Source organism: Streptomyces sp. NPDC090021, assembly GCF_044748225.1.
Classification (GTDB): Bacteria; Actinomycetota; Actinomycetes; order Streptomycetales; family Streptomycetaceae; genus Streptomyces.
The window spans coordinates 39,285-264,881 of record NZ_JBIVFO010000002.1; the positions used below are offsets into that span (position 1 = coordinate 39,285).

Sequence of the window (225,597 nt, forward strand, 5' to 3'; positions counted from 1 at the left end):
CGATCGTTGCGATCCCGCAGATGGGAGAGCAACGGGCGAACGCCGACCGGGTCGTCGAACTCGGCCTCGGCACCCTCCTCCACCGCCACCGCCTCACCCCCGACCAGCTGCGCAGCACCGTCGATGCCACCATGCACGACCCCGGAATCCGCGCCCGTCTCGCCGTCATGCGCGAGCGCATCACTGCCACCGGCGGCGCCACCGCCGCGGCCGACGTCATCGAGCACCACCTCACCCACCAGGACCCCCGATGAACCACGTCGAACCGGTGGACACACCGGAGTTCCTGGCCGACCCGCACCGCGCCTACGCCCGGATGCGATCGGCGTCGCCTGTCCAACCGGTCTGCAATCCCAGCGGATTGACGTACTGGATGATCACCGGCCACCAGGCGGCGCGGTCCGCGCTGGTGGACCCCCGACTGTCCAAGGAACCCCGGCGCGTCGCCGACGTCCTCCAGGCCGCCGGGTACGCTACCGAGGGCGCCGGGAGCTACTTCCTCCCCATGGTCAACAGTGACCCGCCCGAGCACACCAGGCTGCGCAGGCTCGTCTCGCACGCCTTCACCGCACGCCGGATCGAGTCCCTGCGCCCGCGCGTCCAGCAGCTCACCGACGAGCTCCTCGACCGGCTCGCCGAGGGGAGCACCCCCGGCCGGCCCGTCGACCTGATCCGGGGCTTCGCGTTCCCGCTGCCGGTCCTGGTCATCGCCGAACTCCTCGGACTGCCGCCCGCGAACTCCGGCCGGCTGCTCGCCTGGGCCGAGAAGATGTTGCGCCCGACCGACGGCCCCCGCACCCCGGCCGTCCGCTCGCGTCGGCTGCGCGCGTGGTTCGCCGCCCTGATCGAGGCCAAACGGCGCGGGGTGTCGTCCGAGGTGCCGGTTGACGAGCAGCCGGACCTGCTCAGCGCGCTCATCACGGCGCAGGACCGGGGCGCCGTCCTCACCGAGCAGGAGCTGGTCGACCTGGCGGTGCTACTGCTCGTCGCCGGGCACGAGACGACCACCGGTCTGCTCGGCAACGGCGTGCACACCCTGCTGCGCCACCCGGACCAGCTGGCCCTGCTTCGGCGGCGCCCCGAGCTGATGGCCACCGCCGTGGAGGAATTGCTGCGCTACGAGGGACCGTTGGCGCGGGCGACCCTGCGCGTCGCGGCTGCGGACCTGACCATCGGCGAGGTGTGGATCCCGGCCGGCAGCGTGGTCAACGTGTCCTTGGCGGCGGCCGGCCGCGACCCCGAGGTCTTCCCCGAGCCGGACCGGTTCGACCTCACCCGCCCGCCCGGCCCCCACCTGGCCTTCGGGCACGGGATCCACTACTGCCTGGGCGCTCCGCTGGCGCGGCTCCAGGCGGGCGTCGCCCTCGCCTCGCTTCTCGGACGCTTCCCCGACCTCGCCCTGGCCGAGCCGGACGGGGACCTGCCCTGGCTGCCCATCAGCGACATGCGGGCCCTGCTGAGCCTGCCCGTCCTGCTGCGGAACCGGCCCGAGCACCGGCCCGAGTAGCGGCCCCGGGCGCCGGGCCGAGGACCCGCGCGAGCGCCGGCCCGGGCACCGGCCTGAGTCCGCCGTTCAAACTGCGGGCTGAGCCGGGCCGGGATCCGTCACCCGGGGTGGAGGGTGGAAAGCAGTCCACCGTCGGACGACGTACCGCCGGGCCGCTGACAGCATGGGGAAACGCCAGGCCAGAGGGCAGGCCGCTGGTCCGCCACGGTAGCCGCCGGCCCGAGTCCGACCCCACCAAGGCGGGAGCCACTTTCCATGCAGAGCACCCTTGCGGCCGTACGTCCCCGGCTGCGGTCGGGCGTCTTCTTCGCGCCCGCGCCCGACGGCACCGGCGTCGTACTCACCGACGGCACCGAGCTGGTGACCTTTCACGGCGCTTCCACCTACGCGTGGTTGGAGCGGATAGCTCCGCACCTCAACGGGAAGCACACCGTGGCGGAGCTGACCGGCCGGCTGACCGCCGAGAAGCGGGCGATGGTGGAACGGCTGGTCGGCGCGCTGGCCGAGGCGTCCCTGCTGCGCGACGTGGCGCTGGACCGGCCACACACCCTCTCGCCGGCGGAGGTCGACGCCCACCGGGCGGAGATCGCCTTCATCGATTCCTTCCGGGACTCCCCGGAGCTGCGGTTCGAGTGGTTCCGGCGGTCCCGGACGCTCGTGGTCGGCGCGGGCCGGACCGCCGTGGCGCTGGCCGAGGCCGCCGTCGGGGCCGGCGTGGCCGACCTCACGGTCGCGGTCACCGGCCAGTGCCCGACCCGCGAGGAGCAGCTCGACGAGCACCGGACCGCGACCTCCGCGCAGGACCCGGGGGCGCGGATCTCCGTCCACCGGCTCGACGCCGCGGGAGAGCCGGAACTGCGCCCGCTGGTCGAGGCCGCCGAGCTCGTCTTCTACGCGGCCGACCTGCTGGTGCCGGAGCAACTGGATGTCCTGGAACGGCTCTGCGCGGAACTGGGCCGACGCCTGGTGCCGGCTGCCGTTGTCGCGGACGAGGCCTGGATCGGCCCGGTCGGTGGCCGGCAGGGGCCGACGGTCGGCTGGGCGGGCCTGTGGCGGCGGGTACGCCCGGCCGGCGGGGTGCTCGCCGTGAGCGAGCTGCTCACCGGGCCGGTACCGGGGATCATCGCGAACCACGCCGTCTTCAGGGCCTTCGAGCACGTGACGGGCGTGGCCGAGCCGGACCCGGACAGGGCCCCGGACGCGGATACCACGGTCGTCCGGCTGGACCTGGAGGACCTCCGGACCGAGGTCCACCATCTGCCGGCCCGGCCCGTCGCCGCGGTCACCCGGGCGGAGACCGCCGAGGCGTGCGCGGCACGCGTGGCCGACCTGGAAGCCGGTCCCGAGTTCGGGCCGGAGGCGCTCGCCGAGCGGACGGCCCCGCTGCTGGACGACCGGCTGGGGGTGTTCGGCCGGGTCGAGGAACACCACTATGAGCAATTCCCCTTCCGGGTGGTCCGGTTGGATGTGCTCGACACCGGCGAGCGGATCTGGGGTGCGGGCCCCGACTTCGCGCAGGCCCGGGACGAGGCGCTGCGCGCCGGGCTGGCCCGGGTGGCCGCCCAGGCCGCCGCAGCCGCCAACTCCGAGGAGACGTACGGGACATCGCTGATCGACGGGGCGGTCCGCGTCGTCCCCGCCGCGCGGGCCTGCTCCGAGGGGAACGATCTGCTGGGCATCGCCGCCGGTTACACCTGGGCCGCTGCCGTCGAGCGCGCGCTGCTGGACCACTGCGCCCACGAGGCCGCCGCCCGGTCCGGGCCGACGGGCCGCCTCGACCTCGCCGACGCGCCGCTCACCGAGGCCGCCCGGCACTGCGCCGACCTCCTGCGCATCGCCGGCCGCCGAGTGGAGGTGACGACCCTGCCGCCGCTCGGAGCGGTCCCGGTGCTCTCCTTCCGCCTCGACGGCGACCTCATCGCTCACCGGGCCGGCGTGACCACCGCTCGGGCGCTGGAGGACGGCCTGCGCCAGGTCCTGCTCGCACACCAGTCCCGCGCGACCGGCCAACCGGAGTACGCGCCCCGCTCGCCGCAGCCGCCCGAAGCCGAGACAGAACTGCCCCTTGAGGAGGCCGAGACAGAACTGCCCCTTGAGGAAACGGACTGGGACGAACCTGCGGCCGACGGGCACGGCCGGATCCTCCTCGACGCCCTGCGCTCCATCGGCCGTGAACCGGTGGTCGTTCCGCTCGACCACGACGCCGCGCTGCACACCGCGCTGCCGTATCTGACCCGGGTGGTGCTGCTCGATGTCTGATCCGCTGAAGACGTCCGGGCCGATCAAGCCCGCGCTCACCCTCCTCGGCGACGACGGGATCATCCACACGACCGTCCGTGCCGTCCTGGCAGGCCACTTCAACGTGCGCACCGCGGAGGCCGCCGCCGGTAGCGTCGCCCTGGTCCTGGCCCGCGACGACGCCCGGCCGGACGGCCTCGCCGAGGCACGGAAGACGGCCGAGGCCGCCGGCCTGCCCTGGCTGCCCGTCACCACCGAGTCCAGCGCCGTCCACCTCGGCCCGCTGACCGCTCCGACTGCTCCGACCGCTCCCACCGCCTGTCCGAGCTGCGCCGTCGGCCGTCGCCGGCTCGCCCGGACCAAGGCCCGCGCCCACCAGGCGATCCGGGACCTGCACGGCCCCGCCATCGACGCCCACCGCTCCACCCTCCTGACCCGCCCGGCCGCCGCAATCGCCGCCCGACTCGCGCTCGGCGAACTGTCGTTGCTGCCCGGGACCGCCCCGGAGCCAGCGAGCTTCCTGCGGGTCGACCTGACCACCCTGGCCATGAGCCGCCACCGCCTCCTGCCCCACCCCGGTTGCCCCGACTGCGGCGGGCTCCCGGACGACACCGCGGAGGCCGCCCGGATCACCCTGCGGTCCCGGCCCAAGCCCGCCCCCGACGTGTTCCGCGAGCAGGACGTCACCCAGCGCGCGACGGAGCTGATCGAGCGCTACGTCGATTTCGCGGCCGGGATCATCCCGTCCGTCCGCACCGAGCGCAACGGCCAACTGCCCCGGGCGGTCGCCCTGCTGAGCTCGCTGCGCGGCAACGAGTCGCAGAACGGCTGGGGCCGCACCCTCGACTTCCGCAGTGCCCGGCTGATCGCCGTTCTGGAGACGCTCGAACGCTTCGGCGGCGAGAAGCCGCGCGGCCACCGCACGACCGTCCGCGCGAGCCGCCGCGAACTCGGCGACCGGGCCGTCGACCCGCGCACCTTCGGCCTCTACCCCGACGACCGCCACACCATCCCGGGCTTCCCGTACCTCCGCTACCACGAGGACCTGGTGGTCCCCTGGGTCTGGGGGTACTCCTTCGCCCGCAACGAACCCGTCCTCGTCCCCGAGCGGTACGCGTACTACGCGGCACACAGCGACGACGACCCGCGCTTCGTCTACGAGATCTCCAACGGTTGCGCCATGGGCGGCTCTCTGGAAGAGGCGATCCTCTACGGACTGCTCGAAGTGGCCGAGCGCGACGCCTTCCTGATGACCTGGTACGGGCGCCTCCCGGTGCCCCGCATTGACCCGTCCACCGCCCGGGACCGCTCGATCCCGATGCTGGTCGAGCACCTGAGGTTCCGCACGGATTACGAGATCCGGCTCTACAACACGACGGTCGAGCAGCGGATCCCGACCTTCTGGGCCATGGCCCTCGACACCACCGGCGACACCGCGCGCCCGAAGGCGCTGTGCGTGGGGGCGTCGGCCCTCCAGCCCGAGAAGGGAGTCGCCAACGTCCTGCACGAGATGGCCCACCTGCTGGAGCACACCCGGATCTACGACGCCGCCGAGCGCGAGCGGGCCGCCCGGATGGTCGAGGACCCGTCCCTGGTGAAGATCATGGGCGACCACTCGCTGCTCTACAGCCACGAGGCGGCCTTCGACCGGTTCGAATTCCTCCTCGCCGACGACCGGGAACCCCGTAGCTTCGACGACTTCGCCGACCAGTGGGCCTGGCCCCGGCACACCGACCTACGCGGCGACCTCACCGAACTCCTCGGCCGCTACCTGGACGAGGGCCTGGACGTCCTGGTGGTCGACCAGACCACCCCCGAGCACCGCGCCGGCGGGTTCGCCTGCGTCAAGGTGATGGTGCCCGGGACGCTCCCGATGACCTTCGGCCACAACAACCGGAGGGTGGACGGCCTGCCGCGACTGCTCACCGTCCCGCACCGGCTCGGGTACCGGGACGCGCCGCTCGCGCCGGCCGACATCAACCCCCACCCGCACCCGTTCCCCTGAGGCCCCATGAACCCGATGTCCCCGGGCGAGCGCTACTGGCAGCGGTCGCTGCACGACTTCGCCGCTATGACCGCCCCCGGCACACCGGTCCGGGAGGGCGGCGCCACGGATCCGCCGCGGTTCGCCGCCCGCCGGGGCCGCGCGGTGCGGCCGCTCGCGCCGGTCCCGCGCGAGCTGGGCGACCTGCGCTCGGCCTTCCACCACTTCCGCGCGGCGGCGCCGGAACGCTGCCCGGCACCGGCCGAGCACGGCCTGGACCCGGCCCGGCTCTCCGCGCTCCTGCACTACACCTGCGGGCTGGTCCGGACCGAGTTCGGCCCCGCCGCCCGTTGGCCGTACCACCGCACCGCGCCGTCGGCCCGCTGCTTCGCACCCACCGAGCTGTCGTGCTGGCTGCCGGGGTCCGCGGAGCGGCCCGCCGGGCTGTACGGTTACGACCCCGCGCACCACCGCCTGTACCTGACCCGGCCCGGCGACCACGCGACCCTGCTCGGCCGGGCCCTCGGCGCCGACCCGGAGGGCGCGCTCGGCGTCCTGCTGTTCTCCTCGGTGTTCCGGCGGACGGCCTTCAAGTACGGGAGCTACGCGTACCGGCTGTGCGCCCAGGAATCCGGCCTGGCCGCCGGGAACGCCCTGCTCGTGGCGGGGGTCCTCGGCGTCCAGGGGCAGGTGCACCACCAGTTCCTGGACGGGCCGCTCGCGGAGCTGATGGACCTTGACCCGTCGGCCGAGAGCGTCATGGCGGCCGTCGTGCTCCGGCCGTGGCGCGGCGCCCGCCGGGCGCCGGTGCGGGCCGGCCGCGAGGCCACGGTGGTGATCGAGCAGGCCGTCGATCAGCCCGTCGATCAGCCCGTCGATCAGCCCGTCGATCAGCCCGTCGAACCGGCCGACCTCACCGAGCTGCTGGCCGTCGACGCGGCCGGCCGGCTCGACCGCACGAGCGCCTTCACCCGACTCCCCGCCGTGCCGTCGCCGCCGCCGACGCCCCCACCTCCCGGCGCCGATCCCCCCTCGGAGCTGGCCGCGCTCTTGCGCCGCCGCAGCTCGGGACCGCCGACGTTCACCCCGCTCCGCCGGACGATTCCGGCGCGGACCCCGCTGCGCATCGCCCGGCACGTCCTCGACCCGCACGCCTCGGACGTGGTCGACGACGGGAGCGGCCCCCCGGTGCTGTGCCACTTCTGGTCGGTCGACGTCGACGGACTCGACGCCGGCGCCCACCGGCTGGAGGACGGACGGTTGCGTTTCCTCGGCCCCGTGGACGCGGACTCCCTCGCCCGGCAGGCCGCCAACGTCTCCTTCCGTACGGCGAACGGCGTCTTCTTCCTCTCCGCACCGAAGGACGACGCCCAGCGTCTCTTCGGCGACCGCTCCTTCCGGATCCTCCACCAGGAGGCGGGGATCGTCGCGCAGCGGATCTGTGTCCTGAGCGCTGCCGAGGGGCTGGCCGCCCGCATCCACAACGGCTACGACGCCCGCCTGGTGGCCCGAGAGCTGCGGCTGCCACCCGGCCACGAGCCGCTGTTCCAGATCGTGCTCGGCACCCCCGGCCCCGACCCCCGCTACCTGATGCCCATCGCCCTGCCCGCCGGCCCGGCAGGGACCGGAACCACTCTTGAGAACAGGACGGACACCCGATGACCGCACCGGCCGCCCCCGTTGCCCACGGGCCCGCGATCGGCAACGCCCGGGGCGCGGCCGCGCGGCGCTTCCTCGCCGACGGCCACCTGCCGCCCGAATACCTGGCCGCCGCCAACCCGCGGGCGCTGCCCCCGGTCCACAAGCGCTACCCCCGCGCCGGGCGCACACCGCTGCCGGCCGTGGACCACGGTCTCGGCGAGCTGCTGCGTCGGCTCAACGGGCTCACCCGGATGCGGTGGATGAGCGGCCGGGTGCCACTCGGGCTGAGCCCCGTCGGCCGCACCCGCCCGGGCACGCTCGTCGCCCCGGCCCGGCCCGTCGCCTCCTCCGGAGCCCGCTACCCGGTCGAGGTGTACCTCGCCGCGTCCCCGGCCGCCGGTCTCCCGGCAGGCCTCTACCACTACGACCCCGCGCACCACGCGGTGGACCGGCTGCGCGAGGGCGACGGGCGCGGTCGGCTGACGTCCTGTCTGGCCGAGCCGCCGGACGCTCCGCCCGCGGCGGTGCTGCTGTTCAGCAGCGTCTTCTGGCGCAACTGCGCCAAGTACGGGCCCTTCGGGTACCGCCTCCAGTGCCTGGACACCGGGGTCATGGTCGCCCAGGCCGTTGCCGCCGCCTGGGCGCTGGGCTACGTCCCCCGCGTGCACCTGCGCTTCGACGACGAGCGGCTCGACGGCCTGCTCGGCCTGGACTCCGAGGCCGAGAGCGTCCTCGCGGTCGTGACCATGGAACGACCGGAAGCCACCCTGCCCGCGCCACCCGACGAGGTGCCCGACTGGACGGCCCCCGCGCCGGCCGGGCTCTCGCCCCGGCAGGCCCTGTCGGAACTCCCCGCGCTCGCGGACGTCGTGGCCCTGCACCGGGCCTGCCGCTCGCCGCTCGCCACCGGCCCCCGGCCGCACAGCGAGCCCTGGACCCGCACTGCCCTGCCCACCGGTCTCTCCCGGCAGCGCCCCGGGCGGACCGGCGTCGATCTCGCCGCCGGCCTCGACGGCCGTCGCACGGCCTTCGGCTACCTGCGCCGGCCACTGCCGCAGGAGCCCCTGGGCGCCCTCCTGCACGAGGTGACCCGCCCGATCCGGACCGATACGGCACCCGCCCCCGGCCAGGGCTACGGGACTTCGCTCGCGTGCGTCGTCCAGCAGGTCACCGGCGTCCCGCAGGGGTCCTACTGGTACGACCCCGACGACTCGGCGCTGCTGCCCACCCGAGGCGACGGCGCGCGGGCTCTCGTGCTGGCGGCCAAGAGCCCGATGCTCGCCGACGAGTGCCGCAACTCCCCGGTGACGCTGCTCCCGGTGGGCGCACCGGAGTCCGGCCTGGCCGCGTTCGGCGACCGCTGGTACCGGATCCAGCAGATCGAGGCCGGCCTGCTCGCCCAGCGCACCGCCCTCGCCGCCGCCGCACTGGGCCTGGGCAGCCACGTGCACTGCGACTTCGACGTGGCCGGGGCGACCGCCGCCCTCGGGCTCGACGACGGTCCGCTGAGCGCGCTCGTCCTGGTCACCGTGGGGGCCGTCGGGCCCGGCCACGTCGAGCCGCAGCAGTCGCTGGGGCGGTGGTGACGTCGGTGATCGCCCCCGAGATGTACGACGTGGTGGTCGTGGGCGCCCGGTGCGCCGGCGCCCCGACGGCGATGGGCTTCGCCCGGGCCGGGTACCGGGTGCTGCTCCTCGACCGGATGCGCTTCCCGAGCGACGTGGTGTCCACCCAGCACATCCACCGGCCGGGCCTGGCCCTGCTCGACCGCTGGGGCCTGTTCGACCGGATGCGAGCGACCGGCTGCCCGCCGATGACGCGGATGTCGTACTCGGTCGGCGAGGTGACGATCAGCGGGGTGATCCCAGCCTCCGACGGCATCGATGCCGCCTACGCCCCGCGCCGGTTCGCGCTGGACGACCTGCTGGCCCGGGCCGCCGTCGAGGCCGGGGCCGAACTGCACGAGAACTGCACCGTCCGCGAGGTGCTGTGCGAGGACGGCCGGGCGACGGGCGTGCGCTACCAGGACGGCTCCGGGCGCCTGGTGGAGGTCCGCGCGCACCTGGTGGTCGGCGCGGACGGCATGCGTTCGACGGTCGCCCGGTTGGTCGGCGCCCGCACCGAGCACACGGACCCGACCCTCACCTGCGCCTACTACGCCTACTGGGAGGGGCTTCCGACGGACTTCGAGATCTACGAGCGCACGGGTGCGCTGATCGCTGCCCTGGCGACCAACGACGACCGCACGCTGGTCGTCTCGTACCTGCCGCAGGAACGATTCGCCGCCGCTCGGCGGGATCCCGAGGCCGCCTACCTCGACGCCATCCGGTCGACCGCGCCCGCGCTCGCCGGGCTGCTGCCGGCCGCCCGGCGAGTGGGACGCCTCCGGGGCACCGGCAGTCAGCTGAACTTCTTCCGGCAGGCGTCCGGCCCCGGCTGGGCGCTGGTGGGCGATGCCGGCTGCCACAAGGACTCGGTGACCGGCACCGGCATCACCGACGCTTTCGAACAGGCCGAGTTGCTGGTCGCGCAGGTGGGCCCGGACCTGGCCGACCGACGGGCCGTCGACGGCGCCCTGGCCCGGTTCGCCGCCGGCCGCGGGGATCGGCTCACCCCGCGCTACCGGGTGGCGTTGGACGCGGCGCGGCTCGAAGTCCCGGACGATCGTGTCGAGTTGATGCGCTGGATCAGCAACGACCAGCCGTCCTGCGACACCTACCTCGCCATCGCGGTGGGCCTGGTCCAGCCCGCGGACTACCCGGCACCGGCCGGGGCCCCGGAAGGCCGGGAAACCCCGGAAGGAGAGCACACGTGGAAGTGATCGGCCACGGCTTCATCGCCCGGCACCTGGCCGCCCTGGCCGCTCCGGGTACCGAGGCCGCCCCGGACGACCGGCATCCGGACGTCACGGTGATCGCGGCAGGGGTGTCCAGCACCCGGGTCTGCGCGGAGCCGGAGTTCCGGCGCGAGGCCGACCTGGTCGCCGCGGTCGCCGAGCGCTGCCGCGCCGAGGGCCGGACCGTCGTGTTCCTCTCGACGGCCTCCGCTGCCCTCTACGGCGGTGGCGACGGTACTGGCCAAGAGGAGAGCCCGCCCGCCCCCGTCTCGGCGTACGGCCGGCACAAGGCGGCCGTCGAGGGGCTGGTCGCGAACTCCGGCGCGCGCTGGGTGGTGCTCCGGCTGAGCCACCTGATCGGCCACGGGCAGCATGCGGAGCAGCTCCTGCCCGCCCTGACCCGGCAGATCGAGTCCGGCTCCGTCACCGTCTACCGCGGCGCCTACCGGGACGTCCTGGACGTCGAGCACTTCGTCGCCCTGACGGACCGGATCCTCGCCGCCGGGGTGCGCGACGAGATCGTCAACGTGGCCTCCGGGGTCTCCGAACCGGTCGAGCTGATCGTCGACGGGATCGAGCGGCGGCTCGGCGTCACGGCTCGGCGGACGTTCGTGGACGCGCCGGCGAACAGCGCGCCGGTGTCCGTCGCCAAGCTGCGCGGGATCGTGCCCGGGCTGGACGGCTTCGGGTTCGGCCCGGCCTACCTGCCCCGGCTGCTGGACCGCTACGTGCGGCCGACCTCCGCCGCCCCGGTGCCCAGACAGGCCAGGAGCGTCCGGGCCTGGACGTTGACGTAGAGGCCGTGCCGGGCGAGGGAGGTGAGCTGGGCCGGGGTGAGCCAGCAGTAGCCCTCGGGCAGGGGCGCCGGCAGGTCGTCCTCGGCGGTCTCGACGACGAGGTAGCGGCTCTCGGCGTCGAGGAAGCGCCCGCCCTCCTCGGAGTGCACGGCGTCGTAGCGGATCCGGGCCGGGTCGGCGGACAGCACCAGGTCGAGGAAGGGCGGGTGCCGGTCCGCCGGCAGGTGCGCGTAGCTGGCGGGCGTGCACTGGACGGTGGGGCCCAGCTCCACGGTGTGACGGAAGCCGGCCTCCACCCGGGCGTGCGCCAGCAGGTGGAGCACCCCGCTGATCCGCCGGGCGAGGAAGGCCGTCACCCCGGTGCCCACCGGCTCGATCAGCGGCTGCGTCCAGCGTGCGATCTCCCGGCTGCCGGCCTGCACCGAGACGGCCACGACGCGGAAGTACCGCCCGTCGACGTGGTCGATGGACCGCGCCCCGCGCTCCCAGCCCGGCAGAGCGGCCAGCGGCACGCGCTCGGCGCGGACTTCCCGCCGGGCGCGTTCGGCCGTGAACCAGGAGAGCAGTTCGGTGTCCGAGTGGAGCGCCTCGAAACCCTCGTCCCCCAACTGGAGGCAGGCGAGGACCGAGCGGGAGTCCATGTTGATCAGGTTCGGACGGCGCAGCAGCGCACCGATCTGGCCGAGCGTCAGCCACACGAAGTCGTCATGCAGAGGGACGTCGTCGAACACCTCGACGACGATGTTGCGGTTGTTCTTCCGGTAGAACCAGGAGCCGTGCTCGGACTGGAGGACGTCGACGAGGACCCGGCCGCGCCCCGGGTGGACGAAGTACTCCAGGTACCGCACGCCGAACCCCCGGTGCACCCGGGAGTAGTTGCTCCGGGTCGCCTGGACGGTGGGCGAGAGCTGGAAGAGCCCGGGGTTGCCCGGTTCGGGCTTGGCCTGCATCAGGAAATGCAGGACGCCGTCGAACTCCTTCGCCAGGATGCCCAGAATTCCGACCTCGGGCTGGTGGATTATCGGCTGGTGCCAGCTCCGGTCGGCGGCGCCGTCCGGTTCGACGTGCAGTCCCTCGACCGAGAAGAACCGGCCGGTGCGGTGCCCCAGGTTTCCGGTGACCGGGTCGAACGACCAGTCCGTCAATTCATCGAAAGTGATCCGGTCGACCCGGAACGGGCTAGCCCGGGCCCGTTCCCGGAACCAGGCGGAGAATTCCGCGAGGTCGGGGCGGGTGCCGTGGTCCCGGACCGATCGCCGCAGCCGCCCGGACAGATCGCTGTCGTCCCGCCGGCGGAGCGCGAGCTGCTCGCGGGGTGGCGGGGCGGTGTTCACACCTATCATCCGGGTCGGTCTCCAGATCTCTTCCGGTTTTTTTCCGGGAGGTTCCATGATGACCGCCCGTCACCGGTTGCTCTTCCGTCGCCGGACTGAGTTCCGGAATAAGCCACCCGTCTCAGGTCCGCGTTCCGGGTCATTCCTGGGAACCGGTCGAGAATCACCCCTCGGCGTGTGTCCGGCCCTCTGTTAGGATGCGGGCAAAAAATCGCCAGGGGGAAATCCAGTGGCACATATCGGATTCTTCAATATTCCCGGATTCGGTCACGTCAATACGACGACTGGCCTGGTCGCGGAACTCGTGGCCCGCGGGCACCGGGTGAGCTACGCCGTGCCGGAGTCCCATGGCGCCGAGGTCCGGCGGGCCGGGGCGGAGCTGATCCCGTACGAGACCGGGATGACGGACCCGGGCTCGACGATGACAGCGACGGCCGACCCGGACCGGTTCACCACCGTCGACTTCGTGCACAACCTCCGGGGTGTCCTGCGGGAGACCCGGTCGGTGGTGCCCGTCGTCGAGGCCGCGTTCACCCGGGACACGCCCGACCTGGTGCTCTACGACGGCGTGCTGGGCTGGTCCGGGCGGATCGCCGCGGACCGGCTGGGCATTCCGGCCGTCCGCTGCCTCCCGACGATGGCGGCGAACGAACACTGGTCGCTGGCGGCCGGCGGCTACGCCGTCTTCGACGTCGACGACCCCGAACTGACCGCCGTCTTCCGGGACATCGGGGAGCTGTTCACCGCGCTGGGCGTCGAGCACCTCGGGGAGGAGTTCTTCGGCAACGCCGGGCCCGGGGCGGCCACGCTGGTCTTCGTGCCGCGGGCATTCCAGCCCGCCGCGGGCACCTTCGCCGACACCGTCCACTTCGTCGGCCCTTGCGCGGCCGAGCGCGCCTTCGACGGCAGGTGGACGCCCCCGGCCGACGGCCGCCTGCTCGTCCTGGTCTCGCTGGGAACGCTGCAGAACGACCAGCCCGGGTTCTTCCGCGACTGCGTCGACGCGTTCCGCGACGCCCCGTGGAACGTCGTGCTGGCCGTGGGCCACCGGATCGACCGCGCGGCGCTCGGGCCGGTCCCGCCGCACGTCGAGGTCGTTCCCCACGTGCCGCTCCAGCAGGTGCTCCGGCACGCCGACGCCTTCGTCACCCACGCGGGCATGGGCAGCCTGATGGAGGCGCTTACCGCCGGCGTCCCGGTCGTTGCGGTGCCGCAGATGGGCGAGCAACGGGCCAACGCGGACCGCCTGCTGGAGCTCGGACTGGGATCGCTGCTGCGCCGGCCCGAGGTCACGGCCGCGACCCTGCGCACCGCCGTGGCGGACCTGCTGGCCGACCCGGCGGTGCGCGAGCGGGCGCGGGCCATGCGCCGGGGGATCCAGGAGGCGGACGGCCCGCGCACGGCGGCGGACCTCGTCGAGGCGCAGCTCCGGCCCGAGCAACCGGCGGTGCGATGACGGGGCGCGGAACCGGCGGCGCGATGAGGGCCCGCGGAACCGGCGGCGCGACGAGGGGGAGCCCGCTCCGGATCGGCGTTCTGGGGTGCGCCGACATCGCGTGGCGCCGCATGCTGCCCGCGATCGCCGGCTGCCCGGACACCCGGCTGGTGGCGATCGCCTCCCGGGACGCGGCGAAGGCCGCGCGCTTCACCGGACGGTTCGGCGGCGAACCGGTCGTCGGGTACGACCGGCTGCTGGAGCGCCCGGACGTCGACGCGGTCTACGTCCCCCTCCCGGTGGCCCTGCACGCGCCGTGGGTCGAACGCGCCCTGCGGGCCGGCAAGCACGTGCTCTGCGAGAAGCCGCTGACCGGGACGCCGCAGGGCACCGCGCGGCTCGTCGCCCTGGCCGCGGAGAGCGGCCTGGCGCTGCTGGAGAACTACATGTTCCTGAGCCACCGCCGGCACGCGCTGGTCCGCACCTTGGTGGCGGACGGGGCGATCGGCGAACTGCGGCACCTGTCTGCCGAGTTCGCCGTCCCGCCCCGGGACCCGGCGGACATCCGATACCGGCCGGAGCTGGGTGGCGGTGCCCTGCTGGACATCGCCGGTTACCCGGTCCGGACCGCGCAGTGGTACCTGGGCGACGAACTCACCGTCGTTGGAGCGTGGTTGAACGAGGCGGCGGGCGGGGTCGACGTCTCCGGTGCCGCGCTGCTGGCCGGCCCGGAGGGTGTGACGGCCCAGCTCACCTTCGGGATGGACCACGTCTACGGCGCGCGCTACGTGCTCTGGGGGAGCACCGGCCGGGTCACCGTCCCGCTCGCCTACACGCCGCCGGCCGCCGCGGGCACCAGCGTGGTGCTGGAAGGCCGGGACGGGGGGAGGGAGTTGGTCGTGCCGCCGGACGATCAGTTTACCCGCACCCTGCTGGCCTTCGTTGCCAGGGTGCGGGAGGGCGTTCCGTCGGACCTGGAGGGCGCGCCCCTGGTCCGGCAGGCCGAGCTGGTCGACCGGATCCGGCGGGCGGCGGCCTCCGCCGCCGTCAGCGCATCAGGCCGACCAGCCAGGGCGTGACGTTCGGACTGAGCAGCGGTTCCCGGTAGCTCGGTTCGCCGGGAAGGGTGACGATCAGGGTGCCCGACGGCGGGAACACCCTGGTCTTCACGTGGACGAGACCGGACCAGACAGCGTGCGGAAAGGCCGGCACCGAGTCCCGGGGGACGTCGAACTCCACGCCGTCCAGGCCGACCCTGGCCTCGTCGTGGTCGTACAGGCACACCTCGATGGCAGGCCGGCCGCCGATCCGGATGAACGCCTCGTGGGAGAAGAAGTTGTCGGCGTCGTCGCGCCGGTCCACCGAGAGGCCGGCCGAGGAGTCGTCGTTCCCGATCTCCTCCTCCACCGCGATCGCGTGGCCGAACTCCGCGGCGGTCTCCCGGATCGCGACGATGGCGCTCTGGGTGGTGGGCGGTGGCGCTTGCGCACGTGCGTCCTTTCGCACCTGTTCGTTGCAGTTCATCACTTTTCGTAGCTGTTCGTCAGTGCGCGGCCGGTACTGCCTCGATGATGCGGTACCCGGTGAAGCCGATCGGGTCACCGATACCCGCCGGTTCGAACCCGCCGGCCGTCAGGATCCGTCGGAACTCCTCGGCGGTGCGCTCCCGGCCGGACGTGGTGGCCAGCAGGTTGATGTCACTGATCACGGAGAAGTGGTCGGTCTGGGCCGTCATCCGCTCCGGCATCACGACCTCGACGACCAGCAGCCGGCCGTCGGCCGGGACGGCGCCCCGGCAGTTCCGCAGGATCCGGATGCACTGCTCGTCGTCCCAATCGTGCAGCACGCTCTTCAGCAGGTAGACGTCCGCGCCGTCCGGTACCGACGCGAAGAAGTCGCCGACGGCGATCTCGCACCGGTCGGCCACGCCGTGCGCGGCAAGGACCGACGGCGCTTCCGCCAGGCCGGTCGGGGTGTCGAACAGCGTGCCGCGCAGCTGCGGGTGGGCGGCCAGCAGGTTGGCCATGAGCGTCCCGTTGCCGCCGCCGAGGTCGACGGCCGTCCGGTAGCGCGCGAAGTCGTGGGCAAGCGCCACCGCGGGCGCCTCCAGACGTGCGCTGAGCGCCATGGCCTCGTTGAACTCCGACGACACCGCGGGCTGTTGGGCCAGGTAGTCGAAGAGCGAGACCCCGCGCACCTGTTCCAGCGCGGGGCCGCCCGTGCGCACGGTCGCCGACAGGGCGCCCCAGGCGCCCCAGATCCCCTCGTCGAAGTAAGGCATGAGCATGGGCCGGACCGAGTTCGGCACGTCCGAGCGCAGCAGTCGGCCGGAGAGGGTCAGTTCGAAGGTGCCCGCCTCCGGCTCCGCCAGCACGTCGAAGGCGACGAGGCCGCGCAGGACCCGGTGCAGCGCCCTGGCGTCGCTGCCGGTCAGCTTCGCGAGCTCCGTGGCCGTCCGAGGCCCCTCGGCCAGCAGGTCGGGGATGCGCAGACGGGCGGCGACGTGGATCATCTGGGCCGGCATGAACCCGAAGGCGAGCCGGTACAGGGCCGCGGCGGCCAGGTGCTCCTCCAGGCCGGGCGGCGGGCCGTCGGGGGCGGGGTGGGTGGTGTCCATGGTCACGTCTTCCTGGTCCTGACGGGGCCCGCTCAAGCAGCGGTCGGGGCCGGGGTCGGGGTGAAACTGACGGGCAGTCCGACCAGCCCGAACGTGATGCTGATCTGACGCCACCGCACCTCGTCGGCCGGTTCCCCGACCACCAGGTCCGGGAACCGGCGCAGCAGGGCGCCGAGGGCGACGGCGGCGAGCATCCGCGCGAGCGGGGCTCCGAGGCAGTAGTGGATCCCGTGCCCGAACGCCAGGTGCTGGTTCGGGCTGCGGGTGATGTCGAGGCGGTCCGGGTCCGGGAAGACCTCTGGGTCTCGGTTGGCGATCGCCAGGGCGATGTTGACGACCTCGCCCGCGCAAATCTCCGTCCCGGCGATGACGAGGTCCTCGGAGGCGACCCGGATCGCCGCCTGTCCTGCCGAACCCTCGAAACGCAGGAGTTCCTGCACGGCCGAGGGCGCCAGCTCCGGTTGCGCGCGCAGCAGGGCCAGCTGGTCCGGCCGGCGGCTCAGGCAGAGCAGCCCGTTGCCGATGAGGTTGGTGGTGGTCTCGTGCCCGGCCACCAGGAACAGCACGAGCAGGCCGATGAGCTCGTCGTCCGTCAGGACGTCCGTACGGTCGTCCGGGCCGTGCTGGGCCGCGATCAGGGCGCTCAGCAGGTCGGGCTGTTCGGCGGGCGGAACCGCGCGGTCGACGGTCGCCCGCCGGCGGTCCGCCAGCCGGACGAAGTAGGCGCGCAGCCGCCGGGACCGTTCGCGCTTGGTCGCCGGCCCGTGTTCGGACAGCATCGTGTCCGCCCAGCGCCGGAAGGCGGTCCGGTCCTCGGTCGGAATGCCGATCAGCTCGGCGATGACCAGCAGCGGCAGCGGTAAGGCGAGCGCAGGGATGAGGTTCGCCCGCCCCAACGGGGCCATGGCGTCGAGCAATTCATCGGTGATCCGCCGGGCGGCCGGGGCCAGGGCCGCGATTCGGCCGCGGGTGAACACCCCGGAGACCAGCGCGCGCAGGCGGTCGTGGTCGGGCGGGTCGCTGTTGGCCAGCGGCGACAGGTCGTTCTGCTCGTCGAAGGGGAAACCGGTCCGGCGGGGGTCGTTGGACAGCCGGCCGTCCAGCAGGGCCTGCCGGGCCTCCCGGTACCGCGTGATCAGCCAGTACTCGAACCCGCTCGCCTCGCGGACCCGCCGGACCGCCGGACCCACGCGCAGCTCGTCGCGCAGCGCCTGCGGGTCGGTGAACAGCCGACGCGGATCGAAGTCGAGCAAGGGCTCAACAGAGGGCTGCATGTTCTCTCCAGGAAGTTTCCGACCGGAGGACCTTCGCACGGTGCGGGCGGGCCCGTCTTCCCACTCGGGACTGAACTTCCGAGTCCGCCCTCCGCCTCCGGTCCGTGCCCGGGCGACCACCCGCCGGGCGGTTACGCAGCCGCGCGCGGTCGGACCAGGCCGGTCTCGTAGGCCAGGATCGCCGCCTGGGTCCGGTCCCGGAGATTCAGCTTCTGGCAGAGATGGTAGAGATGGGACTTCACCGTCGCTTCACTGAGCGAGAGTTCCTTGGCAATTCGCTGGTTGGAATGCCCGCTGGCAATCAGCGCGAGCACGTCAAGTTCGCGTGGGGTCAACACATCCAGCTGCGCCGGCCGGGCCGCGGCCAGGGCGTGGCTGCGCTGAATGAGGTGTTCCAGGAGCTGTACCGCGGGATCCATTCGGATGACCATCCCGCCGGCCGCGACATCACGGATGGCAGAGACCAGCGATTCGGCGAGACATCGGTTCGGAAGCAATCCCCGGATGCCCGACTTGAATGCCCGGAGGACGTCCCCGTGGGTCAGTTCGGAGGAGAGCATCAGGATGTCCGGGCGCTGATCGCGGAGCGAGATCCCGCATTTCGCAGCCAGTTCGAAGCCGTCCAGCGCGGTCGCATCGTGATTCACGAGAATCACGTCGGGGGAGAATTCCCGGGCCACCGCGATTGCCGTGCTGACGTCTTCCGCCTCGCCCGTTACGGTCATGTCCGAGGCCCGGCCGAGAATGGAGAAAAGACCCTCTCTGGTCAATGGTTGAGCGTCACAGACCAGGACTTTGATCGACGCGGAATTGCTCATAGTCCTACATCCCCCCATAGCAATGGTCATGCAGCCTAAGCATTTCGTGCACAGCCGAATGGAACGCTTCCCCGCGCGTCATTCGGTCATGCGTCAGGACTCTATCAAAGGCTCCAGGTGGTCTACACCTGTCAATGTGTGGGATTTGTGGCCCGCGTGTGCAGCGTGGCTAGCCGGGCGGGCCGCAGGCCGCCGCTAGGGCGCGCATTCGGTCGTGATCAATCGGTTCGAGTGAGGTCCTCGATCCAGATCATTGCGCCGCGGAGGTGGAGGCCGGCGAGGTAGCTTTCCGGGGTCTTGTCATACCGGGCGGCGATGCCTCGCCAGGCCTTCAGCTTGTTGACCAGGTGCTCGACGGTGTTGCGCTCCCTGTAGAGCTCGGCGTCGTGGCTGACGGGCCGGCAGCCTGCGCTGCCGTTCTTCTTCCGGTAGCTGCTCTGGTCCTCGTCCAGGGTCTGTTGCGAAAGTGGATCAAGGTCGTCTGCGTGGCTCACAACCCGCGGATGGCTTCAGCAAGTTTGGGGCCGTAGGACGCCCAGCAGATGAGTGAGCCGTCGGCAGCGAGCTGTCCCATGAACCACTCGTCGTCAGCTCGGGCGAGGCACAGGTCATGGAAGGACAGGATGATGTCAGGCTGGAGGGCGTCGTAGCCCGCGGAGCCGGACTGTTCGACTACGACGAGTCGTTCAAGCGAGAGCAGATCCGCTTCGGCGTCGCCGGAGACGGAACGGACCCGCTCGATCGTCCATTGCCGCATGGTCGCACCCATGGCGCCTTACAACCATTCGTTTATGGCGGCGACCAGCACCGTCGCGTGATAGCGGACGGCGAGCTCGTCGTACCTCCTGGCGACTGCGCGGTTGCGCTTGAGCCGGTTGATCCCGCACTCGACCGCGTGCCGCTGCTTGTGGTCGTCCGTGTCGAACCGGGGGCGGGCGGCCGCCTCGGGAGCCGAGCTTTCGACGGTTGCGGATCTGGTCCACCTTCTCCGGGAGTGTGTACTTCACGCCGTGTTGGCGCAGGTAGGAGTGGTTCGCGCGGGAGCCGTACGCCCTGTCCGCGCGGGACCCTGTCCGGCTTCGTGCGGGGGCGGCCCGGACCGATACTGGGCACTCGGATGGCGTTCAAGACCGGCTGGAACTGGGGACTGTCGTGCCGCTGGCCGGTGGTGACGAGCAGGGACAGCGGCTTCTGTCCCTGCTCGACCGCCAGGTGCGGCTTGGTGGTCAGCCCACCGCGCGAGCGCCCGAGTCCGTGGTCGTCGGGCTCAGTGTCGACGCCGCCGGGAGGCTCCTTCTGGAGATACCCCCTTTTACGCGTTCCAGCGGCATGCTGGTGGGCGCGCGCGATAGCCGAGTCCACGCTCACGTCCTACGTGATCAGGCCTTTTGTGTCGGCCTCGGCCTGCAACTGTTCGAAGATGCGCTTCCAGGTGCCGTCACGTTGCCACCGCCGGAACAGGTCGTAAGCCCGGTCCCACCGCCCGTACCGTTCAGGCAGGGATGGCGTTCCTTGTCGTGAAACGGTGTTGTACGACAAGGGACACGACCGCAGGCAGGTCACGCCAGGGCGCCCCGGTTCGAGTCCGCCACCGTATGCCGTCGATCAACTGCCGACGGGTCCACGTCCGCCGGCGCCCCGGCTTCCTGCCCACCGGCAGCAACGGCTCCAGCCGCTCCCAGAGGCCGGACTGGCCGTCCCGGTGGGGGGTGTTCGACCACCCCACCGCCGCCGCGCTCGCCACAGTGGCCACCGACACCGGCGACGACCCGACCGCCATGCCGCTCACCCCGCTCGCGCGCAGTGCCCTGCCCACCTCGTTCCCGCTGTCGTACGCCCAGGCCCGAGTCTGGCTCGCCGCCGAGATCGACCCCGACGGACCGAGTACAACACCGGCGGCGCGATCCGGTTGCGCGGCGAGCTCGACGTACCCGCACTCGAAGCAGCCCTGACCGCCCTCGTGGCCCGTCACGAGTCGCTGCGCACCACCTTCGACGCCGTCGACGGCCAGGGCATCCAGATCGTCCACCCCACCGCACCTGTCGTCCTCACCGTCGCCGACTGCCCGCCCGCGGAGCTCGACGCCGCCGTCCGCGCCCACCACGACCGGCCCTTCGACCTGCGCACCGGCCCGCTGCTGCGGCCCCTGCTGCTGCGCACCGGCCCCGACGAGCACCTCCTCGTGCTGTCCCTGCACCACATCGTCACCGACGGCTGTTCCATGGGCGTTCTGCTGCGCGAACTCGGCACCCTGTACGCCGGCGGTACGCTGCCCGCCCTCGCCCTCCAGTACGCCGACCACGCCCTGTGGCAGCGCCGCGCACTCACCGCCGAGGCGCTGAGCACCGATCTGTCGTTCTGGCGCCAGCAGCTGGCCGGCACGCCCGTGCTCGACCTGCCGACCGACCGGCCCCGCCCGGCGGTGCGCACCTCCGCCGGCGCCAGTCGGCGCTTCACCCTGCCCGCGCCGGTAGCCGCCGGCTTCGCCCGGGCCTGCGAGGACTCGTGGCGTCGGTCAATGGCTGGCCCGCCTCGTGGAAGTCGCCAGTGTCAATCCCCTCCGCGGCGAGTAGGGCTTGTGTCACCGGGTGGTACGCACACCGGAGTCGCCCACCTGCCCGCTGCTCGTGCCGGTTCGACGGGCACGAGCAGCGGAGGAAACGAGGTCACATCACGCGACGGCGGTGCCCTCGAGCTCGACCATCTGGCCGGGGATCGCCAGACGCGTCACCCCGAGCATGGTGGTGGTCGGTGCGACCCTGGCGGCGCCCAGCCGTCCCGCCAGCACGCCGTAGTGCTGGAAGAGCAGGTCGACGTCGGTCGTGTAGACGTTGAGCCGGACGAGGTTGGCGAGAGACATGCCGGCCTCGGCGAGCACGGCCTCGATGTTGTCGATGCTCAGCGCCAGTTGTGCCGCCATGTCACCGTCGTGCTCGGGCTTGCCTTCGCTGCTCATCGCGGTCTGACCGGAGATGTACAGGGTGCGCGAGTGCCCGGAAACGACCTCACCCTGGTTGAAGCCCATCTCCACCGACCAGGAAACAGGGTTGACCGCATTGCGTTCCATTGCCGCACTGGCTCCATTCGATTCACTGACAGTAAGTACGTCCATCGGCTCGGCAGCTGCCAGGCTTTGACGTTCCCTGAAGGAGCCTTTCAATAAAACATGACATCCTTGGTCATATATTCTTGCTAAATTCTTCACATGCGCGCAGACCGGTTGGTTTCGTTGGTGCTCCTGCTGCGCCGGCGCGGTCGGATGACCGCGGACGCGCTGGCCCGTGAGCTGGAGGTGTCCACCCGCACGGTGCTGCGGGACATCGAGGCGCTGTCCGCGTCCGGTGTGCCGGTCTACGCCGAACGCGGCCGGCATGGCGGTTTCGGATTGTTGCCCGGTTTTCAGACGGCGCTCACCGGACTGAACCATGACGAGGCGCTCGCCCTGCTGGTCGCCGGATCACGGCGCGGCGCACAGCTGTTCGGCCTCGGCTCGGCCCTCGCTTCGGCCATGCTCAAAGTGGTCGACGCATTGCCCGAAGGGCTTCGGGACACCGCGGCCGACGCGGCGCAGCGATTACTCATCGACCCGGAGACCGACTTCCTCTCGCGCCGTGTGGCCGCCGAGGAGGTGTCCGACAGCGTAGTTGCCGAGATCCGGCGCGCAGTGTTCGTCGGGCACAAGCTGCGCATCCGGTACGCGGCTGTGGACCAGACCCCCAAGTGGCGAACGGTGGACCCGATCGGCCTGGTCACCGTACGCGAGCTGGGCTATCTGCTGGCCAGGAGGAGTGGTGCGGACCGCACCTACCGGCTGTCCCGGGTGCTGGCCGCCGAGGCACTCGACGAACCCGCGCAGCGACCGGACACGGTCGACCTGGACCGGGCCTGGCAGGAACGCAACGCGCGGTTTCGGACCGGGGGCGACCAAGTCGCCGTACTGGTACGGGTGGACCCGGCGCATCGGCAGCACCTGGTCGGCACCGTGCTGGCCGTCTGCACCGAAGAAGTCGACGCGGGCGGCCGACTGCGGCTGAACGTGATCTTTCAGGATTCGCGACACGCCGAATGGGCGCTGTGGCAGCACGCCACGCACGCGGAAGTCCTGGACCCCCAGTGGCTGCGCGCGTCCCTGCACGACCGCGCCGCGGCGATTGCCACCCGCTACGGAGCGTCATCCTGAAGGCAGACCTGCGAGTTGACGCCTCCTGTCGACCGCGCACAGGCGCTTCTGAGGGGTCGGAGACGGTCAGCCCCTCCATACGGGTGGGCACGCTCCCGCTCACCATCCCGGGCGGCATGGCCCGGCCGAGCGACCAGCAGGCCGCTGTGGAAGTCACCCGGGCAGGGCAGTTCTCAGGCTTCTGCGGGAGGTGACGCCGAGCTTCCTGAAGACCTTGGCGAGGTGGTATTCGACGGTGCTCGCGCTGAGGAAGAGATGGGTGGCGATCTCCTGGTTGGTGGCCCCGTCGGCGGCCATCCGCGCGATCCGTGTCTCCTGGGGCGTGAGGTCCGCGGGTGCGGGGGTGTTCCGCCGTCGGGGGTGTTCACCCGTGGCCCGCAGCTCCAGCCGGGCCCGTTCCGCGAAGGCGGTCGCCCCCATCCGGGTGAAGGCTTCATGGGCGGCGCGCAGGTGCACTCGCGCGTCGCCGCGGCGTCGGCGCCGTCTGAGCCACTCCCCGTGGAGGAGGTGGGTGTGGGCCTTCTCCGTACCGAGTGGGGTGGGGTCGAGGTGGGCCGCGGCGTCACGGAAGAGGGCGTCGGCTTCGGCGCCGGCGGCCATGACGGCGCGACTGCGGGCGAGCAGCCCGAGAGCCCAGGGCGTCGCGCAGGCCTCGGCGCGCTCCGTGAGCCGGTCCAGGGCTCGTTGGGCGGTGCCGGTGTCGTGGTTGCGGACGGCTGCTTCGACGAGTCCGGGCAGGACCAGGCCGCCGCCGTGCGGGGGCGGGTCGTCGAGGACCGGGGCGGCTGCCGCCTGGGCCTCGGCGTAGAGGCCCTGGCCCAGCCTGAGCACCACGTTGGCGGCTCGCACCAGTTGCGCCGGGACGCCGCCGGGCCGTTCGGGGTACAGCTCCTGCTGGGCTCGTACGGCGGCCAGGGTGGCTGTCTCGTCGCCGCGCCAGCCGTGCAGCATGGCGTCGGTGGGGTGCGAGAGACGGGAGTCCGCGCCGGTCGCGTCCGCGACGTCCTTGAACTCGGCGAAGTGCAGCTGTGCGGTCGCCAGGTCACCGCGGAAGACCTCTGCGGTGGCGTTGGCGTGGGAGGCGATCTGCAGCATCCGCAGTGCGCCGTGTGAGCGGGCGGCGTCGGCGTAGCGCTGTCCGCACTCGGACAGGGCGTTTATGTCCCACGTCTCGATCGCGGCGAGCATGCCGAGCAGGCTCCAGCGGACGGCCCCGCCGTGTTCGGCGCCCGGGGCCCTCATGGCGGTGAGCGCCGCCCTGAGTACGGGTGCGGCCTCGGTGTGGCCGACGGCCGCGAGCCGGGCGTGGCCTTCCAGGAGAAGGTCGGCCGGATCGGCGGAGTGCTGTGGGGGCCCGGTGCGCCGGTCTCGTAGGTCCAGCGCGGTGCGGGCTACGCGGGCCATGCTCGTGCCCGGTCCGATGCGGGGGACGACCATGGCCGCGTCGACGGCCTCAAGCAGGGCGTCGCGACTGCCTTGCGGGTCGCAGGAGGCCAGTGCCAGTGCGGCGTTGTGCAGCAGGCCTACGGCGCCCTCCTTGCCCACCATCAGGTGTACCAGGCCTCGCAGGCGGTCGACGTGCGCGGCGAACGGCTCGGGGGCAGGCGCCATCTGTGTGAGGAGTTCCTCGGCCCGGTGCGGGGCGCCGCCCATGAGAGCCGCGGCGCAGGCCTCCAGCAGGCGGGCGGCGCCCGTGGCCGTGTCCTCGGTCAGCTCCGCCGCGCGGTGCAGGAACGCCGCCCGGGCGAGGTAGCCGCCGTTGTCCTTGGCCCGTTCGGCGCACGCATGCAGTGCGTCGGCCACGCGTACGTCGGGGCCGTCGGCAGCCGAGGCCAGGTGCCAGGCGTGCCTGCCGGGGTCGGCGAGCGGGTCGGTCACGTCGGCCAGGGCGGCGTGGGCGGCACGACGCTCGGCGCGGCCCGCTCCCGTGTACACGGCGGACCGGATCAGGGGGTGCCGGAACAGAAGGTCTGTGACGTCGGGGCCGGGGACGAGTACGTCGGCCCGCTCGGCCTCCTCGAAGGCGGCGTCGATCTCGTCGGGCGTCGAAGGTACCTGACGGTGCAGGGCACGGCGTACGAGGTCGCGGTCGCCGGTGGCGTCCGCGGCGGCGGTCAGCACGGCCCTGCGGGCCAGTGCCGGAAGCTGCCGGACCCGCTCCAGGAACCTGGTCTCCAGGCCGCGGCTGACCGGCAGCGGTCGGCCGGCGGCGCTCGGCCGGAGGGAACCGGCGCCGCGGGCGAGCTCGCGGAGCGCGAGCGGGTTGCCCGCGGCTTCGGCGATGATCCGGTCCCGCAGAAGGAGGTCGGTCGTGGGGTCGGCGTGTTCGGCGAGCAGAGCGCGGGCATCGGTGTCCGCCAGCCCCGGTATCGCCAGCTCCGGCAGACCTGCCAGGCCGGCAGCCGCGTCCGGCTCGTCGCGGAGCGCGAACAGCAGGGCGATGCCGTCGGCGTGCAGGCGGCGCCCGACGAAGGCCAGGACGTCGAGGGATTCGCGGTCCAGCCATTGGGCGTCGTCGCATACCACCAGCAGCGGTTGGCGGCGGGCGGCGCCGGCGAGGAGGGTCAGGACGGCCAGTCCCACGAGGAAGCGGTCGGGGGCGGTTCCGGACTTCATGCCGAAGGCCGTCTCCAGTGCGGCGAGTTGGGGGCCGGGGAGGTCGGCGCGCCGGTCCAGGAACGGCAGGAGCAGTCGGTGCACTGCGGCGAAGCCGAGCTCCTGCTCTGCCTCCACACCGGCCAGGCGGGTCACGCGCAGCGCCGAGGCGGAGCGGACCGCGTGGTCCAACAGCGTGGTCTTCCCTATTCCGGCATTGCCCCGCAGCACGAGGACACCGCTCATGCCGGCCCGGACGCCGTCGAGCAGTCGCTCCAGCTCGGCGCGTTCCGACTGCCGCCCTTTCATGATCACGAGGTCGAAAATACCTCGTCGGTCCTGGGCGGCCGGGGCCCGCCCGGTGCGTCCGTTCCCCGGGGCCGCGGGGAGACGTCGTGCGGAGACTGGGGGGACTGGGGGGTTTCCAGGATTCGAAGACAGCCCGGCACCCTGCACGCTGCGGTCATGTCCTGGACGACGCAAGAACGAGCACAGATACCGATACCCGGCAGGTCCTCCTCCCGAGCGGATCGGGCGGCCCGTCGCGTCGCGGTGCAGGGTGCCCGGGCCGGTACGGCGCTCGGGGCGGTCGGATCCACGGGACTGGACCACGCCGCGCTGTGGGCCGAGGCGTTGTGCCGTGCGGTGGGCCCGGCAACGGTGTCGCCCCGGGACCGCGACTCCTTCTCCGCGCAGTTGGCCGTCACCGAGCAGGGGCAGCTGCGTCTGGTGACGCTCGACGCGGATGCGCACCTCATCCGATGTGCGGCCGCTCCGGCCGGCGTGCGGCGGTACCCCGGCGGTGGGGCCGTGGCCATGGCGATCTGGGCCTCGGGGACCGGCGTGCTGGTCCAGAGCGGGCGTAGAACGCCCCTTGCGGCGGGGGACGTCGCCTTCCTGCTGCCCGACCGCTCCTTCGGCCTGGAGTTCCTGGAGCGGGGGCGGCTTCACCTGTTGCTCGTACCCCGCGGGTTCCTTCCCCTGCCGGACGAGCGCGTCCTGTCCGGAGCGGCCGATGCGGCGGGCCAGGCTGTCGCCCCCCTGCTGACCGGCTTGGCCGAGACGCTACCGAGGCTGCACCCCGGCACCGGCGCCTGGCTCGCGGCATCCCTCGTGGAAGCGCTGGTCGCGCTGGCCGCCCCGGGGGTGTCCGCCGGGGCGTCGACGGCGGGCGAGCTGGTGGACGCCGTGCGTGCCCACATCGATGACCGGCTCGCGGATCCGGATCTCACTCCGGCCTCGATCGCGGCCGCTCATCACATCTCGGTCCGCAATCTGCACCGGATCTTCGCTCAGGAGGGCACGACCGTGGGCACGTGGATCCGGCGCCGCCGCTTGGAGGCGGCCCGCCGCGAACTCATCCGGTCCGGCCCGGCCTCGCCGACGATCGCTGCCGTCGCCTACCGGTGGGGCTTCGTCAGCGCGAGCCACTTCAGCCGGGCGTTCCGCCAGACCTACGGCATGGCGCCGCGTGCATGGCGGACACTGCATGCGTGGCCCGCACGGGACGGTCGGCCTCGGCCTCTGCGGTGAAGGGCGGGCAGGCCCGCCCGACGGGTCCGTCAGACGCCGGGGTCGACGAACCGCCGGACGAAGGCGAGTGCGGTGTCGGCCACCTCACGCCAGCCGTGGTCGATGGTGAGCGAGTGCCCCCGGCCGGCGATCTCGGTGATCTCGGTGACGGCGTGCTCGTTGCGGGCCTGCTTCTTGTACGAGGCGTTGGCGATGGCCCAGGGGATGGTGTGGTCCTTCTCCCCGGAGATGATCAGTAGGGGGCCGCGATCGGCGGCCGTGGTGTCCACCGCGGCTTCGGTCCACGGGTTGATGTTGGCGGCGGCGGCCTGGAACAGGGGCTCGCCCGGCGCGGGGACGGCGAAGGTCTCGTACAGCTCGTGTGCTTCCGCCTCGCTGACGGCGTTGGCGAAGGAGTAGCGGAACTGCTCGTAGGTGAGGGGTACCGCGCGGTGGTGGTTGGCGGGGTTGCCGAGGACCGCGCTCGCAGCCCGCAGCGAGGACAGCGGCAGGGGCAGTACCCCTCGGAAGGGCGCAGGGGCGATGGCGACGGACGCCTGTGCCAGTCCGCGGCCGGCGCTGATCTGGGTGATCAGGCCGCCGAAGGAGTGGCCGATGAGCACGGGCTTGCGGCCCAGCCTGCCGATGAGGTCGCAGAAGTGGTCGGCGACCTGTCCGACCCTCTTGCCCGCGAACACCTCAGGGTGGGCGTTGGCGTCTGCGACCGTGTCCGGGTCGTCGGGCCAGCCGGCCAGGACCGGGGCGAAACCGGCCTCCTCGAAGACGGCGGCCCACCGCTGCCAGCTGCTGGGCAGCAGCCACAGGCCGTGGATGAAGACGGCCGGGATCCGGCCGGTGGCGTTCGCGGCCTCGACCTGCGCGAGGTCGCGGGCGTACGGGGCGCCGGGGGACGGGGTTGCCATGAGACGACTCCTCAGCGGGGCGGGGAAGTGACGGTGCGGGGATCAGATGGTTCGGGGATCAGATGGTTCGGGCGGCGGCCCGGATCAGTGAGACGACGGCGTCGGGTCGGCTGTGCATCGGCAGGTGGGAGGCGGGCACCTCGCTGGTCCGTGCTCCTGCTCGCCGGGCCTGGAAGCGCTGGAGTTCCGGCACGATCCCCCGGTCCCGGCCGGAGACCAGAACCCAGGAGGGCAGGGTCCGCCATGCGGCGGCCGTGCAACGGTCGGCGAAGGCGGTCGCGTTGAGGGGGCGTTGGCCGGCGGTGAGGGTGGCGGTGACGGACCTCGGCACATCCTGCGCGAAGACGTCGTGAAAGCGGTCGGGCCGGATGTACAGGTCGGTGCCGGTGCTGCCGCCGTCGGCGCCCGGTACGGGCACCGGCGTCAGGGCGGGTTCGAGCCGGGAGCCGGGGAAGCGGGCGGCGAGCTCGCCGAGGACTTCCCCGGCGTCGGGCATGAACGCCGCGATGTAGACCAGGGCTTTGACGTTGGGGGCGGTCGCGGCGGCCTGGGTGATGGCCGCCCCGCCGTAGGAGTGGCCGACCAGGACGACAGGGCCGGGTACAACGGCCAGGCGGGCCGCGACCTGGGCGGCGTCGTGGGCCAGGCCGCGCAGCGGGTTGGCGGCGGCGATCACCTGGTGACCGCGACTCTGGAGGCGCTCGGTGACCGGGCTCCAGCTCGTGGCGTCGGCGAACGCACCGTGGACGAGGACGATCGTCGGCCGGGCGTTCTCGGGCCCGGTGCTGTCGGCGCTTGCGGTGGTCGCTGCGTACGCGGTGGCGACGGGCGTGCCGAGGGTCAGGGTGGCGGCGCCCGCGGCAGCTGCGGCCAGGGCGGTGCGCCGGGTGGGGCCGGTGTGGGCGGTCATCGGGGGTGGTCTCCTCGGGAGGGGGCCGCTGGGGCGGGTGAGGCGGGGCGGTGCAGCACGGCCCGCGTTGCCAGTCCGGCGGCCACGCCCGCGGCGACGGCGGCCAGGGCCCATGCGGTCGGCCAGGGCAGCAGGCCCAGGGTGTGGTCGGCGGAGAAGCGGCCGGGCCCGGTGAGGGCCAGGGCGGCGGCGGTGACGACGAGGACGAGCGGGTACTCGTAGCCGTCGTTCTGGACCCAGAGGCCGTTGGGCCGTTTGACGGTGAGGGCGACGGTCATCACTCCGATCGCGCCGGCGGCGGCGAGCGGGGTGAGGGCTCCGGCGGCGAGCAGGAGGCCGGAGCCGATCTGGCCGGCTCCCGCGGCGAGGGCGGTGAGCGCCCCGCCGCGGAAGCCGTCGTGCCGGAACTCCTCGGTCCCGCCCGCGAGCCCGTTCCCGCCGAGGTGGAAGCTGACCTTCTGCACGCCGTGTCCGGCGATCAGCAGGCCCGCCACCAGGCGGAGGATCAGCAGGCCGGTGTCCATGGACGCGGACTCCTGTCGCTCAGCCGGCGGCGCGCGGGTCGATCATGGTGTGGGCGTAGACCACGCCCAGCCCGTAGGCGCCGCCGTGCTCCTTGACCACGTCGGTGGTCGCGACGTAGGTCTCGGTACGGGCCCAGTCGCGCTGGAGCTCCAGCAGGACCTGGAGCCAGGTGACGGGGACGGCTCCGGCGGCCGTCATCCGCTGCAGGGCGTGCTCGTGGGCGGCCGGGGTGACTCCGGCGGAGGCGTCGGCGACGACGTAGACCTCGTAGCCCTGGTTGAGGGCGGAGAGGGCGGGGAGCACGAGGCAGACCTCGGTCCACAGCCCGGACAGGACGATCTTGCTGCGGCCGGTGGCCTTGACGGCTTCGACCAGTGCCGTGTCCTCCCAGGCGTTCATGGAGGTCCGGTCGACTATGTCGTGCTGGGGGAAGACCTCGCGCAGCTGCGGCAGGATCGGTCCGGAGAACGATGCGGCCGCGACGGTGGACAGCACGACGGGGACGTCGAAGGCCTTGGCGGCCTTGGCCAGGCCCACCGTGGCGTTGATGACCGCGACCCGGTCGGCGCTGCCGGCGCCGAAGAACATCTGCGGCTGGTGGTCGACGAACAGCATCATCGCGTTGTCGGGGGTGAGCAGGTCGGGGCTCGGGGCGGCCTGGACGGCGTCGAGGTCGAAGACGAAGTCGGTCATGGGTGGATCCCTTCCAGTGATGATCTGTTGCGTGGCAGGCGGAATGCGGTGGAATGCAGTGGGGTCAGAGCACGAAGCAGGGGTCGAACACCGCGGGCGGCTCCTCGGAGGCGAAGCCCCGGGCGACGCGCCACTGGCGGTGCCGTTCGGATTCGGCGGCGGCCTCGGCCAGCAGGTCGGCCTGGCGGGCCCCCGCGACGGAGGGCGGCACGGTGGCCTGGTAGCCGCCGTAGTGGGCGACCGGGCTCCAGGCCGGGCTGACGGGCGGCAGTGCCTCGTCCAGCCCCTCGTAGGTGTCCGCGGCGTGGACGATGCGTCCGCCGGTCACCGTGAGGACGGACTCGATGTGCGGGATGTCCCCGTCGGGGACGGTGAGGTAGTCGTGGGAGAGGACGGCGAAGTCAGCGAACCGGCCCTCGGCGAGGATGCCCTTGTCCGTCTCCTCCCCGGTGATCCGCGCCCCGCCCAGGGTGTACAGCTCCAGGGCCCGTTCGCGGGAGAGGAGCTGTTCGGCGGGGCGGAGGGCCAGGTCACCGACGGTCCGCCCGGTGACGAGCCAGTGCAGGGCGACCCAGGGGTTGTAGGAGGAGACCCGGGTGGCGTCGGTGCCAGCGGCGACGGGGATTCCGGCGCGCAGCATGTCCGCGACGGGCGGGGCCACGGCGGCGGCCCGGTCGCCGTACCGTTCGGCGAAGGCGCGGCCCTGGAAGGACATCCGGTTCTGGACCGAGACGCCGCCGCCGAGGGCGGCGATCCTCTCCAGGCTGTCCGCGGACACGGTTTCGGCGTGGTCGAACAGCCAGCGCCGGCCGGCCGGGAACAGCCCCTCGGCGGCGAGCTTCTCGAAGACGGCCAGGTCCCGGCGGATGGTCTTGTCGTAGGTGGCGTGGAGCCGGAAGCCCCAGCCGTGCTCGGACAGCAGCCGGACCGCCTGCTCGAAGTCGTCCTCGTAGCCGTCCGCGAGTTCCGGACGCGGCTCGGAGAAGTTCTCGAAGTCGGCGGCCGCCCAGGTCAGGTTCTCCCCGGCGCCGTTGAGGCGCAGCCAGGCGTCGCCGTCGCCGGGGCGTACGGTCTCGGTCCAGCGGCGCAGGTCGGCCAGTTCCTGGCCGGCGGTCTGCGGGAAGAGGTGGTAGCCGATACGGATGCTGAGTTCCCCGGCGCGGGCCAGTTCGGTGACGGTGGCGTAGTTTTCGGGGAAGTTCTGGAATCCGCCCGCGGCGTCCACGGCGGAGGTGAGGCCGAACCGGTTCAGCTCGCGCAGGAAGTGCCGGGTGGAGACCTTCCTGTCGCTCTCGTCGAGGGCCGGCGCCTTGGCCAGCGTGGAGTACAGGACCAGGGCACTGGGTGCGGCGAGCAGCAGACCGTTGGGGTGGCCCGCGCGGTCCCGTACGATCTGCCCGCCCCGGGGGTCCGGTGTCTCCCGGGTGAACCCCGCGGCCCGGACGGCGGCGCGGTTGAGGATCGCGGACTGGTACAGGTGGAGCACGAACACCGGGGTGTCGGGTGCTGCGGCGGTGAGTTCGGCCGGGGTGGGCATCCGGCGTTCGGCGAACTGGTCGGCGGTCCAGCCGCCCACGACCCGGATCCACTGCCCCTTCGGTGTGCGCCCGGCCTGCTCGCGGAGCATGGCCAGCGCGCGGTGCAGGGAGGGCACGCCGTCCCAGCGCAGTTCCAGTACGTAGTTGAGGCCGCCGCGGATGACATGCAGGTGGGAGTCGTTGAGGCCGGGCACCACTCGGCGGCCGAGCGCGTCCACGACGCGGGTGCCCGGGCCGACGGCGGCGGCGACGTCCCTGTCGTCGCCCAGGACGGTGATTCTGCCGCCGCGGACGGCGAGGGCTGTCGCGGCGGGCCGGGCGGGGTCCTGGGTGTGCATCTTCCCGTTGCGCAGGACGAGGTCGGCGAAGCCCCCGTCCGGAGGGCTGTGGGCGGGTGTTGTCCCGCCGACGGGCATGCTGGTCATGGGAATGGCTTTCGTCCGTTCACGACGTCGGTGGTCGGGGTGTGTGAGGTCGGGGTCCGGCCGACCCTGCCCGGTCGTGGATCAGGCGGATCGGGTGGATCGGGCGGATCAGATCGATCGGGCGGATCAGGCGGATCAGAGGGTGCGCCGGACGCCGGCCTGGCGTTCGAGGTCGCGCAGCTGTACGGACAGGGCGCCGTCGAGGGCATGGTGTGCGGGTCCGATCCGGCCGATCGGCAGGACCTGCCGGCCGTGCATGTCCTCCAGCATCAGCGCGAACGCGGTGTAGAGGGCGACCGCCGCGAGCAGCAGGCCGAGGGCCCCGGACAGCGTGGCCGGCCACGGCGCGCCGGTGAGGTTGGCGAGTGCCGCCACGGCGAAGCGCGGGACGGCGGTGCACAGCACCAGCCACAGGGCTCGCTTGCGACCGGCCACCGAGGCCATCAGCAGGGCGAACAGGGCGAACATGGCGTTGAGCACGCCCAGGACCCGTGTCCCGCCCGGCGGGTCCAGCACCAGGTTCAGTCCGGAGGCCAGCCACAGGCCCGAGAAGCAGGCCATCAGCGTGGCGGCCACCACGTCGCGGGCGCCGAGGGCGAACCAGCTCACCATCAGCTGCAACACGAACGCGGGCAGGATCGCCAGGCCCACGGCCCGGTGGGCGTTCTCGTCGAACACGCCGAGCTGGAAGCAGCCCACGATCACGGAGGCGATGGCCACGGCGTAGAAGCCCAGCGGCATCGGTGAGGCGATGGGGCGCAGGTTGATCCGGGTCATCCGGCGCAGGTCGGGCTCGAAGTGCCGGCCGCCGGCGAGCGGGTCCCCGTCGGAGGCTTCCTCCACCGCCGGCTCAGACATCGGCCAGTGCCTGCCGGAGCGTGCTGATGGCCAGGTCGATGGCGGACTGCGCCGCGTGGGTGCCGCGCAGGGCGTTGAGCATCACGAAGTCATGGATGATGCCCTGGTAGCGGACGGCGGTGACGGGTACCCCGGCGGCGCGCAGCTTGTTGGCGTAGGCCTCGCCCTCGTCGCGCAGGACGTCGGCCTCGGCGGTGATGACCAGAGCCGGCGGCAGCCCGGCCAACTGCGCGGTGGTGGCCCGCAGCGGCGAGGCGGTGACCTGTGCCCGCTCGGTGTCGTCGGTCGTGTACTGGTCCCAGAACCACTGCATGCCGTCGCGGCGCAGGAAGTACCCTTCCGCGAACCGATGGTAGGAGCCGGTGTCGAAGGAGGCATCGGTGACGGGGTAGAAGAGCACCTGCCCGCGCAGCGGGAGGCCGCCGCGCTCCTTCGCCATCAGGGTCAGTGCCGCGGTCATGTTGCCGCCGACGGAGTCGCCGGCGACCGCGATCCGGGAGGCGTCCAGGCCGTGGGCGGCGCCGTCGGTGACGATCCAGCGGGCCACCGTCCAGTTCTGCTCGATGGCCACCGGGTAGCGGTGCTCGGGCGACAGGTCGTACTCGGGGAACACCACCGCCGCCCCGGCACCGACAGCGAGTTCACGCACCAGGCGGTCGTGGGTGTGCGCGTTGCCGAACACCCAGCCCGCGCCGTGGAGGTAGACGATGACCGGGAGCGCCCCCTCGGCCCCCGCGGGCCGCACGATCCGGGCCCGGACCTCGCCGGTGGGACCACCGGTGACGGTCACCCGTTCCTTGTCCACGGCGGGCAGATCGACCGGTCCGGACTGCACCTCGTCGACCGCCTTGCGGCCCTCGGCCGGCGGAACCTGGAAGAGGAACGGCGGCTTGGCCGTGGCCCGGGCAAACTCGGCCGCCGCCGGTTCGAGTACCGGGGCGACGGGGGCGTACGGGTTCTGGTCGGTCATGATCCGGCCTCTCGCTCGGGAAGGGCGCGCCGCGGCGGCGCGTACGGCGCCCGGCACGGCGCCCGGCACGGCTCCCGCACCGGAACTGCGGGAGCCGTTCCGAAAGCTAGGCGCCATCGACCGGGTCGGGTCGCCCCTGCGTGCACGGATCTGGCCCCTGCGTGCAGAGCACCCGCACCCCGCGCCGCCGCCACCCGACAATGTCCGTCGATGACACTCAACGAGCCTGATGGAGGCGGGATTTCGTGCTGCTCATGGATCTCAGCACCTTCGCTCCCGAAGACCGGGCGGACGTGTTTCACCACGTGCTCAACGACGCCTCGGTGCCCAACGACGTCGTCCACGAGTCACCGGAAGCCGGGATAAGCGCCCGGTTCGAGACATGGCGGGTGGGCTCCCTGGACCTCTTCGACATCCGCAGCACCGGATTCGAGGTCCGGCGCACCGCACGGCACGTGCGATGGCACCGCGACCGCCCCGTGGTGTCCGTCTCGCTCCAGACCGCAGGCGCTCACCGGGCCGAGAACGGGGGCGAGCGGTACGTTCTCGGCCCCGACGACATCGGCGTGTTCCACGAGCTCGCCCCCCGCCGCTACGGATGGTCCGGCGAGGGGGCCTCATGGGCCGTCACCATCGACATGGAGCAGCTCGGACTGCCCGTGGACACCGTGGTCAAGGCCTCGGTACGGCTGCGGACAAGCCCGCTGCACGACCTGGTCCTGACACACCTGCGCGGCATGCGCCGACACCCCGCGGCGCTCGAAGCCGACCCGGGGGCCGCCGCCCTCGGCAACGCCACCACCGACCTGGTCCGCGCCCTCCTGGCCTCGGCCGCGCACACGGAGGACGACCGTCGGGTCCAGACCGCCATGGACGAATCCCTGGTCCCCCGGATCCTGGCGTACACCCGCCGTCACCTCACCGATCCGGACCTCACCCCGGACCGCATCGCCCGCGCGCACTGCATCTCCAGACGCCGTCTGTACGAGGTCCTCGGCCAGGCCGGGATCAGCCTGGAGCAGTGGGTCATCTCTGAGCGCCTCGAAGCGGCCTGTCTCCTGCTGGCCTCCCCCCGGCACATCGGCCTCCCCGTGTCGGCCGTGGCGGCACGCTGCGGGTTCACCAGCCCCAGCCACTTCACCCGCCGGTTCCGAAGGGCGTACGGCGTCACGCCACGCGAATGGCGCCGCCACCGCGGGCGGATGCCCTCAGCCGACGGACGAAGACAGCCGCGAGCAAGCCCATGAGCAGCAGGATCGGCAATGCCTCCAGGGGCGCCAGCTCGGGACGGGCCACGCCGGCCACGGTGACGAGCACGAAGGCGCCCGCAGCCGCGATCGCCGCGCGCAGCAGCCGGGTGTTCGCCGGCAGCGCCAAGGCGAGGAAGGCGATGCCGGCGGTCGCGGCGGCGGTCTTGAGCTGGGCGATCACGTACAGGGTCATCACCGGTGCCGCCGTGACCGGCTCCCCCGCGGACGCCTGAGCCGCATGGACGGCGAGCACGGCGTTCTCCGTCATGTCCAGCGCTCCGGCCGTGACCATCGCGGCGAGGCTGAGCGTGCCGAGCGGGCGGGAGACGGTCAGGGCCCTGGTCGCCGCGAAGGTCGTCAGGTAGGCGACGACGAAGAGCGTGTCGAAGGCCATCCACAACAACACGGCGTCCGGGCTGTCGTTGAGGGGGCGGAGGAACTCTTCCAGGGTCAGCGGCAGGTCGGTGGGCTGGAGGTGTACACCCGGGTGAAGGGCGGTGAGGAGCGGGAAGACCACCGCGCACGTGAAGGTCACCACAGCCCCCGCCAGGCCGGCGCGGTGGAGAGCGCGGGCAGCGGGTGTCAGGGGTCGGCTCATCGCGTGTGCTCCGTTGCGGAAACCGGACGAGCGGTGCCCGTGGTCACGTGGACCCCGCCCTGGTGGGACTCCATCTGCCCGACGACGTGGAGGAGCCGGTCACGCAGCGCGGTGAGGTCCGTCAGCTGCCGCTCCACGTTCGCGATGCGTCCGCGCAACAGCTCCACGGCGTGGTTCACCGGGCAGTCCGCGACCTGCTCGCAGGCGTCCGCCAGCTCCTTGATCTCCTCCAGGCTCAGACCGAGGCGCTGGCCGACCCGGATGAAGTCGAGCCGGTCGAGCGCCTCGGGCGGGTACCGGCGGTGGTCACCGCTGGTCCTCTCCGCGGGCGGGAGGAGTCCCTCCCGCTCGTAGAAGCGGATGGCGTCCACCGAGACGCCGCCGGCGCGCGCCAGCGCTCCGGTGCTGAGCCGGGACACGCCCGGAAGGGTTGCTGTGGTCATGTCCCTGACGCTAGATCCTGGACATGACTCCAGGTTCAACCTTCCGGCTCGTGACCTCCGTCACAGCGCATGCGGTACGGTTCCGGTCTGCGCCTCGGGCCGGTGCCTCGGGCCGGAGCCGGCGGGTGCGCAGCCGGCCGCCGGTGTACGAGACGCTCGCGCTGCCCGGCGGTGAGGATCGGACCCTGGTCGTCTTCACGGCCCCCGACGCCCGCGCGGACACCGCGCTGCGCCTGCTCGGCAGCTGGGCGGCACCGGCCGCCCCGGCGGGCGGGCCCGCAGTGCCCCACTCGCCGTGAACGCGTTCACCGAAGCCGCACGGAGCTGCCTCGACCGCTTTCGTGGACAACGACGGGCAGCCGCTCCGACGTCGGCCGGGACTGCTGCCGGGACGGCAGCCGGGTAGGCGGGCGGGCTCGTATGTGCGGGTGAGGAGGCGTCAGCTTCCCCGGTCAGCGCCGGGGCCACGCCTGACGCGTACCGAAGGAAGTGCGGGCCGGGCTCGCGGCCGATCCCGGCCCGGCCCGACCGCGGATCACGCTGGAGGAGTTTCCCCGGCGGGATCGGCCGGTTCCGTCGTCCGCGCGGACTTCAGATACGCGACCTCGTCCTTGTGATGGCGCAGGGTCAGGGACAGGGCGCCCGAGGTGTACTGGGAGATCCCGATCGCCGCCAACGGCAGCGAGAGCAACAGGAGGCCGAGCATGTCGGCGGGGTCGCGGGCGATGGCGCACCGGATGCCTTCGGCATCCTCGTACGTCTTCCTGCGTGACTGCCGGCTGTCGTCGTCGCCGTCGTCGTAGAAGACCCGGGACGCGCATTCGATGCTGCCGTTGGCGTCCCGCTTGATGCTGAAGGGGGCGAACAACTGGTAGGCGAGCGCCAGCCAGATGCAGCCGGCCGCCACGAGCAGGAAGATCCCCCGGGTCTGCATGCGGTCCGCTCGCTGGCGGAAGGCTATCTCGTGCGCGTCTGCTGTCATGATCAGAATCTAACCCCGCCCTGAACTCGGCCGGGCACGCGGTCCGGGCGCGCCGCGGCACCCTCGTGACCTGCGTGAACGTCGATTTCGGTTCCATTGGGTAAGAAATGGGCAAAATGCGATAAAGGGTTTACTCGTGCTCCTCTTCCCCCGCAGGAGGCGTCGGCGATGGACGCGTGGCTGATCTGGCTGATCACCGCCGTACTGCTGGGTGCTGCGGAGATCTTCACCCTCACCGCCGCTCTCGGGTTGCTCGGCGGGGCCGCGCTGGTCACCGCCGCGCTCGCGGCGCTGGGCCTCCCTGTGTTCTGGCAGTTCCTGGTGTTCGCGCTCGTCGCGACCGCGGGTGTGGTGTTCGTGCGACCTGTAGCCCTGCGCAGGCTCGCTCCACGACAGAGTGAGCGCTTCGGTGTGGACGCTCTGATCGGCGGCATCGCGTACGTCACCACCGAGGTCACGGGCCGGGACGGCAGGGTCCGTATCGGCGGCGAGGAATGGACGGCCCGCGCCTACGACGAGACCTTGGTGATCCCTCCCGGGGCGACTGTGGACGTCATCGAGATCCAGGGCTCCACCGCGCTCGTCTACCCCCGGGAGTGAACATGGACGTCTCGGCACCCCTCTTGGCCGCTCTGCTGATCGCGGCCTTCGTGGTCTTCACCGTCGTCCGCGCGGTGCGGATCGTTCCGCAGGCCCGCGCCCGCAACGTCGAGCGACTCGGGCGGTACCACCGCACACTCACCCCGGGGCTCAACGTGGTCATCCCCTATATCGACCGGGTCCACCCCATGATCGACCTGCGCGAGCAGGTCGTCTCCTTCAGACCCCAGCCGGTAATCACGGAGGACAACCTCGTAGTCGAAATCGACACGGTCCTGTACTTCCAGGTCACCGACCCCCGGGCGGCCGCGTACGAGATCGCCAACTTCCTCCAGGCGGTCGAACAACTGACCGTGACCACCCTGCGCAACGTCGTCGGCTCCATGGACCTGGAAAAGACACTGACGTCCCGGGACACCATCAACAACCAACTCCGCGGCGTTCTCGACGACGCCACCGGGAAGTGGGGGCTGAGGGTCAACCGGGTGGAGATCAAGGCCATCGACCCGCCTCAGTCCATCAAGGACGCGATGGAGAAGCAGATGCGCGCCGAGCGGGACAAGCGGGCGGCCATCCTCGGAGCCGAGGGGCAGCGCCAGTCCCAGATCCTCACGGCGGAGGGCGAGAAGCAGGCCGCGGTACTTCGCGCGGAGGGCAACCGCACCGCCGACATCCTCAAGGCGGAAGGCCAGGCCCGAGCCGTCGACGAGGTCTTCCAGGCCGTCCATCGCAACGACCCCGACCCCAAACTCCTCGCCTACCAGTACCTCCAGGTGCTGCCCCAGCTGGCCCAGGGGCCGGGCAACACGTTCTGGGTGATCCCCGGCGAACTCACCTCGGCCCTGCAAGACGTCTCCCGTGCATTCACCGAAGCTCTCCCCCAGTCCGCGGCCGTCCGCCGCACATCGTCGGACGAGCTCGCCATCCAGGCCGCGGACGACGCGGCGAGGGCGGCCCAGGCTGCGGCGGAGGCCCTCGCCGACGCCGCGGAGGCGGACGGTGCGGCAGGCGGCACGGTCCCGCCGCGGCCCGCCGCCACGGAGCACCGGGACGGACCGGAGCCGCACTGACCGTTGCGCGCACGGCCGCCCACCGCGCGCATCGACCACCCCGAGGGGATGCCCGGTACGGGTGCCGACGCCGACGCCTGCGCCGACGCCTGCGCCTGCGCACGGTGCGCGGGCCGTCGCGGCGGGATTCCCCGACGACTGCCGGTCGGGCCACTGCATGAGTCCGCCGATCGTGGAAATCCGCCAGAGGGGAGGGTGGAGGTGACTGCCATGAAGCCGACGTTCTCCCTGGGCAGGATCGCCGGGGCACGGGTCGGTGTGCACTGGAGCGCCATCGTCATCATCGTGGTGATCGGGATGTTCCTCGCCGTCCGGCTGCCCGCCGCCCATCCCGGCCGGCCGGATTGGCAGTACGCGATCACCGCACTGGCCGCAGCGGTGCTGTTGCTGCTGTCCCTGCTCGCCCATGAGCTGAGTCACGCCGTCGTGGCCCGGCGCAACGGCGTCCCGGTCGACGACATCACGCTGTGGCTCCTGGGCGGCATGGCCCGGCTGAGAGGCGAGGCGCCCACGCCCGGCGCCGAGGCGCGCATAGCGGGAGTCGGGCTCGTGGTGAGCCTGCTGTCGGGCCTTGTGTTCGCCTTCCTGAGCGGCGTCGTGGCCGCCGGGTTCGGAGCGGGGCTGGTGGCGGAGGGCCTGGCCTGGCTGGCCGGGATCAACATCCTGTTGGCCGTCTTCAACGCGCTGCCCGCGGCACCGCTCGACGGTGGGCGGCTGCTGAGAGCGCTGGTGTGGCGCCGGACCGGTGACCGGCTGCGGGCCACGGCCGTGGCGACGGGCGCCGGCCGGTTGCTTGGCTGGGCCCTGGTCGCCGTCGGCCTGCTGCTGCTCCTCCGAGGGGTTCCCCTGAGCGGGGTGTGGCTCGTCGTCATCGGCTGGTTCCTCGTCGCCGTCGCCAGCGCGGAAGGGGGCCAGGCGAAGCTGGAGGAACTGCTGAGCGGCGTGACCGTCGGAGAGGTGATGGGGCGGGATCCCGTCACCGTCCCCGCCACGGTCACCGTCGGTGACTTCCTGGCCGCGCCGGAGTTCCGCTTCCGCCACTCCGCGTTCCCCGTCGTGGACGGCGATCGCCGCCCGGTGGGCCTGTTGAGCGTGAAGGCCGCCGCGCGCATGCCGGAGGACCGCCACGACACGCCGGTCGCCGCGGCCATGGTGCCGATCGAGGACGTACCCACCCCGCGCCCCGGCGATCCGCTCACGGACGTTCTGCCCGCGCTCCAGAGCAGCCCCGCACACCGCGCGGTGGTCGTGGCCGACGGTGCGGTCGTCGGCGTGGTCACCAGCTCCGACGTCAGCAGGGTGACATCATGGCTCGCCTCTGCCGGATGGCGGAAGCGGGCCCTCTGAGTCCGGCCGCGTGACCGACCCCGTAGCAGCGGGGGGTGCGCGGGACCGCAGGAGAACGCGGCCGGGCTGACCGCTACAGCAGGAGCAGGAGCAGGAGCAGGAGCAGGAGCAGGAGCAGGAGCCGGAGACCGAGGCCGTGGACGGACACTGGTGGGACCTCGCGCTCATCACCGCTCTCATCGTCCTCAACGCACTCTTCGCGGGTACCGAGATCGCTTTGGTGTCCCTGCGCGAGAGCCAGCTGCGCAGGCTGCGCCGGAGAGGAGGGGCCGCGGCGGCCCGCCTCGTCCGGCTGACGGACGATCCCAACCGCTATCTCGCCACAATCCAGATCGGCATCACCCTGGCGGGCTTCCTCGCCTCGGCCACCGCCGCCGTCTCCCTCGCGGAGCCCCTCGTACCGCTCCTGGGCTTCGCGGGGCAGGCCGCCGCGCCGCTCGCCGTGGCCCTGGTGACCGCCCTGCTCGCCTTCGTCACCCTGGTCGTCGGAGAGCTGGCACCCAAACGGCTGGCGATGCAGTTCCCGCAGCGCTGGTCCCTCCTGGCCGCCACGCCCCTGAACATCCTGGCGACGTTGTCTCGTCCCATCGTCTGGGCCCTCAGCCGTGCGACGAACCTCGTGGTCAGAGTGCTGGGAGGCGATCCGAAAGCAGGCAAGGAGCCCCCCACGCCGGAGGAGCTGCGTGACATGGTGGTGAGCCACCGGGGACTCACCCCCGAGCAGCGCACCATCATCTCCAGCGCCCTGGAGATCCACGAACGCACCCTGCGCGGGGCACTGGTGCCCCGCCGGGCGGTCTTCACCCTGTCCGCGGAGGTGCCGGCGGCCAGGGCCCGTACCGAGCTCGCCCGTGCGGGGCACTCCCGGGCGCCCGTCGTCGCGGCAGCCGGCTTCGAGGAGGTGGTCGGCGTGGTCCACATCAAGGACGTGACCATCAGCGATGACGAGACTCCCGTGGGCGAGCTGGCTCGCCCGGCCACGGTATTCACGGAGTTCATGAAGGTCGCCCAGGCACTGCGGCGCTTCCAGCAGGACAGGGAGCAGTTCGCCCTCGTCACCGACGAACACGGCTCCGTCGAGGGCATCGTCACCCTCGAAGACCTGCTGGAAGAGATCGTCGGAGAGATTTACGACGAGACCGATCGCGACGTCCCCGGCGTGGCCCCGCAGCCGGACGGCTCCTGGCTGGTACCGGGCGCGTTCCCGGTCCACGACCTGCCCGACCTCGGGATCGATCCCTCCGACCTGCCGGAATCCTCCCCGTACACCACGGTTGCCGGCTTGATCCTGCACGACCTGGGACGGCTTCCCGACCCGGGTGCGGGCGTCCAGGTCGGCCGTTGGCGCCTCGATGTCACCGCGGTCGAGCGCGGCGCCGTCGAGGAGGTGCGGATCCGGCGGGCCGACGGCCCGCGCACCCGCCGCGCCGAGGGTGCGCCGCAGGACGGCGGGCCGTCGGCACCCCGTGACGCAGACACCTCCGGCGACGCAGGGTAGTCGTGGGCAGCCGGCTCATCCGACACCGCCGCGGCCATCGGCCCTCGACGTGTAAGACGTGTAAGCGGGGCGCGCCCGGGCAGGCGCCGATGCGGGGAGGCGGGCAAGCGCACGGAGCGGAGGGCGGATCGTGGAGTGGTGGCTGTGGCCGATCCTGGCGGTCGTCGTCCACGCGGTGATCTGCATCCCGGCCCCTGTGATGCAGGCATGCCGCCGCGGAGGAAGGGCCGTCGTCGGGGGCCGGCCGGATCCGATCCGGCCGACTGAGACCGGCTGATCGGTGGGCGCGGCGTCCGGGATGTGCGAAGGAGTGGATCACGTGAACTGCTACGAGTGCACGAGCGGATCGGGTACGACCCGCGCGGCCGTCGCGGTCTGCCGAGAGTGCGGCGTGGGGTTGTGCGCCGGCCACCTGCGAGTCGAGAGGCACGAGATGCTCCGACCCGCGGGCCTTGGCAAGACCACGACGGACGTCCCGGCTCGCAGGGTCGTCTGCCCCGTCTGCGCCACGGCGGAGGCCACCGTACCGGGGCCCGTCTGACCCCGTGCCCGCCGATGCCGACGCGCCGGGACCGGGTGCTCGGTCGCGCAACGTCACCGTCCGAGGAATCCGGTTCGCCCGGCGGGAGCGTCCTGGCCGGTCCGGCAGCGCCGGGTGTCCGGCCCCTGGCCCCCGGCCCCCGGCCCCCGGCGCCCGGCGCCCGGCGCCCCCGGGGCCGGGCCGTGGCGGCCGTCCCAGGTCGTCCCGGGTCGTGCCACCCCGGTGGGTGCCGGTCGGGCAGCGTTGTGGCATGGTCATGAACGGTGCGAATCGGTCAAGTGCTTTCGTCCCTGCCGGTCATGGTCGCAGTACGGGGAGAATGGCGGACGATGGACACCACTTCCTCCCGGTCGGGCGGCCCGCCGGACCGCTACGGGCCGTTCGCGCACCTCACCGCCCCGAACGTGCTGCTCTACCGCGCGGTGATGCACACCTTCCTGGTCGCCAAGGAGCGGTTCGCCGTGCACCTGCGCCCCGAGGAGGTGCACACCGGGCTGCCCGGCGGCGTACGGCCCGCCGAGCTGGAGGGGGTCATCGGCGCCCTGGACAAGCTGGTCGAGTGGGGCAACCTGCGGGCCGACCCGGACACCGGCCGGGTCACCGCCGTCGAGGACTTCTACCGCAAACGCTTCATCTACCAGCTGACGAAGGAGGGCGAGTCAGCCGAGCAGGCACTGTCGGCGTACGACGAAGCGCTGGGGCGGCGGGGTGCGCTGCAAGCCGTCGCACTGCACGACATCGTCACGCAACTGCGGGCCCTGCTCGTGCTGGCGGCCGAGGAGGCGCCGGATCCGGCCAAGACGCATCTGGCGCTCGACGCCCTCGCCAGCCGCTTCGCCGCGCTCGCCGACAACGCGCGGGCCTTCATGGGCTCCCTCCAGCGGACCATCGACCTCCACGACGTGGGCGAGGACGTCTTCCTCGCCTACAAGGACCAGCTCATCCAGTACCTGGAACGCTTCATTCAGGACCTGATCACCCTCGGCGGACGCATCGCCCGACTGATCCTGGAGCTGGAGGACGACAGCCGGATCCAGCCCCTGCTCCGGGCCGCCGCCGCCCGCGAGGCGGCCGACGCCACCCCGCAGGAAGCCGCGCACGCCGAGCGGGCCGCGTACGGGCGGTGGTCCGGCCGGTGGGCCGGACTCGGTGCCTGGTTCCTCAGCCGGGACGGCCGGGAGTCGCAGGCACGGCTGCTCCGCGGCAGAGCCCTGGGTGCGATCCCGCAACTCCTGGCCGTCGTACGGTCGCTGAACGAGCGCCGGGCCGGGCGCTCCGACCGGTCCGCCGACTTCCGCACCCTCGCCCAGTGGTTCGCCGAGGCACCCGACGACGACGCCCGACACCGGCTGTGGCGGACCGCCTTCGGGCTGTACCCGGCACGACACCTCTCGGTGGATGCCGAGACGCTGGCAGCCAGGCTCGCGCACCCGGAACCCGCCGCCACCCCGTGGGCGGACGCCGCGCCGCTGCACATCAGCCCTCAGCTGCGCCGTACCGGCAGCTACGAGCGGCGCGGCAAGCCCCGCAAGGTGGAGGACCGGCAGGCGGCGCGCCGGCTGCTCGCCGAGACCGCCGCCAGGCAGGCCGCCGAGATCGAGGCCGCCCGGGCCCGGCTCGCCACCGGCGGCACCACCAGACTGTCCGGGCTCGGCGAACTCGACCCCGTCAGCTTCCGGATGTTCCTCCAGCTCCTCGGCGACGCACTGGCCACCTGGCGGCCCGGTATGACGGAGACCGTGGCCACCAGCAACGACGGATCCATGGAGATCCGGCTCACCGCCGCCGCCGACGGGACCACCGCCGAGGTCCGCACACCCGACGGGGTGTTCCGCGGACCCGACCACACCATCGAGATCGTCGACCTCACCGGAGGCCGCGTGCAGGGGAGCGAAGGACCGTGACCACTCCGCTCGCCGAAGTGCTGGACGGGCAGCACGCCGCCGAACTGCGCAAGGCCGCCCGAGCCCTCCTCAAACACCCCCTGCTGCTCGCGCACGGTGCACAGGCCGACGAGTTCCGTCTCGTCCGACGGCACGCCTCTGAGCTGCGGGAATGGTTCGACCGCAACACCGGCTGGTCCCTCCAGGCCGACGCCGACACGGCCAGGCTCGGCAAGACCCCGGCGCGTCTGGACGACGCCACCCACCCGGCTCGCGACGCCACGCGGAGCGCCGCCCCGTTCACGCGCCGCCGGTACGTCCTCCTGTGTCTCGCCCTCGCCGCCCTCGAACGGGGCGAGGCACAGATCGCGCTGGGCCGGCTCGCCGATCAGGTGGTCCTGGACGCCGCCGACCCCCGGCTCGCCGCCGCGGGGATCCACTTCACCCTGGACCGCCGGGAGGAGCGACTCGACCTGGCGGCCGTCGTACGACTCCTGCTCGGCCTCGGAGTCCTGCGCCGGGTCGCCGGCGACGAGGACGCGTACGTCAGCGGAGCCGGCGACGTCCTGTACGACGTCGAACGGCGCGTGCTCGCCGGACTGCTCGCGACCCGCAGGGGCCCCTCGACGGTCAGGGCCGAGTCGATGGAGGAGCGGTTGGCCGAGCTGACCGCCGAGACGGCCCTCGACAGCGACGAACTGCGCTTCCGCGCGATGCGCCGGGCACTGACCCGCCGGCTTCTCGACGACCCCGTGCTCTACTACGACGAACTCACCGATGCCGAACTGGCCTACCTCACCCGTCAGCGGGGCTTCCTCACCGCCCGGATCACCGAACTGACGGGGCTGGTGGCCGAGGTCCGGGCCGAGGGCATCGCCATGGTCGACCCCGACGACGACCTGACCGACATCCGCATGCCGGAATCGGGGACCCACGGCCACGTCACCCTCCTGCTCGCCGAACACCTGGCGGCGGCCGGGGGCTTCGTCACCACGGCCGCCCTGGAACACCGGGTGGCGGACCTGTCCTCGGAGCACGGCGGCTTCTGGTCCAAGTCCGCGCGGGAGCCGGGCGCCGAGCGGGAACTCGTGGAACAGGCCCTCGCCCGGCTCTCCGCCCTGGACCTGGTCTCCCGTACCCCCGGCGGCGTCCAGCCCCGCCCGGCACTCGCCCGGTACGCCGTCGGGGCGACCAGAGTCATCGAACCCGGCACGGCGGGTTCCGCCGCGGTGCCCGCCCAGCGAAAGGCCAACCGGCGTTGAACTCCCGTACCGGGCTCCCGGCCCCCGCACGCTCCCGCTGGCAGCCCCTGCGGATGGGGCTCGTCGACCTCTTCCACTACGACGTGGAGGAATTCCACTTCCGTGACGGCAGGCTCCTGCTCCGCGGGAACAACGGCACCGGCAAGTCCAAGGTGCTCGCCCTGACCCTGCCCTTCCTCCTCGACGGGGACCTCAGCGCCCGCCGCGTCGAACCGGACGGCGACACGGGCAAGCGGATGGAGTGGAACCTCCTCCTCGGCGGCGAGCACCCCCACCCCGAACGGCTCGGCTACACCTGGGTGGAGTTCGGCCGCCGCGACGAAGCCGACGGGGAGGAACACTTCCGTACGCTCGTCTGCGGGCTCAAGGCCGTCAGCGGACGCGGAATCGCCCGCCACTGGTGGGCGGTGACCGCACAGCGGATCGACCACGCACCGGCCGGGCAGCGGGCACCGGGATCTCTCAGTCTCCTCGACGCCACCGGCACGGTCCTGTCCCGGGACCGGCTCATCGAGGCGGTCGCCGGACAGGGGATGGTCCACGACCAGGCCAAGGCGTACCGCCGCGCCGTGGACGAGGCCCTGTTCGGGCTCGGCGAGCAGCGCTACGGAGCCCTGGTGGACCTCCTCATCCAACTGCGCCAGCCGCAGCTGTCCAAACGTCCGAACGAGGCCGCCCTCTCCCGCGCCCTCACCGAGGCGCTGCCGCCCATGGACCGGGCCGTCATCGCGGACGTCGCGGAAGCCTTCCGGTCACTGGACGAGGAGAAGGAGGAACTGCGCGCCGCCGGGGCGGCCGAGCACGCGGCCTCCGCGTTCCTGGACCACTACCGGCGCTACGCGCGCATCGCCTCAAGGCGTCGGGCACGTCTCCCGAGGACCGAGCACTCCAGGTACGAGCAGCTCCTGCGCGACCTGGCCGTGGCACAGGCGGAGAAGAGCGAGGCCGAAGGCGAGCGCGAGGCGGCCGCCGACCGGATCGGCGAGCTGGCCGGAACACAGGCGAGGCTGGAGGCCACGGACGCCGCCCTGCGTGAGGGCCCGGAGATGCGCAGCGCCCGTGAGCTGGAGCGAGCGGCGCAGACCTCGGAGCGGTCCGCGCAGGCCCACGACCGGGCACGCGAGGACCAGGAGGAGGCCGACGCCCTGCACGCGCGGGCCCTCACCCGCCTCGGGAGCGCCGGGAACCGGCTCCGGGCGGCGGACGAGCGGGCCCTGCAGACGCTGCGCGGCGCACGGGAAGCAGCCGCCGGGGCCCGGCTGGAGGTACCCGGGGACGAGGACCTGACGCCGGCCGAGCTGAGGGCGGCCGTGACGGAGGCGACCGACCGCCGCCGCCGAACCCTCGCGCACATGGAGGACCTGGTGGACCGGGCCGACGCGGCGGAGGCCGAGCGCCGGAGCGCGGTACTGCGGCTCGACGAGGCGGAAGCCGACCTGGCACTGGCCGGCGAGGCCCGGGACGCCGCCGACGAGGCGGTGACGGCCGAGGGGCGCGCCCTGGTCGACGCCGTCCGTGAGCACGCCGGCCGGTGCACGGAACTGGCCTACCCCGACCCGACGGGCCTGCTGGACGAGCTCCAGGAATGGGTCCGGCACCAGGACGGCCCCCACCCCGCCCGGCGGCACGCCTCGTTGGCGCATGGCGTGACGGCGGGCCTGCTCGCCGGGCGGACGGCGCAGCTGGCGCAGCGCCGGGCGGACCTGGCGGCCCGCACCGGTGAGGCCGAGGAGGAGCTCGCAGCCCTGGAGTCCGGCGGCGGACGCGGCCCCGCGGCACCGCCCACCCGGACGCCCGGTCTTCGCGACCGGATCGCCGGTGCCCCCCTGTGGCGGCTGGTCGACTTCCGGGAGCAGGTCGGGGACCGTGACCGAGCCGGGCTGGAAGCGGCCCTGGAGGCGGCCGGACTGCTGGACGCGTGGGTGCGTCCCGGCGGCGAGCTCCTGGCGGCGGACGGCCACGACGTCCTCCTCGAACCGGCGCGCGGTCCCGTCGACGGACCGTCGCTCGCCGATGTCCTGCGCCCGGCGGTGGACCACGGCGACGCCCGGTCCGCCGCCGTGGGCGAAGCGGAGGTCTCCCGCCTGCTCGCGACGATCGGTCTCGGCGCGGTCGGCGGTCTCGGCGGGGTCGGCGCGGACGCGCCTTCGGACGGGGGAGCACCGGATGCCGTGCGAGGCCCGCGGCCGGCGGGGGACACCTGGGCCGCGGCCGACGGAACCTACCGCGTCGGCGCCCTCACCGGCCGCTGGGCGAAGCGGGCCGCCGAGTACATCGGCGAAGGGGCGCGGGAGGCCGCGCGCCGCGTCCGCGTCGACGCGCTGCGTGCCGAGCTGGACCTCCTGCGCAAGGAGTCGGCGTCGGTCGCGAGCGAGGCGCAGGAGCTGACCGACCGCCACCGTACGCTGGATGCCGAACTCGCCTCACTGCCTGACGAGACTGCTCTGACCCGGTCCCACGCCCGTGCCGCGGCCGCCGCCGAGACCGGCCGCCGGGCCGCGGCCCGGCGTGACGACCGGTCCGCCGATGTGCTGGCCGCGGCCGAGCAGGTCGAGCTGGCGAACGCCGGTCTGCACGAGACCGCGGCCGATCTGGGACTGCCCGCGGACCGGTCCGCCCTGGACGGCGTACGGCAGGCCCTCGGCGAGCTCGCCGCCGCGCTGGCCGCCCTCTGGCCGGCGCTGCGCGAGCGGTCGGAGGCCTCCGGGCAGGTGGAGGGGGAACAGCAGGAAGCCGCCCGGGCCGCGGCGCGTTCCACCGCACTCGGCCTGCGCACACAGGACGCCGCACGGGAGGCGGCGGCCGCCGGCGAGCGGCTGGCCACCCTGCGCTCGACCGTGGGAACCGCCGTGGCCGAGCTGGACCGCAGGCTCGCCGAGACCGCACAGGCCCTTCGCGCGTGTGCGGCCGAACAGCGGGTGGCCCAGGACCGCCGCACGCAGGCGGACGGTCGGGCCAACCGGGCCCAGGGCCGGATCGAGCAGCTGGAGAAGGACGTTGCCGGTGCTGCCGCCGCGCGCTCCGAGGCCATTGCCGCGCTTCAGCGTTTCGCGACCACCGGCCTCATCGCGGTCGCACTCCCCGAGCTCGCCGTACCGGCGACGGGAGACGAACCGTGGGCGGCCACCCCGGCCATCGCGCTGTCCCGTGCCCTGGAATCGGAACTGGCGGCCACCGACGACTCGGACGGCGCCTGGGAGCGGGTGCAACGGCGCCTGAGCGAGGAGCTCAAGACACTTCAGGACGCGCTGTCCCGCCACGGTCACACGGCCTCCGCGCGGATGGTCGAGGACGGCATGGTCGTCGACATCGTGTACCAGGGCCGTGAGCGCGCCGTACCCGAGCTCGCCGAGGCGCTGGCCGTGGAGGTCGGCGAACTCACCCGCATCCTGTCCGCGCACGAACGGGAGATCCTGGAGACCCACCTCATCACCGAGGTCGCGGGCACGCTCCAGGAGCTCATCGGGGCCGCGGAGCGCAAGGTGCTGGCCATGAACGCGGAGCTGGAGGAACGGCCCACTTCGACCGGCATGAAGTTGCGCCTGGTGTGGCGGGCCTCCCGCAAGGCTCCGGCGGGCCTCGCCCACGCCCGGGGGCGGCTGCTCCAGACCGCCGACGCCTGGACTCCCCAGGACCGGGCCGCAGTCGGGGAGTTCCTGCAGACGCAGATCGCCCGCCAGCAGACCGAGGACGCGGCGGGTAGCTGGACGGACCACCTCACCACCGCTCTGGACTACCGTGCGTGGCACGAGTTCGCGGTCGAACGCAGGCAGCACGGCCGCTGGGTGCCCGCCACGGGACCGGCCTCCGGTGGCGAGCGCGTGCTCGCCGTGTCCGTACCGCTGTTCGCCGCCGCCTCCTCGCACTACGCGAGCGCGGGCAGCCCCCACGCACCCCGGCTCGTCACCCTCGACGAGGCCTTCGCAGGGGTTGACGACGACTCCCGAGCCAAGTGCCTGGGGCTCCTGCACGCCTTCGACCTGGACGTGGTCATGACCAGCGAGCGGGAATGGGCCTGCTATCCGCAGGTGCCGGGCATCGCCATCGCCCAGCTTTCCCGTGTCGACGAGGTGGCGGCCGTCCTGGTCACCCGATGGGAGTGGGACGGCACGGCCCGCACGCGCCGCGAGGACCCGGTGCGGCCGGTGGATCCGGAGCCCTTGTGGGCGTGAGCGGGCCGCCGGTGGACGAGGAACGCCTGCGCCGCCTCCTGGGCGGCGCGGACCTGGCCTGGCTCGTGGAGCGGGTACGCCGACGGCTGGAGCGCGGGCAGCCCCTCACCGGGGCTGTATCGCTGGCGACCCCGAGCCCGGCCCAGCGGGCGGCGGCCGAGGGCCTGCTGGGCCGGACACCCCGTGCCGGCAGGGCACTGACGGTCCGGCTCGACGCCGTGGACGCCGTGCTGGTCGGATCAGGTGTCAGCCCGGGAGGCCTGCAGGCGGCCGTGACGGCCCTCACCGGTCGGGTCGTTCCGCTCGACGAGGTCCGTCGGAGCGAGGAGCATGCCTGGGAGGAGGCGTACGCCGCTCTGGCCCTGCTGGCCGAGGACCTTCCCCGGTACGCCGCCTGGGCCGCTCGGGTCCGTCACGACGGATTCGTGCGCCGTCTCGCCCGCACCCCCCTCGCAGCCCGTCAGCTGCTGGAGCAGACCAGCCGCGTGCTGCGGGAACTGCCCGTCGCCCCGGCACGGTCGCTGTCGGTGTTCGCCGCGGAGGTTCTGGGCAGTGCCCACGCACTCGACGACGGCACGCCGGTGGCCACCCTCGCCCTTTCCGGCGCCCGCGCCCTGACCGGCCACCCCGAGGGAGCGGGAGCGGCATGGCGGCGGGCCGCGTGGGCTTCCGTCGGCCTGCTCCGGGACGATGTCTCCTCCACGGTGCTCACCCTCAACCTCCGCGGGACTCCGGCCCTGGACTGGATGGCCGACGGGGGCGAGCCCTGTGTCCTCACCCTCCGGCAGCTCGCCCACCGTCCGCCGCCTACGGCACCGCCCGTGGTGCACCTCTGTGAGAATCCCGCGGTTCTGTCGGCCGCGGCGGACGTCCACGGACCGGATGCCCGACCGCTGGTCTGTCTCCAGGGCCAGCCCTCGGCCGCCGCTCTCACCCTGTTGAAGCACCTGCACGCGAAGGGTGCCTCGTACCGCTACCACGGCGACTTCGACTGGGGTGGTCTGCGTATCGCCACGACGCTGATGCAGCACGTGCCGTGGCGCCCCTGGCGCTACACGGCGGACGACTACCGGGAAGGCGTGGCCGCGACCGGGGCCGGCTCCCGGCCGCTCTCCGGCAGTCCGGTCCCGTCGCCGTGGGACCCGGATCTGGCGCGCGCCCTGGCAGAACACGGGACGCGCCTGGAGGAGGAGGCGGTACTCGACGTGCTGCTGGCGGACCTTGAGGGAGGAGCAGCCGCATCCGGCTGCGACGCCCGTTGGACCCCCAGTCCCGGGACCGGCCTGCTGGGAGAGCCGATCGACCGCCTCTGACCAGCGACTCTCGTCTGACCAGGCCTGCGCGACGTGGCGCCGATGACCCGCCATGTCGAGTGCGGCGCGATCCTTGAGCCCGCCGGAGAAGGGTGCCTGACCTCGCGCTTCTTCGTGTGTGCGTGACGGGCGACATCTGACGCACGTCACGCGCGTCCGGCGTGCGAGCGGTGTGGTTACTGATGGCTGTCATGCACGGTCCGTGACCGCCGGGTGCTCGGCCCCAGCCGAGGCGGGGCCGTCTTTGCATGCGCGGGGGTGCGGCTGGTTCTCGGCCAAAAAGAGGCCGAGAACATCCCCTTTTTCGTTCGAGTTGCGCTGGAACCGCTTGTTCGGAGAAGCGATCCGGATGTCGGTCGACGTGCAAACAAGACGCATCCCAAGCAGTGTTGAGAGATCGTCAGATCGCATCCTTCCGTTTCTTGCTGCGGCGCATATCGGAAGAGGAGCGCATCTCGGCTGCTCTCCCGCTTGATAGCGTGATGTCGCCGGCTGACCACCGGCTTGCATTCGGCCATCGACATGGGGGAGGGCGACACTCACAACGGCGGAAAGAGCGCGGCTGTGAAGGTCCAGCTGGGTTCGGAGCTCACGAAAATCACCTCGACCAGGTTGTGGTGGCTGCTGCTCCTGGTCATGTGCGCGCTGACCACGGGGTTCGGTACGTTCCTCGTCTACGCCGCCCTCCATGCCCCGGCCAGTCCGCTGCGCCTCGATTCCCCGGACAAGATCGTTCTTCTGTACAACCTGCCCGTCGGGATCGCCTACGTGTTCCCGTTGGCGCTCGGGGTCATCGTGGTCACCCAGGAGTACAACAGCCGTACGATCGTGCCCGCCCTGCTCGGAGAGCCGAGAAAGCACCTGGTGCTCGGTGCCAAGCTGCTGACCGGCTCGGGCGTGGCGTTCGTCTACGGAGTGGTCTCGGTGGGACTCTCCGCCGCTGTCACGGCCGGGATGCTCTCCGCTCAGGGCATCGCCCCCCATCTGGCGGACTCCCGGGTCGTGGGCGCACTCCTCGGCAGCGTCGCCGTCCTCACGCTGTGGGGGACGATCGGCGTCGCCATCGGCGCACTGGTGCGCAATCAGGTGGTTGCCATCGTCGGGATCCTCCTGGTCACCCGGTTCCTCGAACCGATGGCACGGATGGGGGCAGCGCGCGCCGGCCACCCGCAGCTCGGCTCCTGCCTTCCGGGTGGGGCGGGAGACGCGGCCAGCGGGGGAACCGTCGTCGACGCCGCGGCCGGCGTGGACCCGTCTGCGCCACTGCTGGGCTTCCTGGTGCTGGGCGCCTACACCGTGATCCTCGCCGTGCTCGGACAGATCCATTTCACCCGATACGAAACGTCCTGAACGCTCGGCCAGCTCATTCAACACAAAGGAGAAGACACATGACCAAGAGCCGTATCCAGATGAAGGCCCGCGGTGAGGGACCGATGTGGGCGGCGGCAGCCGTATGTCTGCTCGCTGCCGCTGTCGCACCGCTGTTCGGTGACAGCCTCACCGCCACCATGGTCCCCTGCGGAGGTGCGGTGAGCATCATCGGCGGCATCGCATGGCTCCGCAGCAATCAGGCTTCGTAGTGCCGCCCCACCGCCGACCGCTACGGCGTGCCGCACACCGGGCCCGAAGGCATCCCGGTGCAAGGAATTCAGCAGCACTTCGAGTCGTCGGCGGCCTGGTTGCCGGTGTGCTCGTGGCGGGGTGTGATCGCCTGCACCCTTCTTCCTAGGATGATCTCTCGCATGAGGGTGGGGATTCGGGGAGGAAGCACATGACGTACAGCCGCACGGACGGGCTCTCGGCGGTCGAGTTCCGGCAGGCGCGCAAGGAGTGGCTCGACGGCAGGGTCCAGGACCTCGCCGACGCGCTGGAGACGGCCGCCCCGGATCTGTACGAGCTGCTGCCGACGGATCTGGGAGAGCTCCGCCTGGTGGCGGCGGTCACCGCGGTCAGGGTCGCCGCGGACGAGGCGCGCACCCAGCCCGTGGCGGAGACCGTTCGCTGGCTCGAGCGCCTGATTCCCGGCGGGCACCGCCATGACCTGGCGGGAGCGACCCGAGCCCTGCGTTCGCGGCTCGCGACCGGTGGCGAGCAGGCCCTCTGGTCCTGGAACGCCGCGGCTTGGGAGGAGCTGGCCCTCTGGTGGTGGCGACGGCACCAGACGGCCACCGGTGATCCCGAACAGGACTTCACCGAGTGGCGCTCGCGCTGGTCGGCGGAGGTTCCCCGGAGCGGGGACATCGACGAGCCCGAGCAGGCCCCGCGACGGCATGGCCGTGCGCTCCTCACGCCCGCCGAGTTCTTCGACGCGGAACCCGAGCCGCTGAGGCTCCTGGCTCACGCAGTGCTCAGGTCGCCCCGCATGCTCGCTGCCGTGGAGGATGCCGTCCTGCTGCGCGAGGAACACCTCCAGGGCGCGGGGCACCTGAGGTGGCTGGCCGAACAGCAGGCCTGCGTCGACCGGCTCGAAGCGTGGCGCAGAACGCAGCAGGAGACCGGGTCCGAGGCCACACGGGCCTTCCTGGCGGAACTGTCCGAAGCCGTCAAGCGCTACGCCACGCTGGTGCTGCAGCCCGTCGTACGGGCCCTGTCGGCCGGCGAGCGTGCGCTCCTGGACGGCAGTCGGCCCGGCTCGCACCGCACTGCCGTCGACTACCTGGACGTGTTCCTGGACTGGCAGCTGCAGCCCGACGCCGATGCCTGGCACGACGAGGTACCCGGCGCGGACGTGGCACGGCAGGCCCGTGAGCGCCGCCGGCGGGGCGAAGCGACCTGGCAGGGCATGCGGGGCTCCGTGCCCGTCTGGTACCACATCGTCGCGTCCCCGCAGGAGAAGGCGGCCGCGCTCGCCTACTCGGGCCGGCCGTCGGCCTCCGTCGTCCGCGTCCGGACCGGCGACGACGACATGACGGTTCCCGGCCTCTCCCTGTTCGAGGGACTGTTCGGCGAGGCGGACGAGTCGGCGGACTGGTATCCCGATCCCGGCATTGACGTTCCGTACGGTCCGGACAGCGCCCTCGACCTCTGCGCGCTTCTCGCGCTGACGCAACTCGGCCATGCACGGCTGGAGTTCCTTACCGTGCACCCGGACGGAACAGTGCGCACCCTCCGGGCCGTCCGCGCCTTCGTACGTGAGGACGATGCCCAGGCCTACCGGCGCTGGGCCCTGGCCGCGCTGGCGAAGGTGGCTCCCGACCCGGAGGACCTTGCCGACCTCATGGCACGGGACGAGGAGGAGGAAGAGCAAGAGGAAGCGGGCGAGTCGAGCGAGACCGGCGGTCCGCAGGACGCCGACGCGCAAGCCGTTCCCGACGGGTCTCCTTCCGCCGGGCGCCGCACCACGGGTGGCAGTCTTCCGTCCGAGCTGCTCGGCAAGGTGAAGGCCCTGCTGCGCAAGGCGGAGGACGGGGCCTCCACGGAGGAGGAAGCCCGCGCCTTCCTCGCCAAGGCCACGGAGCTCATGGCGAAGTACGGCATCCAGCAGGCCATGCTCGACGACCTGGAGGCACCCACCGGGCCCTTGGACAAGGTTGTCGAGGTCCACCCGCCCTATGCCATGGAGATGCGGCGGCTGCTCAGCTGGATCGCCGGGGCCATGCGCTGCCGGTCGGTTTACCCCGGGGGCAAGGTGAACCGCCTGCGGGTCCACCTCTTCGGTTTCGAGACCGACGTCCAGGCGAGCGAGGTCCTGTTCGCCAGCCTGCGGCTGCAGATGCTGGTCGGAGCGGACCGCGCCGACCGCCTGTACCGGCCGCCAGGGGAGGACGCGCGGGCCTACAAGCGCTCGTGGATGCTCGGGTTCATCCGTGAGGTGACCGACCGGGTCACGGCCGCACAGGAGACGGCACGGGCGGCCGCGCAGGACGAGCAGGAGGGCGCCGCAAGCGCGGGACGCAGCGTGGCCCTGGTCCTCGCGGACCGGTCGACCGTGGTGGACGCCCGCATGAACGACCGGTACCCCACGCTGGGCAAGAGCCGGCCCACGAAGTTCAAGGGAACGGGGTACCGGCAGGGGCGCGTCGACGGCCGACGCGCCGACATCGGCGGGCAGAGCGTCGTTCCCGACGCCCGTACCGGGGAGCTCGTCGGCTGAGCGTGCGGCGACGGACGGCGAGGTGGCGCCTGCTGGGCGCTCCTCGCCGTCCGTTGCCGGCCTCGGGATGAGGTGTCCCGCCGGGACAGCGGGTCAATGCAGGTCGGGGCCGCCCGCCGCGACGATCTCACCGAGCAGACTGATCTCTTCGTCGGCCTCGTCGGGGACATCGGGTCCGTCGGCGGGAAGCGGCCCGGATGCCTCCTCGTCGGCCAGGTGCGGGTACTTCTCCAGGAGGAAGCGCCGCCGGTACGCCATGTCGGCGGCATCGACGATCCCCTCCAGAGTGGTCCAGTTGAGGGTGCCTCCCACGACGATCCCGACCGCGGGAACGGCCTTGCCCAGTCCCTTCTTGGTGAGGCGGAAGCCGAACGCCTTCGCGAACTCCGTGGAGACCTTGGCCACGACCGCCTCGTTCAGCTCCTTCCACGCCTTGCCGCGGAAGAGCGCCTGGGTGAGCCGCGAGAGGTCGGCCATCGCGGCGTTCTTGGCGGTGGCCGAACTCGCTGTCCCGGCGTTGACGACCGACAGCACGAAGAGCTTCTCGGCGGGTTCTTCGGGGTCGTAGCCGTAGAACAGCGACACCTGGCCGACGGCCCGGGACGCCAGCGCGAGCACGGCCGCGGTGTCGGCGACGAAGGCACCCGCGATCGCCCCTCCCGACGGCGCCGCCGCAGCGCCGGCGGAGGCGGCGATGGCCAACTGCCCTCCGGAGATCACGAGTCCCGCGGTGGCTCCGGACAGCGCAGCGGCAGCCGGGAAGTACCAGCTCGCGCCTCGTCCGCGGACCGCGTCGACCTGTTCGAGGTCGAGGCGGCGCAGGTCCCGCAGCGATGCGACGTCGTGCCCGCGCTTCTTGTGGAGCGCCACCACCCGCTTGGAGGAGAGTCCCGCCCGCGAGACCCGTCCCATCGTCTGCCGTATGGACTGCACGGCGGTGCCGCTCCAGTCCGGGAGGACGTCGGCGGCTCCGCGAGCCCCGGCGCCGACCTTGTGGGCGCCCTTGGCGACGAATTCCTGTCCGCGCGAGACGGCCGATCTGGCCCGGGGGTGGTTCTCCAGCTGCTTCGCGGCGCGCTTGCCGAGCCCCGCGACGCCGTTGGCCACGTGCTCACCGGCGTTTCTCATGGCGCGTGACAGCGGGCGCCCCTTGAACATCTGGACGGCGTGCCAAGCGTCGAGCTCGTAGTCCGAGGGAAGCCGATCGGGCTGCTGCGGGTCCTGCGGGTGGCTCATGGTCCGTGGCGCTCCTGTCTCCGGGATGAACGGTCGGGCGGGCAGATAGGGCCGAAGGCGGGGCGGACATTGCTGCCCGGCCCTGGCCGGAGCCGGGAGCCGGGGCCGTGCGAGGCGGGTCTCGCCATGCACGAGGGCTTCCCGGGGCTCGAAGGTGCCCATCGTGTCAGAACGGAAGGTGAGAGAGCCCTCACTGCGGAAGATCCGGTCGTATTCCCCATGCCTCACCGACGCGGGCATCGACATCCGCGGCGACCGGGCGCTGGGCAGCGTCGCCGGCCCTCCGGCGGTGAGGCCGCGCACCGGTGCGCCCGGTGCGGTGATCTCCGCGTGATCGTTCCGGCCCGGCCGGCGCCGCCGGCGGGCCTGCCGGGACGGTGGCCCCTGCTTCGAACTCCCGCCGCCGGGCGGCCGGATGGTCGGCTGCGGCGTTGTCCCCGGCGCCGTCGTCCCGGCCCCGACCCCGTTCCGGTTTCCGTCCTCGTCCCGCTACGTGTCGCGCCCGCGCGAGTTCGTGGCGTACGCGGCCAGGACGCCGGCCAGGCAGGCCCAGACCAGGCCCTGGCCGCCACCGAGCAGCCAGCCCAGCGAGCCGAGCGCGAGCGTGACGACCGCACCGGTCGTCAGGGCCCGCCGTTCCTTGAGGAACGCCCACCGGGCTCGGCCCCGGCCCGGTTCCCTCAGCTCTTCGACCGCCGCCCGGATCACCAGGGCGGCGAGGACGACGGTGGCGAGGAGCAGTGTCGGTTCCACCCGGTCCTCCTGTCGGTGTCCGGCCGGGCCGCGTCGGCCCGGACAAGCGCTACCAGCAGTACAAGCCGTGGCGGCGGTCTGCGTCAAAGGAGCGTAAAGATTGCCGACGGCAGGCAATGTGCCCCGGCGCGGCCCCGGGCATTCTGTCGGTGTCCGGCGGAAAAGGCGGTCGTACGGGGGAGGTGTCCGATGGGCTGGTTTCTGGGGCTCGGCATCGGGGGGATCGTGGCACTGACCGCCGCGCTGGTGTTCGACGGGGTGCTGGAGGGGGTTTTCCATGGCGCCCTGGGCGGACTGTTCGACGGGTGGCTGTCGCTTCCGGTGGTCGCGGGCTTCGTCTCGATGCTCGGTTTCACGGGGGCGATCGTGCTCGGGTCCACGGGGCTCGGGCCCGGAGCGGCGGCCGCCGCGGGGACCGTGGCCGGAACGGCAGCGGGCTGGGCGACGTACCGCCTGGGCCGCGCCCTGGTCCGCGACGGCAGCGGAGGCGCCCCGCGGCGGGGGGACCTGGTCGGCGTCGCCGGGCGCGTGGTCACCGCCATCCCGCACGGCGGCTACGGGGAGGTGCTGCTGTCGCTGGCGGGGCAGCCGGTCAAGTATGCGGCAACCGCCGATGTCCCGCTGGAGCGCGGGGCCGAGGTCTGGGTGACGGCGACCCCGTCGGACACCTCGGTCGCCGTCCGCGCCATCGACCGCTGACGCACCGCTCCTTCCGCTTCGAGTCCATCACCGATCTGCCCCTTCGGGGAGGCAGGGGGAATCCTCATGAGTCCAGTCGCCGTCGCAGCCATCGGGGTCGTCGTACTCCTGGTCCTGCTGGCCCTCGTCGTCGTCACCCGGTACAAGGTGGCCGGCCCCAGCGAGGCGTTCATCATCACGGGCCGCCGCGGGAAGCAGTCCACCGATCCGGCCACCGGGGAGGTCTTCACCGACAACAGCGGCCAGAAGGTCGTGGTCGGCGGCGGCGTGTTCGTCGTCCCGTTCGTCCAGCAGCGGTACAGCCTGGACCTGTCCAGCCGGCACATTCCCGTCGCGGTGCGGGGCGCGGTCACGCTGCGCGGCATCAAGGCCAACCTCGAAGGGGTGGCCATCGTCAAGGTCGGCGGGACCGAGGACGCCATCAGGGCCGCCGCCCAGCGGTTCCTGCAGCAGCAGGACGGGATCGTCGGCTTCACCCAGGAGGTGCTCTCCGGTGCGCTGAGGGCGATCGTCGGCCGGATGTCGGTGGAGGACGTCATCCGTGACCGGGCCGCCTTCGCCGGGCAGGTCGCGGAGGAGGCGGAGGCAAGCCTCTCCGGGCAGGGCCTGGTCCTGGACGCCTTCCAGATCCAGGACATCACCACAGAGGGCTCCTACCTGGAGGACCTGGGCCGGCCCGAGGCCGCCCGGGCCCGGCAGGAGGCCGACATCGCGGAGGCCAACGCCCGTCGGGCCGCGGAGCAGGCACGGCTGAAGGCGGAGGAGGAGATCGCGCTCGCGCAGCGCACGCTCTACCTGCGCCAGGCCGAGATCAAGGCCGAGACCGACGCGGCGGCCGCCCGGGCGAGCGCCGCCGGGCCGCTGGCCGACGCGGACCGGCAGCAGCAGATCCTCACCGAGCAGGAGAAGGTGGCCGAGCGGCAGGCCGCACTGACCGACCGTCAGCTGGACACGCAGGTGCGCAAGCCCGCCGACGCCAAGCGGTACGAGGCCGAACAGCAGGCGGAGGCCCAGCGCATCGCCCGGGTGAAGCAGGCGGAGGGCGAGCGGCTGGCCGGGATCGCGGCTGCCGAGGCGGAGGCCGAGCGAGCCCGGCTGACCGGTGAGGGCGAGAAGCAGCGCCGCCAGGCCCTGGCGGAGGCGGAAGCCATCGAGGGCGCCAAGCGGGGCGAGGCGGAGCGGGCGCGCCGCGCCGCCATCGCCGAGGCGGTCCGGCTGGAGGGCGACGCCGAGGCCGCCGCCATCGCCGCCAAGGGCGCGGCGGAGGCCGAGGCCATGCAGAAGCGGGCCGACGCCTTCGAGAGGTACGGGGACGCGGCCATGCTGCAGATGATGGTGGAGGCCCTGCCGCAGGTCGTCGCCAAGGCGGCCGAGCCGCTGGGTGCCATCGACCGGATGACCGTCATCTCCACCGACGGCGCGTCCAAGCTCTCGCGCACGGTGACGGACAACGTGGCGCAGGGAGTGGAGCTGCTGGGCTCCGCGACCGGCATCGACCTCGCCGAGATGCTCCGCGGTCTGACCGCGGACCGAGCCGGGAAGCCGGCCGGGACGTCGGCCGGGAAGCCGGGCGACGGGGCGGGCGAAGCGGGTGCGGTCCCGGTCCCGGTGAACGGCGCGATCCCCATCACGGACTGACCGCCGGACGGCGAACGGGGGGCGCGGCAGTGCCCACGGCCCGGTGCGGGAAGGCTCCGCACCGGGCGCGGTGCGGCCGCCGAGCAGGGACAGGGCGCGGGCGCCGGGGCCGCCGGGCACGGCCTGGTGGACGATGAGCCGCTGGCCCGGGGCGGCGGCGGACATCGAAGAACTGGCCGGCCGTGGCCCGGGACGCGGCGGCCCGTTCTGAATTCCCGCCGCCATTCGGCCGCAGCCCCCGGGGGTTACTCGCCGACGGTGCCGTCGATCGCCTCCCGTAGCAGGTCGGCGTGCCCGTTGTGCCGCGCGTACTCCTCGATCATGTGCGTCAGGACGTAGCGCAGTGACAGGGCCTCGCCCCTGAACTCCACCCGGTCATCAAGGGATCCGATGCCTTCGGCGACGGCCCGGGAGCCCTCGCAGGCACTCCGCCACGCCGCGAACGCCTCGTCCGCGTCGGCGTCCTCCACCCGCCACTCCCCGGACCCGCCGTCCGCCCGCGGCCACAGCGCGGACACCGGCTCCCCGCCCAGCACCAGCCGGAACCAGCCGCGTTCGACCTCGGCGGCATGCCGCACCAGCCCCAGCAGCGTCAGGCCCGAGGTCGCGACCGCCCTCCGCTTCAGCTGCTCGTCGCTCAGGCCCTCGCACTTCATCGCCAGGGTGGCGCGCTGGTAGTCGAGGAACGACGTCAGCGACGCCCGGTCACCGGCCACCTTGGACGGGTGTTCACGCAGATCATCACTCATGGGTCGATCATTTCAGCCGACCGTGCCCGCCGGCCGGCCGTGCGGTCAGCGGTCCACCGGCAGGCCGGTCGGCTCCTTGACGCGCTTCATGATGATCTGCGAGTTGACCTCGGTGATGCCGGTGAGGGCGGTCAGCTTCTCGATCCACAGCCGTTCGTACGCGCGCAGGTCCGCGACGGCGATCCGCAGCAGGCAGCCCGGGCTCCCGAAGAGCCGGTACGCCTCGATCACGTCCGGGATGTCCTGGAGGGCGGCCTCGAAGGCCTCGACGGCGTCCCGGTCGCGACGTACCTCGACCGAGACCAGCACCTCGAAGCCGCGCTCGACGGCATCCGGGTCGATCACGGCGCGGTAGCCCTGGATCACTCCGTCCTGCTCCAGCTGGCGCACCCGGCGCATGCAGGGCGACGGCGTCAGCCCCACGCGCTGGGCCAGCTCCTGGTTGCTCAGCCGCCCGTCGGCCTGAAGCTCGCGCAAGATATCGCGGTCAATGGCATCCATGGCGCAATTATCACCCACGGTTTCTCGGCCACCTGGGCGGAAAGCGCAAGCATATTGCGCACTGATCGCTCTATCATTGCTGCTTTGAGTACATATGTACGAGTGAAGGGCGGCCACGCAGCATGGGACGGATCGTCGTCATCAGCACCGGCGGCACGATAGCCAGCCGCTGGCAGGGCTCCGGCTTCGCCGCGGACGCCGACGGGAACGAGGTCATCGCCACGGCGCCGCTGCCGCAGGACATGACCGTCGAGGTCGTCGACCTGTTCAGCGTGAACAGCCCCCGGCTCACCACGGCCCACCAGCTCACCCTCCTGCGCACCGTGCACGAGGTGCTCGCCGACCCCGGCGTCGACGGCATCGTCATCACCCACGGCACCGACACCCTGGAGGAGTCGGCGTTCCTCGTCGACCTCCACCACCACGACCCCCGCCCCGTGGTCTTCACCGGCTCGCAGCGGCCCATGGGCACCGCCGACGGCGACGGGCCGGGCAACCTCTACGACGCGCTGCTTACCGCCGCCACCACGCGCGGGCTCGGCGTCCTGATCGCCTTCGCCGGACGCGTGCACGCCGCCCGCGGCACCGTGAAGACGCAGGCCGTGGACCTGGACGCGTTCGCGGACCCCTCCGGGGAACTGCTCGGCAAGGTCGGCTTCGGCAAGGTCACCCTCCTGCGCACCTCCCGGCGCCCCGCCGCGCTCCCGCTGCCCGCGATGCCCGAAATCCCGCCGCGCGTCGATGTCGTGATGCACCACGCCGACGCCGACCCGGTGCTCCTGAACGCCGCCGTCGAGGCCGGTGCCCGCGGCATCGTCCTCATCGGTACGGGCGCGGGCAACGCCACCCCCGAGATCGTGGAAGCGGTCCGCGCGGCCGTCGCCCGCGGGGTGCTGGTCGCCCTGACCACCCGCGTCATGGCCGGACCGGTCACCGAGATCTACACCCACGGCGGCGCCGTGGACCTCGTCGCGGCCGGGGCCGTCCCCACCGGCACCCTCCGCGCCGGCCAGGCCCGCATCGCGGTCCTCTCCGCCCTCCTCGCCACCGACGACACGGTGGAACGGGCCAGGATCCTCCGCGAGTCCCTGACCCCGGCCGGCCCGGTACTCGTCGAGGCATGAAGCCGTGACGCCATGACGGCATGAAGCCATGAGCGTGCCCCTGGCCCCGGAATCGGATTCCGGACCAGGGGCACCGCCCTTTCGCCCCACGGCCGGCGCGCCCCCGGCCCCCGACGGGCAAGGTCCGGGGCCGGGGGCGCGAAAGCGAGGCGGCGCGGCGCGGGCTGCGGGCTCAGGCGCCGCCGAACGCCGCCAGGATGCGGTCCGCCGCCGACGTCGGGGTGACCGACCCCGCCCGGACCGCCGCCTCCAGCCCGGGCGCGAGCTCCCGTACGGCCGGGTCCGCGCGCAGCCGCTCCAGCAGCTCGTCGCGGACCATCGACCAGGTCCACTCCACCTGCTGCGCCGCCCGTTTCGCCGTCAGCCGGCCGCCCGCCTCCAGCAGGGTCCGGTGCTGTTCCAGGCGGTTCCACACCTCGTCCAGGCCCGTCGACTCCCGGGCACTGCACGTCAGCACCGGCGGGGTCCAGGCCGCGTCCACCGGGTGCATCAGCCGCAGCGCGCCCGACAGTTCCCGGGCGGCGGCCTTCGCGTCGCGCTCGTGCGGGCCGTCCGCCTTGTTCACCGCCAGCACGTCCGCCAGCTCCAGGACACCCTTCTTGATGCCCTGCAACTGGTCTCCCGTACGGGCCAGGGACAGCAGCAGGAAGGAGTCCACCATCCCCGCCACCGTGGTCTCCGACTGGCCCACGCCGACCGTCTCGACGAGGACCACGTCGTAGCCCGCCGCCTCCATCACGATCATCGACTCGCGCGTGGCCTTGGCGACCCCGCCCAGCGTGCCCGCCGACGGCGACGGCCGTACGAACGCCGCAGGGTCCACCGACAGACGCTCCATCCGGGTCTTGTCACCCAGGATGGAGCCGCCCGTACGCGTCGACGACGGGTCCACCGCGAGCACCGCCACCCGGTGGCCGAGCCCCGTCAGCATCGTGCCGAAGGCGTCGATGAAGGTGGACTTCCCCACCCCCGGCACACCGCTGATGCCGATCCGCCGGGCCCGCCCCGCGTGCGGCAGCAGCTCCGTCAACAGGCTCTGCGCGAGCACCCGGTGGGCGGGCAGGGTGGACTCGACGAGGGTGATCGCACGCGCGATGAACGCGCGCTTCCCGTCGAGCACCCCCTTCGCGTACGCCTCGATGTCGATCCTCGGCACCGGCGCCCGCCTACAGCTCGTGGCCCAGGTCCGCGGCCAGCCGCGTCACCAGGTCGTGGGCCGCGTCCGGGATGACCGTCCCGGGCGGGAACACCGCGGTCGCGCCCATCTCCAGCAGCGTCGGGACATCGGCGGGCGGGATCACCCCACCCACGACGATCATGATGTCCTCGCGGCCCTCCTCCGCCAGCTGCTCGCGCAGCGCCGGTACGAGGGTCAGGTGGCCGGCCGCCAGCGACGACACGCCCACCACGTGGACGTCCGCCTCGACGGCCTGGCGGGCCACCTCCGCCGGGGTCTGGAACAGCGGGCCGACGTCCACGTCGAAGCCCAGGTCGGCGAAGGCCGTCGCGATCACCTTCTGGCCGCGGTCGTGCCCGTCCTGGCCCATCTTGGCCACCAGGATGCGCGGACGACGCCCCTCCGCCTCCTCGAACCGGTCCACCAGCGCACGGGTGCGCTCCACGGACGGGGACTCGCCTGCTTCGTTGCGGTACACGCCCGCGATCGTACGGATCTGGCTCGCGTGCCGCCCGTACACCTTCTCCAGTGCGTCCGAGATCTCACCCACGGTCGCCTTGGCCCGCGCCGCGTCCACCGCCAGCGCGAGGAGGTTGCCCTCGCCGCGCTCGGCGGCGTTCGTCAGCGCCCGCAGGGTGTCCTGCGTGACCGCCTCGTCGCGCTCCTCCCGCAGCCGCCGCAGCTTGGCGATCTGCTGGGCGCGCACCGAGGAGTTGTCGACCTTGAGGACCTCGATCGCCTCGTCGTTCTCCACCCGGTACTTGTTGACGCCGATCACCGGCTGCCGGCCCGAGTCGATCCGGGCCTGCGTACGCGCCGCGGCCTCCTCCACGCGCAGCTTCGGGATACCGGCGTCGATGGCCTGCGCCATGCCGCCGGCCGCCTCCACCTCCTCGATGTGCTGCCAGGCCCGCCGCGCCAGGTCGTACGTCAGCTTCTCCACGTACGCGCTGCCGCCCCACGGGTCGATGGACCGGCAGGTCCCCGACTCCTGCTGCAGCAGCAGCTGGGTGTTGCGGGCGATGCGCGCCGAGAAGTCCGTCGGCAGCGCGAGTGCCTCGTCGAGGGCGTTGGTGTGCAGCGACTGGGTGTGGCCCTGGGTCGCCGCCATCGCCTCGATGCACGTGCGCGTCACGTTGTTGAAGACGTCCTGCGCCGTCAGCGACCAGCCCGAGGTCTGCGAATGGGTGCGCAGCGACAGCGACTTGGCGTTCTTCGGGTCGAACTGCTTCACCAGCTTCGCCCACAGCAGGCGGGCGGCGCGCAGCTTCGCGACCTCCATGAAGAAGTTCATGCCGATCGCCCAGAAGAACGACAGGCGCGGCGCGAACGCGTCCACGTCCAGCCCCACCGCCTGCCCCGCCCGCAGGTACTCCACACCGTCCGCGAGGGTGTACGCCAGCTCCAGGTCGGCCGTGGCCCCGGCCTCCTGGATGTGGTAGCCGGAGATGGAGATCGAGTTGTACCGCGGCATCTTCTGCGAGGTGAACGCGAAGATGTCGGAGATGATCCGCATCGAGGGCTTCGGCGGGTAGATGTAGGTGTTGCGGACCATGAACTCCTTGAGGATGTCGTTCTGGATGGTCCCGGCCAGCTTGTCGGGGGAGACGCCCTGCTCCTCCGCCGCGACGATGTACAGCGCGAGGACGGGCAGCACCGCGCCGTTCATCGTCATCGACACCGACATCCTGTCCAACGGGATCCCGTCGAACAGCTGCCGCATGTCGTAGATCGAGTCGATCGCCACGCCCGCCATGCCGACGTCACCGGTCACGCGCGGGTGGTCGCTGTCGTAGCCGCGGTGCGTGGGCAGGTCGAAGGCCACCGACAGGCCCTTCTGCCCGGACGCCAGGTTGCGCCGGTAGAAGGCGTTGGACTCCTCGGCCGTGGAGAATCCGGCGTACTGCCGGATCGTCCAGGGCTGGTTGACGTACATCGTCGGGTACGGGCCGCGCAGGTACGGGGCAACGCCCGGGTACGTCCGCAGGAAGTCCAGGCCCTCGACGTCCCGCCCGGTGTAGAGCGGCTTGACGCCGATACCCTCGGGCGTCTCCCACAGCAGGTCGGCGGCCGCGGTGCCGGTGGACTCCTTCACCGAGGAGCGCCACTGCTCCTCCGAGACCCCGGCGGCGGCGGTGGGACCGAGCGCCAGCTCGGAGAAATCGGGGATGCTCATGCGGGCACTCCCATCCGGTCGAGTACGGAGGACAGCACGGCGACGGCGTCACAGCCGGCGAAGACGTACTCGTCCACGGAAGCCTCTGCGGTGCCCGGCCGCCCGGCGAGGAAGACGGTCGTGGCGCCCGCGGCGCGCAGCGCCCCGGCCACGGCCTCGGCCTGCTCCTCGTACAGCGCGTCGCTGGAGCAGAGCACGGCCATGCCGTCCGCGCCGCTCGCGGCGTAGGCGGCGCCCGCCGTCTGCGCGTCCACCGACACCGGGTCGTGCACGGACTCGACGCCGCCCGCCTGGAACAGGTTCGAGGCGAAGGTGGCACGCGCGGTGTGCGCGGCCGCCGGGCCCAGCGCGGCGAGGAAGATCCTCGGCCGGGCGCCGGTCGCCGCCAGGTGCGCGTCGCTGCGGGCGCGCAGGGCCTCGTACGCCTCGTCGCGCCGTACGCGCGGCAGCCCGCCCGTGGGGGCTGCCGGCGCCGGCTCGCGGACGACCGGCTTCTCCGACAGCAGCGGGAACTCGCTGACCCCGGTGATCGGTTCGCGGCGCCTGGCCAGCTTCTTGGAGCGCTCCGCCCAGGTGGCGGCGAGGCGTTCGGCGACGAGCCCGGAGCGCAGGGCGGCGGCCAGGCCGCCGGCCTTCTCCACCGTCTGGAAGAACTCCCACGCGGCGTGGGCCAGTTCGTCGGTGAGGCGCTCTACGTAGTACGAGCCACCGGCCGGGTCGATCACCCGGGCCAGGTGCGACTCCTCCAGCAGGATCGTGGAGGTGTTGCGGGCGATGCGGCGCGCGAAGGCGTCCGGCAGGCCCAGTTCGTTGTCGAAGGGGAGCACGGTGACCGAGTCGGCTCCGCCCACGCCCGCGGCCATGCAGGCCACGGTGGTGCGCAGCATGTTCACCCACGGGTCCCGACGGGTCATCATCACCGGCGAGGTCACGGCGTGCTGGCACTGGGCACCGGCCTCCGGGACCCCCGAGGCCTCGGCGATCCGGGCCCACAGGCGCCGCGCGGCACGGAACTTGGCGATGGTGAGGAACTGGTCCGCGGTGGCGGCGTAGCGGAAGTCGAGCTGGCCGAGCGCGGCTTCGACGCTCAGCCCACCTGCGGAGAGGGCGCGCAGGTAGGCGACTCCGGTGGCCAGCGAGAGCCCCAGCTCCTCGGCGGCGCTGCCGCCGGCCTCGTGGTACGGCAGGGCGTCCACGGTCAGGGCGCGCACCCCCGGCAGGCCGGCGGCGGCCTCCCGGGCCAGCTCGACGGCGGCGGCCTGGTCCAGCGCCTCGCCGGTCCGGGCCTCGTGGCCCAGCGGGTCGGCGCCCAGGGAGGCCCGCACGGCCTCCGGAGCCACCGAGCGCTCGGCGAACAGGTCCAGCAGTGCGCGGGCGGCCCCCGCGTAGTCGGCTCCGGCGTCCAGGGCGATCGGGGCGAGGTCCAGGTAGACCCCGTCCAGGGCCCGGGCGAGATCGTCGACCGGGATGCCGCCGCGGCCCACGGTGAGCCAGAGGGAGGTGACCCCGTTCTCCAGGTCCGCGAGCGCCGCCTCGTTCAGGCGCTGCGGATCGGTGCCCGCGAGGCGCTGGCGCACGTCCCAGCCGTTCGCGGTGGTGCCTTCCGGCCTTCCTCCGCGGACGAAGGGGGCGAAGCCGGGAAAACCGGTGTCGGGCACCGTCCCGTCGGACGGCGCGGTGTACAGCGGGCGGGTGGTGAGCCCGTCCTCGAGTCGGGTGGACAGCGCATCTTCTGCGGCCTCGCCGGATGCTTCCTTGCCCGACTTGCGCAGTACGCCTTCTACAAGGCGCTGCCACTGCTCATGCGTCGCGTCAGGGAACTCGGCGGCCAGGGAGAGCCCGTCGTCAGGCAGGACCGTCATGGCTCGAATGTAGGGGAGCGCGCTCAGGTGGCACCATACCGGCGGGTGTGATCTCCCCCTCTCGGAGCGTGCCGACCGGGTCCGGGAACACCCGGCTGAGCAGCACGGTTGCGGCGGCCTTCCGGCAGCACGGCCGGACCCGTGTGCGGGACCACGATCCGTTCGGGGCCGTCGCGGATGCGCGAGAGCTCCGGCGCGGCGCCCGGGATCTCCTCCGGGTGTCCCTCGTGCGGGACGTTCACGGGCTCGCTCGCGATCATGACCGCCGGATTGAAGACATCCAACAGAAGGGATGCCGCGCGGCCCGCCGACGGCCCCGGTGTGCAGGTCCAGCGGGATCCGGGGCCACCCCACCCCGCCGCCGGGCCCGGGCAGCTCGCGCAGCAGCCCGGCCCGGAGCAGCCCGGCCCGGAGCGGCCCGGCCCGGAGCGGCCCGGTCGCCCGCCGCCGTACGGTCGCCGGGCCGAGCCCCCGCTGCGCGCGGCGCTGTCGCTGCGCCCGACGGGGCCGTGGTCGAGCACCGTCCGCGGCACGGCGGCGGTATCGGCGGCCGCCCGGCTGTCACCGGCCGGGGGACGATCGCGTCAGACCGTCAGGACGATCTTGCCGCGGGTGCGGCCCGCCGCACTGAGCTCCCAGGCCTTGGCCGCCTCGGCCAGCGGCAGTGCGTGTTCCACGTTCACCGTGAGCTGTCCCGCGTCCGCCAGTTCCGCGAGGAAGGTCAGGTCTGCGGTGTCCGGGCGGACCCACAGCTGGTGGGCGCCCTTCGCCGCCGCCTCCTGGTCGGCGATCGACACCACCCGGTCGCGCCGTCCGACCAGAGACTGGAGCGTCTCGATGACGTCGTCCCCGTAGAAGTCCAGTGCCGCGTCCACGCCCCCGGGCGCGAGCTCGCGGACCCGGTCCGCCAGCCCGGCCCCGTACAGCACGGGCTCCGCGCCGAGCGAGCGCAGGTAGTCGTGGTTGTGCGCACCGGCGGTGCCGATGACCCGCAGGCCGAGGGCGACCGCGATCTGCACGCCGAAGGAGCCCGTGCCACCGGCCGCGGAGTGGATGAGGACGGTCTCGCCGGACCGGACACCGACGCGGGTCAGCGACTGGTACGCGGTGAGGCCGGCCAGCGGGACGCCCGCGGCCTGCTCGAAGGTCAGCCCGCGCGGCTTGCGGGCGAGCGTGCGGACGGGAGCGGCCACCAGCTCGGCGTAGGTGCCGAGCTCCACCCACTCCTTGCGGACGTAGCCGTACACCTCGTCGCCCACGGCGAAGTCGGAGGTGTCCGGGCCGACCGCCTCGACGACACCGGCCACGTCCCAGCCGGGTATGACCGGGTGGCGGACTTCGAGGATCGGGTCGAGATAACCGGCGGCGAGCTTCCAGTCCACCGGATTGACCCCGGCGGCCCTGACGCGGACGAGCACCTCACCCGGCCCCACCTTGGGCTGCGGGGCGTCAACGAGGCTGAGGGAAGCGGGAGTTCCGTACGCGCTGTATGTGATGGCCTTCATGATTGCCCCAACGCGGGCTGCGCTGAGGCTATTCCGGGACCGTCAGGCCGGCAGCGTGTTGCGGTGGGAGCGCCTGCGCGCCGCGCTGAAGAGCGCCTGGATCTGCGCGCCCGACTGCTCGACGTCGTCGAGGGGCGAGGGGAAGGCGAGCCGCACGTCGCGGTGGCCGCGCCGCTCCTCCAGCCGCAGGGTGATCCCGTAGCGGTCCATGGCGAGCGGCAGGGCGCGTACGACCGCGGCCGTGGGCTGCGGCTGGACCAGGCGCAGCAGCAGGGTGACGAGGTCGTGGTGGTCGTCGAGGAGGTGCGTGAGTATGCCCGCCTCGTACGCGGCGAGCGGGTCGGGGCCGGCCTCGTCCAGCTCCTCCAGGCCGACGTACGCGATGCCCTCGGCGGTCTTGAGCTCGGCGCGCTCGAACTCCATGCAGGTGGACTGGGCCCCGGACTCGGCCCCGGGCTCGGCGGACAGTTCGGAGTAGGGGGTGAGCAGCCGGCCCAGCACGGTGACGCGGGCGCGTACCCGGTCCCGTACGGGGGTGGGGGCGACGTCGGTGAACTCCAGTCGGATCGCGGGCCGGTGCTCCGCGTGGCCGCCGGGCTCGGACGGGTGCAGGTGCAGCCGGCCCATGGGGTCGCCGCCGTCGAGGTGGCGGACTTCGGAGCGCAGCCCGTCGGTGGTCACCGTCATGGAGTGGGCGGCGGCCAGGACCGACCGGATCCGCTCGGCGGCGGTGGGCAGGGCGGCCGAGGCCGAGGGGTCACCGAACAGGCGCATGCGGATCTCTCCATCGTCCGTGTGGGTTAGGTATGCCTAACCTAACCCATCCTGGGTTCCGAGAGTACCCGGCACCGCTCGTGTCGTTGTTGGGCTGAACGGGTGAAACACGAGAGGATGGGGGGATGCACATGAAGCGCGCGGCCGAGGCGGCCCGGTGAGCAGGTACGACGTCACCGACGAACAGTGGGAGGGGCTCGCGCAGGTGGTACCCCTGCGCAGTCGCAATGAATGGCCCTCCCGGGTGGACCACCGCACGATTCCCAAGTCGCCCGGGGCGACGGCGGCGGAGCAGCGGCGCTTCGTGGTGATCAGAGTCCAGATCTTCGCGGACGCGCGGGAGGTGGCCGAGTACCTGATCGCGCAGATCCCGGTGCTGCTCGACCTCACCGGCGCGGACAGCGAAGTGGCCAAGCGGATCCTGGACTTCAGCAGCGGGGTGGTGTTCGGGCTGGGCAGCGGAATGCACCGGGTGGACCGGAACGTCTTCCTGCTGGCGCCCGTGGGGACCGAGGTCGAGGGGATCGCGGCGGCGGCCGTCCCCCGATCGTAGGAAGGGTCGTACGAAGGAACGGTTCGCCGGGGTCGTGGGGGGCCCGGTGGCACGTACCGTCCGGCGCATGGACGCCACCGCCGTCGCGTTGGGCGACGACACCCGCACCGGTTCCCCCGACGCCGGACCGTCCGGCGAGCCCTCAGCGGCGCAGCCACCGCCTCCGCCCCGGCACGTCCCGCCCGCCGCGCCTGTCGCGCCCGCGGCCTGCGCCCGGTCCGTCCCGTCGGCCGGTGCGCGGCCGGATCCCGCCCCGGCGGAGCGGGCCACTCCGGCGGCGCCCGCCGCCCCGGTGGGGCGGGCCACTCCGGCGGGGTGGGCCGGGACGGCCGGCGATCCGGGCCCGTACGCACTCCCCGCACCGGCGGCGCCCGCCGCGGGCGCGGATCCCGTCGTGCCGGCGCAGGCGCCCCGGCGCGGTGCCGGCCGGCCCGCCGGGCCCGGGCAGCGGCAACCGCACCCGCGGCCCGTGATCACCGAGTTACGGCTGTCCGCCTTCGGACGGCACCGGTCCGCGGCCTTCCCGCTGGGGCCCGTCACCCTCTTCGCGGGGCCGAGCGGCAGCGGCAAGTCACAGGTCCTGGCCGCCTACGAGGCCCTGGCCGGGCTGGGCTCGGGCGCCACCGTCGAGACGCTCTTCCCCGACCCCCGCGCCCGCATCCCCGACGGCGCCGCCCCCGACGCCCAGCGGCGGCGCGGCTTCCGGCTCGGCTGCACGGTCGACGGCCCCGCCGGACCCGTCCGGCTCGAACTCGCCGTCCAGGCCGAACCCGCCCTGCGGATCGTCGGCGAACGGCTCTCCCAGGACGGGCGGATCCTGTTCGCCACCGCCCTGCGCGACCCGGGCCGGCGCTCGGTGCAGGCCTCCTGGCTGACCGGCGGCGCCGTCGGCGTCACCCGGGCCCCGCTGCCCGACGACCGGCTCGGCACCGCGCTGCTCCCGCTGCGGGTCGCCGGATCCACGGCCGGCCAGCGGCAGGTGCTGGCCGCCGCCGAGCAGGTGGTCGTGGCCCTGCGCTCGGTGTTCGCCTGCGACCCCCGCCCGGACCGGATGCGCGCGCCCGTCCCGCCGGGCGAGGGCCGGCTGCTGGGCGACTGCGCCAACCTGGCCGACGTCCTGCGCCGGACCCGCCACGAGTGCGGGACGCGCCACGCGCTGCTGGCCGAGGCCGCGCGGACCGGCTGCGCGGGGGCCGTCGCCGGGCTGGACGTACACGCCCCCGCGGGCGGCGCCGTCACCGCGGTCCTGGACCGCGGACCCGGTCGCCCCGCCACGGAACTGGGCCGGCTCGGCTCGGGCGAACTCCGCTTCCTCGCACTGGCGCTGGTGCTGCTCACCGGGCCGGGGGTGCTGGACATGGACCCGGCCGCCGAGCTGCTCTCCGCGCGGCAGGCGCTGACCGTGCTGGCCGACGGCCTCGACCACGGACTGGACGGGCGCCAGGCCGCCGAACTGCTGCGGCTGGCGCTGCTGTCCTGCGGCCGCGGCCACGTCCGGCTGGTGGCGGCCGTGGGGGAGGGGACCGCGGCCGCCGCCCGCCGTCTGGACGGCGTGTCGGTGGTAGACCTGTCGGTATGAACGAGACGCAGGAGCCACGGCCGTCCGATCGGCGGCCCGAGGAACGGCTGGACGTGCTGCAGCGCAGGCTCGCGCAGTTCGCGGCGGCGCGCGGCTGGGAGCCGTACCACACCCCCAAGAACCTGGCGGCGGCGCTGAGCGTGGAGGCGGCCGAACTGGTCGAGATCTTCCAGTGGCTGACGCCGGAACAGTCGGCGAAGGTCATGGAAAAACCGGAGTCCGCCCATCGCGTGGCCGATGAGGTCGCCGACGTGCTCGCGTATCTGCTGCAGTTCTGTGAGGTTCTCGGGGTGGATGTGCTGGATGCGCTCGCCGCGAAGATCGAGCGGAATGAACTGCGCTTCCCCGTGACGGGTGGTCCGATACCGAATCGTCACTCTTCGGAGTGATGGACTCCTCCACAATCACGTTTCTGTCCACATTTTCCGAATACCCCTGGCTTTACTGGCTCATTGCCCTCACTCTGGGTAGTGGTGAGGATGGCGGGATGTCGTGCGGACGGGGGACGGCATATGGATGCGGTACGGCTCATCGCGGCCGGCCGGCACGCGCTGGCACAGAGCGGGGCTGCGTGGGGCATCGTGGGCGAGGCCTGGCAGGCCCAGGCACTCGCGCAGGGGATCGGGAGCTGGCTGGCGGTCACCGGGCCGCCGGAGCTGAGATCGGAGGCACGGGGACTGGGGGAAGCGGGAGGCAGAGGATGCGGGGTACTGGACCGGGCGGCCCTGCGCGGCGAGGGCAGCGCGCCCGAGTACCCGCCGCGAGCCGCACAGCTGAGCGGGGTGGCGGATCTCCGGCAGGCGCTGCTCGGACTCCAGGCACTCCTGGGCGACGTGGGGATAGCCCTGGTCGGGGTGGCCTGCGGCACGGACGACGAGACCCTGTACTGGCAGTGCATAGAGTCGATCGACGCGGCTGACGAGTCGAGCGACCGGGTACGGGCGCTCCTGCGCCGCATGACGGTGCGTGAGCGGGGGTCCGCCTCGGGCGTGGCCTGAGCCCCGGGCACGGCCCGGTACGGGCGGCGCGGGGAGCGGCACGGGCCGGGTCCCGCCGTGCGCGACGGGACCCGCGCGGTCAGGCGGACCGGTGGGCCGGGAGCTCGCTCCCGGCGGTGCGGTCCGCGGAGGACTGGAGATCGGCGTCGAGCTGCGAGAGGTCGGCGTTCAGCGCCGCCATCAGCTCCTCCATCTGCTGCAGCAGACCCTTCGGTGCCCCGCCTCCCGGGGCGGGCACCGCACGGTCCTGCTGCGCCCCCGGCGCTGCCTGTCCGGTCCGGTCGGTCTGTCGGGGGGTCTCCGGCACGGCCTCGTGGGACATGGCGGCCTCCTCGGCCCTGGCCCGTTCCCGCGGGGGAAGGGGGCGGTGGACGCACCGGCGCGAAGCCGCCGGCGCGCGGGCCGGGCGGTCCGGCTCCGCCCGCCCCAACGATCCCCGACCGGACCGGTCACTGGCGGCCCCGGACCCCGACACGTCCGGTTGACCAGGATTCACCCTGGCGGGGCGGGCGGGGCGGGCGGGGCAGGATGGAGGGCATGGATCTTCGCATTTTCACCGAGCCCCAGCAGGGGGCGAGCTACGACACCCTCCTTGCCGTCGCCAGGGCCACCGAGGACCTCGGCTTCGATGCGTTCTTCCGCTCCGACCACTACTTGAGCATGGGGGCCGCCGACGGTCTTCCCGGCCCCACCGACGCCTGGATCACCCTCGCGGGCCTGGCCCGCGAAACCAGGCGGATCCGCCTGGGCACCCTGATGACGGCCGGCACCTTCCGGCTGCCCGGAGTCCTCGCCATCCAGGTGGCCCAGGTCGACCAGATGTCCGGCGGCCGCATCGAGCTGGGCCTGGGCGCGGGCTGGTTCGAGGACGAGCACAAGGCCTACGGGATCCCCTTCCCCGCGGACCGGATGTCCCGGCTGGAGGAACAACTGGCCATCCTCACCGGCCTGTGGGCCACCGCGCCCGGCGCCACCTTCGACTTCGCGGGCCACCACTACCGCGTGGAGAACTCGCCCGCGCTCCCCAAGCCCGTCCAGACCAGGGTCCCGGTCCTCGTCGGCGGTCACGGGGCCAAGCGGACGCCGCGGCTCGCCGCGCGGTACGCGGACGAGTTCAACATGCCGTTCGCGTCGATCACCGACAGCGAGCGGCAGTTCGGCCGGGTCCGGGAGGCCGCCGAACAGGCCGGCCGACGGCCCGACGACCTCGTCTACTCCAACGCCCTGGTGGTGTGCGTGGGCAAGGACGACGCCGAGGTCGCCCGCCGGGCCGCCGCCATCGGCCGGGACCCCGACGAGCTCAGGGCCAACGGCCTCGCAGGCTCCCCGGCCGAGGTCGTGGAGAAGATCGGCGCCTACGGTGCCGTCGGCTCCTCCCGCATCTACCTCCAACTGCTCGACCTCGACGACCTGGACCACCTGGAGCTGATCTCCGCCCAGGTGCTCTCCCAGCTCCGCTGACGGAGGGAAAAAAGCGATGCCCCGCGCGACCGGCCCGCTCGCCGAAGCCCTGGCCCACCGGACCGTCGTCCTGGACGGCGGACTCAGCAACCAGCTCGCCGCCCAGGGCTGCGACCTGACCGGAGGCCTCTGGACCGGCCGCGTGCTCGACGAGCGGCCGGTCCAGGTCGAGGCCGCCCACACGGCGTACGCGCGGGCCGGCGCCGAGGTGCTGATCACCGCCTCCTACCAGGTCGGCTACGAGGCCTTCGCCGCCCACGGCCGCGACCGCGACGCGACCACCGCCCTGCTGCACCGCAGCGTCGCACTCGCCGCCCGGGCGGCCGACGCCGCCGACCACGAGGTGTGGGTGGCCGCCTCGGTCGGCCCGTACGGGGCGGTGCTGGCGGACGGTTCCGAGTACCGCGGCCGGTACGGCCTGAGCGTGCGCGAGCTCGCCGCGTTCCACCGCCCCCGCATCGAGGCCCTGCTCGCCGCGGGCCCCGACGTACTGGCCGTGGAAACCCTCCCCGATCCGGACGAGGCCGAGGCCGTGCTCACTGTCCTCGCCGAGACGGACGCCCCGGCCTGGCTGAGCTACACCGCGGCCGACGGCCGCACCCGGTCCGGGCACCCGCTGCCCGGGGCCTTCGCGCTCGCCGCGCAGGCCCCCCAGGTCATCGCGGTCGGGGTCAACTGCTGCGACCCCGCGGACGTCCTCCCGGCGCTGGAAGCGGCGGCCTCCGCCACCGCCAAGCCACTGCTGGCCTACCCCAACGACGGCTCCGTCTGGGAGCCGGCCACCGGCACCTGGCGGACACCCGGGTCCATGCCGCCCTGGCCCACGGACGCCTGGCGCCGCACCGGAGCCCGGCTCGTCGGCGGCTGCTGCCGCATCGGCCCCGAACGGATCGCGGAACTGGCCCGGGAGCACGACAGCTCGGGCAGGTGACGGCGCCCCCTCAGCTTTCGCAGCCGACGCCGTCGCCGTCGCGGTCGAGGTGGCGGCCGTAGCCGGGCTCGCCGCGGCGGATGGGAGCCGCGCCCGCCGCCCTGACGGCAGCGCAGTTCTTGTACGAGACGTTCCCGCCGCCGCTGCCGCCCGTCCCGTCGTCGGGTGCCGGAGCGGTCGTCGGGGCGGTCGTCGGGGCGGGCGCCGGGGCGACCGGCTCCGGGCGCAGGTTCGTGCCGGGCGCCGCGGGGCAGTCCGTGCCCGGCGCCACCAGGTGCACGACCGGAGCGGCGCTCTGTGGCACGAGTCCGCTGCCGGCCGCGACGTCCTGGAAGCAGACCAGCCAACTCCCGTGATCGGCGGGGAGGGTGACGTCGGCGTAGGCGCTCATCGCCTTGAGCTCGCTGCCGATCAGATCCTCCACCGCCTGCTCCGCCTGCGCGTAGGGCCATCCGACGGCGGAGGGCATCTGCGGTGCGGCGCTCGGTGTGGGGGCCGGTGCCGGCGTCGGACTGCTGCTCGGGGTGGGGGAGACGGAGACCGCCGCAGCGGCCCGGGGCTTGTCCTCGGTCCCGGCCTTCTCCGGTGGGTCCGACAGCAGCGGTATCAGGAACCAGACACCGGACAGCACGGTGGCGAGTATCTTCTGCGTCCGCTCCCACTGGCTCGTCCAGGCGAGCGCGATCCCCACGGGCGGCAGCAGGACGAGCGCCGTGATGACCAGAGCGGGATGCTGCCACCAGCGCCGCGATGGCCTGGGCAGGGGTGCTGGGGTGTAGGCGTGCGGTGGCGGGTACATGGCGCTCCTGGAGGCTGAACACGGTGCGGAGCGCGGAGCCTACCCAGAAGGTTGAAGATCGTACTTGTCTTCGCTCGAAATCCGTTGGCCCGAGGACGAACCGGCCGTCATGCTGAACCGCATGTTCCTTACGATCACCACCACCGGGACCGCCGAGAATCCGGCGACTGACCTGGGATTTCTCCTGCACAAGCACCCGGACCGGGTGCGCGTGGAGAACCAGTCCCACGGCACCGCCCATGTGTTCTACCCCGAGGCCACGGCCGAGCGGTGCACGGCGGCCCTGCTGCTGGAGGTCGACCCCGTCGCGCTCGTCCGCCGCGGGAAGGGCAAGGGCCGGGGCGGAGCGCCCGACGCCGCCCTCGCCCAGTACGTCAACGACCGTCCCTACGCCGCCTCCTCGCTGCTCGCCGTCGCGCTCAGCGCGGTGTTCCGCACCGCCCTGAGAGGGAGTTGCGTCCTGCGCCCGGAACTCCCGGACCGGCCGCGCCCGCTGCGCGTCGAGATCCCCGTGCTCCCCGCACGCGGCGGCGCCGCGATGGTGCACCGGCTGTTCGACCCGCTCGGCTGGGACCTCGTACGGGCCGAGCCCGTACCGCTCGACGAACAGTTCCCCGAGTGGGGGGACTCCCGGTACGTACGCCTCGTACTGGAGGGCGAGTTGCGCCTCGCCGACGCCCTGCGGCAGCTCTATGTGCTCCTGCCCGTCCTCGACGACGCCAAGCACTACTGGATCGCCCCCGACGAGGTCGACAAGCTGCTGCGAGCCGGGGAGGGCTGGCTCGCCGCGCACCCCGAGAGCGCGCTGATCAGCTCCCGCTACCTGGCCCGTCACAAGCGGCTGACCCAGGACGCCGTCGAGCGGCTGGAACTGGTCCGCCTCGCCGAGTCCGAGGGCAGCGAGGTCGAGGAACTCGACAACGCCGTCGACGAGACGCGCGACACGCAGGAGCGCCCCGTACCGCTCGCCGCGCGACGGCGCGAGGCGATACTCGCCGCCCTGCGCGCCGCCGGCGCCCAGCGCGTGCTGGACCTCGGCTGCGGACAGGGCCAGTTGGTGCAGGCGCTGCTGGGGGACCCCGCGTACACCGAGATCGTCGGCATGGACGTCTCCGTGCGGGCCCTGACCATCGCCGCCCGGCGGCTGCGGCTGGAGCGGATGGGCGAGCGGCAGCGCTCGCGCGTCTCGCTGCTGCAGGGTTCGCTCGCCTACACCGACAAGCGGCTGGCCGGCTACGACGCGGCCGTGCTGAGCGAGGTCATCGAGCACCTGGACCTGGAGCGGCTGCCCGCGCTGGAGTACGCGGTGTTCGGCTCGGCCCGCCCCCGCACGGTCCTCGTCACCACCCCGAACGTCGAGTACAACGTCCGCTGGGAGACCCTGCCGGCCGGACACGTCCGGCACGGCGACCACCGCTTCGAGTGGACCCGCGAGGAGTTCCGAGACTGGGCCGGCCAGGTCGCCGCACGCTTCGGCTACACGGTCGCGTACGTCCCCGTCGGCGACGACGACCCCGAGGTCGGGCCGCCCACCCAGATGGCCGTCTTCACCCAGGACGACGCCCGCCCCGGCACCCCGCCCGGCACCCCGCCGGGCTCCACCGACGCGACCACCGACGCCACCACCGACTCCCCGAAGGAGGGCGAGGCAGCATGACCACCACCGAGAACAAGCGCACACTTCCCGTCACCGACCTGTCCCTCGTCGTCCTGATCGGGGCCACCGGATCGGGCAAGTCCACCTTCGCCCGCAAGCACTTCAAGCCCACCGAGGTCATCTCCTCCGACTACTGCCGGGGTCTGGTCCGCGACGACGAGAACGACCAGAGCGCGAGCCGCGACGCCTTCGACGTCCTGCACTACATCGCCGGCAAGCGCCTCGCTGCCGGCCGCCTGACCGTCGTCGACGCGACCAGCGTCCAGGCCGACGCCCGCCGGCAGCTGGTCGCGCTCGCCCGCGAGCACGACGTCCTGCCCATCGCCATCGTCCTGGACATGCCCGAACAGGTCTGCGTCGAGCGCAACGCGGCCCGCCCCGACCGGGCCGGCCTGCCCCGCGCGGTCATCCAGCGGCACCGCCGCGACCTGCGCCGCTCCCTGCGCGGCCTGGAGCGCGAGGGCTTCCGCAAGGTGCACGTGCTGCGCACCGTAGAGGAGGCCGAAGCCGCCGAGGTCGTCCTGGAGAAGCGCTTCAACGACCTCGCCCACCTCACCGGACCCTTCGACATCGTCGGTGACGTCCACGGCTGTTCCTCCGAGCTGGAGACCCTGCTCGCCAGGCTCGGCTACGAGGACGGCGTCCACCCCGAGGGCCGCACGGCCGTCTTCGTCGGCGACCTCGTCGACCGCGGCCCCGACAGCCCGGGCGTCCTGCGTCGCGTCATGGGCATGGTCACGTCAGGCAACGCCCTGTGTGTGCCCGGGAACCACGAGAACAAGCTCGGCCGCTACCTCAAGGGCTCCAAGGTCCAGCAGACGCACGGCCTCGCCGAGACGATCGAGCAGCTCTCCCACGAGCCGCCGGAGTTCGTCGAGGAGGTACGGGAGTTCATCCGCGGCCTCGTCAGCCACTACGTCCTCGACGGCGGCAAGCTGGTGGTCTGCCACGCCGGGCTGCCGGAGAAGTACCACGGCCGCACCTCCGGCCGGGTCCGCTCGCACGCCCTGTACGGGGAGACCACCGGGGAGACCGACGAGTTCGGCCTGCCCGTGCGCTACCCGTGGGCCGAGGACTACCGCGGCAAGGCCGCCGTCGTCTACGGCCACACCCCGGTCCCGAACACCGCCTGGATCAACAACACCATCTGCCTCGACACCGGCGCCGTCTTCGGCGGCCGGATGACCGCCCTGCGCTGGCCCGAGCGCGAACTGGTCGACGTACCGGCCGAGAAGGTCTGGTACGAGCCGGTCAAGCCGCTCGTCACCGAGGTGCCGGGCGGGCACGACGGACGCCCGCTGGACCTGGCCGACGTCCACGGGCGCCGGGTCGTGGAGACCCGCCACCTGGGCAACGTGGCCGTCCGCGAGGAGAACGCGGCCGCCGCCCTGGAGGTCATGAGCCGCTTCGCCGTGGACCCGCGGCTGGTCCCGTACCTGCCGCCGACCATGGCGCCGACCGCGACCTCCCGCGAGGACGGCTACCTGGAGCACCCGGCCGAGGCCTTCGCCCAGTACCGCCACGACGGCGTCGACCGGGTGGTGTGCGAGGAGAAGCACATGGGCTCCCGCGCCACCGTCCTGCTCTGCAGGGACGCCGACGCCGCCCGCGCGCGGTTCGGCGTGGACGGCCCGACCGGATCGGTGTACACGCGCACCGGACGGCCCTTCTTCCACGACCCCGAGGTCACCGAGGAGGTCCTGGCGCGGCTGCGCGCCGCGGTCACCGGCGCCGGGCTGTGGGAGGAGCTGGGCACGGACTGGCTGCTGCTCGACGGGGAGCTCCTGCCCTGGTCGCTGAAGTCGGGCGGCCTCCTGCGCAGCCAGTACGCCGCGGTGGGCGCCGCCTCGCGGACCGTCTTCCCCGGCGCCGTCGCCGCCCTGGAGGCGGCGGTCGGCCGCGGCGTCGACACCGGTGCCCTGCTGGAACGCCAGCGTGCCCGGGCCGCGGACGCGACGGCCTTCACCGAGGCCTACCGCCGCTACTGCTGGACCACCGACGGACTGGACGGCGTACGGTTCGCGCCGTTCCAGCTGCTGGCCGCGGCCGGACGGTCGCTGGCCGCCGTACCCCACGACGAGCAGCTGGCGTGGCTGGACCGGCTGGTCGAGGCCGACGGTCCGGGCACCCCGGGTGGTACCGGACTGCTGCGCCGCACCGCCCGGATCCTGGTGGACACCGGGGACGAGGAGTCCGTGCGGGCCGCCACCGACTGGTGGCTGGAGCTGACGGCCGCCGGCGGCGAGGGCATGGTCGTCAAGCCGCTCCGGGCCTACGCCCGCGACGGCAAGGGCCGGCTGGTCCAGCCCGGGCTCAAGGTGCGCGGACGGGAGTACCTGCGGATCGTCTACGGCCCGGAGTACACCCGTCCGGACCAGCTGGAGCGGCTGCGCGAGCGGTTCCTCGGGCACAAGCGCTCGCTCGCCCTGCGGGAGTACGCGCTGGGCCTGGAGGCGCTGGACCGGCTGGTGGCCGAGGAGCCGCTGTGGCGGGTCCACGAGCCGGTCTTCGCGGTCCTCGCGCTGGAGTCGGAGCCGGTCGACCCGCGGCTGTGACGGCCGCGGCCGTGGCCCCCACGGCCGTGGCCCCGCCCCGCAGCCGTGACCCCACGGCCACGGCCGCGCCGTAAAGGCGGCGCCCCCGTACGGCCCTGAATTAGGTCGTATGGGGGAACTTTCACGGAGAACGCCGGGGAAACCCCGGGCGGGATCGTTCATCCAGGGCAGCGGAACGACCGTGACCCTGGAAGGACGGAACGTCACCTATGAAGATGACCGCGCGCGGAAGCATTGCGGCGCTCTTGACCTGTATGGCAGCGGCCGGCGTGGCCACCCCGTCGGCCGCGGCCGACGGGGTGCCGGTGGGCGTCCCCCTCGAAGGTGTGGAGACCACGACGGGTCTCGCCGTGCCGCGGATCGCCACCGCGGTGCCGCTGCCGGTCGTCGGAGCGCCCGAGGCCCCCCGGATGCACAAGGGGGACATGCTTCCCACGCCGCTGCTCCCGGCGGTCCCGATCGCCACCGAGCTCGGCGACACCCTGGTCACCTCCCCGCTGCCGAACCTGCTGGGCCGCCCGGAGACGGACGGCGAGGGCTCCCTGGAGTCGCCCGCCACCACCGTCCACACCCGTACCCCGGGCGCGGTCCTCGGTTCCCCGCTCACGATGCCGGACGGGTCCAACTCCGGTCTGCCGAACCTGACCACCCCCAAGCTGGGGCTCCTCGCACCGGAGATCACGGGTGCGCCGGAGGCGCTCCTCGGTGTCGGCCTGCCCCGCTGAGCCGAGGCCACCTCAAAAAGCCGCCCGGTCTGCGAACGTGTACGGCATGGGATTCCACGTCGACTCCGAGACCGGGCGGCTGCGCCGCGTCATCCTCCACCGGCCCGACCTGGAGCTGAAGCGGCTCACACCGAGCAACAAGGACGCACTCCTCTTCGACGACGTGCTGTGGGTGCGCAGGGCGCGTCAGGAACACGACGGCTTCGCGGACGTGCTGCGGGACCGGGGCGTGGAGGTCCATCTCTTCGGGGACCTGCTGTGCGAGGTGCTGGACGTCCCGGAGGCCCGGCGCCTCGTCCTGGACCGGGTCTTCGACGAGAAGGAGTACGGGCCGCTCGCCACCGACCACCTGCGGGCCGTCTTCGACGGGCTGACCCCGGCGGCGCTGGCACAGGCGCTGGTCGGCGGCATGACCAAGCGGGAGTTCCTGGAGCGGCACGCCGAGCCCGTGTCCGTACGCTTCCACGCCCTGGACCTCGACGACTTCCTGCTGGGGCCGCTGCCCAACCACCTCTTCACCCGCGACACGTCCGCATGGATCTACGACGGGGTGTCCATCAACGCGATGCGCTGGCCCGCCCGGCAGCGTGAGACCGTCCACTTCGAGGCGATCTACCGGCACCACCCGCTCTTTACCGCCTCCGGGGCCTTCCACTACTGGTCACAGGGTCAGGCGGACTACCCCTCGACGATCGAGGGCGGTGACGTCCTCGTCATCGGCAACGGCGCCGTGCTGATCGGGATGAGCGAGCGGACCACTCCGCAGGCGGTGGAGATGCTGGCGCGGGGCCTGTTCGCCGCGGGTTCCGCGACCTCCATCGTGGCCCTCGACATGCCGAAGCACCGGGCCTTCATGCACCTGGACACGGTGATGACGATGGTCGACGGAGATACGTTCACTCAGTACGCGGGACTCGGCATGCTCCCCTCCTACACGATCGAGCCGGGGGACGGGGGCAACGAGCTGAAGGTGACCGACCACCCGGCGGAGCACATGCACCGGGCCATCGCGGCGGCGCTCTCCCTCGACTCGATCCGGGTGCTGACCGCGACCCAGGACGTGCACTCGGCGCAGCGCGAGCAGTGGGACGACGGCTGCAACGTGCTCGCCGTCGAGCCGGGCGTGGTCGTCGCCTACGAACGGAACGTGACCACCAACACGCACCTGCGCAAGCAGGGCATCGAGGTGATCGAGATCCCGGGCAGCGAGCTGGGGCGGGGCCGGGGCGGACCGCGCTGCATGAGCTGTCCGGTGCAGCGCGACGCCGTCTGAGCAGGCAGGTCCGCGGCGGGGCGGGAGAGGTCACACCACCGGCTCTGTATATCAATACGGTGCGTCGTATAGACTTCCAACATCCCCTGTCACCGTGACGCTGGAGCGACCCCATGGCCCCCGACCTCAAAGGCCGCAGTTTTCTCAAGGAGCTGGACTTCACGGCCGCCGAGTTCCGCGGCCTGATCGAACTCGCCGCCGACCTGAAGGCGGCCAGGAGGGCCGGGGTCGAGCAGCGCCTGCTCCGGGGCAGGAACATCGCGCTGATCTTCGAGAAGACCTCGACGCGCACCCGCTGCGCCTTCGAGGTCGCCGCCGCCGACCAGGGTGCCCACACCGTCTACCTCGACCCGGCCGGCTCCCAGATGGGGCACAAGGAGTCGGTCCGCGACACCGCGCGGGTGCTGGGCCGCATGTTCGACGGGATCGAGTACCGGGGCGACAGTCAGGAGGCCGTCGAGGAGCTCGCCGCGCACTCCGGGGTCCCCGTCTTCAACGGTCTGACCGACGACTGGCACCCCACCCAGATGCTCGCCGACGTCCTCACGATGACCGAGCACAGCACCAAGTCGCTGGACCGCATCGCCTTCGCCTACCTCGGTGACGCCCGCTTCAACATGGGCAACTCGTACCTCGTGACCGGTGCCCTGCTGGGTATGGACGTACGGATCGTCGCGCCCAAGGAGTACTGGCCCGCCGAGCACGTGGTGGCCGAGGCGCGCAGGCTCGCGGCGGACAGCGGCGCGCGGATCACCCTCACCGAGGAGGTCGCCGAGGGCGTCGCCCAGGCCGACTTCGTCGTGACCGACGTCTGGGTGTCCATGGGGGAGCCCAAGGAGGTCTGGGACGAGCGGATCGCGGCCCTGGCCCCGTACGCCGTCACCATGGACGTGCTGCGGGCCACCGGGAACCCGGACGTGAAGTTCATGCACTGCCTGCCGGCCTTCCATGACCTGGGCACCAAGGTGGCCCGGGAGATCCACGAGCGGCACGGGCTCGACTCGCTGGAGGTGACGGACGAGGTGTTCGAGTCGGAGCACTCCATCGTCTTCGACGAGGCCGAGAACCGGCTGCACACCATCAAGGCCGTACTCGTCGCCACGCTCGGCCGGCCCGGCCCGGGTGACGCATAGTCATACGCCGGGCCGCCGTCTTCCGGGCCGACGCGTGACCGCGCCGGCCCGGAAACGGGCCTCCCGGACCCGGTGTGTAGCGTTTCTCTGACGGTAGTCACGATCTGGTGATAACGTCGGTGGTGTGAGCCCCTTCACCGGTTCCACACCAGCGACCGAACGGTGGCACCACCTCCGGGTCACCCGGCAGGACGGCGTCGCCACCGTCACCTTCGACCGCCCCGAGAAGATCAACGCGCTCACCTTCGGCGCCTACGCCGACCTGCGCGATCTGCTCGCCGAACTGTCCCGCGAGCGTTCCGTGCGCGCCCTCGTCCTGGGTGGCGAGGGCCGCGGCTTCTGCTCCGGCGGAGACGTCGACGAGATCATCGGCGCCACCCTCGCCATGGACACCGCCCAGCTCCTCGACTTCAACCGGATGACCGGCCAGGTGGTCCGCGCGATCCGCGAATGCCCCTTCCCCGTGATCGCCGCCGTGCACGGGGTGGCCGCCGGAGCAGGCGCCGTCCTCGCGCTCGCCGCCGACTTCCGGATCGCCGACCCCACCGCACGCTTCGCCTTCCTCTTCACCCGCGTCGGCCTCTCCGGCGGCGACATGGGCGCCGCCTACCTGCTGCCCCGCGTCGTCGGCCTCGGCCACGCCACCCGCCTGCTGATGCTCGGCGAGCCCGTCCACGCCCCCGAGGCCGAGCGGATCGGCCTGCTCAGCGAACTCACCGAGGAGGGCAAGGCCCACGTACGGGCCGCCGAACTCGCCGCCCGCCTCGCCGCCGGCCCCTCCCTCGCCCACGCCCAGACCAAGGCGCTGCTCACCGCAGAACTCGACATGCCACTGGCCGCGTCGGTCGAGCTCGACGCGGCCACCCAGGCCCTGCTCATGAACGGCCAGGACTACGCGGAGTTCCACGCGGCCTTCACCGGGAGGCGGCCGCCGGAGTGGAAGGGCAGGTAACGCCATGCCGCTCGGCAGCGCATTGCGGGTCGCCGTCGTCGGCGGCGGACCGGGAGGACTGTACGCCGCCGCGCTGCTGGCCCGCCGGGGCCACACCGTGGAGGTGTGGGAACGCAACGCCCCCGACGACACCTTCGGCTTCGGCGTCGTGCTCTCCGACGAGACCCTCGGCGGCATCGAACGGGCCGACACCGTCGTCCACGCCGCCCTCGGCGCCGAGTTCGTGCGCTGGGACGACGTCGACATCGTGCACCGCGGACGACTGCTCACCTCCGGCGGCCACGGCTTCGCCGCCATCGGACGGCGCCGGCTCCTGGAGATCCTGCACGAGCGCTGCGCCTGCCTCGGCGTCCGGCTCCGCTTCCGCACCGAGGCCCCGGACCTCACCGAACTGCGGGCCTCCCACGACCTGGTGGTCGCGGCCGACGGCGTGCACAGCGCGATCCGCGAGGCCGACGCCGCCCACTACCGGCCCACCCTCACCCCCGGCCGCTGCCGCTACATCTGGCTCGCCGCCGACTTCGCCTTCGAAGCCTTCCGCTTCGAGATCGCCGAGACCGAGCACGGCGTCATGCAACTGCACGCCTACCCCTACGCCGCGGACGCCTCCACCGTCATCGTCGAGATGCGCGAGGAGGTCTGGCGGGCGGCCGGCCTCGACCTCTGCGACGAGGACGAGTCGGCGGCCCGCTGCGCCAAGATCTTCAGCGAGGCCCTGCGCGGACGGCCCCTGCACGGCAACCGCTCCGCCTGGACGCAGTTCCGCACCGTCGTCAACGAGCACTGGTCGCACGGCAACGTGGCACTCGTCGGCGACGCCGCGCACACCGCCCACTTCTCCATCGGATCCGGCACCAAACTGGCGGTCGAGGACGCCCTCGCCCTCGCCGAGGCCCTGGACGCGTCCGAAGGGGACGTACCGGCCGCCCTCGCCGCGTACGAGACGGCCCGCCGCCCGGCGGTCGCCAGCACCCAGCGGGCCGCGGCCGCCAGCCGCCGCTGGTTCGAGGAACTCGCCGGATACGTGGACCAGCCCGCCCGGCAGTTCGCCTTCAACCTCCTCACCCGCAGCCGCCGCGTCACCCACGACAACCTGCGGCTGCGCGACGAACGCTTCACCCGGGCCGTGGAACGCGACTTCGGCTGCCCCGACGACGCCACCCCGCCGATGTTCACCCCGCTCACCCTGCGCGGCCTCACCCTGCGCAACCGGGTCGTCGTCTCACCCATGGACATGTACTCGGCCCAGGACGGCATGCCCGGCGACTTCCACCTCGTCCACCTCGGCGCGCGGGCGCTGGGCGGCGCCGGACTGGTCATGACGGAGATGGTCTGCGTCAGCCCCGAAGGCCGCATCACCCCCGGCTGCACCGGCCTCTACACCCGGGAACAGGCCGAAGCCTGGCGGCGGATCACCGATTTCGTCCACACCTCGGCGCCCGGCGCCGCACTCGGCGTCCAGCTCGGCCACTCCGGCCGCAAGGGCTCGACCCGGCTGATGTGGGAGGGCATGGACGACCCCCTCCCCGAAGGCAACTGGCCCCTGGTGGCCGCCTCCGCCCTGCCCTACCGGGAGGGCGTCTCCGCCCTCCCGCGCGCCCTGGACCCGGCGGACCTCACCGCACTGCGCTCCGACTTCGCGGCGGCCGCCGTCCGCGCCGCCGACTGCGGCTTCGACCTGCTCGAACTGCACTGCGCCCACGGCTACCTGCTCTCCGGCTTCCTCTCGCCGCTGACCAACCACCGCACCGACGCCTACGGCGGCTCCCTGGAGAACCGCCTGCGCTTCCCGCTGGAGGTCTTCGACGCCGTCCGCGACGTCTGGCCCGCGGAGCGCCCCATGACCGTGCGACTGTCGGCCACCGACTGGGCGCCCGGCGGCACCACGCCCGAGGAGGCGGTGGAGATCGCCGCCGCGTTCGCCGCCCGCGGCGCGGACGCCATCGACGTCTCCACCGGCCAGGTCGTCGCGGACGAGGCCCCCGAGTACGGGCGCTCGTACCAGACCCCGTACGCCGACCGGATCCGCAACGCGCTCGGCGTCCCCGTCATCGCCGTCGGGGCCATCTCCTCCTGGGACGACGTCAACTCCCTGCTGCTGGCCGGCCGGGCGGACCTGTGCGCCCTCGGCCGCCCCCACCTCTACGACCCCCACTGGACCCTGCACGCGGCCGCCGACCAGTCCTACGAAGGCCCGGCCGCCCCCTGGCCGACCCCCTACCGGGCCGGCAGCCGCAAACCCCCCACGGGCCGGGGCTGACCCCCGCTCGGTCCTCCAACGGCACATGACCCGGGCGGAGGCGGACACCGTTGCCCGTCGGATCGGCCACGTGCAGCGGGACCGGGCCGCGGCGGCACCACCGCAGGGGCGGGGACACGGCGGAGTGTCCCCGCAGGACGAGGCGCAACCAAGGCCGCCCGGCCCGGGACAAAGAGCACGCGCCGAGCCGAGGAGACACTCCGCTGGGGCGCCGCCCCGCCCCGCACACCACCGCCCGGCCGAACCCCCCGCTCCCACCGCCGAGCCCGCGCAGCGCCCCGGTCGGGAGACGCCGAACACCCGCCGAGCATCCCCGCAGGGGACGGGCTACAGGTTCACGAACTCCGCGCCGATGTCCCGCAGGCGGGCGTGGAGTTCGGTGAAGACGGCCGCCGCGCGGTCGCCCGGCCAGTCCGCCGGGAGCAGTTCGCGCGGCAGGCCCGGGTCGGCGTACGGCAGGCGGCGCCAGCTGTCCAGCGCCAGGAGGTAGCCGCGGTAGGCCTCCTCCGGCGTGGGCCGGGGGCCCGACTGGAGCGCCCGCAGGGCCGGCTCGTGCACGTCGAGGAACTCCTCGTGCTGCTTGGCCAGTGCGGCCAGGTCCCACCACCGGGATACCGCCTCGGCGGTCGGGGCGAAGCCGAGGTGGTCGCCCCGGAACAGCTCCACGTACGGCGTCAGGTGCAGCCGCTCCAGCGTGTGGGCCGTCTCCTCGGCCAGCCGGGCCGGGGCGATCCACACGCCCGGCGCCACCGATCCGAAGCCGAGCCCGGCCAGCCGCGAGCGCAGCAGGTGCCGGTTGTGCCGCTCCTGCTCCGGCACGGAGAACACCGCCACCAGCCATGCGTCCGACGGCTCCGGGCTGCCGTAGATGCGGCGGTCGCCGTCGTCCAGGAGCCGGCGGGCCTCGCCGGAGAGCTCGTACGCCGCCGAGCCGTCCGCCGCGCGCGCCGGCAGCAGGAAGCCGCGCCGCTTCAGCCGGGACACCGACGAGCGGACCGACGGCGGGTCGACGCCGGCCGCGCCCAGCAGGCGGACCAGCGCGGACACCGGGACCGGGCCCTCGAAGGCCCGCCCGTAGGCTCCGTAGAACGTGACGATCAGGGATCGCGGGGTGTGCTGCTCGACCACGGCTTCACTCTAGGCCGTCGGACCGGCCGGGTCCCGCTCCTTGATCGCGGAGCCGGAATCGCTGGAGCTTGCCCGTGGCGGTCCGCGGGAGCGCCGGGAGGAAGACGAACGACCGCGGACACTTGTGCGGGGCCAGTTCCGCCCGCATGAAGGCGCGCAGGGCGTCCTCCGTAAGCACCACCCCCTCCCGGGGGACGGTGTACGCCACGACGATCTGCCCGCGCCGCTCGTCGGGGCGGCCGACCACGGCGGCCTCCATCACGTCCGGGTGGCGCAGCAGGGCCTCCTCCACCTCCGGGCCCGCGATGTTGTAGCCCGCCGAGACGATCATGTCGTCGGCGCGGGCGACGTAACGGAAGTAGCCCTCACCGTCGCGTACGTAGGTGTCGCCGGTCAGGTTCCAGCCGTCCCGCACGTACTCCGCCTGGCGGGGATCGGCGAGGTAGCGGCAGCCCACGGGGCCGCGCACGGCCAGCAGCCCCGGTTCGCCGTCGGCGACCGCCCGGCCGGCCCGGTCGACGACACGGGCCTGCCAGCCCGGTACCACCCGACCGGTGGTACCGGGCCGGATGTCCTCGTCGGCGGCGGAGATGAAGATGTGCAGCAGCTCGGTCGCCCCGATGCCGTTGACGATGCGCAGGCCGGTGCGTTCGTACCAGGCCCGCCAGGTGGCGGCCGGCAGGTTCTCCCCGGCCGAGACGCAGCGGCGCAGCGAGGACAGGTCGTACATGCCCACGTCGTACGGGCCGAGGGCGTCCAGCATCGTCCGGTAGGCGGTCGGCGCGGTGAAGAGCACCGTCACCCGGTGCTGCGCGAGGGCGGGCAGCAGCCGACGGGGCACCGCGTCCTCCAGCAGCAGCGCGGACGCGCCGGCGCGCAGCGGGAAGACGACGAGCCCGCCCAGGCCGAAGGTGAAGCCGAGCGGCGGACTGCCCGCGAAGACGTCGTCGGGCCGGGGCCGCAGCACGTGGCGGGAGAAGGTGTCGGCGACGGCGAGCAGGTCGCGGTGGAAGTGCATGCAGCCCTTGGGCCGCCCGGTGGTCCCGGAGGTGAAGGCGATCAGGGCGACGTCGTCGGCGGAGGTCGGGACGGCCGTGAAGGGCCGCCCGGTGTGTCTCTGCGCCAGCCGGAGCAGGTCGTCGGGGGTGCCGCCGCCGTAGGGGGTGATCCGCAGCCCCGGCACCTCGGCCTTCACCAGGTCGTCCAGTACGTCCGCGTGGCACAGGGCGTGCCGCACGCGGGCCATCGCGCACACGGTCGCCAGTTCCTGGGCGCGTTGCTGGGGCAGCACGGTGACGGCCACCGCGCCCGCCTTCATGACGGCGAGCCAGCAGGCGGCGAGCCAGGGGCCGGTGGGGCCGCGCAGGAGCACCCGGTTGCCGGGGACGACACCGAGGTCGGTGGTGAGCACATGGGCGAGGCGGTCCACGCGGTCGCGCAGCCCGCCGTACGTCCACACCGTGCCGGAGCCGTCGCGGAAGGCCGGGCGGCCGGCGCCGTCGGGGCCGAACCGGGCGATGGTGGCGTCGAGCAGCTCGGCACCGCAGTTCAGCCGGTCCGGATAGGCCAGTTCGGGCAGCTCGAAGAGCAGTTCCGGCCAGGCGTCCGCGGGTGGCAGGTGGTCGCGGGCGAAGGTGTCGACGTGAGCGGAAGGCTTGAGGTCCAAGGCGGGTTCGCCCCCCTTGCAGCGGTCCGGAGTGGGGTGGGGCCGGCCGTGCGGTCGTTTCTCCCGGCGACCGCCGGGAGGTACTCCTTGGAGCGTATCGTGATGGTGACGGCAGTCAACAGGACGCGATAGATGCGGGGATGTTCGGATGACCGGATTCGCGCTCGGAGTGGACCAGGAGGAGTGGTGCGGGCGGTTGCGCGCACTGGCGGCGCAGCGGCTGAGGCCGCTGGCGGAGAAGGGGGAACCGGGCAGGGTCAACCGGCCGCTGCTGGCGGCCCTGGGGGAGCTGGGCCTGCTCGGGCGGGTGTTCGCCTCGGGCGCGCTGGAACTGTGCCTGCTGCGGGAGTCCCTCGCCTACGGGTGCACGGAGGCCGAGACCGCGCTGGCCCTGCAGGGGCTGGGGGCGTACCCGGTCCTGCGGGCGGGCGACGAGGCGCAGCGGGAGCGGTGGCTGCCGCAGGTGCGGGCCGGGCGGGCGGTGGCCGCCTTCGCGCTGAGCGAGCCGGGGGCGGGCTCGGACGCGGCGGCGCTGGCACTGGCCGCGGAGCCCGATCCGGCGGGCGGCTGGCGGCTCAGCGGGGAGAAGTGCTGGATCTCCAACGCGCCCGAGGCGGATTTCTACACCGTGTTCGCCCGGACGGGTGAAGGGCCGGGGGCGAAGGGGGTGTCGGCGTTCCTGGTCCCCGCGGACCGCGCCGGGCTGACCGGCGAGCCGCTGGACATGCTCTCCCCGCACCCCATCGGGTCGCTCCGCTTCGACGGGGTGCCGGTCGGCCGTCAGGACCTGCTGGGCGAGCCCGGGCGGGGCTTCCGCGTCGCCATGGACACCCTGAACCTCTTCCGGCCCAGCGTCGGCGCGTTCGCGGTGGGCATGGCCCGGGCCGCACTGGACGCGACGCTCGCCCACACCGCCGGGCGGTCCGCGTTCGGCGGCACGCTGAGCGACCTCCAGGCGGTGGCGCACCGGGTGGCCGAGATGGCCACCCGCACGGAGGCCGCCCGGCTGCTGGTGTACGCGGCGGCGGGCGCGTACGACCGGGGCGAGGCGGACGTGCCGCGCCGGGCGGCGATGGCGAAGCTGCTGGCGACGGAGACCGCGCAGTACGTGGTGGACCACGCCGTCCAGCTGCACGGAGCGGTCGCACTGCGGCGCGGGCACCTACTGGAACACCTCTACCGGGAGGTGCGGGCGCCGCGGATCTACGAAGGGGCGAGCGAGGTGCAGCGCACGATCATCGCGAAGGAGCTGTACGGGGCGCTGGGCGCGGTGCCGGGCCGGGCGTCGGCGCCGGGCCCGGGCGGGGAGGTGGCGGGCCGATGAGCCTTGACCGGATCAACCCGGCGGAGCTGTCCCCGGCTACGGGCTTCTCGCACGCGGTGGTGGCCACGGGCTCGCGGATGGTGTTCCTGGCGGGACAGACCGCGCTGGACGGCGCGGGCAAGGTGGTGGGGGAGACCCTGCCGGAGCAGTTCGAGACGGCCCTGGCGAACCTCCTGTCGGCCCTGGCCGCGGCGGGCGGCGCGCCGGCGGACCTGGCCCGGGTGACCGTCTACGCGGTCGATGTGGCCGCGTACCGGACGCATGCGGCCGAACTGGGCCGGATCTGGCGGCGGGCGGCGGGCCGCGACTACCCGGCGATGGCCGTCATCGGCGTGGTCCGCCTCTGGGACGACCGGGCCCTGGTGGAACTGGACGGGGTGGCGGTCCTCCCGTAGGCGACCCGTACGAGACGCGGGGCGGTGGGGGCCGGTGTGGACTCGCTTGCCCGAGCGGGTCCGGTGACCGGCCCTCCGTGGCAAGCCGATCCCCGTCCTGTGCCCTGCAGGAGGGGCGCCACGGTCAAGGCGTCACCGCCGATGCCCGTTCGGGTGGCTCGCCGCGGGGGGCCGGGTTGCGGGCCATTGCGGTGACCGTCAGGGGGCCCAGCCGGGTCTCGTTCAGCGTGGTGAAGCCGAAGTGCCGGTAGAGCCCGACGTTCGACGGGTCCGCCGTCGTCAGGTGGACCCCCGCCCCGGCGGGGACGGCCGACAGGACGTGGTCGAGCAGGGCGCGGCCGGTCCCGCGGCCCGTGAGGGCCGGGCGTACCCCGGTGAACTCCGGGGTCCAGGACCCCGGCGGCACGCCGCCCTCCGTGGCGCGCAGACGTACTGATGGGGTGTACCGCGAGTACACCCCACCGGTTCAGTCGCGGCCGGACTCCAGGAGGCGGCCCATCCAGTCCTCGATGCCCGCGACCGTGCGCGGCAGCGCGCCCGACATCAGGCGGGCGCCGTCCGCCGTGATCACCAGGTCGTCCTCGATGCGGACGCCGATGCCCCGCAGTTCGGCCGGGAGGGTCTCGTCGTCGGGCTGGAGGTAGAGGCCGGGCTCCACCGTCAGGACCTGGCCCTCCTCCAGGACCCCGTCCAGGTAGGTCTCCGCCCGCGCCTTCGCGCAGTCGTGCACGTCGAGCCCCAGCATGTGCCCGCTGCTGCACAGCGTGTACCTGCGGTGCAGGTCGCCCTCCGCGTCCTTCAGGACGCCCCACTCGGCCAGGCCCTCCGCGATCACCCGCATGCCGGCGCGGTGGAAGTCCCCGAAGCTCGCTCCGGGGCGCAGGGCCGCGATGCCCGCCTCCTGGGCGGCGAGGACCAGTTCGTACACCTGGCGCTGGACGGGTGAGAAGCGGCCCGACAGCGGGAGGGTGCGGGTGATGTCCGCGGTGTAGAGGGTGTCCGTCTCCACGCCCGCGTCCAGGAGGAGCAGTTCGTCGCGGTCGAGCCGGCCGTCGTTGCGGATCCAGTGCAGGGTGCAGGCGTGGGCGCCCGACGCGGCGATCGTCTCGTAGCCGGTGCCGTTGCCCTCGGCCCGGGCGCGCAGGCCGAAGACGCCCTCGATCCAGCGCTCCCCGCGCGGGTGTGCCAGCGCGCGCGGCAGGGCCCGTACGACGTCCTCGAAGCCCGCGGTCGTGTGGTCGACGGCCAGCTGGAGCTGCTCGACCTCCCAGGCGTCCTTCACCAGGCGCAGCTCGGAGAGGGCCGAGGCGAGTTCCGGGTCGGCGGCGGCGTCGCGCCCCGCGGGGGAGCCGAGGGCGTCCAGGTGGTCGCAGCGGATGCCGGTGAGGCGCTCCGCCTCCGCCAGGTCCGGGCGGCGGCCCACCCAGAACTCCCCGTAGCGGCGGTCCCGGTAGAACTCCCCGTCCCCGTCCGCCCGCGGCGAGCGGGGGCGCAGGTACAGCACGGCCTCGTGCGCGTGCGGGCCCGACGGCTCCATGACCAGGACATGGCCCGCCTGGTCCTCGCCGGTGAGGCCGGTCAGCCAGGCGTACGCGCTGTGCGGGCGGAACCGGTGGTCGCAGTCGTTGGAGCGGACCTTCAGCTCGCCGGCCGCAACGATCAGCCGCTCGCCCGGGAAGCGGGCCGAGAGCCGTGCCCGGCGCGCCGGGGTGACGTCGTGGGCCGCGACCCGTGCGGAGGCGGGCAGCAGGGAGGCGGCCCAGTCGCCCGCCATGAACCGGGACAACTCCGGTGACACGGGCCGGTCGTGACTGCCCGTGTTGAGGCGGGCGGGGATGTCGGTCACAGGGGCTCCTTCACGGAAGACGCGAACTTGTGGGCGCACAGGTCTTGTCAGTGCAATTTCACATTACTATGTTACAGCTCACACCGCGGCCTGTTAATCCCCGTCAAACGCCGCGTGAAGCAGGGCAGTTCACGCACCACCCCCCACCTCACACTCTCCGAACAGGAGTTCTCGGTGCTCAAGCACAGAGCTGTGCGCTCTTCCCTCCTCGCCTCCGCCGTAGCGGTGACCCTTCTCGCCACCGCGGCGCAGGGCACCACGCAGGCCGCCGAGTCCGCGGCCCCCGCCGCGTTCACCGGCGCCCCGGCCGCCGCCCCCGCCACCGCGGCCCACGGCCCCACGGGGAACCCTTTCGACGAGGTCGACCGCTTCGCCGACGCGAAGGACAACGCTCCGGCGCCCGCCCCGGCCCCGGGCGGCCTGGACATCTCCGGCCAGGTCCCCGGTGCGGCCCCGGCCAGTGCACCCGCCCAGGATCTGGAGAAGCGGGGCATGGCGGCCAGGTCGGCCCCCACCGCGAAGAGCGTCGCCGCGGGCGTCCCCTGCACCCTCGACGGGATCACGAACCTCACCCCCGAGCAGTTCGCGGACTTCCTCGCCGACCAGGCCGTCCTGGCCGACGGCTGCCTGCGCGGCCTCATCTGGACCTGGGACGCCCGGCTGGCCCCCGTGATGTCGGACGCGCACGTCCAGGCCGTCTCCCGCCGGATATCCGCCCTGGCCGCGGCCCACGACGGCCGCAACTCCTCGCACCTGGAGGAGATGTTCACCTACCTGCACGCCGTCGCCTACCACGACTTCTCACGCGACGAGATCGACGTCACCGACGCCCCGACCACCGCCGCGATACGCAAGGCCATCGACGACTACGGCAACGCCGCCCGGACCTTCGACGTCACCCCCACCAACGCCCGCACCCTGCGCGAGGCCCTCTACGCCGCCGGTCCCGGCCTGCGCCAGCACCAGCTCGGCCTGGTGCAGAAGGTCCTGGCCACCATGGACCCGGCCCACCCGGCCACCCACCTCGACCCCGCCTGGGCGGGCGCCGTGCTCGCCGCGCTCTCCACCAACTACCTCGGCGTCTACCCGGGCAACCAGGACAGCGCCTTCCACGCCGCCGTGGCCGCCGACCCGGCCTACCGCGCCGCCTTCAAGGCCTTCGCCGGCTACACGCACCTCAAGGGCACGGCCAACGCCTGGGTGGTGCGCGACGCGCTCAGCGAGTACGCCCGTTTCGGCCAGGTCCAGGGCCTGCGCGACCAGGTCGTCGCCGACATCGGCGCCCTGCTCGGCCCCCTCAGGGCCGGGTTCGGCGACGGCAGCGAGCCGTGGGCCAAGGTCGTCTCCTGGCTCAACTTCTACCAGGCCTGCGCGCCGTACGGGGTGTGCAAGGAGGACATCGAGAAGCAGCTCTTCCCGTACACCTACACCTACGACAACGGCGCCATCAAGGTCCGCACCGGCCTGGACCGCGCCACCGTCGACCAGCTCTACTACGCGAGCAAGCAGGTCAAGGCCCAGTACCACCGCGTCCTCGGGACCGACCAGCCGCTCGCCGGCGACCCCAACACCACGCTGAACATCGTGCTCTACGGCTCCCGCGCCGACTACGTGAACTACCACCCGATCCTGACCGGCTACGGCACCAACAACGGCGGCATCTACATCGAGAACGGCGCCACCTTCTACACCTACCAGCGCCGCGTCCCGCAGGACTCCTCCCTCACCCTGGAGGAACTCTTCCGCCACGAGTACACGCACTACCTCAACGGCCGCTTCGCCGTCCCCGGCTTCTTCGGTCAGGGCCCCTGGTACGAGAGCGACCGCACCACCGCGATGGACGAGGGCACGGCCGAGTTCTTCGACGGCGCGACCCGCGACGACGGCATAGCCGTCCGCAAGTCCCTCGTGAAGAGCATCATCAGCGACACGGCCGACGGCGGCCCGCGCATGACCGTCGAGCAGCTGCTGAACGCCACCTACGACGGCGACGGATTCCGCTTCTACAGCTACGCCGGCACGTTCTTCGAGTTCCTGTGGACCGAGAAGCCCACCCTGCTGCGCGAGATGTACACCCACCTGCGGAACAACGACGTCGCGGCCTACGACGCCTGGCGCCACCGGATGGGAGCCGACACCTACCTCCAGCGCGGCTACGACCGCTTCCTGGACGCGCAGATCGCCAAGGTCGACCAGCTCTTCGTACCGAACACCGCCTTCACCCCCAACGACCAGCTGCGCGACTCGGCGCTCGCCTCGGTGAAGTCGGCCTTCGCCTCCGCCACCTACAACACCCCGGACTGCGTGGAGAACGGCGACCCCGGCAAGCGCCGCTTCACCTGTACGGGCCGGATCACCGCGAACCTGAAGAACTGGCGCAACGACGACCAGAACTTCAAGGACATGTCGGAGACGGTCGACTACTTCATCCTCGACCGGGCGGGCGCCGCCTCCAACAACCTCGCCGACATGAACTGCTCCTTCGGTCCGCTGGAGATCTGGAGCAACAAGGTCGCGGGGACCTCCAGTTACAGCTGTGAGGGACCGCTGCGCAGCTGACGGGCTCCGGACCGGTCCCGCGCCCGAGGAGGAGCGCGGGACCGGTCTGGGCAGGCACTAAAGAATGTGACATATTACTGTCGTGCTCAAGAGACACTCTCTGGACGCTGTGATCATCGGAGCCGGCGTCGTCGGGGCGGCCTGCGCCTACTACGCGGCCCGCGCCGGACTCTCCGTGGCCGTGGTCGACCGCGGCGCCGTCGCCGGCGGCACCACCGGCGCCGGCGAAGGCAACCTGCTCGTCTCCGACAAGGAGGCGGGCCCTGAGCTCGACCTCGCCCTGCTCTCCACGCGGCTGTGGACCGAACTGGCCGGGGTTCTCCCGCGGGAGATCGAGTACGAGCCCAAGGGCGGGCTCGTCGTCGCCCCGGACGAGGCCACCGTGAAAGCCCTGCGGAGCTTCGCCGAGGGGCAGCGCGCCGCCGGGGTCGACGCGGTCGAGGTGCCGGCGCACGCCCTGCACGACCTGGAGCCGCACCTGGCCCAGGGCCTCGCGGGGGGATTCCACTACCCGCAGGACGCCCAGGTCCAGCCGGCGCAGGCGGCCGCCCGGCTGCTCGCCGCGTCGGGAGCCGCGGTGTATCCGGGCGAGGAGGTGACGGAGGTGTTGCGGGACCGGGGCGCCGTACGGGGGGTCCGCACCCCGCGCCGCGAACTCCTGGCCCCCGCCGTGGTCAACGCGGCCGGCACCTGGGGCGGACACATCGCCCGGCTCGCGGGTACGGAGCTGCCCGTCCTCCCGCGCCGCGGCTTCGTCCTGGTCACCGAGCCGCTGCCGCGGGTGGTCCGGCACAAGGTCTACGCCGCCGACTACATCGCGGACGTCGCCAGCGGCTCCGCCGCCCTGCAGTCCTCGGCCGTGGTCGAGGGCACCCCCGCGGGGCCGGTCCTGATCGGCGCCACCCGCGAGCGGGTCGGCTTCGACCGGAGCCTGTCGACGCAGGCCCTGCGGCGGCTGGCCTCCCAGGCCGCGGCCCTCTTCCCCGTACTGGGCGGCGTGCGGGTCCTGCGCACCTACCACGGCTTCCGCCCCTACCTGCCCGACCACCTCCCGGCCATCGGCCCCGACCCGCGCAGCCCCGGGCTGCTGCACGCCTGCGGCCACGAGGGCGCGGGCATCGGCCTGGCCCCCGCCACGGGCCTGCTGATCGCCGCCGCCCTGACCGGAGCGGACCCCGCGCTCCCGCTGCACCCCTACCGCCCGGACCGCTTCGGCGGGGACGGACCGGCGGGCTCCGCAGGCGGGCCGACGTGAGGTCCGGCCGGACACCGGCCGACGCGCCGCGTACGCACCCCGCGGGCTCGGGCCGGACCGCCCGGTGCCCCGCCCCGGCCCCACACCACTGCCCGCAGTACGGCTCAGTCCACCCGAGGAGGACCCACTGATGCGCAGCCCCCGTTCCCTCGTGGGCGGCAGCCCGAACGCCCGCTTCACGGTCGACTTCGACGGGCGTGAACTGCCCGCCCTGGAGGGGCAGAGCATCGCAGCCGTGCTCTGGGCCGCCGGGATCCTCGCCTGGCGGACCACCCGCGAGGGCGGCTCGCCGCGCGGGGCGTTCTGCGGGATCGGCAGCTGCTACGACTGCCTCGTCACCGTCAACGGCCGGCCGAACCAGCGCGCCTGCCTGCTCCCGGCCCGGCCGGGGGACGCCGTCACCACCCAGGAGGGAACCGGCCGTGCCGACCTCGCCGTCTGACCCCACCGGCCGGCGGCCCGCCGCGGGGCCGACCGACGCTCCGTCCCGGTCCGGGGAACGGCCCCGGTCCACGCGGCCGTCGGACGACGGCGCGCGGTCCGCGCCCGCCGGGCCGGCTGCGCCCGCCGGTGCCGCGTCCGTCGGGCCGGGTGTGCCCGCCGGGTCCGCGCCCGTCGGGCCGGGTATGCACGCCGGGTCCGCGCCCGTCGGGCCGGGTATGCACGCCGGGGCTGCGCCCGTCGGGCAGGCTGCGCGCGTCGGGCAGGCTGCGCGCGCTGGGGCGGGTGCGCCCGCCGGGTCCGCGCCCGTCGGGCCGGGTGCGCACGCCGGGTCCGCGTCCGTCGGGCAGGCGGCGCCCGCCGGGCCGGGTGTGCCCGCCGGGCCCGGTGTGCACGCCGGTGCCGCGCCCGCCGGGCCGGCCGCGCCCGCCGGGGCGGGTCCGGTGGACCTCGCCGTCGTCGGGGCCGGCCCGGCCGGGTTGGCCGCGGCCGTCACCGCCGCCGGGCTCGGCCTGCGGGTCGCCGTCCTCGACGCGGGCGACCGCCCCGGCGGGCAGTTCTACCGCCACCCCGCGCCGGGGCTGGGCGCGGACCGCCCCGAGGCCCTGCACCACGACTGGACCGAGTTCGCGACCCGCGAAGCCGCCCTGCGCGCCCACGAGTCGGCCGGCCGGATCACCTACCTCCCGCTCCACCACGTGTGGACGGTCGTCCCGGGCGGGGCGCCTTCGGCCGAAGCGGAAGCCGGGCACCCCGCGCCCGGCCGGAAGAGTGTTGCCGAGCCCGCCACGGAGTGGACCCTGCACGCCGTCGCCGGCCACGCCCCCGACGAGCGGGCCGTGACCGTCACCGCCCGCGCCGTGCTCATCGCCACCGGCGCCCACGAGCGGCAACTGCCCTTCCCCGGCTGGACCCTGCCCGGAGTGGTCGGGGCCGGCGGGGCGCAGGCCATGCTCAAGGGCGGCCTGGTGCTGCCCGGCAAGCGCGTGGTGGTCGCCGGGAGCGGGCCGCTGCTGCTGGCGGTCGCCGGATCGCTCGCCGCCGCCGGAGCCACCGTGCCCGCCGTGGTGGAGGCCGCCGCCTACACCGCGTACGCGGGCCGGGTTCCCACCCTGCTGCGCAACCCGGGCAAGCTCGTCGAGGCCGCCTCCTACGGCGGGGCACTGGCCCGGCACCATGTCCGGCTGCTCACCCGGCACGCCGTCACCGAGGCCCACGGCACCGGCCGGATCGAGGCCGTCACCGTGGCCCGGCTCGACCGCGACTGGCGTCCGCTGCCCGGCACCGCCCGCCGGATCCCCTGCGACGCGCTCGCCGTCGGCCACGGGCTCGTGCCCCAGCTCGAACTCGCCACCGGACTCGGCTGCGCCACCCGGCCGTCCCCCGACGGCACCGTAGCCCTGGAGGTGGACGCCGAACAGCGCACCTCGGTCCCCGGCATCTGGTCCGCGGGGGAGACCGGCGGTATCGGCGGGGCCCAGCTGGCGCTGACCGAGGGCGAGCTGGCCGCGCACTCCGTCGCGGCCGCGCTGCGGCCCGCGGCGGACACCCCCCGCACCGGCCGCCCCGAACGGCTCGCCCGCCGCCGTGCCCGGCTGCGCGCCTTCGCCGACGCCATGGCCGCCGCCCACCGCCCCGGCGAGGGCTGGACCGGCTGGCTGCGGGACGACGCCGTCGTCTGCCGCTGCGAGGAGGTCCCGGCCGGCCGGATCCGCGAGGCGGCCGAGGACCTCGGGGCGCGGGACGCCCGTACCGTCAAGCTGCTCACCCGGGCCGGCATGGGCTGGTGCCAGGGCCGGATGTGCGGCCCGGCCGTCGCGGCCCTGGCCGGGGCGGAGCCCGCGGCGGACCGCAGGCCCTTCTCCTGCCCGGTCCCGCTGGGCCATCTCGCCGAACTACCCGCCACCGACCGCTGATCAGGGGTGCCGCGGCCCTTGTGGCCGCACCGCACCCACTAGTAAAATGTCACACACCACACTAGGGAGCCTCTCATGACCAACGCGCACATCCCCGCGCCCCGCACCCGTCCCTGGCACGGAATCATGGTCGCCACCGCGCTCCCCCTGCGCGAGGACCTCACCGTCGACCACGACGCCTACGCCGAGCACGTGGCCTGGCTGATCGCCAACGGCTGCGACGGCGTGGTCCCCAACGGCTCCCTCGGGGAGTACCAGACCCTCACCGACGAGGAGCGGGCGCGCGTCGTGCGCACCGCCGTCGAGGCGGCCGGGGACGGCGCCCGCGTCATGCCCGGCGTAGCCGCCTACGGCAGCGCGGAGGCCCGCCGCTGGGCCGACCAGGCCGCCGAGGCCGGTGCGGGCTCCGTGCTCCTGCTGCCGCCCAACGCCTTCCGCGCGGACGAGGAGACCGTACGCGCCCACTACGCCGAGGTCGCCCGCGCGGGGCTGCCCGTCGTCGCGTACAACAACCCCATCGACACCAAGGTGGACCTGGTCCCGTCCCTGCTCGCCCGGCTGCACGCCGACGGATCCATCGTCGCCGTCAAGGAGTTCAGCGGCGACGTGCGCCGCGCCTACGAGATCGCCGAGCTCGCCCCGGGCCTGGACCTGCTCATCGGTGCCGACGACGTCCTCCTCGAACTCGCCCTCGCCGGGGCCGTCGGCTGGATCGCCGGCTACCCCAACGCCCTGCCGCGCTCCTGCGCCACCCTCTACCGGGCCGCCGTCGCCGGTGACCTGGAGACCGCCCTGCCGCTGTACAAGTCCCTGCACTCGCTGCTGCGCTGGGACTCCAAGACCGAGTTCGTCCAGGCGATCAAGCTCTCCATGGACCTGGCGGACCGCCCCGGCGGCGCCACCCGACCGCCGCGCTTCCCGCTGACCGGCGACACCGAGGCGGCCGTCCGCGCCGCCACCGAGAAGGCCCTGGCCGAGGGCCTCAACTAACCAGCCGGAGGGGACACCTGATGCGCACGCGCCACGTCTACCACGCGGTGGACTCGCACACCGAGGGCATGCCGACCCGGGTGGTCACCGGGGGAGTCGGGGTGATCCCCGGTGCCACCATGGCCGAGAAGCGGCTCCACTTCATCGAGCACATGGACCACGTCCGGACCCTGCTCATGTACGAGCCGCGCGGGCACTCCGCGATGAGCGGTGCCATCCTGCAGCCCCCGACCCGCCCCGACGCCGACTACGGCGTCCTCTACATCGAGGTGTCGGGCCTGCTGCCCATGTGCGGGCACGGCACCATCGGGGTGGCCACCGTCCTGGTCGAGACGGGCATGGTGCCCGTCGTCGAGCCGGTCACCACCGTCCGGCTCGACACCCCGGCCGGGCTGGTGAGCGTCGACGTACGGGTGGAGGACGGGGCGGCCACCGCCGTCACCCTCACCAACGTCCCCTCCTTCAGCGTCGGCCTCGACCTCAAAACCGAGGTGCCCGGCCACGGCACGGTCACCTACGACCTCGCCTACGGCGGCAACTTCTACGCCTTCGTCGAACTCGACGCCCTCGGCCTGCCCTTCGACCGCGCCCGCGGGGACGACCTGCTCGCCGCCGGGCTGGCCGTCATGGACGCGATCAACGCCGGCCCGGACCGGCCCGTCCACCCCGAGAACCCCTCCATCGCCGGAGTCAAGCACGTCTACCTCGCCGCGCCCGGCTCCGACGCCCGCCGCTCCCGGCACGCCATGGCCATCCACCCCGGCTGGTTCGACCGCTCGCCCTGCGGTACGGGGACCAGCGCGCGGATGGCCCAGCTGCACGCCCGGGGCCTCCTCGAACTCGACACCGACTTCGTCAACGAGTCCTTCATCGGGACCGAGTTCACCGGCCGCCTGGTCGCGCGGACCACCGTCGGCGGACTGCCCGCCGTGGTCCCCACCGTCACCGGGCGGGCCTGGATCACCGGCACCGCGCAGTACTTCCTCGACCCGTCCGACCCCTTCCCCGGAGGCTTCCTGCTGTGAACACCGTTCGAACGGTGGACTACCACACCGCCGGCGAGCCGTTCCGGATCGTCGACACCGCCGCCGCGGGCATGCCGCCCGTCCCCGGCGACACCGTCGCCGAGCGCTGTGCCACCGCCATCGGTCCGGGCGGATCGGGGACCGCGCCGCGCCGCGGCCCGCTGGACGACGTACGGCGGATGCTCGTACAGGAGCCGCGCGGACACGCCGGTATGTACGGCGGGTTCGTGGTGCCGCCCGACGACGACGGGGCCCATCTCGGGGTGCTGTTCTGGCACAAGGACGGCTGGTCCACGGCCTGCGGGCACGGCACCATGGCCCTCGGGGTCTGGGCCGTGGACAGCGGCCGGGTCCCCGCGCCGGACGACGGGGACGTCCCGGTGCGGATCGACGTACCGTCCGGGCGGGTCACCGCCACCGTCCACCGCGGCGGCGGCCGCACCACCGGGGTCACCTTCCGCAACGTGCCGGCCCGGGTGAGCGCCCGCAAGGTCCCCGTCGCCACCTCGCTCGGGCTGGCCGAGGCGGACATCGCGCACGCCGGCGCCTGCTACGCCTCCGTCCGCGCCCGCGACCTGGGCCTGGAGGTCTCGCGCGCCACACTGCCCGAGCTGCTGCGCGCCGGGCAGGAGATCCGCGCCGCCCTCGCCGCCCATCCCGCCACCTGGCATTCCGACGGCCCGCTGCTGTCCGGGGTCTACGGGGTGATCCTGCACGAGGAGCTGCCCGACACCCCGTTCGGGCCGCACCAGCGCAACGTCACGGTCTTCGCCGACGGACAGATCGACCGCTCGCCCTGCGGCTCGGGCACCTCGGCGCGGCTCGCGCTGCTCGCCGAGGACGGACGGCTCGGCCCGGGCGAGGACCTGCTGCACGAGTCCGTCACCGGCACCGTGTTCACCGGCCGGATGCTTCAGGGCGGGGTCACCGAGGTCACCGGCACCGCCTACCGCACCGGTGAACACGCCTTCGCCGTGGACCCGTACGACGCGCTCGGCACCGGATTCCTGCTGTGACGGGGATACCCCAGCTCGACGCCGCGGCCGTGGCCCGGGCTCTCGGCCCGGCCGCGGCCGCCGACGCCCTGGCCGCCGCCCTGCGCGGCGGCCTCGACCCCGAGGGCTGCCCGCCGCGCTCCGCGATCGGCGTGCCGGGCGACGGCGAACTGCTGCTGATGCCGGCCGCGTCGGGGGCGTACGCCGGGGTGAAGATCGCCGGGGTCGCGCCCGGGAACCCGGCCCGCGGACTGCCCCGCATCACCGGCTCCTACCTCCTGCTGGACGGGCCCACCCTGCGCCCGCTGGCCCTGCTCGACGGTGCGGCCCTGACCTCCCTGCGCACACCGGCCGTCTCCGCCCTCGCGCTGCGCCACCTGGCCCCGGCCGGAGGGCCGTCGCGGCTGGTGATCTTCGGCTCCGGACCGCAGGCGTACGGGCACCTGGAAGCGGTCCGCGCCGAACGGGAGTTGGCCGGGGTCGTGGTCGTCGCCCGCAGCCGGGAGGGGGCCGAGCGTCTCGTCGCACACGCCCGCACCCTGCGGCTGGCCGCCAGGACCGGAACGCCGCAGGACGTGGCCGACGCCGATCTCGTCGTCTGCTGCACCACGGCTCGCGAGCCGCTCTTCGACGGGCGGCTGGTGCGGCCCGGCGCCGTGGTCGTGGCCGTCGGGTCGCACGAGCCGACCGCCCGCGAGACCGACACCGCCCTCGTGCGACGCGCGGCGGTGTACGTGGAGTCGCGGGCGGCGGCCCTGCGGGAGGCCGGTGATCTGCTCGTCCCGGAGGCGGAGGGGGCCATCGGGCCGGGCCACATCACCGGCACGCTCGCGGACCTGGTCGCCGGACGACTGCCGGGGGGAGGGGAACGGAGTTGTCCACAGCTCTTCAAGAGCGTGGGCATGGCCTGGGAAGATCTTGCCGTGGCGGTCGCGCTGTACGAGGCCGCTGCAGTGTGAGCAGCGCAACGTGACATTGTACGCTGGTCCTCTGCTCATCGGCAGGCGTAGGGGTCTCGGAGGAAACGCAATGGGTGACCTGAAGCAGCACAGCCTCATCAAGGCCCAGGAGCGGCTCCGCGACCAGGTCGGGCACGCCCTCCGAGCCGCGCTGATAGCGGGGGAACTGCGCCCCGGCAGCGTCTACTCCGCGCCCGGCCTCGCGGCCGAGCTGGGCGTGTCGGCCACCCCGGTGCGCGAGGCGATGCTCGACCTCGCGCGGGAGGGCCTGGTCGAGCCCGTGCGCAACAAGGGCTTCCGGATCACCGAGGTCAGCGAGCGCGACCTCGACCAGTACACCGAGCTGCGCACCATGATCGAGGTGCCGACCATCGGCCGGATCACGAAGACGGCCACGGCCGAGCAGCTGGAGGAACTGCGCCCCATCGCGCAGGAGATCGTCACCAGCGCCCGGGAGCACAACCTCATCGGCTACCTGGAGGCCGACCGCCGCTTCCACCTCACGTTGCTGGGTCTCGCGGGCAACGAACGACTCGTGGAGACGGTCGGGGACCTCCGCAAGCGCTCCCGCCTGTACGGTCTGACCGGCCTGGACGAGGCGGGCAAGCTGGTCTCCTCCGCCGAGGAGCACCTGGAGCTGCTGGACCTGATGATCAGCGGGGACGCCAAGGCGGCGGAGGCCTGCATGCAGCGGCACCTCGGCCATGTCCGTTCCCTCTGGGCCCAGGGCCGCGACGAACCGGTCGGCCGCACCCCGGGCCGCCTGGGGTCCGGCGTCTGAGTGGCCGAACCACGGCCGGGAGCGCTGCCGCTCCCGGCCGTTTCGTCGTGCCACGACGCCAGGTGGCCACGGCACCACCTGGCGTCGTGCGTGGCGGCAGAGCCGCCCCGCCCGTACCGCCCGGGAGCTTCAACCGGACCCGGGGCGGCCGGATTTGGACACGGCTGGGTAACGGGAGTCCCAGCCCCTTGTCAGTGCAATTTCACATTACTATGTTACCGGTCACATCGCAGAGTCGCAGGCCGTAGAGCGTGCCCCTTCCTGGAGTGACCCATGACCAAGCGCACCCAACTCGCCCTCGCCACCGCCCTGGTGGCCGCACTCGCAGTCGGCGCCTCGGGCTGCTCCGGCACCACGAAGGGCTCGGCCGGGGCCGGCGCCGGCGCCGCGAACCCGGCCGCCGCCAACGACGGCAAGATCCTCGGCGGTACCCCGGTCAAGGGAGGCACCCTCACCGTCCTGTCCAACCAGGACTTCGCGCACCTCGACCCCGCCCGCAACTGGACGATGCCGACCATGGACTTCGGCACCCGCCTGCTCTACCGCACGCTCGTCACCTTCAAGGCCGAGCCCGGCAAGGCGGGCAGCGAGCTGGTCCCCGACCTCGCCACCGACCTCGGCACCCCCTCCAACGGCGGCCGCACCTGGACCTTCACCCTCAAGGAGGGCGTCAAGTACGAGGACGGCACCCCGGTCAGGGCCCAGGACATCAAGTACAACGTCGAGCGCTCCTTCGCCCCCGACCTCACCGGCGGCCCCGACTACGCCGCCCAGTACCTGGCAGGCACCGAGGGCTACAAGGGCCCGCTCCAGGGGCAGCACCTCGACTCCGTGAAGACCCCCGACGACCGCACGATCGTCTTCGAACTGAAGCGGCCCGTCGCCGAGTTCTCCGCCACCGCGACCCTGCCCACCTTCGCCCCGGTGCCCCAGTCCCAGGAGAAGGGCACCCAGTACGACGCCCGCCCCTTCTCCTCCGGCCCCTACAAGATCGAGTCGTACGACCGCGACAAGAAGCTGGTCCTCGTCCGCAACGAGCACTGGGACCCGGGCACCGACACCGTCCGCAAGGCCTACCCGGACAAGTTCGTGGTCGTCATGGGCCTCAAGGGCGGCCAGATCGACGACCGGATCATCGCAGGCGAGGGTGCCGACGCCTCCACGGTGCAGTACTCCGACATGCGCCCCGAGAGCGCCCCCAAGGTGCTGCCCAAGCCCGAGGTCAAGGCCCGGCTGCTCGCCGAGTCCCAGGGCTGCACGGAGATGCTCCACCTGAACAACTCCCGCGCCCCCTTCGACGACCCCAAGGTCCGCCAGGCCATGCAGTACGCCGTCGACAAGGAGGCCGTCGTCACCGCGGGCGGCGGCCCGGCCCTCAACGAGGTCGCCACCGCCTACCTGCCCCCGGCTCTCTCCGGCGGCAAGCAGGCCGACACCCTGAAGATCCCCCCGGCGGGCGACCCGGCCAAGGCCAAGGAACTCCTCAAGGCCGCCGGCAAGGAGACCCTGAAGGTCTCCCTCTCCGTCTCCACCGGCGACAAGGGCAAGGCCGAAGCCATCCAGCAGGGCCTGTCCCGCGCGGGCATCGAAGTCGTCATCGACACCGTCGACCCGGGCGCCTACTACGACGTGATCGGCGACCTGTCCACCACCCCCGACATGACCCTCAGCGGCTGGTGCCCCGACTACCCCTCCGGCTCCACCTGGATCCCCTTCGTCTTCGACGGACGCACCATCAAGGAGAAGGGAAACCAGGGCAACTACAGCCAGTTCCGCGACGAGGAGGTCATGAAGCGGATCGACGAGATCAACGCCATGGCCGACGCCCAGCAGGCCAACCAGGCCTGGATCGACCTCGACGCGGCCCTGATGGCCAAGTCCCCGAACGTCCCGCTCCTGCTGGAGCGCAAGCCGCTCCTCATCGGCACCAACATCGCGGGGGCCTTCGGCCACCCCGTGTGGACCGGCACCATCGACTACGCGACGGTCGGCCTCAAGGACCCCTCGAAGAGCCAGGGCTGAGGAACCCGGAGCCCTCGAACCCATGACCACCACCGCCCCCGACACCGCCGACCCCGGCACCGCCGCGGACCGGTCCGCGGCGGCCCCCGGCAGCAGTCCCTGGCAGCTCGCCCGACGCGAACTCCGCCGCCGCCCCGCCGTCCGCGTCAGCCTCTGCATCGTCCTGCTCTTCGTCCTGATGGCCGTCGGCGCCCCCTGGCTGGGCGCCCTCGGCGGCTGGTCCCCGCACGAGTTCGACAAGAGCGCCGTGGACCCGTACCTGGGGGGCCAGCCACTCGGCGCACTCGGCGGGATCAGCCCCGAGCACTGGCTCGGCGTCGAACCCGTCACCGGCCGCGACCTGTACGCCCGCGTCGTCCACGGCGCCCAGGTCTCCCTCCTGATCGCCTTCGCCGCCACCACCATCGTGGTCCTCGCCGGCACCGCCGCCGGGATCGCCGCCGGCTACTTCGGCGGCCGCACCGACACGGTCCTGTCCCGGCTCATGGACCTGACCATGTCCTTCCCCTCCCTCATCTTCATGATCGCGCTGCTGTCCGTGGCCAAGGACGTCAACCGGATCGTCCTCATGACCGCCGTCATCGGGATCTTCGGCTGGCCCGGCATCGCCCGCGTGGTCCGCGGCCAGACCCTCTCCCTCAAGCACCGCGAGTACGTCGACGCCGCCCGCGTGGGCGGCGCCGGCCCCTGGCGGATCCTGACCCGCGAGATCCTCCCCGGCGTGGCCGGCCCGGTCATCGCCTACACCACCCTGCTCATCCCCGGAATGATCAGCACCGAGGCCGCCCTCAGCTACCTCGGCGTCGGCGTCCGCCCACCCACCCCCTCCTGGGGCCAGATGATCGCCGAGTCCGTCGCCTACTACGAGACCGACCCCATGTACTTCGTCATCCCCAGCGTCTTCCTCTTCCTCGCCGTGCTCGCCTTCACCCTGCTCGGTGACGCGCTGCGCGACATCCTCGACCCGAGGGGCGGCCGCACATGATCGCCTACCTCGCCCGCCGGCTGCTGGCCCTCGCCGGCGTGCTCCTCGCCATCGCGGCCGTCACCTTCCTCATCTTCTACGTCCTGCCCGCCGACCCGGCCGCCGCGGCCTGCGGCAAGACCTGCAGCACCGAACGCATCGCGGACGTACGCCAACACCTGGGCCTCGACCAGCCCCTGTGGAAGCAGTTCGCCGACTTCCTCACCGGCATCTTCACCGGCCGCACCCTCGGCACCGGCCAGTACGCCGTCTCCTGCGACTTCCCCTGCCTGGGCTACTCGTACGAGAGCTCCCTGCCCGTGTGGGACCTGCTCATGGACCGGCTCCCGGTCTCCGCCTCCCTCGCCCTCGGCGCCGCCGTGCTGTGGCTGCTCCTCGGCCTCGGCGCCGGGGTCACCGCCGCCCTGCGCAAGGACACCGCCACCGACAAGGCCCTGATGGTCGGCGCCGTCGCCGCCGCCTCACTGCCCGTGTACTTCACCTCGGTCATGCTCATCTACGGCATCATCCGCATCGCCGGACTGCTGCCCTACCCCACCTACCAGGCCTTCACCGACAACCCGCTCGGCTGGGCCTCGAACCTGCTCCTGCCCTGGACCGCGCTCGCCCTGCTCTACGCCGCCATGTACGCGCGCCAGAGCCGGGGTTCGATGATCGAGGCGATGGCCGAGCCCTACATCCGTACCGCCCGGGCCAAGGGCATGCCCGAGCGGACGGTCGTGGTCAAACACGGCCTGCGCTCCGGCATGACGCCCATCCTGACCATCTTCGGCATCGACCTCGGAGGCCTCCTCGCCGGCGCCGTCATCACCGAGTCGATCTTCGGACTCCCCGGTATCGGCAGGCTCTTCTACGGCGCCCTGGTCAACTCCGACCAGCCCGTGGTCCTCGGCGTCACCCTCCTCGCGGCCTTCTTCATCGTCGTCGCCAACCTCGTCGTCGACCTCCTGTACGCCGTCATCGACCCGAGAGTGAGGTACTGATGACGACCACCGCCGCCCCGCTCCTCGACGTACGCGACCTGCGCGTCACCTTCACCACCCCCCGGGGGACCGTCCGGGCCGTCGACTCCGTCGGCTTCACCGTCGAGGCCGGCCGCACCCTCGGCATCGTCGGCGAATCCGGCTCCGGCAAGTCCGTCACCTCGCTCGCCGTCATGGGCCTGCACCGCGGCCCGGTCGAGGTCACCGGCTCCGTCGCGCTCGCCGGACGGCCGCTCGTCGGCCTGAGCGAGCGCGAGCTCGGCAAGATCCGCGGCCGACGGATGGCCATGATCTTCCAGGACCCGCTCTCCAGCCTGCACCCCTACTACACCGTCGGCGAGCAGATCGCCGAGCACTTCCGCGTGCACTTCAAGGCCGGCCGCGCCGCCGCCCGCAGACGCGCCGTCGACATGCTCGGCGAGGTCGGCATCCCCGAACCGGCCCGCCGGGCCGGGGAGTACCCGCACCAGTTCTCCGGCGGCATGCGCCAGCGCGCGATGATCGCCATGGCCCTGGCGTGCGAGCCCGACCTGCTGATCGCCGACGAACCGACCACCGCCCTGGACGTCACCGTGCAGGCACAGATCCTGGAACTGATCGCGAGGCTCCAGCAGGAGCGCGGTCTCGGCGTCGTCATGATCACCCACGACCTGGGCGTGGTCGCCCGCGTCGCCCACGAGGTCCTGGTCATGTACGGCGGCAGGGCCGCCGAACAGGCCCCGGTCGACGCTCTGTTCGCCGACCCCGCCCACCCCTACACCCGCGGTCTGCTCGACTCGCTGCCCCGCCTCGACACCGGCGACGACGAACCGCTCCCCTTCATCCCCGGCTCCCCGCCGTCCCTCCTCGCGCCCGCCCCCGGCTGCGCCTTCGCACCGCGCTGCCCGCTGGCCGCCGAACGCTGCACCGACGTACGGCCCGGCCTCGCGGCGTACGGGGACGGCGTCGGCCGCACGGTGGCCTGCCACTTCGCCGGGGCCCGCACCACCCAGGAGGCGGCCCGATGACCGAGACCACCACCGCGGCCACCGCCGGGAGCGCGCCCGGCACCCCCGCACCGCTGCTGTCCGTACGGGACCTGACCATGACCTTCCCCGGCCGGCGATCCGCGACCGGGCGCCGGGGGGCGCCCGTGCGCGCCGTCGACGGGGTCTCCTTCGACCTGCCGGCCGGGCGGACCCTCGGCCTGGTCGGCGAGTCGGGCTGCGGCAAGTCCACCACCGGGCGGATGCTCGTACGGCTGCTGCAGCCCACCTCGGGCCGGGTCGTCCTCGACGGCCAGGACATCAGCCGACTCTCCCAAGGGGCCCTGCGCCCGCTGCGGGGGAACATCCAGATGGTCTTCCAGGACCCGCACTCCTCGCTGAACCCCCGCCAGACCGTGGCCCGGATCATCTCCGAACCGCTGCTGGTGCAGGGCCGGAGCGCGGGGGACGCCCGGCGCAGGGCCGCCGAGCTGATGGAACTCGTCGGACTGATCCCGGAGCACATCGACCGCTACCCGCACGAGTTCTCCGGCGGCCAGGCCCAGCGCATCGGCATCGCCCGCGCGCTGGCCACGAGCCCCCGGCTGATCGTCGCGGACGAGCCGGTGTCCGCGCTCGACGTCTCCGTCCAGGCGCAGATCGTCAACCTGATGGAGCGGCTGCGCGCCGAACTCGGCCTCGCCTACGTGTTCATCGCGCACGACCTGTCGGTGGTCAAACGGGTCAGCGACCGGGTCGCCGTCATGTACCTCGGCCGGATCGTCGAGATCGGGGACAAGGCGTCCCTCTATGAGAACCCCCAGCACCCGTACACCCGGGCGCTGTTGTCCGCCGTACCGCTGCCCGACCCGGCGGCGGAGCGGCGGCGGGAGCGGATCGTGCTGCTCGGCGACCCGCCGAGCCCGGCCGCCCCACCTGCGGGCTGCACCTTCCACCCGCGCTGCCCGAAGGCGCAGGAGATCTGCCGTACGGAGCGGCCGCCGCTGCGGCCTGCCGCCTCCCGCGAGGTGGCCTGTCACTTCCCGGGTGACTGACGGGGATCACGGGAAGAAGGGGGACCCGGGGCCGACACAACCGGCCCCGGGTCCCTGCGTTACCGGATGTCCCCCCGGTCCCCCGTGACATCACGCACCACGAATGCCCCAGGGGTGGACATGACATCGAGTAGCGGCGGCTTCGCGGTGCAGTAGCAGGAACTGGCCGCCCGCTACGACGGTGGACCGGGCCGGCTGCGGCGCTGGTGGTACGCGCCGGTCGTCGCGCTGGTCCTCACCGGGCTGGTCCGCATGGTGTTCGCACCGCGCCCCTGACCGCCCCGTCGGCGGGGCGGTCGGGAGCGGGCATCACCGGGCGAGTTCGCGGCGGAAGAACTCCAGTTCCAAGGCCATGATCTTCTCGCGGGTGCCGCCCGGGGTCATGTGGGTGACGCTCGGCAGCGCGAGCAGCTGGTGGGGGCGGCCCGCGTCCGTCAGGGCCTGCGACAGCCGCAGGGTGTGCGAGGGATGGACGTTGTCGTCGGCCAGACCGGTGACCAGCAGCAACGGCCGGGACAGCTTCGGGGCGTCGGGCAGGAGCGAGTCCCGCTCGTAGACCTCCGGGTGCTCCTGCGGCAGGCCCAGGTACCGCTCGGTGTACGCGGTGTCGTAGTGCCGGAAGTCGGTGGGCGCGGCCCCGGCGGCCGCGGCGTGGAAGACGTCGGGGCGGCGCAGTACCGCCATCGCCGACAGGTAGCCGCCGTACGACCAGCCGCGGACGCCGACCCGGCCCAGGTCGAGGTCGCCGTGGCGGGCGGCCAGCGCGTGCAGCGCCGCGACCTGGTCGTCGAGGGTGACCTCGGAGAAGCCGCGGTACATGGCGTGGGTGTGGGCGGGGGAGACGTGCGCCGTGCCGCGGTTGTCCACGGTCACCACCGCGAAGCCCTGGTCGGCCCACCACTGGCGGTGCTGCCAGCGGCGCGGGTCGGCGGTGATGTCCTGGGCGCCGGGGCCGCCGTAGCTGTCCATCAGGACGGGCAGCTTCCGCCCGGGGACGTGCCCGCGGGGCAGCACGAGCGCGGTCGGGACGGCGTGCTCGGTGACCCGCTCCAGGACCGGGGAGACCCGGTACGGCAGCGGCTGGGACAGGTCGACGGGGCTCAACTCCCGCCCGTCGGGGGTGCGTACGGTGCGCCGGACACCGTCGGTGTCGGCGGAGGTCAGCAGCAGGTACCCGGCCGAGGCGGTCACGCCGTGGACTCCCGGCCCGTCCGTGAGCGGGGTCGTCTCCCCGGTGGCGGTGTCCAGCAGCAGCACCTGCTGTCCGGCCGGGTCGCGCAGCCCGGCCTCGATCAGCAGCCGGCCCTCGTGGATCCCGGCCACCCGGCGGACCTGGACGTCGTTCCCGGTGAGCGGGACCCCGTCCACGGCGAGGCCGCGGGCGGCCCCGTCGGGGGTGTCGGCCGCGGTCAGCACCCGTCCGTCGGGCAGCCGGGCCGGGGTGCCGGGGAGGGGGTCCACCCACTGCGGGTGCGTGGTGCGGGAGAGCTCCCGGGTGCGGCCGGTGGCCGGGTCGGCGGAGAGCAGCAGCACCGTCTGCTGGAGCCGGTCCTGGACCGTCAGGAGGACCTCGTCGGCCGACTCCCAGCCCGCGTCGGAGACGTACGGGAAGGCCTCGGCGTCCCATGCGATCCGTGTCCGGGTCCCGTCCGGGCCGAGCACCCACAGCTGGACGTCGGCGTTGGGCCCGCCGGCCTCCGGGTAGGCGAAGTCCTCGGCCGGCAGCTCGGGGTGGGCGGGGTCGGCGAACCACCGACGCTGGAGGGCGGATTCGTCGACGCGGGCGGCGAGCAACGTGACCGAGTCGGGGGACCACCAGTGGCCCCGGGAGCGCCCGAGCTCCTCGGCGGCGGCGAATTCGGCCAGGCCCCACCGGGCTCCGTCGTCGGGGCTGACCCGGCCGCCCGGGGCGACGTACAGGGCGTCGTCGGCGACGTACGCGGTGCGCGTGCCGTCGCCGCCCGGCCGGGGGTCGAGCGCGGGGCCGGCGGCGGGGATCTCCCGGAGGGTTGCGGCGCCGTCGGCGGTGACCTCGTAGAGCCGTCCGTACAGCGCGAAGGCGGCGCGCCGTCCGTCAGCGGAGAGGGCGTACGAGCCGATCCCGGAGGCCGCGAGCCGGGTCCGTTCGCGCAGCCGGCGCTCGGCGGCGGGGAGGGGGCCGGGCTCGGGGCACAGCTCGCGGGGATCGGCAAGCCGGATCTCTGCGCCGGTGGTGGTATCGAGCACCCAGAGGCTGTCGTAGGCGTCGGCGGGTCCGGTGGACCGGAGGAACCAGAGCAGCCGGCCGTCGTCCCCGAAGGACAGTGCCCGCGGGGCGCCGTGGGTGAATCGGGCCGTGCTCGCGGAGAGCGTGAGGAAGTCATCCATGATCGAAGTGTGACATGTGAAATGTCACCTACACTAGGCCGTTCGAGTGGTGGCCCCAGGGGGGCGGGCTTAGCGTCGGGAGGGTGGACCCGAACGCTACGCCGAGCAGCAGACGGACCGGCGGCAACGACGGCGCGGTCCGAGGGAGCGGCAACGGACTCGCCCTGTTCGTCATCGCGTCCTGCCAACTCATGGTGGTTCTCGACATCACGATCGTGAACATCGCGCTACCGCACATCCAGACCGCGCTGGACTTCTCCACCGAGAGCCTCTCCTGGGTCGTCAACGCCTACACCCTCGCCTTCGGCGGCCTGCTGCTCCTCGGCGGCCGCACCGGCGACATCCTCGGCCGCAAACGCGTCTTCATCTTCGGTGTCCTGCTCTTCGGCATGGCCTCACTCCTCGGCGGACTCGCCCAGAACGAGGGTCAGTTGATGGCGGCACGGGCCCTCCAGGGCGTCGGCGGTGCCATCGCCTCACCGACCGCCCTCGCGCTGATCACCACCACCTTCCGCGAAGGCCCCGCCCGTAACCGCGCGTTCGGCGTGTTCGCCGGGGTCTCGGCGGCCGGCGGCGCGATCGGGCTCCTCGCGGGCGGCGTCCTCGTCGAGTGGCTCGACTGGCGCTGGGTCCTCTTCGTCAACGTCCCCATCGCGCTGGGGATCGCCGTGCTGGCCCGGAAGGTCCTGCACGAGTCCGAACGCCACCCCGGCCACTTCGACCTCACGGGCGCGCTGCTGTCCACCGCGGGCATGGTCGCGCTCGTCTACGGATTCATCCGGGCCTCCCAGGAGGGCTGGCGCGACCCGGTGACGCTCGGCTCCTTCGGCGCCGCCGTGGTCCTGCTGACGCTGTTCGTCCTCAACGAGCGGCGATCGCCGCAGCCCATCACCCCGCTGCACATGTTCGCCGACCGCAACCGGGCGGGCACGTACGGGATCATGCTGATGCTCGCCTGCGCGATCTTCGGCATGTTCTTCTTCCTGACCCTCTTCGTGCAGATCGTGCTCGGCTTCAGTCCGATCCAGGCCGGGCTCGCCTTCCTGCCGGTCAGCGCGGTGATCGCGGTGGGCGCGGGCCTCACCGCGAAACTGCTGCCGAAGTTCGGGCCCAAACCGTTCATGGTCTGCGGCGCGCTGTCCTCGGCGGTCGGGCTGGCCTGGCTGACCCGGATCGACGTCCATTCCACCTACCTCGGCAGCATCCTGGGCCCGATGCTGTTCTTCGCCCTCGGCATGGGCCTGCAGTTCGTCTCGCTGACGCTGATGGCCCTCTCCAACGTCCCCGACCGCGAGTCGGGAGCGGCGTCCGGACTGCTCAACACGATGCAGCAGGTGGGCGGCTCGCTCGGCCTGTCGATCCTGGTGACCGTCTACGGCACGGCCAGCCGCAACGAGGCCAAGGAGCAGCTGCCCGACTTCCTCGCCACCGCGGGCCCCGTGCAGAGGGCCTTCTTCGAACGCACCGGACAGCTCCCCAAGCCGTGGGGCGACCAGGTGCTGACCTCGGGCATCAGCACCGCCTTCGTCGTAGCGGCGCTGTTCACCCTGGCCGGGGCGGCGATCGCGCTCTTCGTCATCCAGGTCCGCCCCTCCGACCTCGAACGACTCCAGGGCAACCACAAAACGGCGGCCGACCGCAGCTGAGCCGCGGGCCGCCGGCGGCCGGCCGCCCGTGGGGACGGGAGCGGCCTCAGGCCACCGGGACCCCGGTGACACGGGACACGAAGCCGTTCAGGTTGCCCTCCATACGGGCGAGGCGCTCGTCCAGGGTCAGCGACTCCTCCTGCCGTCCGGCGCGCAGCCTGGGCTGCCGCTTGCCGCGTACGTACAGGGAGCAGGCCAGGTCCGCGCAGATGTACGTGCCGACCGTGTTGCCCTCGCGGCCGAGGGCGCCCGCCAGCGGCGCGACGAGCAGGGTGACCCCGGAAGAGGCGTGGCCCGTCAGGCAGATCCGGCACAGGCTGGACTTCACCGCGCTGGTGCGTCCCACGGACGGCACGCGCAGGGAAATGCCCAGCGGGCCCTCGTCCCGGGGCACCACGAGATGGGCCCGCAGCGGGGCACCCGGGTCCACCCAGCCCAGGAAGTCCAGGTCCTCCCAGGGCGAATCGGCGAAGTCGAGCGGCAGGCGCATGCGTGCCGCCTCGCCCTTGGTGCAGTTCACGAAGGACGCACGGATCTGTTTCTCACTGAGTGGTTCCACGGGCGTCGACCCTATGACGCACCCCGGCCGGCCCGCACCCCCATATCGGGCGCGGGCTGCCGGGTGGCGGCTGCCGGGTGGCGGCTACCGGTCCAGGCGGCGGACCCGGCAGCGTGCCGGTCCCTCCGTCCGCAGCGTGATCCCCGCACTGACCGGGACCTCCGTGTCCAGCGCCTCGAACGAATGGGTCCGCAGGATCATCGCCAGCGCGATCACCGACTCCAGCATCGAGAAGTGCTGCCCGATGCAGGCGCGCGGGCCCCCGCCGAAGGGGAACCACGCGTAGCGCGGCCGTCCGGCCTCCGCCTCCGGGGTGAAGCGGTCCGGGTCGAAGCGGTCCGGGTCCGGCCAGTGCTCCGGGTGGCGGTGCGTCACCCAGGGGGCCACGATCACGTCGGCGCCCGCGGGGATCGTGCGCCCCCCGATCCGGGTGGCGGCGACGGCCTTGCGGCCGATGACCGGCGCGGCCGGGTACAGCCGCATGGCCTCCTTGACCACCCGCGAGAGGTACGGGAGCCGGTCCAGGTCGCCGGCCTGCGGCGGGCGGTCACCCAGGACGGTGGTGATCTCCTCGCGGGCCCGGTCCTGCTGCTCGGGGTGGCGGGCCAGCAGGTGCAGGGCGAAGCAGAGGGAGGTGGCGGTGGTCTCGTGCCCGGCGAGCAGGAAGATCAGCACCTGGTCGCGGAGTTCGCCGGCGTCGAACTCCCCGTCGTCCGCGCTCCGGGCGGCGGCCAGCAGCGTCAGCAGGTCCTCGCCGGCGCCGGTGCCGTCGGCAGCGGGGCCGCCCGCACCGGCCTGCCGCCGGCGCAGGCCGATGATCCGGTCGCAGACCCCGTACAGCTCGTCCATCGCGGCGGCGGCCCGCCGGTTGCCCGGGGTGGGCCAGTGGCGCGGGATGTTGGCGGGGGAGTACCCGCGGCGCAGCACGTACTCCGTGATGACCGGGAAGCAGCGGGCCACGACGTCGGCCGTGGCCTCCACGTCGGTGCCGAACAGGATCCGGGTGACGGCCCGCAGGGCGAGGTGCGTCATCTCGGCGGAGACGTCCACGACGCCGTCCGGGGCCTTCTCCCAGGCGGTGAGGACGGACGCGGTCTCGGCGGCGACGGCCCCCGCGTACCCGTCCACCCGGCGCCGTGTGAACAGCGGCTGGACGAGCCGGCGCTGGCGCAGGTAGTCCTCGTCCTGACTGGTCAGCAGGCCGTTGCCGATGGAGTCCCGGACCTCCTGGTAGAAGGCGTTGTCCTTGCGGAAGTTGGCCGCCTCGGAGGCGAGCACCTGCTGCGCGCCCTCGGGGGAGAACACGCAGTACAGCTCGGCCCGTATCCCGGGCGGCCCGGCCGAGACCCGTACGACGTCACCTCGCTGCTGCTGCGCCCGCAAGTAGGTGCCGAGCGAGTCCGACTTCAGGTCCTGGAGGGACCCCAGGAGCGGCGCCCCGGGAAACCGGGGAACCTCCGAACCCGTGTCGACGACGCCTGCGTTCCTGCCCAATGCCATGCCGATGCCCGTCCCCTCGTTCCTGCCGGAGCCCGATTCTGCCGTCCGCCCCCATGCCCTGGCGAGACCTCCGCACCACCGGACCGAACCGACGGGGCAGGGACGGCGCGCCCCGCACGGCGAAGGACGGGCGGGTGGCCGTGCCGACGGCGGCGGTCCGCCCTGTCCGCGGGAGGGGTCCCCAGCACGGGGATACAGGTCGACAGCGCCGTCTCCGTGTCCCCGGCGACCCGCCCGCGGACCAGACCGGGACCGGCGGCCTCCCCGATCCGGGCGGCGACGGCCCTGGCGCCCCGATCCGCCGGAGGCCGTCGTCGCCGAGGCCGCAGTCGCCGTCTTCGGCGCCGCCTACGGGGTCGTCTACGGCGACGTCTTCGGCGTGGCGCTCTCCCGGACGGTGATCCGGCCGTGGCATACGAACACGTCGTCAGCTTGTCATGTAACGACCGGCGTCGAATGAGGCTCGAACTTGATCAGACGTGTCCTCACCACCGGTGAGCCCTGCACGCGACCCGCACCCCACAAGGTCGGCACGAAGCCCCGGCGCACGGGCGGATCGACAAGGTCAGACTGACGGGCGGAAACCACCAATCTGGTACTCCAGCCCCTCACGGAACTCCAGGTGCGGGATGGCACTCCGCATTGCCGAGTACAGCGCGGGCGGAACCTCGTAGACCGCGGTCTCAAGAAGATCGTCGTCGCGGCCGGGGAACAGGCCCCTGATACTCAGGATCTCGACTCGGGTCAGGCCGGTGACATGAGCGGCTTGCTCGTCGCTGTCCCAGCCGATGAGCTCCCACCCAAGGGTTTCGCTGTCGATGTCGTTCACGCGCCTACGGTATGCGCGGACTGCCCTTGCGCTTGAACGTCAAGGTCAGAGCACCCGCTGGTAGCGGAGCTCGGAGAGGGTGACGTCGTCGTAGACCTCGTCCTGCGTGCCGCCGTCGGCCCGGTAGCCGGCCCGTTCGTAGAAGCGCCGGGCCCGTCGGTTGTCCCGGAGGACCCACAACGCCGACGTCCCGAAGCCCCGGCCCCTCATCGCCGCGTGGGCCTCGTCGAGGAGCTCGCGTCCGACGCCCGTGCCGATGAGGTCCGGCGCCACGTACAGGGCGTAGAGCTCGCCCGCCCGCCCGGCGCCGGGGGTCCCACCTCGGAGCGGTCCGAAGCAGACCCACCCCACCGGCCCGCGGTCACCGACCGCCACGAGGTCCCGGGACGCGCGCCCGGGGCGGGAGAACCACTGCCTGCGCCGGTCGGTGTCCTCCTCGACCGTCATCGCGTCCAGGTAGGACCGGGGAACGATGCCGGCGTACGCCGCCTGCCAGCCCCGGACCCGGATCGCCGAGACGGCCTCGATGTCGGCCTCGTCCATCTCACGCACGCGCGTACCCACCATCGCGCCAAGGTAGGCCACGCGCGTCGCGCCGGGCCACCGATTACCGCGCGGGGGGCGAGCCGGGTTGCGCCGGTTCGACGGGCAGCCACAGTTCGCAGGTCGCGGTGCTGAAGTCCGCCGCGCGGTCGAGGGTGGCGACGATCGAGGGGCCCGGCCGCAGACGCCACGGGTTGGAGGGGAACCAGTCCGTCGCGGTCGCCGCCCAGGTCGTCTGCAGGGCCTGCGGATGCGGTCCGCTGGTACGGAAGACCGCCCACATCCCGCCCGGTACCTCGATGGTGTCGAGGCCGCCCGGGGCCGGCGCGTCCAGACCGCGGGCGACCCCGTGCAGGTAGGTCAGTTCACTGCCCTCCGCGGCGTCGGGATCGAGGTCGTCGGAGATCTGCAGCAGGCCGCCCGGTTCGGTGTCGCTCAGGGCCTTCAGCCGCAGGTGTTCCTCCGGCGGCAGTGCGGCGACGTGCCGCTGGATGTGCGGGTTGACGCCCTGGTGGACGAGCGGGACCCGGGTGGCGTGTCCGACGAGCCGGAACGCGCGTCGGTTGACGAGGCGGGTGTCCATGGGGACGCTCCCTTCGACGGTCAGGCGGAACCTGAGCTGCGGTTGTGTACGCAAGGGGCCGCCGGTACGGCGTACGTCGCCGGGCCCGGCTCCGTGGACCGCCCGGAAGGCGCGTCCGAACGCCTCGGTCGAGCCGTATCCGTGCCGGACCGCGATGCTCAGCAGATCCCTCTCGCCACGGACGACGTCGGCGGCGGCAACGGTCATGCGCCGCCGCCGCACGTACTCGGACAGCGGCATGCCGGCCAGGGACGAGAACATCCGGCGCAGGTGGTACTCGGTGGTGCCGAGCGCCCCGGCCAGTGCCTGGACGTCGGGCTCCTCGGCGAGGTGCTCCTCGACGAGATCGACCAGCTGGTTGAGGGCAGAGATCACGGGGGCCTCCTTTCGACTGCAACCCTCGCAGCGGCCGGCCCCGCCGCACCCGACCGCCGCGAACCGATCCGATCGGGCCGGCGGCTAGCGGGCCAGCGACGCGAAGGTGGCGGTTGCCACGGCTGCGCCCGTCGCGGTACCCGCCAGGACCTGGGCGAGGGTGTGGTCGCGCAGCGCCACGCGGGACCAGCCGACGGCGGCGACCACGGGGCAGGCGAGGAGTACCCAGGGCCCGTAGGTCATGGCGAGCATGGCCACGCTCCCGGCGGACACCCCCGCGTGCACGCTGATCTTCCACACGGGGGTCACTGCGAGCAGGGCCGCCAGGGTGACCAGCATCGCCGCGGTCAGCGCGGTCATCGTCCGGGGAGCGCCGAGGGCCCACAACAGCAGGGTGCCGGTGGCGACCGAGGCGCCGGCGAAGGCCATCACCAGGATCCGCTGCGGCCGCGGCCCGACGTGCCGGTCGGCCCAACGGCCGCGGTGGATGCCGTACGTGATGAAGGCCAGCGGAATGCCCGCGGCGAACAGGCAGCCGAGAAGGCCCCACCCGGCCCCGGCGAGACGGTCGGTGTGCCAGCCGACGAGGAGGCTGTCGGCGATGATCCAGGTCTTGGGATCGAGCCCGTCGGTGACCAGCCGGGCCAGCCGGACCGTCCGGGACCCACCGGGGGGAGCGATCGTGGTCGTCACGCCGTGTCCTCCGGCCGAGTGAGTGGGGGGGGAAGCCGTCCCGCCCCTGCGGACCCTGTGGGGAGACGCCGTCGAGGATGTTGCCGCCGGTGCCGTGATCCGGTGCCGTGATCCGGTGCCTCCACCGGTGGCGGTGGCGGCCGTACTGGCGCGGGAACAGGCGCCGCTCCCGCGGGATCGGCTGATCGCACCATGTGCACGGCACCGTACGGCCCCTGCGTGCGCAGTCCCCGTACCGGTGAGCCTATCGGCTGTTCGCCGGGTGGTTCGTGGCGGGAGGTACGGGGGTGACCGGGACGGCGAGGTAGCGGAAGGTCCCTCCGGCGCCCGGCTGCTCGTGGTACGGCTGCCAGGCCAGCCCGTAAGTACCGCGGAGGTGACAGGTGTTGTCGGCGTACTGGCCGTCGGCCCACCGGAGGGTTCCGGTCAGGGTGCGGCCTTCGTGTATCCGGGACTCCCGGTCGCGCGTCGCGCGGGAACTCGGTTTCGGCGCTGTCCACAGCCGGGGCTCGTTGGTGACGAGGAGTGCGAGGCCGTTCTGGTCGGGCCGCCCCGGGCCCCGCTGCGGCACCTCCCGTCGGGAACGCCCCTCCGGTGCCACCTCCCACAGGGCGCGGGCGAAACCGTGCCACGCGACGCGGCGGGGGCTCGGACGGTTCCGCCCGTTCCGGCAGGATGAGTGATCAGCCGGCACTCGAGGACCATCTCGTCATCCACGACACCCGTGCGATGCACGGATGGCTCAGCGATGAGACCAACCATGTGGCCTGGCGCAGGTTCCAGGAACACGACCGTACGCTGTTGGTTGCGAGCGCCAACCGCACCCCGGCGGAGCAGGCGCTCGGCTTCGACATCATCTTCTGCAACGTCACGCGCCACAGCCTCGTCCTCGTGCAGTACAAGAAGCTCGACGCCGAGCGAGGCGTCTTCTCCTCCCCGAACAGCGACCGGAACCTCGCCAAGGAACTGAAACGGATGAGGAGCCTGGACCGGTACGCGGAGAGGCAGGCCGGTCCCGCCGACGAACAGCGGTTGGACCCGAGTCCGAGCTGGATCAAGCTCTGTCATCCGCGTTCCGTGCTGCCGCACACGACGGAGATGATCCACGGGATGTACTTCCCCCGTCGGCAGTTCGAATCGCTTCGCGACGACGGCCGATTGAAGGACGGACGGCACGGTGCCCTCCGGTTCGGCTACAAGAACGTCCCGGCCTACCTGGACAACACGCTGTTCTCACGTCTGGTGGAGACGGGCCAGATTGGCACCACCGGAACCAGTACTGACTTCGTCCGCCAGCAGCTCATCCGCAGCTTCCGAGGACAGCGCAGCCTCGTGCTCGCCACGCTGAGCGGGGAGGAGCTGCCGCAGTCGGCGCGGAACGCTCAGCGTCGACATGCACGCTGAGCGAAGGCGCTCCCCCGGAAGCGGTTGCAGCTCCGCACAGGCAGGCCCCGCCCTTCAGTGACCAGCACGTATGGCCTTCGGCTGCCCTGACGGTTGGCGTCGAAGCCCCCGCGCAGGGAATTACCGACTTCGGCGTGGCGCAATACGGTGTTTCTCCGAGTAGAGCCCTGACCGCGTTCGGGAGCAACCGGTCCAATGCGCAGGGCATCTGGGGTGAGGGGAGCCGCCATGCAGGCGCTGTATGCCGTCAGTTTTGACATCCAGTCTGCCCAGGAGCATCCGGGCCACGTCTATGAGCGTCTACGTGACCATCTTGCAGACTGGCTCAGCCACGGCGGACGGATACCGGCACCGTCGGTGACCGAATTCGACCAAGACGGCCGGGCGGTGCTCGCCGGAAAGAGTCCCGGCCACGGCGATCGCACAGTGAGCTGGACGGTGGCGGGCGACGGCCTCACCCGTGCCCTGCGCCTGACCATCCACCAGCCGTTGTCCGCAGGTCCGGCCCAGTTCGTCACCCGGGTCACCGTTTCCCAGTTGGAAGAAGGCGGTGGCGGGCTCAGAATTGTCATGGGACGGGAGATCCCCGACGGGTGGATCGCGCCGGTGCAGGACCCTCCGCTCAAGCGCCCCAACCTGCTGCGGGCGGTGCTCGGCGACCGGGAACTTGAAGTGCGGGTGCTGGGCCAGCTCGCCACGGGCCGCTACGAGAGGATCCGCGAGGAGAGCCACACGACCGTACTTCTCGACTCCCTGGCGCTGCGCACGCGCCTCCCCATTGTCCTGGTGCACCCCAGGGACCAGGCGGGGTGGAGCGCGGCGGCCGATGCCTCGGGCCAACTCGCCGGGCTGGCTCAGGTGGTGACTTTGAACTATGTGACCGCACAGGCCGTCCGCCGGGCTCACGAACAGATGGCCGTACCCAGCGGGGGCGCCCGACTGGTCTGGCCCGACCTCGGCCTGGAGCATCCCGCCTACTCGCGTGAGGAGGTGTCCGAGCCGTTCTTCGTGGAACGCCGGCTGATGCCGTCACTCGCCCACCTCTCGGTCATTGCTCGCGGCAGTGACACGGCGTGGGAGCGGGCGCGGCAGGCATCGTACCGCGCGGGCGCGCGCAGGGCGGCCGAGTATCTGTCGCGTGCCCAGGCCGCCGGCGACACCACCGCCGAACTCGAAGCTCTGCAAAAGCGCGTGCGACAGCTCGAAGAGGACACCAGGTCGTGGGAGGACATGGCACAAAGCTGCGTGGAGGAACGCGACAAGGCGCGAGACGACGCCGCTTCCGCCGAGGCGCTGCGCCAGGACCGGGATTACTGGAAGAAGCAGTACTTCGACCTGTCGAAGAGCGGGAGCGGACAGGCAGCCGTACTCGACGCCTGGAGTGAGGTCCCAGCCCTGGGAACGGACGCCGTACCCACTTTCAAGGCTCTCACCAAGGCGTCGGAGGAGCACATCGTGTTCACGGCGAGAGCGGGGCGCGCTTGGAAGGACTCGCGCTATCCGTACCCCCAGGAGATGACCGACCAGCTGATCGCTCTTGCGCAGGCCGCGATGGACCTGTACGCCAACCCTGGCAATATGCCTAGGCTGACTCAGTGGTTCTACGACAACCACGGACTGAAGTACGCGCCCAGCGACGAGAAGCTGAGCAAGGACAAGGACAAGCGCTACTTCATGTTCGACGGGAAGCGCAGCGACGGACTGCCGCACATCAAGGTCCGGGACGCGGTGTCACCCAACGAGGTCGGACGGATCTACTTCGCCCTCGACTCCGATGGGAAGCGTTTCATCGTGAACCACGTCGGACTTCACCTGTAGTCGGCTGCTTGGGCCACCCGCCTGCGGGCCGTATGCCCGGGCAGAGGCTGAGACGCGCCGCCCTCAGCCTCTGCCGCGCCCACCCTGATGTCCTGGGTCCAGGCATTGCTCTGGCCGTTCGGCCCCATACGACCTCCGGCTGATCTCCCCAGGGCCTGCCCGGCGTGCTTGGTGTGGGACAAGCCCGTAATCCACTGCTGTCCCACCCACTCACTTCGGTTCTTGCTCTGATCGACGGCAGATGCAGTCTCATCCGGATGTGATCAGTCGACGTCCGGATCATCGGCCTCTTCGAGGAGACGGGCCGCGAGGTCGTCGGCCCACTCCACGGCCCAAGAGCGGAGAGCGGTGATGGTGGCGTCATCGAGCCCATAGGCGGCGAAGGCTTCGTCGTCGGTCCACTCGGCGCCCGTGAGGTTCGATTGCAGATCCTCGCGCTCGAAGCGGCCGCGGGCGTGGCGGCGGCCGAACTCCTCGAGCTCGGCATTGGTCCAGCGGCGGGAGGCTGCGAACACGTCGATCAGGTCGCGAGGCGCTCCGCGGTCGGCGAGGGCGCGGACCTTGGTCCCGATCACGTCCTCCTCCGCGAGAACGGGCCCGTACGGGCTCTGGGTGACCGGCCGCCAGAAGATCTCCTTGAGGATGTCGACCTCGCACTCCTGCCCGGTGGCCGGGTCGGACACGGTGAAGCGGGCGGACAGCGGGGCAGTCTCCAGCGCGTGCACCTTCCAGCCGCGGGCTTCCAGGCCGGCGCGGAGCGTGGCGGCGATGTCGGCCATGGGCGCCGGGTTCTCGGTGGCGACGTCGAGGTCCTGGCTGGGGCGATTCACGAGGCGGTGTGCCCGCACGGCGTATCCACCGGTGAGAACCAGTGGATACGGGGAACCGAGCGCGATCACATCCGCCAGGAGCCGCGTGTGCAGCTCCGGCATGTCCGTCACGCGGCTGCCCGGGTCCGGGAGGCGAGCTCGGGGAAGGCATCTTCCCATACGGCGCGCACGCTGCGGCCGACGAGGGTGCGCAGCACCGGCCACAGCTGGAGGAGCAGGTCCTGGTTGAGGTAGTGGGGCAGGTCGTCGTGCAGGCCCTCGTGCAGGACGGTGCGATACAGGCCCATGCGCTGGCGCGGCTTGCCCAGGTCGTATGAGGTCATCCCGGACCAGGCCATGTGCAGCGGCAGATCCACGACCCCCCGGGTCGGGCCGTGCAACTCGTCCAGCGACTCCGGAAGACGGCACCGGAACTTCTCCCGATACAGCGCGAGGTCCTTGGCGTCCGCGTCCGAGACGTCCCTCGGGGTGGGCGCGGGGTGCTGTGAGCTGGAGGGCATGAGTCCATTATGGTGGCCGGAGATGGTGCGAGGGTCATGATGTGCGAGCTGCGTCCGGAGCGAGCGGGGGCGGATCCCCGGGTGAGCTGGTTGCCGCAGTCTGCTCAGCCCTGAGCAGGACGGACTCTGCGATCCTTTCAGGCCGACTCCGATGATGGATCACGTGATGTGCCCTGTCACTCAGAGCCTCCGCGCCCGGCCAGAAGTCCCAGGAAAGTCCCCGAGGTGCCTACGATTCCCCTCCTGTCGCCTATTTGTGCAGGTCAGGAGGGGTTTCACGATACTTTCTCTTGGAACCTTCAGATGTCCCGGAAGATCTCGATCTGGGCGCCCACCGAGTTGAGGCGCTCGGCCAGTTCCTCGTAGCCGCGGTTGATCACGTAGACGTTGCGCAGCACCGAGGTGCCCTCGGCCGCCATCATCGCCAGCAGGACGACCACCGCCGGGCGGAGGGCCGGCGGGCACATCATCTCCGCCGCGCGCCAGCGGGTGGGGCCCTCGACCAGGACGCGGTGGGGGTCCAGCAGCTGGAGGCGGCCGCCGAGGCGGTTCAGATCCGTCAGGTAGATGGCGCGGTTGTCGTACACCCAGTCGTGGATGAGGGTCTGGCCCTGGGCGACGGCGGCGATGGCCGCGAAGAAGGGGACGTTGTCGATGTTCAGCCCGGGGAAGGGCATCGGGTGGATCTTGTCGATCGGGGCTTCCAGCTTCGACGGGCGGACCGTGAGGTCGACCAGGCGGGTGCGGCCGTTGTCCGCCGAGTACTCCGCCGAGCGGTCGTGGTCGAGGCCCATCTCCTCCAGGACCGCGAGTTCGATCTCCATGAACTCGATCGGGACCCGGCGGATCGTCAGCTCCGACTCCGTGACGACCGCGGCGGCGAGCAGGCTCATCGCCTCGACCGGGTCCTCGGAGGGGGAGTAGTCGACGTCCACGTCGATGTTCGGGATGCCGTGGACGGTGAGCGTGGTGGTGCCGACGCCCTCGACCTTGACGCCCAGCGCCTCCAGGAAGAAGCACAGGTCCTGCACCATGTAATTGGAGGAGGCGTTGCGGATGACAGTCACGCCGTCGTGCCGGGCGGCCGCCAGCAGCGCGTTCTCGGTGACCGTGTCCCCGCGCTCGGTCAGCACGATCGGGCGGTCGGGGGAGACCCCGGCCGCGACCTTCGCGTGGTAGATGCCCTCGGTCGCGGTGATGTCCAGGCCGAAGCGGCGCAGGGCGATCATGTGCGGTTCGATGGTGCGGGTGCCGAGGTCGCAGCCGCCGGCGTAGGGCAGACGGAAGGTCTCCATCCGGTGCAGCAGGGGGCCCAGGAACATGATGATGCTCCGGGTCCGGCGGGCGGCGTCCGCGTCCATGGCCTCCATGTCGAGGCGGGCCGGCGGGACCAGCTCCAGGTCGACGCCGTCGTTGATCCAGCGGCTGCGGACGCCGATGGAGTTCAGGACCTCCAGGAGGCGGTAGACCTCCTCGATGCGCGCCACCCGGCGCAGCACCGTACGGCCCTTGTTGAGCAGGGAGGCGCAGAGCAGGGCGACGCACGCGTTCTTGCTCGTCTTGACGTCGATGGCGCCGGACAGGCGCCGGCCGCCGACTACGCGCAGGTGCATCGGGCCGGCGTAGCCCAGGGAGACGATCTCGCTGTCGAGAGCTTCACCGATTCGGGCGATCATCTCAAGGCTGATGTTCTGGTTGCCGCGCTCGATCCGGTTCACTGCGCTCTGGCTGGTGCCGAGAGCTTCGGCGAGCTGACTCTGTGTCCAGCCCCGGTGTTGCCGGGCGTCACGAATGAGCTTGCCGATGCGTACGAGGTAGTCGTCTGCCATGGGGGCACCGTATCTCAGATATGAGATGACTCCTGCGTCGGGTGTGGCAGATGGCTGTGTCGATCGGCGTGTCGGGCGCGCGGGGCGGCGTCGCCCCGGAGGTTACTGACCGTCAGCTCCCATGGCCGGGCCGCCGTGCGCGTGGTGCTCGACGATGCGTCCCAGCAGGCGGGTGAGCTGCTCGCGCTCCACCGTCGACAGGGGGGCCAGGAGTTCGCCCTGGGCCGCGTCGAGGAGCTGCTCCAGCCTGCGCAGCCGTCGTCGGCCCAGCGGGGTGAGGGTGATGACGTTGCGCCGACGGTCCTCGGGATCGGGGGCGCGGTCGACCAGTTCGCGGCCGGCGAGTTCGTTGATGACGGCGACCAGGTCGCTGCGGTGGATGCCGGTGCGGTCGCTCAGCGCCGCCTGGCTCGCCGGCCCGGACTCCTCCAGAACGACCAGGACCGCGTAGTGCCATTTATGGGCATCTGCCCGGCCCAGGGCCTCGGTCACCAGGCGCTGCGCGTGGGTGGACGCCTGTCCCAGCAGGCGGCTGGGCAGTTCGCGCAGTCGCGCGGGGACGGCCGCGCCCCCGTTCTCTCCCGTGGTCATGGGGTGATGCTACCGCTTGCGTTAGTGGCACCAACGGTATAGCTTCGTTCGTGTCACGAACGTTAGTCACGCCAACGATTACGGAAGGGGCTCCCCGTGCCCACGATCGACGTACTCGACTCGACGATGTACTACGAGGACCGCGGCGAGGGCGTGCCCTTCGTCTTCCTCCACGGCAACCCCACCTCCTCCCACCTCTGGCGGGGCGTGCTGCCCCGCATCGAGGGTCCGGTCCGCGTCCTGGCCCCCGACCTCATCGGCATGGGCCGCTCCGGAAAGCCGGACGGCGAGTACCGCTTCGCCGACCACGCCCGCTACCTGGATGCGTGGTTCGACGCGCTCGGACTCGACGAGGCGGTGCTCGTAGGTCAGGACTGGGGCGGGGTGCTCGCCTTCGACCGGGCCGCCCGCCACCCCGGGCGGGTCCGCGGTATCGCCTTCATGGAGACGATCGTGCGCCCGATGGGGTGGGAGGAGTACCCGCCCGCCGCACGTGTCCGGTTCGAGGCGATACGCACTCCGGGAGTGGGGGAGGAGATGGTCCTCGACCGGAACATCTTCATCGAGGACAGCATTCTGCAGACCGTGCTGCACCCGATGGCCGAGGAGGACCGTGCCGTCTACGGTGCCCCCTACCCCACCCGCGAGAGCCGGCGGCCCCTGCTGCAGTGGGCCCGCTCACTGCCGATCGGCGGAGAGCCGGCCGACGTCGTCGCCGTCGTCGAGCGGTACGACGCCTGGCTGGCCGACAGTCCCGAGGTGCCCAAGCTCCTGCTCACCTTCGACGGCTCGCCCGCCCTGATGACCGGAGCCGAGGCCGCCGCCTGGTGCGAGCGGAACATCTCGGCGCTGGAGAGCGAGTACTGCGGGCCCGCGGCACACCTCTGTCCGGAGGACCGGCCCGAAGAGATCGCCGCGGCCGTCAACGCCTGGGCCGCCCGCCACGCCCTCGCCCGTTGAGCCGCGCCGTGGAGGGTCCGTCAGGGGAAGCCGATGCGCCGTCGGGAGCGCCGGGATGCGCCACGGGCGGCTGCATCGACCGATGGCGGGGGCCGGGCAGGCCCGGGCCCGCCGTCTCGCGTTGTACGGCGGCCCGCCCGGGTCCGCACCGCCCATCGATGACCGGACGCGGTCGAGAACGGCGGAACTTCCGGCCGCGCCGCGCCAGGTTGCCGTGGGGCCTCGACCCGCGTGCGGCGGGGCGAAGTGCCCCTCGTGCGGGAGCCGGCCGGTGCGGGTCGAGGCACTCGGAGGCCGTTGGAAACTCGTTTGACCGGGAACCCGGCGCCTGAATACTGGCTGCGTCCCGGTCGATCGGGACCGCTCACGTCGTTTTGAACCGGATCTGTGGAAGGGCCCACGAGATTGACCATGCACGTTGACCAAGTGGACGTGACCCCCGACATCGTGGCGGCCCTGGTCCGAGAACAGTTCCCCCGGTGGAGCGGCGAGGCGATCCGGCCCCTGCCGTCGACCGGAACGGTCAACGCCATCTTCCGCATCGGGGACGGCCTCTCCGCGCGTTTCCCGCTGCGCCTGACCGACGCTGCCGAGGCGCTGGCGGTTCTGGAACGGGAGGCACGGGCGAGCACGGAGCTGGCACAGGTGTCCCGGTTCCCCGTCCCGGAGCCCGTCGCCACGGGAAAGCCCGGAGCGGGCTACCCCATGCCGTGGTCGGTCCAGACGTGGCTGCCGGGAACAGTGGCCCTCGATGCCGACCCGAGCGGGTCGGACGCGTTCGCCGAGGACCTCGCCGCCTTCATCGCAGCCCTGCGGGACGCCGAGACGCGGGGGCGGCGCTTCTGCGGCGAGAACCGCGGCGGCGTTCTCGCCCACCACGACGACTGGATGGCGAAGTGCTTCGAGGAGAGCGAGGGGCTGCTCGATGTGCCCCGGCTGCGCCGGCTGTGGAGCCGCTTCCGGGAGTTGCCGCGCACCGGCGCCGACGTGATGAGCCACGGTGACCTGATCCCCGGCAACGTACTGGTCGCGGGAGGCCGGCTCGGCGGAATCCTCGACACCGGCGGATTCGGCCCGGCCGACCCCGCGCTGGATCTGGTCAGCGCCTGGCACCTGCTGCAGCCCGGCCCGCGGGAAGTGCTCCGGCGGACACTGGCCTGCGACGATCTGGAGTGGGAGCGCGGCAAGGCGTGGGCCTTCGAACAGGCGATGGGCCTCGTCTGGTACTACGTCGAGAGCAACCCGGCGATGAGCGGCACGGGGCGCCGGACACTCGACCGCATTCTGGCCTCGACGGAGTGATCCCGTCTCGGTCATGGGCCGTGGCGGAGGCGATCGACCGCTTCCCGTCCGGCCCGCGCGGCGGGCGCGCCCTTCCGCGAAGAGCAACGCCCTGTGCCTGAGCCGACCGCGGGTGCCCGAGGGGCGGCGGGACACGGGGAGGTCGTTCGGGTCGGAGACCGCGGTCACGGACGATGGTGGCTGGTACAGCCACCAGCACCCCCAGCGAGTTCAGCCCGTACGGCTGGGTTCACCGGGACGGAAGGCGAGACGGCGGGGTTCGCCGAGCAAGCGCCTCGATCGGATGAGAGGGGTCGACGGGGCGTGCCTCGTCGTCGCACGCGGACATGTACTAGAGTTATCTCGACATCGAGATATCTGCCGAAGGCGTACCGCAGCCGCCCCCGTTGGTAAGGGTTACCTAACTTAGCCCTACCTTAGCGGATTGGCCAAGGGGCGTGGCGGCAGGATGCGGTAAACGCGCGAATTCATGCATGAAGGAGACTGTCGTGTCGGCGAACAGCTTCGACGCCCGCAGCACGCTGCAGGTGGGCGACGAGTCGTACGAGATCTTCCGGCTGGACAAGGTCGAGGGCTCCGCCCGTCTGCCCTACAGCCTGAAGGTGCTGCTGGAGAACCTGCTCCGCACCGAGGACGGCGCGAACATCACCGCCGACCACATCCGGGCGCTCGGCGGCTGGGACTCCCAGGCCCAGCCCAGCCAGGAGATCCAGTTCACGCCGGCCCGCGTGATCATGCAGGACTTCACCGGCGTCCCCTGCGTCGTGGACCTCGCCACGATGCGTGAGGCCGTGAAGGCCCTCGGCGGCGACCCGGCGAAGATCAACCCGCTCTCGCCCGCCGAGATGGTCATCGACCACTCGGTCATCGCCGACAAGTTCGGCACGAAGGACGCCTTCGCGCAGAACGTCGAGCTGGAGTACGGCCGCAACAAGGAGCGCTACCAGTTCCTGCGCTGGGGCCAGACCGCCTTCGACGACTTCAAGGTCGTCCCCCCGGGCACCGGCATCGTCCACCAGGTCAACATCGAGCACCTGGCCCGCACCGTCATGGTCCGGGGTGGCCAGGCCTACCCCGACACCCTCGTCGGCACCGACTCGCACACCACCATGGTCAACGGCCTCGGCGTGCTGGGCTGGGGCGTCGGCGGCATCGAGGCCGAGGCCGCGATGCTCGGCCAGCCGGTCTCCATGCTGATCCCGCGCGTCGTCGGCTTCAAGCTGACCGGCGAGCTGCCCACCGGCACCACCGCCACCGACCTGGTGCTGACCATCACCGAGATGCTGCGCAAGCACGGTGTCGTCGGCAAGTTCGTGGAGTTCTACGGTGAGGGCGTCGCCGCCACCTCCCTCGCGAACCGCGCCACCATCGGCAACATGTCGCCGGAGTTCGGCTCCACCGCCGCGATCTTCCCGATCGACGGCGAGACCCTGAAGTACCTGCGCCTGACCGGCCGCTCCGAGCAGCAGGTCGCGCTCGTCGAGGCGTACGCCAAGGAGCAGGGCCTGTGGCTGGACCCGGCCGCCGAGCCGGACTTCTCCGAGAAGCTGGAGCTCGACCTCTCCACGGTCGTCCCCTCCATCGCCGGTCCGAAGCGCCCGCAGGACCGCATCGTCCTCGCGAACGCCGCCCAGCAGTTCGCGGTCGACGTCCTGAACTACGTCGACGACGCCGACGAGGCGGGCAAGGAGTCCTTCCCGGCCTCCGACGCCCCGGCCTCCGCCAACGGCGTGCCGACCCGCCCGACCCAGGTCACCCTGGCCGACGGCACCTCCTTCGAGATCGACCACGGCGCCGTCACGGTCGCCGCGATCACCTCCTGCACCAACACCTCGAACCCCTACGTCATGGTCGCCGCGGCGCTCGTGGCCAAGAAGGCCGTCGAGAAGGGCCTGACCCGCAAGCCGTGGGTCAAGACCACCCTGGCCCCGGGTTCGAAGGTCGTCACCGACTACTTCGACAAGGCCGGCCTGACCCCGTACCTCGACAAGATGGGCTTCAACCTCGTCGGGTACGGCTGCACCACCTGCATCGGCAACTCCGGTCCGCTGGACGAGGAGATCTCGAGGGCGATCAACGAGCACGACCTCGCGGTCACCTCGGTGCTCTCCGGCAACCGCAACTTCGAGGGCCGGATCAACCCCGACGTCAAGATGAACTACCTGGCCTCCCCGCCGCTGGTCGTCGCGTACGCCATCGCGGGCTCCATGAAGGTGGACATCACGCAGGACGCCATCGGCGCCGACACCGAGGGCAACCCGGTCTTCCTGAAGGACATCTGGCCCTCCGAGGCCGAGGTCAACGACGTCGTGGCGAACGCCATCGGCGAGGACATGTTCAGCAAGTCCTACAGCGACGTCTTCGCGGGCGACGCCCAGTGGCAGGCGCTGTCGATCCCGACCGGCAACACCTTCGAGTGGGACCCGCAGTCCACCTATGTCCGTAAGCCCCCCTACTTCGAGGGCATGACGATGGAGACCACCCCGGTCTCCGACATCGCCGGCGCCCGCGTGCTGGCGAAGCTGGGCGACTCGGTCACCACCGACCACATCTCCCCGGCCGGTGCGATCAAGGCCGACACCCCGGCCGGCAAGTACCTCACCGAACACGGCGTCGAGCGCCGCGACTTCAACTCGTACGGTTCCCGCCGCGGCAACCACGAGGTCATGATCCGCGGTACCTTCGCCAACATCCGCCTGCGCAACCAGATCGCGCCGGGCACCGAGGGCGGCTTCACCCGCGACTTCACCGTCGAGGGCGGCCCGGTCTCCTTCATCTACGACGCCTCGCAGAACTACCAGGCCGCCGGCATCCCGCTGGTCATCCTGGCCGGCAAGGAGTACGGCTCCGGCTCGTCCCGCGACTGGGCGGCCAAGGGCACCGCGCTGCTCGGCGTCAAGGCCGTCATCGCCGAGTCCTACGAGCGCATCCACCGCTCCAACCTGATCGGCATGGGCGTCCTGCCCCTGCAGTTCCCCGAGGGCGTCACCGCGGCCTCGCTGGGCCTCACCGGCGAGGAGACCTTCTCCTTCACCGGTGTGGAGGAGCTGAACAACGGCACCACCCCGCGCACCGTCAAGGTCACCACCGACACCGGTGTGGAGTTCGACGCGGTCGTCCGCATCGACACGCCGGGTGAGGCCGACTACTACCGCAACGGCGGCATCATGCAGTACGTCCTGCGGAACCTGATCCGCGGCTAAGGGCGCGCCAGGCGGAGCGATCCGCCGTCTGTCGGCACCATAGGGCCGTACCCCCGACGAGGGGGTGCGGCCCTTGTCGTTCCGTGCGGCGGCGGCGACGGTCTCAGGTGACGGACAGGTCTCAACTCGGAAAAGCCGGGAACGATCCTTGTGCACGATCTTGCTCAGCCGAGCGGAAGTGGACTATACCTGTGCCCGTCCGGGCCACTGCGTGACGAGCGGCTCCGGGCCGGGGGATGCCGGGGGACCTGCGGTGATGCCCGCATGCACGGCAACTGCCGCGATTTCCGGCCTCCTTCACACTTCTGACGAAGGCGAGGACATGAGCATGGGATCCACTGGTGAGGGCCTCGGCCGCCGCGATCTGATCAAGCGTTCCGCAGCGCTCGGACTGATCAGCGTGCCGACGATGAGCTTCCTGTCCGCCTGCGCCTCCGGCGGCGGGGACACGACGAAGGGCCCCGACAAGGCCGCCGTCTCCAAGGAGAACCCCTTCGGCGTCTCGAAGGGCGGCACGATGGACGTCGTCGTCTTCAAGGGTGGCTTCGGCGACGACTACGCGAAGGCCTGGGAGGCCGCCTTCGACAAGAAGTGGGGCACCACCAGCTCCCACCTCGGCACCCAGGAGATCACCGGCAAGCTCCAGACCCGCTTCAACGGCGGCAACCCGCCGGACGTCGTCGACAACTCCGGCGCCCAGAGGATCAAGCTGGACGTGCTCTTCAAGAGCAACCAGCTCGCCGACCTCACCCCCGTGCTGGACGCGCCCTCGCTCGACGACCCGACCAAGAAGGTCCGCGACACGCTCATCGCGGGCACCATCGAACAGGGCACGCAGGGCGGCAAGTTCGTCTCGCTGAACTACGTCTACACGGTCTACGGCTTCTGGTACTCCGGGAAGCTCTTCAAGGAGAAGGGCTGGACGCCGCCCAGGACCTGGGACGAGTTCCTCGCGGTCTGCGCCAAGGCCAAGGAGGCCGGCCTCGGCGGCCTCGCCCACCAGGGCAAGTACCCCTACTACATCAACGTCGTCATCATGGACCTGATCGCCAAGAAGGGCGGTCTGGAGGCCGTGAAGGCCATCGACAACCTGGAGCCGAACGCCTTCGAGGGCAGCGCGGCCGCCCTCGCCGCCGTCGAGGCGGTCTACGAGGTGGTCGAGAAGGACCTGCTCCTGCCGGGCACGAACGGCCTGACCCACACCGAGTCCCAGACCGCCTGGAACCAGTACAAGGCCGCCTTCGTCCCGTCCGGCTCCTGGCTGGAGAACGAGCAGCTCAAGCAGACGCCGGACGACTTCGACATGCAGTTCCTGCCGGTCCCGGTGCTCGCCGACAGCAAGCTGCCCTTCGAGGCCATCCGGGCCGGCGCGGGCGAGCCCTTCATCGTCCCGGAGAAAGCGGCCAACAAGCCCGGCGGTCTGGAGTTCATCCGTTCGATGCTGTCCCGCGAATGGTCGACCATCTTCGCCCAGCAGGCCAACTCGCTCACCGTGGTCAAGGACGGCGTGGACCCGGGCGTGAAACTGCGTCCCGGCACCCAGTCGGCGGTGGCCGCCGTCAAGGCGGCGGGATCGAACACCTTCAATTACCTTTACCCCGACTGGTACAGCGAGATGGACACGGCCATCCAGGACGCGTCCAACGAGCTGATGGCCAAGCGGATTCAGCCGAAGGAGTGGATCAAGCGGGCCCAGGCGGCGGTGAACAAGGCGGCGCAGGATCCGAACGCCAAGAACAACCGTCGCAGCTGACAGCAGCACGCCCCACCGGTCACCGGCACACCAGGGACGGACACCATGAGCCATGTAGTCCAGGGCCGGGGACGGGCCGGCTTCATCGCCGGCTTCCTCCTCGCACCCCTCGCGCTGTACCTGACCTTCGTCATCTGGCCGTACGTACAGACGTTCGGCTACTCCTTCACCAACTGGACGGGTCAGTCGCCCACGTTCGACTTCGTCGGCATGGACAACTACTCCGCCCTGATGAAGGACGAGGTCTTCCGCGGAGCCCTCTGGAACAACCTGCTGCTCCTGGTGTTCGTCCCGGTGGTCACCATCCTGCTCGCCCTCTTCTTCGCCTTCATGGTGAACGCGGGCGGGCGGGGCGGGGCAGGCGGCGTGCAGGGCGTGGCGGGCTCACGCCTCTACAAGGTCGTCTACTTCTTCCCGCAGGTCCTCTCCCTCGCCATCCTCGCGGTCCTCTTCGGCGCCGTGTACCGCACCGACGAGGGCGGCCTGCTCAACGGCGTCCTCATCCGCCTCGGCATCGTCGACCGGCTGCACCCGATCGAATGGCTGAACGAGCCGAGGCTCGTCCTGTGGTGCCTGCTCCTCGTGGTGGTCTGGCACGGCGTGGGCTTCTACCTCGTCCTCTTCTCCGCGGCCATGCAGTCCATCCCCAAGGACATCTACGAAGCGGCCCTCCTCGACGGGGCGGGACGCGCGCAGACCTTCTTCAGGGTCACCCTGCCCCTGCTCTGGGACTCCGTGCAGACCTCGGCGGTCTATCTGGGCATCGCCGCGATGGACATGTTCGTCCTGGTCTCGACGATGACCTCCGGCCAGTTCGGCGGCGGCCCCGACCACCACAGCGAGGTCATGGCCACCGTCCTGATGCGGAACTTCCTCTACTTCGGCAAGAGCGGCTACGCCTGTGCCATGGGCGTGGTCATGCTCGTCCTCACCCTGATCCTTTCCGTCATCACGCTGCGCGCCACCCGCCGCGAGCGCATCGAGTTCTGAGCGGGAGACCGTCATGACCACAGTGATCAAGGCTCCGGGTGAATCCGCGGCGGAGCGCTCCGGCGCAGCCGGACCCGGCGGGCGTCGGAGCGCCGGAGGCTCCGAGGGCATGGTCCTCAACGTCTTTTCCCACGGCTTCCTCGTCGTCTGGGCCGTGATGATCGTGCTGCCGCTGATCTGGCTGGCGCTCGGCTCGTTCAAGACCGACGCGCAGATCGGCGGCTCGGCCCTCAGCTGGCCCGCCAACTGGAACTTCGACGCGTTCGGGCGGGCGTGGGACAAGGGCATCGGCGACTACTTCGCCAACACCCTCGTCGTGATGGTGTTCTCCGTCCCGCTGACGATGCTGTTCGGCTCGATGGCGGCGTACGTCCTGGCCCGCTACCCCTTCCCGGGCAACCGGTTCATCTACTACTTCTTCGTCAGCGGCGCGATGTTCCCCGTCTTCCTCGCGCTCGTCCCGCTGTTCTTCATGGTCAAGCGGTTCGACATGCTGAACACCTACCAGGGTCTGATCCTCGTGTACGTGGCGTACTCGATGCCGTTCACCGTCTTCTTCATGCACTCGTTCTTCCGCACGCTGCCGACGGCGGTCCACGAGGCGGCGGTGATCGACGGGGCCTCCGACACCCGGATCTTCTTCCAGGTGATGGTGCCGATGGCCAAGCCCGGCCTGATCAGCGTCGGGATCTTCAACGTCCTGGGCCAGTGGAACCAGTACATCCTGCCCTCCGTGCTGATGCAGCCCCAGACCGGATCGGACCCCGAGCGCTATCTGCTCACCCAGGGCCTGATCCAGCTCCAGCAGCAGCAGGGCTACGAGACCGACCTGCCCGTGCTCTTCGCGGGCGTGACCATCGCGATGATCCCGATGCTGGTGGTCTACCTGTCCTTCCAGCGTCAGATCCAGGCGGGCCTGACCTCGGCGACGCTGAAGTAGCGGCGCCGCGTCGGGCGGGGTCCGATGACCGCCCCGGGCCGAGCGCGGCGGCCGGGTGCGCGGCCGTCCGCCGTTCGGTGGGCGGCATCGGACTCCCTCCTCCTACAGCCAGGTGCCGAAGCGGCGGATGTACCAGGTCTTCACGAGCTGGGTGAGCGTGCAGTACGCGAGCAGCACGCCGATCAGCCACGGGAAGTAGCCCGCCGGCAGGGGGACGAAGCCCAGCGAGGAGGCCAGCGGCGAGAAGGGCAGCCAGAGCCCGGTCAGCACCGCGAGGACGGTCATCACCATCACCGGCCAGGAGGCGCGGGACTGGACGAAGGGGATCTTCCGGGTGCGGATCATGTGGACGATCAGCGTCTGCGAGAGCAGGCCCTCGACGAACCAGCCGGACTGGAAGAGGGACTGGTCCGCCACGCTGTCGGCCGCGAACACGTGCCACATGATCAGGAACATCGCGATGTCGAAGATCGAGCTGATCGGGCCGATGGTGACCATGAAGCGGCCGATGCCCTTGGCGTCCCAGTTGCGGGGCCGGCGCAGGTACTCCTCGTCCATCCGGTCCCACGGGGTCGCCAGCTGGGCGATGTCGTAGACCAGGTTCTGGACCAGCAGCATGATCGCGAGCATCGGCTGGAAGGGGATGAAGGCGCTCGCGACCAGCACCGAGAAGACGTTGCCGAAGTTCGACGACGCCGTCATCTTGATGTACTTGATCGTGTTGCCGAAGGTGGTCCGGCCCTGGAGGACGCCCTGCTCCAGGACGGTGAGGTCCTTCTCCAGCAGGATGATGTCCGCGGACTCCTTGGCGATGTCGACGGCCGTGTCCACGGAGATGCCGACGTCGGCGTCGCGCAGCGCGGCCGCGTCGTTGATGCCGTCGCCGAGGAACCCGACGGTGTGCCCGTCGGCCTGCAGGGCCCGGACGATCCTGGCCTTCTGGACCGGGTTGACCTTGGCGAAGACCGTCGTACGGGCGGCCAGCGCGCGCAGCTCGGCGTCGTCGAGGGCGTCGGTCGCGGAGCCGGGGACCACGGTGCCCACGTCGATGCCGACGTCCGCGCAGACCCGGGCGGCGACGAGTTCGTTGTCGCCGGTGACGACCTTCACCGCGATGCCCTTGTCGGCGAGGCCCTCCAGGGCGCGGGCGGCGTCGGCCTTCGGCGGGTCGAGGAAGGCGAGGAAGCCGACCAGGGTCAGCCGGTCCTCGTCGGCGACGGAGTAGGTGTCGCGCGGGGTGTCGAGCGTGCGGGTGGCGACGGCGAGGACCCGCAGGCCCCGCCGGTTGTTGTCCTCGGCGATCCGGGTGACGTGCCACCGGAGCTGCTCGGTCAGCTCCACCCTCTCGCCGCGGTCGGTCATGTGCGTGCAGAGGGCCAGGACCTCTTCGACCGCACCCTTGGTGATCATGACGTGTTCGACCGGTCCGCGGTCGCCCGCGAGCGGGTTGCGGGCCAGGACCACGGACATCCGGCGCCGGGCGAAGTCGAAGGGGATCTCGTCGACCAGGGAGAACCGTGTGTCGACGACAACCTCCTCGGCCTCGCCCACGCGGTCGATGACCGCCCGGTCCATGAGGTTGCGCAGGCCGGTCTGGAAGTGGGCGTTCAGGTAGCCGTACTCCAGGACCTCGCCGTCCTCGTTGCCGTGCACGTCCAGGTAGCGGTCCAGGACGATCCGGTCCTCGGTGAGGGTGCCGGTCTTGTCCGTGCAGAGCACGTCCATCGCGCCCAGGTTCTGGATCGCGTTGAGCCGCTTGACGACCACCTTGCGCTTGGCCAGGGCGACCGCGCCGCGGGCGAGGTTGGCCGAGACCACCATCGGGAGCATCTCGGGGGTCAGGCCCACGGCCACGGCGATGCCGAAGAGGAAGGCCTCGTCCCAGTCGCCCTTGGTCAGGCCGTTGATCATGAAGACGACGGGGACCATGACCAGCATGAAGCGGATCAGCAGGAAGCTGACCTTGCGCACACCGGTGTCGAAGTTGGTCTGCGGGCGTTCGCCGACCAGGGAGCCGGCCATCGAACCGAACCAGGTGTCGGAGCCGGTGGCGACGACGACCCCGGTGGCGGTGCCGGAGGTGACCGAGGTGCCCATCAGGGCCAGGTTGTCGGCCTCGACCGGGTCGGTGGTGACCTGCTGGCCCAGGTCCTGCACGCGGGTGTCGGCCTTGGCCACCGGCAGGGACTCGCCGGAGAGCGCGGCCTGGCTGATCATCAGGTCCTTCGCGGTGAGCAGCCGCAGGTCCGCCGGGATCAGGTCGCCGGCGGCCAGCTTGACCACGTCGCCGGGGACCACCTGGTCCATGGGCACTTCGAGGGTGGTGGGTACGCCGCCGCTCCCGGCCCGGCGCTGGACCGCGCAGGTCGTGGTGACGAGCCGCGCCAGCGCGTCGGCGGCGCGGCCCGAGCGGAATTCCTGCCAGAAGCGCAGCAGCCCGCTGATCCCCACCATCACGGAGAGGATGACCACACCGGGGTCGGCGGGGTCCTGCCAGTACATGACGGCGGCCAGGAGGACCAGGACGGCGATGAAGGGGTTCCCGAAGGCCTTCGCGAGCTGGACGTACCAGCGCGGGGCGCGCTCCTGGGCGACGGTGTTCGGGCCGTGGCGCTCCAGCCGGAGCGCGGCCTCGGCGCGGGTGAGGCCGCCCAGGGACGCGTCCACCGACTGCAGCGCCCGGGCGCCCGGGGCGGCGCTGATCCCGGCGAGGCGCTCGCCGACGATCCGGGTCCGGGACTCCAGCTCGGCGGCCTTGCGTTCGCGGCGGGAGCGGCCCGGCGGTGCGAGCTTGGCCGGGGTACGGGGGGTGAGCATGGTCATGGCACATACCTCCCTCCACGGTTCCGGGCGGCACGGAGCCGAACGGTCACGCGGAGTGATCAGGGGTCGGCGTGCGGCGGCCGCGCGGGCCGTCGCGTACGTCGACGGACAGGGATGACGCACGCCGGACGGAGTCGCCCGGTCATGCGGAAGGGAAGGGACGCGAGAGGAACGCAGCCGTGCACGCGGCAGGCGGCGGACCGCTGCCGTGCGCGCTCATGGAGAGGTCGGCCGGTCGGCCGGTCGGCGGATCAGCCGGAGAGAGCGCTGCGAAGACTTCGATCGGGACTCATCCCGAACACCTCCTCGCGTCGCGCTGACATGGCAGGCGCCCGGTCCGGCCGGAAGGGCCGCAGAGGACCGGCGCCTCAGCGACCGTAACACGATCCACGGGGCCGCTCCCTCCCCCTTTCGGCCGGTAGGCCCGATTCGTGTCGTGTCAGCCTCTTGACGTGCGGATGCGCAAAGGCTCGACTTAAGGTTCACAAGTTGGAGAGACGCCGGGGTCTCGGAGCGCGAAGTCGCGAGGTGTCCCGGCCGGGGGGCGACGGGTGGCCGTCGCTTATGGGCAGGAGTGGATGAGTCGTGCAGACTCCCGGATCGCAGTCGTCACTGCACCGCGCGAATCTCGAACGGGTCGTACGGGCGGTGCGGCTCGCGGGGTCGCTGACCCAGGCGGAGATCGCCCGTACCACCGGACTGTCGGCGGCCACGGTCTCCAACATCGTCCGGGAGCTGAAGGACGGCGGGACCGTCGAGGTCACCGACACCTCGGCCGGCGGCAGGCGGGCACGGAGCGTGTCGCTCAGTGGTGACGCGGGCATCGTCATCGGTGTCGACTTCGGCCACACCCACCTGCGGGTGGCCGTCGGAAACCTCGCCCACCAGGTCCTCGCCGAGGAGACCGAACCGCTGGACGTCGACGCCTCCTGGGCGGACGGCTTCGACCGGGCGGAAGCCCTGGTCGGACGGCTGATCGAGGGAATAGGGGTCGGCCTGGACAAGGTCATCGGCGTCGGTCTCGGCGTCCCCGGACCGATCGACGTGGAGTCCGGGACCCTGGGCTCGACCGCGATCCTTCCGGGCTGGGCGGGGATCAATCCGCGCCAGGAGCTCTCCCAGCGCCTCGGCGTGCCCGTCTACGTGGACAACGACGCGAACCTCGGCGCCCTCGGTGAACTCGTTTGGGGGAGCGGCCGGGGAGTGAAGGACCTGGCCTACATCAAGGTGGCCAGCGGTGTCGGCGCCGGCCTGGTGATCAACGGCCAGATCTACCGCGGCCAGGGCGGCACGGCGGGCGAGATCGGGCACATCACGCTGGACGAGTCGGGCCCGGTCTGCCGCTGCGGGAACCGCGGCTGCCTGGAGACCTTCGCCGCCGCCCGGTACGTCCTGCCGCTGCTCCAGGGCACGCACGGACCGGAGTTGACGATGGAGCGGGTGGTCGAACTGGCCCGCGACGGCGACCCCGGCTGCCGCCGGGTGATCACCGATGTCGGCCGTCACATCGGCAGCGGAGTGGCCAGTCTGTGCAACCTGCTGAACCCGAGCCGGGTGGTGCTGGGCGGCTCGCTGGCGGAGGCCGGTGAACTGGTCCTGGCCCCCATCCGTGAATCAGTGGGGAGGTATGCGATCCCCAGTGCGGCCCGGCAGTTGTCGGTACTGACGGGGTCCCTGGGCGGACGGGCCGAGGTGCTGGGAGCGCTGGCGCTCGTGCTGAGCGAGATGGGCGATTCGACGCTTTTGTCAGACCATGGAAGTGGAGTGCGCGCTCCAGCTGTCTTGCCTTCAGGTAGATAACGAATGGCACCGTTGTCATCTCGTTAAGAATTCACTCCTTGACGGCAAAACGCGGCCGGGGTTGACTCACATCCACCTCGGCCGCGGCGTAGCGGCCTCGTCAGGGAGGTTCAAGTAATGAACACGCGTATGCGCAGAGCCGCCGTAGCCGTTGCCGCCGGCGCCATGGCCGTTTCCCTTGCCGCCTGTGGCAGTGCCAAGGAGGCCGGCGAGAAGACGAAGGAGTCCTCCGGCGCGGCCAAGGGCGACGCGATCAAGGTCGGTCTGCTCCTGCCGGAGAACCAGACCGCGCGTTACGAGAAGTTCGACAAGCCGCTCATCGAGAAGAAGGTCGCCGAGCTCACCGGCGGCAAGGGCGAGGTCGTCTACGCCAACGCCAAGCAGGACGCGACCACGCAGAACTCCCAGGTCGACACGATGATCACCAACAAGGTGGACGTCCTGATCATCGACGCGGTGGACTCCAAGGCCATCGCCGGCTCGGTCAAGAAGGCCAAGGACGCCGGTATCCCGGTCGTGGCCTACGACCGCCTGGCCGAGGGCCCGATCGACGCCTACACCTCCTTCGACAACGAAGAGGTCGGCAAGGTCCAGGGCAAGGCGCTGCTGGAGGCGCTGGGCGACAAGGCCAAGGACGGCCAGATCGTCATGATGAACGGTTCGGTCACCGACCCGAACGCCAAGCTCTTCAAGTCCGGCGCGCACTCCGAGCTCGACGGCAAGGTGAACGTCGGCAAGGAGTACGACACCGTCGAGTGGAAGCCGGAGAACGCCAACACCAACATGGCGGCCGCGCTCTCCGCGCTCGGCAAGGACAAGGTCATCGGCGTCTACTCCGCCAACGACGGCATGGCCGGCGGCATCATCACCGCCCTCAAGGCCGCCGGCGTCTCCCCGCTGCCGCCGGTCACCGGCCAGGACGCCGAACTCGCCGGTGTGCAGCGCATCGTCGCGGGCGAGCAGTTCATGAGCGTCTACAAGCCCTACGCCCCCGAGGCCGAGGCCGCCGCCAAGATGGCCGTCGCCCTCGCCAAGGGCGGGAAGGCCGAAGGCAGCACCTCCACGGTCGACAGCCCCACCACCAAGGGCGTCGCGGCCGTCCTGATCCCGGTCGTCTCGCTGACCAAGGCCAACATCAAGGACACCGTCGTCAAGGACGGCGTCTACACGGTCGACGAGATCTGCACCGAGAAGTACGCGGCCGCCTGCGCCGCCATCGGCCTGAAGTAGCGGCCCCCGCCGCCTCCCCGCGAGGCGGCCCCACGTACCTGACCGGCGCCCCGCCCCTCCTCTCCCCGCCACCCGGCGGGGCGCCGGGCAGAAACGTTCCCCCAATCGCCCCGCTCCTGCTCTTCTGCACGACATCCCCGCCGGTCAGGCGGCGAAGGAGATGGTTCATGTGTCCGCTGCGCCCGTGCTGGCGTTGCGAGGGGTCTCGAAGCGGTTCGGCGCCGTTCAGGCCCTGACCGACGTAGAACTCGAGATCCACTCCGGTGAAGTGGTCGCCCTGGTCGGCGACAACGGTGCCGGCAAGTCCACGCTGGTCAAGACGATCGCCGGCGTGCACCCCATCGATGACGGTGTCATCGAGTGGGAGGGGCGCCCGGTTTCCATCGGCAGGCCCCACGACGCCCAGAACCTGGGCATCGCGACGGTCTACCAGGACCTGGCGCTGTGCGACAACATCGACGTCGTCGGCAACCTGTTCCTCGGCCGGGAGCTCAAGAAGTTCGGCGTCCTCGACGAGGTGGAGATGGAGCGGCGCGCCCGCGAGCTCCTGACCACGCTGTCCATCCGGATCCCCAGTGTCCGGATCCCCATCGCCTCGCTGTCGGGCGGTCAGCGCCAGACCGTGGCGATCGCCCGTTCCATGCTGGGCGAGCCCCAGCTCGTCATCCTCGACGAGCCCACCGCCGCCCTCGGCGTCGAGCAGACCGCTCAGGTGCTCGACCTGGTGGAGCGGCTGCGCGAGCGCGGTCACGCCGTGATCCTCATCAGCCACAACATGGCCGATGTGAAGGCCGTCGCCGACAAGGTGGCGGTCCTGCGGCTGGGCCGCAACAACGGTGTCTTCAACGTCGCCGACACCTCGCAGGAAGAGATCATCTCCGCCATCACCGGTGCCACGGACAACGCCGTGACCCGCCGGGCGGCCCGCACCTCGGAGGCCGGCAAGTGAGCACCCAGAACCCTGCCACCGGCCCCCTGGACAAGGGCGCCGTCGGTGAGCACGAGCACATCGACCCGGTCAACCCGGCGGCCGCGCACGACGCGATCCCGGCCGTGGACCCCCGCCTGCTCGTCAGGGAGGAGGGCCTCGCCGGCTACTGGGGCGAGTTCAAGCACAAGATGAAGGCCGGCGACCTGGGTTCCCTCCCGGTCGTCATCGGCCTGATCGTCATCTGGTCCATCTTCCAGGGGCTGAACTCCAACTTCCTCACCCCGGAGAACCTCACCAACATCGCGATCACGATGACCGGCACCGGGATGATCGCCATCGGCATCATCTTCGTGCTGCTCCTCGGCGAGATCGACCTCTCGGTCGGCTCGGTGAGCGGTGTGTCGGGTGCGATCGTCGCCGTCCTCGCCGTCACCCACGGCGTGAACGAATGGCTGGCCATCCTCGCGGCCATCGTCGGCGGTGCCCTGATCGGCTCCATCCACGGCTTCTTCTTCGCCAGGGTAGGGGCCCCCGCCTTCGCCGTGACCCTGTCGGGCCTGCTGTTCTGGCTGGGCGCGATGCTGCAGATCCTCGGCAGCAACGGCACCATCAACATCGACTCCGACGGCGTGGTCGGCCAGCTGACCACGTACTTCTTCTCGGACGTGGCCGTCGCCTACGGGCTGGCCGCGCTCGCGGTGGCCGGCTACTTCCTCGCGGCCTTCTTCGACGCCCGGCGCCGCGAGGCCGCCGGGATGCCCTCCCGGCCGCTCACCGAGATCCTGCTGCGCACGGGCCTGCTCGCCCTGTGCACCTTCGGTCCGGCCGTGCTGTTCAACCAGTACAAGGGCCTGCCGCTCGCGGTGGTGCTCTTCCTGCTGGCCCTGGTCGTCACGGACTTCCTGCTGCGCCGCACGACCTTCGGGCGAAACGTTTTCGCACTGGGTGGCAGCGTCGAGGCCTCCCGCCGTGCGGGCATCAGCGTCACCCGGATCCGGATCACGGTCTTCGCGATCTCCAGCACCTTCGCCGCCATCGGCGGCCTGTTCTGGGCCTCCAAGATCGCGGCGGCCAACCAGAGCGCCGGCGCCGGCGACCTGCTGATGAACGTGATCGCGGCGGCCGTCATCGGCGGCACCAGCCTCTTCGGCGGCCGCGGCCGGACCTGGAACGCCCTCCTCGGCGTCATGGTCATCGTCTCGATCCAGTACGGTCTGGCGCTGGAGGGCATCGCGACGCCGGTCCAGTACATGATCACCGGTGCGGTCCTGCTGGCCACCGTGGTGATCGACTCGGTCACCCGCAAGACCCAGAAGACGGCCGGACGCGCCTGACCGCGCGCCCGAGGGCCCGCCGGAGCCGGCTCCGGCGGTAACACCGGTCACATGCCCGGCGTCACTTCTCGTGGCGCCGGGCATCGGTGCGTGCATGTGCGGGGTACTCGTGTGCGGGTATACGCCCGTATGTGAGGTGTGGCCGCAGGATCGGGCGTACATGTATGACAAAGGTGTGACTGCTCCGGGACGGCCCGATGACCGCGCGCGGAGACGGAACATTAGACTCGACAGACCAGCAAGCAACTGCAAGGAGGCACGGGTGCTGCTGCCCCGCATCAAGGGACCGCGCGATCTGGACCGGCTCAGCCAGGAGGAGCTCGACCAGCTCGCGGCCGAGATCAGGTCCTTCCTCGTCGCCGCCGTCTCCAAGACCGGCGGGCACCTCGGCCCCAACCTCGGCGTGGTCGAACTGACGATCGCCCTGCACCGGGTCTTCGAATCGCCCAAGGACAAGGTCCTCTTCGACACCGGCCACCAGGCCTACGTCCACAAGCTGCTCACGGGCCGCCAGGACTTCGGCAACCTGCGCTCCAAGGGCGGCCTGTCCGGCTACCCCTCGCGGGCCGAGTCCGACCACGACGTCATCGAGAACTCGCACGCCTCCACCGTGCTGGGCTGGGCCGACGGTCTGGCCAAGGCCAACGAGGTACTGGGCCGCGAGGACCACCACGTCGCCGCCGTCATCGGCGACGGCGCACTGACCGGCGGTATGGCCTGGGAGGCGCTGAACAACATCGCCGCGGCCAAGGACCGCCCGCTCGTCATCGTCGTCAACGACAACGAGCGCTCCTACGGCCCCACCATCGGCGGCCTCGCCAACCACCTGGCCACCCTGCGCACCACCGACGGCTACGAGCGCTTCCTCGCCCGCGGCAAGGAGCTCCTCGAACGCACCCCGGTCGTCGGCAAGCCGCTCTTCGAGACCCTGCACGGCGCCAAGAAGGGCCTCAAGGACTTCATCGCCCCGCAGGGCATGTTCGAGGACCTGGGCCTGAAGTACATCGGGCCCATCGACGGCCACGACATCGAGGCCCTGGAGTCCGCCCTGCAGCGCGCCAAGCGCTTCAGCGGCCCGGTCATCGTGCACTGCCTCACGCAGAAGGGCCGCGGCTACACCCCCGCCCTGGAGCACGAGGCGGACCGCTTCCACGCGGTCGGCGTCATCCACCCCGACACCGGACTGCCGGTCAAGACCGCCGCGGCCAGCTGGACCTCCGTCTTCGCCGACGAGATGGTCAAGATCGGCCACGAGCGCGAGGACATCGTCGGCATCACCGCCGCCATGCTCCACCCGGTCGGCCTGAACAAGTTCGCCGAGGCCTTCCCGGACCGCATCTACGACGTCGGCATCGCCGAGCAGCACGGCGCCACCTCCGCGGCGGGCCTGGCCACCGGCGGCGTCCACCCGGTCTTCGCGGTGTACGCGACCTTCCTCAACCGCGCCTTCGACCAGGTCCTGATGGACGTGGCCCTGCACAAGTGCGGCGTCACCTTCGTCCTGGACCGCGCCGGTGTCACCGGCGACGACGGCGCCTCCCACAACGGCATGTGGGACATGTCCATCCTCCAGGTCGTCCCGGGCCTGCGCCTCGCCGCCCCGCGCGACGCCGAGCAGCTGCGCGCCCAGCTGCGCGAGGCCGTCGAGGTCAAGGACGCCCCGACCGTGGTCCGCTTCTCCAAGGGTGTCGTCGGCCCGGCCGTACCGGCCGTCGGCCGGATCGGCGGCATGGACGTCCTGCGCACCCCGGGCGCCGAGGTCACCAGTCCGGACGTGCTGCTCGTCTCGGTCGGCGCGCTCGCCCCGATGTGCCTGGAGATCGCCGACCTGCTGGACAAGCAGGGCATCTCCACGACCGTCGTCGACCCCCGCTGGGTCAAGCCCGTCGACGAGGCACTGGCCCCGCTCGCGGACCGGCACCGCGTGGTCGTCACCGTCGAGGACAACGGCCGCGCCGGCGGCGTGGGCTCCGCCGTCTCGCAGGCCCTGCGGGACGCGGGCGTCGACGTACCGCTGCGCGACTTCGGCATCCCGCAGCGCTTCCTCGACCACGCCCTCCGCAAGGAGATCATGGCCGAGATCGGCCTGACCGCCCCGGACGTCGCCCGGCAGGTGACGGGCCTGGTCGCCAAGCTGGACGGGCGTTACGACAGCGAGCCGGCGGCCACCGTCGACTAGCCCGGACGGCGGGCACTAGATCGCCGCGCGGTTGCACGTCACGGGCCGGGAGATCACTCTTGAGGAGTGGGCCTCCCGGCCCGTTCGCGTGCGTCGACACCTGTTCGGAGGTGCGTCGGTGAGTAGGGATATGCACAGCCCCTTCCGCACCAAGACGGTGGAGCAGTCCATCCGCGACACGGAGGAGCCGGAACACGCGCTCCGCAAGTCGCTCTCCGCCTGGGACCTGACGGTGTTCGGTGTGGGTGTCATCATCGGCACCGGCATCTTCGTCCTCACGGGCATCGCGGCCCGGAACAACGCCGGACCCGCCACCGCCCTCGCCTTCGTGGCCGCTGGCATCGTCTGCGCCCTCGCGGCGCTCTGCTACGCCGAGTTCGCGTCCACCGTGCCGGTGGCCGGATCGGCGTACACCTTCAGTTACGCCTCCATCGGCGAGCTGCCCGCCTGGATCATCGGCTGGGACCTGGTGCTGGAGTTCGCGCTCGGCACGGCGGTGGTCGCGGTCGGCTGGTCCGGCTACGTGCGCCACCTCATGGACACCAACCTCGGCTGGACCCTGCCGACCTCCCTGTCCGGCCCCGATGCCGGCGGCCACTTCGACCTGCTGGCCTTCCTGTTGGTCCTGGTGCTGACGTGGATCCTGGTCGTCGGGACGAAGCTCTCCGCACGCATCACCGCGGTCGTCGTCGCCATCAAGGTGACCGTCGTGCTGCTGGTCATCGTCGCGGGCCTGTTCTTCATCAAGGCCGACAACTACTCGCCGTTCATCCCGCCGGCCCAGCCACAGGCCGAGGGCGTCAGCGGCTGGCACTCGCCGCTGGTCCAGGTGCTCTTCGGTTACGAGCCGACCAACTTCGGTGTGATGGGCATCTTCACGGCGGCCTCGCTCATCTTCTTCGCCTTCATCGGCTTCGACGTCGTGGCGACGGCGGCCGAGGAGACCAAGAACCCCCAGCGGGACATGCCGCGCGGCATCCTGGGCTCGCTGCTCATCTGCACCGTGCTCTACGTCGCGGTGACCCTCGTGGTCACGGGTATGCAGAAGTACTCGGAGATGTCGGCGACCGCGCCGCTCGCCGAGGCCTTCAAATCGGTGAACCAGCCGTTCTTCTCGGGCGCCATCAGTCTCGGCGCGTCCGTCGGCCTGATCACCGTCTGCATGATCCTGCTGCTCGGCCAGACCCGTGTGTTCTTCGCCATGAGCCGCGACGGACTGCTGCCCCGGGTCTTCTCCGTGACCCACCCGAAGTACCGCACCCCCTACCGGGCCACGATCCTGCTCGGCGGGATCATCGCGATCGTCGCGGGCTTCACCAGCCTGGAGAGCCTCGCGGAACTGGTCAACATCGGCACCCTGTTCGCCTTCGTGGTGGTCGCGCTCGGCGTCATCGTCCTCCGCAGGACCCGCCCCGACCTGCACCGGGCCTTCCGCACCCCGTGGGTGCCGTTCCTCCCGATCCTGTCGATCGCGGCCTCGCTCTGGCTGATGCTCAACCTGCCGGCCGAGACCTGGCTGCGCTTCGGCGTCTGGATGGCCATCGGCGTCATCGTCTACTTCGTCTACGGACGCCGGCACAGCCGCCTGGGCAAGGTCGGCGCGGACGCCACGTACTGAAACCGTCCCGGCCGCGCGAACGCCGGAGCCGGCCGTACGGGGTCACCCGTAGGGCCGGCTCCGTGTGTGCGCCAGGGCCCGTCAGCCCTTGGCGGGGGACTCCTTCGCGGAGGCGGGGACCTTCTCGTCCTTGCGCAGGGCGTCCCACAGCTGGGTGGCCTGCGGCTCGGCCACGACCACGCGGTTCGGGTCCACCTTGTCGTAGGCGACCGGCAGCATGATGGTCTCCATCGTCTCCGGGTTCACGCCCTTCATGCTCTGCGCGAAGTCGGACAGCGCGGTGAGCGAGGCCAGATCGGAGTCGGTGGTCAGCGACTTGGTGCCGGCGTCGGCGAGCTTGTACAGCCGGGCCGGGTTGCCGAGGACGTCCTGCTTCTTGATCTCCGCCAGCATGGCCAGTATGAACTGCTGCTGCAGGCCGATGCGTCCGAGGTCGCTGCCGTCGCCGTAGCCGTACCGGGTACGGACGAACCTGAGCGAGTCGGTGCCGTTCAGCCGGTGCGTGCCCGCGTCGAGCTTCAGACCGCCCTTGGCGCCGCTCATCGGCTTGTCCAGGGTGACGGTGACCCCGCCCAGCGCGTCCACCAGGCCCTTGAAGCCCGCGAAGTCCACCTCGACGAAGTGGTCCACGCGGACACCGGACATCTGCTCGACCGTGTTGACCACGCAGGCCGGACCGGCCAGCGAGTAGACGGAGTTGAACATCACCCGCTTCGCGGACGGCACCGCCTTGCCGTCGCGGTCCTTGCACTCGGGCCGGGTGATCAGGGTGTCGCGCGGGATGCTCACCGCGGTGGCCCTGCCCCGGCCCTCGGGTATGTGCACCAGCATCGCGGTGTCCGAGCGGGCGCCGCTGACCGACCCGTGGTCGAGGTCGCCGTTGGCCCCGGCCCGCGAGTCGGAGCCGAGCACCAGGATGTTCTGCGCGTTCGCGACCACCTTGGCGGGCCGGTCGTCACCGATCGCCTGGTCCAGGTCGACGCTGTCGATGTTGCCGTTGAGGTGGCTGTACGCCCACCAGCCCGCTCCGGCCGCGCCCAGGATCAGCACGGCGACCAGCAGCAGGGTGATCCGCAGGATGCGGCGTCGGCGGCGCCCGGGCCGCGTGTGCGTTTCCGTCGCGTGCGTTTCCGTCATGGGGGTGAATCTTAGACAGGTATTCGAACGGCCGAAGCCCGCCCCCCGTGGGAGGCGGGCCGGGCCGTCGAACAGCCGTCTGCGATCCGGACTAGGCCGGGACGCTCGCGATGCCGGGGGCGAGGAACTTCCTGCCGTTCACACGCTCCGAGACACCCTCACGGTCCAGGTACGGCGTGATGCCGCCCAGGTGGAAGGGCCAGCCGGCGCCGGTGATGAGGCAGAGGTCGATGTCCTGGGCCTCGGCCACGACACCCTCCTCCAGCATCAGGCCGATCTCCTGCGCCACCGCGTCCAGGACGCGCATCCGGACCTGCTCCTCCGTCAGGACGACATCGCCCTGCACCAGGAGGGCGGCGACCTCGGGGTCCAGCTCCGGCTTGCCGGAGTCGTAGACGTAGAAGCCGCGCTTGCCGGCCTCGACGACCCGCTTGAGGTTCGGGGAGACGGTGAAGCGCTCCGGGAAGGAGCGGTTCAGGGTCTCGGAGACGTGCAGGCCGATCGCCGGGCCCACGAGCTCCAGCAGCACCAGCGGGGACATCGGCAGGCCGAGCGGCTCGATGGCCTTCTCCGCCGTGGCGACCGGGGTGCCCTCGTCGATGACGTTCTGGATCTCGCCCATGAAGCGGGTCAGGATGCGGTTCACGACGAACGCCGGGGCGTCCTTGGTGAGGACCGCGGTCTTCTTCAGCTTCTTGGCGACACCGAAGGCCGTGGCCAGCGAGGCGTCGTCGGTCTGCTCACCGCGGACGATCTCCAGCAGCGGGAGGATCGCGACCGGGTTGAAGAAGTGGAAGCCGACCACGCGCTCCGGGTGCTGGAGCTTGGAGGCCATCTCCGACACCGACAGGGAGGAGGTGTTGGTGGCGAGGATCGCGTGCGCCGGGGCGACCGCCTCGACCTCCGCGAACACCTTCTGCTTGACGGACATCTCCTCGAACACGGCCTCGATGATGAAGTCCGCGTCCGCGAAGCCCTCGGCCTTGTCCAGGACACCGCTCACCAGGGCGGTCAGGCGGTTGGCCTTGTCCTGGTTGATGCGGCCCTTGCCGAGCAGCTTCTGGATCTCGGCGTGGACGTAGCCCACGCCCTTGTCCACGCGCTCCTGGTCGATGTCGGTGAGGACCACCGGCACCTCCAGGCGGCGCAGGAAGAGCAGCGCCAGCTGCGAGGCCATCAGGCCCGCGCCGACGACGCCGACCTTGGTGACCGGACGGGCCAGGGACTTGTCCGGAGCACCGGCCGGGCGCTTGGCGCGCTTCTGCACCAGGTTGAAGGCGTAGATGCCGGAGCGCAGTTCGCCGCCCATGATGAGGTCGGCCAGGGCCGTGTCCTCGGCGTCGAAGCCGGCCTGCAGGTCGCCGTCCTTGGCCGCGGCGATGATGTCCAGCGCGCGGTAGGCGGCCGGAGCGGCGCCGTGCACCTTGGAGTCCGCGATGAAGCGGCCCTTGGCGACGGCCGCGTCCCAGGCCTCGCCGCGGTCGATCTCCGCACGGACGACCTCGGTGGTGCCGTTCAGGACGTTCGCGGTCCACAGGAGCGACTGCTCCAGGAAGTCCGCGCCCTCGAAGATCGCGTCGGCGATGCCGAGCTCGAAGACCTGCTTGCCCTTCAGCTGCCGGTTCTGGTTCAGCGAGTTCTCGATGATGACCGAGACCGCGCGCTCGGCGCCGATCAGGTTCGGCAGGATGGCGCAGCCGCCCCAGCCGGGGACCAGACCGAGGAAGACCTCGGGCAGCGAGAAGGCCGGGATGGCCTTGGAGACGGTGCGGTAGCTGCAGTGCAGGCCGACCTCGACGCCGCCGCCCATCGCCGCGCCGTTGTAGTACGCGAAGGTCGGCACAGCCAGCGCCGAGAGGCGCTTGAAGACGTCGTGGCCGCCCTTGCCGATGGCGAGCGCCTCGTCGTGCTTCTTCAGCAGCTCGACGCCCTTGAGGTCGGCGCCGACCGCGAAGATGAACGGCTTGCCGGTGATGCCCGCACCGACGATGGTGCCGGCGGTGGCCTCCTGCTCGACCTGGTCGATCGCCGCGTTCAGGTTGGCGAGGGACTGCGGGCCGAAGGTGGTCGGCTTGGTGTGGTCGAAGCCGTTGTCCAGCGTGATGAGCGCGAAGCGCCCGGCGCCGAACGGCAGGTCCAGGTGGCGGACGTGCGCGGACGTGACGACCTCGTCCGGGAACAGCTCGGCCGCGCCCTTCAGGAGCTCAGCGGTGGTGCTCATGCCACTCCCTCGCTGCGCTCGGTCGAGCACTCGCACGTGCTGCTGTTTTTCATTGTTCCCTCGCTACGCTCGCTCACTTGGAGTCTCCCTCGGCGTTGAAGTTCGGGTTCTCCCAGATGACCGTGGCGCCCATGCCGAAGCCGACGCACATGGTGGTCAGGCCGTAGCGGACGTGCGGCTGCTCCTCGAACTGGCGGGCCAGCTGCGTCATCAGGCGCACGCCGGAGGAGGCCAGCGGGTGACCGAAGGCGATGGCACCGCCGTACTGGTTCACGCGGGCGTCGTCGTCGGCGATGCCGTAGTGCTCCAGGAACGCGAGCACCTGGACCGCGAAGGCCTCGTTGATCTCGAAGAGACCGATGTCGTCGATCGTCAGGCCGGCCTGGGCCAGGGCCTTCTCGGTGGCCGGGATGGGGCCGTAGCCCATGACCTCCGGCTCGACACCCGCGAAGGAGTACGAGACGAGGCGCATCTTGACCGGGAGGTTGTTCTCGCGGGCGAAGTCCTCGGACGCGATGATCGCGGCGGTGGCACCGTCGTTGAGACCGGCGGCGTTGCCCGCGGTGACCCGGCCGTGCGTACGGAACGGGGTCTTCAGGTTCGCCAGGTTCTCCAGCGTGGTGCCCGGGCGCATCGGCTCGTCGGTGGTGACCAGGCCCCAGCCCGTCTCGCCCGCGGCCTCGTTGGTGTTGCGCACCGAGATCGGGACCAGGTCCTGCTGGATCTTGCCGTCGGCGTACGCCTTGGCGGCCTTCTCCTGCGAGCGCACGGCGTACTCGTCGGCGCGGAGCTTGGTGATCGTCGGGTACCGGTCGTGCAGGTTCTCGGCGGTCATGCCCATGAACAGGGCGGACTCGTCGACCAGCTTCTCGGAGACGAAGCGCGGGTTCGGGTCCACGCCCTCGCCCATGGGGTGACGGCCCATGTGCTCGACACCGCCGGCGAGAGCGACGTCGTACGCACCGAAGGCCACACCGCCCGCGACGGCGGTCACGGCGGTCAGCGCGCCGGCGCACATGCGGTCGATGGAGTAGCCCGGGACGGACTGCGGGAGGCCCGCGAGGATGCCGGCCGTGCGGCCCAGCGTCAGACCCTGGTCGCCGATCTGCGTGGTCGCGGCGATGGCGACCTCGTCGATCTTCTTGGGGTCCAGGTCCGGGTTGCGGCGCAGCAGCTCCCGGATCGCCTTCACGACGAGATCGTCGGCGCGGGTCTCGTTGTAGATGCCCTTCGGGCCCGCCTTGCCGAACGGGGTGCGGACGCCGTCGACGAAGACGACGTCCCTGACGGTACGAGGCACGTTGGCTCTCCTCCAGGTGCGGGATGGCACTGCTGCGCGGGGGCGCACTCGGCATACGTTGCTGAGCGCCCGCTCACCCGACCATGCTACTTGCGGGTAACCAATGTGCACACCCCCTCCCCGAGGAGCGGCGAAGGTCACACTCGGTCCCCGTGACCGCAAGAGCCCCCGGCCGGGGGCCGGGGGCTCTGCTGTGCGGGACGGGATCAGGCGCTGGCGGACAGGGCCGTGACCAGGACCGGGGTCACCTGTTCGATCTGCCAGGGCCGGGCGCCGTGCAGTGCCAGGGTCCCGGCGACCGCGTCCGCGTCCAGCCGCTGCGGCGGCTCCCAGCACACGCGGCGGACGGTGTCCGGGGTGATCAGGTTCTCCTGGGGCAGGTTCAGCTGCTCCGCCAGCGCCGAGACGGCGGTGCGGGCGGCGGCCAGCCGGGCCGCGGCGGCCGGGTCCTTGTCGGCCCAGGAGCGCGGCGGGGGCGGGCCGGACGGGGTCGCCCCCGGCTGCGGCAGCTCGCTCTCGGGCAGCGCCTTCGCGCGGTCCACGGCGGCCATCCACTGGTCGAGCTGGCGACGGCCCATCCGCTGCCCGTAGCCGGGCAGGGCCGAGAGGGTGTGCACGTTCGCGGGGAGGGCGAGAGCGGCCTCGACGATCGCGGCGTCGCCCAGCACCTTGCCCGGCGACACGTCACGCCGCCGCGCGATCCGGTCCCGGGACTCCCACAGCTCCCGTACGACGGCCATCTGCCGGCGGCGGCGCACCTTGTGCATGCCGGACGTACGGCGCCACGGGTCCTTGCGCGGCGGGGCCGGCGGGGCGGAGGCGATCGCGTCGAACTCCTGCCGGGCCCACTCCAGCTTGCCCTGCCGGTCCAGCTCCTTCTCCAGCGCGTCCCGCAGGTCCACCAGCAGCTCCACGTCCAGAGCGGCGTAGCGCAGCCACGGCTCGGGCAGCGGTCGGGTGGACCAGTCGACGGCGGAGTGGCCCTTCTCCAGGGCGTAGCCGAGAACGCTCTCGACCATCGCGCCGAGTCCGACCCGGGGGAAGCCGGCGAGCCGGCCCGCGAGCTCGGTGTCGAACAGCGAGGTGGGGACCATGCCTATTTCGCGCAGGCACGGCAGGTCCTGGGTGGCGGCGTGCAGGATCCACTCGGTGCCGGAGAGGGCCTCGCCCAGTGCGGACAGGTCGGGGCAGCCCACCGGGTCGATCAGTGCGGACCCGGCTCCCTCGCGGCGCAGCTGTACGAGGTAGGCGCGCTGGCCGTAGCGGTATCCGGAGGCGCGTTCGGCGTCGACTGCCACGGGGCCGGTGCCCGCGGCGAAGGCCGCGACCACCTCGGCGAGGGCGTCCGCGTCGGCGACCACCGGAGGGATCCCCTCGCGGGGCTCCAGCAGGGGGATCGGCAGCCCACCGGGCGGAACAACGACGTCGTCCGGGGGGCCGCCCCCGGTGGTGGTGCGCAGGTCTGCTGCGGTCTCTTGGGCGTCGGTCACCGGTCAAGGGTATCCGTGTATACGACGCGCCCGTCGCCGGAACGTTCCGGCGACGGGCGCGATCAGTAGGTGGGGTGTTTCCCCGGGGTGCCCCGGACGTTTGTCCGGGCGCTTGTCCGGGCGTCCGCCCGGGGGTGCGTCCGGTGGTTGCGTCCGGGGGTTCCGGACGACTATCCGGGCGCTCCGGCCCGCGCTCAGTGGATGATCCCGGTGCGCAGGGCCACGGCGACCATTCCCGCGCGGTCACCGGTGCCCAGCTTGCGGGCGATGCGGGCCAGGTGGGACTTGACGGTCAGGGCGGACAGGCCCATCGAGACGCCGATGGCCTTGTTGGACTGGCCCTCCGCGACGAGGCGCAGGACCTCGACCTCGCGGCCGGAGAGCTCCCGGTAGCCGCCCGGGTGGCTCGGGGCACCCGGGGGGCGGCGGTGCATACGGGCGGCGGCGGCGCCGATGGGGGCGGCGCCGGGCCGGGTGGGGAGCCCGATGTTGGTGCGCGTACCGGTGACGACGTAGCCCTTCACCCCGCCCGCGAGGGCGTTGCGGACGGCGCCGATGTCGTCGGCGGCGGACAGGGCCAGGCCGTTCGGCCAGCCTGCGGCACGGGTCTCGGAGAGCAGGGTCAGACCGGAACCGTCGGGCAGGTGTACGTCGGCCACGCAGATGTCGCGCGGGCTGCCGACGCGGGGGCGGGCCTCCGCGATGGACGACGCCTCGATCACGTCACGGACTCCGAGGGCCCACAGATGGCGGGTCACGGTGGAACGCACGCGCGGGTCGGCCACGACGACCATGGCCGTCGGCTTGTTCGGGCGGTAGGCGACCAGGCTTGCGGGCTGCTCGAGAAGAACGGACACCTAGGCCTCCTGGGGGAGTGGCGGGACGGCCGGCTGGGGGAAGGAAGCCGGTGCGAACCGTGCGGATGGTCACTGACTCCTTCGGCACGTCACCCGCCCGGCTTTAGGGAATGATCACGATTTGGTGAGTAACAATTCGGGCAATTCGGACGCCTGATCGATCATCGGGTGATCAGAAGCCCTCAACGGAGGCCGCGTTGTGACACTCCGCCCCCGCCTGCCACGGGGAGGTGCCCCTTTCGGGGCGGCCTTGCCGCCCCGTGGCTACGGGTGGTGCGGACCGCGGCGCTGTGGCAGGGAGACCACGCCCGTCGCCGTGTCCGTCGGGCCCACCGGCGGCAGGCCCGCGATCTGGCAGATCAGTTCGCACCACGCCGACAGGTGCGCCGGGGTGTCCGGGACCCCGCCCACGCCCTCGCGCGGCGTCCACGAGGCCCTGATCTCGATCTGCGTCGCGGGCCGGCGCTCCGCGAGCCCGCCGAAGTAGTGCGAGCTCGCCATGGTCACCGTCCCGCTCGCCTCCCCGTAGGCCAGCCCGCGCGCCTCCAGGGCCCCCGTCAGCCAGGACCAGCACACCTCCGGCAGCAGCGGGTCCGCGGCCATCTCGGGCTCCAGCTCCGCCCGCACGAGCGTCACCAGGCGGAAGGTCCCGTGCCAGGCGTCGTGCCCGGCCGGATCGTGGAGCAGGATGAGCCGGCCGTCGGCCAGGTCGTCCTCCCCGTCCACCACCGCGGCCTCCAGCGCGTAGGCGTACGGGGCCAGCCGCTGGGGCGGCTTCGTCGGATCGATCTCGACCCCCGGGCGCAGCCGGGCCTTCTTCAAGCCTTCGACCGCCCGGCGGAACGGGAGTGGGACGGAGCCCTCCTTCGCACTGTCCGTACCGTCGGCGCCATCTGAAAATCGTCCCTGAGCCGCAGCCATGCGGGGAAGACTAGGCGGTATGTGCGGCCGTGCGGCGCAGGGACACCCGTGCCGGGCCGGGCACTTCTTCATACGTGCGAAGATTTGGGTCGTGAGCGCCAACGACAGCCCCAAGGGCCAGCCGAGCCAGACGTACGATTCCGCCTTCCTGAAGGCGTGCCGACGGGAGCCGGTACCGCACACGCCGGTGTGGTTCATGCGGCAGGCCGGGCGCTCCCTCCCCGAGTACCGCAAGGTCCGCGAGGGCACCGCCATGCTGGAGTCCTGCATGCGGCCCGACCTGGTCACCGAGATCACCATGCAGCCGGTGCGGCGCCACAACGTCGACGCGGCGATCTTCTTCTCCGACATCGTGGTCCCGCTCAAGGCCATCGGCGTCGACCTGGACATCAAGCCGGGTGTGGGCCCGGTCGTCGCCCAGCCGATCCGCCGCCGCGAGGACCTCGCACAGTTGCGCGACCTCACCCCCGAGGACGTCTCGTACGTCACCGAGGCGATCGGCATGCTCACGGGTGAACTGGGCTCCACGCCGTTGATCGGCTTCGCGGGCGCGCCTTTCACCCTTGCGAGCTACCTCGTCGAGGGCGGCCCGTCGAAGAACCACGAGCACACCAAGGCCCTCATGTACGGGGACCCGCAGCTCTGGGCCGACCTGCTCGACCGCCTCGCGGAGATCACCTCCGCCTTCCTGAAGGTCCAGATCGAGGCCGGTGCCTCCGCCGTCCAGCTCTTCGACTCCTGGGTCGGCGCGCTCGCCCCGGCGGACTACCGCCGCTCCGTCATGCCCGCCTCGGCGAAGGTCCTGCAGTCCGTCGCCTCCTACGGGGTCCCCCGCATCCACTTCGGCGTGGGCACGGGCGAGCTCCTCGGCCTGATGGGCGAGGCCGGCGCCGACGTCGTGGGCGTCGACTACCGCGTCGCGCTCGACGAGGCGGCCCGCCGCGTCGGCCCCGGCAAGGCCCTCCAGGGCAACCTGGACCCGGCCGTGCTCTTCTCCACCACGGAAGCGGTCGAGGCCAAGGCGGACGAGGTCCTCGCGGCGGCCGCCGGCCTGGAGGGCCACGTCTTCAACCTCGGCCACGGCGTCCTCCCGACGACCGACCCCGAGGCACTGACCCGCCTGGTGGACTACGTCCACACCAAGACGGCCCGCTGAGGCCCGGGGCACCGGAACGCGAACGCCGCGCCGCGCCGCGCCGCTCCGCGCCGTGCACCGCACGGTGCGGAGCGGCGGTCAGACGCCTGCCGCGCGGACTGCCGAGACCGCTTTGCGGGCCGCCACCAGGACCGGGTCCCAGACCGGGGAGAACGGCGGGGCGTACCCCAGGTCGAGCGAGACGATCCGGTCCACCGTCATGCCCGCCGTGAGGGCGACCGCCGCGATGTCGACCCGCTTCGCCGAACCGGCGCCGCCGACGATCTGTACGCCGAGGAGCCGGCCCGTACGGCGTTCCGCCAGCATCTTCACCGTCATCTCCGCCGCGCCCGGGTAGTAGCCCGCCGTGTTGGTGGAGGTGATGGTGGCCGTCACGAAGCGCAGGCCCGCCGCCAGCGCGTCGCGCTCGCGCAGCCCCGTACGGGCGATCTCCAGGTCGCAGACCTTGCTGACCGCCGTGCCGACCACCCCGGGGAAGGTCGCGTAGCCGCCGCCCACGCCAGAGCCGATGACCTGCCCGTGCTTGTTGGCGTGGGTGCCCAGGGGGATGTGCCGGGTCCGGCCCGCGACCAGGTCCAGGACCTCCACGCAGTCGCCGCCCGCCCAGACGTTCTCGTGACCGCGCACGCGCATCGACAGGTCCGTGAGGATCCCGCCCGAGGGACCGAGCGGAAGGCCGGCGGCGCGGGCCAGCGCGGTGCGCGGCTCCACGCCGATGCCGAGCACGACCACGTCCGCCGGGTACTCCTCGCCGTCCGCCGTGGCCACCGCGCGCGCCCGGCCCTCCTCGTCCGTGAGGATCTTCGTCACCTCGGCGCGCGAGACCGTGACGATCCCCATCCGGTTCATCGCGCGGTGCACCAGACCGCCCATGTCGGGATCCAGCGTGGCCATCGGCTGCTCGCCCCGGTGCAGGACGGTCACCTCGTAGCCCCTCAGCACCAGGGCCTCGGCCATCTCCACGCCGATGTAGCCCGCGCCGACCACGACCGCCCGCCGGCCCCGGGTGCGCTCCAGCGCGTCCATCAGGCGCTGGCCGTCGTCCAGGGTCTGGATGCCGTGCACCCCGTGCGCGCCGATGCCGGGCAGGCGCGGACGCACCGGCCGGGCACCCGTGGCCAGGACGAGCTTGTCGTAGTGCGTCCAGGCCTCGGACCCGCCGTCCAGATCACGGGCGCGGACCCGGGACCCCGGCAGGTCGAGCTCCACCACCTCCGTACGGGTGCGCAGGTCGATGTCCCGCGCGCGGTGCTCCTCGGGGGTGCGGGCGATCAGCTCGTCGCGCCCGCCGACCAGACCGCCGACCCAGTACGGGATGCCGCAGGCCGAGTAGGAGGTGAAACGGCCGCGCTCGAAGGCCACGATCTCCAGGTCCTGCGGCCCCCTGAGCCTGCGGGCCTGTGACGCGGCGGACATCCCCGCCGCGTCGCCCCCGACCACCACCAGCCGTTCCGTCGCCATCGCCCGTACCGCCCCTTCACCGACGTCGAATGGTGAACACGCTACGGGCGAACGCGCGTTCAGTCCTGCACGTCGGCCTCGGTGTCCGGAGCCGCCATCCGCTGCGCGGGGACCGCCACCCGCTTCGGGCTCGGGCCCGTCCTCGGCCGCGCCGGCCGCCACCGCCGGTACGCCCGGACCAGCAGCGCCACCACCGAGGCCGCCAGCAGGAACGGCAGCAGCGCCCCCAACGCCACCATCAGGTAGCGCAGGATCTTCGTGAAGACCTCCCAGCCGCCGCTCAGCGCACCGAGGAAGGTGGGCTCCTCCTCCTTCTCCTTCTCCTCCGCCGGGACCGGCTCGGAGACCTCCAGTGTGATCGTGCCCATCGACGTCTGGTCCTTCAGCGCCGTCTGCTGCGCCAGCAGCGACTCCAGGTCGGACTGGCGCCGGCTCAGCTCGCCCTCCAGCATCACCACCTCGCTCAGCGCCGAGGCCCTGCCCATCATCTCCCGCACCCGCGCCACGCTGGCCTGCTGCGAGGAGACGCGGCTGCCGATATCCGCGACCTTCTCGGTGACGTCCTGCGCGTCGACCTTGCGGTGCAGCAGCTTCCCGCCGCCCTCCAGGGCGGCGAGCACGGAGTCGTAGCGCTCGCCGGGCACCCGCAGGGTCACCGTCGAGGTCATCCGGCCGTTCTCGCCGCGCTCGGTCGACTCCTGGCCGACGTAGCCGCCTGCGCCGTCGGCCGCCGTGCGCGCCGCCGCGAGGGTCTTCTGCACATCGGCCGTCTCGATGCCGAGCGTCGCCGTACGGATGACGTTCGGCCGGACCGCGACCGGCGCTCCGTCCTTCGCGCCGGACGACCCCGCCGATCCCGCCGGGGCCGGGGCCGCCGCGGCGCCCGCCGAGCCCTCCCGCGCCTTCCCGTCGGCCGCGGGCGGCGCCACCGCCGCCTTGTCGCTCGCGGAACCCTGCCCGTCCGCCCCGCAGCCAGTGAGCGCGAGCACCCCGGTGAGGCAGAGGGCGGCCAGGGCCGCCGCGGAACGGTGTCTGCTGATGCTGCGCATCGCTGTGAACCCCCCAAGATCGGCTGGTGTTGCCCCTTCGACGTACAGGGTCCCGTCGCGGGTTTCGCACACGCGGTTCCGAGCCGGTCCCGATGCGGTCACGGTCCGGCCTCGGTGATCGGTCTGAGACGATGTGTCCATGCAGGAAGCGGACATGCGTACGGAGCTGCCGGGGACCGCCACCCGGCCCGCCGGCTCCCCGGGCCACATCGTCGTCATCGGCGGCGGCATCGCGGGCCTCGCGGCGGCCCACCGGCTGCTCGCAGAGGGCGCCCGCGTCACGCTGCTGGAGGCCGGACCGAGACTCGGCGGCAAGCTGTACTCCGGCGAACTCGCCGGAGCCCCCGTCGACCTCGGCGCCGAGTCCATGCTCGCCCGCCGCCCCGAGGCCGTGGCCCTCGCCGAGGCCGTGGGCCTGGCCGACGCCGTGCAGCCGCCCGCCACCGCCACCGCCCACCTGTGGACCAGGGGCGCGCTGCGGCCGATGCCGCGCGGCCACGTCATGGGCGTGCCCGCAGACCTCGGGCCGCTCGCCGCCTCCGGGGTCCTCTCCGCCGAGGGCCTGGCCCGCATCGAGGCCGAGCGGACGCTGCCGCCCGCCGAGATCGGCGAGGACGTCGCCGTCGGGGAGTACGTGGCCGCCCGCCTCGGCCGCGAGGTCGTCGACCGGCTGGTGGAACCGCTGCTCGGCGGGGTCTACGCGGGCGACGCCTACCGCATCTCGATGCGGGCCGCGGTGCCCCAGCTCTTCGAGGTCGCCCGTACGCACGCGCTGCTGGGCGACGGCGTCCGGGAACTGCAGCGCAAGGCCCAAAGCGGGCCCCAGCCGGCCGGCCCGGTGTTCGCGGGTATCGACGGCGGCATCGGACGCCTCCCGCTCGCCGTGGCCGAGGCCTGCCGCGCCGCCGGCGCGCGGATCGTGACCGGCGCCCCCGTGCGCGAGGTCCTTCGTACGGCTGAAGGCTGGCGGGTCGTGGCCGCCGCGGAGACCGTCGAGGCCGACGGCGTCGTCCTGGCCGTCCCGGCCGGGCCCGCCGCCCGGCTGCTGGCCACCCTCGCGCCGGCCGCCGCGGCCGAGCTGGACCAGGTCGAGTACGCCTCGATGGCCCTGGTCACCATGGCCTTCCGGCGCGGCGACCTGCCCGCGGCCGTCTCCGGCGGCGACGCCAGCGGCTTCCTCGTCCCGCCCGTCGACGGCCGGACCATCAAGGCGTCCACCTTCTCCAGCAACAAGTGGTCCTGGGCCGGTGCCGACCCCGACCTCTTCCTCCTGCGTACCTCCGTGGGCCGCTACGCCGACGAGCGCGACCTGGAGCGCGAGGACGGCGACCTGGTCGAGGTGTCCCTCGCCGACCTCGGCGAGGCCGTGGGCCTGACGGCCCGTCCCGTCGCCTCCACCGTCACCCGCTGGGACGGCGGACTGCCCCAGTACCCCGTCGGCCACCTCGGCCGGGTCGCCCGGATCCGCGGCGCCGTCGAGGCCCTGCCCGGCCTCGCCGTGTGCGGTGCGCTCTACGACGGAGTGGGCATTCCCGCCTGCATCGCGAGCGCCGGTCGCGCCGCGGACGCGGTGATGGCCGCGCTCGGTGCGCGTACGGCACCCCTGGCTCCGACCACTGATCAGCGCACGGGACAATAGGCACATGACTGCACCAGAGAAGATTCCCAACGCGGGGAAGAAGGCGAAGGACCTCAACGAGGTCATCCGCTACACCCTGTGGTCCGTCTTCAAGCTGAAGGACGTCCTGCCGGAGGACCGCGCCGGATTCGCCGACGAGGTCCAGGAGCTGTTCGACCAGCTGGCCGCCAAGGACATCACCGTCCGCGGCACCTATGACGTCTCCGGCCTGCGCGCCGACGCCGACATCATGATCTGGTGGCACGCGGAGACCGCGGACGAGCTGCAGACCGCGTACAACCTGTTCCGCCGCACCCGGCTGGGCCGCGCGATGGAGCCGGTGTGGTCGAACATGGCCCTGCACCGCCCGGCCGAGTTCAACAAGTCGCACATCCCCGCCTTCCTGGCCGACGAGGTCGCCCGCGACTACGTCAGCGTGTACCCCTTCGTCCGCAGCTACGACTGGTACCTGCTGCCCGACGAGGACCGTCGCCGCATGCTCGCCGACCACGGCAAGATGGCCCGTGGCTACCCGGACGTGCGCGCCAACACCGTCGCCTCCTTCTCCCTGGGCGACTACGAGTGGCTGCTGGCCTTCGAGGCGGACGAGCTGTACCGCATCGTCGACCTCATGCGTCACCTGCGTGCCTCCGAGGCCCGTATGCACGTCCGTGAAGAGGTGCCCTTCTACACCGGGCGCCGCAAGTCCGTCGCCGACCTGGTGGCCGGGCTCGCCTGATACCTCCCCTGGGGGGAAGGACCGGAGGACGACCACACCGTCAGGTGAGTGCCTTCGGTGGATCGGGAGGCCCAGCCCCCGAAACGACGCAGCCGGAGATCCCGCCCGGAAGTTCAGACGACAGGCGGCAGCAGTGCCCTGCGGGCACCCGCCGCCCGGTCGTCCAGCGACACCGGTGCGGGCTCCGGATGCGGCGCGCAGCGCACGTGCCACCCCGGGGTGGCACCCGTCAGCAGATACCGCTCCACGTGCCGGTCCACGCAGCCGTTGCGTCCGCCGACCACGCCGTGGGAGCCGGCCCCTGTCTCCGTCACCAGCGAAGCCCCGGCGCCGAGCCGTCGCTGGAGCTCCCGCGCACCCGCGTACGGGGTCGCGCCGTCCCGCTCCGCCGCGACCACCAGCGTCCTCGGCAGCCGTTCGGGCTGGGCCCCGACCGCCACCGGCGAGCGCCCCGCGCGTACCGGCCAGGAGGCGCACGGCAGGTTGAGGAAGGCGTTGGCCCAGGTCTCGAAGGGGGCGGTGCGGGCCAGTTCGGTGTTGTCGCGGTCCCAGGTCTCCCAGTCCGCGGGCCAGGGGGCGTCGTTGCAGAGGACCGCCGTGTAGACGGCCGTCGCGTTCTCGGCCTCGGACACCGCCGCCGGGTCGGGCGCGGCCTGGGCGGCCAGCACCGAGGGATCGCCCCGCAGGAAGGCGGCCAGGGCCGCCGCCCGGTCCGGCCAGACGTCGTCGTAGTACGCGGCCTGCAGGTAGGCGGCCCGCAACTCGCCGGTCCCGACGGTTCCGCCCGCGGGCGTGCGGGCCACCGTGTCCCGGACCCGCTCGTAGCCGGCCTGCACGGCCTCCGCGGTGGTGCCGAGCCCGTACACGGCGTGGTGGCGGGCCACCCAGGCGCGGAAGTCGCGCCAGCGTCCCTCGAACCCGCGTGCCTGGTCGAGGTTGTTGCGGTACCAGACGCGGCGCGGATCGGGGTCGACCGCGGAGTCGAGGACCATCCGGCGGACGTGGCGCGGGTACAGGGTGGCGTAGACGGCGCCGAGGTAGGTGCCGTACGAGGTGCCCAGGAAGCTCAGCTTCTCCTCGCCGAGCGCGGCACGCAGCACGTGCAGGTCACGGGCGTTGTTCGGGGTGGTGTAGTACGGCAGCGCCGCGCCGGCCCGGCGCGCGCAGCCGCGGGCGTACGCCCGGGCCTGCGCGAGGCGCTGCATCTTGTACGCGGGGGAGGGGTGGACGGGCTCCTGGACGGGACCCTTCGCGCGGGCCGCCGGGTCCAGGCAGGACAGCGGCGCCGAGCGCCCGACACCGCGCGGGGCATAACCGACGAGGTCGTAGGCGGCGGCGATCCGCTCCCAGCCGGGGAGATCGGCGACGAGCGGGAAGTACATCCCGGACGCCCCGGGGCCGCCGGGGTTGTGGACGAGCGCGCCCTGACGGGCGGCGCCGCGCGCCCCGGTGGCGGTGGCCCGGCTGACGGTGAGGGAGATCTGCGGGCCGTCGGGACGGGCGTAGTCGAGCGGTACGCGCAGGGTGGCGCACCGGACGTGGGACGGCAGCTCCTCGACGGCGGGACAGGCACCGAAGTCGAGACCGGAGGCGCCGCCGCCCCCGGAGGCGGCCGCGAGGGCGGCCCGACGGGCCACGAGCGCGGCCCCCGCGCTCTCGGCATCGGCGGTGCCGGCGGGGTGCGGGGGCGGTGGGGCGGGTGCGGCCGCGACGGCGGGCGCGCCCAGCGTGAGCAGGAGCGCGGCCACGACGGCTCCGTGGCGTGCGGTTCTCATGCGCATGGCGGCCCCTGCCTCTCATCCGATGAACCGATGAGAGGCCGGGGCGCCGCACTTGTAAAGGATCACCGGGTGGTGTCGGCGGCCGTGACCCCGGTTTGCCGTATCAGGAACTGCTGGAGCAGCTCGAACTGCTCGAACTCGAACAGCTGGAGCTGCTCGAACCGGAACAGCTGGAACCGGAGGAGCCGCCGCAGCTGCTGCCGGTGGACCCGCAGCCGGAACCGGACCCGCAGCCCGAACCACCGCTCCCGCAGCCCGAACCACCGCTCCCGCCGCCCCCGTCGCTCGTCGCGCACCACAGCACCGGCAGCAACGCGGCCGAGGAGTCGGAGGACGACGAGTGCGGGCGGTGCGGGCGCGCCCCCGACTGCGCCGCCGCCAGCCGGGTGCCGCGCGCGGCGGGCACCAGCTGCTCGCGCAGGAACGGGTCGTGCAGACCGCGCAGGCCGAACAGCGCGGTCTGCACGTACGGGCTGTGGTCGTTCACATATGCCGAACGCAGGGCGAGCAGGGCGCGCAGCCCGGCCGGGGTGACCCGGTTCCCGGCCCGGGCCCTGCAGAACAGGCCGAGGACAAGGCCCGCGAACAGTGCGGGCGCCACCGTCACGACGAACGGCACGCCGGGGTCGGGATCGAGGGCGAACTCCACGACGGTCAACGGGATCGAAGCGACCAGCCACACCCCGCACACGACGGCCTGGACCAGCCCCCAGCGGCGCCAGGTCCGGCCGGTGCCGGGCGGGGAGACCAGCCCGCGGGCGGCCAGGGCGTCCCCGATGCCCTGGACGGCCGGGTCGCACATGGCGGCGTACCGCACCTGGTAGAGCCAGCCCGAGGGAGCTGCGGCGTGTGCCTGGAGCACGGCGCGTTCGGCGGGGTCGCCGGCCCGGGCCCCGGGGCGCACCTGGACGATGCCGGGACCGCCGACGACCAGTCGGCCGTCTCCGAGCATCGAGACGAGGGCGCTGTCCACGACGGTGGCGGGTCCGCCCACCACGAACGCGGCCTCGGACAGGTCGTGGAGGCCGGCCGCCGGGGCCGCCGGGGCGGGCCGGGCCCGGCGCAGCCCGCGCACGAGCAGGACGCAGGAGACGACGACGGCGACCCAGATCACGACGGCGAGGGCGTTCACGCCGCCCTCCCCGTGAGCGCCCGGGCCCAGCGCACGATGCGGCGCGGTGGCATGGCCCCCGCCCGCTCCCGCCACCAGGCGGTGAGCCGGCGCCGTGCGGCCGGGTCGGCCGGCAGGTCCTGGATCAGCAGGTGCTCGGCGAAGTCCAGCGCGTCCCTGCGGTATCCGGCGGTCATCGGGCGGCCCTTCGCGTAGGCGAGGAAGGCCTTCCGGTACGGTTCGCGGCCGCCGAGGATCCCGGTCAGCTCCGGAGCCACCTTGGCGACGACGTCGGCCCGCTTGGCGGCCAGGGCCCGCACCTGCACCCGGATGCGCGCACGGTCGAAGCCCTCGGGCACGGGCGTCGCGGCCACCAGCGCCGACAACAAGGCGGCCTGCCCGAGCGCCACCCGCGTCCGGGCGGCCTCGCCAACCCCCCACCCCCCGGCCCCAGCCCGCCCGGCCCCGGCCTGCACTTCGGCCTGTGCTTCGGCCTGCGCCTCGGCCTGTGCCTCGGGCTCCGGCGAGGCGTGCGCCTGGGCCTGTGCTTCGGCCTGGGCCTGGGCCTGTGCCTCGGGCTGTGCCTCGGGCTCCGGCGAGGCGTGCGCTTCGGTCTCGGGCTCCGGCGCGGCCTGCGGCCCGGGCCCGGACGCCGGCTCTGCCACGCCCTTCGGTGCCGTCTTGACCCCCGGCTCCGGCAGGGCCCCGGGCTTCGCCACGGCTCCCGGCTCAGGCGCGGCCTCCGGTGCCGTGCGGCCGGCCGTCAGGACCTCGCGGATCGCACTCAGCTCGCCCGCGAGTTCCGCCTCGGGCGGGAAGTCGTCGTCGCGCTCCAGCAGCACACCCGCCGGTGCCACCCGGGAACGCAGTTCGGCCAGCAGGCCGAGTACCACCGGCGGCACAGGGTGCGCGTGGGTGTCGTGCCAGACGCCGCCGCGCTCGACGCCGCCCGCCACGTGCACGTACGCCAGCGCCTCCAGCGGGATCGAGTCCAGGACGGCGGCCGGGTCCTCGCCCCGGTTGACCCGGTTGGTGTGCAGGTTGGCCACGTCGATGAGCAGCCGGACCCCGGTCCGCTCGACCAGCTCCGTGAGGAACTGCCCCTCCGTCATCTCCTCGCCGGGCCACGAGAACAGCGCGGCTATGTTCTCCAGCGCCAACGGCACCGGTAGCGCGTCCTGCGCGATCCGTACGTTCTCGCACAGCACGTCCAGCGCGTCGCGGGTGCGCGGCACGGGCAGCAGGTGCCCGGCCTCCAGCAGCGGCGAGGACGTCCGTACGAAGGCGATGTGCTCGGTGACGAGCGGCGCCCACAGCGCCACCGCCCGCTCCCCGAGCGCCGCCAGCTTCTCCGGATCCGGACGGTCGGCGCCGCCGAGCCCGAGTGAGACGCCGTGCGGCACGATGCGCGTGCCGCGCTCGCGCAGCCGCCCGAGCGCCTCGGGCAGGTGGCCCGGGCAGATGTTCTCGGCCACCACCTCGACCCAGTCCAGGCCGTCCAGCCGCTCGACCGCGTCCGCGATCTCCGGCCGCCAGCCGATGCCCACCCCCAGGTGTGCCATGGGCTTCATGTCCCCCGCCCCCTCTACTTCCTGCCGTGTGCGGATGTCATGGCCCCGGCGCAGTCGCGCCAATCCGCACGAGGGGACGTTCAGAGCAACATTTGAGGTTCCCGGCGGCCGGTGCGCACCGGCCGCGGCCACCGGGAGGTGCGCGAGGTCGTAGTTGCCTGGCAGCGGCTCGGCGTCGAGGATGGCGAGCTCCACTGCGGCGATGTCCGCTTCGGCCTCGGAGAGCTCGGTTGCGTCGGTGATGCCGAGACTGTTCCGGAGGACGCCATTGGGCTCGCTGTAGGGGTCGGTCACTCAGCGGCCTTGCGGGTGTAGCGGGCAAGGGTACGGGCGCGCAGGGCTGTGGCGTCGAGCTCTCCGCGTGCGTAGGCGTCGAGGTCGGCTGTGGTGTCTGCGCTGACGCGCAGTCCTTCGGCCTCGGTGGAGCCTATGGCGGAGGCGACCGCCGCTTGACGGCGTTGGACCTGGTCCTTCTGTTCCTGTCGCTGGTAGGCCTCCAGCGACGCGACGTCCACACGGCGGTGGGTGCCGACCATGCGGAAGTCGATTGCTCCCTTGTCGAGTAGCTTGACCAGGTGCGGTCGGGAGACGCCGAGGGCTTTCGCTGCCTGGATGGTGGAAAGTTCCAGGTTCTTGGCGATCACCTCGACGGCACGGCCGGACGCGATGAGCGCCATGGTCTCCATAAGGACCGCCAAGGCTTCGCGCGGCACCTCCATGGTGACCTTGCCCGCTTCTGCGACCGTGATGTGGAACGTCTCGGCCCTGCTGGTGAGGGCGTCACGCAGGCATGGAACGGCATCCTCGGCGGTGCGCTTTGTCCCCTTGGTCGGTTTCTGTTCCTGGTGTGTCACGGGCATCGGCGCGTCCTCGGCTTCGAGTGGTTGCGATCCTTCCTCCAGCGTATGGAACCAGTGGACCAAGTGCAATATGTGCAACTACTTTGAGTGACGATGGTGCCCTCTTGGGTTGCTGGAGGGCCGTCCGTACGCCCCCCTCGACGTCGGCGGTCGGCAGGCCAACGAGGCCAGTGTCCGGGGCATCACGGGACGGCCGGACGGAGTCGGGGCATGGGCGGTATGCACGCGGCAGCGATCAAGCGGAACCTGGCCCTGTACTGGTTATTGCCTGATCCAGGCGATAACAGCGCGACTCCCCGGCTCCTGGACTGTCTGTTCAGATGCCAGAATGCGCCCCCGATTCAGCAACCGGGGGCGCACTGGTTCTCGACCGCAGCGGCCTTCAGACGATGGGCCCGCCCAGCGCGGTCAGCCGCTCCTTGTACAGCGAGCCGGCCGCGTAGGCGGCTGTCTGCTCCGACGGCGCACACGCCTCGATCAGCCGATGCGCCTGCGCCTTCAGCTCGGCCGCCCAACCCAACGCGTGATGCCGCGCGGAGCGGCCGCACTGCTGCGGCTCCCCAGGCAGGCACAGCGGCAGAGCGGGCCCCAGATTCTTCGCCGCATGGCGGACCTGCCTGGCGATGGCCGTCCACTGCTCGTCGTTACGTCGCTGACCGGGCGGCGCCGGCCACGCCAGCGTGTGGTTGCCGTGCGGGTCCATCGGTCCTCCAGCGGTGCTCAGGTGGCCGGGGTCGTAGTGCCTTGGGCTGTGCGCGGCGGTCGTGCGGGCACTCGGCTGCGGAGGACGACGGTGCGCTCCGTTCGGGCGCCGTGAGGCGGGAGGATGGCACACGCTGACGGGGCTACGAATCCGTGGTGGCGCAAGAGGCTGGCCCACTGGTGCGCTTCGCCCTCCCAGCGGAGCACCATGGCCAGCGTGGATCGCACGACGGCCGCCTCGTCGGACTCGATGCGGTCTCCCGGTGGTACGTGGGCAAGGACGAGGGTTCCGCCGGGCCGGAGACGCTCGCGGATGGCGGGAAGAAGTACGTCCGGGTCCGTGAACCAGTGCGCTCCGAAGGCCGAATACACGGCGTCGTAGTAGTCCGAGGTGTGGCTGAGGAAATGGAGGGCGTCGGCCTGGTGCACTTCGATCGTCGACCCCCAGCGGGTGGCCGCCGCCGCGACCTGCACGGCTGAGATGTCGACTCCGACGGGTCGTACGCCGAGCGCGGCCAGGGCGGCGAGGCGGTCGCCCTTTCCGCACCCGAGTTCCAGTACGGCGGCCCCGCGGCCGACTTCCAACAGCTTGGTGCCCGGGCCGTGCCCTGGGTGGGGCGTCCAGCTGAAGGCAGGCGGCGGGCCATGTCGGCGGGCCGGGGTTCGACGGGCGTAGCTATCCCACGTGGACGACGTGGCCATTGAGGAGACTCCGGAGAGGAAAGGGGCCCGGCCGCATAAAGCGGCCGGGCCGGGGTTGCGGTCAGTCGTGAGACGGCGGCTGGACGATGAACCCGCGGGCCGGGCGTTCCTCCGGGTCGCGGGACGTCGGCTGCTGCGTCTCACGCCAGACCTTGACGAGCTCGGCGTACCGAGGGTCTGTCCACTCCTGCATGAGTCCTCCCATCGGAGCGGAGCCTAGCGTTCAGCCGGTCTACTCGCTGGCCTACGACGGGTCCGAGAGGCACTGCGGGGTCGGCATGGGCTGGATGGGCCCGCAGTTCGGCGCGTGCTGGCAGGACGCGGCCACCTCGACGATCCCGTTGTCCGGGCCGCGCCACAGCTCCCGGTCCACGGGGAAGCCGGCCCGCTCGATCGCGGCCATCGTCCGGTCGATGAACTCCGGGTCGTAGCGGCCGGAGTCCGGGGGCTCCGGGTAGTGGTGGACGAACCCGCCGAGGCGCTCGCACAGGCCGTTGTAGATGGCCGTGTGCAGGATGAGGGCGTGCCAGCCCTCGTCGACGACGCGCGAGGGGGCGATGCCGAGGGCGCCGCCGGCCGCGACGGCGACGAACTTGAGGCCCTCGACGACGACGCGCTCGGCCATGGACCAGCCCATGTCGGGGTTGTCCTTGGCGACGGTCGCGGTGACGGCCATGAAGTCGTCCGGGCTGAGGAGCGCGCGGGCGTCGCGGACGCCAGGCTCGATGGTGAGGGTCATGGTGCCTCCCTGTGCGGGTGTCGGAGGGGTGTGGGGCTTGCTGCTGCACGGAGGGGGCGGGGCCGGAGTGGACATGCGTCTCCCTTGGTTGTGTGCCATGGGTGGTGCTGGTCGGCCCTGCGGGCCGGGACACAGCCCCGCGGAGTCGGATGGGCTGGAGGGGGGCTGTGCGCCGGCCAGCAGGGAGGTCAGGTCGGCCGTGTGGCGCCGACTCCTCGCGGCCGACCGGGGGTCTAGGTGCTGGGCGAGCCCAGCGGGCGGCCGAGCGGAGTCACGCCGGCTCGATGTTGGTGATCGCGGTGGTGAACTCGCGGCCGGACGCGTTGCGGATGTAGGCCAGGTCCATCCAGTGCTCCATGCCGTTGTCCGAGACGTTCTCGGTGACGACGGCCATCAGCACGCCCTCCGTGCCGGACGGAATGTCGCGGACGCGCTTCTTGAGCAGGCGGTGAGGGTGGTACTCGTACTGGTCACTCATCCGACGCCTCCGACGGGTCGCCGAGGAAGTGCGACCACCCCACGCGGGCTCGTTCGAGCAGGTCCTCGCTGGGCGCGGTGAGCGGGGCAGTGGTGGAGCCCGGGGCGTCGGGGGTGTCCAGGCTCATCACGCCTCGGGGAAAGGGACTCGTCATGGTGGGTGGCTCCCTACTGTCGTCAGCGGGTGGTGAAACCAGTCAACGGCCAGGCCCCGGCGTGGGACCATCTCCGATGCGGCATGCGCATGCGGATATGCGCGCAGCGGGTACGGGCACGCGAATCAGCGCGTGAAACCCAAAAATGGGGGCACGTTGAGCATCACGCCGGCGGTCAGAGAAGCGTCCAGGGCCAAGGACTACGGCAAGGTCATTGAGCTGGTCCGCAAGAGCGCGAGGCTGACGCAGACCCAGTTAGGCCAGGCCTGCGGACTGTCGCAATCGGCAGTCTCCCGGCTGGAGAAGCGCGGGCCCGGGGCGTACGCGACAGACGTCCTGGCGGTGATGGCGGCCCACCTGGGCGTCCCCGCCTCCCTCTTGGGGCTCGCGGACGCAGCGGTACGAGATGGGTACGAAGACATGCGACGACGAAACTTCATAGGTGGATTCGCCACAGCCGCCGTCGCCACAGCGCTCCCAGCGCTTCCCGACCCGGGTGAGGGTGCCGGACAGGCCGCAACCCTCAGGCTCGGCACGGCGTCATACCGGCGCCTGGACGGAGCCACACCCTCACGTGACCTGTCGGACGCGGTGCAGTCGCACCTGCGGCTTGTGCAGGCCGTGAGCCGGGCGGCTGGAGACGACCGACAGCGCGCGCGCCTCGCGGCTGTCGGCAGTGAGGCGGCGAGCCTGGTGGGCTGGCTGTCGTGGGACATGGGCGATCACGGTTCAGCGCGCAGCTGGTACGCCTCAGCGATCAAGGCGGCGAGGACTGCGGGGGATCCCCTGCTGGCCGCTTACCAGGCCGGGAGCATGGCCCAGTTCGAGGCGGACGCCGGAAATGGCGTGCAGGCCTTGAGCTGGACAGGGAAGGCGCGCCGGTTCCTGGACGCCCGCAGGCCCGCTGTAGCGGACGCGTGGCTGTCGTCGGTCGAAGCGCTCGCGCATGCTGCGGTGGGAAATGAGGAGGCGAGCGACCGGTACCTGACCAAGAGCCGGTCACTGGCCGCGCGGCTGGGGTCGGAAGAACCAGCGCCGTGGCCCTGGGTCTTCCAGTTCAGCGAGGCGAAGGTCGCGGCGGCCCGCGTCGCCTGCGGGGCTCGGTTGGGGCTTCCCGCCTGGGTCCTCGACGCCGACACGAAGGCCTTGGGCACCGGACACGCGAAGCAGCGCGCCCTGCTGCTGCTGGACATCGCGGCCGGACACCTGGCGGCCGGGAGGGTCGAGGCCGCGTTCGCGATGGCCTCCCGTGCCCTGGAGTCCGGCGTCCAGTACCGTTCCGGGCGGATTGTGGATCGTGCTCGTGCGGTCCGACGCTCGTACCGCACTGCGTCTCCACCCAGGGTTGTCCGCGACTTCGACGAGCAACTGCACGACGTCTACCTGTAGGGGAGGGCACACGATGCGTGTGGGAATCACCGGTCACCGAGGGCTGAGCACGGAGGTGGAGCAGAGGGTTCGCGCGCTGCTGGAGGCAGCGGTGAGCCAGTACAACGCCGCCGAGCTGGTCGGCGTCTCCTGCATCGCCGACGGGCCGGACGCGTGGTTCGCCGAGTACGTCCTCAGGTGCGGGGGCCGCCTGGAGGTGGTGATCCCGGCCGAGGAGTACCGCGAGGGGCTGCCCCAGGACCACCGGCCGACGTACGACCGGCTGCTGAGCCGGGCAGCCGAGGTGCACCACACCGGGATGTCGGTCTCGGACTCAGCGGCGCACATGGCCGGCAGTGAGGCGCTCGTCGGCCTGGTGGACGAGCTGTTGGCCGTCTGGGACGGGAAGCCCGCCTGGGGGTACGGAGGCACAGCGGACGTCGTGGCCTACGCCGAGCGCACCGGCGTCCCGGCTCGGATCCTCTGGCCTGAGGGGGCCAGCCGCTGACCTCTGAAAGCATGGAGAACCGCCCCCTCCCGCCCATGGGCGGGAGGGGGCATGTCGTTCAGGAGACCCCGTACCACTGACTGGTCCAGCCCGTGTTGATGATGCTGGTTCGACTGCGAGGCCGGCGTCAGCGACGCCGGCAGCGGCGTCCGACCGGTCAGCATGTTCGAGTAGCGCAGTCTCGGCGCCGTCAGCCCCGCGTTCACCGAGATGCCGGCGCCGCTCGACGTGAAGGTGAGGCTATTCGTGGCCCCAGGTGCCGAGCACCCGCTCCTCCTCGGCGAGGTCCACCTCGGCGGCGGGCGCCGCCGGTTCGGCCTCCGGCAGGAGACCGAGGACCCACTCCCGCCAGCTCACAGCCGCGCCCGCAGCGCCGGATGGTCGGCGACGACGGTGGCGCTGCCCGGCGCGATCTCGGTGAACCCGGCGTCGCGGACCACCGGCAGCCCGCTCCCGCTCAGCTCCGCCCACCGCTCGCGCGCGGCGGTCCGTACGGCCAGGCGGAAGCCCGACTCCCGCCAGGCGGCCCGCTCCGCACGCGTCAGCTCCCACCACGCCAGCTGCGCCGCGTGCCCGGCCTGGGCCATCGCCTTGCCGGCCGACATGCCGAGGTCCGGGTTGAGCCACAGCACCGGCAGGGCGGAGGCGTCGGCCGCCGGGACCGGCTCCGGGTCGTCGAGGTCGGTGCCCGACACCTGGAGCTTGGCCAGCTCCTTGGGCCAGCCGTCGAGGGGCACGGGCGGGAAGACCCGTACCTCCGCGGCGTCACCGCGGACGGTGATGCCCGGCAGGGCCTCCGCCTTGCGCCACTCCGCGCCGCGCGCCCGCCGGACGACCTTGCGGATCCGCGCGTCCTGCCAGTCCCGGACGGCCTGCGCCCATTCGCCCTCGCCCCGCGCCCGCTCGTCGGCGAGCAGCACCAGCACGGCCCGGGCCGCGGTCTCCAGGGCATCGGTGCGGGCGGGTGGCTCCGCCTTCTCGATGCGCACCACCAGCGGCAGGACGAACTGCGGTGCCTCGTCCCGCAGTACGTGCTCCCGCCGGAAGGCACTGTCGGCCCCGACCGCGGGTACCCCGGAGGTGTCGTTCGTGTGCTGGCTGCTCATCCCGCCAAGGATGCCAGGCTCCTCCGTGAGGAGGATGTCCCGGGTGCCGGGCCCGGGCGAGGATCGGGCCCATGAGGAGTGATCCTGCCGACGCACTCGCCGTGTCCCCGGCAAGTCGTGTCGTACAGGCGCCCGCTGGAGCCCGGGCCGGTGTCTCGTACGGTAGGGGTCCCGGTGTCGCAGTCGAGCGGGGCGAAGCGCTGCCACCGTGGCGGGTGTCACACCCGATGGAGTGAGGGGGCGCTGCGTGACGCGTCTGTGCTGGCGGGGTCGGCACCCATCGGATCCTGGTCGCCGTCGCCGTCGCCGTCGCCGTCGCCGTCGCCGTCGCCGTCGGCGCCGGTCAGATCACCGGGGGTCGGCCCAGCCGGGTCATCCGCCACACGGTCCGCCAGCGCATGGGGCGCCTCGGCGGGCACGGCACCCGTACGCCTTCGAGGAAGCCGGCCCACCAGGCGGCCAGGCCGGAGAGCGGGGGCCGCTGCGCGATCGTGTACGCGGCCCATGTCCCGAGGTAGACGGGGACCAGGACGGCGGGCAGGTGCCGTTTGGCCAGCCAGACGCGGTTCCGGCCGGTGTTGCGGTAGTACACCGCGTGCCGGGACGCTTCCGTACGCGGGTGTTGCAGCACCATGTCGGCCCGGTAGTCGATGTCCCAGCCGGCGTCGAGCGCCCGCCAGGCGAAGTCCGTTTCCTCGTGGGCGTAGAAGAACTGGGCGGGGAAGTCGCCCACCTGGTCGATGACGCTCATGCGGATGGCGTGGCCGCCGCCGAGGAACGTCGTCACCGGCCCGGACACCAGCGGGTTCTTGCCGCCCGGGCGGGGGACGTGTCTGCGCTGACTCGCCCCGGTCCCGTCCGCGATGCGGAAGCCCGCGATACCCAGGCGGGGCCTTCCGGCGAACGCTTCCCGGACCAGCCGGAAGGTGTCGGTGCGGGGCAGCAGGCCGTCGTCGTCCAGGACCACGACGACGTCCACGCCGCCCCGCTCCCGCAGCCGGGCCACGCCGGCGTTCCGGCCGCCGGGGATGCCCAGGTTCTCCGGCAACTCGACACCCTCCACGCCGTCCGGGAGGGGTGGGAGTTTCACGCCCTGGCCCAGGACGACGACGGTTGCCGGATCGCCTTCCTGGGCGCCCACGGAGGCCAGCAGGGCCCCCAGTTCTGCGGGCCGGTCGCCCATGGTCAGGACCACAACCCCGATCTTCGGCATTCTGGTGTTCGTTCCTTTCACGCCTGGTTGTTGAGCAGTTCGGTGGCGCGCTGGTTCAGGCTGGCCGCGCCGGCCACACCGCGCTTGCGGTACCGGGTCGCCGCAGCCTGGATCTCCCTGACTGCCTGCCTGTTGCGGTCGGAGACCACGCCGCCCATGAAGTCCAGGGACCTGGCCCACAGGCCCACGGCTTCCTCGTGCCGGTGCTGCCCTGCCACCGATCGCCCCAGGTTGGCCATGGTCAGCCCGTGCTTGAGCTGGTAGGTGCCCGGAGTTCGGCCCGCCAGGGCCCGCCGGTAGTGCCGTTCGGCTGCGGTGTGGTCCTTCATCACGGTCAGGGTCTTTCCCATGTGGGAGGCGACCGTGGCCGCCACCGGGCCCGAGGCGGCGGCGTAGGCGGTGACCGGGTCGCGGGTGTCGGTCACGGCGTCCTCGGCGGCCAGCAGCGCCCGTGCCGCCCTGGCGCTCTGGCCGCCGGCCCCGTACGCGCGGGCGCACGTCACCAGGAGCAGGGCCTCGGTCTGCCGGTCGACCTTCCCCGCCGCCCTGCCCAGGGCGGCTTCGGCCAGGTCCGGACAAGAGCGGGGGTGGCCCAGGTCAAGGGCCTGATGGGTCAGGGCCCGCATCATCCACGCGGCATGGCCGTTCGGGTCGGCCTCACAGGCCAGCTGGTAGCCCAGCAGGTAGTACCGCTGTGCGGCGCCCTCCCGGCCGAGGTCGTGGTGTTTCCAGCCGACCAGGCAAGCCAGCTGGGCCGCCGCCGCGAACGCCTCGGAGCGGACCGTGGCGGAGGGGAATCGGGCGGTGAGCATCGGGGCGACGGTGTCGGTCAGGTAGGCGGTGACGGTAATCAGGCCGTGGCCGCCGCCCATGCGTTCGTCCACGCTGCGGAACGTCTCGGTGAGCTGGCGGACGGTGCTCACCTCGGCGGGGCCGACACTGCCGCCGCTCTCGGCGGCTCGGAGCGTCGCGGCGACCGCTTCGTGGTCGTAGGCCAGAGGCAGGCCGACGGCGGCGGCGGTGAACGCGGCGCCGAGGAAGTCACGGCGACGTTGCATGACGGATCTCCCGAGATCGGTGATGGCGGCCAGCGGATCGGCTTCCAGGACGCCACCGATGACAGCGGAGCCTAGACCGATCTCGGCGACCGTCACCCGCCGCTTCGTCTTTCTCGTCAGGGCCTCGGCGATGTAGAACGGCGTCTGGCCGGAGGGTGTACCCCCTGCAACCCAGTAGGCGACGGCCGACGGCCCGGTACTCAACCGCTGGCCGGCCTCGGCACGTGAACGGCGGCGGCCGGCAGGTCCGCGACTTCGTCCACGTCGACGACATCGCCGAAGCCACCATCAGGGCCACGCTCGCCCCCGGCGCCGACAGGCAGACCCTCAATATCGGCACCGGCCAGGCCACCTCCATCGCCGACGTGGCCCAGCTCATCCGCAACCACTACCCCGACGTCGAGTTCCAGGACAGGCCGCTTCCCGAGGGCGACCCGCTCGGCGGGACGGCCGGCACGGCCCGCATGACCGCCGCCCTGGACTGGGAGCCCCGGATCACGGTGGCCGAGGGTGTGGCCCGCTACGTGGCCTGGCTCGACAACGCCCCCGCCGCCCTGCCCGACTTCCTGCGCCGTGAGGCCGCCGAAGCCGCCTGAACCGCCCGCCCCGACGACGACCAGGAGCAAGCCAGGTGCCCGAGTCCATCCGTATCGGTGACTACGTCCACCCCCCGGCCGCGTCCGGCCTGGACGCCACCGGATACGCCAAGATCGGCGAGCGCGAGCTGTCCGACTTCCTCACCCGCTGGGACGCCCTCCACGACGACGCCCTACAGGTTGTGTCCGAGCGGATCCACCCCACCGCGCAGATCCACCCCACTGCGATCATCGGCGAAGACGTCATCATCGGGCCGGGGGTCCGCGTTCACGAGTTCTCGACAGTCCGCAAGCGGTCCGTCCTCGCCGCCGGCGTGTCCGTGGGCTTCGGGTGCGAAGTGACCCACTCCTTCGTGGGGGAGAACACTGTTCTCGGCCACCAGGTCGGCGTCGGGCACTCCATCATCGGGACCGACGCCCACCTGTCCGCGAACCTCGTGATCGCGGCGATCAGCTTGTGGAACTACGACATGCGCGTACCCATCAAGGAAATCGTCCTGCACGGCCCCGGCGACGAACCGCCCTACCGGTGCACCACGTCCCAGTTCGGCGGCCTGATCGGCGACCACGTCCAGACTGGCAGCATGATCACCCTCGGCCCCGGCATTGCCGTGGGCCGGCACTCGACCATCGCCGCGAGCGTCTGCATGGGCAGCACCATCGTTCCCCCGGCCAGCGTCGTACGGTCGTCTTCACCCGAAGTGATCATCGAGCCCCGCCGGATCTGACCGCCGTCCCCGCCGACTCCCGCCCCGGCGGCGGGCCCGCCTGTGGGCCTCGGTCCAGCGGGGGCGTGCCCACTCTGCCTGCACCGCGGCGGAGTATCCCGAGGCCGGCGCCCGGGTCCGGGAGATCCGCGCGCAGCAGCCCGCGGCCTGACCGCCCGGGGCCCTGGCCACGGCGGCCAGCTCGGGAAGCACGCCGCTGCCGCTCACGTCCCTCGCGGTCGCGCTCGCCCTGGCCGCCGTGGCGGGCGCCGCGGCCTGCTTGGCCGCCGGGCGGCGCGGGTGAGGGCGCGGTCGACTGCTAGGTCCCGATCAGTTCGGAGACCTTCACGAAGCGGTAGCCGCGCTTGCGCAGTTCCGGGACGATCTTCCGGATGGCCTCCTCGGTGACAGGGGCGGCGCTGCGCGTGCAGTGCATCACCACCACCGAGCCGGGCTTCACGCCCGCGAGGACCTGTTCCGCCACCGCGTCGGGGTCCGTCGCGAAGGCGTCCCCGCTGACCACGTCCCACTGGACCGCCGTGACCCCGGCCGTGGACAGGGCCCGCAGCGCCGGGTCGTCGTAGCAGCCGCCGGGGAAGCGGAAGTACGGGACGGTGTTGACGGCCCCGGCCTGCCGGAAGGCGGCGAAGGCCCGGTCCACGTCGGCCCGGGCGGCGGCGCCGTCCAGCGCGGGGAGTCCGTAGCAGGGGGACTTGAAGGCGTGGTGGCTGTACGAGTGGTTCGCGATCTCGAAGTTCGGGTCGGTGCCGATGGCCTTGGCCTGGTCCGGGTACTCCTCGGCCCAGCGCCCCGTCATGAAGATCGTCGAGGGCACCCTGAGGGTGCGTAGCGTCGAGATCAGCTGCGGGTTGTCGAAGCGCTCCCCGCCCGCGGCACGCGGTCCCTGGTCGGAGGTCATGTCGGCGTCGAAGGTCAGCGCCACGGTCTTGTCCGTCCGCTGCTTCGCCCGCTCGAAGACGGGGGTCAGTCCGTCGGGGCCGGGGGCCAGGGTCGGGGCCCTGCCGGGAGCGCCGGCCGGCGGCGCGCCCGGGGCGGGGCCCGGGGAGGCGGCCGCGGCGCCGGGCGCGGAGGCCGCGGGCGCGGACGCCGCCGGGGCGGACGCCGGCGGCGTGCCCATGCGGGCTTCGCGGCCGGCGTCCGTGGTGCCGGAGCCGCCGCCGCAGCCCGCGAGGGGAGCGGTGAGGGCGGCACTGAGTGCGGCCGCGGCCGTCACCTTGCGCATGCGCACAGAAATGGTCACGCACGCAAAATATATGACTATGTGACAAGTAGGTGTCCGCGGCACTCCCACTGGTGCCGCGAGACCCCCGGTCAGCGCCGCCAGGGGCCCGTCACGGCGAAGGTGGTGCCCGGGGCGTAGGCGTTGACGTACATCGTCCGCCCGTCGGGGGAGAAGGCGACCCCGGCGAACTCCCCCCACTCCGGGGCCCCCGGACCACCGATGTCCTGGGCGTTGCGGGCCACCGGGTAGACCTCGCCGCCCGCCGTCACCCCGAACACGTACTGCGCCCCGCCGCCGTCCTCGCACACCATCAGCCCGCCGTCCGGGGCCAGGCAGATGTTGTCGGGGGAGTCCCCCGGCAGCAGGACGTCGGCGGCCGGGCCGAAGAGCACGTCGAGCCGGAGCCGGGCGCGGCGCGGATCGTAGAACCACACCTGTCCCTGGTGGTCGGCGGGTGCTCCCTCGCCCGTGCGGGCGTAGCTGGACACGAAGTGGACGCCGTGGCCGCCCCAGTAGCAGCCCTCCAGCTTCTGCGCGTGGGTGATGCCGGCCCGCCCGAAGTCCTGGTGCCGGATCGGGGTGCCGACGGCCGAGGGGTCCGGTACGGGCACCCACTCCACCGGGAACTCCGCCCCGGGCTCGTCCACCACCGCCAGGTCCGCCAGGCCCGGCACCCGCAGGGCCTCCAGGGCGCCCCCGGCCCGCAGCGAACCGGTGCCGCCCAGCGGCCGGTCCGGCAGGAACCGGTAGAACAGCCCGAAGGGCCGGACGAAGGCGTCCTCGGTCTCGTAGACCACCCCGCGGTACGGGTCCACGGCGACGGCCTCGTGCGCGAAGCGGCCCATCGCGGTGAGCGGGACGGCGCCCGTGCGCCCCGGCCGGGCGGGGTCCACCTCGAAGACGTAGCCGTGGTCGCGTTCGTAGCCGGAGGTGCCGGCCCGGTCCTCGGTCTCCTCGCAGCTCAGCCAGGTGTTCCAGGGGGTGCGGCCGCCCGCGCAGTTGACGGCGGTGCCGGCGAGGGCGACGCGCTCGCCGGTGACCCGCCCGTCCGCGGCGAGATCCAGGGCGGTGCAGCCGCCGAGCGCCCCGGGGTCGTACGTCAGCCCCGGTACGGCGGGGACGCGCAGGGCGGCGGTGGCGCGGTTCTCGTGGTTGCGCACCAGCCGTACCCGGCCGCCCCCGGCGTCGAAGGCGGCCATGCCGTCGCAGTTGGCGGGGACGGCCCCCTCACCGGAGCGCAGCGGGTCACCGGCGCGCGAGAGGACCCGGTAGCCGAACCCGGCGGGCAGGTCGAGCAGCCCGCGCGGGTCCGGGAGCAGCGGCCCGTACCCGCCACCGGCCCGGGCGGCCCGGGAGGAGGCGGGGGAGCCGGCGGCGAACAGCGCTCCCAGCGCCCCGCTGAAGGCGATCGCACCGGCGGCGATCAGACTGCGTCGGGTGACGGACATCGGCGGCTCCCGGAGGACGTCGGGCCCCGTGGGGGGTTTGTCCCGCCGATCATGCCGGGCTCGCGGGCGGCCCGGCCGTCAGGACACAACCGGGGGGCGGGTGGTGCCGGGGAGGCAGGCCACCGCCGGGTTGAAGGTCTCGTGGAGGCCGCGGGGGTTCTTCTTCCACAGCCACAGGTGCAGGGCGTAGTGGACCGGCTGGCCGGGGAAGTTGCCGGGCTTGGGGCCCTTGAACGCGGTGCCGAACATCGTGGGGCGGTCGTCGTCCGTGGCCGGATTCTGGTCGCGGTCGTAGACCAGCCACTGCACCCCGACGAGGCGCTTGCCGCCCCGCCCGTCGTCCTCGTAGTACAGCGCGGCGGGCTTCGTCGGGTCGACGGAGTTGTCGTACGCGTGGTTGAAGTGCGGGTAGCCGAGCGCGCCGGTCCCGCCCACCCGGTCGAAGACGCAGTACTTGTCCGGCACGTAGCCGTCCGCCACCGCGTTGGCGTGCACCTGGTACCTGGCGGTCGCGCTGTACGCGGTCGCCCGGTCGGCCAGCGCCCGGCCGGTGGCGGGGCCGTGGTCGGCGGAGGCCGTCGGTGCGGCGACGGCCGCCAGGGCGAGCGAGGCGGCTGCGATGAGGGCGGGGGTGAGACGTCGGGCCATGCGCGGGCTCCTGGTGACGGACTGGCTGGTGGCACAGCAGCCCTTCCCGCCGGCCGCCGTGCCCGCCCCGCGCCCGCCCCGTACACGGCACGGACGGACGACCGCCGATCGGCCGACGGCCGTCGGGCGCTCACCCGGCGGCCGGGCGGGCGGCCGACCCGCCGTCCCCCGGCCGACCGGCGGCCGGGCATCCGTACGCCGGCGGCCGGGCATCCGTACGCCGGCGGCCGGGCCACCGGCGTACGCGGCTCACCCGAACGGGAGCGGCGCCGTTTCGCGGCGCACCGGCACGGGGAACCGGTCAGTCCGCAGACGGCCGTTGCGACGGCCACGGCCACGGCCACGGCGGCCGGTGCGACGGAGGGTGCGGAACATGGCGCAGCGGGATGCGGCACCGAACGGCGACGGAGGACTGCGGGACATCGTCTCGGCCGTCTCCCGGGGCGCGCCGGAGTACCGGCAGTGCCCCCACCCCCTGTACGCGGCCCTGCGCGAGCGGGAACCGGTGTGCCGGCTGACCCCTCCGCACGGGATCGACACCTATCTGATCACCCGCCACGACGACGCCCGCGACGCCCTGTCGGACCCCCGGTTCAGCAAGGACATGCGCGGCGCCATCGACACCTACCACGCGGTGTACGGCAGCTTCTTCGACGCGCTCGACGACAACGTGCTCTTCTCGGACCCGCCGCGGCACACCCGGCTGCGCCGCATCCTGCGGAGCGCCTTCACCCCCCGGCGGGTGGAGCAGATGCGTCCGAGGATCACCGAGATCGCGGAGACGATCCTCGGCGAGTGCCGCAGGGCCGGCACGGTCGACCTGATGGCCTCGTTCGCGTTCCCGCTGCCCGTCGCGGTCCTGTGCGAGCTGATGGGCATCGAGCAGGAGGACCGCCCGGAGATCCTGGAGCAGTTCGCGGTCGTCACCCGCTCCCGGTTCGACCCCAGCCGCAGGGTGGAGCTGAAGGCGGCCGAGGAGCGGCTCCAGCACCGGCTGGAGCGGCTCATCCAGGACACCCGGGACCATCCGTCGGACACCTTCCTCGGCGACCTGGTCCGGGCGGAGGAACAGCTGGACGACCCCGAACTGGTCGCATCGCTGTGGGTCTTGTTCTTCGCCGGCCACAAGACCACCGCCTACCAGATCGGGAACTCCGTCCTCAACCTGCTGCTCCACCCCGAGCAGGCGGCCAGGCTCCGCGAGGACCCCCGGCTCATCCCGGGGGCGGTCGAGGAAATGCTGCGCTTCGAGGGCTCGGTGGAGACGTCGACCTTCCGGTACGCGGCCGAGGAGGCCCGGATCCGCGACACGGTGATCCCCAAGGGCTCACTGGTGCAGATCGCGATCTCCGCGGCCAACCGGGACCCGGAGCGGTTCGACGCGCCCGACGACCTGGACGTGACGCGCGAGGGCCTCCAGGGCACCCACCTGGGCTTCGGCCACGGCACCCACTACTGCCTGGGCGCGCCCCTGGCACGGCTCGAACTCGAGATCGCGCTCGGCTGCCTGCTGCGGGAGTTCCCGCAGATGCGGCCCGTGGACCTGGAGGAGACCCGCGGCGCGTGGCTCAAGGGACCGGTGGCGGCCTTCCGGGGGCTGGAGCACCTCCGGCTCGTCCTGGAGCCCTCGCGCCCGGACGGGGACCCGGGCGAGCCGACCCTGGCCGCCGTGGCCTCCGGAAAGTGACCCCAGAGCCGATGAGCGGTGGATTGACATGACGGATTCCGTGAGTACACCCGCACTGCGCCTGCTGGGGACCCCGGCGGACGAACTGCGCATCGCCGCGGTGGGCACCAGCGAGGTCGTCCGGATCGCCCGGGGCCCCTCCGCGCCGGTCCGGGACACGGCGGGCACGGTCCACTCGAAGATCGACATGCACCATCACTTCTGCGCCCCGGAGTGGCGCGAGTGGGCCGTGCACCAAGGGCTCGTCGCGCCCGGGCAGTTGCCCCCGTGGACCCGCCTCGACACCGAGGCGGCGATCCGCTTCATGGACGACGCGGGTATCACCACCGCGGTCCTCAAGCCGATGCTGCCGGCCCGCTACCGGTCGTCGGCGCAACTGCGCGAGGCGATCAACATCACGCTGCGCTCGATGATCGAGGTGGCCGCCTCGCACCCGGGCAGGTTCTCGTACTACGTGCCGCTCTTCCTGGACGACGAGGAGGCGTCGTCCTGGGCCGTGCGCCGCGGGCTCGGACAGCTCGGCGCCGTCGGCGTCAACGTGACCGCGAACTACGGGGGCGTGTACCTCGGGGACCCCGCCTACGACCGGCTCTTCCACGAGCTGAACGAGCGTTCCGCGGTGGTCGACACCCACCCGCACAACCTCCCGGGCTGCGCGCCGGGCGCGTCGGCGGTCCCCGGCATCCCGAACTTCGTCTGCGACTTCCTGCTGGACACCACCCGGGCCGCCGTGAACATGATCAGCAGGCGGACCCTGGACCGCTTCCCGGACATCTCCGTGGTCCTGCCGCACGCCGGCGGCTTCCTGCCGTACATCGCCACGCGCCTGCAGGCCCTGGGGCGGTTCTGTGAGCCGAGCGTGGAGCCGGCCGCCGTCCGCGACCACCTGAGCCGCTTCTACTACGACACCGCGGGTCCCATGGCGCCCGCCGCGACCCTGCTGGAGCACGTGCCCGCCGACCACGTCCTCTTCGGCACGGACTGGCCCGCCGCCCCCGCCGACACGGTCATGGACCTGGCGCTGCCCGCTCTCGACGCGGACCCGGCCTTCACTCCGGAGCAGCTGCGGGGGATCTACCACGGCAACGCCCTGCGCCTGATCCCGCAGCTCGCGACGGCCTGAGCCGCGGTGGTACGGGCTGCGGGGGCCTGAGCCGCGGGGGTACGGGCCGCGGTGGTACGGGCTGCGGGGGTACGGGCCGCACGGCGCGGCCCGTACCCCCGCGGCCGTGATCAGGCGAGCTTGGCGCTCAGGGTGATCGTCGTGCCGGTCAGGGCCTGGCTCACCGGGCAGTTCTTCTTCGCGTCCTCGGCGGCGGCGACAAAGGCGTCGTTGTCCAGGCCGGGGACCTCACCCTCGACGGTGAGGTGGATGCCGGTGATGCCCTCGCCGGGCTGGAAGGTGACGTCGGCCTTGGTCTCCAGGCGGGCGGGCGGGGTGCCCGCGCCCGCGAGGCCGTGGGACAGCGCCATCGAGAAGCAGCTGGAGTGGGCGGCGGCGATCAGCTCTTCCGGGCTGGTCTTGCCGTTCGCGGCCTCGGAGCGGGCGGGCCAGGAGACGTCGTACGAACCGATGCCCGAGGAGTCGAGGCTGACGACACCCTTGCCCTTCAGCAGGTCGCCTTCCCAGACGGTGTGCGCGTGACGCGTGGTGGCCATGGTGATCCCTTCGCAGAGGTGGGGAAACGGCCGGGCGCCCGAAAGGGGGCCCGGCGTTCCCAAACCTACTGGGACACCAGGGGTTTCGCGTCGCGCGCCAGCGCGGTGAGCCGCGATATGGCGCGGAAGTACTTCTTCCGATAACCGCCGTTCAGCATCTCCTCACTGAACAGCCTGTCGAAGGGGACGCCGGAGGCCAGGACCGGGACCTCGCGGTCGTACAGCCGGTCGGCCAGGACCACCAGCCGCAGCGCGGTGGACTGGTCCGGCACCGGGCCGACGTCGGTCAGGCAGACCGCGGTGATCCCGTCGGTCAGCGCGCCGTAGCGGCTCGGGTGGACCCGGGCCAGGTGCTCCAGCAGCCCGGGGAAGTCGTCCAGGCTCGCGCCCTCGGTCGCGTACGCGGCCTTGGCGACCTGCTCGTCGGAGAACGGCGCCGGGGCCTCCGGCAGGCCGCGGTGGCGGTAGTCCTGGCCGTCGATCCGCAGCGGCCGGAAGTGCGCCGACAGGCCCTGGATCTCGCGCAGGAAGTCCGCGGCGGCGAAGCGGCCCTCGCCGAGCTTGCCGGGCAGCGTGTTGGAGGTGGCGGCCAGCGCCACACCCTGCTCCACGAGGCGGCTGAGCAGCGAGGACACCAGCACGGTGTCGCCCGGGTCGTCCAGCTCGAACTCGTCGATGCACAGCAGCCGGTGCCCGCCCAGGGTCTGCACGGTCTGCTGGAAGCCGAGCGCGCCCACCAGGTTCGTGAGCTCGACGAAGGTGCCGAAGGCCTTGAGCGCGGGCTCGGCCGGGGTGGCGTGCCACAGGGAGGCGAGCAGGTGGGTCTTGCCGACGCCGTAGCCGCCGTCGAGATAGACCCCGCGCGGCGCGGCGGGGGCCGCGGGCTTCTTCGAGAACCAGCGCTTCTTCCCGGCGCCGCTCGCGTGCGCCCCGCCGAGGCCCGCGGCGAAGCCGCTCAGCACGGTGACCGCCTCGGCCTGGCTCGGCTGGGCCGGGTCGGGGTTGTACGTGTCGAAGCGGACGGAGTCGAACCGCGGCGGCGGCACCATCTCGGCCACCAGCCGTTCGGCGGGAACCCGCGGCTCGCGCGCGCACAGGGCCTGCGGCCCGGCGTCGGCTATCGGGGGCCGGCCGGAGGGGGAACCGGAGGTGGAGAGTGATGTCGGCACAGCGCTTAACTCTACGGGGCGTGGCACACTGCACCGATGCGACGCCTGTTCCCTGTGACCGATCAGACAGCAGCCCGGAGCCAGGACGGGGCGGACCGGGAGTGGTCGCTCGACGAGCTCGCGGACGCCTACGCCTACCCGGCCCTCGCGGCGGACGGCCACTGGCTGCGGGCCAACATGGTCTCCACCCTGGACGGCGCCGCCCAGCACGACGGCCGCTCCCAGCCCATCTCCGGCGCGACCGACATGCGGATCTTCGGTACCCTGCGCGCTCTGGCCGACGTGGTCGTGGTCGGCGCTGAAACGGTTCGCCAGGAGGGTTACCGCCCGGCCCGCGCCCGGGAGGCCTTCGCGGCCCGCCGCGCGGCCGCCGGACAGGGCCCGGCCCCCGCCATCGCCGTGATCACGGCGAGCATGGACCTGGACTTCTCGCTGCCCCTGTTCACCTCCCCGCTGGTGCCGACCCTGGTGGTCACCGGCGCCGCCGCGCCCTCCGGCCGGGTGGCCGAGGCCGAGGCGGCCGGGGCCGAGGTGGTGGTGGCCGGCGACGGAGCCTCCGTCGACGCGGCCCGGGCCGTACGGGAGCTCGCCGGGCGGGGGCTGCGCCGCCAGCTCACCGAGGGCGGGCCCCGGCTGCTGGGCCAGTTCGTGGCCGCCGACGTGCTGGACGAGCTGTGCCTGACGATCTCCCCGACACTCACGGCGGGCGGCGCCCAGCGCATCGCCGGAGGGCCGTCCGTCACGGTTCCGCACCGGCTCGCGCCCGCCTGCGTACTGGAGGAGGCCGGGTTCCTGTTCACGAGCTACCGTCGGATCTGACAAGGGGCGGAATTTCTCGTTCCGCTTTGCTTCCGCTGGGCACATATACCTGCGCAGGCCCCGTGTGACAGCGGGGCAGGATGGTTTCCGCAGGGGCCGGCCGACCGGCCTCGGGCCCATGAAGGAGAGGGCGTCCGTGTTCACGAGCGTATTGATGATCGAGCAGCCGCTGACCACGGTGGACGTGGACTTCGTCACCAGCCTCCACGGAGACGACCCGGTCTCCTTCGTCGTCCTCATGCAGCCCCGGGGCGACCAGGACCGGCTGCTGCGCGCCATCGACGACGTGGCGCTCGGTGAGCTTCCCGAGGCCATCCGCGAGGGCGACGAACCCGAGGGCGAGGACGCGCTCGGCCCCGCCGCACACGCCCTCGCGCACTCCCTGAACGCCCTGCGCCAGAAGGGTGCCAAGGCCGTCGGGCAGATCATCGAGAAGCACCCGCTCGACAAGCTGCAGTCCGTCGTGGACGAGACCGGCGCCGACGAGGTGATCGTCCTGACCTCGCCGCACTTCGTGGAGGAGTTCTTCCACCGGGACTGGGCCTCACGGGCGCGCCACAAGGTCGGCGTTCCCGTGCTCAAGCTCTTCGCCCACAACGAATAGGCTTGGGCCCCAGCGCCCGACGCACACAAGCACCGCACTCGATCCTGGAGCGACCTGAATGAAGCCCGGCCTGCCGACCGCCATGGAACGGCCCCACTTCATCGGCATCGGCGGCGCCGGCATGTCCGGCATCGCGAAGATCCTGGCCCAGCGCGGGGGGAAGGTCGCCGGCAGCGACGCCCGCGGCGACTCCGAGACCGCCGGGGCGCTGCGCGCCCACGGCGTCACGGTCCACGGCGGGCACGCGGCCGGCCACCTCGCCGCCGACTCCACCTGCGTGGTCGTCTCCAGCGCCATCCGCGCCGACAACCCCGAGCTGGCCCGCGCCGCCGAGCTCGGCATCCCCGTCGTGCACCGCTCCGACGCCCTCGCCGCCCTGATGGACGGACTGCGTCCGATCGCCGTCGCCGGCACCCACGGCAAGACCACCACCACCTCGATGCTGGCGGTCTCCCTCTCGGCCCTGGGCCTGGACCCCTCCTACGCCATCGGCGGCGACCTCGACGCCCCGGGCTCCAACGCCCACCACGGCGAGGGCGACATCTTCGTGGCCGAGGCCGACGAGAGCGACCGTTCCTTCCACAAGTACACCCCGCAGGTCGCGATCATCCTCAACGCGGAACTCGACCACCACGCGAACTACGCGTCGATCGACGAGATCCACGAATCCTTCGAGACCTTCGTCGGCAGGATCGTGCCCGGTGGCACCCTGGTCGTCGCCCACGGCCAGGAGGGCGCCGCCGAGATCGCCCGCCGCGTCGCGGACCGCGAGGACCTCACCGTCGTCACCTACGGCGAGGAGGAGGACGCCGACCTCCGGATCACCAAGATCACCCCGCGTGGTCTGACCAGCGAGGTCACCGTGGTCCTGGACGGCCGGATGCTCACCTTCACCGTCTCCGTCCCCGGCCGCCACTACGCGCACAACGCCGTCGCCGCGCTCGCCGCGGGCGTGGCCCTCGGCATCCCCGCGCACAACCTGGCCTCCGCGCTCGGCAAGTACACCGGCGTCAAGCGCCGCCTCCAGCTCAAGGGCGAGGCCGCCGGCGTGCAGGTCATCGACTCCTACGCGCACCACCCCACCGAGATGAACGCCGACCTGGAGGCCATCCGCGGAGCCGCCGCGGACTCCCGCATCCTGGTCGTCTTCCAGCCGCACCTCTTCTCCCGCACCCAGGAACTGGGCAAGGAGATGGGCCAGGCCCTCGCCCTCGCCGACGCCTCCGTCGTCCTGGACATCTACCCCGCCCGCGAGGACCCGGTCCCCGGCGTCACCAGCGAGATCATCATCGCGGCCGCCCGGGCCGAGGGCGCGGACGTCACCGCCGAGCACGACAAGGAGGCCGTCGCCGACGTCATCGCGGGAATGGCCAAGCCCGGTGATCTCGTTCTCACCATGGGCGCGGGCGACGTCACGGACCTCGGTCCGGCCATCCTCGCCCGCCTGTCGAGCTGACGGAACGAGGGAGCGGAAGAGTCATGTCGTACGAGGTCGAGAAGACGGACGAGCAGTGGCAGGCGGAGCTGACCCCGTCCGAATACCAGGTGCTGCGCCTCGCCGGCACCGAGCCGGCCTTCCGCGGTGAGTACACCGACACCAAGACGGAGGGCGTCTACTCCTGCCGCGGCTGCGGGGCCGAGCTGTTCCGCTCCTCGGAGAAGTTCGAGTCGCACTGCGGCTGGCCGTCCTTCTTCGACCCGAAGGACACCGACGCCGTCGAGCTGCTCGCCGACACCTCGCACGGCATGGTCCGCACCGAGGTCCGCTGCGCGAAGTGCGGATCCCACCTCGGCCACGTCTTCGAGGGCGAGGGCTACCCGACGCCCACGGACCAGCGCTACTGCATCAACAGCATCTCGCTGCGCCTGACCCCCGCCGCGGACGCGGGCTGACCCTCAGGACGCGTCGGGCCGCCCCGACCGGCCGGGGCCGCCCAGGACATCGGTGGGCCCTCCCGGACCCGAGCGGACCGGGAGGGCCCACACTCCTGTCCGCTGGATGCCGTGAGGGATCCGGGCTCCGCACGGGCCCGGGCGGTCGCGTGCTCAGCCGCTGCACTGGGTCAGTTCGCCGCCCTGGCGGACGCTGTACTGGCCCGGCGGCACGTTCATGACCTGGAACCCGCCGTTCTGGGCGATCTCGACCGTCCCGCCGAAGCCGGCCGACCCGTACACGTAGGCAGGGCCCGGGGTGAAGCCGCCGCCGGACAGGTGCACCTTCCCGTTCTCCAGGACCCCGGAGGTCGAACACGTCGCGGCCGGGACGGCGGCCGGCGGGGTCTGCGGGACCGTCGCGAGGGCGGCGGGGGCGGCGGCGAACGAGGCGGCCGCCAAGGGGCCGAGGAAGAGGAGCCGTGTGCGCCGGTTCATGAGCCTTCCTTACCAGGAGGAATCGAGAGGAATCGGGAGGCCACGGACCGCGGGGGGCGGGCCGCGGGCACCGCTCTTCCATCGTCACCCCGCCCGCTGCCCGGTGCGACCCGGGGCGCGACCGGCCGGAACCGGCCGGGGATGGTGTCGGGGACATCGCGGTTCGATTCCGATCCGGTCTCTGGCCTGGGGTGATCCCACGGAGATAGCACGTTCGGCCTGTGAAGACACCTATCCGTTTCTTCCGCCTGTCTGGTTATGATCGGCCCCTCACATCCCGTCACGACCACACCCGTTGTGGCCGTCCCCTCCGCAGTTCCGTGCCCGGTCCGGCCGTTCGGCCACCCCTGACGTCCCCAGCCGCCCCCGCTCCCGAGGACCGATGTCTCCCATAGAACCCGAAGGCGTAAGAGGGCAGTCGACGACGCGTCGGTGGCGCAACGTGCGCCTGCGCACCCTCCTGATCTGGCTGGCCGTGGTTCCCACCGTGGCGATGGGCACCCAAGTCACGGTGACCGCCGAACGGTTGCTGGAGCAGTCGGCGCGGCTGCGGGCCGACGTGGAGGCCGCCGAGCGGGTCGGCGCACCGCTGTACACGCTCCTGGTCGACATGCAGGAGGAGCGGACGGCGACCGCCGCCCAGTGGGCGGGCACCGACGGGGCCGAGGACGAACTGCGCATACGGCGCGCCGCCACGGACACGGCCGCGGCCGAGTTCCGCCGCCTCGCGGACGATCCGGAGAGGTCCTTCACCGAGGTGACCCGGCAGCTCGACCGCCTGCCCGCGTACCGCCAGCGCGCGGACACCCGCAGCGGCGCCGCCGACAGCACCCTGGCCTACTACTCCGATGTCATCGGCAAGGTCATCCAGGTCTACCAGCAGGAGTTCAGCCACGCGGAGGACGCCGAACTCGCCCAGGCGAGCCGCCCCGTCGTCTCGATGCTCCAGGCCACCGAGATGGTGGCCCGCGAGGACACCGTCCTGGCCCTCGCCGGACCGTCGGGGGAACTGAGCTTCGTCGGCTACGACCAGTTCGTCAGCTCCCTGGGCGCCCAGCGCTACCTCCACGAGGCGCTGATCGTCCCGCACCTGACGGAGCGGGACGAGCGGTTCTACGAACGGGTCGTCGGCTCCGAGGACTGGCAGGCGAAGACGCGCATCGAGAACGCGGTCCTCTCCGGGCACAAGGACACCGTCGCCGGTATCAAGGTGCCCGCCGAGGTCGGCGCCTGGAAGTCCGCGCACGCCAACTTCTCCGTGCAGATGACCACCCTCAACATCGACCTGGCGCGCTCGGTGCTCGCCCGCGGCGAGGCCAAGGCCGCGGAGCTGCAGGCCGAGGTCGCCTGGCTGATAGCCGGGAGCGGCGGCGGGCTGCTGGCCGTCGTGGTCGTGGTCGTGTTCACCACCCGGTCCGTCCTGCGGCGCCTGCGCGAACTGCACGAACGCACGGTCACCGTGGCCGAGGAGACCCTCCCCGACGTCGTCGCGCGGCTGGAGCGCGGTCAGACCGTGGACCCGGGGGCGCTGCCGTCCGTCAGCGGCGACCGCGACGAGGTCGGGCGCATCAGCGACGCGTTCGCCCGGGCCGTCTCCGTGTCGGTCGACGGCCACCGGCGGCTGGCCGCCGAGCGTCACGGCTTCGGCCTGTTCGCCTCGGGCATCGCCTCGCGCACCGGGAACCTCGTCAGCCGCCAGCTCAGCCTCACCGAGGACCTCCAGGACACCTTCGGCCACGACGAGGCGCTGCTCGCCCAGCTGATGCGGTCCGACCAGCTGACGGTCGGCATGCGGCGGCAGATCGAGAACCTCCTCATCCTCGCGGGCGGCGAGGTCCCCGACCCGCACACCGAGCCCATGCGCGTCGCCGACCTGCTGCGCGAAGCCGCCGCCGAGGTCGAGGACTTCCGGCGCATCGAGCGGCAGGCCCTCGACGAGACCAGCGTGGAGCCGAGCGTCATCAGCCAGATCAGCCACCTGCTGGCCGAGCTGCTCGACAACGCCACCCGGTTCTCCCCGCCGAAGTCCAAGGTGGTCATCCGCGCCGAACTCGTCGCGGACGGACTGACGGTCGAGATCGAGGACCGCGGGCCGCGGGTGAGCCCCGAGCGGTACGAGGAGATGAACGGGCGCCTGCACCAGGCCCCGCCGTACTCGGTGCTCGCGCAGAACGCGCACCGGCTCGGCCTCTTCGTCGTGGGCCACCTCGCCGACCAGCTCGGCGCCACGGTCACCCTGCGCCGCTCCGTGTACGGGGGCACCTGCGCGGTGGTGGTCCTGCCGGCCGGACTGCTGCTGCCGACCGAGGCGGAGGAGACCCCGCGCGAGCCCGCCCGCCACGAACCCGCGGCCCCGGCCGCCGGGCCCGCCGCCGCTGCGGCCGTGCCCGCTCCGTCGGGCCCCGGGCCGGCCGCCGCAGAGCAGCCCGAGCCCGAGCCCGAGCCCGAGCCCGAGCCCGAGTCCGGGCAGCAGCCGGAGTCCGCGCCCGAGCCGGACCCCGCGCCCGAGCCGGTCGCGCACACCGGCGCCGGACTGCCCAGCCGGCGTACGAAGACGCCCCGGCCCGCCGCCTCCGCCGTACCCGAGGCCCGGCCGGCCCCGGCGGCCGGCGGACCCACGCGGCCGGCCCTTCCCGAGCGGGTCCCGCAGACCCACATAGCCGACCAACTGCGCGCGCCCCGCGTGCCGGAAACACGGGTTCCCCAGGACACCGCGACACCCGAAGAGGTCGCCGACGCCTGGGCGGACTACGAACAGGGGACCCAGACAGTGGAAGAAGAGCTCCGACGGGATCAGCCATGACCACCTCATCGAACACCGCCGCATCCAACGACGCGATCTACAGCGTCCTCGACAACAACCTGAGCAGAATCGCCGGCATCCAGGGAGCCGTGCTGCTGTCCAACGACGGCATCCGGCTCAGCGCCTACCTGCTGGACCAGCCGCAGGCCGAGCGCATGGCGGCCGCCGCCTCCGGTATCGCCTCCACGATGAAGGCGATATCCCGCGAGATCGACGGCGGCCGGGTCATCCGCCAGCTCGTCGAGATGGACGACAGGTACCTCTGCATCGTCGGCTGCGGCGAGGGCAGCACCCTCATCGTGGTGACCTCCCGCAAGGCGCGCCTCGGCGAGCTCGGCGGCGAGGCCGTCCGTACCGCGCAGGCCCTCGGCGAATGGCTGGGCACCCCCGAGCGCGGCCAGGTACCGAACCAGTAATGCCGCAGGACGAGCCGCAGCAGCCGCAGCCCGCAAGCCGCCGCCGTACGCGGCTGTACGCCCTCACCGACGGCCGTACGGCCGCTGCGCACACCGTCCTGACCATGGACACCACCATCACGGCGGCGGTCGCCGGTGACGCGCACGGAGGACTCCCCACCGAGTGGCAGGAGATCCTCGTCATGTGCGCGCCGCCGGGCGGGCGGGCGGTCGCGGAGATAGCGGCGCGTATGCACATCCGCCTCACACCGATGACGCTGCTCCTCGGCGAACTCGCCGAACGCGGGCTGATCACCCACCGGCCGCCCCTGGCGGCCTCCGACACCACCGACGTCAACCTGCTCATGAGAATCAGGGACAACCTTGCGCGGATATGACACGCCCGCCCCGCCCGCCTCCGGCGAACCGGACCCGGTCAAGATCCTCATCGCCGGTGGATTCGGAGTCGGCAAGACCACCCTGGTGGAGACGATCTCCGAGATCGAGCCGCTGCGGACGGAGGAGCGGCTGACGGCCGCGGGCGTCGGCGTCGACGACCTCGGGGGCATCGAGTCCAAGACCCTCACCACCGTGGCGATGGACTTCGGCCGGATCACCCTCACCGACGCCGGAGTCGTCCTCTACCTGTTCGGCACACCGGGCCAGGAACGCTTCTGGTTCATGTGGGACGACCTCCTGGCCGGCGCCCTCGGGGCGATCGTGCTGGTCGACACGCGACGCCTCGACCGCAGCTTCCCGGCCGTCGACTTCTTCGAGAGCCGCGGCCTGCCCTTCGTCGTCGGCGCGAACTGCTTCCACGGCGAACAGCCCTACACCGCCGAGGAGATCGCGGCGGCCCTGCACCTGCGGGACCCCGCGACACCCGTCCTCATGCTTGACGCCCGCTCGCGCACGGACGTCCGCGCGTCCCTGCTCGCCCTCCTGGACGTGCTCATCGACCGTGCGGAGCAGCCCCCCACGGCCGTCCCCGGCTGACCACCCCGGCCCCGCCCGGCACCCCGCCCGCCAGGTGGTCCGCCAGGATGCGGTGGGGGTCCAGCCCTCGGAGGGGGAGCGGGCGCGGGCGCGGGGTCGGGTCCAGGACCACCGGGTGGGCCGGCTGGTCCACCGCCCTCCTGCGGCTTCACCTGCAACGCCGACACCAACGCATCAGTCAACGTCGCAGTAGGACAGGCCGTAAGGCCCCGGAAGAAGTCTTCCGGTACCGGAGGGGCAACACCGCGCAAGCGGTCGAATGCCCGTGAACCTCAGCCCCGATAGGGGTTGGAATCCCCCTGCCTTAGCTGGGGGAGGATGTCAACAGCAGCTCCACCGGCAACCGGATCGACCTGACGGTGTGGGGCCCCAACGGCTTCCTGCGCGCCTGGAAGGGCCCGGCGAAGAAGGCGGCCCCGAGGTCACGGCCCGCCACGTCACCGCCACCGGCGACCTGGCCCTGACGATGACCAACTCCGGCACGGCCGCGGTCAACCTCACGGTGACCAATGCCTACGGCGGCGCCGCCCGGACCCTCCGCGTCGCGGCGGGCGGCACGGCCACTCACACCGTGGACCTGGGCGCGACGGGCCGCTGGTACGACGTCAAGGTCCTCTCCGACCTCGACACCACCTTCCTGCGCCGCTTCGCGGGGCACGTGGAGACCCGGGCGTCTGCGCCCCCGCGATCAGGACCGCCTGATCCGGTCCTGCGGTAGCGCACAGCAGCCGCCGTTCCAGTACGACCTGGCGCTCACCGCCGACGTGATGAAGGCCACAGGGCGGGCCTGGTACCCGAACTGCCGGATCGTGACCCTCGCCGGCTCGGGCCACTACCCGCCGCACGAGACACCGGTTGCCTTCGCCACGGAAGTGGAGGCCTTTCTCCGCGACCAGAACAGGCCCTAGCGGCGCGGCAACGAAAAACCCCTGGGGTACGAGGAGACCTCGTACCCCAGGGGGATCAGGGTGAGTGACGGGACTTGAACCCGCGGCCACCTGGACCACAACCAGGTGCTCTACCAACTGAGCTACACCCACCACGAAGGGCGGCGGACCGCCCGTTCGATGTGCAAGCACAGCATAGCCGATCTGCGGGGCGGTCCTGCGACGCGTTATCCGGCCGACCGGTTCGCGGCCAGGGCGGCGGCGAACCTGGCCCCGGCCCCGTCCCGGCGGCGGCCGGCGGCCTGCCGGACGGCGGCCACGGCGAAGGCCCTGATGATCGGATGGGGCCGCGTCGAGTCCCCGTGGAGCTCCGGCTGGAAGAGCGTGGCCAGGAAGAACGGGTGCCCGGGCAGCTCCGCGATGCGTGCCTGCCCGTCCTCGTCGTGCCCCGACAGCCGCAGCCCGTGCGCGGTGAGCACCGGCAGGTGCCGGGGAGCCGGTCCGTAGGTGCAGTGGTAGCGCTCCATCGACCGCTCCGCGCCGAGCGCGGCCTCGGCGAGCGACCCGGGCTCGGCCCGTACGAGGCCCTCGTGGCCGACGAGCGAGCAGGCGAGCGGGGCGATCAGCAGATCCGGCGCCCCGGGGTCGTTCTCGGCGTGCGCGACGTCGGCCAGCCCGCACACCGACCGGGCGTACTCCAGCAGCGTGTGCTGGAAGCCGCCGCACGTCCCGAGGAAGGGGATGCCCTCCTCGCGGGCCACCCGGATCGCTGCCAGCGCCCCCGCCTCGCTGGCGTACGGGCTGCCCGGCAGCACCCACACGGCGTCGAAGCGGGACAGGGTCCCGGCGGCGGCCTCGGCCGCGGCTTCGCCGGTGGGGATCCAGCAGGCGTCGAGGACGAGCCCGTCGCGGGCGGCGAGGGCGTCGAGGAGCAGCGGGATCCGGGTGTGGGACGTCACGTGCGGGGAGCGGTCGCCGACGAGGGCGATCCGCGCCACCCTTGAGGCGTCGGTGGCGCACGCCGGGTCTGCCGGGCTTGCCGTGTCTGCCGTGTCTGCAGTGCGAGTCGTGTGCGTCGTGTGAGCTGTGCGTGCGGTGGTCATGCGGATCATCCTGTGGCCGCCGTCCGCTTCAGCGCCAACGATTGTTCGTGCACCTGCGATAAGTGATCCTGATGACCATGGATCCGCACCTGCTCCGCACCTTCGTCACCGTGGCCCGGCTCTCCTCCTTCTCCGGCGCCGCCCGCGAGCTGGGCTACACCCAGTCCGCGGTCTCCCAGCACATCGCGGCGCTGGAGGGCGACCTGCGGGCGGAACTCCTCACCCGCCGGCCCGTCGCACCGACCCCGGCCGGGGTGCGGCTCCTGGAGCACGCCGGGCCGCTCCTGCTGCGGCTCGACGCCGCGCGGGCCGACGTACTGCGCCTGGCCGCAGCCCCACCCGGGCGCATCACCCTCGCCGCCTCCCCGCTCGCCGTGGGCCCGCGGCTGCTCGCGGCCCTGCCCGCCACCGGCGTCACCCTGCGCGTGCTGCCCCCGGTCGAGGTGCCCGCCGCCGTGGCCACCGGCGGCTGCGACCTCGGGCTGGTCGACGGCCCGGCCGCCCCCAGCGACCCGCTGCGGCTGCCCGACGTGGCGCCGCTCACCGTGACGGGAGTCGGAGAGGAGGAACTGGCCGTGCTGCTGCCCGACGGGCACCCCTTCGCCGGCCGGGCCGCCGTCCGCCTGGACGACCTCGCCGACGCCCGCTGGATCGACGCCCCCGGCGTCGGCCTGCCGCTCACCGCCGCCCGTGCCTCCGTCCGCTACGAGGGCACCGACCTGCTCTCCCTCTGCGCCCTGGCCGCCGCCGGGCACGGCCTCGCGCTCCTCCCGCGCCGCGTGGCCGAGGCCGCCGGCGCGGGCGTCGCCGTACCGCTGTCCGGCCCGCGCCTGGTGCACCGTACGGAACTGCTCTCGCCCGGCACTCCGACCGGCGCGGCCGCTGCCCTCGCGGCACGGCTCACGGCAGGATCCTCCCTATGACGGACGACACCCACGCCGCCGTACCTGGTCGAGGGGAGGAGCAGCCCCTGGTGCCCGGCATGTGCTTCTCCGTGGAGCCCGGTGTGTACCTGCCGGGCCGTTTCGGCGTCCGCATCGAGGACGTCGTGACCGTCACCGAGGACGGCGGGCGCCGCCTCAACAACGCCCCGCGCGAACTCGCCGTCGTCGCGTAGTGCCGCGGCCGTGAGGGTGTGCCGACCCGGTGAACCCCGACGACCACGGCACGGGGCGGTGTACGCCCGCTCAGGGACCGAGGACCACCGCCGACTCGCCCGGCAGGTGGATCCGCCCGTCCGGCCCGGGGTGTTCGAGCGGCTCCCAGGACGCCAGCACCCGCACCCCGTTGCGGCCCAGGGCGATCGTCACCGGCTCGGCGGAGAGGTTCACGGCCACCCGTACGTCGCCCCGCCGGAAGGTGAGCCGGCGCCGCTCCTCGTCGTGGGCGACCCGGACCGCGGCCAGGTCCGGATCGCGCAGGTCCGGGTGGGTGCGGCGGAGCGTCACCAGAGTGCGGTACCAGTCCAGCAGGCGGGCGTGGACCGGCTGTTCGGGCTCCGACCAGTCCAGGCAGGAGCGGTCCCGGGTGGCCGGGTCCTGCGGGTCGGGGATCTCCTCGGCCTTCCAGCCGTGCGCCGCGAACTCCCGGCGCCGGCCTGACCGCACCGCCTCGGCCAGTTCCGGACCGGGGTGGTCGGTGAAGTACTGCCACGGGGTGCGCGCCCCCCACTCCTCGCCCATGAACAGCATCGGCACGAAGGGCCCGGTCAGCGCCACCGTCGCCGCGCAGGCCAGCAGCCCGGGGGAGAGGGAGGCCGAGAGCCGGTCGCCGAGCGCCCGGTTGCCGATCTGGTCGTGGGTCTGGGAGTAGCCGACGAACCGATGGGCGGGGGTCCGGCGGTGGTCCACCGGGCGGCCGTGCGTGCGGCCCCGGAAGGACGACCAGGTCCCGTCGTGGAAGAAGACCCGGGTCAGGGTCTTGGCCAGGGCGGCCAGCGGCGCCTCGGCGAAGTCGGCGTAGTACGCGTGGGATTCACCGGTCAGCGCGCAGTGCAGGGCGTGGTGGAAGTCGTCGTTCCACTGGGCCTGCAGGCCCAGGCCGCCGGCCGCGCGCGGGGTGGTGGTGCGCGGGTCACACCGGTCGGACTCGGCGATCAGGAACAGCGGCCGGCCGGTCTCGGCGGCCAGCGCGTCCACGGCCGCGGACAGTTCCTCCAGGAAGGTCAGCGCCCGCCCGTCGGCCAGGGCGTGGACGGCGTCGAGCCGCAGCCCGTCGATGCCGTAGTCGCGCAGCCAGGCGAGCGCGCTGCCGATGAGGTACGCGCGCACCTCGTCGGAGCCCGGCGCGTCCAGGTTCACCGCCGCGCCCCACGGGGTGTGGTGGGTGTCGGTGAAGTACGGGCCGAAGGCGGGGAGATGGTTGCCGGAGGGGCCGAGGTGGTTGTGCACGACGTCGAGTACCACGCCCAGCCCGGCCGCGTGCGCGGCCTCCGTGAAGCGGGCAAGGCCGGCCGGGCCGCCGTACGGCTCGTGCACGGCCCAGGGCGCGACCCCGTCGTACCCCCAGCCGTGGATGCCGGAGAAGGGGCACACCGGCATCAGCTCCACGTGCGTGACCCCGAGGGCGGCGAGGTGGCCGAGGCGGGCCGCCGCCGCGTCGAAGGTGCCCTCGGGGGTGAAGGTGCCGACGTGGAGTTCGTACAGGACCGCGTCCTGGAGCGGGATGCGCGGCGACGGGGCGGACCGCGGGGTGAGGGCGCCGAAGTCGACGACGGCGGACAGCCCGTCGGGGCCGTCCGGGAGCCGCCGGCCGCGCGGGTCGGGGCGCGGGACGGCGACCCCGTCCTCGTCCCCGTCCAGGAGGAAGCCGTAGCGGCTGCCGTCCCCGGCCGGGGCCTGCACGGTCCACCAGCCGTCCCGGTCCGGATCGCGTGCCATGTCGTACGTCACGTCGTCGAGTCGCAGGGCGACCCGGCCCGTCAGCGGTGCCCACACCTCGAACCGCACGGGCGGCCCCCTCGTCTGTCGGCGGTGTCCAGCATGCCCATCGTGCCCATCATCGCGGGCGGGGCGGGGGAGTTCTGGACACTCCGCCCCCGACGGGCCGACAATCACCCTGTGACGTCGAGTTTCGAACTTCCTGCCTTCCCCGCGCCGCGGCTGTCGGACGCCGAGCGAGACCGTGCGCTGGGCCAGCTCAGGGAGGGCGCGGCCCTCGGCAGGCTGTCCCACGACACCTTCCTGCGGCGCATGGAACTGGCCCTGGTGGCCCGCCGTTCCGAGGACCTCGCGGTCCTCACCGCGGACCTCCAGTCCCGGGAGGCCGCCGAAAGCCCCTGGACCCGAAAGCTGTTCGGCTGGGTCGGCCGGGTCTCGGCGGTGTCCGCCGGGGTACGGCGCGCCTGGAACGCCGAGCGGCTGCCCAAGCTGCTGCTGCCGCACCCGAGCGCCGCGGTCCTGCGGATCGGCCGCGACCCCGGCAACGGGCTGCGCCTCAGCCACGAGACCGTCTCCCGGATGCACGCGGAACTGAGCCTGCGCGACGGGGTGTGGGTGCTCAAGGATCTCGGTTCCACCAACGGCACCAGCGTCAACGGCCGCCGCGTGACGGGCTCCGCGATCGTCCGCGACGGCGACCAGGTCGGCTTCGGCAACATGACCTTCCGCCTCTCGGCCGGCTGAGCCCGGGCCCCGGCCGCCCGCCGGTCGCGCCTGACCGGCCCGCCCGCCGGTGCCCGCCGGCCCCCGCTGGCCCCCCACCGGTCCGCCACCGGTCCGCCGTCGTCGGGAGGGACCGCGCAGGATGGACTGCCTCTACCTGGCCGCGGCGGCCCGCGGCCAGGGCCTGGGCGCCGCCCTGGTGGACGGCGTGACGGGGCTGGCCCGCGAACTGGGCCTGGAGCAGGTCCAGTGGCAGACCCCCGAATGGAATGAGGGGGCGATCCGCTTCTACGACCGCCTCGGCGCCGCCTCGGACCCCGAGTTCCGCTACACCCTTCCCGTGGGCCGGCCGGCCGCCACGAGCCGTGCGTAGGCGGCCAGGACCGTACGGGACTGGTGCTCCACCTGGGTGGCCACCGGGATCCAGCGGGCCCCGAACCGGGAGGCGAACTCCCCGCACCAGCCGGTGACCAGCCGGTCCAGCCCGGGCGCCGCCGGATGCCCCTCGGCGCGCAGGACCCGCAGCAGCATCGCCGCCGCGCGCAGCGACAGCCGGCGCCCGAAGGCGTCGATGCTGGCGATGTACGCCGCCGTGGCCTCCGCGGGGGCGCCGGGGCCGGTCCACTCGACGGCGATCCGGGGGATCAGCGCGAGCGTCCAGTCCACCGCGCGCAGCAGCGGGGCCGCGGCCGGGTCCTCGTGCGCGCCCGGCCGCGGCCCTTCCCGGCTCCGGGCGCGCTCCCGGGCCGCGCCGACGAGCGCGGCGTCCGCGGTCAGCCGCCCGGCGAGCATCCGCAGGGCGCCGCGCGGGTCGGGGTGCGGGGCCGGGTCGTCCACCAGGTCGGAGGCCCACATGGGGACTTCCACGATCGCGGTGGTGCCGTCGTACCGGTGGGCGTGGTACCAGGTGCTCAGCCGGGTGTCCTCCGGGTGGAACGCTCCGGCGGCCTCGCTGCCCGGCTCCGGGATCACGAAGATCCCGGGCCCGGGGGAGGGCCAGCCGGCGGCGTCCGAGGCCCCGTTCTCCACCGGGATGCGCAGGTCGGCGGCCGATTTGCCGAACGGCTCGGCGAGGCCCGGTATGTCCCGCGTGAGCTGCACCCAGGAGCCGCCGAGGTCGGTGGCGTGCAGGGAGACCTGGAGGACGGGCCGCAGCTCGTCGATGAGCGCGAGGAGCGCCAGGGTCTCCGGCGGCAGCAGGTCCGCGGGCAGTAACGACGGTGCCCACTCGGGCTGTTCGGGCCCGGGCGGCCGGAAGAAGTACCGGTGGTAGTCCAGCAGCGAGTACGGGCGGGGCGTGCGGTGCAGGTCCGCGCCGTCCGGGTCGGCGCAGAGCAGGAAGTGCCAGCCGCAGCCCGCCCGCGGCGCCGGGTCGCGCAGGAGCCGGCGGGCGAGCGAGAGCGCCGTGGCCCCGCCGACGGGCTCGTTGGCGTGGGCCCCGGCGACGACGAGGACGTTGCGGGTGCCCGCAACGTCCCGGCGGTCCGTGCCGTCCCCGTCGCCGGGGCGGTCCGTCCGGACCGGGCCGACCGCGCCGACCGCGCCGTCCGGGCGTTCCGACGGGCCCGCGCCGGCCGCCGCGGTCGCCGCTACGGACAGCACCCAGATCGGCTGCCCGGCCCGCGAGGTACCGGCCTGGCGGAGCCGGACCTCACCGGGGTGTTCGTCCGCCAGAGCCCGGGCGGACACCCCGAGTTCCTGCGGTGTGGGGTAGCACATGTCACGGAGGAGAGTCACAAGGGATGCCATGCCCGCCGGGCCCGCCGCCTACTGCTGTACGGGCTCCGCAGTTCCCCCGAGATCCGGCGAAACCCCTGGCCATGGCTGTGCCGCGGCGTCCCCGGCAGGCCCCGCGCCACCGGATCCGCTGCGCCATGGATCCGCTGCGCCATAGAGCCCGCTGGTCGACGGCGTCCTCGTCCTCGACCGGGCCTGCGGCGAGGTCGGCTTCACCCCGCGCACCGTGCTCCGTACGGAACACACCTCGACGGCCGTCCGGAGGGCGGCCGCCGGCGCGGGCATCGTCATGGCCCCGGCCCGCACGGTCCGGGGCGCCGTCGGTGAGGACCGCGCCCCGCTCTCCCCGCCCCCCCGTGGCACCGGCGCCCGGCGGTCTTCTCCCGGGTCCCGCCGACCGGCGCGGCGGCGGCCTTCGCGGAACTCCTGAGCACCGGGGCCGCGACGGCCCCGGACGCCACCGGGCCGGCCGGGGGGCGGGGGTCAGCGGCGGAGCCAGATCCCCACCGGACGGTCGTCCAGCAGGGCGGTCACCCTGGCTGAGCCGCTGTGCACGGCGCGGGCGCTCCGCCCGGTGCGCGGGGGCAGTACGGGCGTCCACCTGCCGGGCGGGAGGTCCAGCCGGGTGCTGCGCCAGCCGCCCGACGCCGCCAGGCGGTGGGACAGCCGGGTGGCGGCCACCAGCAGGCCCGGAGCCCGGGTGAAGGCCACCAGATGGCCGGCCGCCGGACCGCGGGCCGCGACGGGGGCGTAGCCGTGGAAGAGTTCCGGCCGGTCGCGGCGCAGCCGCAGCAGCGCCGCCGTGAGAGCCAGCTTCTCCTCGGCCGGGCCGTCCGGGAGGGCCCCCGCGTCCAGCCGGGCGAGCGCGGTGCGCGGGAAACGCGCCGGGCGCCGGTTGTCCGGGTCCACCAGGGCCCGGTACTCGGTCTCCGCGCCCTGGTAGACCTCCGGGACCCCCGGCATCGCGAGGTGCAGCAGCGCCATGCCGAGCAGGTTGGCGCGGGCGGCCTCCGCGAGGTCCGCCGGGAGGTCGAGCGGGGCGGGGGCGTAGCCGGCCACACCCGTCTCGTACTCCTCGTTCGGGTCGGTCCAGCTGGTGTGCAGGGCCGCCTCGCGGGCCCCCTTGAGCAGGGCGTCGGCCAGCCGCGGCACCGCCTCGGGGGCCCGGCCGAGCCCCAGCGCGGTCTGCCGGGCCACCCAGGCCAGGTGGGGGTCACGGGCGGCCTTCCCGCCGAGCGGGCCGTCGGAGCCGTCGGAGCCGTCGGAGCCGTCGGCGGTCTCGGCGGTGTCGGAGTCGTCGGCGGAGGCGCCCGCGGGGGAGCCCATCAGCTCCGGAGCCTGCGACAGCACCGAGATCCGCGCCCGTACGTCGGCGCTGCGCTTGGTGTCGTGCGTGGACAGCACGGTGCCCGTCCGGGGCCAGTCCCGGGCCAGGGTGGCGCAGTACGCGTGGAACTCCTCGGGCGACACCGCGGGACCTCCCGGCTCCCCGCCCACCTCGGTGGCCGACAGCAGTGGCGCGTACCGGTAGAAGGCCCGGTCCTCCAGGGACTTGGCGCGCAGGGCCGCAGAGGTCTGGGCGAACCGGGCGGCGAAGGCCGGGTCCCGCAGCAGCAGCTCCCGCACGCCCGCCACCGCGGCCGGACCGGCCAGCTCGGCCGCCCGCTCCCGTGCCTGCGGCGGCAGCTCCGGATCGCCGGGATAGGGCCGGTAGACCGGCAAGGCGATCAACAACTCGCGTACCGCCGGAGCCAGTTCCCCGCCGGCACGGCGCTCCAGCACCCCCAGCTCGGCCGCCAGGTCGACGGTCAGCACCTCCCGCGCACAGGCCCTGGCCGTCTCCGGCCACGGCGGCAGCCCGGTCGACTCCCCGTACCGGGACGCCAGTTCCGCGGCACCCTCGGGATCGGTGAACACCCCGTCGACCCGGTGCAGCGCGTCGTACCCGGTGGTCCCCGCCACCGGCCATCCGGCCGGCAACCGCTCGTGGCGGGCCAGGATCTTCTCCACGACCACCCAGCAGTCGTCGCCCGCCGCGGCCCGGAGCCGGCCCAGGTACTCCTCCGGGTCGGCCAGGCCGTCCACGTGGTCGATCCGGAGCCCCTGCGCGACGCCGTCGCGGACCAGCTCCAGCACCTTCGCGTGGGTGGCCGTGAACACCTCCGGTTCCTCCACCCGGACCCCGATCAGCTCCGAAATGGTGAAGAAACGCCGGTAGTTGAGCGCGGTGGCGGTCTCCCGCCACCAGGTCGGCCGGTACCATTGCGCGGCCAGCAGCTCCGGCAGGGCCAGGCCCTCGGTCCCCTCCCGCAGCGGGAACTCCTGCTCCCCGTGGCGCAGCACCCCGCCCTCGACCCGCAGGTCGCAGGAGTCCGCCGGCCCCGGCAGGAGCGGGAGCACCACCTGTCCGCCGCCGGCCTCCCAGTCGATGTCGAACCAGTGCGCGTACGGCGAACCGGGCCCGTCCCGCAGCACCTCCCACAGTGGCCGGTTGAGCCGCAGCGGTGTCGGTACCGCCATGTGGTTGGGCACGATGTCGAGGACCAGGCCGAGGCCGTGCGCCCGGGCCGTCGAGGCCAGGGCCCGCAGTCCGGGCTCGCCGCCGAGCTCGGCCCGTACGCGCGAGTGGTCGGTGACGTCGTACCCGTGGGCCGATCCGGGCGCCGCCTCCAGGACGGGGGAGAGGTGCAGGTGCGACACGCCGAGCGAGGCGAGGTACGGCACGGCCGCCTCGGCCGCCGCGAACGGGAATTCCGGACGCAGTTGGAGACGGTAGGTCGACGCCGGAGCGACAGGTTTCGGAAGATCGGATTCCGATGCGGGGGTCGGGTGCGGCTGGCTCATGAGAACGTACGTACCCAACCTGTCGGATTCCGTGCCATGACCCAATGCATCCGAGTGACTGCGCCGGGTTAGTGTCGATCAAGTGCTCGGAACCGTCACCACGTATCGAAGAGTCATCGCCCTGACCGGGCCCCTCCTCCCCCTCGTCTCCTTCCTCGCCCGCCTGCCGGTCGCGATGTCCCAGTTCGGAAGCTTCCTGCTGGTCGCCCGGACCAGCGGCTCCCTGGCCACCGCGGGCATCGTCGGCGGCGCCCTCTCCCTCGGCCAGGTCCTCTTCGGACCCGTCCTCGGCCGGCTCGCCGACCGGCACGGGCAGCGCCCCGTCGTCCTGGTCGCCGCCGCCGTCAACGCCGTCGCCACCGCGGCCCTCGTCGCCGGTGCGCTCACCCACCTCGCGACCCTCCCGCTCGCCGCGATCGGCGCGCTCACCGGTGCCTCCGTGCCGCTGATCGGGCCGCTCGCCCGGACCCGCTCCGTCGCCCTGGCCCGCCGCTCCGGGGCCGACGAGGGTGTCGTCGGCGCCGTCCACGCTCTTGAGGGCACCCTGGACGAGGTCTCCTTCGTCTTCGGGCCCGCCCTGGTCGGGCTCGCCGCACTGATCGCGCACCCGGCCTTCGCCCTGGCCGGGGCGGCCGGCCTCGTCGCCGTCTTCGGCGGTGCCTTCGCCCTGCACCCCACCGCCTCGGCCACCGCCGGCTCCCCGGCGCGCGAACGGCGCGCGAAAAGCCGGGCCCGGCCGCCCGCCGTGGTCCACGCCGTACGGTGCTCCCTCGCCCTCCAGGGCGTCATGTTCGGCGCCTGCCAGGCCGGCATCACCGCGCTCACCATCCGCCTCGGCGTCCCGGACCAGGCAGCCGTCGTCTACTCCGCGATGGGCGTCGTCAGCGCCGCCGTCGGCCTCGCGCTCGGCGCGCTGCCCGCCCGCTTCGGCCTGCGACTGCGCTGGCGGGCGGCCACCGCCGCCGCCCTCGTGCTCTCCGCGCCCCTGCTGGTCACGGACGGACTGTGGCCGCTGTACGCGGTCGTCACCGTCCTCGGCGCCGCCTACGCACCCCACCTGATCACCGCGTTCGCACTGACCGAGCGGGCCGTGGAACCGGACCGGCTGGCCACCGCCATGGCCTTCGCCGCCAGCAGCCTGGTGGCCGGGCAGGCCGCCGCGCTCGTGGTCGCCGGGCGCCTCGCCGAGCGGTTCGGCCCGAGCGCGGCCTTCGCCGTGGCCGTGGCCGCGGCGGCGTTCTGCCTCGCCCTCGCCCTCGTCACCCCCGTGCCCGCCGCCCGCGGGTACGCCGCCGAACCCGTCGGCCCGGGGGCCGGGCCGGGGGCCGGGCCGGGCGGCCGGCCGGCGCCGGACCCCGCCTACGCGGGCCGCTGAAGCACCACCAGGCACCGTCCCGTCAGCGCCACCCGGTCGCCGGCCGCGTACTGCGGCCCGGTTCCGGGTGGCAGTACGTCCGCCCGGGCGGTGTCGACCACCAGCCGCCACTGCGCGCCGTGCCCGGGCGGCACGGTGAACTCCTGCGGGTCCGCACCGGCGTTGAACATCAGCAGGAACGAGTCGTCGGTGATCCGTTCGCCCCGGCTGCCCGGCTCGGAGATCGCCTCCCCGTTGAGGAACACGGTCAGCGCCCGGGCGTGCTGCGCCTGCCAGTCACGCGCCCGCATCTCCTCCCCGTGCGGGGTGAACCAGGCGATGTCGGAGAGCTCGTCGTGCGTGCCCTCCACGGGCCGGCCGTGGAAGAAGCGGCGCCGCCGGAAGACCGGGTGGTCGCGGCGCAGCCACACCATCCGGCGGGTGAACTCCAGCAGCGAAGGGGCCGGTTTGCCGGGCTCCGGCCAGGCCACCCAGGACAGTTCGTTGTCCTGGCAGTAGGCGTTGTTGTTGCCGCCCTGGGTGCGGCCGAACTCGTCGCCGTGGCTGAGCATCGGCACGCCCTGCGACAGCAGCAGGGTCGCGGTGAAGTTGCGCATCTGGCGCTCGCGCAGCGCCGTGATCTCCGGATCCTCCGTCGGGCCCTCCACCCCGCAGTTCCAGGACCGGTTGTGGCTCTCGCCGTCCCGGTTGCCCTCGCGGTTGGCCTCGTTGTGCTTCTCGTCGTACGAGACGAGGTCGTTCAGGGTGAACCCGTCGTGGCAGGTCGTGAAGTTGATGGAGGCCAGCGGGCGCCGCCCGTCGTCCTGGTACAGGTCCGAGGACCCGGTCAGCCGCCCCGCGAACTCCGCCAGGGTGCGCGGCTGCCCCCGCCACAGGTCCCGCACGGTGTCGCGGTACTTGCCGTTCCACTCCGTCCACAGCGGCGGGAAGTTGCCCACCTGGTAGCCGCCCTCGCCGAGGTCCCACGGCTCCGCGATCAGCTTCACCTGGCTGACCACCGGGTCCTGCTGGACGAGGTCGAAGAACGACGACAGCCGGTCTACCTCGTGGAACTGCCGGGCCAGCGTCGCCGCGAGATCGAAGCGGAAGCCGTCCACGTGCATCTCGGTGACCCAGTAGCGCAGCGAGTCCATGATCAGCTGGAGTACGTGCGGGGACCGCATCAGCAGCGAGTTCCCGGTGCCCGTGGTGTCCATGTAGTGCCGCGGATCGTCCGACAGCCGGTAGTACGAGGCGTTGTCGAGCCCGCGGAAGGACAGCGTCGGGCCCAGGTGGTTGCCTTCGGCGGTGTGGTTGTAGACCACGTCGAGGATCACCTCGATCCCGGCCTCGTGCAGGGCCCGCACGGCGGACTTGAACTCCAGCACCTGCTGGCCGCGGTCGCCCGAGGCGTAGCCGTTGTGCGGGGCGAAGAAACCGATCGTGTTGTAGCCCCAGTAGTTGCTCAGCCCGTCGTTGACCAGCCGGTGGTCGTTGACGAACTGGTGCACCGGCATCAGCTCCAGAGCCGTGACCCCGAGCTTGGCGAGGTGGCCGATGACCGCCGGGTGCGCGAGCGCACCGTAGGTGCCGCGCAGTTCCTCGGGCAGGTCGGGGTGGCGCATGGTCAGGCCCTTGACGTGGGCCTCGTACAGCACGGTGTGGTGGTACTCGTGGCGCGGCGGACGGTCGTTGGCCCAGTCGAAGTACGGGTTCACCACCACCGAGCTCATCGTGTGCGGGGCCGAGTCCAGGTCGTTGCGGGAGTCGGGCCGGCCGAAGTGGTAGCCGTACACCGCCTCGTTCCAGTTCACCCGGCCGCTGATCGCCCGCGCGTACGGGTCCAGCAGCAGTTTCGCCGCGTTGCAGCGCCGGCCGCGCTCGGGCTCGTAGGGGCCGTGCACGCGGAAGCCGTAGCGCTGGCCCGGCATGATCCCCGGCAGGTACGCGTGGCGCACGAAGGCGTCCGTCTCGCGCAGCTCGACGGCGGTCTCCGACCCGTCGTCGTGGAGGAGGCACAGCTCGATGCGCCGGGCGGCCTCGGAGTAGACCGCGAAGTTCGTTCCGGCGCCGTCGTACGTGGCGCCGAGGGGATACGCCTGTCCTGGCCAGACCTGCATAGACAACGACTCTTCCCTCGGTGTCGAAAGACGTCCCGGATGATCCGGCGTGGACCGCGTCACTGGCAGATCTTCCCCGAAAGAGGGTCCTCACGCGCGGACTTGGGAGTGGTCCTACCGGGTGACCCGCAGAGCTGATAGGCGGGTCAGCGGACTGTCCTTGCATCCGATAATGGGTCGACGGACGGTCTCCGTAAGCCTCATCGGGCTGCACCGGGCCGCGCGCGCGGGATACCCTTCCGTGATCACTGGAGACGGGCGTCCAGACGCAGAAGGCGGTGCACGGGTGAGCTCGGGAGGTCTGGAGCTGCCCCCTGGTGACAGCAGTCACGAGGGTGGCCCGGCGGACGCCCCAGGAGGTGTCCCCGGCGGGGCGCCGACGGGGATCCCGGCAGGGACGGTCTCCCTGGCGGGCGGGCCGGCGGAGGCCGGGAGCGCGGGGGCCGGCGCCGAGCTGGACTGGGGCGCGGAGGCCTGGAGCGAGGTCCGTACGCGGGCGCAGCGGGCCGGCCGGGCGTACATCTGGCTCAACCTGATCGAACAGCGGCTGCGGTCGGTGGTCGGCGCGGTGCTGCGGCCGATCTACGAACCGGTGCACGGCGGGGACGACTGGGTCGTCGCGGCCGCCGGTCCCGCCGGGCAGGAGTGGGTGCAGCGGGCGGTGGCCGTGCGCGAGGTCAGCCGGCGCAAGGGCTACCTGCTCGACTCCGCCGACGACAACGTGCTGAGCTTCCTGACCCTGCCGCAGCTGCGCGAGCTGATGGTCCAGCACTGGCCGTGCTTCGAGCCGTACTTCGACGACCGGCGCGAGATCGAGCTGGCCCTGGACGAGCTGGAGGTCACCCGCAACGTAGTCTCCCGCAACCGGGCGCTGTCGCGGCCCGTGCTGGAGCAGGCGGAGCGGGCCTCGGCGCGGCTGCTGGAGGTGCTGGGCGGCGGCTCCGGCGGCCCCGCCGCGGACCGGCTGCCGATCGACGCCGTCGAGGACCTGGTGGGGGACCGCTACGCGGACGTCGTCTCGGTCCACCCGGACCGGGTGCGGCTCCAGCGCAACCTGCCGGCGGAGGACCTCTTCGGGGGCGCGCGGCGCCTCGACGCCATCGGGATAGGTCTCAACCTGCTCGTGCAGAACTTCTCCGGGCGAAGACTCGTCCGGCTGACCGAGGCGGGCTGCCGGGTGCGGCTGCTGTTCCTGAATCCGGCGAGCAGCGCGGTCAAACGCCGGGAGCGGGAGCTGGGGCTGCGCAAGGGCGAGCTGAGCCGCTCGGTGGAGATGAACATCCTGCACGTGCGACGGGTCCGGGCGGGGCTGCGGGACCCCTCGCGCTTCGAGATCCACGTCTTCGACGAGACGCCCCGTTTCACCGCCTACCTGGTGGAGGGGCAGTCCTCGGGGATAGCGGTGGTCCAGTCGTACCTGAGGCGGGCGCGGGGGATGGAGTCGCCGGTGCTGGTGCTGCGGGGCGGCGGGCGGGGGGTGCCCAGGGATGCGGACCACGGGCTGTTCGCGACCTACCGGGAGGAGTTCGAGTCGATGTGGGAGGACTCCCGCCCGGTGTCCTGAGCCTCCCGGGAGGGGGCGTCGCCTGGCTTGTCAGTGGCCCGTGGCAGGCTGAAACCCGTTGACCGAAGCTGTACGGGGGAAGGACACGGGGTGGAGGACCAGCGCGGTACGAGGGACCGGCACGGCCGGGTGCCGATCGGACGCGAGGTGCGCGCCGGCGCGGCGCACGGGCGGTGCGGCCGGCCGGCGGACCGGGGGACTCCGGTCCTGCAGGGGGCTCCGGCGGCCCCGGCGGCCCCGGCCGGAACGAGGGCCGCGCGATGAGCTGGATCAGTGGGCCGTTGGTGGCCTTCGACCTGGAGACCACGGGCACCGACGTGGAGACCGACCGCATCGTGACGGCGGCGGTCGTGCGGCTGGATCCGGCCGGAGCCGTCGCGGCCGAGCGGACCTGGCTGCTGGATCCGGGGGTGGCCATACCGGAGCAGGCGTCGGCGATCCACGGGATCTCCACGCAGCACGCCCGCGAGCACGGGGCGCGGGCCGCTTCGGCCGTCGAGGAGATCGCGCAGGCGGTCGCCGAGGGGCTGCGGTCGGGGACGCCCCTGGTGGTGATGAACGCACGCTATGACCTGTCGCTGCTGGACCGCGAGTGCCGGCGCCACGGGGTCGCGTCGATCACCGAGCGGCTCGGTGGCGTGCCCGCGCCCGTCATCGATCCGCTGGTGATCGACAAGCACGTCGACAAGTACCGGAAGGGCAAGCGGGCCCTGCACGCGTTGTGCGCCCACTACGGCGTGTCGCTCGATGACGCGCACGATGCGAGGGCGGATGCCGTGGCCGCCGCCCGCGTGGTGCGCCGGATAGGGGAGAGGCACCAGCCCGTCGGCCTGATGTCCCTGGCGGACCTGCACGGCCTCCAGGTGCGTGCGGCGGCCGAGCAGTCGGCCTCGCTCCAGGCCTACCTGCGGCGCACCGCAGACCCGACGGCGGTCGTCGAGCCGGCCTGGCCCCTCATCCCCCGGAGCCGCTGACCCCGGAGCCGCTGACCCCGGAGCCGCTGACCTGCGGCGCTCGGCCCTCCCCGGGCGCGAGGGCCCGCAGTCGTGGAGGTTCGCGGGTCGGCGCCGTACCCGCCTTCGGCGGGACACCCTCTAGAACGGACGCCACCGCGTCCGCGGGTCGCCCTCCCTGAGCGAGGCCACGCGGCGGCGGAACTCGGCCCCGGCGGCGGCGTTGCCGGGCGCGTGCTGGGCGACCCAGGCGCAGCCGGCCGTCTCGCGGGCGCCGCGCAGGACCGCACAGCCCGCCCAGTCGCGGACGTCCCACCCGTACGCCGTCACGAAGGCCTCGTACTCCTCGGCGGGCATGCCGTACCGGTCGTGGGACAGGGCCATCACCACCAGGTCGTGTTCGCGCAGGTCGGCCGAGACGGTCTCCAGGTCGACCAGGACCGGGCCGTCCGGGCCCACGTGGACGTTGCGGGGCAGGGCGTCGCCGTGGACCGGGCCCGGCGTCAGGTGCGGGGTGAGCGCCGCCACCTGGTCCGCGTGGGCGTCGCGGCGGGCGCGCAGGTACGCGGCGTCGGCCGGGTCGATCGCGTCCCCCGCCAGCCGCAGCCAGCGCTCGACCCCGCCCAGCAGGTCCCGCGCCGGCAGGGCGAACGGCGGCTCCGGCAGCGCGTGGACGGCCCGCAGCAGCACCGCCAGGTCCTCGGGCCCAGCGGGCCGTACCGCGTCCGGGAGGCGGTGCCACAGGGTCAGCGGATGCCCCTCCACCAGCCGCGGCTTCGGCTCCGCCGCACGGACCGCCGGGATGCCGGCCGCGGCGAACCAGTCGGCCACCAGGAGTTCGCGCTCGGCACGCTCCAGCAGCGCGGCCTCCCGGCCCACCTTGACCACGAGAGCGCCGACCGCGAACACGGCGTTCTCGCCGAGGGCGAGCAGCGCGGGCTCCCGGCGCCCACCGCCGGTGAGGCCCGCAGCCGCCAGTACGTCCCTCGCCCGCGCTTCGTTCATGCTGCTGTTCTACCACCGCCCGGACGCGCCCGGACGCGCCCGGACGCGACGGGAGGCTCCGGTCAGAGGGGGTCGCCGAGGGGGCCGTACTCCGCCTCCAGGTTCTTCGCCCAGTGGGCGGCGAAGTCGGGCCGGGTACCGTCGGTGTCGGTGAACCCGTACTCCTCGTACAGGCCCCAAGTCGCCAGTGCCCGGCCTGATTTGTTCATGATCTGCGGGTCGGCCGCCAGCGCCGCGACCGCCCGGCCCAGGTACGCGGGGGACTCGGAGTGGGCGAAGTTCGGGTCCTGCGCCACGCCGCCGCGCCAGTCGGCCTCGGTGACGCCGAAGTGGTCGAGCACGGCCTCCGACCGCAGGAACCCGGGGGTGATCGCCACGGCGGCGACGCCGTGCGGCCTGAGCTCGGCGGACTGTGCGAACGCGAGGCGGATCACGGCGGACTTGGCCAGGTCGTAGAAGAACGTGCCGCGGTAGCGGGCGGTGTTGCCGTCGGTGACCTCGACCACCAGGCCGCTCCCGCGGGCGACCATGAGCGGCAGCGCGTACCGGCTGGTGATCACATGGGTCTCCACCGCCTGCCGCAGCAGCCGCAGCCCGGTCTCCAGGTCCTGCTCCCACAAGGGGCGTTCCCAGTCGGTCAACGGGTCACCTCCCCACACCGAGTTGACCAGGACGTCGAGCCGCCCGTCCTGGTCGGCGGCGATCCGCTCGACGAGGGCCCGTACCTCCTCGGGACGGCTGTGGTCGGTCCGTACCGGGATGCCCAGGCCACCCGCGGCCGTGACCCTGCCCGCCGTGTCCTCGATCGTCTCCGGACGGTCCAGGTCCGAGCGTCCGGCGGCGCCGCTGCTGCGCCCCGTGACGTACACGGTCGCGCCGGCCGAGCCCAGCTCGACGGCGATGCCCCGGCCGCCGCCGCGGGTGCCGCCGGCGACCAGGGCCACCTTTCCGGAGAGCGGGCGTGGGTCGGTGGTCATGATTCCTCCGGTTCGTGGCCGTGCCGTGGCGGGAGATGGGGGTGCAGCACGGCGTCGAGTTCCCGCCGCATCCGCTGGGCCAGGGTGCCGCCGCGTTCGACGGCCCAGGTCAGGCCCGCCCCGGCGGTGATCGCCTGCACGGTGCCGGCCAGGGCCGCGACGTCCGTTCCGGCGCGGAGTTCGCCCGCGTCGACGGCCTCCGCCAGCAGGTCACCGATTGCCCGCCGCTGGGCGTGGTGAACGGCCAGGGCGCGTTCGTACAGCTGCGGATCGGTCAGGTCCGTGCACAGGAAGGCCAGGTGGTGGGCGAAGCTCTCCGGCGTGTCCATCCCGGCGAAGGCCTGCGACGTCAGCGCCGCCAGGGCGTCGAGCGCGCTCGCGTGCGCCCCGCGGGCGCGGGCGGCCAGTTCGCCGGCCTCCTCGGCGGACCGGTCGGCGAGCGCCAGCAGCAGGCCGTGCTTGGACCCGAACCGCTGGACGAGGGTGCCGGGCACCAGACCGACCTCGCGGGCCACGGCGGCCAGGGTGAGCCCCGTCGGCCCCAACCGGCCCATGACCCGCACGGTCGCGCGCAGGATCACCTCGTCCTCGATCCCCCGTGGGCGTCCCACGGCCACCCGCCTTCCTCGTCCGGCAGTTAATAAATGACTGTTCATTCATTAAAGCCCGAGCCTTCTCCGGCGGCAAGTCCCGCCGCCCGACCGCGGGCGGGTGGTGGCTTCCCGTCGACGGCCCGATGCTGGAGTGGTGGGCGCCGAACGCGACGGACGCGCAGGCCGCGGCCCCGGTACGGTGGCGCGGCGCGCGATCCGCACCACCCTCGCCGCATGCGGCAGCTTCTACCTGTTCCTCTACGGGCTGGACCAGCCCGTGGCGGCCACGTACGCCCTCTTCGGCGTCGTGTCGATGGCGGCGCTCTCCCATATCCCCGGGACCGGGCGCCAGCGGGCGGCCGTCATGGTCCGGACGGCGCCCGCGGTCTGGCTGCTGGTGACGGCCGGCACCTTTCTCGCGGTACGGACGTGGACCGCGGTGGCCGGCATGCTGCTGATCGGCTTCGTGCTGGCCTTCGTGGCGGCGGCCGGCCCCCGCGCCGCCGGGGCGACCCCCGGGCTGCAACTGCTCTACATCATGCCCAGCTTCCCGCCCTACGCGCCGGACACCCTCGGGCAGAGGCTGCTGGGCGTGACCCTCGGACTCGTCCTGCTGGTCCTCGCCGAGCTCTTCGTGCTGCCCGAACCGCGCGGCCCCACCTACCGGCAGCGGGTCGCCGAGGCGGGCAGGGTCGCCGTGCGCTGCGCGGACGAGCTGGGGCGGGCGCCGTACGCCCTGTCCGCCGCCACCGTGGCGGCCGTCCGCGCGGTCGGCGAGTCGCTGCGCCCGCTGCGGATCGACGAGGCCGACCGCCCCGCCGGGCCGGGCCTGCGCGACCGGGCCCTCGCCCACGCGGGTCTGGCCGTGCGTACGCTCCTCGGCCGCATGCTGCACCTGCCGCCACCGCCCCCGGGCAAGGCCCCGTTGAAGCCCGGGGCCGACCTGCTGGACGCGGTCGGCAGGGCCGCCGCCGAGACGGCCGCCCTGCTGTCGGGCACCGGCCGCACGAACGACGAGGCACGCACGAACGACGAGGCCCGCACGCTGCGGCGGCTGCGCGAGGAGGCCGGGGACCGCGCCGAACACGAGCGGCAGGGCCTGACGGCCGCCCGCGGCCGACGCCGGGCGGCGCTGCTGGAGGTCGCGGACGCCGCGGTGGCGTTCACCGAGGCATCGGACCTGGCGGTACGGGGGCGGCGCGCACGGATCCCCGGCGGGGTCGACTCCGTCCGCTTCTGGTACGCCGGCCGGGGTGCGCCGCTGTTGTGGTGGCACCGGCTGTGGGCCCATGCCGGGCCGCGGTCGGTGTACTTCCAGAACGCCGTCCGCATCGCCCTCGCGCTCGGCGCCGCCCGGACCGTCGCGGGCGTGGAATCGCTGCCGCACGGCTTCTGGGCGATGCTGGCCGTCCTCAGCCTGACCAGGACCACGGCCGCGCAGACCCGGGCGACGGTGCGACTGGCGCTCGCGGGCACGCTGCTCGGGGCGCTCCTGGCCGCGGGCGTACTGACCCTGGTCGGCGGGCGGACCACCGTCTACGCCGTCGTCCTGCCGGTCGTCATGGTCGTCGCGTTCCGGGTCGGGCCGGTGCGGGGCGTGGGCTGGGCCCAGGGGATGTTCACCCTCGTCGTGTCCTTCGTCTTCGCGCAGCTGGCGCCGGTGACCTGGCGGCTGGCCGAGGTGCGGATCATGGACGTGATCATCGGCAGCCTGATCGGCGTCGTCTTCGGACTGCTCGCCTGGCCGCGGGGGGCCCAGGCAGAACTGCACCGGGCCGTCGCGGAGCTGCTGGAGCGGGAGGCCGAGACGGTCGAGCGCACCACGGCCGCCGTGGTGGCGGGTGTCCCGGGGGCCACGCCCGACGACCGTGCGCTCCGGCGCGCGCTGTCCCTGGCGGAGAGCGCGTACGCCCAGCGCCAGGGCGAGCCGAGGGCGCCGGCACAGGGGGCGCCGGACTGGCAGGCGGCCATGATGACGGGCCATCACGTGCTGTGGGGTTCGCGCCGGCTGCTCGCCCGCTCCGGGCCCGTCCTCGACCCGGTGCACAGGGACCGGCTCGGCGGCCGGACCTCCGAACTCGTGGCCGCGATGTACGCCGCGGCCCGCCGCGCCCGGTCCGAGCCGCCCGAGGCCACCGCCGGATGGCTCCCCGCGCGCGCCGCCGACGCCCCGGCCCCGGTGCCCCCCGGGCAGCCGCCCGCCGGACCGCCGCCCCCGGCTGCCGGGCAGTCCCCGGCGGCCGGGGCGCGGGGTGACTGGCCGTACGCCGATACGCCCGAGAGCGTGGCGCCCTCGCGGTATTTCGGGGCGCTCGCCTGGCTCGAATCACTCGCCGTCGACGTCGAGCGCGTCCTGGAGCCGTGCCGCGCCCCGTCCGGCGAGGGAGAAGAGCCCCGAACATAGTTGCACGAGACGTCTCGTCTCGTTAAGGTCGGTGCATGACCTCAGCGAAGCCCGCCCACATCGCCATGTTCTCCATCGCCGCCCACGGGCACGTGAACCCGAGCATCGAGGTGATCCGGGAGCTCGTCGCCCGCGGCCACCGCGTCAGCTACGCCATCCCCGCCGCCTTCGCCGACAAGGTCGCCGAGACCGGTGCCACGCCCGTGACCTACACCTCCGTCCTCCCCACCGACGACGACCCGGAGGCCTGGGGCACCGAACTCATCGACAACCTGGAGCCCTTCCTGAACGACGCCGTCCAGGCCCTCCCGCAGCTCGCCGCAGCCTTCGAGGGCGACGAACCGGACCTCGTCATCCACGACATCACCTCCTACCCGGCGCCCGTGCTCGCCCACCGCTGGGGCGTCCCCGCCGTCTCGCTCTCCCCGAACCTCGTCGCCTGGGAGGGGTACGAACAGGAGGTGGCCGAGCCGATGTTCGCCGGGCTGAAGGCCTCCGAGCGCGGGCAGGCGTACTACGCGAAGTTCGCGGCATGGCTCACCGAGAACGGCCTCGGCGACCAGGTCGACCGCTTCCAGAGCCGGCCCCGCCGAAGCCTCGTCCTGATCCCCAAGGCCCTGCAGCCCCACGCCGACCGCGTCGACCAGGCCGTCCACACCTTCGTCGGAGCCTGCCAGGGCGACCGCAGCGCCACCCAGGGCACTGGAGCCGGCCCGCGACCGCCCACGGCAAGAAGGTCGTCCTCGTCTCGCTCGGCTCGGCCTTCACCAAACAGCCCGCCTTCTACCGCGCCTGCATGGACGCCTTCGCGGACCTTCCCGACTGGCACGTCGTCCTGCAGATCGGCAGGTTCACCGACGAGGCCGACCTCGGCGAGGTCCCCGCCAACGCCGAGGTCCACCGCTGGGTCCCCCAGCTGGACATCCTGCGCCAGGCCGACGCCTTCATCACCCACGCGGGCGCCGGCGGCAGTCAGGAGGGCCTCGCCACCGCCACCCCGATGGTCGCCGTCCCCCAGGCCGTCGACCAGTTCGGCAACGCCGACATGCTGGCCGCCCTGGGCGTCGCCCGGCACGTCCCCATGGCCGACGCGGACGCGATCACCCTCCGCGAGGCGGTCCTCGCCCTCGTCGCCGACCCCGCCGTCGCCGCCCGCGCCGAGGAGATCCGCGCCGCGATGGCCACCGAGGGCGGCACGCACCAGGCGGCCGACCTCATCGAGGCCGAACTGTCATAGGCACCCCCTAAGGTGCCCCCATGACGAAGAAGGCCACGGTGACGACCATGTACGCGGCGCTGCTGCGCGGCATCAATGTCGGCGGCAGCAGGAAGGTCCCGATGGCGGAACTGCGCACGGTCCTGGAAGGACTCGGGCACGGGGACGTGGCAACGTACCTGCAGAGCGGGAACGCCGTGTTCAGCAGCGCGCGGACCGACCCGGCGGCACTCGCCCGGGAGCTGGAGGCGGCCATCGAGGCCCACTTCGGCTTCCGGGTCGCGTGCCTGGTGAGGGACGGCGCCTACCTGCGCGCCGTCGCGGAGGCCTGCCCCTTCCCGGCCGCGGAGCTGGAGGGCAGGCAGCTCCACGCCACCTTCTTCTCCGAACAGCCCGGCCCGGAGCGCTTCGCCGCGCTCGACGGCGCCGCGTTCCTCCCCGAGGAGTACCGGCTCGGCGACCGCGTCCTCTACCTCTACGCCCCCGCCGGGCTCGGCCGCTCCAAGCTGGCCGAAGCGCTCGCCAGGCCCGCCGTCGTCAAGGGCATCGACGTGACCACCCGCAACTGGAACACCGTCGCCAAGCTCGTGGAGCTGACCGGCCCCTGACCCGGTGTCTACGCCTCCGGGACCGGGGTCGCCTGGTGGTAGTACATCCGCCACCCGGACCCGTCGTCCGAACTCCGCCAGATCGAACTCCGGCGCGCCCGCCGCCCGCCGATCACGGTCTCGTACGTGAGGTGCACCACGCCCGGGGCCAGCTCGACGCCCGTCATGCCGGCGGGCTCGTACCGCGGCCCGTCCTCGGCGCCGCCCTCCATCTCCGGCAGCGCCGCCAGCATCGCCTGCCGGTCCCACCTGCGGCCCGAGGCACCGACCTCGACGAAGTCCGGATCGAGGAGCCGGTCCGTCAGGACCCTCGACATCCGCACACCCGGACTCATCAACCGCAACTCGCCCGCGACCGCCTCGGCCACGGCCCCTCCGTCCCCGTCCATGCGATCATCATGCCCCGGGCGGACGCGGCGGCGCTGACCGCCCCCGCGGGCGACGCGGGCGACGGGGTGTGCCAGGCTCCTCGGCATGCGGTACATCATCATCGGCGCGGGCGCCGTGGGCGCCACCATCGGCGGACGGCTCGCGGAGGCGGGCGGCGAGGTCGTCCTCGCCGCGCGCGGCGCGCACGCGGAGGCCCTGCGGGCCGGGGGACTGCGGCTCACGACGGCCGACGGCAGCCGGGTGCACCGGCTCGACGTGGTCACCGGACCGCACGAGCTGGGCGAACTGCGCCCGGACGACGTGCTGTTGCTGGCCGTGAAGACCCAGGACGCCATCGCGGCGCTCGACACCTGGGGGGACGCGGAGGTCGCGGGCGGCGGCACGGCCGCGCAGCGGCTCCCGGTGCTCTGCGCGCAGAACGGCGTGGAGAGCGAGCGACTGGCCCTACGCCGCTTCGCGCGCGTGTACGGGGTGTGCGTCTGGCTGCCCGCCACCTTCCTGGAGCCCGGTGTGGTCTCGGCGCTGTGCACCCCCCTGACCGGCATCCTGCACCTGGGCCGGGCCGCGGGCGGCACGGACGCCCTCGCCCGGACCGTTGCCGCGGACCTGACGCAGGCGGGCTTCGAGGCCCCGCTGGTCGAGGACGTCATGCGGTGGAAGTACGCGAAACTGCTGGGCAACCTGGGCAACGCGATCCAGGCGACCACCGGACCGGAACCCGACCCCGCGAAGGCGGCACTGCTGCTGCGTGCCGTCCGAGAGGCGAAGGCCGCCTTCGGGGCGGCCGGCATCGCGTACGCCTCGGACGCGGAGCAGTCGCAGGCCCGCGACGGGAAGGTCGAGCAGCCGCCGGGCGTACGGGGCGGCTCTTCCTGGCAGAGCCTGGCCCGCGGGACGGGCTCGGTGGAGGCGGACTACCTCAACGGGGAGGTCTCCCTGCTGGGCCGGCTGCACGGGGTGCCCACCCCGGTCAACGACGTCCTGCGGCACGCGGCGAACATCTTCGCCCGCGAGGGTCTGCCGCCGGGCGCCATGTCCGTCGCGGACCTGACGGCCCTGGCCGACGAGGCCGCCGCCCGCGCGTGACCGCCCGCGTGGGCCCCCGCACGTGACCGCCCGCACGTGACCGCCCGTGCGTGACCGCCCGCACGTGACCGCCCGTGCATGACCCCACGCGCGTGACCGGCGGCGGAGGTTCTCAGGCCGTCACGCCGTGAGGGCCGGGAGCCGGGCGGGTGCCGCCGCGGCCGCGTCGTAGCGGCGCAACAGCAGGAGGGCCAGTTCCGGTGCGGCGCCCAGGACGTCGGCCACCACATCGGCCCCCGCCGCCCCGGCGCCGGCCGCGATGCGGTCCGGGAGCCGGCCGGGGGCGATGACGTACGGGGCCACCGCGACCCGGGCGAAGCCCTCGGCGCGCAGGGCCCGTACGGCGTCCTCCGTACGGGGCAGAGTGGCGGAGGCGAACGCAGGCCGCACGGCGCACCAACCGGTGTGCCGCCACTCCCGCGCGATTTCAGCGATCACTGCGATCGCCTCCGGGTCCGTGGAGCCGGCGGACGCGAGCACCACCGCGGTGGTGGCGCGGTCCGCCGGCGTGATGCCGGCTTCGCACAGCCGGCGTTCGAGTGCCTCGACGAGCAGCGGGGACGGGCCGAGGACGTCCGCCACCGAGACCGCCAGGCCCGGCAGACGGGTCAGCGCCTCCGACAGCGCCGCCGGGACGTCGGCCTTCGCGTGGAAGGCGCGGGTCAGCAGCAGCGGCAGGGCCACCACCTCGCGGACACCGTCGGCGTGCAGCGCCGCCAGCACCTGCTCGACCCGCGGGGCGTTGAAGTCCAGGAAGGCCGTCTCCACCCGCAGTCCGGGCCGCAGCGTCCGCACGCGCCGGGTGAGGGCGTGCACGGTCGCGGCGTGCCGCGGATCACGGCTGCCGTGGGCGATGACCAGCAGTACGGGCGCCATGCCGATCAGCTCCTCGCCAGGAGGCCGCGGCTGCGCAGGACGTGGCGTTCGAGGGGGCTGAAGATGAGGAGGTCGATGGCGATGCCGACGACGAGGATGAGGATGATGGCGAGGAAGACGCCGGGGAGGTCGATGTTGTTACGGCCGTTCTCCAGGAGCTGGCCGAGGCCGAGGCCGAGGTCGGGGGAGGAGGCGATGATCTCGGCGGCCATGAGGGAGCGCCAGGAGAAGGCCCAGCCCTGTTTGAGGCCGGCGATGTAGCCGGGGAGTGCGGCGGGCATGACGATGTGGCGGGCGCCGCGCAGGCCGGTGGCGCCGAGGGTGCGGCCGGCGCGCAGGAACAGGGGTGGGACCTGGTCGATGCCGGAGACGAGGCCGTTGGCGATGGAGGGGACGGCGCCGAGCAGGATGACGGTGAACATCATGGCGTCGTTGAGACCGAACCAGAGCACGGCGGGCGGCACCCAGGCGACCGAGGGCAGGGACTGCAGGCCCTGGAGGATGGGGCCGATGGCGGCGCGGACGAACTTCACGCGGGCCACGAGGAGGCCGAGGGGGGTGCCGATGGCCAGGGCGAGGAGGAAGCCGAGCAGGCCGCGGGAGACGGAGGTCCAGATGACCTCCAGCAGGGTTCCCTTGAGCCACATGTCGGACAGGCTGTCCCCCACGGCGGAGAGCGGGGGCAGTTTCGTCTCGTCGGCGATCTTCAGGGAGACCAGGACCTGCCAGAGGGCGAGGACCAGCGCGACGGCCAGGAACGGGGGGAGGACCTTCTTGACGAGGACCTCGCGCACGGGGGTGCGGTGGGTCTCGACGGCGTCGAGGGCGTCGAGGCCGGCCTCGAGGTGTGCGAGGTCGTCCGTTGTCGCCTTCGTTTCAGTGCTGGCCATGGCGGCGGATCTCCCCACGCAGGTGTTCGGTGATCTCAAGGGACAGTTCCGCGACGTCCGGGTCCTCGATGCGACGCGGCTGGTCGATGTCCACGGTCCATTGCCTGGCGACCCGGCCGGGGCGGGAGGAGAGCAGGACCACGCGCTGGGCGAGGCGGACGGCCTCGCGGACGTTGTGGGTGACGAAGAGGACGGACAGGCCGGTCTCGGCCCAGATGCGGGTGAGTTCGCCGTGCAGGACGTCGCGGGTGATGGCGTCGAGTGCGGCGAAGGGCTCGTCCATCAGCAGCAGGCGGCTGTCCTGGGCGAGGGCCCGGGCGAGGGCGACGCGCTGGCGCATGCCGCCGGAGAGTTCGTGGACGCGCTTGTTGTGGGAGCCCGCGAGGCGGACGAGTTCCAGCAGGCGTTCGGCTTCGGGCTTGCGGTCGGCTTTGGCGACGCCGCGCAGCCGCAGGGCGAGTTCGATGTTCTTGCCGGCGGTCAGCCAGGGGAAGAGGGCGTGTTCCTGGAACATCAGGGCGGGGCGGCCGCCGGGGGTGTCGATGGTTCCGGCGGTCGGCCTGTCGAGTCCGGCGACGAGGTTGAGCAGGGTGGACTTTCCGCAGCCGGAGGCGCCCAGGATGGTGACGAACTCTCCGGGAGCGACATCGAGGCTGATGTCGTCCAGGACGAGCTGCGTTCCGGCCGGGCCGGAGAAGGACTTCGAGACGTGCTCGATGCGCGCGGCATGAGCCGCCGTGTCGACGGCGCCCTCGGCAGCCTTGGCGAGCGTCGTGGCCATGGTCGTCACCTCCTGGGATTGCTGGATACGGGTTACTTGGCGCCGAGGCCGGCGTCGGAGACCTCGGGCTTGCCCGCGGCCTTGAGGACCTTGTTCAGGAGCGTCAGGTCGTAGATGCCGGCCAGGTCGGGCTGCTCGATGAGCCCGGCCTTCACGGCGTGGCCGGCCTGGGCTTCGAGGGTGGGGGCCAGCGGGTCGTCGGTGACGAGGATGCTCTGCCAGGCGGGGTCGATGACCTTCGCGTCCAGGGGCTTGCCGCCCTCGGCGGCGAGCCTGGCGTTGGCGGAGGCCTTGGCCTCGTCCGGGTTGGCGTGGATCCACTCGTTGGTCTTCACGGTGCCGCGCAGTACGGCCTCGACGACGTCCGGGTGCGCCTTGAGGAACTTCTGCGACACGATGACGTTCGTGATCACGAACTTCTTCCCGGGCCACAGCGTGGTCTCGTCGAGGAGGACCGAGCCTCCGTCGGTGACGAGTTTGGAGGCCGTGGGTTCCGGCACCCAGGCGCCGTCGACGGAGCCCTGCCGGAAGGCGTCGGGGATGACCTTGTTGTCGGTGCGGACCACGAGGACGTCGCCCTTGCCGGATTCGGGGTCGACCCTCCAGCCCTTCTCCGAGATCCAGTTCAGGAACGCGACGTCCTGGGTGTTCCCCTTCTGCGGGGTGGCGATCTTCTTGCCCCTGAGGTCGTCCAGGGTCTTGATCCGGTCCGGGTTCACCACGAGCTTCACGCCGCCCGAGGCGGAGCCGGAGATGATCCGCAGGTTGGAGCCCTTGGACTTCACATAGCCGTTGACCGTCGGCGAGGCGCCGATGAAACCGATGTCGAGAGAACCGCCGTTGAGGGCCTCGATCGCGGACGGACCGGCGTTGAAGGACTGCGGCCTGATCTTCGTGCCGCCGAGTTCCCGCTGGATCAGGCCCTCCTGCAGGCCGACCAGCGCGGTGGCGTGCGTCAGGTTCGGGAAGTAGCCGATCCGGACCTCCGAAGCGGACAGCCTCTTGCCGCCCGCGGCCGTCACGTTCGCCCTCCCGCCCGTTCCCTCCTGCGCCTGGGAGCCGTAGCCGCAGGAAGCGAGCGCGCCGATCAGCAGCGGCAGGGCCGCGGCGGCGGCGAGGCCGCGGCGCAGGGACGTACGGAGGGTACGGGTGTCAGGCACGGGAGGACTTCCTCTCACCGCGCCGTCGTTCTACGGCGCGGGTCTTCTTCTGTGGATCGGGGGCGGGAGCGGCTCGTGGAGGGTGGTCATCGCGCACATCGCGATACCCCTCCCTGACCGCTGCCGAGGGCGCCGCTGCCCACACGGCCGCCCTCCTTCGCGAAGGTCGAGTACGGATCGGCGAACATGATCTAGAAGTCCCACCCGTCGTCGTCCGGCTGGACCGCGGTGCCGGCGGGCTCGGCCTTGGAGGCGAAGGACTCGCCCGCCATGCCCGCCGCCAGGGTGGTCCCGTCGGCGGGGTCGATCAGTAGGAAGGACCCGGTGCGGCGGGAGTCGGCGTACGCGTCGAGCGCGAGCGGCTCGGCGGTACGGACGACCACGAGGCCGATGTCGTTGGCGACCAGCTGCCCGGGCTCCGGGTGCTGGGACAGGTCGTCCAGGGTCAGCCGGGAGGGGATCTCCTTGACGATCGCCTTGACCGTGCGGGTCGTGTGCTTGATCAGCACCCGGGCGCCCACGGACAGGGGCTGGTCCGCCACGTGGCAGACCGTCGCCACGACGTCCTGCGTGGTGGCCGGGGCGGTCGCGGACGGCGCGATCAGGTCGCCGCGCGAGATGTCGATGTCGTCCTTCAGACGTACCGTCACCGACTGCGGCGCCCAGGCGATGTCCACCGACTCGCCCAGCGCGTCGATGCCCTCGACGACCGAGGTGCGGCCCGACGGCAGGACCGTGACGGCCTCGCCGACGCGCAGCACACCGGAGGCGATCTGGCCCGCGTAGCCGCGGTAGTCGGGGTGCTCCGCCGACTGCGGGCGGATCACGTACTGCACCGGGAACCGTGCCGGGCAGGCCGTGAGGTCGTGGCTGACCGGGACCGTCTCCAGGTGCTCCAGCACCGTCGGGCCGCCGTACCAGTTCATGTTCGCCGACGGCTCCACGACGTTGTCGCCGGCCAGGGCGGAGATCGGGATCGCGGTGATCTCCGGGACGCCCAGATCGGAGGCGTACGCGGTGAACTCCTGCGCGATCGCGGCGAAGACCGACTCCTGGTAGCCGACGAGGTCCATCTTGTTCACGGCGAGGACCACGTGCGGGACGCGCAGCAGGGCCGCGACGGCCGCGTGCCGGCGGGTCTGCTCGATCACGCCGTTGCGGGCGTCGACCAGGACCACGGCCAGGTCGGCGGTGGAGGCACCGGTCACCATGTTCCGCGTGTACTGCACGTGCCCGGGGGTGTCCGCGAGGATGAACCGGCGGCGCGCGGTGGCGAAGTAGCGGTACGCGACGTCGATGGTGATGCCCTGCTCCCGCTCGGCCCGCAGGCCGTCGGTGAGCAGCGCGAGGTCGGGGGCCTCCTGGCCGCGCTGGGCGGAGACGGCCTCGACGGCCTCCATCTGGTCGGTCAGGACCGACTTGGAGTCGTGCAGCAGCCGGCCCACCAGGGTGGACTTGCCGTCGTCGACGGAACCGGCGGTCGCGAAGCGCAGCAGGGTGGTCGCCGCGAGGTCGGCCAGGTCGGCGGCCTGATCGGTGGTGCTGGTCATGTCTAGAAGTACCCTTCGCGCTTGCGGTCTTCCATCGCGGCCTCGGACATCTTGTCGTCGGCGCGGGTCGCGCCCCGCTCGGTGAGGCGGGAGACGGCGATCTCGGCGATCACGGCGTCGAGCGTGACGGCCTCGGAATCGACGGCGCCGGTGCAGGACATGTCACCGACGGTGCGGTAGCGGACGAGCCGCTTCTCGGGCGTCTCGCCCTCCCTGGGACCGCCCCACTCGCCGGCCGTCAGCCACATGCCGTTGCGCTTGAAGACCTCGCGCTCGTGGGCGAAGTAGATCTCCGGCAGCTCGATGCCCTCGCGGGCGATGTACTGCCACACGTCCAGCTCGGTCCAGTTGGACAGCGGGAAGACGCGCACGTGCTCGCCGGGGGCGTGCCGGCCGTTGTAGAGCTGCCACAGCTCGGGGCGCTGGCGGCGGGGGTCCCACTGGGAGAACTCGTCGCGCAGGGAGAACACCCGCTCCTTGGCGCGGGCCTTCTCCTCGTCGCGGCGGCCGCCGCCGAAGACGGCGTCGAACTTCAGGCTCTGGATCGCCTCCGTCAGCGGGACGGTCTGCAGCGGGTTGCGGGTCCCGTCCGGGCGCTCGCGCAGCGTGCCCGCGTCGATGTAGTCCTGGACGGACGCCACGTGCAGGCGCAGCCCGTGCCGGGCGACGGTGCGGTCGCGGTACTCCAGCACCTCGGGGAAGTTGTGGCCCGTGTCGACGTGCAGCAGCGCGAAGGGCACCGGCGCCGGCGCGAACGCCTTGAGCGCCAGGTGCAGCATGACGATGGAGTCCTTGCCGCCGGAGAACAGGATCACCGGCTTCTCGAACTCGCCCGCCACCTCACGGAAGATGTGCACGGCCTCGGACTCCAGGGCGTCGAGGTGCGACAGCGCGTAGGGCGCGTCGGTCTCCTCGTGGACGTGTGCGACGGTCGTCGTCATGCCAGACCCCTCTCGGTGAGCAGCGCGTGCAGGGCCGAGGCCGACTCCTGCACGGTCTGCGTGTGCGACTCGATACGGAGGTCCGGGGACTCCGGCGCCTCGTACGGGTCGTCGACCCCGGTCAGACCGGAGATCTCGCCCGCCGCCTGCTTGGCGTACAGACCCTTCACGTCACGCTCGGAGCACACCTCCACCGGGGTGGCCACGTGCACTTCGAGGTAGTCGGTCGACGCGGCGGCGTGCCGCTTCCGGACGGCCTCGCGGCTGTCGGCGAAGGGCGCGATCACCGGCACCAGCGCCTTGACGCCATTGCTCGCGAGGAGTTCGGCGACGAAGCCGATCCGCTGCACGTTGGTGTGCCGGTCCTCGCGGCTGAAGCCCAGGCCGGCGGAGAGGAACTCGCGGATCTCGTCCCCGTCGAGCACCTCCACCCGGTGGCCCTCGGTGCGCAGCCGCTCGGCCAGCGCGTAGGCGATGGTGGTCTTGCCCGCGCTCGGCAGCCCGGTCAGCCACACGGTGGCGCCCTGGTCGCTCACGCTCATCTGCTCTGTCTCCGTAAGTTCTTCGCTGGTCGTCATCAGCCGTGCAGTCCGCACTCGGTCTTGCCCCGCCCGGCCCAGCGGCCGGACCGCGCGTCCTCGCCCTCCGCCACGCGGCGGGTGCAGGGGGCGCAGCCGACGGAGGCGTAGCCGTCCGTCAGCAGCGGGTTGGTGAGTACGCCGTGCTCGGCGATGTACGCGTCCACGTCGTCCTGGGTCCACCGGGCGATCGGCGAGATCTTGACCTTCTGCCGCTTCTCGTCCCAGCCGACCACGGGGGTGTTCGCCCGGGTCGGGGACTCGTCGCGGCGCAGGCCCGTCGCCCACGCGTCGTACGCCGTCAGGCCCTCTTCGAGCGGCTTGACCTTGCGCAGCGCGCAGCACAGGTCGGGGTCCCGGTCGTGCAGCTTCGGGCCGTACTCGGCGTCCTGCTCGGCCACGGTCTGACGCGGGGTCAGCGTGATGACGTGGACGTCCATGACCGCGTCGACCGCGTCCCGGGTGCCGATGGTCTCCTCGAAGTGGTAGCCCGTGTCGAGGAAGACCACGTCCACGCCGGGAAAGACCGTCGAGGCCAGGTGGGCGACGACCGCGTCCTCCATGGAGGAGGTCACGGCGAACTTCGCGCCGAAGGTGTCGGCCGCCCAGCGCAGGATGTCCGGCGCGGAGGCGTCCTCCAGGTCGCGGCCGGCCTGCTCGGCCAGCTCCTTGAGCGTCGCGGCCTTCAGAGCGGCGTTCTTGAGACTCGCGTCTTGAGTGGTGGTCATATCTCGTCCCCTCCCGCTGGACCCGACTGCACGCCCCGGGCCAGCAGCCCGAGGTACTTCAGCTGGAAGGCCCGGTTGCAGGCCCGGCACTCCCACGCGCCGTGGCCGCTCTCGTGGGGGAACAGGTCCTCGTCGCCGCAGTAGGGGCAGTAGAACGGGGCGGCTCGCTCGCTCACGAGAGGCTCTTCTCGTCGGCGCGGGCGACCCAGGCCGCGAAGCGCTCGCCGTCCTCGCGCTGCTCCTCGTAGCTCTTGACGACCCGCTCGACGTAGTCGGGCAGACCGGCCGAGGTGACCTTCAGGCCGCGGACCTTGCGGCCGAAGCCGGCCTCCAGGCCGAGGGCGCCGCCCAGGTGGACCTGGTAGCCCTCCACCTGGTTGCCGTCGTCGTCCAGGACGAGCTGCCCCTTGAGACCGATGTCCGCCACCTGGATACGGGCGCAGGCGTTCGGGCAGCCGTTGATGTTGATGGTGATCGGCTCGGCGAAGTCCGGCAGGCGGCGCTCCAGCTCGTCGATGAGCGAGGCGCCGCGCGCCTTGGTCTCGACGATGGCCAGCTTGCAGAACTCGATGCCGGTGCAGGCCATCGTGCCGCGGCGGAACGGGGACGGCTTGACCCGCAGGTCCAGCGCCTCCAGCGCCTCGACCACCGAATCGACCCTGTCGGCCTCGATGTCGAGCACGATCATCTTCTGCTCGGCGGTGGTGCGCAGCCGGCCGGAGCCGTGCTGCTCGGCGATGTCCGCGATCTTGGTCAGGGTGGCGCCGTCCACACGGCCCACGCGGGGCGCGAAGCCGACGTAGAACTTGCCGTCCTGCTGCTCGTGGACGCCGACGTGGTCGCGCCACTGGCCGGAGGGCTGCTCGGGGGCGGGGCCGTCGGTCAGCTTGCGCTTCAGGTACTCGTCCTCCAGGACCTGGCGGAACTTGGCCGCGCCCCAGTCGGCGACGAGGAACTTCAGGCGGGCGCGGGTGCGCAGCCGGCGGTAGCCGTAGTCGCGGAAGATCGAGATGACGCCCTCGTACACGTCCGGGACCTCGTCCAGCGAGACCCAGGTGCCCAGGCGCACACCGAGCTTGGGGTTGGTGGACAGGCCGCCGCCGACCCAGACGTCGAAGCCGGGACCGTGTTCGGGGTGGTTCACGCCCACGAACGCGATGTCGTTGATCTCGTGCGCCACGTCGAGGAGCGGCGAGCCGGAGATCGCGGACTTGAACTTGCGGGGCAGATTGGAGAAGTCCTTGTTGCCCACGATGCGGCGGTAGATCTCGTCGATGGCGGGCGTGCCGTCGATGATCTCGTCCCGGGCGATGCCGGCGACGGGCGAGCCGAGGATGACGCGGGGCGTGTCACCGCAGGCCTCGGTGGTGGACAGGCCGACGGCCTCCAGCCGGCGCCAGATCTCCGGGACGTCCTCGATCCGGATCCAGTGGTACTGCACGTTCTGGCGGTCGGTGAGGTCGGCGGTGCCGCGCGCGAACTCCTCGGAGATCTCGCCGATGACGCGCAGCTGCTCGGTGGTCAGCCGGCCGCCGTCGATGCGCACGCGCAGCATGAAGTACTTGTCGTCCAGCTCCTCCGGCTCCAGGATCGCGGTCTTGCCGCCGTCGATCCCGGGCTTGCGCTGGGTGTAGAGGCCCCACCAGCGCATACGGCCGCGCAGGTCGTTGGGGTCGATGGAGTCGAAGCCGCGGTGGGCGTAGATCGTCTCAATGCGTGTCCGCACATTGAGACCGTCGTCGTCCTTCTTGAACTGCTCGTTGCCGTTGAGGGGCGTGTGGTGTCCGACGGCCCACTGTCCCTCGCCGCGGTGACGTCCGGTCTTGCGGCGCGCGGCGGCTGCGGGCGCGGGCGTTTCGGGGGTGGCGGCCATGGCGGTACGTCCTTCTTGGGCGGCTCAGGGCAGGGGCGGGTGAAGCGGGCGGGGTGGCGTGACCCCTGGACGCTGAGCGGGTGCGGCTGATCGTCCGCGCCGAGCCGGGGTGACCGGCGGACAGGGCGGAATTCGGCCTTCAGGGGACTGCGATGATCGACGCTTCCACGGCGACGATGCCGGGATTGCGGCGATGTGCGGCGGTTGCTGGTTCCGTCAGCACGCCGGACAGATGGCGCTGGACATGCGGCCGAGGTCGACGTGCCGCCGACTCACCAAGGCAATTCCAGCTCCATTCATGGCGGAAGCGTGTCATGTGCCTCTTGGAGGAGTCCACTACTGTCCACGATACGGACGGAGTGGTCCCGCATGGTGGGATGGCGTGACGGGGGTCACCCCTCTGCGGTTGCCCTGGCCGGGCGTGTGCGGTTGCCCTGGCCGGGCCGTTGCGGTTGTCTTCCCGGCTGCGGGCCGATGGCCGCCTCTGCCCTGGCCGGGCGGTGCCGAGGTTTTCCGTCTGCGGGCCGGTGGCCGCCTTTGCCCTGGCCGGGCCGTTGCCGAGGTTTCCTGGGTGCGGGCCGGTGGCCGCGCCTCAATCTCCCCCAGCTACCGCTGGGAGGTGCCCCCTGGCGGGGCTGGGTTTGGTGTCCCCGGTCGGGAGTGGCCTGGCGGGGGTGTGGTCCGGCGGGGCTGGGTTTGGCTTCGGGTGTGGCGGGGCCCCTCCGGGGGCTCTCCTCGGCTCGGCGCGCGCGGCCTTGTCCCGGCTGTGCCCGGCGGTGGCGCCTCGTCCTGCGGGGAGCCCCCGCAGTGTCCCCGCCCCACGGCCCCGGCCCGTACCAGACGGGGCGACACCGCCGGGGTTGGGAGTGCCGGGACGGTGGGGGTGTCCCTACACCGGGTTCCGCTGGGTACGGGACGGGGTGACGCCGCCGGGGGGTGCGGGGACGGTGGGGTGTCCCCGCCCCAGGGCCCGGCGCCTACGGGAAGGGGTGACGCCGCCGGGGTGGGGTGCGGGGGCGGTGGGGGGTGTTCCCGCCCCGGGTTCCGCTGGGTACGGGACGGGGGGACGCTGCCGGGGTGGGGGTGTGGGGACGGTGGGGGGTGTCCCCGCAGGACGAGGCGGGACCGCCGACCGGCGGCCGGGACGAGGCCGCGCTCGCCGAGCCGAGGAGAGATCGGAA

General features: G+C 72.6%; 195 protein-coding genes, 1 tRNA gene and 5 pseudogenes. 105 read left to right on the forward strand and 96 right to left on the reverse strand.

Going from position 1 to position 225,597, the window contains the following annotated elements; all coding sequences use genetic code 11:
- From ACIPXC_RS01355 to ACIPXC_RS01390, 8 genes and pseudogenes are all read left to right on the forward strand, one after another.
- Window positions 1-254: pseudogene (locus tag ACIPXC_RS01355) on the forward strand (glycosyltransferase); the annotation flags it as partial.
- Window positions 251-1,507 (forward strand): cytochrome P450, encoded by a 1,257-nt coding sequence (locus ACIPXC_RS01360; protein ID WP_401612088.1) that lies wholly within the window; start codon window positions 251-253, stop codon window positions 1,505-1,507. The pseudogene ACIPXC_RS01355 and the gene ACIPXC_RS01360, both read left to right, overlap by 4 nt.
- Before the next feature lie 255 nt (window positions 1,508-1,762).
- Complete coding sequence (locus ACIPXC_RS01365) at window positions 1,763-3,766, forward strand: hypothetical protein (RefSeq protein WP_401612090.1); 2,004 nt, start codon at window positions 1,763-1,765, stop codon at window positions 3,764-3,766.
- Window positions 3,759-5,750: a TOMM precursor leader peptide-binding protein gene (locus ACIPXC_RS01370; protein WP_401612093.1), complete on the forward strand. Its 1,992-nt coding sequence runs from the start codon at window positions 3,759-3,761 to the stop codon at window positions 5,748-5,750. The genes ACIPXC_RS01365 and ACIPXC_RS01370 overlap by 8 nt, the downstream gene beginning before the upstream one ends.
- Before the next feature lie 6 nt (window positions 5,751-5,756).
- Window positions 5,757-7,391: a nitroreductase family protein gene (locus tag ACIPXC_RS01375; RefSeq protein ID WP_401612095.1), complete on the forward strand. Its 1,635-nt coding sequence runs from the start codon at window positions 5,757-5,759 to the stop codon at window positions 7,389-7,391.
- Window positions 7,388-8,956, forward strand: coding sequence for a SagB family peptide dehydrogenase (locus ACIPXC_RS01380; RefSeq protein ID WP_401612098.1), 1,569 nt, complete (start codon window positions 7,388-7,390; stop codon window positions 8,954-8,956). The genes ACIPXC_RS01375 and ACIPXC_RS01380 overlap by 4 nt, the downstream gene beginning before the upstream one ends.
- 5 nt (window positions 8,957-8,961) lie before the next feature.
- Window positions 8,962-10,191 carry an NAD(P)/FAD-dependent oxidoreductase gene (locus ACIPXC_RS01385; protein ID WP_401612101.1) on the forward strand — a complete coding sequence of 410 codons (1,230 nt, stop codon included), beginning with the start codon at window positions 8,962-8,964 and terminating at the stop codon, window positions 10,189-10,191.
- Complete coding sequence (locus ACIPXC_RS01390; protein ID WP_401612103.1) at window positions 10,182-11,003, forward strand: NAD-dependent epimerase/dehydratase family protein; 822 nt, start codon at window positions 10,182-10,184, stop codon at window positions 11,001-11,003. Before ACIPXC_RS01385 ends, ACIPXC_RS01390 begins: the two co-directional genes overlap by 10 nt.
- Here ACIPXC_RS01390 and ACIPXC_RS01395 read toward each other — a convergent pair.
- Entirely contained in the window at window positions 10,931-12,346 is a 1,416-nt protein-coding gene (locus ACIPXC_RS01395) for an NDP-hexose 2,3-dehydratase family protein (protein ID WP_401612106.1), read from the reverse strand. The two genes, ACIPXC_RS01390 and ACIPXC_RS01395, sit on opposite strands and share 73 nt — an antisense overlap.
- 220 nt (window positions 12,347-12,566) lie before the next feature.
- Here ACIPXC_RS01395 and ACIPXC_RS01400 point away from each other — a divergent pair, with 220 nt between their 5' ends.
- A complete protein-coding gene (locus ACIPXC_RS01400; RefSeq protein ID WP_401612108.1) occupies window positions 12,567-13,793 on the forward strand; it encodes a macrolide family glycosyltransferase in 1,227 nt (408 codons plus the stop codon).
- A gap of 23 nt (window positions 13,794-13,816) precedes the next feature.
- Entirely contained in the window at window positions 13,817-14,851 is a 1,035-nt protein-coding gene (locus tag ACIPXC_RS01405) for a Gfo/Idh/MocA family protein (RefSeq protein ID WP_401612111.1), read from the forward strand.
- Here the strand turns inward: ACIPXC_RS01405 and ACIPXC_RS01410 are convergent.
- The 7 genes and pseudogenes from ACIPXC_RS01410 to ACIPXC_RS01440 form a co-directional block, all read right to left on the reverse strand.
- Window positions 14,820-15,278 (reverse strand): hypothetical protein, encoded by a 459-nt coding sequence (locus ACIPXC_RS01410; protein ID WP_401612113.1) that lies wholly within the window; start codon window positions 15,276-15,278, stop codon window positions 14,820-14,822. The genes ACIPXC_RS01405 and ACIPXC_RS01410 overlap by 32 nt on opposite strands.
- 37 nt (window positions 15,279-15,315) lie before the next feature.
- A complete protein-coding gene (locus tag ACIPXC_RS01415) occupies window positions 15,316-16,389 on the reverse strand; it encodes a methyltransferase (RefSeq protein ID WP_401612115.1) in 1,074 nt (357 codons plus the stop codon).
- 32 nt (window positions 16,390-16,421) lie between these two features.
- Complete coding sequence (locus ACIPXC_RS01420) at window positions 16,422-17,663, reverse strand: cytochrome P450 (RefSeq protein WP_401612118.1); 1,242 nt, start codon at window positions 17,661-17,663, stop codon at window positions 16,422-16,424.
- Window positions 17,664-17,794: 131 nt separating this feature from the next.
- Entirely contained in the window at window positions 17,795-18,481 is a 687-nt protein-coding gene (locus ACIPXC_RS01425; protein ID WP_401612121.1) for a LuxR C-terminal-related transcriptional regulator, read from the reverse strand.
- 218 nt (window positions 18,482-18,699) lie between these two features.
- Window positions 18,700-18,927: pseudogene (locus tag ACIPXC_RS01430) on the reverse strand (IS5/IS1182 family transposase); the annotation flags it as partial.
- A gap of 44 nt (window positions 18,928-18,971) precedes the next feature.
- A complete protein-coding gene (locus ACIPXC_RS01435; RefSeq protein WP_401612123.1) occupies window positions 18,972-19,250 on the reverse strand; it encodes a hypothetical protein in 279 nt (92 codons plus the stop codon).
- A 6-nt stretch (window positions 19,251-19,256) separates the two neighbouring features.
- Window positions 19,257-20,207: pseudogene (locus ACIPXC_RS01440) on the reverse strand (IS5 family transposase).
- On the opposite strand from ACIPXC_RS01440, the pseudogene ACIPXC_RS01445 reads away from it, so the two are divergent.
- A pseudogene (locus tag ACIPXC_RS01445) lies at window positions 20,184-20,924 on the forward strand (condensation domain-containing protein); the annotation flags it as partial. The pseudogenes ACIPXC_RS01440 and ACIPXC_RS01445 sit on opposite strands and share 24 nt — an antisense overlap.
- Window positions 20,925-21,152: 228 nt before the next feature.
- On the opposite strand, the gene ACIPXC_RS01450 reads toward ACIPXC_RS01445, so the two are convergent.
- Complete coding sequence (locus tag ACIPXC_RS01450) at window positions 21,153-21,548, reverse strand: RidA family protein (RefSeq protein WP_401612125.1); 396 nt, start codon at window positions 21,546-21,548, stop codon at window positions 21,153-21,155.
- A 138-nt stretch (window positions 21,549-21,686) separates the two neighbouring features.
- On the opposite strand from ACIPXC_RS01450, the gene ACIPXC_RS01455 reads away from it, so the two are divergent.
- Window positions 21,687-22,661 (forward strand): helix-turn-helix transcriptional regulator, encoded by a 975-nt coding sequence (locus ACIPXC_RS01455; RefSeq protein WP_401612127.1) that lies wholly within the window; start codon window positions 21,687-21,689, stop codon window positions 22,659-22,661.
- 153 nt (window positions 22,662-22,814) lie between these two features.
- Here the strand turns inward: ACIPXC_RS01455 and ACIPXC_RS01460 are convergent, their stop codons facing one another.
- On the reverse strand, window positions 22,815-25,565 hold the full coding sequence (locus ACIPXC_RS01460; protein WP_401612575.1) for an AAA family ATPase: 2,751 nt from the start codon (window positions 25,563-25,565) through the stop codon (window positions 22,815-22,817).
- 156 nt (window positions 25,566-25,721) lie between these two features.
- On the opposite strand from ACIPXC_RS01460, the gene ACIPXC_RS01465 reads away from it, so the two are divergent.
- Window positions 25,722-26,789, forward strand: coding sequence for a helix-turn-helix domain-containing protein (locus tag ACIPXC_RS01465; RefSeq protein WP_401612130.1), 1,068 nt, complete (start codon window positions 25,722-25,724; stop codon window positions 26,787-26,789).
- A gap of 29 nt (window positions 26,790-26,818) precedes the next feature.
- Here the strand turns inward: ACIPXC_RS01465 and ACIPXC_RS01470 are convergent, their stop codons facing one another.
- The 7 genes from ACIPXC_RS01470 to ACIPXC_RS01500 all read right to left on the reverse strand — a co-directional run bounded on the left by ACIPXC_RS01470 (window position 26,819) and on the right by ACIPXC_RS01500 (window position 33,610).
- The gene (locus tag ACIPXC_RS01470) at window positions 26,819-27,691 is read right to left on the reverse strand and encodes an alpha/beta fold hydrolase (protein WP_401612133.1); all 873 of its coding nucleotides are present in this window, start codon (window positions 27,689-27,691) and stop codon (window positions 26,819-26,821) included.
- Window positions 27,692-27,749: 58 nt separating this feature from the next.
- On the reverse strand, window positions 27,750-28,601 hold the full coding sequence (locus ACIPXC_RS01475) for an alpha/beta fold hydrolase (RefSeq protein WP_401612136.1): 852 nt from the start codon (window positions 28,599-28,601) through the stop codon (window positions 27,750-27,752).
- Window positions 28,598-29,125, reverse strand: coding sequence for a DoxX family protein (locus ACIPXC_RS01480; protein ID WP_401612137.1), 528 nt, complete (start codon window positions 29,123-29,125; stop codon window positions 28,598-28,600). The genes ACIPXC_RS01475 and ACIPXC_RS01480 overlap by 4 nt, the downstream gene beginning before the upstream one ends.
- Window positions 29,126-29,144: 19 nt before the next feature.
- Window positions 29,145-29,819 carry a hydrolase gene (locus ACIPXC_RS01485; protein WP_401612139.1) on the reverse strand — a complete coding sequence of 225 codons (675 nt, stop codon included), beginning with the start codon at window positions 29,817-29,819 and terminating at the stop codon, window positions 29,145-29,147.
- A gap of 64 nt (window positions 29,820-29,883) precedes the next feature.
- Window positions 29,884-31,782: an amidohydrolase gene (locus tag ACIPXC_RS01490; RefSeq protein ID WP_401612142.1), complete on the reverse strand. Its 1,899-nt coding sequence runs from the start codon at window positions 31,780-31,782 to the stop codon at window positions 29,884-29,886.
- Between the two features lie 135 nt (window positions 31,783-31,917).
- Window positions 31,918-32,640, reverse strand: a complete 723-nt coding sequence (locus tag ACIPXC_RS01495) for a GPR1/FUN34/YaaH family transporter (RefSeq protein WP_401612145.1) — start codon at window positions 32,638-32,640, stop codon at window positions 31,918-31,920.
- On the reverse strand, window positions 32,633-33,610 hold the full coding sequence (locus tag ACIPXC_RS01500; protein WP_401612147.1) for an alpha/beta hydrolase: 978 nt from the start codon (window positions 33,608-33,610) through the stop codon (window positions 32,633-32,635). Before ACIPXC_RS01500 ends, ACIPXC_RS01495 begins: the two co-directional genes overlap by 8 nt.
- Before the next feature lie 254 nt (window positions 33,611-33,864).
- On the opposite strand from ACIPXC_RS01500, the gene ACIPXC_RS01505 reads away from it, so the two are divergent.
- Window positions 33,865-34,857, forward strand: coding sequence for an AraC family transcriptional regulator (locus tag ACIPXC_RS01505; protein WP_401612149.1), 993 nt, complete (start codon window positions 33,865-33,867; stop codon window positions 34,855-34,857).
- Here ACIPXC_RS01505 and ACIPXC_RS01510 read toward each other — a convergent pair.
- Together ACIPXC_RS01510 and ACIPXC_RS01515 are read right to left on the reverse strand one after the other, a co-directional pair.
- Complete coding sequence (locus ACIPXC_RS01510) at window positions 34,778-35,458, reverse strand: hypothetical protein (protein ID WP_401612151.1); 681 nt, start codon at window positions 35,456-35,458, stop codon at window positions 34,778-34,780. The two genes, ACIPXC_RS01505 and ACIPXC_RS01510, sit on opposite strands and share 80 nt — an antisense overlap.
- The gene (locus tag ACIPXC_RS01515) at window positions 35,455-35,901 is read right to left on the reverse strand and encodes a MerR family transcriptional regulator (protein WP_401612153.1); all 447 of its coding nucleotides are present in this window, start codon (window positions 35,899-35,901) and stop codon (window positions 35,455-35,457) included. The genes ACIPXC_RS01510 and ACIPXC_RS01515 overlap by 4 nt, the downstream gene beginning before the upstream one ends.
- Window positions 35,902-36,026: 125 nt before the next feature.
- Here ACIPXC_RS01515 and ACIPXC_RS01520 point away from each other — a divergent pair, with 125 nt between their 5' ends.
- Window positions 36,027-36,200: a hypothetical protein gene (locus tag ACIPXC_RS01520; RefSeq protein WP_401612156.1), complete on the forward strand. Its 174-nt coding sequence runs from the start codon at window positions 36,027-36,029 to the stop codon at window positions 36,198-36,200.
- Window positions 36,201-36,436: 236 nt separating this feature from the next.
- On the opposite strand, the gene ACIPXC_RS01525 is transcribed toward ACIPXC_RS01520, so the two are convergent.
- A complete protein-coding gene (locus tag ACIPXC_RS01525; protein ID WP_401612158.1) occupies window positions 36,437-36,883 on the reverse strand; it encodes a hypothetical protein in 447 nt (148 codons plus the stop codon).
- Between the two features lie 168 nt (window positions 36,884-37,051).
- Here ACIPXC_RS01525 and ACIPXC_RS01530 point away from each other — a divergent pair, with 168 nt between their 5' ends.
- The 12 genes from ACIPXC_RS01530 (at window position 37,052) to ACIPXC_RS01585 (ending at window position 54,662) form a co-directional block, all read left to right on the forward strand.
- A complete protein-coding gene (locus ACIPXC_RS01530; RefSeq protein ID WP_401612160.1) occupies window positions 37,052-37,483 on the forward strand; it encodes an NfeD family protein in 432 nt (143 codons plus the stop codon).
- Between the two features lie 2 nt (window positions 37,484-37,485).
- Entirely contained in the window at window positions 37,486-38,553 is a 1,068-nt protein-coding gene (locus ACIPXC_RS01535; protein ID WP_401612163.1) for an SPFH domain-containing protein, read from the forward strand.
- A 210-nt stretch (window positions 38,554-38,763) separates the two neighbouring features.
- The gene (locus ACIPXC_RS01540) at window positions 38,764-39,900 is read left to right on the forward strand and encodes a site-2 protease family protein (protein WP_401612165.1); all 1,137 of its coding nucleotides are present in this window, start codon (window positions 38,764-38,766) and stop codon (window positions 39,898-39,900) included.
- A 136-nt stretch (window positions 39,901-40,036) separates the two neighbouring features.
- Window positions 40,037-41,398 (forward strand): hemolysin family protein, encoded by a 1,362-nt coding sequence (locus ACIPXC_RS01545; protein ID WP_401612168.1) that lies wholly within the window; start codon window positions 40,037-40,039, stop codon window positions 41,396-41,398.
- Between the two features lie 298 nt (window positions 41,399-41,696).
- Window positions 41,697-41,939 (forward strand): DUF2180 family protein, encoded by a 243-nt coding sequence (locus ACIPXC_RS01550; RefSeq protein WP_401612169.1) that lies wholly within the window; start codon window positions 41,697-41,699, stop codon window positions 41,937-41,939.
- 329 nt (window positions 41,940-42,268) lie between these two features.
- Entirely contained in the window at window positions 42,269-43,843 is a 1,575-nt protein-coding gene (locus tag ACIPXC_RS01555) for a TIGR02677 family protein (protein WP_401612171.1), read from the forward strand.
- On the forward strand, window positions 43,840-45,084 hold the full coding sequence (locus tag ACIPXC_RS01560; RefSeq protein WP_401612173.1) for a TIGR02678 family protein: 1,245 nt from the start codon (window positions 43,840-43,842) through the stop codon (window positions 45,082-45,084). Before ACIPXC_RS01555 ends, ACIPXC_RS01560 begins: the two co-directional genes overlap by 4 nt.
- The gene (locus tag ACIPXC_RS01565) at window positions 45,081-49,256 is read left to right on the forward strand and encodes a TIGR02680 family protein (protein WP_401612175.1); all 4,176 of its coding nucleotides are present in this window, start codon (window positions 45,081-45,083) and stop codon (window positions 49,254-49,256) included. Before ACIPXC_RS01560 ends, ACIPXC_RS01565 begins: the two co-directional genes overlap by 4 nt.
- Window positions 49,253-50,569 carry a TIGR02679 family protein gene (locus ACIPXC_RS01570; RefSeq protein ID WP_401612177.1) on the forward strand — a complete coding sequence of 439 codons (1,317 nt, stop codon included), beginning with the start codon at window positions 49,253-49,255 and terminating at the stop codon, window positions 50,567-50,569. The genes ACIPXC_RS01565 and ACIPXC_RS01570 overlap by 4 nt, the downstream gene beginning before the upstream one ends.
- A gap of 564 nt (window positions 50,570-51,133) precedes the next feature.
- On the forward strand, window positions 51,134-51,919 hold the full coding sequence (locus ACIPXC_RS01575) for a hypothetical protein (protein WP_401612179.1): 786 nt from the start codon (window positions 51,134-51,136) through the stop codon (window positions 51,917-51,919).
- Window positions 51,920-51,957: 38 nt separating this feature from the next.
- Window positions 51,958-52,149, forward strand: coding sequence for a hypothetical protein (locus ACIPXC_RS01580; RefSeq protein WP_401612181.1), 192 nt, complete (start codon window positions 51,958-51,960; stop codon window positions 52,147-52,149).
- A 191-nt stretch (window positions 52,150-52,340) separates the two neighbouring features.
- Complete coding sequence (locus tag ACIPXC_RS01585) at window positions 52,341-54,662, forward strand: DUF2786 domain-containing protein (RefSeq protein ID WP_401612184.1); 2,322 nt, start codon at window positions 52,341-52,343, stop codon at window positions 54,660-54,662.
- 93 nt (window positions 54,663-54,755) lie between these two features.
- Here the strand turns inward: ACIPXC_RS01585 and ACIPXC_RS01590 are convergent, their stop codons facing one another.
- On the reverse strand, window positions 54,756-55,898 hold the full coding sequence (locus ACIPXC_RS01590; protein WP_401612186.1) for an EcsC family protein: 1,143 nt from the start codon (window positions 55,896-55,898) through the stop codon (window positions 54,756-54,758).
- 163 nt (window positions 55,899-56,061) lie between these two features.
- Between ACIPXC_RS01590 and ACIPXC_RS01595 the strand changes: the two genes are divergently transcribed.
- The gene (locus ACIPXC_RS01595) at window positions 56,062-56,232 is read left to right on the forward strand and encodes a hypothetical protein (protein WP_401612189.1); all 171 of its coding nucleotides are present in this window, start codon (window positions 56,062-56,064) and stop codon (window positions 56,230-56,232) included.
- 155 nt (window positions 56,233-56,387) lie between these two features.
- Here the strand turns inward: ACIPXC_RS01595 and ACIPXC_RS01600 are convergent, their stop codons facing one another.
- Complete coding sequence (locus tag ACIPXC_RS01600; protein WP_401612192.1) at window positions 56,388-56,651, reverse strand: hypothetical protein; 264 nt, start codon at window positions 56,649-56,651, stop codon at window positions 56,388-56,390.
- Window positions 56,652-56,840: 189 nt separating this feature from the next.
- Here ACIPXC_RS01600 and ACIPXC_RS01605 point away from each other — a divergent pair, with 189 nt between their 5' ends.
- A complete protein-coding gene (locus ACIPXC_RS01605; RefSeq protein WP_401612195.1) occupies window positions 56,841-57,350 on the forward strand; it encodes a hypothetical protein in 510 nt (169 codons plus the stop codon).
- Between the two features lie 66 nt (window positions 57,351-57,416).
- Window positions 57,417-58,988, forward strand: coding sequence for an SPFH domain-containing protein (locus ACIPXC_RS01610; protein ID WP_401612198.1), 1,572 nt, complete (start codon window positions 57,417-57,419; stop codon window positions 58,986-58,988).
- Between the two features lie 245 nt (window positions 58,989-59,233).
- On the opposite strand, the gene ACIPXC_RS01615 is transcribed toward ACIPXC_RS01610, so the two are convergent.
- Together ACIPXC_RS01615 and ACIPXC_RS01620 are read right to left on the reverse strand one after the other, a co-directional pair.
- Window positions 59,234-59,737, reverse strand: coding sequence for a DinB family protein (locus tag ACIPXC_RS01615; RefSeq protein ID WP_401612201.1), 504 nt, complete (start codon window positions 59,735-59,737; stop codon window positions 59,234-59,236).
- A 45-nt stretch (window positions 59,738-59,782) separates the two neighbouring features.
- Window positions 59,783-60,238, reverse strand: a complete 456-nt coding sequence (locus tag ACIPXC_RS01620) for an Lrp/AsnC family transcriptional regulator (protein ID WP_401612203.1) — start codon at window positions 60,236-60,238, stop codon at window positions 59,783-59,785.
- 122 nt (window positions 60,239-60,360) lie between these two features.
- On the opposite strand from ACIPXC_RS01620, the gene ACIPXC_RS01625 reads away from it, so the two are divergent.
- Window positions 60,361-61,362, forward strand: a complete 1,002-nt coding sequence (locus tag ACIPXC_RS01625) for an asparaginase (RefSeq protein WP_401612205.1) — start codon at window positions 60,361-60,363, stop codon at window positions 61,360-61,362.
- Window positions 61,363-61,534: 172 nt separating this feature from the next.
- On the opposite strand, the gene meaB is transcribed toward ACIPXC_RS01625, so the two are convergent.
- The 5 genes from meaB to ACIPXC_RS01650 all read right to left on the reverse strand — a co-directional run bounded on the left by meaB (window position 61,535) and on the right by ACIPXC_RS01650 (window position 68,856).
- A complete protein-coding gene (meaB, locus tag ACIPXC_RS01630; RefSeq protein ID WP_401612208.1) occupies window positions 61,535-62,518 on the reverse strand; it encodes a methylmalonyl Co-A mutase-associated GTPase MeaB in 984 nt (327 codons plus the stop codon).
- Between the two features lie 10 nt (window positions 62,519-62,528).
- A complete protein-coding gene (gene scpA / locus ACIPXC_RS01635; protein WP_401612211.1) occupies window positions 62,529-64,715 on the reverse strand; it encodes a methylmalonyl-CoA mutase in 2,187 nt (728 codons plus the stop codon).
- The gene (gene mutA / locus ACIPXC_RS01640) at window positions 64,712-66,577 is read right to left on the reverse strand and encodes a methylmalonyl-CoA mutase small subunit (RefSeq protein WP_401612214.1); all 1,866 of its coding nucleotides are present in this window, start codon (window positions 66,575-66,577) and stop codon (window positions 64,712-64,714) included. The genes scpA and mutA overlap by 4 nt, the downstream gene beginning before the upstream one ends.
- 584 nt (window positions 66,578-67,161) lie before the next feature.
- The gene (locus tag ACIPXC_RS01645) at window positions 67,162-68,082 is read right to left on the reverse strand and encodes an NADP-dependent oxidoreductase (protein ID WP_401612216.1); all 921 of its coding nucleotides are present in this window, start codon (window positions 68,080-68,082) and stop codon (window positions 67,162-67,164) included.
- Between the two features lie 42 nt (window positions 68,083-68,124).
- A complete protein-coding gene (locus ACIPXC_RS01650; protein WP_401612218.1) occupies window positions 68,125-68,856 on the reverse strand; it encodes a DUF2470 domain-containing protein in 732 nt (243 codons plus the stop codon).
- A 157-nt stretch (window positions 68,857-69,013) separates the two neighbouring features.
- Between ACIPXC_RS01650 and ACIPXC_RS01655 the strand changes: the two genes are divergently transcribed.
- From ACIPXC_RS01655 to ACIPXC_RS01670, 4 genes are all read left to right on the forward strand, one after another.
- Window positions 69,014-69,409: a cell division protein SepF gene (locus tag ACIPXC_RS01655; RefSeq protein WP_030651331.1), complete on the forward strand. Its 396-nt coding sequence runs from the start codon at window positions 69,014-69,016 to the stop codon at window positions 69,407-69,409.
- Window positions 69,410-69,476: 67 nt separating this feature from the next.
- Window positions 69,477-70,988 carry an AAA family ATPase gene (locus ACIPXC_RS01660; protein ID WP_401612222.1) on the forward strand — a complete coding sequence of 504 codons (1,512 nt, stop codon included), beginning with the start codon at window positions 69,477-69,479 and terminating at the stop codon, window positions 70,986-70,988.
- A complete protein-coding gene (locus ACIPXC_RS01665) occupies window positions 70,985-71,377 on the forward strand; it encodes a nucleotide pyrophosphohydrolase (protein WP_401612224.1) in 393 nt (130 codons plus the stop codon). The genes ACIPXC_RS01660 and ACIPXC_RS01665 overlap by 4 nt, the downstream gene beginning before the upstream one ends.
- 123 nt (window positions 71,378-71,500) lie before the next feature.
- Window positions 71,501-71,986, forward strand: coding sequence for a DUF6099 family protein (locus tag ACIPXC_RS01670; RefSeq protein ID WP_401612227.1), 486 nt, complete (start codon window positions 71,501-71,503; stop codon window positions 71,984-71,986).
- A gap of 79 nt (window positions 71,987-72,065) precedes the next feature.
- On the opposite strand, the gene ACIPXC_RS01675 is transcribed toward ACIPXC_RS01670, so the two are convergent.
- Window positions 72,066-72,308 carry a hypothetical protein gene (locus ACIPXC_RS01675; protein ID WP_401612230.1) on the reverse strand — a complete coding sequence of 81 codons (243 nt, stop codon included), beginning with the start codon at window positions 72,306-72,308 and terminating at the stop codon, window positions 72,066-72,068.
- A 215-nt stretch (window positions 72,309-72,523) separates the two neighbouring features.
- On the opposite strand from ACIPXC_RS01675, the gene ACIPXC_RS01680 reads away from it, so the two are divergent.
- Together ACIPXC_RS01680 and mmuM are read left to right on the forward strand one after the other, a co-directional pair.
- Window positions 72,524-73,447, forward strand: a complete 924-nt coding sequence (locus ACIPXC_RS01680; RefSeq protein ID WP_401612233.1) for an LLM class F420-dependent oxidoreductase — start codon at window positions 72,524-72,526, stop codon at window positions 73,445-73,447.
- A 16-nt stretch (window positions 73,448-73,463) separates the two neighbouring features.
- Window positions 73,464-74,378: a homocysteine S-methyltransferase gene (gene mmuM / locus ACIPXC_RS01685; protein WP_401612236.1), complete on the forward strand. Its 915-nt coding sequence runs from the start codon at window positions 73,464-73,466 to the stop codon at window positions 74,376-74,378.
- Between the two features lie 10 nt (window positions 74,379-74,388).
- On the opposite strand, the gene ACIPXC_RS01690 is transcribed toward mmuM, so the two are convergent.
- The gene (locus tag ACIPXC_RS01690) at window positions 74,389-75,177 is read right to left on the reverse strand and encodes an excalibur calcium-binding domain-containing protein (protein ID WP_401612239.1); all 789 of its coding nucleotides are present in this window, start codon (window positions 75,175-75,177) and stop codon (window positions 74,389-74,391) included.
- A gap of 121 nt (window positions 75,178-75,298) precedes the next feature.
- Between ACIPXC_RS01690 and ACIPXC_RS01695 the strand changes: the two genes are divergently transcribed.
- The 7 genes from ACIPXC_RS01695 to ACIPXC_RS01725 all read left to right on the forward strand — a co-directional run bounded on the left by ACIPXC_RS01695 (window position 75,299) and on the right by ACIPXC_RS01725 (window position 85,732).
- Window positions 75,299-76,834, forward strand: coding sequence for a 3' terminal RNA ribose 2'-O-methyltransferase Hen1 (locus tag ACIPXC_RS01695; RefSeq protein ID WP_401612578.1), 1,536 nt, complete (start codon window positions 75,299-75,301; stop codon window positions 76,832-76,834).
- Window positions 76,831-79,389 (forward strand): polynucleotide kinase-phosphatase, encoded by a 2,559-nt coding sequence (locus tag ACIPXC_RS01700; protein WP_401612241.1) that lies wholly within the window; start codon window positions 76,831-76,833, stop codon window positions 79,387-79,389. Before ACIPXC_RS01695 ends, ACIPXC_RS01700 begins: the two co-directional genes overlap by 4 nt.
- 254 nt (window positions 79,390-79,643) lie before the next feature.
- Window positions 79,644-80,114, forward strand: a complete 471-nt coding sequence (locus ACIPXC_RS01705) for a hypothetical protein (protein ID WP_401612244.1) — start codon at window positions 79,644-79,646, stop codon at window positions 80,112-80,114.
- Window positions 80,115-80,160: 46 nt separating this feature from the next.
- Window positions 80,161-81,387, forward strand: a complete 1,227-nt coding sequence (locus ACIPXC_RS01710) for an arginine deiminase (RefSeq protein WP_401612247.1) — start codon at window positions 80,161-80,163, stop codon at window positions 81,385-81,387.
- Window positions 81,388-81,500: 113 nt separating this feature from the next.
- On the forward strand, window positions 81,501-82,520 hold the full coding sequence (gene argF / locus ACIPXC_RS01715) for an ornithine carbamoyltransferase (protein ID WP_401612250.1): 1,020 nt from the start codon (window positions 81,501-81,503) through the stop codon (window positions 82,518-82,520).
- A 124-nt stretch (window positions 82,521-82,644) separates the two neighbouring features.
- Window positions 82,645-83,472, forward strand: a complete 828-nt coding sequence (locus ACIPXC_RS01720) for an enoyl-CoA hydratase family protein (RefSeq protein WP_381756106.1) — start codon at window positions 82,645-82,647, stop codon at window positions 83,470-83,472.
- A gap of 4 nt (window positions 83,473-83,476) precedes the next feature.
- Window positions 83,477-85,732, forward strand: coding sequence for a bifunctional salicylyl-CoA 5-hydroxylase/oxidoreductase (locus ACIPXC_RS01725; protein WP_401612253.1), 2,256 nt, complete (start codon window positions 83,477-83,479; stop codon window positions 85,730-85,732).
- Window positions 85,733-86,059: 327 nt separating this feature from the next.
- Here ACIPXC_RS01725 and ACIPXC_RS01730 read toward each other — a convergent pair whose 3' ends face one another.
- A complete protein-coding gene (locus ACIPXC_RS01730) occupies window positions 86,060-86,860 on the reverse strand; it encodes a PaaX family transcriptional regulator C-terminal domain-containing protein (RefSeq protein WP_401612255.1) in 801 nt (266 codons plus the stop codon).
- 4 nt (window positions 86,861-86,864) lie between these two features.
- Window positions 86,865-88,526 carry an AMP-binding protein gene (locus ACIPXC_RS01735; protein WP_401612258.1) on the reverse strand — a complete coding sequence of 554 codons (1,662 nt, stop codon included), beginning with the start codon at window positions 88,524-88,526 and terminating at the stop codon, window positions 86,865-86,867.
- A 148-nt stretch (window positions 88,527-88,674) separates the two neighbouring features.
- Here ACIPXC_RS01735 and ACIPXC_RS01740 point away from each other — a divergent pair, with 148 nt between their 5' ends.
- Both ACIPXC_RS01740 and ACIPXC_RS01745 read left to right on the forward strand, forming a co-directional pair.
- On the forward strand, window positions 88,675-89,850 hold the full coding sequence (locus ACIPXC_RS01740) for an acyl-CoA dehydrogenase family protein (RefSeq protein ID WP_401612261.1): 1,176 nt from the start codon (window positions 88,675-88,677) through the stop codon (window positions 89,848-89,850).
- Window positions 89,847-90,245, forward strand: a complete 399-nt coding sequence (locus ACIPXC_RS01745; RefSeq protein ID WP_401612264.1) for a RidA family protein — start codon at window positions 89,847-89,849, stop codon at window positions 90,243-90,245. The genes ACIPXC_RS01740 and ACIPXC_RS01745 overlap by 4 nt, the downstream gene beginning before the upstream one ends.
- A gap of 124 nt (window positions 90,246-90,369) precedes the next feature.
- Here ACIPXC_RS01745 and ACIPXC_RS01750 read toward each other — a convergent pair whose 3' ends face one another.
- A complete protein-coding gene (locus ACIPXC_RS01750; protein WP_401612267.1) occupies window positions 90,370-90,651 on the reverse strand; it encodes a GNAT family N-acetyltransferase in 282 nt (93 codons plus the stop codon).
- 60 nt (window positions 90,652-90,711) lie between these two features.
- Window positions 90,712-92,091: an aminopeptidase P family protein gene (locus ACIPXC_RS01755; RefSeq protein WP_401612270.1), complete on the reverse strand. Its 1,380-nt coding sequence runs from the start codon at window positions 92,089-92,091 to the stop codon at window positions 90,712-90,714.
- A 174-nt stretch (window positions 92,092-92,265) separates the two neighbouring features.
- Here ACIPXC_RS01755 and ACIPXC_RS01760 point away from each other — a divergent pair, with 174 nt between their 5' ends.
- From ACIPXC_RS01760 to ACIPXC_RS01825, 14 genes are all read left to right on the forward strand, one after another.
- Window positions 92,266-94,650 (forward strand): collagenase, encoded by a 2,385-nt coding sequence (locus ACIPXC_RS01760; RefSeq protein WP_401612273.1) that lies wholly within the window; start codon window positions 92,266-92,268, stop codon window positions 94,648-94,650.
- Between the two features lie 82 nt (window positions 94,651-94,732).
- Window positions 94,733-95,905 carry an NAD(P)/FAD-dependent oxidoreductase gene (locus ACIPXC_RS01765; protein ID WP_401612276.1) on the forward strand — a complete coding sequence of 391 codons (1,173 nt, stop codon included), beginning with the start codon at window positions 94,733-94,735 and terminating at the stop codon, window positions 95,903-95,905.
- 130 nt (window positions 95,906-96,035) lie between these two features.
- Window positions 96,036-96,347, forward strand: coding sequence for a (2Fe-2S)-binding protein (locus ACIPXC_RS01770; protein ID WP_401612279.1), 312 nt, complete (start codon window positions 96,036-96,038; stop codon window positions 96,345-96,347).
- Between the two features lie 442 nt (window positions 96,348-96,789).
- Window positions 96,790-98,262 carry an FAD-dependent oxidoreductase gene (locus tag ACIPXC_RS01775; RefSeq protein ID WP_401612282.1) on the forward strand — a complete coding sequence of 491 codons (1,473 nt, stop codon included), beginning with the start codon at window positions 96,790-96,792 and terminating at the stop codon, window positions 98,260-98,262.
- 75 nt (window positions 98,263-98,337) lie between these two features.
- Complete coding sequence (locus ACIPXC_RS01780; RefSeq protein ID WP_401612285.1) at window positions 98,338-99,252, forward strand: dihydrodipicolinate synthase family protein; 915 nt, start codon at window positions 98,338-98,340, stop codon at window positions 99,250-99,252.
- A 20-nt stretch (window positions 99,253-99,272) separates the two neighbouring features.
- Window positions 99,273-100,277 carry a proline racemase family protein gene (locus tag ACIPXC_RS01785; protein WP_401612288.1) on the forward strand — a complete coding sequence of 335 codons (1,005 nt, stop codon included), beginning with the start codon at window positions 99,273-99,275 and terminating at the stop codon, window positions 100,275-100,277.
- Window positions 100,274-101,293 carry a proline racemase family protein gene (locus ACIPXC_RS01790; protein ID WP_401612291.1) on the forward strand — a complete coding sequence of 340 codons (1,020 nt, stop codon included), beginning with the start codon at window positions 100,274-100,276 and terminating at the stop codon, window positions 101,291-101,293. Before ACIPXC_RS01785 ends, ACIPXC_RS01790 begins: the two co-directional genes overlap by 4 nt.
- Window positions 101,290-102,231: an ornithine cyclodeaminase family protein gene (locus ACIPXC_RS01795; protein ID WP_401612294.1), complete on the forward strand. Its 942-nt coding sequence runs from the start codon at window positions 101,290-101,292 to the stop codon at window positions 102,229-102,231. The genes ACIPXC_RS01790 and ACIPXC_RS01795 overlap by 4 nt, the downstream gene beginning before the upstream one ends.
- Window positions 102,232-102,301: 70 nt before the next feature.
- Window positions 102,302-103,012 (forward strand): GntR family transcriptional regulator, encoded by a 711-nt coding sequence (locus ACIPXC_RS01800; RefSeq protein ID WP_183068377.1) that lies wholly within the window; start codon window positions 102,302-102,304, stop codon window positions 103,010-103,012.
- A gap of 273 nt (window positions 103,013-103,285) precedes the next feature.
- Window positions 103,286-105,034: an ABC transporter substrate-binding protein gene (locus ACIPXC_RS01805; protein ID WP_401612297.1), complete on the forward strand. Its 1,749-nt coding sequence runs from the start codon at window positions 103,286-103,288 to the stop codon at window positions 105,032-105,034.
- Window positions 105,035-105,056: 22 nt separating this feature from the next.
- Window positions 105,057-106,019, forward strand: coding sequence for an ABC transporter permease (locus tag ACIPXC_RS01810; RefSeq protein WP_401612300.1), 963 nt, complete (start codon window positions 105,057-105,059; stop codon window positions 106,017-106,019).
- Complete coding sequence (locus ACIPXC_RS01815) at window positions 106,016-107,002, forward strand: ABC transporter permease (protein WP_401612303.1); 987 nt, start codon at window positions 106,016-106,018, stop codon at window positions 107,000-107,002. Before ACIPXC_RS01810 ends, ACIPXC_RS01815 begins: the two co-directional genes overlap by 4 nt.
- The gene (locus ACIPXC_RS01820) at window positions 107,002-108,009 is read left to right on the forward strand and encodes an ABC transporter ATP-binding protein (protein WP_401612306.1); all 1,008 of its coding nucleotides are present in this window, start codon (window positions 107,002-107,004) and stop codon (window positions 108,007-108,009) included. Before ACIPXC_RS01815 ends, ACIPXC_RS01820 begins: the two co-directional genes overlap by 1 nt.
- Window positions 108,006-109,022, forward strand: a complete 1,017-nt coding sequence (locus ACIPXC_RS01825; protein ID WP_401612309.1) for an ABC transporter ATP-binding protein — start codon at window positions 108,006-108,008, stop codon at window positions 109,020-109,022. The genes ACIPXC_RS01820 and ACIPXC_RS01825 overlap by 4 nt, the downstream gene beginning before the upstream one ends.
- Window positions 109,023-109,331: 309 nt before the next feature.
- Here the strand turns inward: ACIPXC_RS01825 and ACIPXC_RS01830 are convergent, their stop codons facing one another.
- Window positions 109,332-111,389, reverse strand: a complete 2,058-nt coding sequence (locus ACIPXC_RS01830) for an alpha/beta fold hydrolase (RefSeq protein ID WP_401612312.1) — start codon at window positions 111,387-111,389, stop codon at window positions 109,332-109,334.
- An 83-nt stretch (window positions 111,390-111,472) separates the two neighbouring features.
- On the opposite strand from ACIPXC_RS01830, the gene ACIPXC_RS01835 reads away from it, so the two are divergent.
- A complete protein-coding gene (locus ACIPXC_RS01835) occupies window positions 111,473-113,035 on the forward strand; it encodes an MFS transporter (RefSeq protein ID WP_401612315.1) in 1,563 nt (520 codons plus the stop codon).
- A 46-nt stretch (window positions 113,036-113,081) separates the two neighbouring features.
- Here the strand turns inward: ACIPXC_RS01835 and ACIPXC_RS01840 are convergent, their stop codons facing one another.
- From ACIPXC_RS01840 to ACIPXC_RS01870, 7 genes are all read right to left on the reverse strand, one after another.
- Window positions 113,082-113,594 (reverse strand): FBP domain-containing protein, encoded by a 513-nt coding sequence (locus ACIPXC_RS01840; protein ID WP_401612318.1) that lies wholly within the window; start codon window positions 113,592-113,594, stop codon window positions 113,082-113,084.
- 84 nt (window positions 113,595-113,678) lie between these two features.
- Window positions 113,679-115,094 (reverse strand): cytochrome P450, encoded by a 1,416-nt coding sequence (locus ACIPXC_RS01845; protein ID WP_401612321.1) that lies wholly within the window; start codon window positions 115,092-115,094, stop codon window positions 113,679-113,681.
- 565 nt (window positions 115,095-115,659) lie between these two features.
- On the reverse strand, window positions 115,660-115,923 hold the full coding sequence (locus tag ACIPXC_RS01850) for a hypothetical protein (protein WP_401612324.1): 264 nt from the start codon (window positions 115,921-115,923) through the stop codon (window positions 115,660-115,662).
- Window positions 115,924-115,968: 45 nt separating this feature from the next.
- Window positions 115,969-116,490 carry a GNAT family N-acetyltransferase gene (locus tag ACIPXC_RS01855; protein WP_401612327.1) on the reverse strand — a complete coding sequence of 174 codons (522 nt, stop codon included), beginning with the start codon at window positions 116,488-116,490 and terminating at the stop codon, window positions 115,969-115,971.
- Between the two features lie 40 nt (window positions 116,491-116,530).
- Window positions 116,531-117,424, reverse strand: a complete 894-nt coding sequence (locus ACIPXC_RS01860) for a GyrI-like domain-containing protein (RefSeq protein WP_401612330.1) — start codon at window positions 117,422-117,424, stop codon at window positions 116,531-116,533.
- An 84-nt stretch (window positions 117,425-117,508) separates the two neighbouring features.
- Window positions 117,509-118,117 (reverse strand): hypothetical protein, encoded by a 609-nt coding sequence (locus ACIPXC_RS01865; protein ID WP_401612333.1) that lies wholly within the window; start codon window positions 118,115-118,117, stop codon window positions 117,509-117,511.
- Window positions 118,118-118,361: 244 nt separating this feature from the next.
- Window positions 118,362-118,688, reverse strand: a complete 327-nt coding sequence (locus ACIPXC_RS01870) for a hypothetical protein (RefSeq protein ID WP_401612336.1) — start codon at window positions 118,686-118,688, stop codon at window positions 118,362-118,364.
- 104 nt (window positions 118,689-118,792) lie between these two features.
- Between ACIPXC_RS01870 and ACIPXC_RS01875 the strand changes: the two genes are divergently transcribed.
- A complete protein-coding gene (locus tag ACIPXC_RS01875; protein WP_401612339.1) occupies window positions 118,793-119,521 on the forward strand; it encodes a hypothetical protein in 729 nt (242 codons plus the stop codon).
- A gap of 228 nt (window positions 119,522-119,749) precedes the next feature.
- Window positions 119,750-121,339, forward strand: a complete 1,590-nt coding sequence (locus ACIPXC_RS01880; protein WP_401612342.1) for a hypothetical protein — start codon at window positions 119,750-119,752, stop codon at window positions 121,337-121,339.
- Window positions 121,340-121,602: 263 nt separating this feature from the next.
- Here the strand turns inward: ACIPXC_RS01880 and ACIPXC_RS01885 are convergent, their stop codons facing one another.
- The 4 genes from ACIPXC_RS01885 to ACIPXC_RS01900 form a co-directional block, all read right to left on the reverse strand.
- Window positions 121,603-122,271 (reverse strand): nucleotidyl transferase AbiEii/AbiGii toxin family protein, encoded by a 669-nt coding sequence (locus ACIPXC_RS01885; RefSeq protein WP_401612345.1) that lies wholly within the window; start codon window positions 122,269-122,271, stop codon window positions 121,603-121,605.
- 5 nt (window positions 122,272-122,276) lie between these two features.
- A complete protein-coding gene (locus ACIPXC_RS01890; protein ID WP_401612348.1) occupies window positions 122,277-122,669 on the reverse strand; it encodes a hypothetical protein in 393 nt (130 codons plus the stop codon).
- A 299-nt stretch (window positions 122,670-122,968) separates the two neighbouring features.
- Window positions 122,969-124,498 (reverse strand): helix-turn-helix domain-containing protein, encoded by a 1,530-nt coding sequence (locus ACIPXC_RS01895; RefSeq protein ID WP_401612351.1) that lies wholly within the window; start codon window positions 124,496-124,498, stop codon window positions 122,969-122,971.
- A 102-nt stretch (window positions 124,499-124,600) separates the two neighbouring features.
- Window positions 124,601-125,089: a MarR family winged helix-turn-helix transcriptional regulator gene (locus ACIPXC_RS01900; protein WP_401612354.1), complete on the reverse strand. Its 489-nt coding sequence runs from the start codon at window positions 125,087-125,089 to the stop codon at window positions 124,601-124,603.
- A gap of 96 nt (window positions 125,090-125,185) precedes the next feature.
- On the opposite strand from ACIPXC_RS01900, the gene ACIPXC_RS01905 reads away from it, so the two are divergent.
- The 6 genes from ACIPXC_RS01905 (at window position 125,186) to ACIPXC_RS01930 (ending at window position 134,237) form a co-directional block, all read left to right on the forward strand.
- Window positions 125,186-126,049, forward strand: coding sequence for a haloalkane dehalogenase (locus ACIPXC_RS01905; RefSeq protein ID WP_401612357.1), 864 nt, complete (start codon window positions 125,186-125,188; stop codon window positions 126,047-126,049).
- A gap of 411 nt (window positions 126,050-126,460) precedes the next feature.
- Window positions 126,461-127,351, forward strand: a complete 891-nt coding sequence (locus ACIPXC_RS01910) for an aminoglycoside phosphotransferase family protein (protein ID WP_401612360.1) — start codon at window positions 126,461-126,463, stop codon at window positions 127,349-127,351.
- A gap of 488 nt (window positions 127,352-127,839) precedes the next feature.
- Window positions 127,840-130,554, forward strand: coding sequence for an aconitate hydratase AcnA (gene acnA, locus ACIPXC_RS01915; protein WP_401612363.1), 2,715 nt, complete (start codon window positions 127,840-127,842; stop codon window positions 130,552-130,554).
- Between the two features lie 328 nt (window positions 130,555-130,882).
- Window positions 130,883-132,307: an N-acetylglucosamine/diacetylchitobiose ABC transporter substrate-binding protein gene (gene ngcE, locus ACIPXC_RS01920; protein ID WP_401612581.1), complete on the forward strand. Its 1,425-nt coding sequence runs from the start codon at window positions 130,883-130,885 to the stop codon at window positions 132,305-132,307.
- Between the two features lie 45 nt (window positions 132,308-132,352).
- Window positions 132,353-133,297, forward strand: a complete 945-nt coding sequence (locus ACIPXC_RS01925) for a carbohydrate ABC transporter permease (RefSeq protein WP_401612366.1) — start codon at window positions 132,353-132,355, stop codon at window positions 133,295-133,297.
- Between the two features lie 13 nt (window positions 133,298-133,310).
- Entirely contained in the window at window positions 133,311-134,237 is a 927-nt protein-coding gene (locus ACIPXC_RS01930; RefSeq protein ID WP_401612369.1) for a carbohydrate ABC transporter permease, read from the forward strand.
- 102 nt (window positions 134,238-134,339) lie between these two features.
- Here ACIPXC_RS01930 and mgtA read toward each other — a convergent pair whose 3' ends face one another.
- Complete coding sequence (gene mgtA / locus ACIPXC_RS01935; protein WP_401612372.1) at window positions 134,340-137,060, reverse strand: magnesium-translocating P-type ATPase; 2,721 nt, start codon at window positions 137,058-137,060, stop codon at window positions 134,340-134,342.
- A gap of 585 nt (window positions 137,061-137,645) precedes the next feature.
- Here mgtA and ACIPXC_RS01940 point away from each other — a divergent pair.
- The 6 genes from ACIPXC_RS01940 (at window position 137,646) to ACIPXC_RS01965 (ending at window position 146,152) form a co-directional block, all read left to right on the forward strand.
- Window positions 137,646-138,860: an ROK family protein gene (locus ACIPXC_RS01940; protein ID WP_401612375.1), complete on the forward strand. Its 1,215-nt coding sequence runs from the start codon at window positions 137,646-137,648 to the stop codon at window positions 138,858-138,860.
- Window positions 138,861-138,977: 117 nt separating this feature from the next.
- Window positions 138,978-140,090 (forward strand): sugar ABC transporter substrate-binding protein, encoded by a 1,113-nt coding sequence (locus ACIPXC_RS01945; RefSeq protein WP_401612378.1) that lies wholly within the window; start codon window positions 138,978-138,980, stop codon window positions 140,088-140,090.
- Window positions 140,091-140,250: 160 nt separating this feature from the next.
- Window positions 140,251-141,039 (forward strand): ATP-binding cassette domain-containing protein, encoded by a 789-nt coding sequence (locus ACIPXC_RS01950; RefSeq protein ID WP_401612381.1) that lies wholly within the window; start codon window positions 140,251-140,253, stop codon window positions 141,037-141,039.
- A 59-nt stretch (window positions 141,040-141,098) separates the two neighbouring features.
- Window positions 141,099-142,355: a sugar ABC transporter permease gene (locus ACIPXC_RS01955; RefSeq protein WP_401612584.1), complete on the forward strand. Its 1,257-nt coding sequence runs from the start codon at window positions 141,099-141,101 to the stop codon at window positions 142,353-142,355.
- A gap of 262 nt (window positions 142,356-142,617) precedes the next feature.
- Window positions 142,618-144,534, forward strand: coding sequence for a 1-deoxy-D-xylulose-5-phosphate synthase (gene dxs, locus ACIPXC_RS01960; protein WP_401612384.1), 1,917 nt, complete (start codon window positions 142,618-142,620; stop codon window positions 144,532-144,534).
- A gap of 130 nt (window positions 144,535-144,664) precedes the next feature.
- The gene (locus ACIPXC_RS01965; protein ID WP_401612587.1) at window positions 144,665-146,152 is read left to right on the forward strand and encodes an amino acid permease; all 1,488 of its coding nucleotides are present in this window, start codon (window positions 144,665-144,667) and stop codon (window positions 146,150-146,152) included.
- Window positions 146,153-146,233: 81 nt separating this feature from the next.
- Here ACIPXC_RS01965 and ACIPXC_RS01970 read toward each other — a convergent pair whose 3' ends face one another.
- From ACIPXC_RS01970 to ACIPXC_RS01995, 6 genes are all read right to left on the reverse strand, one after another.
- Complete coding sequence (locus ACIPXC_RS01970) at window positions 146,234-147,289, reverse strand: LCP family protein (protein WP_401612387.1); 1,056 nt, start codon at window positions 147,287-147,289, stop codon at window positions 146,234-146,236.
- A 91-nt stretch (window positions 147,290-147,380) separates the two neighbouring features.
- On the reverse strand, window positions 147,381-149,510 hold the full coding sequence (locus ACIPXC_RS01975) for a 3-hydroxyacyl-CoA dehydrogenase NAD-binding domain-containing protein (protein WP_401612390.1): 2,130 nt from the start codon (window positions 149,508-149,510) through the stop codon (window positions 147,381-147,383).
- A gap of 73 nt (window positions 149,511-149,583) precedes the next feature.
- Window positions 149,584-150,810 (reverse strand): acetyl-CoA C-acyltransferase, encoded by a 1,227-nt coding sequence (locus tag ACIPXC_RS01980; protein WP_030847655.1) that lies wholly within the window; start codon window positions 150,808-150,810, stop codon window positions 149,584-149,586.
- 206 nt (window positions 150,811-151,016) lie between these two features.
- Window positions 151,017-152,300, reverse strand: coding sequence for an HRDC domain-containing protein (locus ACIPXC_RS01985; protein ID WP_401612393.1), 1,284 nt, complete (start codon window positions 152,298-152,300; stop codon window positions 151,017-151,019).
- Window positions 152,301-152,494: 194 nt separating this feature from the next.
- The gene (locus tag ACIPXC_RS01990) at window positions 152,495-153,157 is read right to left on the reverse strand and encodes a response regulator transcription factor (RefSeq protein WP_007267191.1); all 663 of its coding nucleotides are present in this window, start codon (window positions 153,155-153,157) and stop codon (window positions 152,495-152,497) included.
- A 264-nt stretch (window positions 153,158-153,421) separates the two neighbouring features.
- Window positions 153,422-154,078: a DUF3000 domain-containing protein gene (locus ACIPXC_RS01995; protein ID WP_401612396.1), complete on the reverse strand. Its 657-nt coding sequence runs from the start codon at window positions 154,076-154,078 to the stop codon at window positions 153,422-153,424.
- 91 nt (window positions 154,079-154,169) lie between these two features.
- On the opposite strand from ACIPXC_RS01995, the gene hemE reads away from it, so the two are divergent.
- Window positions 154,170-155,234 carry a uroporphyrinogen decarboxylase gene (hemE, locus tag ACIPXC_RS02000; RefSeq protein WP_401612399.1) on the forward strand — a complete coding sequence of 355 codons (1,065 nt, stop codon included), beginning with the start codon at window positions 154,170-154,172 and terminating at the stop codon, window positions 155,232-155,234.
- A gap of 78 nt (window positions 155,235-155,312) precedes the next feature.
- Here hemE and ACIPXC_RS02005 read toward each other — a convergent pair whose 3' ends face one another.
- On the reverse strand, window positions 155,313-156,695 hold the full coding sequence (locus ACIPXC_RS02005) for an FAD-dependent oxidoreductase (protein ID WP_401612402.1): 1,383 nt from the start codon (window positions 156,693-156,695) through the stop codon (window positions 155,313-155,315).
- Between the two features lie 59 nt (window positions 156,696-156,754).
- The gene (locus tag ACIPXC_RS02010; protein ID WP_401612405.1) at window positions 156,755-157,744 is read right to left on the reverse strand and encodes a DUF4349 domain-containing protein; all 990 of its coding nucleotides are present in this window, start codon (window positions 157,742-157,744) and stop codon (window positions 156,755-156,757) included.
- A gap of 139 nt (window positions 157,745-157,883) precedes the next feature.
- Here ACIPXC_RS02010 and hemG point away from each other — a divergent pair, with 139 nt between their 5' ends.
- Both hemG and hemQ read left to right on the forward strand, forming a co-directional pair.
- A complete protein-coding gene (hemG, locus tag ACIPXC_RS02015) occupies window positions 157,884-159,383 on the forward strand; it encodes a protoporphyrinogen oxidase (RefSeq protein ID WP_401612408.1) in 1,500 nt (499 codons plus the stop codon).
- 4 nt (window positions 159,384-159,387) lie between these two features.
- The gene (hemQ, locus tag ACIPXC_RS02020; RefSeq protein ID WP_401612411.1) at window positions 159,388-160,101 is read left to right on the forward strand and encodes a hydrogen peroxide-dependent heme synthase; all 714 of its coding nucleotides are present in this window, start codon (window positions 159,388-159,390) and stop codon (window positions 160,099-160,101) included.
- A 113-nt stretch (window positions 160,102-160,214) separates the two neighbouring features.
- Here hemQ and ACIPXC_RS02025 read toward each other — a convergent pair whose 3' ends face one another.
- The 10 genes from ACIPXC_RS02025 to ACIPXC_RS02070 all read right to left on the reverse strand — a co-directional run bounded on the left by ACIPXC_RS02025 (window position 160,215) and on the right by ACIPXC_RS02070 (window position 168,199).
- Window positions 160,215-161,876, reverse strand: a complete 1,662-nt coding sequence (locus tag ACIPXC_RS02025; RefSeq protein WP_401612590.1) for an alpha/beta hydrolase — start codon at window positions 161,874-161,876, stop codon at window positions 160,215-160,217.
- Window positions 161,877-161,985: 109 nt separating this feature from the next.
- Complete coding sequence (locus tag ACIPXC_RS02030) at window positions 161,986-163,014, reverse strand: TIGR04222 domain-containing membrane protein (RefSeq protein WP_401612414.1); 1,029 nt, start codon at window positions 163,012-163,014, stop codon at window positions 161,986-161,988.
- Window positions 163,011-164,555, reverse strand: a complete 1,545-nt coding sequence (locus ACIPXC_RS02035) for a DUF692 domain-containing protein (RefSeq protein ID WP_401612592.1) — start codon at window positions 164,553-164,555, stop codon at window positions 163,011-163,013. Before ACIPXC_RS02035 ends, ACIPXC_RS02030 begins: the two co-directional genes overlap by 4 nt.
- A gap of 299 nt (window positions 164,556-164,854) precedes the next feature.
- Complete coding sequence (locus ACIPXC_RS02040) at window positions 164,855-165,424, reverse strand: excisionase family DNA-binding protein (protein WP_401612417.1); 570 nt, start codon at window positions 165,422-165,424, stop codon at window positions 164,855-164,857.
- A 382-nt stretch (window positions 165,425-165,806) separates the two neighbouring features.
- The gene (locus ACIPXC_RS02045) at window positions 165,807-166,127 is read right to left on the reverse strand and encodes a hypothetical protein (RefSeq protein ID WP_401612420.1); all 321 of its coding nucleotides are present in this window, start codon (window positions 166,125-166,127) and stop codon (window positions 165,807-165,809) included.
- A gap of 17 nt (window positions 166,128-166,144) precedes the next feature.
- Window positions 166,145-166,711: a class I SAM-dependent methyltransferase gene (locus ACIPXC_RS02050; protein WP_401612422.1), complete on the reverse strand. Its 567-nt coding sequence runs from the start codon at window positions 166,709-166,711 to the stop codon at window positions 166,145-166,147.
- A 178-nt stretch (window positions 166,712-166,889) separates the two neighbouring features.
- Window positions 166,890-167,021 (reverse strand): hypothetical protein, encoded by a 132-nt coding sequence (locus ACIPXC_RS02055; protein ID WP_269084397.1) that lies wholly within the window; start codon window positions 167,019-167,021, stop codon window positions 166,890-166,892.
- Window positions 167,022-167,072: 51 nt separating this feature from the next.
- The gene (locus tag ACIPXC_RS02060; RefSeq protein ID WP_401612426.1) at window positions 167,073-167,567 is read right to left on the reverse strand and encodes a glycine-rich domain-containing protein; all 495 of its coding nucleotides are present in this window, start codon (window positions 167,565-167,567) and stop codon (window positions 167,073-167,075) included.
- A gap of 271 nt (window positions 167,568-167,838) precedes the next feature.
- Complete coding sequence (locus tag ACIPXC_RS02065; RefSeq protein ID WP_401612429.1) at window positions 167,839-168,045, reverse strand: hypothetical protein; 207 nt, start codon at window positions 168,043-168,045, stop codon at window positions 167,839-167,841.
- On the reverse strand, window positions 168,038-168,199 hold the full coding sequence (locus tag ACIPXC_RS02070; protein ID WP_401612432.1) for a hypothetical protein: 162 nt from the start codon (window positions 168,197-168,199) through the stop codon (window positions 168,038-168,040). Before ACIPXC_RS02070 ends, ACIPXC_RS02065 begins: the two co-directional genes overlap by 8 nt.
- Before the next feature lie 156 nt (window positions 168,200-168,355).
- Here ACIPXC_RS02070 and ACIPXC_RS02075 point away from each other — a divergent pair, with 156 nt between their 5' ends.
- Window positions 168,356-169,588 carry a helix-turn-helix domain-containing protein gene (locus ACIPXC_RS02075; protein WP_401612435.1) on the forward strand — a complete coding sequence of 411 codons (1,233 nt, stop codon included), beginning with the start codon at window positions 168,356-168,358 and terminating at the stop codon, window positions 169,586-169,588.
- A gap of 13 nt (window positions 169,589-169,601) precedes the next feature.
- The gene (locus ACIPXC_RS02080) at window positions 169,602-170,075 is read left to right on the forward strand and encodes a hypothetical protein (protein WP_401612438.1); all 474 of its coding nucleotides are present in this window, start codon (window positions 169,602-169,604) and stop codon (window positions 170,073-170,075) included.
- Between the two features lie 353 nt (window positions 170,076-170,428).
- Here the strand turns inward: ACIPXC_RS02080 and ACIPXC_RS02085 are convergent, their stop codons facing one another.
- The 3 genes from ACIPXC_RS02085 to ACIPXC_RS02095 form a co-directional block, all read right to left on the reverse strand.
- Window positions 170,429-171,181 carry an aminoacyl-tRNA hydrolase gene (locus tag ACIPXC_RS02085; protein WP_401612441.1) on the reverse strand — a complete coding sequence of 251 codons (753 nt, stop codon included), beginning with the start codon at window positions 171,179-171,181 and terminating at the stop codon, window positions 170,429-170,431.
- 343 nt (window positions 171,182-171,524) lie between these two features.
- Window positions 171,525-172,394 (reverse strand): glycosyltransferase family 2 protein, encoded by an 870-nt coding sequence (locus ACIPXC_RS02090; RefSeq protein ID WP_401612444.1) that lies wholly within the window; start codon window positions 172,392-172,394, stop codon window positions 171,525-171,527.
- Between the two features lie 17 nt (window positions 172,395-172,411).
- Window positions 172,412-173,452 (reverse strand): tetratricopeptide repeat protein, encoded by a 1,041-nt coding sequence (locus tag ACIPXC_RS02095; protein WP_401612447.1) that lies wholly within the window; start codon window positions 173,450-173,452, stop codon window positions 172,412-172,414.
- Between the two features lie 155 nt (window positions 173,453-173,607).
- On the opposite strand from ACIPXC_RS02095, the gene ACIPXC_RS02100 reads away from it, so the two are divergent.
- Both ACIPXC_RS02100 and ACIPXC_RS02105 read left to right on the forward strand, forming a co-directional pair.
- A complete protein-coding gene (locus ACIPXC_RS02100) occupies window positions 173,608-174,048 on the forward strand; it encodes an NAD-dependent epimerase/dehydratase family protein (RefSeq protein ID WP_401612450.1) in 441 nt (146 codons plus the stop codon).
- A 35-nt stretch (window positions 174,049-174,083) separates the two neighbouring features.
- The gene (locus ACIPXC_RS02105; protein WP_401612451.1) at window positions 174,084-174,776 is read left to right on the forward strand and encodes a transferase; all 693 of its coding nucleotides are present in this window, start codon (window positions 174,084-174,086) and stop codon (window positions 174,774-174,776) included.
- A gap of 298 nt (window positions 174,777-175,074) precedes the next feature.
- Here ACIPXC_RS02105 and ACIPXC_RS02110 read toward each other — a convergent pair whose 3' ends face one another.
- The 3 genes from ACIPXC_RS02110 to ACIPXC_RS02120 form a co-directional block, all read right to left on the reverse strand.
- Window positions 175,075-175,998 (reverse strand): polysaccharide deacetylase family protein, encoded by a 924-nt coding sequence (locus ACIPXC_RS02110; protein ID WP_401612595.1) that lies wholly within the window; start codon window positions 175,996-175,998, stop codon window positions 175,075-175,077.
- An 89-nt stretch (window positions 175,999-176,087) separates the two neighbouring features.
- Entirely contained in the window at window positions 176,088-177,446 is a 1,359-nt protein-coding gene (locus tag ACIPXC_RS02115) for an alkaline phosphatase PhoX (protein WP_401612454.1), read from the reverse strand.
- A 78-nt stretch (window positions 177,447-177,524) separates the two neighbouring features.
- Window positions 177,525-178,094, reverse strand: a complete 570-nt coding sequence (locus ACIPXC_RS02120) for a hypothetical protein (RefSeq protein WP_401612457.1) — start codon at window positions 178,092-178,094, stop codon at window positions 177,525-177,527.
- A 373-nt stretch (window positions 178,095-178,467) separates the two neighbouring features.
- Between ACIPXC_RS02120 and ACIPXC_RS02125 the strand changes: the two genes are divergently transcribed.
- Both ACIPXC_RS02125 and ACIPXC_RS02130 read left to right on the forward strand, forming a co-directional pair.
- On the forward strand, window positions 178,468-179,781 hold the full coding sequence (locus ACIPXC_RS02125; RefSeq protein ID WP_401612460.1) for a cytochrome P450: 1,314 nt from the start codon (window positions 178,468-178,470) through the stop codon (window positions 179,779-179,781).
- 40 nt (window positions 179,782-179,821) lie between these two features.
- Complete coding sequence (locus tag ACIPXC_RS02130) at window positions 179,822-180,904, forward strand: amidohydrolase family protein (protein ID WP_401612463.1); 1,083 nt, start codon at window positions 179,822-179,824, stop codon at window positions 180,902-180,904.
- 110 nt (window positions 180,905-181,014) lie between these two features.
- Here the strand turns inward: ACIPXC_RS02130 and ACIPXC_RS02135 are convergent, their stop codons facing one another.
- Together ACIPXC_RS02135 and zapE are read right to left on the reverse strand one after the other, a co-directional pair.
- Complete coding sequence (locus tag ACIPXC_RS02135; RefSeq protein ID WP_401612465.1) at window positions 181,015-181,440, reverse strand: OsmC family protein; 426 nt, start codon at window positions 181,438-181,440, stop codon at window positions 181,015-181,017.
- A gap of 65 nt (window positions 181,441-181,505) precedes the next feature.
- Entirely contained in the window at window positions 181,506-182,561 is a 1,056-nt protein-coding gene (zapE, locus tag ACIPXC_RS02140) for a cell division protein ZapE (protein WP_401612598.1), read from the reverse strand.
- Between the two features lie 84 nt (window positions 182,562-182,645).
- On the opposite strand from zapE, the gene ACIPXC_RS02145 reads away from it, so the two are divergent.
- The 4 genes from ACIPXC_RS02145 (at window position 182,646) to msrB (ending at window position 185,925) form a co-directional block, all read left to right on the forward strand.
- Window positions 182,646-183,428: a pyrimidine reductase family protein gene (locus tag ACIPXC_RS02145; RefSeq protein WP_401612468.1), complete on the forward strand. Its 783-nt coding sequence runs from the start codon at window positions 182,646-182,648 to the stop codon at window positions 183,426-183,428.
- 136 nt (window positions 183,429-183,564) lie between these two features.
- Window positions 183,565-184,032 (forward strand): indole-3-glycerol phosphate synthase, encoded by a 468-nt coding sequence (locus ACIPXC_RS02150; RefSeq protein ID WP_183068433.1) that lies wholly within the window; start codon window positions 183,565-183,567, stop codon window positions 184,030-184,032.
- Window positions 184,033-184,090: 58 nt separating this feature from the next.
- Entirely contained in the window at window positions 184,091-185,488 is a 1,398-nt protein-coding gene (gene murC, locus ACIPXC_RS02155; protein ID WP_401612471.1) for a UDP-N-acetylmuramate--L-alanine ligase, read from the forward strand.
- Between the two features lie 23 nt (window positions 185,489-185,511).
- Window positions 185,512-185,925 (forward strand): peptide-methionine (R)-S-oxide reductase MsrB, encoded by a 414-nt coding sequence (msrB, locus tag ACIPXC_RS02160; protein ID WP_401612474.1) that lies wholly within the window; start codon window positions 185,512-185,514, stop codon window positions 185,923-185,925.
- Window positions 185,926-186,078: 153 nt separating this feature from the next.
- Here the strand turns inward: msrB and ACIPXC_RS02165 are convergent, their stop codons facing one another.
- Window positions 186,079-186,402, reverse strand: a complete 324-nt coding sequence (locus tag ACIPXC_RS02165) for a hypothetical protein (RefSeq protein WP_401612477.1) — start codon at window positions 186,400-186,402, stop codon at window positions 186,079-186,081.
- A 382-nt stretch (window positions 186,403-186,784) separates the two neighbouring features.
- On the opposite strand from ACIPXC_RS02165, the gene ACIPXC_RS02170 reads away from it, so the two are divergent.
- The 5 genes from ACIPXC_RS02170 to ACIPXC_RS02190 all read left to right on the forward strand — a co-directional run bounded on the left by ACIPXC_RS02170 (window position 186,785) and on the right by ACIPXC_RS02190 (window position 191,314).
- On the forward strand, window positions 186,785-189,205 hold the full coding sequence (locus ACIPXC_RS02170) for a nitrate- and nitrite sensing domain-containing protein (RefSeq protein WP_401612480.1): 2,421 nt from the start codon (window positions 186,785-186,787) through the stop codon (window positions 189,203-189,205).
- The gene (locus tag ACIPXC_RS02175) at window positions 189,202-189,621 is read left to right on the forward strand and encodes a roadblock/LC7 domain-containing protein (RefSeq protein ID WP_030960438.1); all 420 of its coding nucleotides are present in this window, start codon (window positions 189,202-189,204) and stop codon (window positions 189,619-189,621) included. The genes ACIPXC_RS02170 and ACIPXC_RS02175 overlap by 4 nt, the downstream gene beginning before the upstream one ends.
- Complete coding sequence (locus tag ACIPXC_RS02180; protein WP_401612484.1) at window positions 189,621-189,998, forward strand: DUF742 domain-containing protein; 378 nt, start codon at window positions 189,621-189,623, stop codon at window positions 189,996-189,998. Before ACIPXC_RS02175 ends, ACIPXC_RS02180 begins: the two co-directional genes overlap by 1 nt.
- Window positions 189,985-190,596, forward strand: coding sequence for a GTP-binding protein (locus ACIPXC_RS02185; protein ID WP_401612487.1), 612 nt, complete (start codon window positions 189,985-189,987; stop codon window positions 190,594-190,596). Before ACIPXC_RS02180 ends, ACIPXC_RS02185 begins: the two co-directional genes overlap by 14 nt.
- A 361-nt stretch (window positions 190,597-190,957) precedes the next feature.
- Entirely contained in the window at window positions 190,958-191,314 is a 357-nt protein-coding gene (locus tag ACIPXC_RS02190) for a phospholipase domain-containing protein (RefSeq protein ID WP_401612490.1), read from the forward strand.
- A gap of 249 nt (window positions 191,315-191,563) precedes the next feature.
- Here the strand turns inward: ACIPXC_RS02190 and ACIPXC_RS02195 are convergent.
- Together ACIPXC_RS02195 and ACIPXC_RS02200 are read right to left on the reverse strand one after the other, a co-directional pair.
- Window positions 191,564-191,636 (reverse strand) — tRNA-His (locus ACIPXC_RS02195).
- A gap of 74 nt (window positions 191,637-191,710) precedes the next feature.
- Window positions 191,711-192,481 (reverse strand): hypothetical protein, encoded by a 771-nt coding sequence (locus tag ACIPXC_RS02200; protein WP_401612493.1) that lies wholly within the window; start codon window positions 192,479-192,481, stop codon window positions 191,711-191,713.
- 182 nt (window positions 192,482-192,663) lie between these two features.
- Between ACIPXC_RS02200 and ACIPXC_RS02205 the strand changes: the two genes are divergently transcribed.
- The gene (locus tag ACIPXC_RS02205) at window positions 192,664-193,509 is read left to right on the forward strand and encodes a LysR family transcriptional regulator (RefSeq protein WP_401612496.1); all 846 of its coding nucleotides are present in this window, start codon (window positions 192,664-192,666) and stop codon (window positions 193,507-193,509) included.
- Window positions 193,506-193,703 (forward strand): M24 family metallopeptidase, encoded by a 198-nt coding sequence (locus ACIPXC_RS02210; protein WP_401612499.1) that lies wholly within the window; start codon window positions 193,506-193,508, stop codon window positions 193,701-193,703. Before ACIPXC_RS02205 ends, ACIPXC_RS02210 begins: the two co-directional genes overlap by 4 nt.
- A gap of 70 nt (window positions 193,704-193,773) precedes the next feature.
- On the opposite strand, the gene treZ is transcribed toward ACIPXC_RS02210, so the two are convergent.
- The gene (gene treZ / locus ACIPXC_RS02215) at window positions 193,774-195,534 is read right to left on the reverse strand and encodes a malto-oligosyltrehalose trehalohydrolase (RefSeq protein ID WP_401612501.1); all 1,761 of its coding nucleotides are present in this window, start codon (window positions 195,532-195,534) and stop codon (window positions 193,774-193,776) included.
- 111 nt (window positions 195,535-195,645) lie between these two features.
- Here treZ and ACIPXC_RS02220 point away from each other — a divergent pair, with 111 nt between their 5' ends.
- Complete coding sequence (locus ACIPXC_RS02220) at window positions 195,646-196,209, forward strand: DUF1707 and FHA domain-containing protein (RefSeq protein WP_401612503.1); 564 nt, start codon at window positions 195,646-195,648, stop codon at window positions 196,207-196,209.
- Window positions 196,210-196,330: 121 nt separating this feature from the next.
- Window positions 196,331-196,561 carry a GNAT family N-acetyltransferase gene (locus ACIPXC_RS02225; protein WP_401612506.1) on the forward strand — a complete coding sequence of 77 codons (231 nt, stop codon included), beginning with the start codon at window positions 196,331-196,333 and terminating at the stop codon, window positions 196,559-196,561.
- On the opposite strand, the gene ACIPXC_RS02230 is transcribed toward ACIPXC_RS02225, so the two are convergent.
- Window positions 196,516-197,907 (reverse strand): M14 family zinc carboxypeptidase, encoded by a 1,392-nt coding sequence (locus tag ACIPXC_RS02230; protein WP_401612508.1) that lies wholly within the window; start codon window positions 197,905-197,907, stop codon window positions 196,516-196,518. The two genes, ACIPXC_RS02225 and ACIPXC_RS02230, sit on opposite strands and share 46 nt — an antisense overlap.
- Before the next feature lie 244 nt (window positions 197,908-198,151).
- On the opposite strand from ACIPXC_RS02230, the gene ACIPXC_RS02235 reads away from it, so the two are divergent.
- The gene (locus ACIPXC_RS02235) at window positions 198,152-198,355 is read left to right on the forward strand and encodes a hypothetical protein (RefSeq protein WP_401612510.1); all 204 of its coding nucleotides are present in this window, start codon (window positions 198,152-198,154) and stop codon (window positions 198,353-198,355) included.
- Between the two features lie 53 nt (window positions 198,356-198,408).
- On the opposite strand, the gene treY is transcribed toward ACIPXC_RS02235, so the two are convergent.
- Complete coding sequence (treY, locus tag ACIPXC_RS02240) at window positions 198,409-200,769, reverse strand: malto-oligosyltrehalose synthase (protein WP_401612512.1); 2,361 nt, start codon at window positions 200,767-200,769, stop codon at window positions 198,409-198,411.
- A gap of 82 nt (window positions 200,770-200,851) precedes the next feature.
- Between treY and ACIPXC_RS02245 the strand changes: the two genes are divergently transcribed.
- Entirely contained in the window at window positions 200,852-202,144 is a 1,293-nt protein-coding gene (locus tag ACIPXC_RS02245) for an MFS transporter (protein WP_401612515.1), read from the forward strand.
- On the opposite strand, the gene glgX is transcribed toward ACIPXC_RS02245, so the two are convergent.
- Entirely contained in the window at window positions 202,129-204,243 is a 2,115-nt protein-coding gene (gene glgX, locus ACIPXC_RS02250) for a glycogen debranching protein GlgX (protein ID WP_386617906.1), read from the reverse strand. The two genes, ACIPXC_RS02245 and glgX, sit on opposite strands and share 16 nt — an antisense overlap.
- Before the next feature lie 286 nt (window positions 204,244-204,529).
- On the opposite strand from glgX, the gene ACIPXC_RS02255 reads away from it, so the two are divergent.
- Window positions 204,530-205,807 carry an SAV2148 family HEPN domain-containing protein gene (locus ACIPXC_RS02255; RefSeq protein WP_401612518.1) on the forward strand — a complete coding sequence of 426 codons (1,278 nt, stop codon included), beginning with the start codon at window positions 204,530-204,532 and terminating at the stop codon, window positions 205,805-205,807.
- A gap of 260 nt (window positions 205,808-206,067) precedes the next feature.
- Window positions 206,068-206,781, forward strand: a complete 714-nt coding sequence (locus ACIPXC_RS02260) for a 3'-5' exonuclease (RefSeq protein ID WP_401612520.1) — start codon at window positions 206,068-206,070, stop codon at window positions 206,779-206,781.
- 120 nt (window positions 206,782-206,901) lie between these two features.
- Here the strand turns inward: ACIPXC_RS02260 and ACIPXC_RS02265 are convergent, their stop codons facing one another.
- The 3 genes from ACIPXC_RS02265 to ACIPXC_RS02275 all read right to left on the reverse strand — a co-directional run bounded on the left by ACIPXC_RS02265 (window position 206,902) and on the right by ACIPXC_RS02275 (window position 209,353).
- Complete coding sequence (locus tag ACIPXC_RS02265) at window positions 206,902-207,765, reverse strand: phosphotransferase enzyme family protein (protein ID WP_401612523.1); 864 nt, start codon at window positions 207,763-207,765, stop codon at window positions 206,902-206,904.
- A gap of 62 nt (window positions 207,766-207,827) precedes the next feature.
- Window positions 207,828-208,742, reverse strand: coding sequence for an SDR family oxidoreductase (locus ACIPXC_RS02270; RefSeq protein ID WP_401612526.1), 915 nt, complete (start codon window positions 208,740-208,742; stop codon window positions 207,828-207,830).
- The gene (locus ACIPXC_RS02275; RefSeq protein ID WP_401612529.1) at window positions 208,739-209,353 is read right to left on the reverse strand and encodes a TetR/AcrR family transcriptional regulator; all 615 of its coding nucleotides are present in this window, start codon (window positions 209,351-209,353) and stop codon (window positions 208,739-208,741) included. Before ACIPXC_RS02275 ends, ACIPXC_RS02270 begins: the two co-directional genes overlap by 4 nt.
- A gap of 136 nt (window positions 209,354-209,489) precedes the next feature.
- Between ACIPXC_RS02275 and ACIPXC_RS02280 the strand changes: the two genes are divergently transcribed.
- From ACIPXC_RS02280 to ACIPXC_RS02290, 3 genes and pseudogenes are all read left to right on the forward strand, one after another.
- On the forward strand, window positions 209,490-211,739 hold the full coding sequence (locus tag ACIPXC_RS02280) for an FUSC family protein (RefSeq protein WP_401612531.1): 2,250 nt from the start codon (window positions 209,490-209,492) through the stop codon (window positions 211,737-211,739).
- Window positions 211,740-212,976, forward strand: a pseudogene (gene mgt, locus ACIPXC_RS02285) (macrolide-inactivating glycosyltransferase).
- Window positions 212,977-212,996: 20 nt separating this feature from the next.
- Window positions 212,997-213,563, forward strand: coding sequence for a DUF1697 domain-containing protein (locus tag ACIPXC_RS02290; protein ID WP_401612534.1), 567 nt, complete (start codon window positions 212,997-212,999; stop codon window positions 213,561-213,563).
- Window positions 213,564-213,571: 8 nt separating this feature from the next.
- On the opposite strand, the gene ACIPXC_RS02295 is transcribed toward ACIPXC_RS02290, so the two are convergent.
- A complete protein-coding gene (locus ACIPXC_RS02295; RefSeq protein WP_401612536.1) occupies window positions 213,572-213,952 on the reverse strand; it encodes a DUF4440 domain-containing protein in 381 nt (126 codons plus the stop codon).
- A gap of 85 nt (window positions 213,953-214,037) precedes the next feature.
- Between ACIPXC_RS02295 and ACIPXC_RS02300 the strand changes: the two genes are divergently transcribed.
- Window positions 214,038-215,039, forward strand: a complete 1,002-nt coding sequence (locus ACIPXC_RS02300; protein WP_401612539.1) for a ketopantoate reductase family protein — start codon at window positions 214,038-214,040, stop codon at window positions 215,037-215,039.
- 120 nt (window positions 215,040-215,159) lie between these two features.
- Here ACIPXC_RS02300 and ACIPXC_RS02305 read toward each other — a convergent pair whose 3' ends face one another.
- The 11 genes from ACIPXC_RS02305 to ACIPXC_RS02355 form a co-directional block, all read right to left on the reverse strand.
- Window positions 215,160-215,915 (reverse strand): sirohydrochlorin chelatase, encoded by a 756-nt coding sequence (locus tag ACIPXC_RS02305; RefSeq protein ID WP_401612542.1) that lies wholly within the window; start codon window positions 215,913-215,915, stop codon window positions 215,160-215,162.
- A 5-nt stretch (window positions 215,916-215,920) separates the two neighbouring features.
- Window positions 215,921-216,805, reverse strand: a complete 885-nt coding sequence (locus tag ACIPXC_RS02310) for an ABC transporter permease (protein ID WP_401612545.1) — start codon at window positions 216,803-216,805, stop codon at window positions 215,921-215,923.
- On the reverse strand, window positions 216,792-217,586 hold the full coding sequence (locus ACIPXC_RS02315) for an ABC transporter ATP-binding protein (protein ID WP_401612548.1): 795 nt from the start codon (window positions 217,584-217,586) through the stop codon (window positions 216,792-216,794). Before ACIPXC_RS02315 ends, ACIPXC_RS02310 begins: the two co-directional genes overlap by 14 nt.
- Before the next feature lie 32 nt (window positions 217,587-217,618).
- Window positions 217,619-218,746, reverse strand: a complete 1,128-nt coding sequence (locus ACIPXC_RS02320) for an ABC transporter substrate-binding protein (protein WP_401612551.1) — start codon at window positions 218,744-218,746, stop codon at window positions 217,619-217,621.
- A 191-nt stretch (window positions 218,747-218,937) separates the two neighbouring features.
- A complete protein-coding gene (locus ACIPXC_RS02325) occupies window positions 218,938-220,296 on the reverse strand; it encodes a sulfate adenylyltransferase subunit 1 (RefSeq protein WP_401612554.1) in 1,359 nt (452 codons plus the stop codon).
- A gap of 2 nt (window positions 220,297-220,298) precedes the next feature.
- On the reverse strand, window positions 220,299-221,237 hold the full coding sequence (gene cysD / locus ACIPXC_RS02330; protein WP_401612557.1) for a sulfate adenylyltransferase subunit CysD: 939 nt from the start codon (window positions 221,235-221,237) through the stop codon (window positions 220,299-220,301).
- Window positions 221,234-221,779 (reverse strand): adenylyl-sulfate kinase, encoded by a 546-nt coding sequence (cysC, locus tag ACIPXC_RS02335; RefSeq protein WP_401612560.1) that lies wholly within the window; start codon window positions 221,777-221,779, stop codon window positions 221,234-221,236. The genes cysD and cysC overlap by 4 nt, the downstream gene beginning before the upstream one ends.
- A 35-nt stretch (window positions 221,780-221,814) precedes the next feature.
- The gene (locus tag ACIPXC_RS02340) at window positions 221,815-222,543 is read right to left on the reverse strand and encodes a phosphoadenylyl-sulfate reductase (protein WP_401612563.1); all 729 of its coding nucleotides are present in this window, start codon (window positions 222,541-222,543) and stop codon (window positions 221,815-221,817) included.
- Window positions 222,540-222,719 (reverse strand): hypothetical protein, encoded by a 180-nt coding sequence (locus tag ACIPXC_RS02345; protein WP_401612566.1) that lies wholly within the window; start codon window positions 222,717-222,719, stop codon window positions 222,540-222,542. The genes ACIPXC_RS02340 and ACIPXC_RS02345 overlap by 4 nt, the downstream gene beginning before the upstream one ends.
- Window positions 222,716-224,416: a nitrite/sulfite reductase gene (locus ACIPXC_RS02350; protein ID WP_401612569.1), complete on the reverse strand. Its 1,701-nt coding sequence runs from the start codon at window positions 224,414-224,416 to the stop codon at window positions 222,716-222,718. The genes ACIPXC_RS02345 and ACIPXC_RS02350 overlap by 4 nt, the downstream gene beginning before the upstream one ends.
- A 216-nt stretch (window positions 224,417-224,632) precedes the next feature.
- Window positions 224,633-224,716 (reverse strand): putative leader peptide, encoded by an 84-nt coding sequence (locus ACIPXC_RS02355; RefSeq protein ID WP_310942095.1) that lies wholly within the window; start codon window positions 224,714-224,716, stop codon window positions 224,633-224,635.
- Window positions 224,717-225,597: the final 881 nt, after the last annotated feature.

Excerpts from the sequence above, each read along its gene's own strand:
- ACIPXC_RS02055 (WP_269084397.1), bottom strand. The coding sequence starts at position 167,021 with ATGCAGGAGTGGACAGACCCTCGGTACGCCGAGCTCGTCAAGGTCTGG.
- cysD (WP_401612557.1), bottom strand. The coding sequence starts at position 221,237 with ATGACGACGACCGTCGCACACGTCCACGAGGAGACCGACGCGCCCTAC.
- ACIPXC_RS02080 (WP_401612438.1), top strand. The coding sequence starts at position 169,602 with ATGCGTGTGGGAATCACCGGTCACCGAGGGCTGAGCACGGAGGTGGAG.
- ACIPXC_RS02165 (WP_401612477.1), bottom strand. The coding sequence starts at position 186,402 with ATGAACCGGCGCACACGGCTCCTCTTCCTCGGCCCCTTGGCGGCCGCC.
- ACIPXC_RS02295 (WP_401612536.1), bottom strand. The coding sequence starts at position 213,952 with ATGGACGGGGACGGAGGGGCCGTGGCCGAGGCGGTCGCGGGCGAGTTG.
- ACIPXC_RS02070 (WP_401612432.1), bottom strand. The coding sequence starts at position 168,199 with ATGACGAGTCCCTTTCCCCGAGGCGTGATGAGCCTGGACACCCCCGAC.
- ACIPXC_RS01825 (WP_401612309.1), top strand. The coding sequence starts at position 108,006 with ATGACCGAGACCACCACCGCGGCCACCGCCGGGAGCGCGCCCGGCACC.
- ACIPXC_RS01945 (WP_401612378.1), top strand. The coding sequence starts at position 138,978 with ATGAACACGCGTATGCGCAGAGCCGCCGTAGCCGTTGCCGCCGGCGCC.
- ACIPXC_RS02270 (WP_401612526.1), bottom strand. The coding sequence starts at position 208,742 with ATGACCACCGACCCACGCCCGCTCTCCGGAAAGGTGGCCCTGGTCGCC.
- ACIPXC_RS02065 (WP_401612429.1), bottom strand. The coding sequence starts at position 168,045 with ATGAGTGACCAGTACGAGTACCACCCTCACCGCCTGCTCAAGAAGCGC.
- scpA (WP_401612211.1), bottom strand. The coding sequence starts at position 64,715 with ATGAGCATCCCCGATTTCTCCGAGCTGGCGCTCGGTCCCACCGCCGCC.
- ACIPXC_RS02095 (WP_401612447.1), bottom strand. The coding sequence starts at position 173,452 with ATGCAACGTCGCCGTGACTTCCTCGGCGCCGCGTTCACCGCCGCCGCC.
- ACIPXC_RS01540 (WP_401612165.1), top strand. The coding sequence starts at position 38,764 with ATGAAGCCGACGTTCTCCCTGGGCAGGATCGCCGGGGCACGGGTCGGT.
- mgtA (WP_401612372.1), bottom strand. The coding sequence starts at position 137,060 with ATGACCATGCTCACCCCCCGTACCCCGGCCAAGCTCGCACCGCCGGGC.
- ACIPXC_RS01910 (WP_401612360.1), top strand. The coding sequence starts at position 126,461 with ATGCACGTTGACCAAGTGGACGTGACCCCCGACATCGTGGCGGCCCTG.
- ACIPXC_RS01705 (WP_401612244.1), top strand. The coding sequence starts at position 79,644 with ATGGCAGCGGCCGGCGTGGCCACCCCGTCGGCCGCGGCCGACGGGGTG.
- ACIPXC_RS01995 (WP_401612396.1), bottom strand. The coding sequence starts at position 154,078 with ATGGCTGCGGCTCAGGGACGATTTTCAGATGGCGCCGACGGTACGGAC.
- ACIPXC_RS02350 (WP_401612569.1), bottom strand. The coding sequence starts at position 224,416 with ATGGCCGCCACCCCCGAAACGCCCGCGCCCGCAGCCGCCGCGCGCCGC.
- ACIPXC_RS01900 (WP_401612354.1), bottom strand. The coding sequence starts at position 125,089 with ATGACCACGGGAGAGAACGGGGGCGCGGCCGTCCCCGCGCGACTGCGC.
- ACIPXC_RS01650 (WP_401612218.1), bottom strand. The coding sequence starts at position 68,856 with ATGCGCCTGTTCGGTGACCCCTCGGCCTCGGCCGCCCTGCCCACCGCC.
- mmuM (WP_401612236.1), top strand. The coding sequence starts at position 73,464 with ATGCCCCGCGCGACCGGCCCGCTCGCCGAAGCCCTGGCCCACCGGACC.
- ACIPXC_RS02210 (WP_401612499.1), top strand. The coding sequence starts at position 193,506 with ATGACGGACGACACCCACGCCGCCGTACCTGGTCGAGGGGAGGAGCAG.
- ACIPXC_RS01830 (WP_401612312.1), bottom strand. The coding sequence starts at position 111,389 with ATGGATGACTTCCTCACGCTCTCCGCGAGCACGGCCCGATTCACCCAC.
- ACIPXC_RS02310 (WP_401612545.1), bottom strand. The coding sequence starts at position 216,805 with ATGGCCAGCACTGAAACGAAGGCGACAACGGACGACCTCGCACACCTC.
- ACIPXC_RS01895 (WP_401612351.1), bottom strand. The coding sequence starts at position 124,498 with ATGGCAGACGACTACCTCGTACGCATCGGCAAGCTCATTCGTGACGCC.
- ACIPXC_RS01405 (WP_401612111.1), top strand. The coding sequence starts at position 13,817 with ATGAGGGCCCGCGGAACCGGCGGCGCGACGAGGGGGAGCCCGCTCCGG.
- ACIPXC_RS02180 (WP_401612484.1), top strand. The coding sequence starts at position 189,621 with ATGCCGCAGGACGAGCCGCAGCAGCCGCAGCCCGCAAGCCGCCGCCGT.
- ACIPXC_RS01470 (WP_401612133.1), bottom strand. The coding sequence starts at position 27,691 with ATGGCAACCCCGTCCCCCGGCGCCCCGTACGCCCGCGACCTCGCGCAG.
- ACIPXC_RS02025 (WP_401612590.1), bottom strand. The coding sequence starts at position 161,876 with ATGAGAACCGCACGCCACGGAGCCGTCGTGGCCGCGCTCCTGCTCACG.
- ACIPXC_RS01415 (WP_401612115.1), bottom strand. The coding sequence starts at position 16,389 with ATGGACACCACCCACCCCGCCCCCGACGGCCCGCCGCCCGGCCTGGAG.
- ACIPXC_RS01485 (WP_401612139.1), bottom strand. The coding sequence starts at position 29,819 with ATGACCGACTTCGTCTTCGACCTCGACGCCGTCCAGGCCGCCCCGAGC.
- ACIPXC_RS01495 (WP_401612145.1), bottom strand. The coding sequence starts at position 32,640 with ATGTCTGAGCCGGCGGTGGAGGAAGCCTCCGACGGGGACCCGCTCGCC.
- msrB (WP_401612474.1), top strand. The coding sequence starts at position 185,512 with ATGTCGTACGAGGTCGAGAAGACGGACGAGCAGTGGCAGGCGGAGCTG.
- ACIPXC_RS02205 (WP_401612496.1), top strand. The coding sequence starts at position 192,664 with ATGGATCCGCACCTGCTCCGCACCTTCGTCACCGTGGCCCGGCTCTCC.
- ACIPXC_RS01375 (WP_401612095.1), top strand. The coding sequence starts at position 5,757 with ATGAACCCGATGTCCCCGGGCGAGCGCTACTGGCAGCGGTCGCTGCAC.
- ACIPXC_RS01420 (WP_401612118.1), bottom strand. The coding sequence starts at position 17,663 with ATGCAGCCCTCTGTTGAGCCCTTGCTCGACTTCGATCCGCGTCGGCTG.
- ACIPXC_RS01510 (WP_401612151.1), bottom strand. The coding sequence starts at position 35,458 with ATGAGCCGACCCCTGACACCCGCTGCCCGCGCTCTCCACCGCGCCGGC.
- ACIPXC_RS01425 (WP_401612121.1), bottom strand. The coding sequence starts at position 18,481 with ATGAGCAATTCCGCGTCGATCAAAGTCCTGGTCTGTGACGCTCAACCA.
- ACIPXC_RS01710 (WP_401612247.1), top strand. The coding sequence starts at position 80,161 with ATGGGATTCCACGTCGACTCCGAGACCGGGCGGCTGCGCCGCGTCATC.
- ACIPXC_RS01395 (WP_401612106.1), bottom strand. The coding sequence starts at position 12,346 with ATGATAGGTGTGAACACCGCCCCGCCACCCCGCGAGCAGCTCGCGCTC.
- ACIPXC_RS01550 (WP_401612169.1), top strand. The coding sequence starts at position 41,697 with ATGTGCGAAGGAGTGGATCACGTGAACTGCTACGAGTGCACGAGCGGA.
- ACIPXC_RS01885 (WP_401612345.1), bottom strand. The coding sequence starts at position 122,271 with ATGCCGGAGCTGCACACGCGGCTCCTGGCGGATGTGATCGCGCTCGGT.
- ACIPXC_RS02115 (WP_401612454.1), bottom strand. The coding sequence starts at position 177,446 with ATGTCCGTCACCCGACGCAGTCTGATCGCCGCCGGTGCGATCGCCTTC.
- ACIPXC_RS02170 (WP_401612480.1), top strand. The coding sequence starts at position 186,785 with ATGTCTCCCATAGAACCCGAAGGCGTAAGAGGGCAGTCGACGACGCGT.
- mutA (WP_401612214.1), bottom strand. The coding sequence starts at position 66,577 with ATGACGGTCCTGCCTGACGACGGGCTCTCCCTGGCCGCCGAGTTCCCT.
- ACIPXC_RS01645 (WP_401612216.1), bottom strand. The coding sequence starts at position 68,082 with ATGAAGGCCATCACATACAGCGCGTACGGAACTCCCGCTTCCCTCAGC.
- ACIPXC_RS02120 (WP_401612457.1), bottom strand. The coding sequence starts at position 178,094 with ATGGCCCGACGTCTCACCCCCGCCCTCATCGCAGCCGCCTCGCTCGCC.
- ACIPXC_RS01580 (WP_401612181.1), top strand. The coding sequence starts at position 51,958 with ATGACCAAGAGCCGTATCCAGATGAAGGCCCGCGGTGAGGGACCGATG.
- ACIPXC_RS01455 (WP_401612127.1), top strand. The coding sequence starts at position 21,687 with ATGCGCGCAGACCGGTTGGTTTCGTTGGTGCTCCTGCTGCGCCGGCGC.
- ACIPXC_RS01800 (WP_183068377.1), top strand. The coding sequence starts at position 102,302 with ATGGGTGACCTGAAGCAGCACAGCCTCATCAAGGCCCAGGAGCGGCTC.
- ACIPXC_RS02225 (WP_401612506.1), top strand. The coding sequence starts at position 196,331 with ATGGACTGCCTCTACCTGGCCGCGGCGGCCCGCGGCCAGGGCCTGGGC.
- ACIPXC_RS01890 (WP_401612348.1), bottom strand. The coding sequence starts at position 122,669 with ATGCCCTCCAGCTCACAGCACCCCGCGCCCACCCCGAGGGACGTCTCG.
- hemG (WP_401612408.1), top strand. The coding sequence starts at position 157,884 with ATGCAGGAAGCGGACATGCGTACGGAGCTGCCGGGGACCGCCACCCGG.
- ACIPXC_RS01515 (WP_401612153.1), bottom strand. The coding sequence starts at position 35,901 with ATGACCACAGCAACCCTTCCGGGCGTGTCCCGGCTCAGCACCGGAGCG.
- ACIPXC_RS01660 (WP_401612222.1), top strand. The coding sequence starts at position 69,477 with ATGGACGCCACCGCCGTCGCGTTGGGCGACGACACCCGCACCGGTTCC.
- ACIPXC_RS01620 (WP_401612203.1), bottom strand. The coding sequence starts at position 60,238 with ATGGATGCCATTGACCGCGATATCTTGCGCGAGCTTCAGGCCGACGGG.
- ACIPXC_RS02315 (WP_401612548.1), bottom strand. The coding sequence starts at position 217,586 with ATGGCCACGACGCTCGCCAAGGCTGCCGAGGGCGCCGTCGACACGGCG.
- ACIPXC_RS01880 (WP_401612342.1), top strand. The coding sequence starts at position 119,750 with ATGCAGGCGCTGTATGCCGTCAGTTTTGACATCCAGTCTGCCCAGGAG.
- ACIPXC_RS01675 (WP_401612230.1), bottom strand. The coding sequence starts at position 72,308 with ATGTCCCACGAGGCCGTGCCGGAGACCCCCCGACAGACCGACCGGACC.
- ACIPXC_RS02340 (WP_401612563.1), bottom strand. The coding sequence starts at position 222,543 with ATGACCACCACTCAAGACGCGAGTCTCAAGAACGCCGCTCTGAAGGCC.
- ACIPXC_RS01610 (WP_401612198.1), top strand. The coding sequence starts at position 57,417 with ATGAGTCCAGTCGCCGTCGCAGCCATCGGGGTCGTCGTACTCCTGGTC.
- ACIPXC_RS01950 (WP_401612381.1), top strand. The coding sequence starts at position 140,251 with ATGGTTCATGTGTCCGCTGCGCCCGTGCTGGCGTTGCGAGGGGTCTCG.
- murC (WP_401612471.1), top strand. The coding sequence starts at position 184,091 with ATGAAGCCCGGCCTGCCGACCGCCATGGAACGGCCCCACTTCATCGGC.
- ACIPXC_RS02090 (WP_401612444.1), bottom strand. The coding sequence starts at position 172,394 with ATGCCGAAGATCGGGGTTGTGGTCCTGACCATGGGCGACCGGCCCGCA.
- ACIPXC_RS01740 (WP_401612261.1), top strand. The coding sequence starts at position 88,675 with ATGACCGGATTCGCGCTCGGAGTGGACCAGGAGGAGTGGTGCGGGCGG.
- ACIPXC_RS01810 (WP_401612300.1), top strand. The coding sequence starts at position 105,057 with ATGACCACCACCGCCCCCGACACCGCCGACCCCGGCACCGCCGCGGAC.
- ACIPXC_RS01815 (WP_401612303.1), top strand. The coding sequence starts at position 106,016 with ATGATCGCCTACCTCGCCCGCCGGCTGCTGGCCCTCGCCGGCGTGCTC.
- ACIPXC_RS01855 (WP_401612327.1), bottom strand. The coding sequence starts at position 116,490 with ATGGTGGGTACGCGCGTGCGTGAGATGGACGAGGCCGACATCGAGGCC.
- ACIPXC_RS01930 (WP_401612369.1), top strand. The coding sequence starts at position 133,311 with ATGACCACAGTGATCAAGGCTCCGGGTGAATCCGCGGCGGAGCGCTCC.
- ACIPXC_RS01925 (WP_401612366.1), top strand. The coding sequence starts at position 132,353 with ATGAGCCATGTAGTCCAGGGCCGGGGACGGGCCGGCTTCATCGCCGGC.
- ACIPXC_RS01670 (WP_401612227.1), top strand. The coding sequence starts at position 71,501 with ATGGATGCGGTACGGCTCATCGCGGCCGGCCGGCACGCGCTGGCACAG.
- glgX (WP_386617906.1), bottom strand. The coding sequence starts at position 204,243 with ATGCAGGTCTGGCCAGGACAGGCGTATCCCCTCGGCGCCACGTACGAC.
- ACIPXC_RS02045 (WP_401612420.1), bottom strand. The coding sequence starts at position 166,127 with ATGGACCCGCACGGCAACCACACGCTGGCGTGGCCGGCGCCGCCCGGT.
- ACIPXC_RS01555 (WP_401612171.1), top strand. The coding sequence starts at position 42,269 with ATGGACACCACTTCCTCCCGGTCGGGCGGCCCGCCGGACCGCTACGGG.
- ACIPXC_RS01465 (WP_401612130.1), top strand. The coding sequence starts at position 25,722 with ATGTCCTGGACGACGCAAGAACGAGCACAGATACCGATACCCGGCAGG.
- ACIPXC_RS01525 (WP_401612158.1), bottom strand. The coding sequence starts at position 36,883 with ATGACAGCAGACGCGCACGAGATAGCCTTCCGCCAGCGAGCGGACCGC.
- ACIPXC_RS01585 (WP_401612184.1), top strand. The coding sequence starts at position 52,341 with ATGACGTACAGCCGCACGGACGGGCTCTCGGCGGTCGAGTTCCGGCAG.
- ACIPXC_RS02265 (WP_401612523.1), bottom strand. The coding sequence starts at position 207,765 with ATGAACGAAGCGCGGGCGAGGGACGTACTGGCGGCTGCGGGCCTCACC.
- ACIPXC_RS02110 (WP_401612595.1), bottom strand. The coding sequence starts at position 175,998 with ATGCGCAAGGTGACGGCCGCGGCCGCACTCAGTGCCGCCCTCACCGCT.
- ACIPXC_RS01380 (WP_401612098.1), top strand. The coding sequence starts at position 7,388 with ATGACCGCACCGGCCGCCCCCGTTGCCCACGGGCCCGCGATCGGCAAC.
- ACIPXC_RS01370 (WP_401612093.1), top strand. The coding sequence starts at position 3,759 with ATGTCTGATCCGCTGAAGACGTCCGGGCCGATCAAGCCCGCGCTCACC.
- ACIPXC_RS01480 (WP_401612137.1), bottom strand. The coding sequence starts at position 29,125 with ATGGACACCGGCCTGCTGATCCTCCGCCTGGTGGCGGGCCTGCTGATC.
- ACIPXC_RS02125 (WP_401612460.1), top strand. The coding sequence starts at position 178,468 with ATGGCGCAGCGGGATGCGGCACCGAACGGCGACGGAGGACTGCGGGAC.
- ACIPXC_RS02005 (WP_401612402.1), bottom strand. The coding sequence starts at position 156,695 with ATGGCGACGGAACGGCTGGTGGTGGTCGGGGGCGACGCGGCGGGGATG.
- ACIPXC_RS02355 (WP_310942095.1), bottom strand. The coding sequence starts at position 224,716 with ATGAATGGAGCTGGAATTGCCTTGGTGAGTCGGCGGCACGTCGACCTC.
- ACIPXC_RS02060 (WP_401612426.1), bottom strand. The coding sequence starts at position 167,567 with ATGACCCTCACCATCGAGCCTGGCGTCCGCGACGCCCGCGCGCTCCTC.
- ACIPXC_RS01490 (WP_401612142.1), bottom strand. The coding sequence starts at position 31,782 with ATGACCAGCATGCCCGTCGGCGGGACAACACCCGCCCACAGCCCTCCG.
- ACIPXC_RS01845 (WP_401612321.1), bottom strand. The coding sequence starts at position 115,094 with ATGGCATTGGGCAGGAACGCAGGCGTCGTCGACACGGGTTCGGAGGTT.
- ACIPXC_RS01725 (WP_401612253.1), top strand. The coding sequence starts at position 83,477 with ATGCCGCTCGGCAGCGCATTGCGGGTCGCCGTCGTCGGCGGCGGACCG.
- ACIPXC_RS01530 (WP_401612160.1), top strand. The coding sequence starts at position 37,052 with ATGGACGCGTGGCTGATCTGGCTGATCACCGCCGTACTGCTGGGTGCT.
- ACIPXC_RS01690 (WP_401612239.1), bottom strand. The coding sequence starts at position 75,177 with ATGTACCCGCCACCGCACGCCTACACCCCAGCACCCCTGCCCAGGCCA.
- ACIPXC_RS01460 (WP_401612575.1), bottom strand. The coding sequence starts at position 25,565 with ATGAAAGGGCGGCAGTCGGAACGCGCCGAGCTGGAGCGACTGCTCGAC.
- ACIPXC_RS02145 (WP_401612468.1), top strand. The coding sequence starts at position 182,646 with ATGCGACGCCTGTTCCCTGTGACCGATCAGACAGCAGCCCGGAGCCAG.
- ACIPXC_RS02175 (WP_030960438.1), top strand. The coding sequence starts at position 189,202 with ATGACCACCTCATCGAACACCGCCGCATCCAACGACGCGATCTACAGC.
- ACIPXC_RS01505 (WP_401612149.1), top strand. The coding sequence starts at position 33,865 with ATGGATCTCAGCACCTTCGCTCCCGAAGACCGGGCGGACGTGTTTCAC.
- ACIPXC_RS01665 (WP_401612224.1), top strand. The coding sequence starts at position 70,985 with ATGAACGAGACGCAGGAGCCACGGCCGTCCGATCGGCGGCCCGAGGAA.
- ACIPXC_RS02300 (WP_401612539.1), top strand. The coding sequence starts at position 214,038 with ATGCGGTACATCATCATCGGCGCGGGCGCCGTGGGCGCCACCATCGGC.
- ACIPXC_RS01360 (WP_401612088.1), top strand. The coding sequence starts at position 251 with ATGAACCACGTCGAACCGGTGGACACACCGGAGTTCCTGGCCGACCCG.
- ACIPXC_RS01680 (WP_401612233.1), top strand. The coding sequence starts at position 72,524 with ATGGATCTTCGCATTTTCACCGAGCCCCAGCAGGGGGCGAGCTACGAC.
- ACIPXC_RS02260 (WP_401612520.1), top strand. The coding sequence starts at position 206,068 with ATGAGCTGGATCAGTGGGCCGTTGGTGGCCTTCGACCTGGAGACCACG.
- ACIPXC_RS02010 (WP_401612405.1), bottom strand. The coding sequence starts at position 157,744 with ATGCGCAGCATCAGCAGACACCGTTCCGCGGCGGCCCTGGCCGCCCTC.
- ACIPXC_RS02135 (WP_401612465.1), bottom strand. The coding sequence starts at position 181,440 with ATGGCCACCACGCGTCACGCGCACACCGTCTGGGAAGGCGACCTGCTG.
- ACIPXC_RS01770 (WP_401612279.1), top strand. The coding sequence starts at position 96,036 with ATGCGCAGCCCCCGTTCCCTCGTGGGCGGCAGCCCGAACGCCCGCTTC.
- ACIPXC_RS02325 (WP_401612554.1), bottom strand. The coding sequence starts at position 220,296 with ATGACCAGCACCACCGATCAGGCCGCCGACCTGGCCGACCTCGCGGCG.
- hemQ (WP_401612411.1), top strand. The coding sequence starts at position 159,388 with ATGACTGCACCAGAGAAGATTCCCAACGCGGGGAAGAAGGCGAAGGAC.
- ACIPXC_RS01615 (WP_401612201.1), bottom strand. The coding sequence starts at position 59,737 with ATGAGTGATGATCTGCGTGAACACCCGTCCAAGGTGGCCGGTGACCGG.
- ACIPXC_RS02305 (WP_401612542.1), bottom strand. The coding sequence starts at position 215,915 with ATGGCGCCCGTACTGCTGGTCATCGCCCACGGCAGCCGTGATCCGCGG.
- ACIPXC_RS01965 (WP_401612587.1), top strand. The coding sequence starts at position 144,665 with ATGCACAGCCCCTTCCGCACCAAGACGGTGGAGCAGTCCATCCGCGAC.
- treY (WP_401612512.1), bottom strand. The coding sequence starts at position 200,769 with ATGAGCCAGCCGCACCCGACCCCCGCATCGGAATCCGATCTTCCGAAA.
- ACIPXC_RS02290 (WP_401612534.1), top strand. The coding sequence starts at position 212,997 with ATGACGAAGAAGGCCACGGTGACGACCATGTACGCGGCGCTGCTGCGC.
- ACIPXC_RS01785 (WP_401612288.1), top strand. The coding sequence starts at position 99,273 with ATGCGCACGCGCCACGTCTACCACGCGGTGGACTCGCACACCGAGGGC.
- ACIPXC_RS01500 (WP_401612147.1), bottom strand. The coding sequence starts at position 33,610 with ATGACCGACCAGAACCCGTACGCCCCCGTCGCCCCGGTACTCGAACCG.
- ACIPXC_RS02035 (WP_401612592.1), bottom strand. The coding sequence starts at position 164,555 with ATGGCACACCTGGGGGTGGGCATCGGCTGGCGGCCGGAGATCGCGGAC.
- cysC (WP_401612560.1), bottom strand. The coding sequence starts at position 221,779 with ATGAGCGTGAGCGACCAGGGCGCCACCGTGTGGCTGACCGGGCTGCCG.
- ACIPXC_RS02085 (WP_401612441.1), bottom strand. The coding sequence starts at position 171,181 with ATGAGCAGCCAGCACACGAACGACACCTCCGGGGTACCCGCGGTCGGG.
- ngcE (WP_401612581.1), top strand. The coding sequence starts at position 130,883 with ATGGGATCCACTGGTGAGGGCCTCGGCCGCCGCGATCTGATCAAGCGT.
- ACIPXC_RS01820 (WP_401612306.1), top strand. The coding sequence starts at position 107,002 with ATGACGACCACCGCCGCCCCGCTCCTCGACGTACGCGACCTGCGCGTC.
- ACIPXC_RS01605 (WP_401612195.1), top strand. The coding sequence starts at position 56,841 with ATGGGCTGGTTTCTGGGGCTCGGCATCGGGGGGATCGTGGCACTGACC.
- ACIPXC_RS02040 (WP_401612417.1), bottom strand. The coding sequence starts at position 165,424 with ATGCCCGTGACACACCAGGAACAGAAACCGACCAAGGGGACAAAGCGC.
- argF (WP_401612250.1), top strand. The coding sequence starts at position 81,501 with ATGGCCCCCGACCTCAAAGGCCGCAGTTTTCTCAAGGAGCTGGACTTC.
- ACIPXC_RS01970 (WP_401612387.1), bottom strand. The coding sequence starts at position 147,289 with ATGACGGAAACGCACGCGACGGAAACGCACACGCGGCCCGGGCGCCGC.
- ACIPXC_RS01695 (WP_401612578.1), top strand. The coding sequence starts at position 75,299 with ATGTTCCTTACGATCACCACCACCGGGACCGCCGAGAATCCGGCGACT.
- ACIPXC_RS01975 (WP_401612390.1), bottom strand. The coding sequence starts at position 149,510 with ATGAGCACCACCGCTGAGCTCCTGAAGGGCGCGGCCGAGCTGTTCCCG.
- ACIPXC_RS01875 (WP_401612339.1), top strand. The coding sequence starts at position 118,793 with ATGAGTGATCAGCCGGCACTCGAGGACCATCTCGTCATCCACGACACC.
- ACIPXC_RS01745 (WP_401612264.1), top strand. The coding sequence starts at position 89,847 with ATGAGCCTTGACCGGATCAACCCGGCGGAGCTGTCCCCGGCTACGGGC.
- ACIPXC_RS01625 (WP_401612205.1), top strand. The coding sequence starts at position 60,361 with ATGGGACGGATCGTCGTCATCAGCACCGGCGGCACGATAGCCAGCCGC.
- ACIPXC_RS01590 (WP_401612186.1), bottom strand. The coding sequence starts at position 55,898 with ATGAGCCACCCGCAGGACCCGCAGCAGCCCGATCGGCTTCCCTCGGAC.
- ACIPXC_RS01700 (WP_401612241.1), top strand. The coding sequence starts at position 76,831 with ATGACCACCACCGAGAACAAGCGCACACTTCCCGTCACCGACCTGTCC.
- ACIPXC_RS02230 (WP_401612508.1), bottom strand. The coding sequence starts at position 197,907 with ATGTGCTACCCCACACCGCAGGAACTCGGGGTGTCCGCCCGGGCTCTG.
- ACIPXC_RS01805 (WP_401612297.1), top strand. The coding sequence starts at position 103,286 with ATGACCAAGCGCACCCAACTCGCCCTCGCCACCGCCCTGGTGGCCGCA.
- ACIPXC_RS01535 (WP_401612163.1), top strand. The coding sequence starts at position 37,486 with ATGGACGTCTCGGCACCCCTCTTGGCCGCTCTGCTGATCGCGGCCTTC.
- ACIPXC_RS01475 (WP_401612136.1), bottom strand. The coding sequence starts at position 28,601 with ATGACCGCCCACACCGGCCCCACCCGGCGCACCGCCCTGGCCGCAGCT.
- ACIPXC_RS01780 (WP_401612285.1), top strand. The coding sequence starts at position 98,338 with ATGACCAACGCGCACATCCCCGCGCCCCGCACCCGTCCCTGGCACGGA.
- ACIPXC_RS01435 (WP_401612123.1), bottom strand. The coding sequence starts at position 19,250 with ATGGGTGCGACCATGCGGCAATGGACGATCGAGCGGGTCCGTTCCGTC.
- ACIPXC_RS01365 (WP_401612090.1), top strand. The coding sequence starts at position 1,763 with ATGCAGAGCACCCTTGCGGCCGTACGTCCCCGGCTGCGGTCGGGCGTC.
- ACIPXC_RS01450 (WP_401612125.1), bottom strand. The coding sequence starts at position 21,548 with ATGGAACGCAATGCGGTCAACCCTGTTTCCTGGTCGGTGGAGATGGGC.